We start from the raw sequence: 193013 nt of genomic DNA, 5'->3' as shown, positions 1-193013 counted from the left end.
CCCATCAGCCCCCCCCCGCCCCCCGGGCCGCGGGCCCCGCAACGTGCGCCCCCCCGCCCCCCCCCCCCCGCGGCGCCCCCCCCCCCCCCCCGCCTGTGTGTGCGGTCTCCACCGGGGTGGACCGGCGTGCCTCTATGCCTGCGGCACCGCTGCCGCGGCGGCCCGGGCGGCGGCCGGCAAGGCACCGATGATGCGTTCCATGGCCGCGTCGTCATGCGCCGCCGAGAGGAACCAGGCCTCGAAGACGCTCGGGGGCAGGTAGACCCCGGAGTCCAGCATGGAGTGGAAGAACGGGGCGTAGCGGAAGGCCTGCTGGCCCTGCGCCTGCTCGTAATCGTGCACCCCGTGCTCGGAGGTCCCGAAGGCCACGGAGAAGAGGTTCCCGGCGGTTTGGATGGAATGGTCCAGCCCGGCGCCGTCGAACGCCTGCCGCACCGCGGCCTGCAGTTCGATGCTGCGGGCGTCCACGTGGGCGTAGACCTCGGCGGTGGCATGGGTCAGCGTCGCGATGCCGGCGGCCATCGCCACCGGGTTCCCGGAGAGGGTTCCCGCCTGGTAGACCGGGCCCAGCGGGGACAGGTGGTCCATGACCTCGGCCCGGCCGCCCAGGGCGGCGGTCGGCAGTCCACCGCCGATGACCTTGCCGAACGTGAACAGATCCGGGGTCCAGCCTTCTCCGGCCCCGGTCAGGCCCCAATAGCCGCCGGGTCCGGTACGGAACCCGGTGAGGACCTCGTCCAGGATCAGCAGGGATCCGTGGGCGGCGGTGATCCGCGACAGGGCGGCGTTGAAGCCCTCGGAGGGGGTCACCACCCCCATGTTGGCCGGCGCCGCCTCGGTGATCACGGCGGCGATGCGTTCCCCGTGCTTGACGAAGGCCGCCTCGACGGCGGCGACGTCGTTATAGGGCAGCACCAGGGTCTCGGCAGCGGTCGCCGCGGTGACCCCGGCGGAACCGGGTAGCGCCAGGGTGGCCAGACCGGAGCCGGCTGCGGCCAGCAGTCCATCCAGGTGCCCGTGGTAGCAACCGGCGAACTTCACGATCAGATCGCGGCCGGTGTAGCCGCGGGCCAGCCGGACGGCCGTCATCGTCGCCTCGGTGCCGGTGGAGACCATGCGCAGGCGTTCGACGGCGGGAACCCGATCGCTGACGAGCCGGGCCAGTCCTGCCTCGTCGGGGGTCGAGGCCCCGAAGGACAGGCCACGATCCACCGCGGCGTGCACGGCTTCCTGGACGGCGGGATGCCTGTGGCCCAGCAGGGCCGGGCCCCAGGAGCAGACCAGGTCCACGTAGTCGTTCCCGTCGGCATCGGTGAGGTGGGCGCCGTCGGCGGCCACGATGAACGGGGGCACGCCGCCGACCGAGCCGAAGGCCCGGACCGGGGAGTTCACTCCCCCGGGCATCAGACCCCGGGCGGTGTCGAAGAGTTCCTGTGAGGTGCTCATGCGTGGTTTCCTTCCTTCAGCCAGCCGGCGAGTTCGGCGGCCCAATAGGTCAAGACGGTGTCGGCGCCGGCACGGCGGATCGACAGGACGGATTCGGTGACGGCGGCGCGACGGTCGATCCAGCCGTTGGCGGCGGCGGCTTCGATCATCGCGTACTCGCCGGAGATCTGGTAGGCCGAGACCGGGACCGGCGACATGGCGGCGACGTCGGCGAGGACATCGAGGTAGCTCATGGCCGGTTTGACCATGACCAGATCCGCGCCCTCCTGAAGATCCAGTTCGACCTCGTGGATGGCTTCCCGACGGTTGGAGGCATCCATCTGGTAGGTACGCCGGTCCCCGCTCAACTGCGAATCCACGGCCTCCCGGAAGGGCCCGTAGAACGCCGAGGCGTATTTCGCCGCGTAGGCCAGCACCGAGGTGTCGGCCAACCCGGCCCCGTCCAGGGCCTGCCGAATGACGGCGACCTGGCCGTCCATCATTCCCGAGGGGGCGACCATATGGGCCCCGGCCTCGGCTTGGGCGACGGCCATCTGCGCGTAGATCGCCAGGGTGGCGTCGTTGTCCACGCGACCCTCGGAGTCCAGGACCCCGCAGTGCCCGTGGTCGGTGAATTCGTCCAGGCAGAGATCGGACATGATCACGATGTCGTCGCCGACCTCGGCCCGCACGTCGGCGATGGCGCGGTTCAGGACCCCGTCGGGGTCGATCCCCGCGCTTCCGGAGGCATCGCGTCGGGCGGGGACCCCGAACATCATGAACCCGCCCAGCCCCAGTTCGACGGCTTCGACGGCGGCGCGTTTGAGCGAATCGGTGGTGTGCTGCACGACCCCGGGCATGGAGCTGATCGGCTGTGGTTCGGTGAGGTCCTCCCGGATGAACGTGGGAAGGATCAGGTGGCGGGGGGCCAGGTCGACTTCTGCGACGAGCCGGCGCATGGCGGGGGTGGTCCGTAGCCGGCGGGGCCGGTGGGCGGGGAAAGACATTGTGGCCTTCAGCTTTCTGCCCCGGATGGCGTGCGGGGCGTTCGTGGTCTGCGGGTGGGGTTCGGGGGGGTCAGTCGGAGCCGGGCGTGCCGGCGGGGCTCCCCGGGGGCGACGGGTCATGCACGGCGGTTTCCCAGGCGTCGGCCAGTCCAACCGGGGTGGGGGTGGCGGCGATGGCCGCCGGCTCCCAGCCGTTGCGACGCAGCTCCTCGGCGGTGGAGTCCCCGATCGCGATGGCGACCACCCGATCCGGTGGGGTGCCGACCAGTCCCAGATAGCGTCTGACGATGCTCGGGGAGGTGAACAGGACGGCGTCCACTGCGGCGGGGGCGCCCCCGCTCCGGGTCAAGGCCGCCGGTTCCACCAGCGGGGCGGGTACCGGTTCGGCGTCTGCGGCGTGCAGCCGACGGGACGCCTCGGCCGGGGCGTCGACGGTGCGGTAGGCGGTGACGACCAGGGCGTCGACACCCCATTCGCGCATGCCGTCGGCCAGGGTGGTGGAGGCGATATCTGCTTGCGGCATGAAGACATCGCTTGCGGGCCCCGGGCGGGCGGGCGCCGGCCATTCGGCCAGCATGCCACGCGCCGAATGGTCGCCGGCGGGCGCGAAGTCCACGGTCAGTCCCGCCGCACCGGCGGCACGGGCCGTGGCCTCGCCGACGACGGCGATCCGGGTCCGTTCCGGTACGGGGATCCCGGTTCCGCCCAGGCCCAGCGCGGCACAGCGTTGCTGCAAGGCCAGCACCGTGGTGCGGGAGGTGAGCAGGAGCCAGTCGAATCCCCCCTCGGCCAGGCGTAAGAGCCCGTCGTCGACCCCGGTGGTGTCCTGCGGCAGTTCGAAGTCGATCAGCGGGCACAGCACGGTGGCCGCGCCGCGGGAGGCCAGTTCGGCCACGGTGGCCGCGGCCCGGTCCGCGCTGCGCAACAGCAGCGCGGACCGTCCGGCCAGCCGCTGGAGTTCGGGCACCTAGAGGCCTGCCATCCGGGCGGCTCCGGCGTCGAGCAGTTCCTCGGCCAGCCGGATCCCCAGGGTGCGCGCCCCCTCGAGGTCGAGGCGCCCGGTGGTGGCGCTGCGACGGATCCATTCACTGCCATCGGGGGCACACGCGACACCATCCAGTGTCAGCTCGCCGTCGACGATGCGGGCCAGGGCGCCGACCGGGGCCGAGCAACCGGCCTCGAGCCGACCCAGCAGCGCCCGTTCGGCGGTGATGGTCATCCGGGTTTCGGGATCGTCCAGGACCTTCAGGGCCGCGTCGACCTCGGCGTTGCCGGTACCCCCGGCGCGGACCTCCACGGCCAAGGAGCCCTGACCGGGGGCCGGGAGCATGATCCCCGGATCCAGGTACTCGGTGATGTGTTCGCCCAGGCCCAGCCGTTCGAGTCCCGCGGCAGCCAGGACCACGGCGTCCAGGTCGCCTTGGACCCCACGCCCGACACCGCCGTCGTCCTCGGGAGTGGCCGAACCGGCCACCCGGCCCAGCCGGGTGCCGACGTTGCCGCGGATGCCCACGATCTGCAGGTCGGGCCGGGCGACCTTCAGCTGGGCGCCACGACGCGGGGATCCGGTACCGACCTTGGCTCCGTGCGGGAGCTGGTCGAGCCGGAGTCCGTCCCGGGCACATAACGCGTCCCGGACGTCGACCCGTGTCGGGGTGGCCGCGATGACCAGGTCCCCGGGTTGGGCCGTGGGCAGGTCCTTGAGCGAATGGATGGCCACATCGCAGCCGCCCTCGAGCAAGGACATGCGTAGCGCCGCGGCGAAGACCCCGGTGCCTCCCAGCTGGGACAAGGGGCCGGAGGTGACGTCGCCCTCGGTTTTGACCCGGATCAGTTCATGGCCCTGTCCGGAGGCCGCGCTCAGGGCGTCGGCGACGGTCCTCGTCTGGGTCATCGCCAGTGCCGACCCCCGGGTGCCGACGCGGAAGCCCGGCTCCGACGCCGGGCCCGGTCCGTTCAGTTCCTCGCTCACGATGCGGGCACCCCCACCTCGGAGTCCACCGCGGCAATGGTCGGTTTGATCGTGCCGTCCCGCATGACCTTGGAGCAGCAGTCGGGACGGCAGACGTCGAACCAGGGGCCGAGGGCCACCTCGCTCTCCCGGCCCTGCAGCAAGGCCGTGCCGTCCGGTCCCGCCAGGCGTTCGGAGACCATGTCCACGATGCCGCGCACGAACTTCTGGTGCGTGCCCGGGGTGGCCACCCGGTTGAACGCCAGGCCCAGTTCCGCGCAGGTGTCCTTGGCCTCGGTGTCCAGGTCCCAGAGGACCTCCATGTGGTCAGAGACGAAGCCGATCGGGACCACGACCACGCCGCCGGTGCCTTCCTGGCGGTAGTCGGCCAGGGCGTCGTTGATATCCGGTTCCAACCACGGGGTGGCCGGGGAGCCCGAACGGGACTGGAACACCAGTGAATGCTCCAGCCCTGCGGCCTCGGGGACCTGGGCCAGGATGGCCTGGCCCACGGCCAGGTGCTGGGCCGAATACACGTCCGTGTCCAGGGTGGGGGCCAGATCGCGGGGGCCGGCCGCTTCGGCGTCGGAGAGCGGGATGGAGTGGGTGACGAAGACGACCCGTACCGGGGCGTCGGGGGTGCCCGCCTCGGCCAGCTGGGAGCGCACGTCGGCCAGTCCGGCGGAGAGCCCCTCGGCGAAGGGGTCCACGAATCCCGGGTGGTCGAAGTACTGGCGGACCTTATCGACCTCGAGGATGCCCTCGAGCCCGGTTTCGCGTAAGGCCACGCCCAGGTCCTCACGGTATTGGCGGCAGCTGGAGTAGCTGGAATAGGCGCTGGTGGAGAACATCAGCACCCGGCGGTGTCCGTCTTGGTGGAGCTGCTTCAGCGTTTCGGGGATGTAGGGGTCCCAGTTGCGGTTGCCCCAGTAGACGGGGACCTCGATCCCACGGGAGGCCAGTTCGGCCTCCATCGCCGACTTCAACGCCCGGTTCTGCGCGTTGATCGGGCTGATGCCGCCGTTGGCCCGGTAGTGGGTGGCGACCTCTTCGAGCCGCTCGTCGGGGATCCCGCGGCCCCGGGTGACGTTGCGCAGGAACGGAATCACGTCCTCCTGGCCTTCGGGCCCGCCGAAGGAGGCCAGCAGGATGGCGTCATAGGGTTTGGGGGCCATCCGCCCCGCGGCGTCGTAGCCTTCACGCGGGTCGAAGGACTGCTCGTTCGGCCGGCTCATCGCAGGACCTCGGCCACCTCGGCGGAGCTGATGCGCTTGCCGGTGTAGAAGGGGATCTCCTCGCGGACATGGTTGCGGGCCTCGGTGTAGCGCAGGTGGCGCATCAAATCGACCAGGTCGATCAGTTCGGGGGCTTCCAGACCCAGCAGCCACTCCCAGTCGCCCAGGGCGAAGGAGGCGACGGTGTTGGCCTGGACCTGCGGGAAGTCCCGGCCCAGCATGCCGTGGTCGCGCAGCATCTTGCCGCGTTCCTCGCCCTCGAGCAGGTACCACTCGTAGGAGCGGACGAAGGGGTAGAAGCAGAGCCACTTCTGCGGCTCCTTGCCCAGGGCGAAGGACGGGGAGTGGTTCTTGGTGAATTCCGCGTCGCGGTGCACGCCCATGGCGGAGAAGACCAGGGTGGTTTCGGCGAAGAGGTAGGTGCGGCGGATCTTGCGCACGGCCGCCTGCAGGTCATCGGGGGTGGACCCGTGCAACCACACCATGATGTCGGCGTCGTTGCGCATCCCCGACACGTCGTAGGTGCCGCGCAGCACGACGCCGGCGGCGGCGAGTTCGGCGACGAGGGCGTCGAAGGCCTCGACGCCTTCACTGCGGTCCAGGTCGGAATCGCGCTTGAACACGGTCCACAGGGTATAGAAGAGCTCTTCCTCCGGGGCGTCTGGGGTGCCGGTTTCGGTGGTGGAAGGTGCTTGGCTCACGGTGTGGCCTCAACTTTCTGCTGCTGGATATTTCGATGGGGTCTAGGCGGCCTCTCGGCCGGGGTCAACTGGCGGTGATGGAGGTCCGGGCCCTGGTGTCGGCGACGACGGAGGCCAGCCCGGTGCCGGCCAGCCAGGCGCCGACGACCTCGAGGCCGGGATGACCGGCCAGGGCGGTGCGGAAGGCCTCGACGCGGTCCCGGTGGCCGGTGGTGGCGAACGGCAGGGCCGCGTCATGACGCACCACGTCCCACCCCACCACGTCCGCTGCCGAGACGGGGACCCCCAACAGGGCGGAGGCATCGGCGATGGCGATATCACGCAGGACGGCGTCGTCGGCGGGGATCGTGCCGGGGGCATCGGACAGCCGGCCGTAGGACAGCCGGAGCACATGCGTTCCCGGTCCCGCCTCATCGGCGAGCCACTCCCATTTGGCAGTGGCATGGGTCAGTGCCTTGGCCCGGATCCCGGGGGTTCCGGGGGCCACGAGCAGCCCGGTACCCCGCGGGGCGGCATCGAGCTCGGGCTGGTCCACGACCAACGTCACCAGGGCGATGCCATGGCCTGTCTTCGGGCGCAGGGCCGCGGCATCGGGCAACAGCCCGGCCAACAGGTCCACTGCTGCGGGTCCGGGGGTGGCGATGACCAGCCGGTCGGCGGACTCAGGGGTCTCGCGCCCTTCGACGGTGACGTCCCAGCCGTCCTCGGAGGGATCGTGCGAGGGTTCGGCCCGGGCGATGGAGACGACCGGGGTTCCGGGATGCAATCGGGCTCCTGCGGCATCGAGTTCGGCCAGTAGGGCCCCCGTCAGCCGGTGCATGCCCCCGGCCAGGCCGCCGACGGCGGATCCCGCCGGGGCGGAGGCGCGCAGCGCAGCCACTCCCCGGGCCAGGGAATGGTGCTCGGCCATGGCGGCGCGTAGACCGGGGGCGACCGTATCGACGTCGAGGGTCGTCGGATCGGCCGAGTGCACCCCCGCGACGATGGGGGTCACCAGGGACTCCAGGACGGCTTGACCCATCCGGGCCGCCACCAGCTCGCCCAGGCTGATCGGTTCCTTGGCCTGGCGGCGGGTCACCGGCATGGCCAGATCGGTGGCGGCCCGGACACACCCCGCGGCACCGATCACCGTCTTGACGTCCTCGGCCCAGGGATCCGCCGGGATGCCGAGCAGGGCGGTGGCCGGCATCGGCATGGCGCGGGGGCCGCCGCGTTTGGCGCCGTCGACGGCGTGGTAGAGCCAGGACCCCGCGGGGTTCGGCGACTGGAGCGATGCTCCCAGTCCGAGTTCTGTGGCCAGATCGGCCACCGCGGTGGAGCGGACAGCGAAGGAATCGGCCCCCGCATCCAGGTCCAGCCCGGCCACCTGGTGGCTGGCCACGGCCCCGCCGAAGCGGGGGGAGGCCTCGAAGACGTCGACCTGGTGTCCGGTCAAGGACAGTTCACGGGCCGCCACAAGCCCGGAGATCCCTCCCCCGACCACGATCGCGCGGGGTGCCGAGGCGTGGCCCGGAGTACCGGCTAGCTGCCCGGCCTGCGTCATCCCTACGTCCTTTCCGCGGTGGGGACCCGCCCAGGGTCCCCCACCATTATCGCCCCGTGTCCTGACCGTCAGGTGTGCACGGCGTCAGCCGGCGGTCGGCGGGATGGAGTGGATGAGCTCCACGATCCGGGTCAGCACCTCGGGCTCGGTGTCCGGGGGCACCCCGTGGCCGAGGTTCACGACATGCCCGGGAGCCTCCTCGCCGGAGGCCAGGACGTCCCGGACATGGGCTTCGAGCACTTCCCAGGGGGCGGTCAGCAGGGCCGGGTCGATATTGCCCTGCAGCACGTTCCCCCCGGAGAGACGGCGGTTGGCTTCGGCCAGGCTCAGCCGGTAATCCACCCCGACGACGTCGGCACCACAGTCACGCATGGCCGTCAGGAGTTCACCGGTCCCGGTGCCGAAATGCACCAGCGGCACGCCCAGGTCCTTGACCCGGGAGAAGGCCAGCGTGGAGGACGGCGCCGCGAACTTCTCGTAGTCGGCCAGCGACAGGCTTCCGGCCCAGGAGTCGAAGAGCTGCCCGGCACTGGCACCTGCCTCCAGCTGGGCGCGCAGGAACGCGCCGGAGGCTTCCGCGGCCCATTCGGCCAGGGCGTTCCAGGTCTGCGGATCGTTGTGCATCATCCGGCGCGGGCCCAGATGGTCGCGGGAGGGCTTGCCTTCGACCATGTAGGCGGCGACGGTGAACGGGGCCCCGGCGAAGCCGACCAGCGGGGTGCTGCCCAGCTCGGCGACGGTCAGGGCCACGGCCTCCCGGATGGGATCCAGCGAGGCATCGGTCAGTTGGGGCAACCGGGCCACGTCGGCCGCGGTGCGCACCGGTTCGTCCAGGACCGGGCCGACCCCGGGGACGATGTCCACGCCGACTCCTGCGAGCTTGAGCGGGATGACGATATCGGAGAAGAAGATCCCCGCGTCCACCCCGTGGCGGCGCACCGGCTGCAGGGTGATTTCCGAAGCCATCGCGGGGTCCAGGCAGGAGTCGAGCATGTTCCCGCCTTCGCGCAGCTTGCGGTACTCGGGAAGCGAGCGTCCCGCCTGGCGCATGAACCATACGGGGCGCCGGGTGGGGACCCCGCCTCGGTAGGTGGTGATGAGATCGGATGTGGACGTACGCCCATCCATCAACGGGTGGCTAGCGCTCAAGGTCATGCTCTCATTCTGCCAAGTCCACCCACCGAACCGCTAATCCTTGATGCGCGCGCGGGACCTTCGTGGCCAACGACACGTTCTACGACTCGTAAAAAACCTGTTTCCGCCCGCCGTTCCGGGGGAACCGGGCCCGGAGGTTAGGGCAGCCTGCGTGTCCTGGAGGGCGCTCCGGAGGTACGATGTTGGACATTGTGGTTTTCCTAGCACTTGTCGCCTCCCATTCTGATATCGACCTCGAAACGGTGGCCCGGCTGAGCGCCGCCTCCGACGGGGTCGCTTCTGCCGTGCTCGACGGCACCACCCCGGTCTCCGGCGCCGTCGTCCTGTCCACGTGCAACCGCTACGAGGTCTACTGCGAGGCCCCCGGCCAGGACGAGGTTCCCGCAGCACGCCAGGCAGTCATCGAGCAGATCTCCGCCGCCTCCGGGCTGGCCGAGGAGCAGGTGTCCCAGGCCTTGGAGACCAAGACGGAGGACGACGCCGTCTCCCACCTTTTCGCCGTGGGCGCCGGACTCGATTCGGCGGTGATCGGCGAACGTGAGATCGCCGGACAGGTCAAACGGGCCCTCATCGATGCCCAGGCCACCGGCACGGCCTCCGGATCCCTGGTCCGGTTGTTCCAGAGTGCTTCACGGGCCGCCAAGGACGTCGGGACCCGCACCGCATTGGGCGGGCGCGGCCTGTCCATCGTCTCGGTGGCCCTGGACCTGTCCGAGGACCTTTCGGCCACCACCAGCTGGGCGGACCTCAACGTCGTCATCTTCGGCACCGGCGCCTATGCCGGGGCCACCATGGCCCGGCTGAAGGAACGCGGCGCCCACGAGGTGTCCGTCTATTCGGCCTCCGGCCGGGCCGATGTCTTCGCCGCCTCCCGCGGCGGAACGGCCATCGACGATGCTGCCCTGCCCACCGTGTTGCGTGAGGCCGACGTCTTGATCGGCTGCAGCGGCGGCGGGGTGCGCATCGATGCGGCCGAGCTGCGGGCGTTGGATCGGAACGGCAGGCCCCTGGTCGCGATCGACCTGGCACTGACCCACGATGTGGACCCCGATGTCCTCGAGCTGGACGGCGTCGAATTGATCACCCTGGAGTCGGTGCGCATGGCCGCTCCCGCCGAACAGTCGGAGGCCGTGGCCCAGGCACGGGCCATCGTCACCGATGCCGCAGATAAGTTCGCTGGTCAGCAGCGCCAGCGCAGTGCCGATACCGCGATCGTCGCGCTGCGCAAGCACACCCAGAAGGTCCTGGAGACCGAAGTGCAGAAGGTCCGCGCCCAGCATGGGTGCACCGCTGCCGCCGAGGAAGTCGAATTCGCCATGCGCCGCATGATGCGCCAGCTCCTCCATGTCCCGACCGTGAGGGCCAGGGACCTGGCCGCCGAGGGTCGGCATGGCGATGTCGAGGACGCCCTGGGCACGCTCTTCGGCATCGAGCTGGAGGACGTCCCCGTGGCCCGGGGCCCCGGGGACGGGCAGCAGCCCCGGCCCGCGGATCCGGTCACCGGCCCGGCGGGATTGCCGGCAACGGGCACCGACGGCGCCCCCTGCCCCGGACGCCGCGAAGCCTAGCGGCCTCCGCGGGCCGCCTCGCGGCCGGGGCCCTAGTACATCGACTTCCCGGGTTCCACCTGCTCGACCCAGGCGGCGATGCCCCCGGATAGGTGCCGTACGTTGTCATAGCCGTGGTCCAGCAGATAGCCCAGTACTTCGCCGGAGCGTCCGCCTGATTTGCAGTGCAGCACCACGTCCTTGTTCCGGGGCACGTCGATGTCTCCCCCGAGGACCTGGCCGCGCGGGGCCAGTTCGGCTCCGTCGATGGCGACGATCTCCGCCTCGCCTGCTTCCCTGACATCGAGCAGCACGAAGTCCCTGCTCCCGGCGGCCCGCTCCCCCAGCAGATCGCGGAGTCCCAGCGGATCGATCGTCGGCAGTTCACGCTCCGTCGCCTCGGCCGGGGCGATCCCGCAGAAGGCAGGATAGTCCTGGAGCAGTTCGGTGGGCTGGACGGTCTCAGGGTCGGGCCGCAAACGGATTTCACGCCAGTTCATGGCCAGGGCGTCGAGGATGAGCACCCGGCCCAGCAGGGACTCACCGATCCCGGTGATCAGTTTGATGGCCTCGGCGGCCATGACCGCCCCGATCTGTGCGCACAGCACCCCGAAGACTCCGCCTTCGGCACAGGAGGGGACGCTTCCGGCCGGCGGGGCCTCCGGGTACAGGTCCCGATAGGTGGGGCCCTGGCCGTTCCAGAAGACGCTCACCTGGCCGTCGAAACGCAGGATCGAACCCCAGACATAGGGTTTGCCCAGGATCGCTGCGGCGTCGTTGACCAGATAGCGGGTGGCGAAGTTGTCGGTGCCGTCCAGGATGAGGTCGTAATCGGCGAAGACCTCCAACGCGTTGGTGCTGTCCAGATGCACCTCGTGCAGGACGACGTCGGTGAACGGGTTGATCTCGGCGATGCTCTCCCGGGCGGACTCGCCCTTCCCCTGCCCCAGATTGGACACGCCGTGGATGACTTGGCGTTGCAGGTTCGAGACCTCGACCGTGTCGTCCTCCACGATCCCGATCGTCCCGACACCGGCGGCCGCCAGATAGAGCAGGGCCGGAGAGCCCAGCCCGCCGGCGCCCATGACCAGGACTCGGGCGTTCTTCAGTCGTCGCTGTCCCTCCAGACCGACCTCGGGGATGATGATGTGCCGTGAATACCGTTTGAGTTCGTCCGGGCCCAGTTCGGCTGCTGGTTCGACCAGGGGGCCGGGAGCTGTTCGTATCGCGTCCTGCATTTTCCCAGCCTAGTCCCAGCCACGGAATACCCATGGGTAGAATGACTCCATCCGTAACGACGACGACGTTGCGGAGGAAAGGCAGGCAGTGGAGCGCAGTCCAGAAAATTCCCAGCGGACCCCTCGGATGCCGCGGGACCAGCGACGGCGGCAATTGCTTCAGGCCGCGCACCAGGTCTTCGTGGCCCATGGCTACCATGGTGCTGCCATGGACGAGATCGCCGATGTCGCCATGGTCAGCAAGCCGGTGCTCTACCAGCACTTCCCGGGCAAACGCGAACTCTATCTCGCGCTGCTCGACGAACACCTGCAGGCCTTGTCCGAACGCCTGCTCAAGGCCATTGCCTCCACCACCGACAACAAGCAGCGGGTCCAGGCGACCATCCGCGAGTTCTTCGGCTTCATCGCCGGGGACAGCCAGGCCCACCGTCTGGTCTTCGAATCGGATCTGATGCATGATTCCGCCGTCAGTTCGCGTCTGGAGACGTTCAACGCCGGTTTCGCCGACGCCATCGCCGGGGTCATCGCCGAGGACACCGGGCTCAGCCAGGCCCAAGCGGTGCTGTTGGGCCGGGCCATGTCCGGCATGGCGCAGGTCGCGGCCCGCTACTGGCTCGAGCTGGAGGGCGAGGTCGACCTCGACGAGGCCAGCGACCTGGTCTCGCGTTTAGCTTGGCGCGGAATCGCTCGGTTCCCGAAGGAATCCTGACGTAGATTTGACCCTGACGTATATGGGCGACGCTTCAGGCGCCCACCCCGACTTAAGAGGAGCCACCATGGACGTGCGCATCGGAATCCAGAATGTTGCCCGCGAGGTTGTCATCGAATCGGCTGAAACCACGGAGCAGGTCACCCAGACCGTCCGTGATGCCATCAGCGGATCCACCGATCTGGTGCTCAGTGATTCCAAGGGCCGCCAGGTCATCGTTCCCGCCGGTGTCATCGGCTATGTCGAGGTCGGCGCCGAGGAACCGCGTCGCGTGGGCTTCGCCGCCCAGGCCTAGCAGGCCGCATGCCGAGCAACGGCCGGCCCCGACGGTAGACGTCGGGGCCGGCCGTTTTTCGTGGCCCGGCGTCGCCGTGGTCAGGAATCCTGCGGTCCGTCAGGGGTTCTCGCCATCGTTCCCTTCGTGCACGGCCGGGTGTCGCTGCGGTTCGGCACTCCCGCCGTCCCGTGTCGCGGCCTGGGAGACGGCCTCGGCGAAGCCCGTGTCCTGGCCGGTCACCTGACTGCCTGCCTCATGGGAGGACACCGCCAGGAACACGGTGTCGTAGCGCCAGTCCAGATCGGGGTGGTGGTTGCGTTCCTCGGCGATCGCCCCCACGGCGGCGATGAACCCGATGGCCGCGGCCGAGGATTCGAAGGCATAGGCGGTCACCAGGGCACCTCGTCGATGCCGCCAATCCGGCAGCCCGGCCAAGGCCTCATTGATTTGGGTACCGGTCAGGACGCCGTCGCCCGGGCCGGTGGATGGATCGGTCATGATCTCTCCTTTCGCTCCCTGGGCCCATGCTCGTGCGAGCGGCTCAGGCAGTCAACCCCAAGGCGGCCATCCTGCGTGAATGGTTCTCCACGAGCTGGGCGAACAAGACGCCCAGGGGTTCCTCCCCGGCCTCATCCGCCTCGGTGATCAGTGCGTCGTTGAACAGGCCGCTATCGGCGATCCTGCGGGCCTGGGTGAGGGCCTCGCCGAGCAGCCGCCGTCCCCACAACGCCAAGCGGGAGGCCAGTCGGGGATCTTCCGCCAGGGCTTCCTGGAGGCGTTCGTGGAGCCATTGGTTCTGTGCGTCCAGCGCCTGCACCTCCTGGACGAGTCCACGGACGTCGGGATCCAGGCCCCGGGAGATGGCAACATAGAAATCCCCCGAGACCGAGTCGATGACGTGGGCCTTCATCAGGGATTCGTACCAGTCCCCCGGGCGGGTGCGATCGTGCAGGGCATCGATGGAGGCCACGAACGGTTCCATGGAATCCGTCGGCTCGGCCCCCCGGGAGGTGATGACCTCCACGACCCGTTCGTAGTGCCCGAACTCGTGGACCGCCAGACGGGCCAGCGCCACCCGGTCGATGATGGTCGGTGAGAAGCGGGCATCGGAGGACAGGCGTTCGAACGCGGTCAGTTCCCGGTAGGCCATCAGCCCGCATAGGGCCAGTTCGGCCCGGGCTCGGGTCGCGTCGTCAAGGGTCGGCGGTGGCAGCTCGGTCATGCAGGCCAGCCTACCTCCGGCACGGTTCCTCCCCGGCCCGGGCGCTGGTTTCCTTCCATGTTGTGGTTAGGCTGAATCCGTGGTGCACAAACCCCTTGAGCTGAAGACCAATGCCGCGCAGACCCGTCTCGTCCAGGCATTGGACTCGGTGGTGTCCGCGTTGGAGCTTCCCGGGGACTATCCCCCGCAGGCGTTGGCCGAGGCCAGGACCGCCATCGATTCCCTGGTCCTGCCCGACCACGATCTGACGGAAATCGAGTTCGTCACCATCGATCCGGCCGCTTCCACCGATCTCGACCAGGCCGTCCACCTCGCCCGTGACGGGGAGGGCTATGTGGTCCGCTATGCCATCGCCGATGTCCCGGCCCTGGTCGAGCTGGGCGGCGCCCTCGACGCCGAGACCAGGCACCGTGGACAGACCCTGTATCTGCCGGGCCACCGGGTGCCCCTGCACCCGGAGATCATCAGCGAGGATGCCGGCTCGTTGCTGCCCGGGCAACGCCGTGGCGCCTATGTCTGGACGTTCCACCTGGATGCGGCGGCACTGGTGCGCCGGACCGGGCTCCTCCGGGCCACGGTGTGCAGTCGGCAGAAGCTCGACTACGCCGGGGTCCAGGCCTCGATCGACGAGGGGCATGCCTCGGAGTCGCTGGCACTGTTGAAGGAAGTCGGGCTCAAGCGCATCGAGGCCGAACGCGAGCGCGGTGGGGCGAGCCTGCGCATCCCCGAGCAGGAGGTCGAGGTGGACGAGGACGGGGTCCCCTGCCTGACCGTCCGGGCGGCCCTGCCGGTGGAGGACTGGAATGCGCAGATCTCCTTGCTGACCGGGATGGAGGCCGCCCGGATCATGCTCGAGGGCGGGATCGGGATCCTGCGGACCATGCCCGCCCCCGATGAGCACGGGTCCACGGCCTTCCGCCGCCAGGCCGCCTCCCTGGGGACCCCCTGGCGCGACGGGGTCCCCTACGGGGAGTTCCTGCGCTCGCTCGATGTCACCGAGCCCCGTCAGCTGGCCATCATGCATGCCGCCACCTCGCTCTTCCGGGGGGCCGGGTATACCGCGTTCGACGGCGAAGCCCCCGAGGAACGGATCCAGGCGGCCATCGCTGCCCCCTATGCGCACACCACGGCCCCGTTGCGCCGGCTGGTGGACCGGTTCAGCCTCGTCGTCTGCGAGCATCTGGTCCGCGGAGCCGAGGTTCCTGCGGGAATCCGCCGGGCCCTTGTCCTGCTGCCGGAGCTGATGCAGTCCTCCAACCAGGTGGCGGGAACCGCCGAACGGGCAGCCATCGATACCGTCGAGGCCGCCCTGCTCTCGGACCGGATCGGGGAGAAATTCGATGCGATCACCCTCAATGGCACCACCGCCGAGCAGGCGGCCAGGGCCCGGGAGAACGGTGAGGCCCCGGGCGGGCGCCTGCAGCTTCTGGACCCGGCGGTCAACGCCCGCTTCCTGGGCCGGGCCGAAGCCGGCGAACGCGTCCAGGCCGAACTGATCGAGGCCGATATCGACCGGCGCACCGTACTGTTCAGGATCGACTAAACGACCGGCCGGCGGCCCCACCCGTTCAGCCCAGCAGGAACTCCGCCCGTCCCTGCATGCTCGAGGAGGCCTGGGCCATGGGCCGACGCGGGATCCGCCCGCCCCGCTGGGCCAGTCGACCGGCCCGCACCGCATGCCTGAAGGCCTCGGCCATCAGGGCGGGATCCTGGGCCCGGGTGACGGCGGTGGCCAACAACACGGCGTCGCACCCCAGTTCCATGGCCAGGGCGGCATCCGAGGCGGTGCCGATCCCGGCGTCGAGCACCACCGGGACCGTCAGCCGGGAGGCGATGTATTCGATGTTGTGCGGGTTCAGGATCCCCTGGCCGGTGCCGATGGGTGCCCCCAGCGGCATGACCGCCGTGCAGCCCAGGTCCTCGAGTCGTTGGGCGGCCACCGGGTCGTCGTTGGTGTAGGCGAAGACCTTGAACCCGTCGGCCACCAGTTCCTCGGTGGCTTTGAGGAGTTCGGGGATATCGGGCAGCAGTGATTCGTCGTCGGCGATCACCTCGAGTTTGACCCAGTCGGTCTCCACCGCTTCGCGGCCCATCCTGGCGGTGAGGACCGCTTCACGGGCGGTATGGCATCCTGCGGTGTTCGGCAGCAGTCGGATGCCCAGCCGTCCCAGCAACGCGAAGATCGATTCGGTGCCCGGGACCACTGCGTGGCGGCGCATCGACACCGTGGTCAGTTCGGTTCCGGAAGCACGCAGGGCGGCTTCGAGCACGTCCTGCCCGGGGGCACCGCCGGTCCCGGTGATCAGCCGTGAGCCGAAGCGGGTTCCGTCCAGGAGGAGGTCGTCGGTTCCCGCACCTTCACCCACCTTGCACCGCCGAGAGCAGTTCGATCCGGTCCCCCGGCTGCAACCGGGTCCGGGCCCAGGCCGAGCGGGGAACGACCTCGTCGTTGACCGCGGCGGCCAGCCCGGGGCTCGTTCCCTCGCTCGTGCGGCCATCGGCGCCCAGCGCCAGGCCCGTTTCGCGTTGGATCAGCTCCAGCACGCTCAGGGCGGCGTGGGGTTCGGCCTGTCCGTTCAGGATCAGTGGGGGCGTGGTGTCGTTCATGAGAATCTCCAGGGGTCGAAGGGTGCCAGTCGGGTCGGGTCGAGGCTGGCCGGGGGTGGTCTCGGCGGCGTGGCCCCGGGCACCGGGCCAATCAGCCCGCGGATGGTGGCTGCCGCGGCCACACTGAGCAGCACCCCGTGGCGGTGGAATCCGGTGGCGGCCAGCAGTCCGGGGCCGATGCGTCCGAGCAGGGGCAGGTGGTCGGGGGTTGATGGACGGGCCCGGGCCGTCAGGTCCACCAGTTCATAGTGGGCCAGGGCGGGCATCACCCGCAGGGCGTCACGTAGCAGCCGGTGCACGCCCTCGACGCTGATGCCGGGCTGGTCGTCCTCGCGTTCGGTGGCCCCCACGACCACTTCCCCGTCGCGGCGCGGAAGGATGTAGACCCGTTGCCCGGAGACCAGGGCGCGCACCGTGGAGCCGGCCGGACGCGGGGCCGTGGCGGTCGGGCGCATCCTGAGCACATCGCCGAAGACCGGGCGGACCGGAAGCCGCAGCGAGGCCGGCAATCCACTGATCCGCTCCCCCGCTCCCCCGCGCTCTCCGGTCCTTCCGGTCCCGGTGGCCAGGATGACCTCATCGGCTTCGAGGTCTTCCCGGGCCCCGTCGGGACCCAGGGTCTGGACGACGGGCCCGTGTGCTCCGGCGACGACGCCGGTGGCCCGCCGGCGGTTCACGCTCACACCGGATTCGAGTTCGAGGGCGGCCAGCAAGGCGGCTGCGGTGCGGCGCGGGTCGGTCCGTGCGTCCCCGGGGGCCCGGAAGGCCCCGGCCAGCCGGGGGGCCAACAGCGGTTCGACTTCGCGGGCCGCCGCGGTGCCCAGCTCCCCGATCCCCAACCCGACGGTGCGTTGGGCCTCGGCCAGCGCCGAGAGATCGGCTCGATCGGCGCCGTCGGCGGCAACCACCAGCGTGCCGCAGGCCTCGAAGCCGGTGGGTCGGCCACTGGCTGCTTCCAGTTCCCGGGCCCACCGGGGCCAGGCGTCGGCGGCGGGAACGGAGAGTCCCAGCAGGCCCTGTTCCTGGTAGTGGAATTCGGTGACGGCCGCGAGCATCCCCGCCGCGGCATGGGTGGCCCCGGTGGCGGGTTCGGGATCGATCAGGGTGACACGGTATCCGCTGCGGGCCAGTTCCCAGCCGATGGACAAGCCGACGATGCCGGCGCCGATGACCGCACAATGCATACTGTTTTACCTTCCCTCCGCCGGCATGATCCGGATCAGGTGTCTCGGTCGGCGCTCGGTACCGCATCTGCGGCGCAGCGCCCTCTCAGCCCGTCTGCGGGCTCCCGTGGTTCGGTTCCAGCCTAACGCACGCCACGCGCGGTCGCCGGGTCGAAGCGGTGATTATGTCGCGGCACGGTAGACTGGAGGGGTAGACAAGGATGCCCGGTCGTACCAGACGCATTTACTTGGCAGGAATTCCCAGCGAACCTGCACCTTTTGCGCGTTCATTCGCGCTGGTTAGCCCGCGATCGGCTCCGCTGGACGCGCCGCTGCTGCGGTGGACTCCGCTCTCCGTTTTCAGAGGACGTCGAGCACACCGAGCCCCGGCGCCTAAACGAATGAGATTTCATTGAATACTGAGCAACAACTCACCGACGACACCGGAACCATCGAACTTCCGGTCGACGGTCTCCTCGCAAGCGAGGATGCCCCGCATGAGCTGCCCGAACAGACCTTCGCAGACTTCGGCGTCCGCGAGGACATCGTCGAATCCCTCGCCGACGCCGGCATCATCCACCCGTTCCCGATCCAGTCGATGACCCTTCCGGTCGCGCTGGCCGGACACGACATCATCGGGCAGGCCAAGACCGGCACCGGCAAGACCTTCGGTTTCGGCATTCCCGCCCTGCAGCGGGTCATCGGCCGGGACGACCCCGATTACGACAAGCTGCCCAGCCCCGGCGCACCTCAGGCCCTCATCGTGGCTCCGACCCGTGAACTGGCCAACCAGGTCTCCGCCGACATCCAGAAGGCCGCGACCAAGCGCAATGCCCGCATCGCCACCATCTACGGTGGTCGCGCCTACGAGCCGCAGATCGAGCAGCTCACCGCGGGCGTCGAACTGGTGGTCGGCACCCCGGGGCGTCTGATCGACCTGCATAAGCAGAAGTACCTGAACCTGAAGAACATCCGCATCGTGGTCCTGGATGAAGCCGACGAGATGCTCGACCTGGGCTTCCTGCCCGACGTCGAGACGCTGCTCGCCGCCATCCCCGCCGTGCACCAGACCATGCTGTTCTCGGCCACGATGCCCGGCGCCGTCGTGTCGATGGCCCGCCGCTACATGTCCCATCCGACGCATATCCGTGCCGCGGACCCCGAGGACGACGGCATCACCAAGAAGGACATCCGCCAGGTCGTCTACCGCGCCCACCAGTTGGACAAGGACGAAGTCGTCGCCCGCATCCTGCAGTCCGAAGGCCGCGGACGCACCATCATCTTCACCAAGACCAAGCGCTCCGCCGCCAAGCTCTCCGAGGAACTGATCGACCGCGGTTTCGCCGCCGGCGCGATCCACGGGGACCTCGGCCAGGGCGCCCGCGAGCAGGCACTGCGCGCCTTCCGCAACCACAAGGTCGACGTGCTGGTCGCCACCGAGGTCGCCGCCCGGGGCATCGACGTGGAGGATGTGACCCACGTGATCAACCTGCAGTGCCCCGAGGACGAGAAGACCTACCTCCACCGGATCGGCCGCACCGGCCGTGCGGGGAAGAAGGGGACCGCGATCACGTTCGTCGATTGGTCCGATGTCCCCCGCTGGGGCCTGATCAACAAGGCCCTGGGACTGGACCAGGCCGATCCGGTGGAAACCTATTCCTCCTCACCGCACCTGTTCACCGATCTGGGCATCCCGGCCGGGACCAAGGGACGGCTGCCGCGCAACCAACGCAAGCTCCAGGGACTGTCCGGGGAGAAGCTCGAGGACCTGGGCGAAACCGGCAAACGTCCGGCAGAGCGCGAGAAGGGCCGGGGAACCGGTTCCCGCTCGGGCCGCGACGCGGGCCGCGGACGCGGTCGCAGCCGCGGCTCGGAATCCGGTGGGGACGGCGCCGGGCGTCGGGGCCGCGGCCACGGCCGCTCCGACCGTCCCAACCGCGAAGCCACCGGGGAGACGAACCGCCAGCCCGCCGAGACCGGACCCACCAGCGACGAGGCGGCCCGTCCGGCACGCCGCCGCCGCTCGCGGACGCGCCGGCACCACGGCGAGGTCGTCAACCGCAACGAGTCCGAGTAGCACCTGTGGGCGCCACCACGCCTACCTCCGGTGGGGACCCCGGCCGATCGGCCGGGGTCCCCACCCGTGTCGGGTCCGAGCACCCATGGTCCCCGGAGGGACCCGATCTGGTCGTCCAGGCCGACAACGCCGACTTCCTGCCCACCTTGCCCGATGGCGCGTTCACCGTGGTCTACCTCGATCCGCCGTTCAACACCGGGCGCAAGCAGTCCCGCCAGGCCACCACGATGGTCCGCAACACCGATGGCACCGGTGACCGGGTCGGGTTCAAGGGCGCCAGCTATTCGACCATCCGGGGGGCCCTGCATAGCTACGACGACGCCTTCGATGACTACTGGGCCTTCCTGGAACCGCGGCTGATCGAGGCCTGGCGGCTGTTGGCCGACGACGGCACCTTGTACCTGCACCTGGATTTCCGTGAGGTCCACTACGCCAAGGTGATGCTTGATGCCATCTTCGGCCGGGAGTGCTTCCTCAACGAGATCATCTGGTCCTATGACTACGGCGCCCGGTCCAAGAGCCGCTGGCCTGCCAAACACGACAACATCCTCGTCTACGTCAAGAACCCTTCGAGGTACCACTTCGATTCCGTCGAGGTCGACCGCGAACCCTATATGGCTCCCGGTCTGGTCACTGCCGAGAAGGCGGCCCGCGGCAAGCTGCCCACCGATGTCTGGTGGCATACCATCGTCTCGCCCACCGGCAAGGAGAAGACCGGCTATCCCACGCAGAAGCCAGTGGGCATCCTGCGCCGGATCATCGCCGCGAGCAGCCGCCCGGGAGACTGGGTGCTGGACTTCTTCGCCGGGTCCGGGACCACCGGGGCCGCCGCCTCCCAGTTGGATCGGCGGTTCGTCTGCGTGGATGCCAATCCCGCGGCGATCGACACCATGCGTACGCGCCTGCCCGAGCAGACGGATTTCCGCCGGAGCTGACCAATGCGCCGCCCCGGCCTCGACCGGTCGACGCCGTTAACCACGAAACGGCCGTGGCACCCCAGGAGTACTGGTGGTGCCGGCGGCCGTCGGCTCCGGCACCCCGCAGGGCACCGGAGCGTGGGGTCCCCCCAGAACGGGTCAGACCATCGTGCGGTCGTCTCGACGTGCCTGGCGCCATTCGCGCAGGAAGGCCCGCGCGATGACGAACAGTGTTCCGGCCACGATCACCGGCCAGATGAGCATGTACACGGTCAGGATCATCGGTTCCATGTCGTTTCCTCCTTCAGGATCAGGAATGCGTTTCGGCGGCATCGACGTCGGTCTGGGCCGCTGCCAGCCGATCCGACGGGTCGAAATCGCCGACGGTGTCCTTGATGGTGTCGAAATCGAATTCCATCGAGGACCGGGCGGACATCACATAGCACAGCACCGTGGAGACCGCGTAGGCGACGAGCGATCCGCTGAGGACCGCGTAGTCGTGCAGGTGCCCGAAGGCGAAGGGCGCAACGGCCAGGGTCGCGATGATGCCACCGATCCGTGCCACCCGGCCGCCGAAGAAGCCGAAGAGCATCAGCCCGAGCACCACGCCGACCCCGACGATCGACAAGACGTCGACCGTGTAGCCCCAGAGCCCGTCGACGGGGATCCAGGAGAAACGCACGGGGATGAAGATGGCCAGGGCGACGATCACCGAGGTCACGAAGGCCATGTTCGTGACCTTCTTCCAGTAGAAGCTGGAGATGACCGGGAAGACCAGGCACCCCCACAAGGCGCCGACGAAGACCAGCAGGTCCAGGATGTTCAACGCCCCGCTGGCGAAGTACAGCCCGGCGCCGGTGGCCAGGACCATGGAGACGCGGCCGACCAGGAGCATGGTCTTCGGGTTAACTTCGCCCTTCTGGGCCACGTTCTGCCCGTAGATATCGGCCATCATGATCGAGGACAGGGCGCTCAGGTCGGAGTCTGCCGTCGAGGACAGCGCCCCGATGATCATCACCAGGAACAGGCACAACAACACGGGTCCGAGGTAGGTCGCTGCCATTTCGGGGATCAGGTTGTTCAGGTCCCCGCCGGTGGGGGTGATGCCCAGGTACAGCGCCATGACACCGAGCATGCCGATGCCGATGATGGTCGCCCCGTAGCCGACGGTGGCGGTGACGAAGGTCTTCTTGATCAGGTCCTCGCGCACGGCAAAGAGCCGCTGGGCGATGGTCTGGTTGCCGATGGCGTAGGCCAGCACCGCCGCGATGTAGGGCGCGCCCTGGTTCATGAAGGCCTCGGAGGAGAAGAAGTTCCCCTGCTGGGGGGTCACGTTCGCGGCCCCCTCGACGAACATGTTCGTCCCGCCTGCGGCGAAGAACACGACCGGGATGATGACCACGACGGCGCCGAGCATGGCCAGCACCTGCGCGAAGTCGGTCAACACGGAGGCACGGAAGCCCGACCACAGCGAATACAGCAGGGTGCCGGCGGCGACGGTGAGGATCCCCTGCTGGAAGCTGAAGGGCGAAAGCAGGCCGATCAAGGCACCGCCGGCGATGAAGTTACTGGTCAGGCTGATGAGGCTGCCGACGACGTTGGAGCCGGCGAGCATCAGCTGGCTGCCTCGGCCGTGCCGGGCGTGCATGACCTCGGCCAGGGTGTGGGCCCGGGGCGCCACGGAGCGGATGCGCTTGCCGAAGGGGTAGATGAACAGGATCATCAAGGCGCCCCAGAGGCCGTAGTGGATGGGGCCCGAAATGCCGTAGGTGTAGCCGGAGGTGGCCGAGGCATACATCGACGAGGCCCAGATCCAGGTGGCCGTCATGCTCGCCGCGGAGATGCCGAAGCCGATGTTGTTGCCCGCGGTCATGTAGCCGTCCGCGTTTTCCTTCTTCTTGCTGATCCCGAGGGTCATCAGGAATGTCCCCCCGTAAAAAAACACCAGCAGCCCGATGACTAGCCATCCACTCAGCTGCTGGAGCTCCGCACCATTCGGTGTCATGCTGCTCCTCTTCTCACGGGGTCGGCCACCGGATGCCTCCCCTGGTCGCAGCGCGCCGGCCCGGTTTAACGGGCGCCATTGCCACGCCGCCGTGAGGCGGGCTTCGTCCGGTGCGGACGCATTCAAGGCGCGCATTCCACCCGGACCTAACCGGACCTGCAGGGCCGCTGTTGGCGCGGCGCGTGCGGCTACCCGGCTTTCGGGTCAAGGCCACTCAAACGGCGGAGGCCATGGTGGGGCCTCCCGTGGAACCGGGGGTCGTCCAAGCACTCGGATTCGTGCTCGACAAGGTTGCCTGGAGCAACCCCCTACGTCGGTGACACTATCAGAGTGCGGAGGTAATTCCCGCCAGCCGGAAATCCAGGTGACTGATGAGTCAGGTTTTCGGCATCCCCACCGGGGCGGTTCCGGTGCCTGCTTCGAGGATTCGTCGGAGCATGTCCACGCTGGTGGAGTTCTCACCCAGCCGGTTGGGCTTGCCGGTCCCGTGGTAGTCGCTGGAACCGGTCACGATCAGATCATGCCGGGCCGCGAGCGAGTGCAGGAACCGGCGCCCCTGGTCCGAATTATCCCGATGGTCGATCTCCAGCCCGAGCAGACCGGCCTGGATCATCTCGTCGAAGACCTCCGGTTCGACCACCCGGCCACGCAGCTCCGCCATGGGGTGGGCGAACACGGGTACTCCCCCGGCGGCCCGCACCAGTTCGACGGCCCTGACGGGGTCCACGGCGTAGTGCCCCACGTAGTAACGCGATCGCGAGGTCAACACGGTGGCGAAGGCCTCGCTTCGGCTCGACACCACCCCGGCCGCGACCAGGGCATCGGCGATATGCGGCCGGCCCAACGTCGCCCCGGGGGCGGACTGCTCCCCCACCGCCTCCCAGGTGATCGGGTAGTCCTCGGAGATCAGTTCAACCATCTTCCGGGCCCGGTGGATCCGCGCATCACGCGCCTTGTCGATCTCCACCAACAATTCCCCATGGCCCGGGTCGTGCAAATAGGACAGCAGGTGCACACTGACCCCGCGGGCGGTCTTGCAGGAGATCTCCATCCCGGGAACCAGCCCCACGCCGGTCTCTAGCGCAGCGGTGGCGGCCTCGGCCCATCCGGAGGTCTGGTCGTGGTCGGTCAGCGCGACGACGTCCAGGCCGGCGGCGGCCGCCGCGGCCATCAGCTGCGACGGGGTTTCGGTCCCGTCGGAGACATTCGAGTGAGCATGCAGATCGATCAGCATTCCTCCAGCCTACCGGCGCCTTGGTGTATCGGCCCGGCTTTGAGAACATGGAACGGTGATGACTCAAGCGAACAACACCCCCGGCAGCGATCAACCACTCGAGGAACGCGTGAACAACCGTTCACAGCGCCCGTCCTCGCAGGCCTTCAAGGACTTCATGGGGTCCCAGTGGGCCCCCTCCACCGAAGCCACCTCCCCCGGCCCCGACGCCGTGGCCCCCTATGCGGCCGCCCGGCGCCGCGCCCTCTCGGCCAAGTTCCCCGGTGAACGCCTGGTCATCCCGGCCGGACCGTTGAAGGTCCGCTCCAACGACACCGACTACCGTTTCCGCCCGCACTCCGGATTCGCCCACCTCACCGGGCTCGGCGTCGACCACGAACCCGATGCCGTCCTGCTTCTGGAACCCACCGAGGAAGGCGCTGGAGACGACGGCGGAAACCATCGGGCGACCCTCTACTTCCGTCCCATGGCCGGCCGCGACACCGAGGAGTTCTACTCCGATGCCCGGTCCGGGGAATTCTGGATCGGCACCCGTCCGACCCTCGACGTGTTGAAGGCCCGGCTGGAACTGCCCACCGCGCATATCGACGCCGAGCTGGAGGAGGCCATCACCACCGGTGCCGGCGCCACCGAGATCGGCGGGATGCGGATCCGGCTGCTGCGTGATGTGGATCCGAACTGCGACGCCCTGGTGGATACCTCCCGGATCAATACCGGGGTCGATCTCGAAGCCTCGGACCGCCTCGACGGCGAACTCTCCGAAGCGCTCTCCGAACTGCGCCTGGTCAAGGACGACTGGGAGATCGAGCAGATGCGTGCCGCCGTGGAGGCGACCGTCAACGGGTTCCACGACGTCGTCGGCGAACTCCCGCGCGCCATCGAGCATAAGCGGGGCGAACGCGTCGTCGAAGGCGCCTTCTTCGCCCGGGCCCGCGAGGAAGGCAACGACCTCGGCTACGACACCATTGCCGCCTCGGGCAACAACGCCACCGTCCTGCACTGGATCCGCAACTCCGGCCAGGTGAACACCGGGGACCTGTTGCTGCTCGATGCCGGCGTCGAGGCCGATTCGCTCTACACCGCGGACATCACCCGGACCCTGCCCGTGAACGGCAAGTACTCCGAGGTCCAGCGCCGGATCTACCAGGCGGTCCTGGACGCCGCCGATGCCGCCTTCGAGGTCGCCCGCCCCGGGCGCAGGTTCCGCGAGCTGCACGAAGCGGCGCTGAAGGTCCTGGCCGAGAACCTGGACGCCTGGGGACTGCTGCCGGTTTCCCTGGAGGAGGCGCTCTCCCCCGACGGACAGCACCACCGCCGCTGGATGCCGCACGGCACCAGCCACCACCTCGGGCTGGATGTCCATGACTGCGCCCAGGCCAAGCGGGATCTGTACCTCGATGCCGTGTTGGAGCCCGGCATGGTCTTCACGATCGAGCCCGGCCTGTACTTCAAGTCCGAGGATCTGGCCGTCCCCGCGGAGTACCGCGGCATCGGCGTCCGCCTCGAGGACGACGTCCTGGTCACCGCCGACGGCTGCGAAAACCTCAGCGCGGCCCTGCCACGCACGGCCGAGGACATCGAATCCTGGATGGCGGGAATCTACTCGGCCGACGCCCAGTAGCCTCCGCCGCGGATCAAAGAAGGCCGGTTCCTCCCCGTGGGGAGGAACCGGCCTTTGGTCTTTTCCGCCACTGGTGGGCGGCTGCCCCGGGCCCCGGGGCGCGTCAAGGCTGGGGTTGCTGGTCCGTGCCGCCGGTCTGGTCCTCGCCTTCCGCCGGGGCCTCGGGTTCCTGTTCCGGGGTGACCCGCACCCCGTACTGCGGACGTCCGTCGGGCAGATCGGAGTACGACGTCGAGGACCGCGGTGCCGTGTCCGCACCGGAGGCGGTCCCGGCCTCGGAGGTGCCGTGCCCCTCGTCCTGGCCGGTTCCGCCCGGGGCCGGGCTCGGCGCCGGGGCCACGGGGCCGCCCGTCGGCGTCCCGGCATCGGGGCCGGGGCCCGCCGGGCCGCCCTGTTGGCGCGGGGGCGCCCAGGCGGGGGTGACCTGCTGGGCCTCGACCCGGCTCATCGGCAGTTTCGAGGCCATCTGACGGGCCGCTGCGGCATGCTCGAACGCGACGACGACGTCGTAGCTGGTGGCCATGACCTGGCTGGAGGAGGAGAAGTCGCGCTTCCCCTTGCGGAACGAATAGCTGACCACCCCGACGATCATCCAGATGGCCATGCCCAGCCCCACCGAGGAAAGGATCTGGGTGAGTCCGCCTTCGGGACCGAAGATGCTCAGGATCAGGCCCACGAAGATGCCGAACATAGCCCCCTGCGCGGCCCCCGCCAACGCCACTTTCGGGTAGCTCAGTTTCGCGGTGACCCGTTCCACCGTCATCAGGTCGTTGCCGATGATGCTCACCCCGGCGACCGGGAAGTCGTGGTCGGCCAGGTAGTCGACCACCTTCTGGGCATCCAGATAGGAGTCGTAGCGGCCCAGGATCTCCCCGCGGGGAGGTCCCAGTTGGGCGGAGGCGTTCCGATTGGTGCCGGTTGTTGGGCTCATGCTTCCATTCTGCCTCCTCAACGCGTGGACGTGGGGTGTTATCGCTCCCGGTGAACCGGTGCGCCGCCTCCCGGTGCATCCCTGACGGGCCGGGGTCCCAGCCGGTAGCCTAGGGAGGGTGAGCAGCTCATCGAACAAGGTATTCATTGCCCGCTTGCTCGGCCTCGATGTCTTCGACCCCCTGGGGGATCGTCTGGGCCGGCTGCGTGATGTCGTGGTGCTCGATCGTGGTCCGCGCAAACAGGTGCTGGGCGTCGGCCTGGTCGTCGAGGTGCCGGGCAAGAAACGGGTGTTCGTCCCGATGACGCGCGTGCAGGCCATGGAGGCCAGCCAGATCATCTGTTCGGGGCTGGTCAATCTGCGCCGCTTCCAGCAGCGCGGTGCCGAGACCCTGGTGGTCGCCGAACTCTTCGACCGGGTCGTCGCCTTCACCGACGGTTCCGGGGAGGCCACCGTGGAAGACATCGGACTACAGAAGCTACGCAATGGCGATTGGGCCCTCTCGGACTACTACGTCCGGCGCGGCGCGGATCCGGCCGGCGGGTTCCGCCCCCTGCGTCGGCTCTCACGCGGACACCGCGTGCTGGTGTCCTGGAACGAGATCGTCCACGGCAACCGGGACGATCCCCAGGCGGCCACCCAGTTCGTGGCGGCCCACGAGGAACTCAAACCGGCCGACTTCGCCGAGGCCCTGCATGAAATGAGCACCAAACGCCGCCTTGAAGTGGCCACCGAACTCCAGGATGACCGCCTGGCCGATGTCCTGCAGGAACTGCCCGACGAGGAGCAGGTCCAGATCCTGTCCTTCCTCGACATGGATCGAGCCGCCGTCGTCCTGGAGGAGATGGACCCCGACGATGCCGCCGACCTGCTCCACGAACTGGAGGAGGTCCAGCAGGAGGCGTTGCTGCAGTTGATGGAACCCGAGGACGCCGACGACGTCCGTCGCCTGCTCGAATACGAGGAAAACACCGCTGGCTCGATGATGACCCCGGTGCCGATCGTCCTGCCGCCCGAGGCGACGGTCGCCGAAGCCCTGGCCAATGTCCGCCGGGAGGAGATCAGCCAGGCACTGGCCTCGAGCGTCTATGTCTGCCGTCCGCCCTTGGAGACCCCGACCGGGAGATATCTGGGTATGGTCCACATCCAGGCGCTGTTGCGCCATCCCCCGCCGGAACCGGTGGGCAACATCCTGGACAACGATCTCGAGCCGGTGCTCGACACCACCGACGTCAGTGAGGTCTCCCGGATGCTGGCCGCCTACAACCTCACCTCGATGCCGGTGGTGAACCGGGAGGGCCGGTTGGTCGGGGCGGTCACCGTCGATGACGTGCTGGACCACATCCTCCCCGAGGACTGGCGCATCCATGACGGGAAGATCCAGTCGACGGGAGCAGGCAACCATGGTTGAACCACATAAGAACGGTTCGGGACTGGACACCCCGCTCGGGGCCAGGTCCCGGCTCTGGCCCCGCGTTTCACCGAACCCGGATGCGTTCGGCAAGGCCACCGAGGGCTTTGCCCGCTTCATGGGCACCCCGGCCTTCCTGGTCTACATGTCGATCTTCTGCATCGTCTGGCTGGCCTGGAACACCTGGGGGCCGGACTCGCTGCGTTTCGACTCGGCGGCCTTGGGATTCACCGCCCTGACACTGATGCTCTCGTTGCAGGCCTCCTATGCGGCTCCGCTGCTGCTCCTGGCCCAGAACCGCCAGGACGACCGGGACAAGGTCTCGCTGACGGAGGACCGCAACCGGGCCGAACGCAACCTCTACGACACCGAATACCTCACCCGCGAGCTCGCCGCACTGCGGATCGCGCTGCGGGATGTAGCCACCCGCGACTATGTGCGCAGCGAGCTGCGTTCCGCCTTGGAGGAGCTCGTCGAATCCAACGACGGGGACGACATCCGGCTGCGCGGGAAGGCACCCAAACGCAAGGAGAAGGTCTCCGAGGCGACCACCACGCTGCCGCGGGTGCGGGCAGCACGGCCCGGCCGCCCGACCACGGGCGGGACCGGGAACAACACCGAAGGGAAGACCGAGTAGTTTGACCGAACCCGATATCACAGGCCCCCTGGCCACGGCCGTCCACGAGGCCCTTGCCGAGGTCCAGGACCCCGAACTCCGCCGGCCGATCACCGAACTCGGCATGGTCGATTCCATCCGGGTCGACGAGGACGGCACCGCCCACGTGCGCGTCCTGCTGACCATCTCCGGCTGCCCGTTGCGCCAGACGATCATGGAGGACACCGCCGCGGCGGTCCGCTCGGTGCCGGGGATCACCGAGGCACAAGTCGAATTGGGGGTGATGTCCCCCGAACAGCGCGGGGCATTGAAGACCGGGTTGAAACGCCATGTCATCCCGTTCAGCGAGCCGGGCTCGTTGACCCGGGTCATCGCCGTGGCCAGCGGCAAGGGCGGGGTCGGCAAATCGAGCCTGACCGTGAACCTGGCCTGCGCCATGGCGGCCGACGGACTGCGGGTGGGCATCATCGACGCCGATGTCCACGGTTTTTCGGTCCCCGGGCTGATGGGAATCACCCAGGCACCGACCCGGATGGACGAAATGATCCTGCCCCCGGTCGCCCACGGGGTCAAGGTCATCTCCATCGGCATGTTCATCGAGGGCAACCAGCCGGTCATCTGGCGCGGGCCCATGCTCCACCGCGCCCTGGAACAGTTCCTCACCGATGTCCACTTCGGTGATCTGGACGTCCTGCTGCTCGATCTGCCGCCGGGCACCGGGGACGTGGCGATTTCCGTCGGGCAGCTGCTGCCCGGGTCCTCGATCCTGGTGACCACCACCCCCCAGGCGTCGGCGGCGTCGATCGCCGAACGCGCCGGGGCACTGGCGAGCCAGACCGGGCAGCAGGTCATCGGGGTGGTGGAGAACATGTCGTGGTTCGAACTACCCGACGGAACCCGCGTGCACCCCTTCGGCTCCGGCGGAGGGGAACTGCTGGCCCAACGGCTGGCGACCTCCTTGGACACGGAGGTCCCCTTGCTGGGCGAGGTGCCGCTGGATCAGCGCCTGCGCGAGTCGGCCGATGCCGGGATCCCCATCGTGGTGGCCGAACCGGAGTCCGCCGCGGCCGGCGAAATCACGGCCATCGCCCGGAAACTGACGCACCGGCCCCGAGGTCTCTCGGGGATGAAGCTGGACGTCACCCCGCGCGAGGGCTGAAAGCCCTCCACGGCCCCGGCAGGAGGCGGTGGCCCCACCGCTGGGTTCAGGTGGCCTCGAGGTCGAAGGGAGCCGGCTCGTTGGCCTGGAGGGCCTGGCCTCCGGTCCGCTCCGGCCCGGAGGCGCCCAGGGCCTTCTGGCGACCGGCGGCGGGCAACGGTTCCCGGGCGGCAGCCACGACGTCGTCGGCGTCATCAAGGAGTGCGTCCTTGATGATCTTGCGGGGGTCGTATTGCCGGGGGTCGAGCTTGCGCCAGTCCATGTCGGCGATCTCGTCGCCGACCTCCTCCCGGAGCTGTTCCTTGGCGCCGGTGGCCATCTTGCGCACTTCCTTCACCAGGCGCGCCAATTGCTGCGCATAGACCGGGAGTTTGTCAGGGCCCAGCACGAAGACCGCCAACACCACGAGAATCAGGAACTCGCCACCGTTAATTCCGAACACGTCTAGAGATTACCCGCTCGGCGCCGCTGCCCCGAACTCCACGACCCCGCCCGGCGTTGTCCTCGCCCCCGGGACGGCTCCTGCCTGGACATCAGTAATCCGTATCCAGGACCAGCAGGCGTGACATCCCGCGCCCGAGCCGGGCCAACATCCCGTCGGTCCCCTCCGCGTGCGGGGCCAGCCGGGCATGTTCGGTGGCCACGATCCGATGCTTCACCGCGTCGGTGCCCGGACCATCCAGCGAGGAGCGCAGCGAATAGGTGGCATCGCGCATATCCAGTTCCATCCCGCCGTCAACGGCGGCCACGGAAACGGCTTCGCCGTCGATGCTCTGCAATTGGGATTCTTGCGCGCCGATGGCGTGGGTCCGGGGCTGTTCCGGCGCGGTGGTCGGCTGGAACAAGGATGATTTGAGTAGTCCGGCATCCCGGGTCCGTGACTCGGTCAGCACCACCTCGCCCTGGTCACCGGTGAATTCCAGCGTCACCTGATCGATTCCCCCGGTCCGGCTGCCGGTGGCCCGGACCAGTTCCAACCCGGCCGGGGACATGGTGGGGCAATTCCAGCCGGCGGCCCGCAGGGTCCCGAGATCGGAACGACTCAATTCGGTTCCCGTGCCCGACCAAGCGCCAGCCAACGGCCCATGGCCATCGGTGGCATCCTGGACGGTTCCGCCGAGCACCCATGCGGCACAGACCACGGCGGTCAGCATCGCGGCCATGGCCGTCGCCGCCAGCCCCGGGGCCAGGGAGCGCAGACGGGAACTGTGCCCATCGGCATCCAGCGAGGCCTCGGCGAACGCCGTCGGGGTCCCCATGGACCAGGGTCCCTGGCGTAGACGTCCCATGAGCGCGTCGTCGGGTGTGGCCTCCCCGGCCGTGCTGCCCAATGACTGGAGTCGGCGTTTGAGCCTGCGGCGGTCCTCGAGCCTCAGCCGGCAGTCGGCACACCGCCCGACGTGGTGTTCCAGCGCCGCCCGCTGGCGGTCGTTGAGTTCCCCGTCGAGATAGCCGTCGATGCGTTTACCGTGTCGATGCATCGTCAGCGCGCCTCGGATACCGCGGGCCCCACCTTTGGTCGGTTCTGGGTTGCGGTGGGTTTGGGGGCCCGGTGGGCCAGCTTGACGCGCAGTTGCGAACGGCCCCGGTGGATGCGTGAACGGACGGTCCCCAGTTTGATGCCAAGGGTTTCGGCCACTTCCTCGTAGGACAGCCCCTCCAGATCGCACAGCACGACGGCGGCGCGGAATTCGGGGGCCAGCTCATCGAGGGCCAGGTGGATGTCGACGTCGAGGTTGTTGAATTCGAAGGTCCGCTCCGGGCCCGGGTCCGCTCCGGGCAGGCGCGTTTCGGAATCCTCGGCGAGGGCGTCGAAACGGATGCGGTTGCGGCGGCGGGCCTGATCGAGGAAGAGGTTGGTGGTGATCCGGTGGAGCCATCCGTCAATCGTCCCCGGGGTGAAGTTGTGCAGCGAGCGGAAGACCCGCACGAACGTCTCCTGGGTCAGGTCCTCGGCATCGAACCGGTTGCCCGTCAGACGGTAGGCCAGCCGGAAGACCTTGGAGGAGTGGTTCTGGACGATTTCGTCCCAGGACGGAACGCCCAGCTCCTGCTCGGCCTGCGGGGAGAGGGCTCCGTCTTCTTTGCTTCCTTTGACAATCACGGTGTCAATTCTTCCCGATCATCCTGTGAGCAGGCTGAACAAGCTCTGGGCATATGCCGCCACCGCGGCGGCGCTAGGATGGTGCGGGGCCCACCGGCCCCCACCGCACAACCACGAACCGAGGAACTTCGCACCCCATGAGCTCCGACAAGCACAGTAGCTGGTCCTATACCGAAGCACTGCCCGTCGAGGACGACGTGATCACCCGAGCCCGGGAACGCGCCTATGAACTGGGCGTGGATCCCGTGGGTCCGGGCATCGCCTCGTTGTTGCAGGTCCTGGCCGCGAACTCGAAGGCCCGCACCGTCGTCGAGGTCGGCGCCGGGGCCGGGATCTCCGGCCTGAGCCTGCTGCGCGGGCTCTCCCCGCAGGCGGTGTTCACCACGATCGACATCGACGTCGACCATCTCAATGCAGCACGTCAGGCCTATCTGGATGCCGGCATCCCGGCCAACCGCACCCGCACCATCGGAGGACGGGCCCGCGACGTGCTCCCCCGTCTGACCGACGGCGCCTACGACCTGGTGTTCATCGACGCCGATAAGCAGAACCTGATGGAATACGCCGAGCACGGGGTCCGTCTGTTGCGTACCGGTGGAATGCTCATCATCAACGACGCACTCGACGGGGACCGGGTGCCCCAGCCGGCCGTCCGGGACCGCAGCACCGTCGCGGCCCGGAACGTCGGACGCATGCTACGCGATAATGAGAATCTGGTGGTCAGCACCGTCCCCACCGGCAGCGGCCTGCTCCTGGCGGTCCGGGCCGGCTGATCCGCGCTTCGCGCGGCCTCGCCCGGGGCCCGGGTAGGCAAAAAGGCAGGAACACGGCGAATGCCGTTCCTGCCTTTCTGTGTGAAGAATCGGGGGGGGGAACTACTCCGTGACACCCACGAGGCAGGCCTTCAACTCGGCAGCCTCCTCGGCGTTCAGTTCCACCACCAGGCGTCCTCCGCCATCAATCGGAACCCGCATGATGAGGCTACGACCCTCCTTGGTAACCTCCATGGGGCCATCCCCGGTACGCGGTTTCATCGCAGCCATTAATGCTGACTTCCTTCCTGCATGTCACGGTCCCACCGGGCCCGCGGATCGTCGCTGACGAGGATGGCAAACACCACCGCGTCTTGTTCAACCTGCATTTCATATTATTCAGGAGATTTCTCCGTGGCGCTAATCACAGGTCCCTGCCGTGTCGCATCGAGTTCGTCATTGAGTCGCCCGATTTCCTCGGTGAGCACCCCGATGACCTCGTCGACCTGGTCGCAGCGGTACCCGCGCAGCCCCACCCCCAGCCGCATGCGGGCGATGTCCTCCGGCCCAGGATGCGCCGGAAGCAGCACCGGGGGCAGCGACGGGACCGGTTCGGCCAGCCCCAGGATCCCGTCGGTCGGGGTCGGAGAGGATCCCGGCACCCGACGCCGGGTCCCCACCGCGAAGAAGACCACCACTCCGATGAGCAGGACGCCGACGAACACCAGGAGGTATTGCATCGCTAGGCCTTGCCTGCCGTCGGCCGTGCGCCGCCGGTGACCTGGCGGACCGCGTCCTCCACGTCGTCGGTCACATGGATGAGGTCCAGGTCCGAGGCGGCAATGGCGCCCTCCTCCGCGACGGTGTCACGCAGCCAATCGACCAGCGGGCCCCAATAGGCGCTGCCGACCAGCACGATCGGGAAGCTGGTGACCTTCTGCGTCTGGACCAGGGTGAGCGCCTCGAAGAGCTCATCGAGGGTCCCGAAGCCGCCGGGGAGGACCACGAAGCCCTGCGAGTATTTGACGAACATGGTCTTGCGGACGAAGAAGTACCTGAAGTTCACCCCCAGATCGACCCATTCGTTCATTCCGGTCTCGAACGGCAATTCGATCCCGAGCCCGACGGAGACGGCGCCGGCTTCGCAGGCCCCCTTATTCGCGGCCTCCATGGCCCCGGGGCCGCCCCCGGTGATCACGGCGAATCCGGCTTCACCCAGGAGTCGTCCCGCATCCACCCCCTGCTGGTAGCGCTCCGAGTCGTGGGGTGTGCGCGCCGAGCCGAAGACGCTGATGGCCGGGCCGAGTTTGGCCAGGGTGCCGAACCCCTCGACGAACTCACTTTGGATCCGCAATACGCGCCAGGGGTCGGTATGGGTGAAGTCCTCGCCCGACGACCTGGATTCAAGCAGCATCCGGTCGGACTGGTCGACGTTGGCCTGGTCCCGTCGCAGGACCACAGCGCCTTTTCGGCGGGCAATTTCCCGCAGTGCATTGATCGTCTGACGTGGGTTTGAAGAGTCTGGCATGGGTTCAGCCTATCGTCGTCGACAAGGGATGGCAGGCGAGGTGGACCGGACTTTGTAAAGATTCGGTCACCAAGGTGCCAACTACCCATGGTGTGCTGCGTTACATCGGCTACTGTCATGGCATGAGCAATTCATCCCGCAGCGGCACCGGGGCCTCCTCGAGCACCCCGGTCGTCAAGCTCGACCAGGTCAATAAGCATTATGGCCCCCTCCACGTCCTGCAGGACATCGACCTCGACGTCGCGCGCGGCGAGGTCGTGGTCGTCCTGGGTCCCTCCGGTTCCGGCAAGTCCACGCTCTGCCGCACCATCAACCGGCTCGAGACCATTGACGACGGGGCCATCTACATCGATGGCAAGAAGCTTCCCGAAGAGGGAAGGACCCTGGCCCAGCTCCGCGCCGACGTCGGCATGGTCTTCCAGTCCTTCAACCTCTTCGCGCATAAGTCGATCCTTGAGAACGTCACCATGGGACCGATCAAGGTCAGGGGGGTGAAGAAGGCCGAAGCCGTCAAACAGGCGATGGCACTGCTCGAACGCGTCGGGGTGGCCAACCAGAGGGACAAGCTACCGGCCCAGCTCTCGGGTGGGCAGCAGCAGCGGGTGGCGATTGCCCGGGCCCTGGCGATGCGTCCGAAGGTCATGCTCTTCGACGAGCCCACCTCCGCGCTGGACCCCGAGATGATCCAGGAGGTCCTGGACACCATGGTCGCCCTGGCCAAGGAGGGGATGACGATGATCGTGGTGACCCACGAGATGGGCTTCGCCCGCAAGGCAGCCGATCGGGTGGTCTTCATGGCCGATGGACAGATCGTCGAGCAAGCGACCCCCACGGAGTTCTTCACCAACCCGCAGAGCGACCGGGCGAAGGACTTCCTCGGAAAGCTCATCACCAACCACTAGCCCGGCCCCCCACGGGGACCGGATCACTCGCGACCGGGCATCACTACCCCGGTCACAACACAAGGAGAAGCACATGCGCAAGACCCATTACGCGATGGCCGCGATGGCCGCCGCTGCGGCCCTGACCCTGACCGCATGCGGTGGCGGATCGGGCGACGACGGCGGAGGCGGCGGAGACGGCGACAAGGTCAAGATCGGCATCAAGTTCGACCAGCCGGGCCTCGGGTTCAAGGACGGCGACGACTACAAGGGCTTCGATGTCGATGTCGCCAAGTACGTCGCCAACGAGTTGGGCTATGACGAGGGCGACATCGACTTCGTCTCGGCACCGTCGGCGAACCGCGAAACCATGTTGCAGAACAACCAGGTCGACATGATCGTCGCCACCTACTCCATCACCGACGATCGCGAGAAGGTCGTTGACTTCGCCGGGCCGTACTTCATTGCCGGCCAGGACCTGCTGGTGAAGAAGGACAGCGGCATCACCTCCCCCGAGGACCTCAATGGCAAGAACCTGTGCTCCGTCACCGGTTCGACCTCGGCCCGCAAGGTGAAGGATAAGTACGCCAAGAAGGTGAACCTCCAGGAACTTCCGGGCTACGCGGAGTGCGTGACCCAGATGGAAGGCGGAACGATCGACGCGGTGACCACCGATGACATCATCCTCGCCGGGCTGGCCGCCCAGCCGGCGTACCAGGGCAAGTTCGAACTCGTGGGCAAGCCCTTCAGCGAGGAGATCTACGGCATCGGTCTCCCGAAGGGATCCGATCAGTGCGAGGACATCAACAAGGCGATCGCCAAGATGATCGATTCCGGCGACTGGAAGAAGTCGCTGGATGCGAACACCGAAGGCACCGGCTACGAGCCCAATGCCAAGGTGAACCCACCGACGCCGGATCACTGCTCCTAGCAGTTCCCGGGGATGTCCCACCGGCTCCTGCCGGACCATCCCCCCATACCGGGTGGGGCACCGCTGCCCCACCCGGTAGCCCGCCCACGGTGCCGCCCCACGCGGCAATCCAGATAGAGGCAGACAGTGGATACATTTATTTCAATCTTCACCGAGTTCGACGTCGCCGGCGCGCTGTGGGTGAACATCAAACTCACGTTCTTCGCGGCCATCGGCGCCACTGTGCTCGGTACCATCCTGGCGATGATGCGCATCTCACCGGTGGCTAGTTTCGCTGCCATCGGCACCTCCTACGTCAACATCATCCGCAACACCCCGTTGACGATCATCATCCTGTTCGGCGTCCTGGCCCTCAACGGCCAGCTCGGCCTGGATCTGGGCGGGGGGTTCCAGCAGAACTTCTTCCGGCTCGCCGTGATGGGGCTGGCCATCTACCACGCGGCCTTCGTTTGCGAATCCATCCGCTCGGGAGTGAACACCGTTCCGCAGGGCCAGGCCGAAGCAGCCCGCGCCATCGGGTTGGCTTTCATGCCCGCGGCCCGCATGATCATCTTGCCGCAGGCCTTCCGTGGGGCCATCGTCCCGTTGGGCAACGTGCTGATCGCCCTGATCAAGAACTCCACCGTCGCCGCCGTGGGCTCCGTCTCCGTCGAAGCCTCGGCGACGATGGGAAACGCCCTCGACGCCCGTGGTGATATCGTCCTGCCCATCTTCCTGGCCTTCGCCGCCGGTTTCGTGATCATCGTGATCCCGGTCGGCCTGCTCACGACCTGGCTCTCCAAGAAACTGGCGGTGTCCCAATGAGTGCTTCCGTACTGTTCGACACGCCCGGGCCCAAGGCGCGGCGGAACATCATCCTCATCAACATCCTGGGTGCCGTGGTCATCGTCGCGGTCTTGTGGTGGACCATTTCCGGTCTCGCGGCCAAGGGCCAGATGGCCCCCGGTAAATGGGATGATTTCCTCGAGGCCAACACCTGGGTGGACTATCTGCTTCCAGGCCTGGCCAACACGCTGAAGGCTGCAGCCCTCGCCATCGTCGGTTCGGTGGTCTTCGGCCTGATCTTCGGCATCGGGCGCCTCTCGAAGAACAAGCTGATCAACGTGTTCTGCTCGATCATCGTCGAGTTCTTCCGCTCCGTGCCCGTGCTGCTGATGATCGTGTTCTTCAACATCTTCTTCTCGCGCAACCTGCAGATCAGCTCCGACAGTGCCATGTGGGCCGTGGTCGCCGCCCTGGTGTTCTACAACGGCTCCGTGGTCGCCGAGCTGATCCGCTCCGGGGTCCGCAACCTGCCCAAGGGCCAGCGTGAAGCCGGCACCGCAATCGGCCTGACCACCGGGCAGTGCCTACGCGCCGTGGAGATCCCGCAGGCGCTGGTGGCCATGCTCCCGGCTTTGATCAGCCAATTCGTGGTGATCCTGAAGGACTCGGCGCTGGGCTACATCATCAGTTTCAACGAACTGCTGTTCTACGGGAGGACCTATTCCTCGCCCAACGGCAACGTGCTCCAGGCCCTGATCGTCGTGGCCGCGGTGTTCATCATCATCAACTTCGCCCTCTCCAAGCTGGCCACGATCGTCTCGCGCCGGCTCTCCAGCCGTGGCGAAACGAAGACCAAGCCGGGTGCCCGGGCACTCGTGGGGGCCCCGGCCGGACTCGACGACGTCGAGCCCGGTGGTGGGGCCGGCGGAAGAAACCAGAACCGCTAGCCCGGCTGCGGGCCGCTCCCGGCTCGTGGTGCTGGACGGCGAACGGCCCCGGACCCCTCCATGGGGGTCCGGGGCCGTTCCTCGTCCACGGGAGCGTAGGATGCGCCCCAGCGTCGGATCAGTCGCTCAGCCACCGGTGCAGGGCGGCATGGCAGTCACGGATCGCCTGACCGGTGACATGTTCGTCGTCGGAATGGGCCAGCAACGCATCGCCCGGACCGAAATTCACTGCCGGAATCCCCAATTCGGAGAACCGGGCGACGTCCGTCCAGCCGTACTTCGGCTTCGGTTCGGCACCCACGGTGGCCACGAAGGCCGCCGCGGCAGGATGGTTCAGCCCGGGCCTGGCCCCCGGGGCGCCGTCGGTTCGTTCGATGTCGTAGCCCTGGAGAAGCCCGCGGACCAGGGCTTCGGCCTCGGCAATGCCCTTATCGGGGGCGAAACGGTAGTTGATCTCGACTTCGGCGGCATCGGGAATGACATTTCCCGCAATCCCCCCGGTGATCCTCACGGCATTGAGCGATTCACGGAAGGCCAAACCGTCCACATCCACCGTGGCCGGTTCATAGGCCTGCAGCCGCGTCAAGACATCCGACAGATCGTGGATGGCGTTATGCCCCATCCAGGCGCGTGCCGAATGGGCTGCGGTGCCCCGGGTGCGCAGCAGGAAACGCGTGGTGCCGTTGCAGCCGCCTTCCACCGTGCCGTTCGTTGGTTCCAGCAGGATCGCGAAATCGGCGTCGAGCAGCGCCGGCGAATTTCGCAGTAGGCGGCCCAACCCGGATTTTGAGGCTTCGACCTCCTCATGGTCGTAGAAGATGAAGGTGATGTCCCTATTCGGTTCGACCAGTTGCGCGGCGATAGCCAGTTGCACGGCCACCCCGCCCTTCATGTCGGTGGCGCCACGCCCAAACAGGATGTTCCCGTCCCACTGGGCAGGCACCGTTCCGCGGGAACCGGGGGTCGTGGGCAAGGGGACGGTATCCAGGTGGCCCGCCAACACGATCCGCTCGGGGCGGCCCAGATCGGTGCGGGCGACGATGGAGTCCCCGTCGCGGTGGACACTGAGATGGTCCAGGGCGCGCAGGTAGTCCTCCACGGCGTCGGCGATCTGCTTTTCGTTCCCCGAGACGGACTCGATGTCCATCAGCGCCTGCGTCAGCAAGGCGACGTCGGAGGCATCAGGCAAAGGGGTGCGGGAGGTTGCGGGGGCAGGCACGGCGTTATGTTCACTCACGGATCCAGCCTATAGCCTGTCCTCCCGGCTACGATGGGAGGCATGACTTCTACTACGGCCCAGCCCGGTTCTGCCCTGAACGACTCCGCCGCCCCGGTACGCATTGCCTCCGGATCCGGCCTAGCCACCATCGCCTCCGATGGCACGGTCCTTGATGTCTGGTTCCCCGCCCCCGTCCTGACCGCCCTGGAAAAGGCCCCCCGGCTCTCCGGGGAGCTGGCCGCCGTGGCCACCGACGATGCCGAGCGTGGAACCACGCAGGAGGTCGTGGAACTGGAGATCAACCTCGACGTCGCCCCGGCCGATACCGCCGATGTGTGGTTGCGTCTGCACCTGCTCTCCCACCGGCTGGTCGCACCGAACAGCATCAACCTGGACGGGATCTTCGGCTTCCTGGCCAACGTCGTCTGGACGAACTTCGGCCCGTGCCCGGTGGAGGACTTCGAGAGCATCCGGTTGCGGCTGCGTCGCCGCGGGGCGGTCATCGTGCAGGGCGTGGACAAGTTCCCGCGCATGGTGGACTACGTCCTTCCCGCCGGGGTGCGGATCGCCGACGCCGATCGTGTCCGTCTCGGGGCCCACCTGGCCGAGGGGACCACGGTCATGCATGAGGGCTTCGTGAACTTCAACGCCGGAACCCTGGGATCCTCCATGGTCGAGGGCCGCATTTCCGCCTCCGTGGTGGTCGGCAACGGGTCCGACGTCGGCGGCGGGGCCTCCATCATGGGCACCCTCTCCGGTGGCGGCAAGGAGCGCATCACGATCGGTGAGCGCGTGCTGCTCGGCGCCAACTCAGGTGTCGGGATTTCCATCGGCGATGACTGTGTCGTCGAAGCCGGCCTCTACGTCACCGCCGGCACCCGGGTGCTCCTGGATGGCAAGAACGTCAAGGCCCGCGACCTCTCAGGCGTCCCGAACCTGTTGTTCCGTCGCAACTCCACCAGCGGTGCCGTTGAAGTCCTGGCCCGTGAAGGCCAGAGCGTGGAATTGAATTCCGCGCTCCATGCCAACTGACCTTTCGGACAACGTCTTCTCGTTGTCCACCCGGTCACCGGGGCCCCGTCGGGGCCCCGGGCCCCAGCGCCGTCGCCATCGGGGGCTCCGCGCCTTCATGGCCATCGTGTTGGGTGTCGGGGTGGTCTCCGGAGGCGTCTATGCCGCCTCCCGGTTCCTCGATCACCAAGAAACACTGGTCCGGCCGCATTGCACCGCCGCCGTCGGGCCGGACCAGCACCGGCTCGCTCCGGAGCAGGCAAGCAATGCGGCGCTGATCTCCGCCGTGGCCGTCCGGCGCAACATGCCGGCCCGGGCCGCGACCATCGGCATTGCCACCTCGGTCCAGGAATCAAAACTGCGCAATATCGACTACGGGGACCGGGCGGGCCCCGATTCCCGGGGCTTGTTCCAGCAACGTCCTTCGCAGGGCTGGGGCACCGAAAAAGAGATCATGGACCCGCTCTACGCGACCAACCGGTTCTACCAGGAACTGGAGACCTTCGACTACCGCTCCCTGCCCGTGACCGAAGCCGCGCAGAAGGTCCAACGCAGCGCCTTCCCGGAGGCCTACGCCGCTCACGAACCCGAAGGCAGGGCCTACGCCTCGGCGCTGACCGGGCATTCTCCGGCGGCGTTGAACTGCGTCCTGCGCCGCCCCACCGCAGCAGGGGACGTCGCTGCCACGTCGGCGCAGCTCACCGCGGCATTCGGGGACCTGCCGGTCTCCGCCGGAGCCCACCGACTTACCGTTTCGGCGGCCGATGAACGCGGCTGGGCCGTCGCCCAATGGGCGGTCGCCAATGCCGCAGAACACCAGATCGTTTCGGTGAGCAATTCGGGCTTGTTGTGGAACCGCGCCGAGCACCAATGGGTTCCGGGCACCACAGCAAAATCGCAGGTCGTCATCACCTTCGCCGACGCCGCACCGTAGGCCACCCCGCTCCGGATCAGAGCAGGAAGCGGATCACCGGCTCCAGGAAGCTGCGGTACAAATCGGCGTCCCGCGCCAGATCCTGACTGAGGATGACGGTATCGGGGTCCACGAACCAGGCGCGTGGTTCGCTCAACGGCAGCTCCACCAGCTTCAGTTCCATCGGCTTCGGGCGGCGTTCCAGTTCCATCGCCCGGTCGGTGATCATCTGTTCCAACAGGCCGCGGCGCCCGCTGCCATGGTGCTCGGCACTGACCTCGGTGTACTCGATCATCCGCGCACGGCTCCAACTCAGGGCGGCACCGTAATGGGCCTGCAGGAGTCGCTGCAGGGTCGGGGAATCGGCGAAGCCGGGAAATGCCGGTGGGGAGAACAACCCGTCGTCCTCCGGGCCCTGGACCAGGACGCGGCGCCACCAGTCGTGCCATTCCTGCCGCAGCTCCGCAGCCGGAGGGCCACAGACCTCCGCCGCCGCGGTGGCTTTGACCCGGGGTGCCAGCGGGGCGATGTCGGGCGGGCCGGGGTGTTCTATGCCCGCGAGGTCGCGGAAGTACAAGGCCAGCAGCATCTGCCCATGGCTTTGCGCCGAGACGTGCCATCCGTCCCCACGGTACTCATACATGCCGGTCGTCCTTACTCCGTGAACCCCACTTCCAGAATAGGCCCGTGTCCCGGTTCCCGGAAGCGTCCGGATGAAAAGGCGGCCGCTTCCCCATAGGGAAGCGGCCGCTTTCAAGGATTCTGCAGGGCCGGTCTAGAAGCTCGGGTACTGGCGTTCGCCTTCGCCCACGTACAGCTGGCGGGGGCGTCCGATCTTCAGGCCTGGTTCCTGGATCATTTCTCGCCACTGCGCGATCCAGCCGGGGAGCCGACCGATCGCAAACAGCACGGTGAACATCTTCTCCGGGAAGCCCATCGCCTTGTAGATCAGTCCCGTGTAGAAGTCGACGTTCGGGTAGAGCTTGCGCTCGATGAAGTAGTCGTCCTCCAGGGCCCGCTCCTCCAGGCGCATGGCGATGTCCAGCAGCTCGTCGTTGCCTCCGAGCTTGTTCAGGATGTCGTGGGCGGTGGACTTGATGATCTTCGCGCGCGGGTCGTAGTTCTTGTAGACACGGTGTCCGAAGCCCATAAGGCGGACCCCGTCCTCCTTGTTCTTGACCTTCTCCATGTAGTCCTCGGGCTTGATGCCCTCGGCCTGTATGCCGCGCAGCATCTTCAGCACCGCTTCGTTCGCCCCGCCATGGGCCGGGCCGAAGAGAGCGTTGATGCCCGCCGAGATGGAGGCGAACATGTTGGCGTTGGAGGAGCCGACCAGACGGACGGTGGAAGTCGAGCAGTTCTGCTCGTGGTCGGCGTGCAGGATCAGCAGCTGGTCCAGTGCCTTGACCAGATCGGGGTCCAGGTCGTACGGCTCGGCGGCGATGCCGAAGTTCAGCCGCATGAAGTTCTCCACGAGGTTCATGGAGTTGTCCGGGTAGAGCAGCGCCTGGCCGACCGATTTCTTATGCGCGTAGGCGGCGATGACCGGGACCTTGGCCAGCAGGCGGATGGTGGAGAGTTCGACCTGGTCCTCGTCGAAGGGGTCCAATGAATCCTGGTACCAGGTCGACAGCGCCGATACGGCCGAGGAGAGCACCGGCATCGGGTGGGCGTCCCGCGGGAAGCCACCGAAGAAGCCTTTGAGCTCCTCGTGCAGCATGGTGTGCCGGCGGATCTTCTGGTCGAATTCCTCCAGCTCGCTGGTCGAGGGCAGATTCCCGTAGATCAAGAGGTACGACGTCTCAAGGAAGCTGGACTGCTGGGCGAGCTGCTCGATCGGGTAGCCGCGGTAGCGCAGGATTCCTGCATCGCCGTCGATGTAGGTGATGGCGGACTTGGTGGCCGCCGTATTCATGAAACCGGGGTCATAGGTGACATTCCCGGTGTCCTTCAGGAGCTTGGCGACATCGAAACCGTCGTTACCCTCGGAGGAAGCCACCACCGGGAGTTCGAGGTCATGTCCGGCAAACGCCAAGCGAGCGGAATTGTTATCCGTCATGGTTTCTCCTTAACCGGAGTACAAAGTTGTACAAACAAGCAGTAATCAGGTCTCACGGTACCGCTCCGCAGGCACCGGAAACTAATCAGGTGGGGCCTGGACCGCGCCCACCGCGGCGGTGAGTCGGTTTGAGGCAGCGAGGACCCGCTCATCGCTGGCCGTTAGTGCGATCCGCACGTACCCGTGGCCCGCTTCGCCGTAGAACGTTCCCGGCCCGGCGACGATCCCCAGATCCGCCAGCCGGCCGATCGTGATCCAGGTGTCCTCCCCCGCAGTGGCCCACAGGTAGAGTCCGGCCTCGGAGTGGTCGATCCGCAGGCCGAACGCCTCCAGGGCGGGAACCAGGAGTTGCCTGCGGTGGCGGTAGCGTTCCTTCTGCGCAGCCACATGCCCCTCGTCCCCCAGAGCCACCCGCATGGCCTCCTGGACCGGGTACGGAACGATCATTCCGGCGTGCTTTCGGGAGTTGATCAGATGGGGCATGAGCTCGGGGGCCCCGGCGACGAAGGCCGCCCGGTAGCCGGCGAGGTTCGATTGCTTGGACAACGAATACACCGACAGCAACCCGTGGTGGTCACCGCCGCTGACCCGGTCGTCGAGGACCCCCGGGGTGCCGGGTCCGTCCCAGTCGCCCCACCCCAGCTCCGCATAGCATTCGTCGGAGGCCACGACGGCGCCGAGGGCGCGGGCCTGGGCCACCAGTGCGGCCAGGGACTCGACGTCACGCACGATCCCCGTGGGGTTTCCCGGTGAATTCACCCATACGAGCTTCACCCGCGAACGGACCTCGGGGTCCAGGCTTTCGAGGTCGTCGGAGGCGACGGCCTCCGCACCTGCCAACCGGGCGCCGATGTCATAGGTCGGATAGGCCACGGACGGACGGACGACGACGTCGCCTGCTCCCAGCCCCAACAACAACGGCAGCCACGCCACCAGTTCCTTGGAGCCGACCGTGGGCATGATGTTCTCCGGGTCCAGCCCGGTGGTGTTCCGGCGCCTGGCGTACCAATCGGCGATCGCCTGGCGTAGTCCGGCCGTTCCATGGGTGGTCGGATAGCCCGGGGCGTCGGCGGCAGCCGCCAATGCCTGCTGGATCAGCCCGGGGGTGGGATCCACCGGCGTGCCGATGGAGAGGTTCACGACCCCTTCGGGGTGCTGACGCGCCCGCTCCTGGTAGGGGGCCAGCGAGTCCCACGGGTAATCGGGGAGGATCAGCACGGCTTCAGATGCCGGGTTGCGGGGGCAGCGCGGCGATGATCGGGTGGTCGGTGTGCGTGTTGCCGACCTTGGCGGCCCCGCCCGGGGACCCCAGCTCGTCGAAGAATTCGACATTGGCCTTGTAGTATTCGGCCCATTCATCCGGGGTGTCGTCCTCGTAATAAATCGCCTCGACAGGACATACCGGTTCACAGGCGCCACAGTCCACGCACTCATCCGGGTGGATGTAGAGGGAACGTTCCCCCTCGTAGATGCAATCGACGGGACATTCCTCAACGCAGGCTTTGTCCTTCACGTCTACACACGGCTGAGCGATGATGTAGGTCACGGTACCTAGGGCCTTCCTTTGCTGTTCGCCTCGACTCCGCGGGGCGTCCGAGGACGCCACCGGCCTCCAGCTTAGTCCCCTTGGCCCCCCGGACCGAAGGGCCCGCCCGGATTCGCTACTACGATGGGACCATGACCGCCGATTTCTTCGACTCGCTGCCCCCCGGCGAACGCATCGTCATCAGGTACCGGATCGGCGGCCGGATCCCCCCGTCGCACGGGTCCCGGGACGCCCCCGAAGTGCCGGACGGACCGCAACACAGCGATTCGATCGGCCACTTCGTCTCACTGGCGGAGGGTCGGGTGACCGTGCAGACCCGGACCGGACCGGTCACCGTGGACCACAGCGCAATCACCCATGCCAAACGGGTTCCGCCCGCACCACCGCGTCGCGGCGGCACCCGGCGCTAGAGCCCGCCGTCGTGCTCCTCCTCATCAGGCAACTGGCGCATCCGCGGTAGCGGGGAGAGCAGCAGCGGCACGGTGGCCAGGGCGCTGCCAACGACCCCGATCCACAGGGCCGTGGAAATGCCGAGCATTTCACCGAAGAGCCCGGCCAGCAGCGAGGCGACCGGCATGATGCCCCAGACGATGAACCGGATGGACGCGTTCATGCGCCCGAGCAACCGCGGAGGGCAGATCTTCTGGCGCATGCTGACCTGGATGATGTTGTAGACCAGCACGCCGGCGGTCAGGACGAACATCGAGCAGGCCAGGATCGCGAACGACGGGCGCAGACCCCCGGCGAGGATGGACAGCGGGAATCCCGACATGCCCACGGCGGTCAGCAGCGTGCCGACCACGAGCGACGGCCCCTCCCCCACCTTGGAGGCCACCCAGGGCGTCAGGGAGGCCGCCAGGAGCCCGCCGACGGCACCTGCCGAGTAGATCAGGCCGAGCTCGACCGTGTTCAGGCTCAACGTGCGCAGCACCAGGATCGGCAGGAGCGTGAAGATGATGGTGCTGAAGAAGTTCATGATGCCGGTGGTCGCGGCGATCGGACCGATCAGCCGGTGCCCGACCACATAGCCGAGCCCCTCCTTGATTTCGGTAACCAACCGCGCATCGGGCCGGCGTACCGCGGGACGTTCATCGTCGCGGACCCGCCACAGGCATAGTGCCGAGACCAGATACCCGATGGCCTGGCCGACGAAGAGCAGGGGTGCGGTCAACACCGCCAGCAGCGCACCCCCGGCGGCCGGACCGGCCAACCGGGAGATCTCCCCGCTGATCTCCAATTTGGCGTTGGCCTCGGAGATCTGTTCACGATGGACCAAGGCCGGGATATAGGACTGGTAGGAGACGTCGAAGAAGACGTTGGCCACCCCGATGATCGCGGCAATGATCCACAGATGCCAGATATGCAGCAACCCGGGGTACCAGAGCAGCGGGATGGCCAGCATGGCGGCGGCCCGGACCACGTCGGCACGGATCATGATCCGGCGCTTGAAGAACCGGTCGACCCACGCCCCCACGGGGAGACCGACCACCAGGAAGGCTGCGGTGTTCGCCGCGTTCAGGACGCCGACTTCCCACTCCGAGGCCTGCAGCAGCGTGACGGCAAGCACCGGCATGGCCACCGTGCCGAGTTGGGCGCCAAACTGGCTCAGTGTCTGGCCGAGCCAGAACACCAGGAAGTTCCCGTCCCGACGCAAGGGCGTCCGAGGCGGTGGCGAAGGATGGATGTTGGACGGTTCGGCCACCCCACTGGCCTGCTGGTTACCGTCCGGAGCCGAATGAGACTGGGGCCCAGGAGAGGTCATGAAAACCTTGCTATGTGATTTGATGATGTCAATCAGTGCAGTTGTTTATCGTATGCTGAACATATGGCATCAGATGACGAGCTGCAAGCACGGGCGAGGGCATTGAGCTCCCCGATCCGCCTGAGGATCCTGCGTTTATGTCTGCACAAATCCCGGACGAACAAGGAAATAGCCGATCTGCTGGAGATCAATCCGGCGACGTCGTTGCATCATGTGCGGACCTTGATGGGGACCGGATTCCTGGAGTCCGAGGAGCCGCGCCGGGGTAAACGCGGGGCGAAGGAAGTGCCGTATCGCAGCACCCGCATGTCCTGGGGCACGAAGCTGCCCGACGCGGCCCCCGTGCTGCTGGAGACGTTTCTCCAGGAGATCAACGGTCTGGCTCCCGACGAGATCCAGGTGATGCGGGTGGGGCTGAAATTGACCGAGGCGGATCAGCGCGAGCTGCTCTCACGCATCAAGGACGTCATCTCCGACTATGCCTTGCGCCCTTCCGACGACGAGGGCGTGGCGACGTCGCTCTTCGTTGCCCACCATCTGGACCAGACGGCCAACTGATTTCGGCGTCGGCGTCCGGCCCAATACGGCGGAGCCGTCAGCGGCGACGGGTGCGCAGGCCACCGGCGGTGACGAGCAGTGCGACCACGGTGGAGACGACGATCCCGTAGGTCCACAGGGCTGCGGCCAGGGCCGGACCGGGCAACGTGTCGTGGCTGGACCACCCGATCAACAGGTGGTTATGGGTATCCAGGGCGGTCCAGGCGACCAGCCCATAGGTGATCAGCCCACAGAGCCCTGCGACCCAGACCTTCTCGACATACAGTCCGGCCACCGTGGCGAAGCTGCCCGCCAACAGGAGCGCCAATACGGCACCCCATGGCAGGGGCGTATCCCCCAGGTAGTGGATCTGGCCCTGGAGGAGCGTGCCGAAGACAGCGGCCAGCACCCCCGTCACGATGGCGACGAGGGTGCCGGTGATCACCGGGGTGAGCCGGCGGGTCCGTTGATCAGGCGCGGGCACGTGAGCGGGAGGCCTTACCGCGCTCGCTGGAGTTGAGGATGACCTTGCGGATGCGGATGGCTTCCGGGGTGACCTCGACGCACTCGTCTTCGCGGGCGAACTCGAGCGATTCCTCCAACGTGAGGTGACGCGGCGGGGTGAGGTTCTCGAAGGAGTCCGAGGACGCGGCACGCATGTTGGTGAGCTTCTTCTCCTTCGTGATGTTCACCTCCATGTCATCGGCGCGCGAGTTCTCCCCGACGACCATGCCTTCATAGACCTCGGAAGTCGGCTGGACGAAGAACGAGCCACGCTCCTGCAGGTTGATCATGGCGAACGGGGTGACCGTTCCGGAGCGGTCGGCGATCATCGAGCCGTTGTTGCGGTATTCGATGTCACCGGTCCAGGCCTCGTAGCCGTCGGCCATGGAGGAGGCGATGCCGGCACCGCGGGTATCGGTCATGAACCGCGTGCGGAAGCCGATCAGGCCACGGGCGGGGACGGTGAATTCCAGCCGGACCCAGCCGGTTCCGTGGTTGGCCATGTTGATCATGCGCCCCTTGCGGCCTGCCAGCAGCTGGGTCACGTTGCCCAAGTACTCCTCGGGGACGTCGATGGTCATCAGTTCCATCGGCTCGTGGATCTTGCCATCCACGGTGCGGGTGACGACCTGCGGCTTGCCGACGGTCAGCTCGAAGCCTTCGCGGCGCATCTGCTCCACCAGGATGGCCAGGGCGAGTTCGCCACGGCCCTGGACCTCCCAGGAGTCGGGACGCTCGGTCGGCAGGACCTTCAGCGAGACGTTGCCGATCAGTTCCTTGTCGAGGCGGTCCTTGACCTGGCGGGCGGTGACCTTGGCCCCCTTGACCTTTCCGGCCAGCGGCGAGGTGTTGATGCCGATGGTCATGGAGATCGCGGGGTCGTCGATGGTGATCAACGGAAGCGGCTTGGGGTTCTCCACGTCGGTGAGCGTCTCACCGATCATGATGTCTTCGATCCCGGCAACTGCGACGATCTCGCCCGGTCCGGCTTCCTCGGCCGCCACGCGGCCCAGGCCCTTGGTGGCCAGCAGTTCGGTGATCTTCACGGTCTTCAGCTGGCCGTCCTGGCGTGCCCAGGCAACATGGTCGCCCTTGCGCAGGGTGCCGTTGAACACGCGCATCAGGGCCAGGCGACCCAGGAACGGCGAGGCGTCCAGGTTGGTGACGTGGGCCTGGAGGACTTCACCGGGGGTGTAGGTCGGGGCCGGGACGTGCTCCATGATGGTGGAGAACAGCGGCTCGAGGTCTTCGCTGTCCGGCAGCGATCCGTCTTCTGGCTGGATCGTCGAGGCACGGCCGGCCTTGCCCGAGGCGTAGACGACGGGCACGTTCAACACCGAGTCCAGGTCCAGATCCGGGACTTCCTCGGCCAGGTCGGAGGCCAGCCCCAACAACAGGTCCATGGAGTCGGAGACCACACCGTCGATCCGCGCGTCGGGACGGTCGGTCTTGTTCACGACCAGGATGACCGGAAGCTTGGCCGTCAGGGCCTTGCGCAGCACGAACCGAGTCTGGGGCAGCGGCCCTTCCGAGGCATCCACGAGCAGGACGACGCCATCGACCATGGACAGTCCGCGCTCGACCTCGCCACCGAAGTCAGCGTGGCCGGGGGTGTCGATGACGTTGATGGTGACGTCATGGCCCTTGGCCGACGGGCCGGAGTAGAACACGGTGGTGTTCTTGGCCAGGATGGTGATGCCCTTCTCGCGCTCGAGTTCGCCGGAGTCCATCACACGATCCGTGGTGTCGCCATGCGAGGAGAAAGCGCCGGTCTGCGACAACATGGCATCGACCATGGTCGTCTTTCCATGGTCGACGTGGGCGACGATGGCGACGTTGCGAAGATCCTCGCGAGTAGCGCTAGTGGTTCCCGGGGAAAGATCTGACATGCGTAAAGGCTCGCTTCAAGTTGATGTTTTTTGGGTCGAAGACGTGGGGCCACGGCTGACCCAAGAGACCAGTCTAGACCTTCATGAAAAGTTGCCGCGACCGAGCGTGTCGCCGAGGCGGCGGACAGGACCGCTTCGGGCCCGAAATCCTTGGACCGGCAGGGTTGCACGTGAGAGGTAAATCACACTCCTGGCGTCCGGTGGCACGGCGTTCCGCGCGCGGGGGCCACCAGCGCCGGCAGGCATCATGATGGCGTTGTCCCGCCCGGGACCGTCCGCCGGCGCAGCCTGCTGCCGGCGGACGTGGACCGCAGGGCCGTACCGGTCGGGTCAGGAGGCCTCGGAGTCGGCCAGCAGACGGGCCCGCAGCTCCCGGCGTTCGCGCTGGGCGTCGGGGTCCGGCACCGGAACCGCTGCCATGAGGCGCTGCGTGTAGCGGTCCTGGGGCCGGCGCAGGACATCGTCGCGGGATCCTTGTTCGACGATCTTCCCGTTGCGCATCACCACGATGTGATCGGCCAGGACGTCGATCACGCCGAGGTCGTGCGTGACGAAGAGGGAGGCGAACCCCATTTCGGCCTGCAGGTCCCGGAACAGTTCCAGGACCTTCGCCTGCACCGACACATCCAGGGCCGAGGTCGGCTCGTCGGCGACCATCAGCTGCGGTTCCAGACACAGGGCCCGGGCAATGCCCACCCGCTGCTTCTGGCCGCCGGAGAGTTCGTGCGGGTACCGGTTGCGGTAGTTCCGCGGTAGTTCCACCTGGTCCAGCAGCGTCTCGATCTTCTTCTGCAGCTCGGCCCCCTTGGCGACCTTGGCCAGGAGCATCGGTTCGCCGATGGACTCACCGATCGGCAGACGCGGGTTCAGTGAACTGGAGGGGTCCTGGAAGACCATGCCGATCTGTCGGCGGATGTGGAAGAGTTCCTTGGAGGTGGGCTTGAGCCCGAAGAGCTCGGCCCCGTTGACCTTCAAGGACCCCTCGGCCACCGGCAGCAACCCCACCGCGGCCCGGCCGATGGTGGTCTTTCCCGAACCGGATTCACCGACCAGACCCACGACCTGGCCCTGGTGGACCGTCAGATTCGCGCCCTCAACGGCGCGGAAGGCCGGTACGCGCCCCTGCTTCGGGTATTCGATGGCAACGTCCTTCAGCTCAAGCACCACGGGGCGGTCCTCGATCTTCGCGGCCCCGTACTGGGCTTCCTTCGCCTCATCCAGGAGCTTGCGTTCACGGATCTGCAAGGATTCATCCTCGGGTGAATCCAGTTCGGTCCCGGAGGCCGCCGCCACCGCGGCATCCACGTCGACTTCCCCGATGGAATCGCCCCCGGTGCCCAGCTTCGGCACGGCCGCCAGCAGGGCCTGGGTGTAGGGGTGTCGTGGGTCGTTGAAGATCTCATGGGTGGTCCCGTGCTCAACGATGCGCCCCTGCCGCATGACGGCGATGCGGTCGGAGAGGTCGGCCACCACGCCCATGTCATGTGTGATCAGCACGATCGCCGAGTTCAACTTATTGCGCAGGTTGCGCATCAGATCCAGGATCTCCGCCTGGACCGTGACATCCAGGGCCGTCGTCGGTTCGTCGGCGATCAGCAGCTTCGGGTCGCAGGAGAGCGACTGGGCGATCATGGCGCGCTGACGCTGACCGCCGGACAACTGGTGCGAGTAGGACTTGAAGGCCTTCATCGGGTCGGGAAGCTCGACGAGTTCGAGCATTTCCAACGCACGCTTCTGGGCCTGCGCGGGGGAAATCGGGTTGTGCAGGCGCAGGGTCTCCATGATCTGGAACCCGATGGTGTAGACCGGGTTCAAGGCGGTCATGGGTTCCTGGAAGATGACCGCGACATCGTTACCCCGGACCTGGCGCATCTTCGGGCTGGACAGCCCGAGCAGTGACTGCCCGTTGAGGGTGACTTCACCACGGATCCTGGCGTTGGTGGGGAGCAGCCCCAGCAGGGCCATCGAACTGGCCGACTTGCCCGATCCAGACTCCCCCACGATGGCCAGCACCTCGCCGGCGTTCACGTGGTAGTTCAGGTCGATGGCAGCGGGGACCCATTCCTTGTCCACACCGAAGTCCACGGAGAGGTGGCTGACCTTCAGGACCGGCTGCTCGCCGCCCTGCGTTGCCTCCCGGGAGGAGGGATTCTGCTGGCTCATCTGGTCCTCATTTCCTTCCGCCGGCGGCCCGCGTAGGCCGGCGGCCGGGGTGTTGTGTGGCGCCGATTACATGGCGGCCGATAATCCTGAAACTATGTGGGTTATGACTTCTGCTTATAGCACTAACCGGGACTTCACCTTCAGGCCCCGTGGGCCCCGTTTCCTGGCGATGGCCCTCATGGTGTTGGCCGTCGCAGCCGCCGTCGCGATCCTGTGGACGGGAAGCTGGTATTCGGCACCGGCCATCCTGCCCGTTCTTGTGGTCGGGTATGCCGCGTGGGTCGTCTTCTGGCTGCCCCGGGTGGAAGTCAACGACGCCGGTGTCACCTTGATCAATCCGTTGCAGACCCTTCGGGTCCCGTGGTCGACGATCATCCTGGTGGACACCAAATACGCCTTGTCCCTGGTGACGCCCAAGGGGCGCTTCACCGCGTGGGCCGCTCCTGCTCCGAGCGTCATCTCGGCACTGCGCGACTCGCGCCGTTCGGCCAGATCGGAGTCCCGCGACCAATCCGGCACCAGCTATGTGAGCATCCGTCCGGGCGATCAACGCTCCAGCGACTCCGGCGTGGTCGCCGACATCGTCAGACGACGGTTGGCACGCATGGCCGAAGACGGGGATCTGGATCTCGAGTCCACGGAGTCCCTGAAGACCCGGCGAAGCATCCATTGGATCCATCTCACTGTCCTCCTGATCCTGATCGTCCTGAGCCTGACCTTGCCTGCCGTGCTGTCCTGACACCGTGCCGGAACCTGTGCTCCCGGCACGGCCCCGGCTAGGCCCGGTGGGCCGGACCATCATCATCGGGGTCGGAGGACCCGTGACGTCCTGAGTCCTCACCTCCCTCGGTCCTTTGGGCGATGGCGGCAGCCGACGCGGAGTCATTCACTGCCGACCCATGGACTCCACGGTCCTTGGCCTTCTTGGCCTTGAACTTGCGCTGGCGTGGATCGAAGGCGTCACGCAGCCCGTCGCCGATGAAGTTGATCGACAGGCAGATGACCACGATGAACAAGCCGGGGAACCAGAACAGCCACGGGCGGGTGCTGAAGGCCTCCTGGTTGTCCGAAATCAGCGAACCGAGCGAGACATCAGGGGCCTTCACGCCCAATCCCAGGTAGGACAACGCCGTCTCCAGCAGGATCGCCGCGGCCATCAGCAAGGTGACGTTCACGATGATGACGCCCACCGCGTTGGGCAGGATGTGCTTGAACATGATGCGTGTGTTGGAGGCACCGGCAATATGGGCGGCATCGACGAACTCGCGCTCACGCAGGGTCAGGAACTCACCGCGGACCAGACGGGAGAGCCCCGTCCAGATGATGACCCCGATGAAGAGCCCCAAGGCGACGGTGGCCATGTTGCCGCTGACGGCGGAGCCGGAGATGCGTCCGAGGACGGCAGCCAGGATCAGCAGCGGAACGATGATGATGATGTCCACGATGCGCATCAGCACCGCTTCGATCCATCCACGGAAGTACCCGGACAGTGCGCCCACGACCACCCCGATGAAGCCACCTACCGAACCGATGACGAACATGATCACGATCGACTGCTGGGTTCCTCGCATGGTCATGGCGAAGTAGTCCCGCCCGATCCGGTCTTGTCCGAAGGGGTGGTCACCCCAATTGAACAAATTAACGAAGGTCGGTCGTCCGCCGTTGATCTGGGTGCTGAATTGCTCGTAGCTGTAATGCCACCAGCCGGGGATCCCGATGAAGCCGATGGAGGAGAAGGCCATCACGAAGATCAGCGCGAAGACGACGATCGATATCAGGGCCGGCGTGTTTCCCATGAACCGCTTGCGGACGATGGCGTTCTGGGACAGGCCTTGGACTTCTTCGGGGACTGCAGCCGCCTCGAGGTCCTCGGGCAGCTGCCCGGACGGGGTTTCTGGATTCGGCCTGCTCATGCTTTTACCCTTACGCGCGGATCGAGTACGGAATAGGCCAGGTCGGCAATCAGGTTGAAGACCAGGGCCAGGATGCCGGTCACGAGGAAGACGCCCATGACCGGGTTCGGGTCGGGTACCGGCAACAGCGAGTCCACGAAGAGGTTGCCCATGCCGGTGAAGGCAAAGACCCGTTCGGTGATCACCGCCCCACCGATCAACCCACCGATGTCGAAGGCCACCAGCGTGGCCAGGGGGATCAGGGCATTGCGGAACGCGTGGCGCATGACCACCGTCCGCTCGGGAAGGCCCTTGGCGCGGGCGGTACGGATGTAGTCCATCTGCATGATCTCGAGCATCGAGGCTCGGGAGTATCGCGAGTAGCTGGCCAGCGACACGAGCAGCAGCGCCACGGTCGGCAGCAGGAGGTGGGTGAAGAGGTCGATGTTCTGGATCCACCAGTTGCCCTCGAGGTTCGGAGTCGAGGATCCGATCGTGGCAATGGGGCGTCCACGGACCCGACCATTGGAGAAGTAATTCGGCCACTCCACCATGAAGCGGTCCAACATCACCAGGCCTCCCACGAAGAAGGCACTCAAGGCCGCTGCCCGCATGGACTGGCCCCGGTCGAATCCGCCCATGAACCATCCGACGATGCAACCGACCGCCAGGGTCGCCACGAACAGCCCGAGGATTCCCCATCCGGAGATGCCGGAGAGGACCGGGTTCAGTGCGTAATAGGCGATCAGACCGGCCGGGACCATGAGAAGGGAGGAGTACAACGCCTTGCGGTTCTTCACTCCTGCAGTCAGTTGGGTGGCCAGATAGGCGATGCCCACGCCGAAGAGGGCGATCAGAATCGGGCCCAGACCTGGGGTGCTGAACCATCCGGTCACCGACAGGGCATACATCAGCCCTGCAGTGGCGGCGGCGCCGATCAGGAAACCGATGATCCGTTTCAGGTAGCTTCCACCCATGAACAGGACGACGACGATGCCCAGACAGATCGCGGTGATGAGGATCGATGTCGGACTGAAGACGGGGTCCCTGAGGAAATCGTTGAAGCCGATGGCCCCGAATTCCTTCAGCAGTACGGCGATCCAGAAGATCGGCAGTGAGAAGAACAAGAAGGCCATGAAGGTCACCGAGTAATCCAGCGTGCTGTACTGACGCAGGGCGGTGATGATGCCCAGACCGATGCCGATGACAATGGCCAGGATCGTCGCGGCGGTGATGAGCAGGATCGTTTGGCCCGCCGCGCGCCCGAGGGCATCCACCACGGGTTCACCGTTCATTTTCTGACCCAGATCACATTTGCCGACCAGCGGGACCACACATTGGGCGGCGCCCCCGAGCCACTTGAAGTAGCGCAACGGGGCGGGGGTGCCCAGGTCCAGCAGGGCCACCCTTTGCGCGATCAGCTGGTCCTTATTCGGCGCGTTGCTCTGTCGCAGTTCATCCAAGGGGTCGCCCGCCGCGGCCGTGAGCTGGTACACGACGAATGAGGCGCCCAGGAGGATGAGCACGGCAGTGACGAGCCGTCGGATGATGTAGGTCACCATGAAATATAGCCTCTTGGTAGAAGATACCGGGGATCACCCGGCAGTACTTTTGCAGAAGTGTAGTTCACCTCACAGCACTCGGGAAGGAGGGAAATCCCAATCACTTCCCGTGGCCCGGTCAAGGAACTACGGGGCGGACCTGGCGTCCGACCAATCGGTGGAATCCCTTCCACCTGCATCTGTAGCGGCACACTGAGACGCCGGGACCGTGAATCATGGTCCCGGCGCCTCAGTGGCACTTATATCCGGTTACCCGACGTAGCTACTTCTTCAGGTTCCAATCCCAGAAGTTCCACCAGACACCGGTCTGGTTGGACATGTACTCCACGCCCTCGACTCCCGAGTCGTAGGCGTCAACGCCGACCGACTGGAAGAGCGGCAGCCCGTATCCGGAGTCCCAGATCAACTTGTCGATCTGGATCTGCAGGTCGGTCTGTTTCTTCTCATCCGTGGTGACGATGAGCTCATCCATCAGTTCATCGGCCTTCTTATCGGAGAACTTATTGAAGTTCGACGAGGAGCCCGTGCCGAAGATCTGCGGGACACCGGTCACGCCGACGCCCGAGGAGATCCAGCCGAAGATGGTGGCGTCATAGGTGCCGCCTCCCAGCGCGCTGCCCCATTCCGAGGCCCCCAGACCGCCATCGACGACCTTGAAGCCTGCCTTCTTCGCCGATGCAGCGATCAGCGAGTAGGCATCCGCACGGTTCGGGTTGTCCTTGCTGTACATGATGCGGACCTTCGGCTTCTTGCCGTCGAGCAGTTCCTTGGCCTTCTCGATGTCGGCCTTCTGGTAATCGGCTGAACCATTGTTCTTCGCCGACTCCTCGTAGCCGTCGTTATCGGGGACGAAGAGCTGCGAATCCAGCGGCTTTGCATCCGGGTTCAGCTTCTTGATGATCGTATCCACGATCTGCTGGCGCGGGATCGTGTGCATGAAGGCCTTGCGGACATCCTTGTCCTTGAAGACGCCGTTGTAGTTCAGGTCGATGTGGTCGTAGGAGAGCTGGTCCCCCTTCTCCACAACCACCTGATCCCCCAGGGCTTCCAGCGACTCCAACGTGTCGGCGGAGGCCTGCGGGGCGATGATGTCGACTTCCTGGTTCTTCAGCGCCTGGACCTGGGCCGGCGATTCACTGATGTATCGCACGACGATCGAGTCGACCTTCGGCTCCGGTCCCCAGTCGTAGTCCTCGTTGCGCACCAGGGTCATGGACTGGTCCGGGACGATCTTGTCCACGATGAAGGGGCCGGACGAGAGGTAGAGCGACTCATCGTCGGGCAGCGACTTGGTGTCGAAGCCCGTATTCCAGAAGTCGGCGGCCTTCTTCAGCTTCTTATTCGGCTTCTTCGAAGGATTTTCCGGATCTCCCTTGTCTGCGGTCTTGAACAGTTCGGTGAGTTCGTCGACAGTCATGCCCGCCTTGTCGGCGACGACATGTGCCGGCCCCATCATCCCGAAGCTGGTTTCCCAATCGGCGAAGGGCTTGGAGTACTTCAGCGTGATCGAGCGGTTGTCATCGCCGATCTCCGGGACGTCGGTCAGTGCCAGCCCGGAGGTGTCACCGGCATAGTCGAAGTAGTTGGTTCCGGCGGTGACTTCGCCCTCGTCGTCGGTCTTCGCGTCGTTGAAGTGCCCCGACGAGATGGCCCAGGCCATCATCATGTCGTCGGCATTCACCGGCTCGCCATCCGACCACTTGACACCCTCGTTGATGGTGTACTTCACGGTCAGCGGATCCTCGGACTCGACCTCGTACTTGCCGAACTTCTCGTTCTTCTGCACCTTCAGGTCATTGTCGATGTAGTTGAAGTCCGACTGGGTGGTGTAGGCAATCTTGGAGTTGATATCCACGTTGCCCTTCGCCGTGTTGTCGTTGAACGAGCTGAAGGCGTTCACTTCGACGACACGGATCTCTCCGCCGTTGCCCTCTCCTTCGTCGGCCCCGGACGATGAGTCGTTGGTGCCCGTGCTGGCCGCGCATGCGCTCAGTGCCAGGGCGGCGGTCGCGCCAATCGCGACTGCCTTGGAAATACGTGTGAAACGCATTCCGCCTCCTTGTGTTTGGTGTGTTCTCCAGCCGAGCGATCCACTTGACTGCGACAGACCACGAGGAGTGGCCTGTCTCACATAGAGAAACCATAGACTGCGGAGGGGCCCCTTGGATATAAAAATCTCGCTTCAGATTCCGTTGTTATGGAGTCGCAACTTTGCGAGATGGTGGTCACATTCGTCCGGCGGCTCCCCTCGGCATCGATCCTTACGCGAGAACTCAAGGATCTGCTTCAGATTGGGGATTGTCAACTACTCGTCCGCGCCATCAAGCGGATCTTCGAAGATTTTGTAAAAATTCCCAATCAATGACGGCGTGTCTCGCCATGCATTTGAGGCGATACGCGTTCCCGAGCCACCGAACCCGGCATCAAAGAGGGCGGATTTAATCTTTGCACCGCCGGCCATGCAGTGATACAGCCTCCCGGGGGCCGGAAGCGCGCTCCGTTCGAGTTCGCCTCCCCGGACCCGACCCCGGGCACGGCACTGACCGCCGTGGCCCGTGCAGCCCTTGCGGTGATCCACCACGGGAATCGATGTGATCTAGCAGTTGGACTACTGCGCTCTCCCCCGCCTTGGTTGGCCCAAACACAGCTGCTGGGCGAACAGGCCGGCGCCACGTCCCCCAGTGCCGCAGATCCGACCGTCATCCCCAATGGTGCAACGACTGCAAACGTGAAGCCAGTCAGGACTTATACAAAAAACTAGAATGCACCCACTTTCTCTAAAGATGATTCATTATTTGACTACGTTCTAACATCCTTTGTTATTGGTAGTTATATCGTGCATCAAACTTCTTGAGGTAACAAGGGCCCGCGTCTATATTCTGGGCACTCGCTTCATTCTGCGGCGCCCCCGGACCAGCCCTACGTGCTTCATCGCCGTCGCCAGGCGTGGAAATGTACCCACGCCAACAGCCGCGTGCTTGCTACGCGGCACGGACCCCTTGTCAACGGTGAGGTGTCGGGCGCACCCCGGACTGCCGGAACCAGTTGGGGTCCGAAACTGCCAGCCGAAGAAGAACGTTGGTGTTCAACCGATCTGTTCGTGACAGGTCAAGGCTCCCTACGGGTACGCCAGGGTGAATGAGGAAGCCAACTTGGAATCTCCTGGTTCCAACCCGCTACGGACGTCTGCCGAATCTCCCTGGTCAGCATCAGTCGGGCCGCATTCATACTCGAGCGATAGTGGGTGACGCACCACTTCCTACCGCGCCTTCTCCACGTCGAACCGTGCTGGCCATGGAACCGCACACTTGGAAGTGCATGAGCCAGGTTTCAAGGTCCGCAGCAAATTTCATGCATAGACCGCGGCCGGTCAGTCGGCGATATGCAGGACGAGTTTTCCGCGCGCGGCCCCCTGCTGGGAGGCACTGAAGGCGGTCGCCAGCGCTTCGAGTCCATAGACCGTATCGATGACCACCTCGAGTGACCCTGCTGCCACCTGGTCCAGCAGGTCACCCAGACGGGACCCGTCGGGCCGGACCCACAGCCAGCGACCCCCATGCTCGATCACCCCGGGATCGGCGATGGAAACATGACGGCCTCCGTCCTTGAGCACCGTCAGCGTTGTGTCCAGGACCCCTCCCGCGTAGTCGGCCACCTTGTCGAAACCATCCGGGGCAATATCGCGCAGCCTCTCCCCCAGCCCGTCCCCGTGGGCCACCGGGGTGACCCCCAGAGCGGTTAGCTTCTCATGGTTGGCCACGGAGGCCGTGCCGACGACTTCAGCTCCCGTGGCGATGGCCAGTTGCGCTGCCAGGAAGCCGACTCCTCCGGAGGCGGCGTGGAGCAACAGTCGCTCCCCAGGGAGAACATCAAGTGCTTCGAGACTGCGCTGGGCGGTCAGCCCGGTCAGGGGTAGGGCCGCCGCGGTTTCTTGTGTCACTCCCTCGGGAACCGCCGCAACGTCCACGGCGAAGACCGTCACGTATTCAGCGAACGTCCCGCCGGAAACCACCTGCTTACGCGCATAGGCGGCGACCCGGTCGCCACTGGCAAATTCCGGGACGTCTGGCCCAACGGCGTCGACCACTCCGGCCACGTCCCACCCGGGGATGACGGGGAAATGTGCATCCATGAGCCCGTCAAGGCCTCCGGACATGATCTTCCAATCAACCGGATTGACCGAGGCATGGGTGACGCGGATACGCACCTCGCCCGGGCCGACCTTGGGCACCGGCAGCTCGGTGAGCTCCAAGACGTCGTTGCTTCCGTACTTGCTGTAGGTCATTGCTCGCATACCGCCCCCAACGCCGAGAAGGACCCGTGTATTCCAGCGGAGCCTCCCGCCTGCCGGGGTCTGGGCCCAGGCCAGCCTCTCCATCGGCCGTTGTGGACGGCGTGGTGGTGCCCGTCATCGTGACCTCGTCTGGGTTTCCTCTGCGCTCTCGTGGAGTGCCCTGGCCCAGGCCCGCAGGAAGCTTGCGACCCGCTCCGGCTGGTCCAGGTGGATGTTGTGTCCGGCGTCCTCCAGCACGACGTAGGTTGCCTGCGGATACCGCAGCAACAAGTCTTCCTGATCCGCGAACCCCACGACGTGGTCGTGCCGTCCGGCAAGGATCAGCGTCCGGGGCGAGACCGTCCCTGCGGCCCGGGACCCGGGGCCCGCCTCGGGGGCCAGGTGATATCGGCGGGACAACTGCATGACGGCGCGTGCGTTCGCGGCGCGGATCCCCGGCAGGGCGGCATCTCGGAATGCGGCCCAGGCCTCCGCTGTGTGGAGGATGGCCATGCCTTCGAATTCCCGGGCATCCTGCGGATCGAGCAAACCGAGGAACTTCTGGTCTCGGTGCAGGACCCGTTTCTCGGGCACGGTGCGATCTCGTGGCCGGGGATGGACCACCGGCGCCAACAACGCCATTCCGCTCATCTGATCCCCGAAAGTGATTGCCAGATGCGCGGCCAGAACACCTCCGAGTGAGTGCCCCAGCACGGCGAATTTCCGGTCCCCCACCAGTTCGCCAATGGTTTCTTGCAGCCAGTCGGCAATTTCGGGTAATCCACCGGGCTCCTCCAGCGCGGGGGTTCCGCCGAAGCCGGGAAGATCCAGGTAAATCCGCTCCCAGGCACCGGCATCGGCCAGACAAGGATCCAGCGGTAGGAGCAACCGGTGATCGACGCCATTGCCATGAATCATGATTATCGGTGTTCCAGTGCCTCGACGTACGGTAGCCGGTCGCGGGATCACCGGGTCCCCCGCCGTGCAGTGTCCGGGCGTGCGTTCCATCTGTTCCCTCATTCCGATCCCCGTGTCTCCCGGTCGACCACTAGGCCCACGCGGTCGGGCCCGGTGCTGCGCACCTCTGCACAGCACCGGGCCCGACCGGTCATGAGAACGTCATCCAACGAGACGTTCGTGGAGCTCCTACTCGGGTGTCACGTGCTTTTTCGGGTCCTTCTCTGCCAGGACGCGTGCCGCGGCATCGCGTCCACCCAGCCCAAAGGCCAGCGCCGCAGCCAGAGCACCGCCCACGACCACGGCGCCGAAGCCCAGCGTGATGATCGAGTCGGCAATGCCCATGTACTTCAGTCCAATCGCGGCGAAAAGCCCGATGATGACGTACTTGGCGACGGTGCTTCCCGTGCCGGCCCCCATGGCACTGGACACCAGTTTGGCGATCAGGAAGCCGACGGCGACGATAACGACGCCAAACAGCACCCGGCCCCCGAGTGCGAACACCGTGTTCAGCAGATCCGAGATCTCGGGGAAACCAAGCGCTTGAGCAGCCATGATCCCGAAGAACACCACGATGGCCACTTGTGCCACGCGGGTCAGAATGGTCGAGGCGCTCTTGTCGGCGCTCAGAATCCCGAGGTTCGTTGCTGCCCGGTCGGTTCCAAGACCACGCAACGTGGCCTCCAGGATGCCACCGACGAACTTTGCGATGAGGACGCCGATGCCCAGCAGCACCAGGGCCGCGATGATCATCGGGATCGCGTTGAGGATCATGGTGAGCATCTGCTCGGCCGGATCGGAGATGACCGAGATGTCGAGGATCTGGAGAGCTGCGATGCCCACCACGATCAAGATGACGGCAAACACCAGATTGCCGACCATGGAGCCGATCTTCCGGGAGTCCATCCCGGCTCCCGCCTGTGCCTCGGCGGCACCTGACGGCTGGGCTGGGGTCGGTGTTGCCCCGGCACCCGAGGTCGGATCAACCTGCTTCATCTTTCCGGCAATGCTGTTGAAGTTGAGCATTCCGATGGCGGAGGCAATGAGCTGCTTGGCGATTTTCGCTATCACGAAGCCGATGAAGAAGACCACAGCGGCCCCGATGACGTTGGGCAGGAAGCCCATCAGCGTGGACAGGAGTTCCTGAATCGGTGTCAGGACTGCGTCCAGGGCGAACACCTGGAGGATGGCCACCAGGCCGAACAGCCAGACGATCAACGAACCGATACTGCCAATCGATTCTCCGGTCGATGCACCATCGCCGTCTTGCTTCTGCAAGAACGATACGCGGCCGACAACCTTGCCAATGGCCCATTTCACGACCTTGGCAATAATCCACGTCACAATGAGTATGACGATGGCCATGCCGACCTTTTGCGCCATACCTATCCAATCGATGTCTTCCATGGGAAGCCTCCTTATTGGTCCGGACTTGCAAACAAGGCAGTTTCGATCTGCCGTTGGTCGCAGCAGACTACAGGACACCTCAAGAAACGACTCGGATTAAACATCGACCGGAACCGATTTCACAGTCCATTCGTTATCTGCAGCCCTCTCCCCATGATCCTCCCCGCAGAGCGAAGGTCCGGAAGAGGCGACCACTGCCGGGGGCCGACCCGGAACGGCGGCCGGCCCCCCGGAGGGTCATCGATCTGCTTAGTTGATCGCTTCGGCGATCGGGGTGTCACCGTCATAGAAGTTGACTGTGCGGCCAATCGCAGCCCCGTCCGAGAGCACGTGGGCCAGGACCTCGGCTACGTTCTCGCGGGAGGTCACGGCTTCATCGCCCGCGGGCGCCTGGCCGGCGATCGTGCCCTCGAAATCAGCGATCGTAATCTTTCCGCTGGCCGGCTCCAAGGTGAGCCGTCCGGGGCCAAGGATCGTGAAATCCAGACCTGTCTGCCGCAGATGGGCATCCGCATCATGCTTGGCCTGCGCGTAGGGATGGAACGAGTCCTCCGGATCGAGCCGGTCGGCATCAACACCTGCGCCGGCATAGGAGACCATCACGAATCGCTTGACGCCGGCTGCTTCGGCGGCATCCATGGTACGGGCCGCCGCTTCGAAGTCGACCGAGCGTGTGCGTTCGGGGCTACCGCCGCCGGCTCCGGCGGAGAAGACCACGGCCTGCGCACCGGAGAACGCCTGCGTCAACGCCTCGGCGTCAGCATTCTCCAGGTCGAGAACAACCGGGCTGGCCCCGGCGGCTTCGATGTCGCCCCTTTGATCCGCGGAACGGATCACGGATTCGACGGCGTACCCCGCGTCCTTGAGCTTGGGCGCCGCCAGAAGGGCGATCTTTCCATGACCGCCCAGGACAATGACGCGACCTTTATCTGCTGTTGACACGAAAACCTCCGATTGCGCCGATTCGGCGCCGAGAGCGTCCGTCGCTCCGCCCATGATCGGGTTTCAGACGACGGCTTCCGCTGGGTACAACGTCGTGGGGAGCCGTATATTCCTCATCGGCCTGGCGCTACCGTCCTGGAGCGTGTGCAGGCCGGCAGCGGGCCGGTCCCGAAGTGCAGACTCCGGTCGACCACACGGGCCACTTCGTTCGTCAGCGAACGACCTGCATGTTGAGGGCCGTGGTGCCCAGCGCGTCCGTGAGATACGCCCACATGATGAAGTAGTGCTCCGGCCCCTTGGCGGTCTCGATCCCGCCCAGGTCCACGATGGATTCCGAGGTCCAGCCCAGTTCCCCCAAGGAGTGACGTCGTCCGATCTTTGGCCCCGACATTATCTCCGGAGAGGAAGATGCTGCTCGGCTCCAGCAGGGAGGGGTTCACGAAGATTTTGCCGGCGCAGGTGTTCATCGTCTTGACGACTTGTGCCTGGGGAAGCATCTCCTGCAGCTTTTCGCCGAGGCTGGAGCCCGGGTACAGGTGGTTGAATCCGGAGGTGGCGGCGTTGGCAACGTCGATGAGTAGTTTTCCGCTGAAAGCGGCCGAATCCAGCTGACCGAGTAGTTCCACGGACGCGGCCCCCGGCGTCGCGTTCACGATCACCTCGGCATCTCGGGCCGTCGCTTCCAGGGTAGCGACAGGGAAAGGGAGCCCCGTGCGTGACTCCGGCTGTCGCGAGCCCAGGGTTACTTCGTGTCCGACGTCGATGCATCCGCCCGCGAGGGCCTGCGCGACACTGCCCGTCCCCAATATCCCAATCTTCATGACTGCCGCTTCTTTCCCGTGGCCGATCCAACATCCATGGGTCAGCGTACGTCGGTCAGGGCCCGGTTTCCGCACTCAAGCCCCCTTCGGGGACGTTCTTGCCACCAGGGCCGCGAGGCGCGCTGCTCCGGGTAATCGACGCGCGGCCGGCTCCGGGGCGGCAGACCGGACAACGGTTCACCAGCGGGGCACCGAGCCACGGTAGCGCCCGTAGTCTGCTCCGAACCTCGCTTTCAATGCCTTTTCTTCGAGGGGGATCTGCACGCGGCCCATGACCAGGACGAACGCTGCCATCGGCAGCACGGCGACGGCGGACCGACGCAGGATCGCGTGGGCAGCCAGCAGGCCGGCCATGCCGAGGTACATCGGATTCCTGGTCAGCCGGTTCGGTCCCCGGACCACCAGCGACGTGGCGGCCTCCACGTCGACCGGATCGAAGCTGGTGCGCTGGCGTCGGAACTCCCATAAGCTGCCCACGACGAGGGATCCCGAGGCCAGTGAAAGAACAGCGGCCACGGTGGCCGAGGTCGGTGTCACCGCACGCTGGCGCATCAGCAGGTATTGCCCTGTAAGGCAGATAGCCAACGTGGTGGGAGGAACCGGGACCTTGCTCATTTCTTCACTCCTGTCGGGGTTTCACTGCGGCTAGCAACCGTGTTCCCAGTAGAGCAATCCCTGCTGTCCGAAACCACCCCTTGGCAGCCTCAGGTCCCGGCGGGCTGCCTTCCCCGGCGGCTGATCCGGAAAACTACGACGTGGACAACGATTTGCACCGCCAGTAATACCGCGCCAGAGAACGCCTCGGGCCACCCCATCAGATAGCCGGCTTGCAGCGTCCCGATTCCACTGGCGACGGGATAGAACAACGGCCACAGGATCAAGAGGTTCCGCACAAATGCGAAAACGATGCCGAAAAGCACCGCGAACAGGCCGAAGCCGATGGCTTGTGCGAAAGGAACCGAGCCGACATGCTGCAGCGCTAACCCGATTCCGGTCAGCAGAATCGCTGGCAGCCAGCCGAAAGCACGTTCCCAGCGAAGGAACAACCAGCCGAAGACGAAGAACGGTTCCTACAAAACCACGAGGTTCGCCATGAGCTGCGGTACGGCGGGCACTCCCTGTTCGGCAGCCACATGGAACAGCTGGAACGCAGGGCCCCTCCCAGGACGAGCGAGATGATGAGCGACAGTGCAAGGAACCAGAGATGGATGCCGAGTCCTTCCAGCCCATCGCGTCATCGTTGTAGAACGATGAGTGCCGGGATGTGCGTTCCCGCGACAACGATTCCGCCCATGAGGAATCAGTCGTTGCACGTGGTGCCGGCCCAATAGCAGCCCCAGAACACCAGAAGCGTGCCCAGAGCCATCAGGGAGTATCGGCATCAGGATTCCAGACAACAACCGGCCTACGGGACGGAAGAACAGGGCTGGGAGCGCCCGTTCCGGGCCGAGGAGCCGGAGCCCTGAACTCTGACACGCACACTTCCTTCGAATGACCTGGGGCAAGTACCCCCAGAGTTAGTAGGCAAGGCCCTCTCTCGTCACCATCGTAGAGCCCGGCGCGTGAAGCATGCTCGAGACTGATACGGATGTCGACGGCGTCGCCATGGCGCAGGACAAGGAGACGGTCCCTGCCTGATGAAGCCGTGCATCAGGGCCGTGTGCACAACGCCGGGGTTCCGTGGGGAGAGGTCACTCGCCTGGAGCTGGCTTCGGCCCGAGACTTCGCAGGCCGGCACAACACCGGTCAACTAGCCGTGGCGCAGAAGGCGGGGCAGGCAGTTCCGCCTCTATGACTCCGACGAAACGATAGTTCCATCACCATCCAACAGCCTCACGATCTCATCGTGCAGTCGCCTATCGGACTGATCAAGCCCGTCGAGAACTTCACCGATGGTGACTTCGCTCTGCCGAACCTCACGGGTCTCCGCCCGGGTGATGAAAAGATGTGAGTAGTCGACCGACGCCCCAGCCACCGTCTGCCTCCAGTTCGGGTCCTGCTCGTTCGCGAACCAGGCAGAGGGGCCGAACTTGAGCTGCAGCTGACATTCTCCGAAGTCAGTTCCTCCTCCGGGCACCTCAAAATTGACCGTCCATTCGTATATCCCGGCATAACGTGCACTTACCTCTTGCACGTATTCGGGGCCGAACGTTGCGTTCAGTTGGTCTTTCAGGACGTTGGCAGCGAAGAGGCGCGCCTGCAACTTCAGTCTCTTCAGGAGTTCACGGCCCTCACCGAAACGCTCACGCGCTTGAACTGCCAGATCGTTCGCGAACTTTTCCGCCTCCACGTCCTGCCACTTGCCCTGATACCTCCTCGCTTCTCCCGTCGCGCACATCGCGACGACGAAGCCGACCACATCCTGCTCTTCCACGAGTCCCCTCCCGTTCGAAAATTTCTGACTCATCTGGTCAAGGAACGAATAGGCCTCCGGGTTCCGTTGGCGGTAGCCGGGATCGCGATCGATCACTCCGCGAAGCCGCTCGATCAACAGGCTGTAGGTGAGAACCGGGGCGTTCTTCCAGCCTTGGGTCTGAAGCGTTTCATCCCGGTCTCGGCAGAGGAGCACGACGGCGCCCCTCCGTCCGTCGCGTCGGCTGTATTTAAGATATCCCTCGTAACTATGGCCATGCCCGTCGGAGGTGAAGTAATTCTCAACGACGAGCACCGCGGCATCGCTCTCGAGAACCATATCGGCGATGTCTGCCGGCTCATCCGCCACAGCAGTGTTCACTTCCTGCCGGACCCAGTAGCCGGCGTCCGGAAGCGGTTCAGCGCCGGTCTTCTGACGATTAACTTCGTCGATGAGGATTTTCATGAAGGCGTCGCCGAGTCGGTGGGAACCTTCGACCTCCAGAAGCCACGTGAAGACGTTGGAGATCTGTTTCTCGTGGAGTCCGTGGTGCATCACGTCGAAGACATTGAACCCTGGCTCCAAGGATCTTCCGAGCACCGGGAGCATGCCCGTCACGAGATCGTTGGTCATCGCGCCTCCTCCGGTGTGTGCGGTCCATGGCTTCGCGATCGTATCCCGCCCAAAGCTTGGCAGTATCCCCGGCACCCGTCCCATGGGCGTGGCCCATGGACGCCTCGTGACGGGTCCTCCCTACGAATGTCATCGGGGGTTGTTACGTCGCAGCTCTGCTCATCGCAGCGTCGTGCAACCGGCCCGCCTCTATTGAATAGACCTGGTCGCATGCCGAAGAACGGGCGGGATCCGGCCCTGCGTTGACCCGCTGCCAGCTCATGGGTGAGTGTGAACTGTCTGGCCAAACATCCAGTGAGCCGTGTTGATCAGTTCCATCACGGCGCCCTCTGGCATCCCTTCCACCCCGGGGACATATAACCAGCGGTGGCGGCGGCTCCAGAACGGCCCCACGGCTGGTGAGATGCGCCCGCGCAATTGCCGAGGCATCCGTTGATTCACATTGACGAGCCCCAACTGCGTCAACGGCATCACGGCGCGAAGGGTGTAACTACCGCTATGCTCGGCGCGCACCATCATGCTTCTGGCTGGCTCGAAGTCCTGCCAGGGAATCGGACCGATACCGCGCAGCGTCATTCCACGAGTTTCAAGCCTGACCTCTTCACGTTCAAGATCAGCGAACTCGAGCTGACGCCGATACGTCGTAATCAGTAGGGCCAGCCCGCCAAAGAGCATGGCGTAGACCGAGATGATGCCGGAAATGGTCGCCCCCGTGACCCGGAGACTCTCGCCGGACAGAACCAAGCCCAAAGCGATGGCCGCACCCAAGCCGACCAGACTCACGAGCCCGATGAGTACCAGGAACAACCATCGTCTCGCTTTCGACCATCCGGCGGGTCTACCCGGCATCGTCACTACCCCGGTGGTCTGTAGCTCTTCCAGTGCCCGAACGAACGCCGTTGAATTCTCCACATCGACTACGCTACAACAAGGCTCCAGGGCAGCCGTCGTAGCTCGCCATATGTACCCTTTTAGAGCGGTAGTCCACGGTGGCATAGTCGGTACCAGCACTGAGGCCGCAGCATCAAAAGTGCTATTCAAACGTCCGCCTCCTCGACACCGATTCCTGTCGTCCGAAGTGACGTGCCCTGACGGCTCGTACCGTGGGCCACCGGGTGCATCCGACTGCGCTCCCCCGGAAATAAACGTTGAAGCTGAAACCAGCCGGGTTCCGGCCCGAAGAAGCCCTGGAAGCTGGAGGTCTCCAGTCCAACCCTCGACGCGCGCAGGATTCACATCCGTCTTTCAGGAAGTCCATTACGCTTGCGTCAGGGCCCGCATCCTCATCACCGGCATGTCCGGTGCCGGGATGTCGACGTTGCTCGAAGAGCTTGCCATTCGGGGACACCTCACCGTTGATACGGACTACGACAACTGGGAGTTGCCGGGAAGCGTCTGGGACGAGTCGAGAATGAGCGACCTCCTGGCCCGGCACGATGATTTGCTGATCTCGGGCACCGTCGAGAACCAGGGAAGGTTCTACGACCGGTTCGACCACGTGGTGCTGCTGAACGCTCCGGTCCAGGCTCTCATCGAGCGTGTCGCCAACAGGACGAACAACCCGTACGGACGCACCAGGGCACAGCAGGATGAAGTGCGCCGGAATCCGAGGGACGTCGAACCACAGCTACGGCGAGGCGCAACCATCGAGCTTGACGGGCGTCGGCCCGTCTCCGACCTGGCCGACGACATCGAAGCACTCCGATCACCCCGTCATTCCGTCGTGCACTCAAGGCGAGCACGAAGTTCGTGCATCAGGGGCCGATGCCGGCCCAGGGACAACGGTGGAACCGGAACGCGGCAATGCGGTGAGGCGAAAGTCGACCGCGTTCCAGCACGGAGCAACCGCTGTTTTATGCCTTGAGTACGTACTGCAGTGTCTGCACCACCTGAGCAGTGGTCTTGCACCAAGCCTGTGCTTCGGCGTCGACCTCCTTGAGCGGATGGACGATGTCTTCGTCGTGCAACGTCATGTATGGCTTGCCCAGAGCTGCGCAGTAGCCGGCATCGAAGGCGGCGTTCCATTGTTTGTACTTATCTCCGAAGCGGACCACCACCAAATCACTCTGTTCAATCAGCGTGCGCGTACGAATGGAGTTGACCTTGGAGGACTGGTGATCACGCCAGAATTGGCTAGAGGTCTCGCCGAGGTGGTCGCCTGCGGCGTCGCTTGCGGGGTGGTCGGTCACCGGCGAGGTGAATTCCACGTCGAGCCCGAGGGCCTCTGCACCACGCTGGATCTCATCACGCCAGTCGGTGTGGATCTCACCGGAAAGATAGACGGAAAAAGTCATGGTTTGATGCTCCTTCATAAATGTCGGTTGGACCTAAAATTGGCCCTTCAGCCAACCTTCCAACAGAACGGCGGAAAGTTCCAACGACCGACAGAAGATGACACGCTCCGGGTTCCCCGCCGCCGCCGTAGGTGGTCAGCCGATAGGTGTCGGATGGTAGAGCGGGAGTCGACCCCGTCACGTCACGGACCACCCTCTGGTCATCTTGTACATCGCATGAACTGTCGACGCACGCCCCAGCCCGATTCACGCCCCCCAGCTAATGGGTGGCTAGGCTGGGTGGATGGCGACAGTTCTTCTCGTGCGGCACGGCCGCACCACAGCTAATGCCACTGGTCTGCTAGCTGGCCGAGCCGCTGGCGTCAGCTTGGACTCGGTCGGGCGTGACCAGGCCGCTCTGACCGGAGAACGGATCGCGCCCGTCCCCATTGCCGGGGTGGTATCGAGCCCACTTGAGCGTTGTCGGGAAACCACCGAAATCATCCTCGAGCGCCAGACCGGCACACCGGGCACGGTGGTCGATCAAGCCCTAACAGAGTGCGATTATGGCCAATGGCAGGGCCGCGCGCTCAGTGATCTCGCGTCCGAGGAGTTGTGGCCGTTGGTACAGACCCAACCGTCCGCCGTCGTCTTCCCCGACGGTGAGTCAATGGCAGAAATGCAGGCCCGGTCAGTGGCAGCAATTCGCCGCCATGATGCGGCCTTCGAAGCCGCGTACGGCCAGGAAGCCGTATGGGTGGCGGTCAGCCACGGTGACGTCATCAAGTCAATCCTTGCCGATGCGCTTGGCATGCATCTTGACCTGTTTCAGCGTATTAACGTCGGCCCCGCCTCTGTATCGATCGTGCACTACGGAACGAGTCGGCCGAACGTCTACGCGACCAACACCAACGCGGGTGATCTATCGTGGCTGACTACCAACACTCTTTCTGGTGATGCCCCGGTGGGCGGCGGTGCAGGACAGAAGGCCCCATGAACCATATGCGCCTAGAATACTGACATGGCTACACGTGTTCACGAATTCGACTGGCCCGATCGGGTCGTCGTTGGCACCCTTGGCCTTCCGGGGGCGCGTACGTTCTACCTGCAGGTGCGTGCGGGGACGCAGATCATCAGCATTGCGCTCGAGAAGCAGCAGTCTGCTCTGCTCGCGGAGAAGATCGACGAAATCCTCGACCAGCTCATCACCATCGATGGCAACCCCTTCAGTGTTCCCACGAACACTCCCGTTGAACTAGTCGATAATGACCAGCTCGAGGTCGTCCAGGAGCAGTTCCGTACCGGAGCTGTGGGCCTGGGCTGGGACCCGACCACGGCCCAAATCGTCATGGAGGCTTACCCCATCACCGATGCTGATGCTGATGGCAACGGCGAATGGCTCGTCGAGGAAGGCACTGACGAGCCCGAAATGCTTCGGGTGCGAATTCCGGTCGGCAGCGCCCGTGCATTCACCAAGCGCACCCGCGAGATCGTCGGGGCCGGTCGTCCGATATGCCCGTTCTGTGGTTATCCCATGGACGCAGACGGGCACAACTGTCCCTCCCCCGAGGTCTGATGGCGACGCCGGACCTCGCGACAGCCGAGCTGACTCTGACCGGTCGCATCACGACGGCGTCCAACGCTACGTTCCTCGGCACCATCGGCAATGTAGTGGTTGTCTATAAGCCGATAGCTGGCGAAACTCCGCTCTGGGATTTTCCGCAGGGCCTCTTGGCTCATCGGGAAGTGGCCGCATATCTGGTCTCGCAGGCCCTCGGCTGGGACATCGTGCCACGCACCTGGCTGCGTGATGGGCCGATGGGTGAAGGAATGGTGCAGCTCTGGCAGGAGCGGGACCGAACCCAAAACGCTGTGGACCTGGTCGCAACGGACCAGGTTCCGGAGACCGGCTGGAAACAGGTTCTCGAGGGGCGTGATGAGAGCGGACGGATAATCGCGCTCGTCCACGAAGACTCGCCTGCCCTCAGACGCATGGCGGTGTTCGACATCATCGTCAACAACGCCGACCGCAAAGGAGATCACATTCTTGCCATGGCTGACGGCCATCGGCACGGTGTGGACCATGGGCTCACCCTCCACAGCGACCACAAACTGCGGACGGTGCTGTGGGGGTGGCTGGGAGAAGCCCTCACCGCCGATGAACGAGACGGCATAGGTCGGGTCAGCGAAGGGCTACAGGGCGGTCTGGGCCAGGAACTGGTGGACTTGCTCAGCGTCGAGGAACTGGCATCTCTCGCGGCACGTTGCACACGGTTGCTCTCAGAGGGCCGGTTTCCATCCCCACGCGGTGAGATGTCCGCGGTGCCTTGGCCCCTTTTCTAAGGCGCCCCCACTGGCCCCGCAAGCTGAGCCACCCGAAAGTGAAGCCGCACAAGGAGCACGGCATTATTGCGACGCACCACGGGTGGAAATATGTGGGTGGCCGTCACGAACATATGTTCCTGGCGGCCACCGCTGTAAGTTTCAGGCCGGCCGGTACCTAGACGTTGAATCGGAAGTCGACGACGTCGCCGTCCTTCATGATGTATTCCTTGCCTTCGATACGTGCCTTGCCGGCGGCCTTGGCGGCAGCGGTTGACCCGGCAGCGACCAGGTCTTCGAAACCAATGATTTCGGCCTTGATGAATCCTCGCTGGAAGTCGGTGTGGATGACTCCGGCTGCCTGAGGCGCGGTGGCCCCCTGCGGGATCGTCCAGGCACGTGATTCCTTCGGGCCTGCCGTCAAATAAGTCTGCAGCCCCAAGGTGTTGAACCCGACGCGGGCCAACTGATCCAGGCCGGACTCCTCATAGCCGGCGTCGGCCAGCATCTCCGCGGCTTCGTCCTCTTCGAGTTCGACCAGGTCGGATTCGAACTGGGCATCCAGGAAGATCGCCTCGGCCGGAGCCACGAGTTCACTCAGTCGGGTGCGCAGGGCCTCGTCGGCGAGGGCTTCTTCGTCCATGTTGAAGACGTAGATGAATGGCTTGGTGGTCATGAGCTGCAGCGAAGCGATCTCGGCGAGATCGAGCTTGGCTGCTGCGGCGCCGGCGTAGAGCGTGGTGCCCGTTTCCAGCACTTCCTGCGCCGTCTTGATGGCTGCCAGCAACGAGGCGTCGGCCTTCTTGGCCTTGACTTCCTTCTCCAGCCGCGGCAGCTGGTTTTCAATCGTCTGCATGTCGGCCAGGATCAGCTCCGTGGCGACGGTGTCGATGTCTCCGGCGGGGTCGATTTCTCCGTTGACGTGGACCACGTCAGGATCAGCAAACGCCCGGGTGACCTGGCAGATGGCGTCTGCTTCGCGGATGTTGGCCAGGAACTTATTGCCCAGCCCCTCCCCCTCGGAGGCGCCCTTGACGATTCCGGCGATGTCCACGAACGACACCGTTGCCGGCAGGATGCGCTCGGATCCGAAGATCCCGGCGAGGACCTTCAGCCGCTCATCCGGCAGGGGGACGACGCCGACGTTGGGCTCGATCGTGGCGAACGGGTAGTTCGCCGCGAGAACCTGCGCGCGGGTCAGTGCATTGAACATGGTTGACTTGCCGACATTGGGCAGTCCGACGATTCCGATAGTAAGTGCCACGGGAGACAACTCTACCTGCCGCAATGTGTCGGCGCGGACTGGCACAGTGGACCCATGGACGCTTTTGCATGGGTTGTGTCGACTCTCACGTTGTTATTGGGCCTGGTTCTCGGGGCTTTCGGCCTCTGGATGCTCGGGCTCAGGGACCGTTTTTCCGTCCTCAATCACGAGAACCGCAGGGCCACGCAGGAACTCGCCACCGCCGAATCGGCGTTGGCGACCGCACACAGCCACATTGATTCGCTCCAGTCCCGGCAGGACGCTGAACGCCAACGCGACGGCGACGAACGGAAGGTGCTGCAGGTGTTGGCTCCCGTGGCGGAGAAGCTCCAGCAGGTCCAGCAGCAGGTGACGGTCCTCGAACGTGACCGGGTCGAGCAATACGGCCAGCTCAGCCAGCAGTTGAACATGGCAGCCGAGCAGGACGCCGCCATTTTGAGGACGACGTCGTCACTGGCCGGGGCCTTGCGCAACACGTCGGCGCGGGGCACCTGGGGCGAGGTCCAGCTACGCCGGGTGGTGGAAGCAGCGGGGATGCTGTCCCGGGTGGATTTCAACGAGCAGGTCACCACGTCCGACGGCAAGCGCCCCGACATGGTCATCACCCTGCCCGGCGGCAAATCCGTCGTTGTCGATTCAAAGGTCCCGCTCAATTCCTACCTATTGGCCCAGGAGATTGATCTCCTGGCGGAACCGTCACGGGAGGCCGAACGGCGGACGCTGCTCGAAGCCCATGCCAAGGCCCTGCGGGCGCATGTCGACGATCTGGGGTCGAAGGCCTATTGGGAATCCCTGGCCGCCAGCCCTGAATTGGTGGTCTGCTTCCTACCGGCGGAATCCTTCCTCGCCGCAGCAGTCACCAGTGATCCGGAGCTCCTCGATCATGCGTTCTCCAAGAACGTCGCCCTAGCCGCACCGGCCACGTTGCTCTCCATCCTCAAGGGCTTGTCCTTCGCCTGGCGCCAGGAATTGCTCACGGAAAACGCCAGGGCCCTCTTCGACGAATCCAAGGACCTTTACAACCGCTTGGGCACGTTGGGATCCCATGTGACGAAGTTGGGATCCTCGCTGAAGTCCAGCGTTGAACGCTACAACTCGTTCGTCGGAACCCTTGAGTCCAGGGTCCTGCCCTCGGTACGTCGGATCCAGAACCTGGACCCGGGCCATGGGTTGTCCTCCACCGATGGAGCCGGGCTGTCCGTGCCGTCCCTGGAGTCCACTCCCCGGGTCCTCAGTGCCAGTGAGCTCCTGCAGGCCGAGCGGCCCACGCAGGAGCAGCCCGCGGAACCACGCAGCGGGGCAGGTGCCTAGACGGCAGGATCCGATGCCGCACGCCGGGCCCCGTGGGGGAATCGTCCACAATGTTGCGTACGGTGGATTTCCGCCTAATCGCACGGCGGCCGGGGCCGGTCGCATCGAGCGCCTATTTCCCCGGGACGTTCCCAGGATCCCCGGCAGGTCCGTCGAAGTCCGCCATCGGTACCTTCGAGCGGGTTGGTCCATTGGATGAGGGCGGCACCCCGCTCCGGGTCCGCCACTTCCGTACCGCCCGCATCGAAGACGTGCGCCTTGGTGCCGTTCGATGCGGTCATGACGTGCTTCTCGTGCGGCGCAGGTACGCCTAGTTCGCGGTTCCGTGCCCGCCAAGTCCGGTCGAGGTGTCGCCGGCTTCCTTGAGCTTGGCCCGCAGTTCCTTGGGCAGCGAGAAGATGATGTCCTCCTGCGCGGTGACGATCTCCTCGACGGGACCGAACCCGTAATCGGCGAGTAGTTCGAGCACCTCGTAGACGAGGACTTCGGGAACCGAGGCGCCCGAAGAGATCCCCACGCTGGAGATGCCTTCGAACCATGCCTCGTCGATCTCATGGGCGAAGTCGACCCGGTGGGCGTATTTGGCCCCGTATTCAAGGGCGACCTCGACCAGACGCACGGAGTTGGAGGAGTTGGACGAGCCAACGACGATCACCAGTTCCGCCTCGGGGGCGATCTTCTTGATCGCCGTCTGGCGGTTGGAGGTGGCATAGCAGATATCGTCACTGGGCGGATCCTGGAGTTTCGGGAACCGCTCGCGCAGGATATCCACCATTTCCAGCGTCTCGTCGACCGACAAGGTCGTCTGCGAGAGCCAGATCAGGTGCTCCGGATCCTCGACTTCGACGGTACGGGCCTCCGCCGGGTTGTTCACGATCGTGATGCTCTCCGGGGCCTCCCCGTAGGTCCCTTCGACCTCTTCGTGGTCGGCATGGCCGATGAGCAGGATGTGGTTCTTGGCCTTGGCGAACCGGACGGCTTCGCGGTGGACCTTGGTGACCAGGGGGCAGGTCGCGTCGATGGTCCGCAGATTGCGGTCTTCGGCGGACTGGACGACGGCGGGGCTCACCCCGTGGGCCGAGAACACGACGAGCGCGCCTTCGGGGACCTCGTCGGTCTCCTCGACGAAGATGGCTCCGCGTTCCTCCAATGTGGACACGACGTGGACGTTGTGCACGATCTGTTTACGGACATACACCGGGGCCCCATAATGTTCCAGGGCCTTTTCCACGGCGATCACCGCCCGATCAACGCCGGCGCAATAACCCCGCGGGGCGGCCAGAAGGACCCTCTTGGGTCCCTCAACGGGGGCAACGGCGGCTACCTCCTCGGGCGAACGACGACGACGGGGCACCTGTGGCATGGGCACGGAAACCGGGGCGGCAGAACTGATGGACATGCCATCCATGCTATCCGTTCCTGCCACGACCCACGAGGAGCCGGATCACAACCCCGCCAATCAGGACCACTACCCCACCCACCAGTGAGGCCGTTCCGACGCCCTGCACCTGCTCCGCCAGCCCGGTCATGATCCGGGATCCGGCCACCGCGCCCAGCCCCTCCGAGGCCTGGACCGCGCCGTCCGGGGCGAGACGCTCCGCCAGGATCAACAGGGCCGCCGACCAGAGGCAGACGACCGCTCCTCCCAGGGCGACGACCCCTCCCCGGGACCGGGGCCGGGCCAGCACCAGTCCGGCTAATGCCAGGATCGCCGAGCCAACGGCGGCCCATCCCCAGGAACCAGCCAGCCATACCGTCGTGGCCACCCGTTGCGCCACCGTCGGATCGGCGGACGGGAGATCCAGGGGAACGGAGGCAGTGATGTCCTGGCCCAGCGAATCGATCACCAGCCCCAGCCCCACCCCGGGGGCCGCCTCCTTGAGGCCCTCGACGCCGAGATCGACCACGGGGCCGAGTTCAAGGGTGGCCGGCGCCGTTTCCGCCGCGCCGTTCCGCACCGCGGAGAGCCGATCCACATAGGCCTGTCGGGATTCATCGATGCTTTCAAGCCAGGCCGGCTCGAAACCTTCACTGTCCAGCACCACCTCCACGGCCCGTGCACTGGCCTTGTTCAGCGGCTCGACCAACATCTCGGGTACTTCGATGCTGCCGGGAAGGGCCTCGTGGATTCCATCGATCATCACCTGCGGCAGTGCGTCCCTGACGTCCTGGTCTGTGGGGAGGCCCCCGGCGATCTCACGGGCCGGTCCGGCGGTGTGTGCGATTCGATCGATGGAGGATCCGGTGACGGCCCCGCCAGCCAGAAGCGCCGACAGGATCATGAGCACCACGGGTCCGATGGAGCGCACGGCCTCCCCTTCCCGGATGGTTTGCCTCGGCACGCCCGGCCGGGCGTACGCCATTTATCCCAGCCTACTGGTATGCATGTACATGGGCCCGGACGACTGCCGGAGCCGCAACGAGACCGGGGAGCAAGAGCCGTGGAGAACCCGAACCCGTCCGCCGCCGCGGGACGGCAGCCCGATGGCGGAGCCATCTTGCCCCCGATGGCCGGTGACACCAGCCCCGACGCCCCCTGGCCGCTGCGGGTCTTCTCCGAAAAGCTCAAGCAGCATGTCGAACGGGCGCCGGCGGCCTGGATCGAAGGCCAGCTCCTCGAAGCCAATGTCCGCAACGGCCACGCCTATCTGACCATGCGCGATGTCGACGTCGAATATTCACTCTCGGTCAACGTCTGGTCCTCGGTGATGCGCCGGCTGGAGACCAAACCCGAGGTCGGCTCCCGGGTGGTGGCCCGGGTGGCCCCGAACCTTTATCTGAAGACCGGCCGCCTGTCGATGATCGCCTCGGACGTGCGGCCCGTCGGGTTGGGCGATCTGCTCGCCCGGCTCGAACGGCTGCGCCATGCCCTGGCCGGAGAGGGACTCTTCGACCCGTCCCGGAAACTCCGGCTTCCGCTGCTACCGCAACGGATCGGTTTGATCACAGGGCGTGACTCGGACGCGGAAAAGGACGTCATCCGCAATTCCACGCTGCGCTGGCCGGCCGTGGACTTCACGGTTCGCAACACCGCGGTGCAGGGGGTCAATGCCGTTCCCGAAGTCATCGCCGCGCTCCGGGAGCTCGATGCCGACCCGGAGGTCGATCTGATTGTCATCGCCCGCGGTGGCGGTGCGCTGGAGGATCTATTGCCCTTCAGCGCCGAGGAACTCGTCCGTGCGGTCGCCGCGGCGACGACGCCTGTGGTCAGCGCGATCGGACACGAAGCCGATCGGCCGATCCTCGACGACGTGGCCGATTTGCGGGCCTCCACGCCCACGGACGCCGCCAAGCGGATCGTCCCGGATCTGGCCGAGGAGTTGCAGGGGATCGAGCAGGCCCGGCAGCGGCTGGACCGCTCGGTGGTGTTGTTCCTGGACCGTGCGTCCCACCAGCTCGAATCCCTGCGTACCCGGCCGGTCCTTTCCCATCCGGAGGGCATGGTGCAGGTCAGGAGCGAGGACCTGGAGCGTCTGCGTGAAAGATCGCATCGTTCCATCGATACGTTGGTGCGGCGCGGGCGTGATGCCGTGGCGCATCTGCGGGCCCAGGTCAGGGCACTGTCACCGCAACAGACCCTGGACCGGGGGTATGCGGTCGTCCAGACAGCCCACGGTGCCGTGGTCCGCTCCCCCGCCGATGCTCCCCCCGACACCGAGCTGGCCATCCGGCTGGCCCGGGGGAAACTCACCGCCGTCGTCCTGTCGGGGCAGGACGACGACCAGGACACGATGCACGACAGGAAGGCACCACAATGACAGAGACGGACTCCACCGGCGATATCGCAGCGCTGAGCTACGAACAGGCCCGTGAGGAACTGGTGGCCGTGGTGGCCCAGCTCGAAGCAGGCGGGGCCAGCCTCGAGCAGTCGTTGGCCCTCTGGGAGCGTGGCGAGGCGCTGGCCGCCCGCTGTGAGGCCTGGCTCGAAGGCGCCCGGGAACGCCTGGACGCCGCCCGCAACCGGGCCGGTCGTGGCGACGCCGAGGAGACGGCGGGCAGCTGATCGGCTCAGCCGACGTCCTTGGACTCCTTGAGCCGGAGACGTTCGGCGTCCACATCGAAGCGGGCGGCAGGCCATTGCGGGTCCATCCCCGCCAGGGTCTCGAGCAGCAGATGCTGCACGGCCACCCGGGCATACCATTTGCGGTTGGCCGGCACGACGTACCACGGGGCATGATCCGCATCGGTTTCCTCGATGACCCGCTGGTAGGCCTGCATGTACTCCTCCCAGAGGAGCCGGTCATCGATGTCGTCGGGGGCGAACTTCCAGTATTTGTCCTTGCGGTCCAGTCGCTTCGCCAAACGCTGGTACTGCTCCTGCGGTGAAATATGGAGCATGACCTTGATGATGCGAGTGCCTTCAGCGGCGATGCGTTCCTCGAACTCGCGGATCGCCCCGTAACGCCGTTCGATTTCCTCGTCGGTGGCCAAGGACCTCACCCGTCCGATGAGCACGTCCTCGTAATGCGATCTGTCGAAGACCCCGATCATGCCCGCATGCGGCAGACGGCGTTCGATCCGCCACAGGAAGTCGTGGCGTTTCTCGGCCGCCGTCGGCGCCTTGAACGATTGCAGCTCCACCCCCTGCGGGTCCACGGATCCGATGACGTGGCGCACGATCCCGCCCTTGCCGGCGGTGTCCATGGCCTGCAGGACCAACAACACCCGTTCGGTGGCGTCGCCGCCGATCGCCTGCGCGTAGAGGCGTTCCTGCAGGTCGTCGAGGCGTTCATCGGCGGCGGCCAACGCCTTCCGCCCGTCCTTCTTGCTCCCGGGGAAGCCGGGTTTCGCCCCCGGGTCGGCATCCTGCAGGGAGAAGCCCCGGCCGGCCCGCAACAGGGCCGATAGCGGGTGGGTGACCCCGAAGGAGGCCCCCGGGAAACCCTGGGATTTCTTGTGCTTCTTGCCCATATGAGGCCCCTTAGCGGTTCGCTCGTCCGGCGGCACCTCCACCGTGCGGTCCACTATGCCATCCGGGGCCCTGCGCGGATAGCGACGGGAGCACGGCGGTGGGGCGGAACCGGCTCAGCGGCGGATGTCATCCAGGAACTCGGCGATCCGTCCGATGGCCTCCTCCAGGTCAGGCACCGACGGCAGGGTGACCAGCCGAAAATGGTCGGAGGTGATCCAGTTGAAGGCCCGCCCGTGGGAGATGAGGATCTTCTGCTGTTTGAGCAGATCCAGGGCGAACTGCTCGTCGTTGTCGAAACGGAAGACCTCCCGGTCCAGTTTCGGGAACAGGTACATCGCCCCCTGGGCCTGCTGGACCGAGACGCCGTCGATCTCGTTGAGCAACCGGTAGGCGGTGTCGCGCTGTTCCTTGAGCCGGCCTCCGGGCAGCAGGAAGTCGTTGATCGACTGGTATCCGCCCAGGGCCGTCTGGATGGCGTGTTGTGCCGGGACGTTGGCGCAGAGGCGCATGTTCGTCAGCAGGTTGATGCCTTCGATGTAGTCCGCGGCCAGATGCCGGGGCCCGGAGATGGCCATCCACCCGGCCCGGAAACCGCAGACCCGGTAGGCCTTGGAGAGCCCGGAGAAGGTCATGATCAGGACGTCGTCGGCCAGGGCCGCCGTGTTGTGGTGCACCGCGTCGTCGTAGAGGATCTTTTCGTAGATCTCGTCGGAGAAGACGATCAGTGAATGTTTGCGGGCCAGCTCGAGCATCCCCTCCAGCACATGCTTGGGGTAGACCGCACCGGTGGGGTTGTTCGGGTTGATGATCACCAGGCCCTTGGTGCGCGGGGTGATCTTCGCTTCGATGTCCTCCAGATCCGGGAGCCAGCCCTCCTCTTCGACGCTGAGGTAGTGCACGGGGGTGCCCCCGGCCAGCGACACCGAGGCCGTCCACAGCGGGTAGTCCGGGGCCGGGATGAGGATCTCGTCGCCGTTGTTCAACAGGGCATTCAGGCTCAGCGTGATCAATTCGGAGACCCCGTTGCCCAGATAGACGTCATCGACGCCGATCGTCTGGATGCCCCGGGTCTGGTAATACTGCGAGACCGCCGTCCGGGCGGAGAAGATGCCGCGCGAATCCGAATAACCCTGCGCCTGGGGCAGGTTGCGGATGATGTCCACCAGGATCGAGTCGGGGGCGTCGAACCCGAAGGGTGCCGGGTTGCCGATGTTCAGCTTCAGGATCCGGTGGCCCTCGGATTCCATCCGTTGGGCGTGCTCGAGCAGCGGGCCGCGGATGTCGTAGAGGACGTTGTGGAGCTTATTGGACTGCTTGAACTCGGGCATTGTCCCAGCATATGACAGCAGCGCCGGGTCATCCCGGAAGGATGACCCGGCGCTGCGGGAACCACTGGGGGTCGGTGAGGTGCTACTTCCCGTCCAGCCCCTTGTCCTTGAGCCATTCCCCGGCCGCCTCGGCCGGGTCCAGCTTCGCGTCACCGGAGACCGAGCGGTTCAGTTCCACCAGGTCGTCGGTGGTCAGTTCGCTGGAGACCTGGTCCAGCACCCCCGCCGCTTCCTGGCTGACCACGCCGGCGTTGATCAGCGGCAGGACCTGCTGGGCGATGAAGTTGTCCTTAGGGTCCTCCAGGGAGACCAGACCGTTGTCCTCGATGGCCGGGCTGGTGGTGAAGATGTCGGCGATCTGGACCTGATCGGAGATCAGCGCCTTCACGGTCAGCGGGCCGCCGCCGTCGGCAATGGGTTCGAAGGATTTCGGGACGCAGTCGTAGGCCTTTTCCAGCCCCGGCAGCCCGTAGGCGCGCGTCTTGAACTCCGGCGGTGCCCCCAGGACCAGCTTGTCGCAGACCTTCGCCAGATCGGACACCGTCTTGAGGTCATATTTCTCGGCGGTCGCCGAGGTGACGACCATCGAGTCCTTGTCCTCCGCCGCGGAGGCCTTGAGCACGCCGAGTCCCTCGGGCACGGCGTCCTGGAGCGCGTCGGTGATCTCCGTGTCGGAGACGGCCTTGGCGTCCTTGTCGAAGAAGAGCAGCAGGTTTCCCGAATAGTCCGGGACGACGTCGGCCGACCCGTCCTTCACGGCCCCGACATAGGCCTCGCGGGCCCCGATGCCAGGTTTGGTCGTCGCGTCGATCCCGGCGCCTTCCAGGGCCCCGGCATAGAGCTCGGCGATGATTTGGGATTCGGGGAAATCGGCGCTGCCGATGACCAGCGGTCGGTCCAGTGCCGACCCCGAGGCCTGGGCACTGTCGCCGGCCAGCGGGTCCGAGCCGCTGCAGGCCGACAGGCCGAGGGCTGCGACGATTCCGAGTGCGGCCGCGAGCCGGGCCCGGCGGACCGGGCGGGCTCCTGGTGGGTTGATGCGGTTCATGGGGTGCCTCCTGTGTTGGTTCTCAAGCCGGGCGAGACGGCAATCCGTTGGACCATCGCCAGCACCGCATCAACCACAATAGCCAATGCAGCGATGACGACGGCCCCGCCGAAGACCTGGGGGTAGTCACGGACGGCAATGCCGTCGATGAGATAACGGCCCAGCCCTCCGAGGTTGATGATCGAGACGATGGCGACGGTGGCGATGACCTGCAGGACCGCCAGACGCAGGGCGCCCATGAGGACGGGCAGCGCATTGGGGACCTCGACGGTGAAAAGCACCTGGGGTTCCGTCAGGCCCATGGCCCGGGCCCCATCGACGATTCCGGGGTTGACGGCGGAGATGCCTGCGGCGATCCCGGCCAGCAGGGGTGGCACCGCCAACAGCACCAGGGCCCAGATCGGCGGCATGATGCCCAGCGTTCCGGAGAGCAGGATGAACAAGGTGACCATGCCCAGCGTCGGCAGGGCCCGCAACATGCCGGATCCGGCGATGACCGCGACCCGGCCCTTGCCGGTGTGTCCGACGTAGAGCCCGATGGGGACGGCGATGACCAGGGCGATCGCCAGGGTCAGGCCGGTATAGGCCAGGTGCTCGACCAGGCGGGTCGGGATGCCTCCGGGGCCGGAGAGCGTCCCGGGGCGGGAGAACCATTCGGCGAGTCCGCCCAGCGGGCCGGCCGTGGGCACGGCGGCGGGCAGCAGGGCGAACGCCGTGGTGGGGGCGCTCATGCGGCCACCCACCGGGTCGCTCGCGGTGCGGTCCTGGCGCGTTCCCAGGGGGTGAGCATGCGTTGGGCCAACACGAGGATCAGGTCCATCAGCAGGGCCAGGAGCAACGTGGCGACGATGCCCACCCCGACTTCGAAAGTGAAACTACGCCGCAACCCGTCCATGAACAAGGTCCCCAGATTGTCGATACCGATCAGTGCCCCGACGCTGACCAGGGAGATGTTGCTGACCGAGACCACGCGCAACGCGGGAAAGAGCACCGGCAACGACAGCGGAAGGTCCACCGAGAAGAACCGGCGCACCGGCCGGTAGCCCATGGCGTCGGCGGCGCGCAGAACCGCGGGATCCACCGATTCCAGGGCATCGGCGGCACTCCGCACCAGCAGGGCGATGGCATACATGGTCAACGCGACGATGATGTTCAACGGGTCCAGGATCTGTGTGCCCAGGATGGAGGGCAACACCACGAACAACGCCAGCGAGGGGATCGTGTAGAGCAGGGCACTGAGCTGGACCACACCCCACCTCACGGTACGACGCCGGCGGGTTCCGTTGATGCGGATCAGCCGGGCCACGGGAATCGAGATGAGGGCCGCCAGCAGCAACGGCAGGATTGATTGGACCAGGTGGCTACCGGCCAGGCTCAACACCTCCTGCCAGTGGCCTTCAAGCCACTTCATCGTGGTCCCTCCCCCCGATCTGCCGGCCGATCTCCTCGGCATCCAGCAGTCCGGTTTCGGTTCCGTCCTCGTCCACGGCGAGCGCCAGCCCGGAGAGCGAGGTCAGGGCGGCGTCCAGGGCGGCGCGGACGGTGGAGGAGCGTGGGATCCGGACGGCCCGCGCCACGTCGTCGTCGGTATGGCCGGCCAGGGACTTCCAGCGCAGTTCGGTGGCGGGTCGGAAGGACAAAGCCCGGAAGCCACGGTCCCGGCCGATGAAGTGGGCGACGAAATCGTTGGCGGGGGCCCGCAGCAGTTCGTCCGGCGGGCTGAACTGTTGAAGTATTCCGGCGTTGCCCATCACCGCGACGTGGTCTCCCAGCAGGACCGCCTCGTCGATGTCGTGGGTGACGAAGACAATGGTCTTGGAGAGTTGGTCCTGCAGCCGCAGCAGTTCGTTCTGCAATTCCCCGCGGACCACCGGGTCCACGGCGCTGAAGGGTTCGTCCATGAGCAGCACGGGCGGATCGGCGGCCAGGGCGCGGGCCACCCCGACCCGTTGCTGCTGGCCCCCCGAGAGCTGGGAGGGGTACCGTCCAGCGAGTTCAGCGTCCAGCCCCACGGTCTCCAGCAGTTCCTGCACGCGGCGACGGTAGTCCGCCTTGGCGGTGCCGATGAGCCGGGGCACGGTGGCAATGTTCTCGGCGATGGTGCGGTGCGGCATGAGTCCGCCCGCCTGCATGACGTAGCCCATGGAACGGCGCAGCTGATAGGGGGCGACGTCGGCGATGTTGCGGCCATCGACCTCGATGGTGCCCGATGTCGGATCCACCATGCGGTTGATCATCCGCAGCGACGTGGTCTTCCCGCAGCCGGAGGGGCCGACGAAAACGGTGATGGAGCCCTCGGGAATCTCCAGGTTGAGGTCGGAGACGGCTGGAGCACCGCCGTCGTACTGCTTGTTCACCTGCTGGAATCGGATCATGGACGGCCCCCGTCGACGTGGTGGTGGTGTGCTTTCACGGCCCAATCAACCCGGGAGGTCCGCTCCAGCCGGGACAGCTCTGCGAGGTCGAACCAGCCGGCCTCGGAGGTGGTGCCGTCGACTTCGAATTCCAGTTCCCCGCCGGTGATCTCGGCGGAGTAGAGCACCGCGACGTTCTGCAGCGGTTTACTGGTCGGGTGCAATCTGGATTCGGCAGGAACATGTCCGGCATCGACGTCGAGCAGCGCGGTCAGGCGCACGTCGTAGCCGGTTTCCTCCGAGACCTCGCGGACGGCACCGTCCTCGATGGCCTCTCCGAGTTCGACGCCTCCCCCGGGGAGGGTCCAGCGGGGGGTGAAGCCAGGCCAACTGGGTCGCATGTCCCATAGGGCCAGCAGGATCTTGGATCGGCGGACCACCACGCAATAGGCGGCCAGCCGCGTATCGAAACCTGTCTCCGGCTTCCGGGGCGCAGCGCTCATGGCCCCAGCGTACTGTGCCGCAGACCCTCCCGCTCCGCGGACCCGGCCGCATGTGGTGGAATATTGGCATGCCTGCCGCCAAGAAGCCCCTGGGAAACGCCCCGTTGGACGAGGTCGACCGTGTGTTGATCACCGAACTGCTCGCCGACGCACGCATCAGCAATGCCGCGTTGGCCCAGCGGGCCGGAATCGCTCCGTCGACCGCCCTGCTGCGCACCCGCCAGCTGGTCGAGCGCGGGATCATCGAGGGCTACCATGCCCGGTTGCACCTACCGGCCGTCGGGCGCAGCGTCCAGGCGTTGATCGCGGTGAAGCTGCGGATCCACGACCGGGTGCAGATCGACCGGTTCACCGGTGGGGTTCCGCAGTTGCCCGAGGTCCTGTCGATGTTCCATGTCTCCGGCGGCACCGACTACCTGCTCCACGTCGCGGTCCCCTCCACGGAGGCCCTGCGCGATTGGGTCTTGGACAACCTGGCCACCGATGAAGCCGTCGGCCATACCGAGACGACGTTGGTCTTCGACCACGTCCAGGGGCAGGCCGGCCCGCTTTGAGGCCTTAGGCGGCCGCGGGTCGGCGGTGGGCCAGCACGCTGATGGCCACCGCCAGGCAGCCGGCGCCGATGATCCCGGCGAACCAGGCCACCGCTGCGGGCAGGCCGATGAGCCCGGCGACCAGGCCGAGGCAGAGCACGGGGACGGCGCTGCCCAGGTAGGTCACCACATACACGGTGCTGATGACCTGGGAGTGCTGGGAAGGTTCCACCGCCAACGCGACGTCGTTGAAGGCCGTGCGGAAGGCGGTGCCTTGTCCGGCCCCTGCGAGCAGGCTGGCGGCAATGAGCAGCGGCAGGCTGCGCACGGACCCGGCGACGGCGATCAGTACGATCCCGGTGGCCATGACCATCAGCGCCACCGGCAGCAACCCCCGGTGCGAGCGCCCCAGCAGTTGGGCGGCGGCCGAGGCCATGAGGGTCAGGGCCGCCAACGTGCCGATGCCCAGCATCGAGGTGATCCCGAACAGGTCGGCGAAATAGCGGGGCGCCAGTGAGAGGCCGAAGCCGAAGAGTGCGAAACTCAGGAACCCGATGGCGGCCGCCCGGCGGAACTGCACCCGGGCATCGGCCACGGGGCCCAGACGGCGCGGACGCAGGGCCTTGACGGCTGCCGCCCCCGGGGCCGGGTCCAGGGCGGGGCGGGCGTGCAGCACCCACAACGGCACCAGCACCAGCAGCAGGGCGAACCCCAGCAGCAGGAACGGCGTGAGGTCCGGCCGGGGAAACACGCCGAGCGCGCCGCCGAGCACCGGGCCCGCGGCCACCCCGGACGCGGAGGCCAGCAGGGTCAGCCGGCTGGCCCATTCGGGGTTGCGGGGCAGCAGTTCGCGCAGGGCGGCGCTGCTGGCTCCGGTGCACAGGGCGACGGCGGCCCCCTGCAGGATGCGGCCGAAGATCAGTCCGCCGAGTCCGGAGGCCATGCCGAAGACCAGCGAGCCGGCCAGGCCCACGAGGACCGCGACCACCAGGGCCGCCCGGCGGCCGATGTGATCGGACCAGTGACCGTAGAGCACCAGTCCGGCGATGAGGGCCAGCACGTAGGAGGCGAAAGCCAGCGTCACCGCGAAAGGCCCCAGATCGAGCTGCTCCTGCAGCAGCGGATACAAGGGCGTGGCCAGGTTCGCCCCGATGAGCAACAGCGTCATGGCCGCGAAGGTCAGCAGCAGCCGCGCCTTCACGGAGGCGTTCCAACCGCGGGTGGAGGCGGTGGGCTGGGCGCGCATGCGCAGTTCGCTGATGACGGTCACGAGGCCTCACAGGGTGGGTCGGGCGGTGGCGGCCTGAACGGTGGATGTCCCGCTTTGACCTTCGAGTAGCCATTCTGGGTGAGGATGAGCCGAAATAGTACATATAGAAGTTCAAAATTGATGGTTTTGATCAAAATTTATTGTCAATGTGATCTACTGGGACGCACTATGGCTACTTTTGATGAACTCGAATTGCGTCTGGTGCTGGCCCTGCTCGAGGACCCCCGGGCCCAGATCGGGGACCTCTCCACCACCTTGGGGGTCGCCCGGAACACCGTGCAGTCCCGGCTTAAACGCCTGGACCGGACCGGGGTGCTGCGCCATGGCGGACGGGAAGTGGATCTGGCGGCGCTGGGATTCGACGTGCTGGCCTTCATCACCATCGAGGTCTCCCACCGCGAGCTCGATTCCGTCATCGCCGCCCTGCGCACCCAGGAGCAGGTCCTGGAGGTCCATGAGATCTCCGGGCGCGGCGACGTCTGGTGCCGGGTCGTCGCCCGGGACACCCACCACCTGCAAAGCCTGTTGCGCTCGATCCTGCGCATGCGCGGGGTGATCCGCACCGAGACCTCCCTGGCCTTGAGTGAACACATCCCGTACCGCGCCGAACCACTACTTCGGCACCTCGCCGGGCCGGGCAGGCACTAAGCTGGAAGGCCACCGGCCACCCGGGAACGAACGAAACGCAGAACTTGGGAGAATCAGGTACTTGTCGGCATTGACACAGCGGCTGCAGGAGATTTCCGGCATGCCGCAGCCGGACCCGCTGGCCTCGCCCGCCACCGCCCACGGTTGGCTTGAGCTGGCCTACGACCGCGCCTATTCGGAGGACCATCCGGGGGCCGCGCGCGCCGCAGCCGCCGGACTCGATCTGCTGCGCCCCCTCTTGGCAGGGGCCCCCGCGACCGGGGAGGGTGTCTGCGCGACCGGGGAGGACTCCCCCGCCCTCGAGACCGCCTTGTCGCTGCTCGGGGTCCTGGCCTCGGTCCAGCAGCTCGATGGCAACATCTCCGACGCCGAGGAGGCCGCCGCCCGGCGGATCGTCCTGTTGCGCTCTGCCGGCCGGACCCATCAGGCCGATCTCGAGGAACATCTGGGCGGGCTGCTCTTCCGCGAGCCCCGTCCCGAGGAAACCGCCATCCTGCAGGCCGCCCTGGCCACCCATGCGGCCTCCGGGGCCCACGCCGACGTCCTGGCCGATGCCCGGCTCCCCCTGGCCGTGGTCCGCTTCGAGGGCGGCGACGAATCCGCCTTGGAGGAGTTGCAGCGCTGTGCCGACGACTACCGCGATGGCGGTCGTGCCGAAAGCGAGGCCGGGGCGCTGCTGTACCTGGCCCACGGCTTCGCCAAACACGGCCGGCAGCCCGAGGCCATCGAGGCCGCCGACCGGTTGCTGGCCCTGCGGACCAACCAGGCGATGCGGGCGGCGATCTGGATGGTCAAGGCCTCCTGCCACCACGAATTGGGGCATCCGGTGGAGGCAGAGGGCTGCGCCGTCGAGGCGCTGGAATTGTATTCGGCCTCCGGGGTGCGCCGCGGGGCGATCTCCGCCGCCGCCCTGGTGGCCAACTTCGCCTCGGCCGATCTGGACCAGGACGCTGCGATCACCGCTTGGCGGATAGCCGTCGAGCAGGCCGAACGCGGAGAATTCGAGGAGACCTGGGCCATCCGTCTGGCCCTGGGCAACCAACTGCTGGAGGCCGAGGAGTTCCTGCTCGCCGAGGAGGTCCTCGAATCGCTGGCCCAGCTGTTGGAAGCCCGCGGACGGGAGGATGACGCCGCCCGGACGCTGATGTCCCTCGGGCATTGCCTGCGGCACCAGGATCGCGAGGTGGATGCCCTGCAGGTCTGGGAGAAGGCCGCCGCCGGGTTCGAGGCCTCCGGTCTGGCCGGCGATGCCGCCCGCGCCCACCTCAGCGCCGGCACCCTGCTCTCGGACGCCGAGGACCCCGGGGCCTGCCTGGCCCATTTCTCCCGCGCCACCGAGCTGGCGCGCGCCTGCGAAGACGATCCGACCGTCCTGCCGGTGGCCCTGCACGCCTACGGCCACGCCCTGTCCGAAAGCGGGGACCCCACCGGTCTGGTCATCCTGGCCGAGGCGATCGAACTCGCGGACGACGACGGGGCCGACTGGCATCAAGCGGACTTCCGGGACACCCGGGCCCGCTCACTCTGGGCGTTGGGCTACCCCACCGAAGCCGTGGCCGCGGCCTTGGAGGCCGCCGACCTCTTCCGGGTGGCCGAGGACTCCGACGGGGCCGGCAACGCCGAGCTCTTTGCCGCCCATGTGCTCTCCCAGACGGACCGCGGGGACGAGGCCATCCAGTTGTACCGGCTCATCGCGGCCGAACACCGCCAGAGCGTCGCGCACTTCTATGCGGCCCAACGCGGCCTTTCCGAGGTCCTGACCACCCTCGGATTGCCGGTGCAGGCCAAGGAGGCCGCGGATCTGGCCAACCGGGCCCTCGTGGAGGCGCAGGAGACCTATGACCGCGACGAGCCGGAGGACGACGAGGAACCCCGGGACGGCAACGATCCCGCCCCCACGACCGGGGCCAACGCCACCGACCCGGAGGACCCGGTGGAAGGTCCGGACCCGCAGGGCACCCCGGAGGACCCTGAACCCGGCTAGCTACTGCGCCAGTTCGGCCAGCTGCCGGGCCACGTCGAGGCGGGCCAGTGCTTCCCGGTTCCAGGTCCGCATGCCCGGCCTCCTGGCCCCGGCGATGAGGGACACCGCCACGGCTGCAGCCCGGGCGTAGAGGGAGCCGGCCTCCACCTCCCGAGAGAATTCGGTGCCCCACGCCTGCAGCGTCGACCAGATGATTCGTTCCCGTCGGAAGTTCCTGCCCCCGAGCGCGGGGATCATGGCCAGGTGTCCCAGCAGGCAGGCCAGGTCATCGACCCGGTGTCCCGGTCCCACCGAGTCCAGATCCAGGAGCCCGCTGACCGCGGGGCCGTCCATGAGCAGATTGGCTTCGTAAAAGTCCCCGTGCACCGGAACCACCGGTCCGGCGTCGTGCGCGTCGATGACCAGGCGCAGGTGGTCCGCCAGCGCGGCGATCCCCCGGCGTTCCTCCGGCAGCGCGCTACCGGCCGCGTGGGCGTAGCGGGACAGTCGGTCCGTCCAGGACGGGTGGCGGGGAAGATCCAGCACCGCGGCGGGCAGCCGGTCCAGCAGGGACACCAGCGTGGCCGGGTGCACCCCGCCGGCTCCTTCCAGGCGCATGGCCGCGCCCAGCGCGGTGCCGGGGAGCCCGGCGGTGGCCACGACCGAATGGGCCACCGGGTCGAGCACGTCGGCCACGGGCAGGCCGGCGTCGGCCAGTAGCCGGTGGCGCAACACCAATGGTTCGGCCTGCCCGGCCCGCAGGACCTTCAAATACACCCTGCGGGTGGCCACCACCGGCCCGGGGGTCGAGAAATCAGCGCGGAAGACGGCCCGGCGCAAGGGGCGGTAGGTCATGGTCCGCAGATCCGTCAGACGGTCACCACCACCCCAGAGCCGTTCGGCGGTGGCTGCGACCCCGGCATGGGCCAGGCCCGGCAGCCGGGGGTCCTGCGGATGGAGCCAACTGGAGATCCGTAACGGGATCCTCGCCCGGTCCACTCCCACGGGACCGGGGACATCGCTACGCCGCAGCCCCGGCGATGCCTCCAGCCGTTCGGTGCTCAGGCCCACGAAATGCTCGGTGGTGCCGCGACGCAGCGAGTAGACGGCGCTGGCCCCGGCGCCGGGCCGCAACTGGAACTGGACCTGGCGGGCCGTTCCGGCCACCCGGGCGTCGAAGTGGTCCGCCCAGACCCGGGCAATCAGTGTCGGTGCGTGGCGGCCCAGGGCCTCTGCCTGTTCGGCGTCGGACCATCCGGGCTGCATGGGTGGGGACCGCGGTGTCGGCTACCCGCCGGTTCAGGCCCGGCGGCGCTGCAGGACGGCGTCGAGGTTCATCCCGCCGGCCGGTGCCGCGGGACGACGACGGGGTGCCTCGGCCACTGCGGGCAGTTCCCCGCCCCGTTCGGCGCGCTCGGCCCGTTCGGCCAGCTGGGCCTCCTGCTCGGCGAGGCGGGTCTGCGCCAGGATGCTGGTGGCCTTCTGCGGCTTCTTCTCCTCGCCGGCCGGCAGCGGCTCGGGGGCGGGGCGTTCGGCCTTGGCGGCTCCGACGTAGGTGGGCTTCGGCACGGCGACCGGTTCCCAGGTCGCCGGGGCGGTCGGGGCCGCGAGCGGTGCGTGGTGACGGACGGTGCCGTGGGCTGCGGGGGCCGAAGCCTGCGCGTTCTCCTGTTCCCGGGCGTCGAAGACCTCCGTGGCCTGGTGCCGGACGACCGGTTCGGCCGGCCGGGTGTCCATGGCTTCGTGGAAGATCGCGTCCATGCGGGCCAGGACCTTGCGCCGGCGATCCCGCACGGCCAGCACGCGCAGTCCGATGAAGGATCCCACGAGCACGATCGCCCCGATGAGCGGGACGAGCCCAGAGAGGATCCCGAAGGGGGCCAACAGTCCACCGACCACCAGCGCCAGCGCGGCCAGGACGCCGGCCAGGGCGATCGACAGCCGGCCGTATCGGATCCGGAAACCCGCCGTGGTCGGTGCGGCGGTCCGGGTCCGTGCGGGCGTTGCCATGGTGTTCCTCCGGGGACGTTCGGTGTCGTGGGCTGGGCTGGTCGTCGGGGCCTGGGTCGGCGGGCCCTCGGCGGGGTCCGGGCCGTCCGGCGCCGGTGTTTCGTCCAGCCGGTCGGGGCCGGACGTAAGTGCTTCGTCGGGCGCCGAGGCGAGCACGAAGGCGGGCTCGCCGGTTCGCCGACCGCGACGGATGAGTGAGGGGACGATGAAGGCGAGCAGCACGGCGATCATGGCCGCCAGGACCACTGAGCTTTCGACTTGGATGTCCACACCTCGACGTTACGTGGCCCACCGCGCAGGGGGCGGCATTGACCCCGGTGTGTCCGCTCCGAAGTCGGTCCCGGACCCCTGCATGACCTGCGGTTCAGCGGGTGGCGGCGTCGCCCAGCCACCGTTGGAGCAGTCCTTCGGGGACCTCTTCGGAGGTCAGCGCGAAGGCCCGGTGGTCGCACCAGGCGCCGTCGATGTGCAGGAAGCGTTCGCGGACACCCTCATCCCGGAATCCGAGCTTGTCCACCACGCGCAGACTGGAGGCGTTTGCAGGGCGGATGTTGATTTCCATCCGGTGCAGTCCCAACGTCGAGAAGCAGTAGTCGGTGGCCAGGGCCACGGCATGCGGGGTGATCCCCCGGCCGGCGTACCGGCCATCCACCCAATACCCGAGCGAGGCACTCAGCGCCGACCCCCAGAGGATGCCCGAGACGGTGAGCTGGCCGACCATCGTCGGTTCGCGTCGGTCGCTGGTGCGCAGGCCGATCGCCCACGGAAGGGTCAATCCGGCCCGGGCCTGGCGGTTGAGCGAGGCGATCATGTCCCGGTAGCTCGGCAACGGCCCCTCGGGACGTGGGGACGTGGCTTCCCAGGGCTGCAGCCAGTCGGCGTTGCGCCGTTTCAACGCCATCCATTCGGCCTTGTCCCGGTAGCGCAGCGGCCGCAGGAGAAGATCGTCGCTTTCCAGTACCACCGGCCACGAACCGGTCCCGAATCCCATGCCCCCAGCTTATCCTCAGCACCGCGGTTCGGAGGCCTCGACGCAGGGGTGCTTCATCGGGCGGTCCCTGCCCTCGGCTTCGGCCCTCTGCTGTCCTACCATCGAGGAGTGGAGACGATGAGCAAGGCGGCGGCCCGTACGCATTTCCGGACCCTGCGCAGTGAAATGGATCCCGAACGACGCCGGCAGGAAGCCAGGGGCATCGCCGCGGTCCTGCTGGATTGGCTGGGCCGGGACCGGAGATACACCTTGACCTCGGTCCTGTCCTTCGGCTCCGAGCCACCCACCGCGGAACTGCTGGACCGGCTGCATGGGCTGGGACACCGGATTCTGGTCCCCATCTGCGAGCCGGGGCGGCAACTGTCGTGGGCCGACTGGTACCCCTCGGTTCCCATGGCCCGGGCCACGGTGGCCCCGATCGACGAACCCGTCGGGGAACGCCACGGGGTGGAGGTCATGGACGACGTCGATGTCGTCCTGGTCCCCGCCCAGATCGTGGATCCCGACGGTGGACGGCTGGGCCAGGGCGGCGGATACTACGACCGCTTCATCGCCTCGCTGGCCGAGCGCAGAACCCGGCCGGTGCTGTTGGCCATGGTCTACGAGCACGAGCTCGTCCCGGCAGGGACCTTCGAGGTCGGGGAACTGGACCAGCCGGTGGACGGGGTCCTCACCGCCTCGGGAATCACCTGGATCGGTCCTCCGCGCACCGCATGAGGTAGAATTGGCACTCGACGGATGTGAGTGCCAAGAAGGCCTCGATGGACCGCACCGGCCCTCCGCCGAGACCAGTGCAATGAAGGAAGACAATGCCCACTTATGCCTATGCCTGCAAGGATTGCGGCCACGCCTTCGACACCGTGCAGTCCTTCAGCGAGGATTCGCTGACCGAATGCCCCCAGTGCCATGGCTTGCTGCGCAAGAAGTTCAACAGCGTCGGCGTCGTGTTCAAGGGATCCGGTTTCTACCGGAACGATTCACGGAACAGTTCCAACGGCTCCTCCCCGGCGACGAAGGATTCCACCTCCGGGACCAAGGCCGGCGGGTCGGACTCCGCGTCGACGTCGGAGTCGTCCTCCGATTCCTCCTCGGGCACCTCTACGGACTCCTCCTCCACGGGATCCTCCGGATCCTCCGGGTCCTCCGGAGCCTCATCGGCGCAGAAGGTCTCCACGAACTCCTGACGGACACCTCACAGGGGCCGCGGTCTCCCCTGGGGGCCGGCTTCGTCCACAACCGGCGGTCTCCGGGTCGCCCCGGACGGCCGACTCCGGGCCTACTGGAGGCATGAGAACCAGAGAGCGTCGTGCCGCGTCCGGCCGGACCAGTGGATATCGACGATCCTGGCGTGAGGTCCTGGCCCGCTACCGCCGCCCGCTGGTGGCCGCCTTGGCGGCGTTGACCGTCGCCGTTTCACTATCGGCACTGGCCCCGGAGCACACCGAGACCTCCGCCGTCGTCGTCGCGGCCCGGGACCTGCCCTCGGGAGCCGTCTTGGACGCCACCTCCGTGCGGATCGTCGAACTGGCCCGTGAGGCCCTGCCCCCTGGTGTCCTGGACGACGTCGAAGCCGTCACCGGGGAACAACTGGCCTTTCCGGCGGCGTCGGGGTCACCGCTGGCTTCGGCCATGCTGGTCGGACCCGGACTGTTGACCGGTACGGCCTCCGGGACGGTCGCCGTGCCGGTTCGCCCCAGTGATCCCGAGACGATCGGGCTGCTCTCCCCCGGCCAGCTGGTCGACGTCGTCCTCAGCGAAGGCAACGGCTACGAGCGCGCCGTTGATTCGGAAGTGATCGCCCATGGGGTCCCGGTGTTGTGGGTGCCCACCGGTGCCGCCGACACCTGGTTGGATGCGGGTGAATCGGCGGGCATGGTGGTCGTTGCCGCCTCACAAAAGGATTCGGCCGCTCTGGCGGGGGCCGCCGCCCGGGGACGGATCTTCCTGGTCCTCGTCGGCCCCGGTTCCTCCTAGCCCCAGTGCGGCGGGCGCTGTTCGCGCAACCACTGGTCGTGGTTTCCTTCGCCATCGCCCCAACCGTGCGGGTCGTCGTCGCCGGAACGGGTCGGAAGCACCGGCTCGCTCCCCTGGCCCGCGGTCCGGTCCGCCGGAGCACCGGCTCCCGGATCGGCGGCGTGCCGGCCGGCGGGGTTCTCCGCCTGGCCGGTCCGGTCGTGGTCCTGTGCGTGCGATTCCATCTCATCCTCCCGGTCGTGTGCGGTAGCTGCCGGATCGTCCAGCCCCAGGGAGCGGGCCATGGTCGAGGCGATGCTCGCCGGGTCCGAGAACACGTCGATCGTCCACAACGGGATGTACCGCCAGCCCATGGTCTCCAGCAGTTGCGGGCGCAGCCGGCTGCGTTCGCGCACCGTCATGTTCCGGTATTCCTCGGTCCCGTCGGACACGACGGCCAACGGCAGTTCGGCGCCTTGGCTCGTATCGGCTGCCTGGGCGGCCAGATCCAGCACGCCACGGTAGCGTTCCTTCACGATGGCCCCTGCCGCTTCCAACCGTTCCTTCAGATCCGCCACCAGCGGGTCCTCCAGAGGATGCCCGTCACCGGTGACCCCGGATTCGCCGGAGAGGACGCGGCCGACGAGTTCGATGAACTGGCGTGCCCCGCCGGTCACCCGGTCCATGTCCATGTCCTCCGGGGCCACGGCACTCACCAGATGCAACAGATCGCGCGAACGGGTCACCCCGGTCACGAAAAGTTCGTCGCCTCGTTCGGAGGACAGCGCGCCGAAGTCATGCAGGCTCTTGCCATGCGGGGTCCGGCCGTAGCCCAGCGAGAAGATCACGGCATCGCGGACCAGACCGTGGGCACGTTCGACGGAGGAGACCTGGAAGGCCTCCACCCGTTCCTTGAAGAAGGGTTGGGCCCAGGGGTGGTTGGGCAGCTGGAGCGAAATCGCCTCGGCGATCCGGGCGGCATGACGTTGGTTCGCGGCGATCACGGCCAAGGAGCGGTGCGGGCGGCGACGGATGTGGCTGAAGACCAGATCCACGATCCGGTTGACTTCGGCGACGGTCGTCTCCACGGATTCGCCGCCGGAACCGGGCATCCCGGTCCCGTCCGGGACATAATCCACCGACAACGAAGGCGTTCCGCCGGACATGGCCCGGGCCGCCGGCAGCCGGTGCAGCGAGCCCGAGTAGTAGGCGCGACCCAACGCTTCGGTCAGTCCCTCATCGACTCCGCGATAGACGGTCCGCAGGCGCCGCAGCGGCAGCACGGTGGAGAGTTCCTCGAAGGTGCTGGCCGGTTCGTGGGGCGCCCGGGCCGAGGCGGTCGGATCGACCGAGACGTTGAAACCGCGGGGTTTGCCCAGCATGGCGTCGCCGAAGGCGATGACCTGTCCGGAACGGCTGATCGAGCCGACCGCCGAACGCAACGACAAGGCATCGGCGTCGAGCAGGATCACGGCATCGAATTCGACGTCCTCGGGGACGACGGCCGGGATCAGCAGCGGGGAGCCGACCCAGACGGGGACCAGGGCGTTGACCAGGCCGACGCCCAGGCCGGCGACGTCCTCCAGGGTTGGTTCGCCGTTCTTGAGCAGGGCCCGGAGTTCCCGGGAGGCGGCCCGGTGGTCAGCTAGGGCGGCCTTCCATCGTTGGGCCAGCTGCCAGCGCAGCCGCGAGGCGCCCGAGGCGATGTGGGCGTTGTCGGCGAGGCGGTATTCGGCCTCGAGCCGGCGCAGGCTCGCGCCGTCGGACATCGCCAGGTATTCGTCACCGGAGATCATCGCCTCCAGCGCGGACTGCCACCAGGCCAGGTCCAGCTCGGCGGCCACCTCCTCGGCGACCACTTCGCGTTCGGCCAGGTCCTCGAGCAGTTCACCGAGTCCCTGTTCGCGCAGCTGTTCCAGGACCAGGGTCCTCTCGGGCAGCACGTGCAGGGCATTCTCGTCGTCGACGAGCTCCTTCAGCCGGGTCACCAGGTCACCCAGGGGCAGATGCTGCAGCTCGTCATCGGCGTCCACGGGGGCGAGGGATTCGTCGAGCCGGGCGATCCGCCCGGCGGCATCGAGGTAGGCCTTGTTCAGTTCGATCAGCCCGGTGGGGACCTTGGGGTGGCGCTGGCTCGTGGCATAGCTGTTCCACAGTTCGCGCTGCTGCTGCACCTCGATGATCGAGTGGTGCAGATCGGAGATGTGCACGCCGGGGCGCACGTATTCCTTGGCCACCCGGCGTAGTCGTGAACGCGTGATCGAACTCATTTCGATGCCGCGTTCACGGCGCCAGGAGGAGCTGGCGGTGGCACTGATGAGGTCCTCGACCGAACGGTCGAAGATATCGGGCTCGAATTTATCCAGCGATCCGCGCACGGCCACCAGCAGGTCCAGCTGGGCACCCCATTCAACGAAGGTCTCCCCCAAGGTGATCTCCGAATGTTCGGCGACCTTGAGCATCCGGGCGTGCAGTTCTGGCAGGTCCTCGGCCAGCGAGCTGGCGATCTCCAGCGCGTCGTCGGTCTCCCGCCGGTTGCGCAGGCGGGCTCCGTACCAGGGGCTGTCGGCGGTGGAGGCGGTGAAGCTGCCGACCTCGGCGGCCCGGTGCAGGCGGACCGCGGTTTCCTCACGGTCGCTGATGCTGTCCAGGACGGAGCGTTTGAGCCGCACCGAGGTGGCGGGCGCCGGTTCCATGGAGGTCAGGCGGGCCAGTTCCTGCATGGCCTGGTAGGGCGAGCAGCCCCACCGGCTGCGCACGTCATGCAACGAGTTCACGTGGTCCAGCAGGGCATGGCGGTGCTCCGTGAGGCGTTGGTGGAGCTGGCCCAGCTGTGGTTCGGTGGCTCGTTCGTTGCGCAGGATGGCCTGGGTCAACTGATCACGCAGTTCCTCCGGTCCGACCTCCGGGGACAACCGCAGGGCCATCGACGCCAGATCGAGTTCGGCCAGTTTTTCCGTCAGGCTCCGGGAGGTGTCCCGGCGTTCCGCCACGACGAGCACGCGTTTGCCCTGGCCGGCAAGGATGGCCGCGGCGTTGACGGCCGTCTGGGTCTGTCCGGTGCCGGGCGGGCTGGAGACGACGACGGATTCCCCTGCGTCGACGAGGTCCAGGACCTCCTGTTGGCTGGCATCCGCGTCCAGGACCAGGGCCTCATCCGCGGGGTGGCGTTCGTCGCTGCTCAGGACGGTGACCTCGGGCTCGTCCACGACGACGTCCTCACCGGCGTCCTCGCCGGCGTCCTCGGCCAGCAAGCGGGAGATGACCGGATGGGTGGTATCGATGAGCGAGGGGTCGGCGGGATCGGCCAGATCGGCGAAGGTCGAAACCAGGAGCCGGTGTTCGATGACCGTTCCGGGAAGGGAGGCCACCTGTTCGCGCAGCGTGTCCAGCGCGCGGCGGGGATCGAAACGGGCGGTCATGTATGCGGCGCCCTCGAGGGCCTCCACGTCGATGTCCAGTCCTTGCTGCTCCTGGAAATAGCGGACCAGCGCCGGATTCACCTGCGCCCGGCCGGCCAGCTGGACCTCGTCCTCTTCCTGGCCTTCGCGCTGGGTCAGCGAGATCCGCCCGAGCATGATCGGGGCGCTGAACTGTTCGGAACGGCCGTCCTGTACCGCCCGCCAGGTCGCCACGCCGGAGGCCAGGTAGCCCACGTCGATGCCGCGGTCCTCGGACAACTCGCGGATCTTCGCGCGCAGGGCCCGGGCGGTGCGACGACCCTGGTTATAGGCGTCGACGTCGCGCAACAACATGGACAGCCGGGTCCTCCGTCCGGCCAGGAACTGGGCCAGCCCCGAGGGATGGGCGTGGGTGATGTCGATGCAGTTGGACGTCGAACCGGCAAAGCGCAACAGGGTGTCGGTACCCGCCCCCGGACCGAGCTTCTCCAGCCAATCGGTCAATGCTGCCTCGCCTTGTTGCGTCCCTACCACCGGAACACCACCTTCCTTGCATTTGGTCCCCCCCCTCAGTACCCGCCCGGCGCGGGGTGATGGAGATCGGCCGGTGCGCGATCCTCGGCGCACGCCACTACTTAAGGTACGCGACCCCGGCCCCTCGGCGCTTGATCGCAACACGTCGACGACGGGTCAGGACGACGAAGAGAGGGCCGCAGGCCCTCCCTCCGTGTCAGGCCAGGGTCCGAGGGGACCGCGGGCCTACTCCCATTCGATGGTTCCCGGGGGCTTGCTGGTCACATCCAGGACCACCCGGTTGACCCCATCGACCTCGTTGGTGATGCGGTTGGAGATCCGCGCCAGCAGATCGTAGGGCAGCCGTGACCAGTCGGCGGTCATGGCGTCCTCGGAGGACACCGGGCGCAGGACGATCGGATGCCCGTAGGTGCGGCCGTCACCCTGGACACCCACCGACCGGACGTCGGCCAACAGAACGACCGGCATCTGCCAGACTTCCTGGTCCAGTCCGGCGTTGGTCAGCTCGGCGCGGGCGATGGCGTCGGCCTTGCGCAGCAGTTCCAGGCGTTCCTCATCGACCGAACCGATGATGCGGATGCCAAGCCCCGGGCCGGGAAACGGCTGACGCTGCACGATTTCGGCCGGCAGACCCAATTGGGCTCCGACGGCACGGACCTCGTCCTTGAACAGTTCGCGCAACGGCTCGACCAGTTCGAACTGCAGATCCTCGGGCAGACCACCGACGTTGTGGTGGCTCTTGATGTTCGCGGCGCCTTCGCCTCCCCCGGATTCGACGACGTCGGGGTAGAGGGTGCCCTGGACCAGGAAGCGCACCGGTTCGCCGGTATCGGCGGCTTCGGACATGATCGCCGCCTCGGAGGCTTCGAACGCGCGGATGAATTCGCGGCCGATGATCTTGCGCTTGGTTTCGGGGTCGGTGACGTCCTTCAAGGCGCTCAGGAAGCGTTCGCGTTCGTCGGCGACATGGAGTTTGGCGCCGGTGGCAGCCACGAAATCGCGTTCGACCTGTTCGGCTTCGCCTTCGCGCAGCAGGCCGTGGTTGACGAAGACACAGGTGAGCTGATCGCCGATGGCCTCCTGGACCAGGGCCGCCGCGACGGCCGAATCGACGCCGCCGGATAGTCCGCAGATGGCCCGGCCGGTGCCGACCTGCTCACGGATGCGGGCGACCTGTTCCTCCAGGATGTTCCCGGTGTTCCAGCTCGGTTCCAGTCCGGCACCGTTGAACAGGAAGTTCTCCAGGACCCGCTGGCCGTAGGAGGAATGCTTGACCTCGGGGTGCCATTGGACGCCGAAGAGCCGTTTGTCCTCGTGGGCGAAGGCCGCCACGGGGGCTCCTTCGGTGGAGGCCAGGACATCGAAGCCTTCCGGCGCTTCCTGCACGGAATCGCCGTGGCTCATCCAGACCTGCTGGTCCTCAGGCAGCCCGGCCAGCAACGACCGGGAGACCCCGGTGGAGGTGGCGTCGGTGGACCCGTATTCGCGCAGGCCGGTCTTCGCGACCGTTCCGCCCAGGGCGTTGGCCATCGCCTGGAAGCCGTAGCAGATGCCCAGGACCGGCACACCGGCCTCGAACAGGTCGGGGCCGACGCTGGGGGCCCCGTCGGCATAGACGCTGGAGGGTCCGCCGGAGAGGATGATCGCCGCCGGGTTCCTGGCCAGGATCTGCTCGGTCGTAAAGGTGTGCGGAACGATCTCCGAATATACGTTGGCCTCACGGACGCGGCGTGCGATCAGCTGCGCGTACTGGGCTCCGTAGTCGACGACCAGAACCGGCTGGTGCTCTGGGGTGGGTGCTGGGTTGCTCACGCGCTCCAGCTTAGTCGCCAGTGGGCATCGGCCGCACCTTCACCGTCGGCGCCGCGTTTTGCCTCAGTACCGTTTGGCGGCCTCGGGATGTTCGTGCAACTCCCGCTCGACCTCCTTATGGACCTTCTTCTCCATGTAGAAGGAGAGCAACGGCACCACCCCACCCAGGGCGATCGTGATGAACCTGCTGAAGGGCCAGCGCATCTTGGACCACAGGTTGAAGTCGGCCAGCAGGTAGACCACGTACATCCAGCCATGCACGATCAGCACGGTCGTGGACAGGTTCAGCGACCCGAGGTAGGCCTCGAAGGAAAAGGCATATTTGGCGATCATCTCCACGCACAGCAGCAGCAGCATCACGCCGGTGGCGTAGGCGAGCACCCGGTAGAAGGTGGCTGCCGTGCGGATTTGTGCCGGGGTTCCGGCGAAGCGGCGCTTGCGGGGTGCTGGGGCGGGTTGCTGGGTCACTGCTGGTCCTCGTGGTTCGGGGGGATGGTTGGTGTGTGGGCTTCGGCCAGGGCGTCTTCGATGTCCTCTTGTTGGCGGCGGTAGTCGTCGGCCACCAGACGCCACCAGAGGAAGACGGCAAAGCCGGCGAAGACGACCCATTCGATGCCATAGAAGATGTTCAGCCAGTTCAGCGGCTGTTCCTGGGGCTGGGGTCCGACGTGGACCTCGTCCAGTCCCACGGAGGCGGCCCCGGCATCCGCCCCGTCGGGCCCGGTGACCTCCGAGGCGACGATGAAGCCGCTATAGGAGGGCACGTCCCAGAGGTTGATGAGTTGGGCGACCGAAAGGGCGCGCAAGGACGGATCGTCATCGGGTTTCTCATCGACGGGAGCTTCGGTGGGCAGCAGCCGCCCGGTGACTTCCAGCTCGCCGGCCGGCGGCCGCGGCGGGGTCGTGGATTCGGACTGCCAGCCACGGACGACCGGAATCGTGTTGTGCCCCGGGGCGCCGTCGACGGCGAAGGCGGAAACCACCCAGTATCCCTGGACCCCCTCCTGGACACGCCCCCTGACCAGGACTTCCTTGTCCTTCAGGAAGTGCCCCTTGGCGCTGACGACCTGGTCGGCCACGGATTCGAACATCACTGTTTCGGGTTCGAAGTGATCGGTCAGCGGCACCGCCGTTTCGGTGGTGGATACCGGTGGTGGCGGGGCATCCTGGGATCTGGAGAACTGCCATTGGCTCAGCAGCACGAAGCCGCTCGCCAACAAAAGGGCCCCCACCAGAGCGAGGATCCATTTGGGCTTCAGGGCAGTCTTCAACACATACCCAACCGTACTTCGATTCTCTGTAGAAGAGCGAATGCATCGTCGGTATCCATCACCCAAAAATCACGTCAATAAGATATTGACATTGAATCAGCGTCAAGGAAATATTGACGCCATGCTTTCCTCCCCTTCCACCGATCACCGCTCGCGGACGACGAACCGCCGGATCCCCTGGGTCATCGCCGCGGTGACCATCGCCGTCCTCCTCGTGGCCGCACCACGGGCCCTGCCCGCCGCGGCACCGACCGGGGACCAGGATTTGGGAACCCGGATCGGCCACGGCCCCGAGGCTCCCGCCGGGAATTTCGCCGCCGCCGTCATCGAGGACGGTAAGATCGACTTCGCCGGACGCGGCGCCGATGAGCACACGGCCTTCGAACTCGGCTCCATCAGCAAGGTCTTCGGCGGACTGCTACTCGCCGATGCCATCGACCGTGGGGAGGTCAGCGCGGACACGACGCTGGGCGAGATCCTCGGCTACCCCGCAGACGGGTCGGGGGCCATCACCCTTCAACAACTGGCCACCCACACCTCGGGTTTGCCGCGCTTGCCGCTCTCGGTGCCCTTCTACGCCAAGACCCTCGCCTCGATATTCGCCAACTCGAACCCGTATACCCAGTCGGTCGATGACGTGATCGAGCTGGGGCGCACCGCACATCCGAAGGCCGATCCCGGATTCGCCTACTCGAATTTCGGGGCGGCCCTGCTGGGGCAGGCCCTGGCCCGGGTGACGGGCACCAGCTATCCGGCGCTGGTCGCCGAACGGATCACCGGCCCCTTGGGAATGGACCGCACGTGGGTCGAACCACTGGACGCCGCATCCGCCTCCGCGGACCGGGGCACGGCACCACGGTTGGCCACGGCCAGTGCTACAGGGCATCGGGCCACGGGACACGTGGCCGGCGCGTGGCCCGCCGGGGGCTTCGCCCCGGCCCTGGCCATCCACTCGACCGCCGGAGACCTGTCCCTCCTGGCCCAGGCCGTGCTGGATGGAACCGCCCCGGGAACCGACAGCTTGAATCCGGTGACCGCGGACGATAGCGGGGGGCAAGTGGGATTGGCCTGGATGACCACCGCGGAACCAGTCGACTCCCCCGCTAGTGGAGAAGTCGTCTGGCATAACGGGATGACCGGCGGATCCGCCTCGTATCTGGGCCTGCTGCCCGACGGAGAGCGTGCCGTCGTCGTGCTCTCCGCTACAGCCCGCGGCGTCGACGAAGCAGGACTCGGTCTCCTGGACGGAGGCAGCCGTTGAACACCTTCATCGCCTACGCGGTTCCTGTCATCCTGCTGGCCTTCACGGCCCCCTGGTGCTTTCGGATGTTGCGCACGAGGACGGCTGAACCGGCGCTGAACCGCATCTCCCAGTTGATGTCCATGACGGCCCTTGCCGCCTTGGGAATGGTGGCCCTCCGGGCCGACATCGTCCCCTCGTGGACCTGGTGTCCCACCGCGGTCGCCGTCGGCGTGGGTGCCGTTGCCCTCAGCGCCCGCTGGCCGACCCTGGTCCGGTCGGGCCCGGCGGACCGGCGGATCCGCACCGTCGTGTCGCTCGTGATCGAGAGCATGGTTCTGGTAGTGGTCTTATATGGACTCCTTCGCTAACGCCACGGCCGAGACGACGGCACGGGCCCGCCGTGCGGTCGAACTGGCCGGCCGGCTCGCGGACCCCCTCGAAGCGGACGGGGCCGTGACCGCCCTGCGGCAGGCCGAGGAGTTGAAGTACCTGGCCGATGATCTCCTGACCGCCGCGGCATCCCGGGCCCATGATGCCGGTCTGAGCTGGCAGGACATCGGCAACCAGTTGGGAATCTCCCGGCAGGCCGCCTACCAGCGGTTCGCCGTGGGCAACCCGGCCGACGACGAACGGCGGCGCGAGGACCACGCGCTCCTCGACCAGGTCCGGAGGCTATTCGCGGCCATCGATTCAGGCGGCCTTGAACGGATCGGCGCGGAATTCACCCCACGCATGCTGGCCCAGGTCCCCCCGTCCACCGTCACGGCGCTGTGGGCCGATGCCATCGGATCCCTCGGCCCCTTCGATCGGCTGACCGCAGCCACGGTGCGGCGCAACGGCTCCACCCGCTTCGTGCACTGTTCGCTGGTCTTTGCCGACGGTCTGCTCGATGGCCGGGTCGCCGTGGACCGTTCGGGCAAGGTCGCCGGTCTGCTGATCACCGACCCGGGGTTCACCCCGCCGGCCGGCTGACCCGGCCCGGCAGGTGCCGGCCGGCACCGGATCGACTAGACGTCGGTGAAGTCGACCGTGGAATTGATCAGATCGGCAATGACCTCGGCGTCGTAGGCTCGGCGCAGGGATTCACGGAAGGACGGCTTGACCAGACTGCGGGCCAGGGTGGCCAGGACCTGCAGATGCACCGAATAGCTTCCGGCGGGTGTCGCCAGGAGCAGCACGACCGTGGCCGGGCCGTCGACCGACCCGAAATCCAAGGAGTGTCCGAACGCCGTGATCCCCACGGCAATGGAGACCAGGTCGGCGTGTGCGGTCCGGGCATGGGGCATGCCGATCCCGCCGGGCAGCCCGGTGGCTAGTTGGTGTTCGCGCGAATTGACCTCGCCGACGAAGCCTTCCAGGTCATCGATCCGACCGGCTTCGAACAGTCTTCCGGCCAACAGCCGGACGGCCTCCTGCCGGTCGGCCGCCTCCATTTCCAGGACGACCAGTTCAGGGGTCGTGAGTTCATCGTTCTGTTCAGTCGCGGACGGGGACAATATCTTCAACATTCAGTCGTGTTTCATCGGCGGACTCGTCGTCGGGCTGCTCCTGGCTGGCGCGTTCGGCAGCCACGCGGGCTTCGTAGAACGCGACTTCGCGATCGCACTGCGCCTGGCTCCACCCCAGCAGCGGGGCCATGATCCCGGCGACGACCGGGGCCGCCGCCACTCCCCGGTCCCACGATTCAATGGAGACGCGGGTTCGGCGGGTCAACACGTCCTCGACGTGTCGTGCCCCTTCATGGGTGGTCGCGTAGACGACTTCGGCGGCCAGGTAGTCGTCCGCGCCGGGCAGCGGGCGGGCCAGATCCGGGTCGGCGGTGGCCAGGGCCAGCACATCGCGGGCCAGCGAACCGTAGCGGCCCAGCAGGTGTTCGACCCGGGAGACGTGCAGCCCCGAGGATTTGGCCATGCGGTGGCGGCTGTTCCAGCCCGCCTGGAAGCCCTCCGCCCCCAGCAAAGGGATCGTTTCGGTGCAGGAGGTCGGGGCGTTCAGGTCCATCGAACGCACCGCCTCGTCGATGGCATCGCGGGCCATGACCCGGTAGGTGGTGTATTTGCCGCCGGCGACGACCACCAGCCCCGGGACGGGGTGGGTCACGACGTGTTCACGGGAGAGCTTGGCCGTGGAATCGGATTCCCCGGCCAGCAGCGGGCGCAGCCCCGCATAGACCCCTTCGACGTCCTCGCGGGTCAATGGACGCTTGAGCACCTTGTTCACATGATCCAGGATGTAGTCGATGTCCTCACTGGAGGCCGCGGGATGTGCCTTGTCCAACGTCCAGGCGGTATCAGTGGTCCCGATGATCCAATGCCGTCCCCAGGGGATGACGAACAACACCGATTTCTCGGTGCGCAGGATCAGCCCGACCGTCGACTGGAAGCGGTCGCGGGGCACCACCAGGTGCACGCCCTTGGAGGCCTTGACCCGCAGTTGTCCCCGATCGGTCACCAGGTCCTGGGTTTCGTCGGTCCAGACGCCGGTGGCATTCACGATCTGCTTGGCCCGGACGGTGAACTCCTCACCGCTTTCCTGATCCGCGAGCCGGGCCCCGACCACGCGTCCGGCCTCGCGGACGAAATCCACGACCTTGACCCGGTTGGCCGCCACGGCGCCGTAGTTCGCTGCCGTGCGGACCAGATCCATGACCAGCCGTGCGTCGTCGACCTGGGCATCGTAATAGCGGATCGAACCGACGAAGGCCTCGTCCTTGAGGCTCGGTGCGCTGCGCAATGTCGCCTTCCGGCTCAGGTGCCGGTGGAAGGGCACCCCGCGGCTATGTCCTGAGGCCAGCGACATCCCGTCATAGAGGGCGATTCCCGCCCCGACGTAGGGGCGTTCGATGAAGCGCTTGGTCAGTGGATACAGGAACGGGACCGGCCGGACCAGGTGTGGTGCGATCCGGTCGATGAGCAGTCCACGTTCCTGCAGGGCCTCGCGCACCAGCGCGAAGTCCAGCATCTCCAGATAGCGCAACCCGCCGTGGATGAGCTTGGAGGATCGCGAGGACGTCCCGGCCGCCCAGTCACGGGCTTCGACGATGCCGACCTTCAGCCCCCGGGTGGCCGCGTCGAGGGCGGATCCGGCTCCGACGACTCCCCCACCGATGATCAGCAGGTCCAGTTCGGCCTCGGGCCCCTCCGTGGTCGCCCGCATCGTCTCGAGCGAGGCGGTGCGGAAGGTCGGGTCGAGCACTCCCCTGGTTGACGTGGATCCCGGTTCGCGGTGCTTCATCGGTGGTGTCATGCTACCCAGCTTCGTACGGGGAGACGACGACGTCAACGCGTTGGAACTCCTTCAGATCCGAATAACCGGTGGTGGCCATGGCCCGGCGCAAGGCGCCGATCAGGTTCGAGGTGCCGTTGGTGTGGCGCGAGGGGCCGAGCAGGACCTCCTCCAGCGGACCCACGGTTCCCACGCGGACCCGGTCGCCCCGGGGGCTGTTGTCGTGGTGGGCTTCGACACCCCAGTGCCAGCCGCGTCCCGGGGCCTCTTGGGCCCGGGCCAGGGCACTGCCGAGCATGACGGCGTCGGCCCCCATGGCAATGGCCTTGACGATGTCTCCGCTGGTGCCCAGTCCGCCATCGGCGATGACGTGGACGTAACGTCCCCCGGATTCGTCGAGGTAGTCGCGGCGGGCGGCGGCCACATCGGAGATCGCGGTGGCCATGGGGGCGTGGATGCCCAGGGCGCGACGGGTCGTGGCGGTGGCACCCCCGCCGAATCCGACCAGGACGCCGGCGGCGCCGGTACGCATCAGGTGCAGGGCCGGGGTGTATCCGGCGGCGCCGCCGACGATGACGGGAACGTCGAGCTCGTAGATGAACTGCTTGAGGTTCAGCGGTTCCTGGTTCTGCGACACGTGTTCGGCGGAGACGGTGGTACCGCGGATCACGAAGATGTCCACCCCGGCGTCGATCACCGTCCGGTAGTACTCCTGCGTGCGTTGCGGGGTCAGGGAGCCGGCCACCGTGACCCCTGCGTCGCGGATTTCCGCGAGCCGCGAGGTGATCAGCTCGGCCTGGATCGGCGCCTGGTAGAGCTCCTGCAGCCGGGCCGTCACCGCCGGGTTGACGTGTTCGCCCAGGGTCCTGTCGTCCTCGACCCTGGACTCCAGCGAGGCGATCTCCGCCAGCACCGGCTCCGGGTCCTCGTAGCGGGTCCACAGCCCCTCGAGGTTCAGGACCCCGAGGCCACCGAACCTGCCCAGGGCGATCGCCGTGGCCGGACTCATGACCGAGTCCATCGGGGCACCGATGATGGGGCTGCTGAACTGGTAGGCGTCGATCTGCCAGTTCACTGACACGTCCTGCGGGTCACGCGTGCGGCGGGTGGGGACGACGGCGACGTCATCCAGCGAGTAGGCGCGGACGCCTCGTTTTCCCCGGCCGATCTCAATCTCATAAGTCACCGGCTTAGCCTATCAGCGCCGCCACGCACGGGCCGGGCTTCGTGACTTGGGCCCCCTTCGTCGGCCGATGGCGGCCTCGGCGCCCCGCCGGCCCGAGGAGGGGTGACAGCCACGGCGTCCACAGCTACGCTCGGCTGCAGCGGGGGCCTTCGCCCAACCCTGCGCCGGCACGGCGCACCGGTTCGTCCCTCTTCGGGGCGGACACCAGCCAGGAGGAGATATGAAGTTCGGCATCGAGGAGGATCTCCTGTGCGTGGACCCGGCCACGGGCCGACGCGTCGAGACCGGTGATCCGGGAACCGGCAGCGAGGCCGACGAGGCGGAGCCGGATTCATTCATCTTCCGGACCGGCGCCGAGGCGCTGGAGGCGTTGTTGGAGGATCGCCGGGCGCTGGGGGCGCTGGCGGCCGACGGCGGTGCGATCGCCACGGGGTTCGGTCTGGTTCCCGCGCTGTCCCCCGCGGCGGACCCCTGCGCCCCCTCGACCGGTCGGGAAGGGGGTGCCCTGCGGATCCATCTTCCGGTTCCGACTCCCGAAGAAGGGGTCCAGGTCATGAACCACCTGCGTCGTTGGATGCCCGTCCTCATGGCCCTGGGCGCCAACTCGCCGCTTTGGAACACCGCCGACACCGGATACGCCAGCTGGAGGACGCTACGCAACCGGACCTTGCCCGTCCACGGCATCCCTCCGCACTTCTTCGGCGCCCGCGACTACACCGAACGCGTCGACCGGCTGCTGGAGAGTCCGGGCATCGACACCCAGGACCACGTCGGATGGGGAGCACGGCTTTCCCCCTTGCGCGGGAGCCTGGAGGTCCGCGCCATCGACATGCAGCTGACCGCCGGGGAATCAGTGCTTTTCGCCCTGCTGGTCCGCTCGCTGGCCGTGGAGGCACTGCACCGGTCCCCCACTCCCGATGGCATCACTCCCGAAGAGTCCGACGCCGCCACCTGGCATGCCGCCCGCCACGGCGTGGAGGGGGATCTGGTCGGGCTCCCCAGTTGCGAACGGTCCTCGCCCTCGGCACTGGCCCATCTGATGTTCGACACGGTCGAGGACCATCTGATCGGATTCGGCGATGCCGCCTATGTGTCGGCGGGTTTGCGGGAACTCCTGAATTCCGGGAACGGCGCCGCCCGCCAGCGCGTGGCCTTCGAGCACGGGGGAATCGCCCGGGTGGTCGAATTCGCCGGAGCCGAATTGGTCAGGGAAACGACGTGGTGAGCCGGTGAACCGCCGGCTCCGGCAGTAGTACCCCCAGTCGGACTCGAACCGACAACACAGAGATTTTAAGTCTCCCGCCTCTACCGATTGGGCTATGGGGGCCCGCAGCTAGATCCTACAAGAGCGTCGGCCCCCGGACGCCACACGGCGCCGCGTCCTTCCCGGGATTCGGGGGACGCGGCGCCGTGGGATGCCGGGTTCCGGCGGTGCCGAAGACTACTTGGCTGCGGCCTTGGGCTTCGGGGTGGCTGCCTCGACGAACCCGCGGCGCGGGGTCTGAAGATCGGCGATCTGGGTGATGTCGCGCTTGAACAGCAGGTTGGCGAACCAGTCGCCGGCCACGCGGAACTTGCGCTCGAACGTCGGCATGGCCATGCCGTGGTAGCCGCGGTGGGCGACCCAGGCCGGCACGCCCTTGAGCTGCAGGCCGAGGACCTTGGCGACGCCCTTGCCGGTGCCGAATCCGGCGACGGCACCCATGTTCTTGTGCTCGTACTCGCCCACCTGGCCCACGCCGTAGCGGGTGGCGTAGATGTTCGAGGCCAGCAGCTTGGCCTGGCGGACGGCGTGCTGGGCGTTGGGCACGCAGGTGCCGTCGGGCAGGCCGCCGGTGACATCCGGGACGGCAGCGACATCGCCGGCGGCCCAGGCGCCCTCGATGGGGCCGTCGTCGCCGGTGATGCGCAGATCGGTTCCAACGCGGACGCGGCCGCGCGGCTCGATCGGGAAATCGGTGGAGTGGACCATCGGGTTGGCCTGCACGCCCGCGGTCCAGACCAGGGTGTCGGTCTCGAAGGTCTCGCCGGGGGTCTTCTCCGGCATGTTCGTCAGCTCGAGCGTGCCGTTTTCGGCCTTGCCCAGCGACGTGTTCAGCAGGACCTCGATGCCGCGCGAGCGCATGTGCTCCACGACCCAGACGGCCTGTTCCTCGGTGACCTCGGGCATGATGCGGCCCATGGCCTCGACCATCACGAAGCGGATCTCGTCCTGCTCGACGCGGCTGGTCTTGGCGACGGCGGCGCGCACCAGGTCCTCGAGTTCGGTGATGGTCTCGATGCCGGCGAAGCCGCCACCGACCACCACGAACGTCAGGGCGCGACGGCGGGCTGCCGGATCGCTCATCATCGACGCGGTCTCGACACGCTCGAGGACCTTGTTGCGCAGGGCGACGGCCTCTTCGATGGACTTCAGTCCGATGCCCTCGTCGGCCAGGCCGGGGATCGGGAAGGTCTTGGTGATGGAGCCGGCGGCCATGACGACGTCGGTGTAGCCCAGTTCGAAGGGCTCCCCGTCGGTCGGGACGACGACGGCCTTGCGGTTGGCGTGGTCAACGGCGCTGACGCGGCCGGTGATCAGTTCCGCGTTGTCCAGGTGCGTGCGGTGGGAGACGGTCACGTGGCGGGGCTCGATCTTGCCACCGGCGACCTCGGGAAGGAACGGCTGGTAGGTCATGTAGGGCAGCGGATCAACGACCGTGACGACGCCGCCATGGGCCTTGACCTTGTTCTGCAGCTTCATTGCGACGTACAAGCCGACGTATCCACCGCCAACGACGAGGATGCGTGGGCGATCGGAAAGTTCAGGAGTGTTTGCCATGAGCCCATACTAACGCCATCAACCGCTATGTGAAAGTCTTCACTAGCGACTTTCCGGGAGATCATCGAAAGGATCCCGATCCGCCTCGGAGGCGGTCCATTCCGCATCCGCCACCGTCCCGGCCGCGGCGGCCAGGGCGGCCCGGTTCCGGCGTCGCACCGTGACCACATGCACACCGCCACCGACGATGATGATCAATGCCAGCGCGCCGAATCCGATGACCAGCACCGCCGGCAGCGCGCCGGCGGGATCCTCCGGGGCGACGGCCTCGGGGGCGGCCACCGCCGGGACGGAGGATTCCTCCTCGGGCTTGGCGCTGGGCTTGGAGGCATTGGGGCGGGTGACCTGGCCGCGGCGGTGGACGTGGATCCATTCGGCGATGGTGCCCAGCGGGTTCTGGTCCACCGAGGGGACATCGGTGGTCAGGGCGGCCTCGGCGTCCAGCAGACCGTAGCCGTAGAGGTTGTCCACCCCGGGCTCCCCCGCGTCCTCAGCGGTGGCCAGGATGCGCTGGATGACGTCGCGGGCCTTCATCTCCGGGTACTTCGAACGGATCAGGGCCGCGACGCCGGATACCAGCGGTGCCGCACCCGAGGTCCCTGACCAGTCGGCGTACCCGCCATCGGGCAGCCCGCCCACCAGCGGGTCGGCGGGGGCCGCCACGCCGATGCTGATTCCCTGCGTCGAGGAGTCCCAGCTGGCCTTGCCCTTCTTGTCGACACCAGCCACGGTCAGCACCCCGGGGATGGTTGCCGGCGCCCCGACCTGTTCCATGCCCCCGGCACGGTTCCCGGCGGCGGCGACGATGACGACGTCGTGCTCCTCGGCGTATTTGAAGGCCTCGTCCCAGCTGGTCGGCCAGCTCGGCGTCGTGGACCCCAACGACATGTTGATCACGTCGGCCCCCTGGTCCACGGCCCATTTCACCGCGCGCGGGACCTGCTCGCTGATGGGGACGCCCCCGGGGTTCTCCGACCCCAGCCACAGCGACCCCGAGAGCAGCTCCGCCTTCGGGGCCACACCGATGACGCCGTCGGGGCCGGGCCCGGGTTTGGGGATCTTCACCGGATCGGGTTTCTTCGGCGGATCCTCGTCGTCCTTCTTCGCGTCCTTCACGGCACGCTTCCAGGCAATGGTCTGCTTCTCGTCTTCTGCCTTGGCCTTCGCGATGGCCTTTTCGTTGTTTCCGTGTCCGGCCAGCAGGGTGCCCACCAGGGTGCCGTGCTCGGGCAGCGCGCCGAGGGGTTCGGTGCCGTCCTTGTTCCCTGCCGCGGAGAAGTCGCTGCCGCCGATGACGGTCCCGCTCAGATCGGGGTGCGAGTCGGCGATGCCGGTATCAATGACCGCGACGGTGACGTCCTCGCCCTTGGAGACCTTCCAGGCCTGCTTGATGCCGTAGTCCTTGAGCCAGTATTCGCTGTCACGGATCTGATCCGCCTGGGCAGCGGGGGCGGCGACCAGCAGCGTTGCCGCGGCCAGCAGGCTCGCCAGGAGGCCGGCGGTGGCACGGGTCGGACGTGACGTCACGGGCGGTTCCTTCAAGGGTCGGGGACGACGGCGGGAGGACGGCCTACTGCCGCGCCAACCCGAGGGCGATACCGTCCAGAATATCGTGTTCGCTGGCCACCGCGGTGCGCACCCGGTTTCCGGTCAGCTCGGCGACCCGGAGCAGGATGGTCCGGTAGATCAGCGCCCCGGCGGCAATGACATCGACCCGGCCCGGGTGCATGTACGGCAGTTGTTCGCGGCGGCGCCGCGAGAAGCCCAGGAATTCGCTGGCCGCGGCCTCGATGACCCCGACGGGCAGTTCGGCGCCGTCGATCTTCTCGGGCTGGTAGCTGTGCAGATCCAGCACATGAGCGGTCACCGTGGTGATGGTTCCGGCCACGCCGACCACCCGGTCCACTTCCTGCAGGGGCACGGTCTGCAGCACCGTGTCGATCTGCCGGTTGGCTTCGGCTTCCGCGGCGGCGATCTGCTCGGCCGTCGGCGGGTCGTCGGTGAGGAAGCGTTCGGCATAACGCACGCAGCCCATGTCCATGCTGATCGCCGCGCGCACGCCTTCGCTGCTGCCCACCACGAATTCGGTGGACCCTCCCCCGAGATCGATGACCAGGACGTCTTCCGTGTCGGCGGGCGGCCGGACCGACACGGCGCCGGCGAAGCTCAAGGCGGCTTCCTCCGAGCCTTCGATGACCTCGGGGGTGACGCCGAGCCGGGTGCGGACCCCGTCCATGAACTCATCCCGGTTCCCCGCGTCACGGGTAGCCGAGGTGGCGACGAACCTCACCCGCTGGGCACCGTGCCGGCCGATCAGTGCCGCATATTCATCCAGTGCCTCAAAGGTGCGCTCCAGGGCCTCGGGGGCCAGGTTCCCGGTGGCATCGACGCCCTGGCCCAGGCGCACGATGCGCATCTGGCGGGCCACGTCGAGCAGTCGGATCCGTCCGTCGTCGTCCTCGATGACATCGGCGATCAGCAGCCGGATGGAATTCGTTCCGCAATCGATGGCGGCAACCCTCATGCCTGGCCTCCTGGATCGTGTGGTGCGGGCTGTTGCCCGGTCGTTTCAGCGTGTTCGCGCGCCTGTCGGGCAGCGCTGCGCCGGGCCTTCTTCACGGCAGGGTCCTCGGCCTGGGTCTTGACGTGGCGGCTGCGGTCCTGTGCGGGAACGGGCGCCTCGGTATCCCAGGCCCCCCGGCAGTGGCACCGCTCGGCGGTCCACCATTCGGCGATTCCGGCAATGGCCTCATCGCCCAGCGGGTTGACCCCGGCCCCCGCGGAGAGCGAATGTCCCACCAGCACGTGCAGGCATTTCACCCGGGTCGGCATGCCGCCGGCGGACACCCCGTCGATTTCCGGGACGGCGCCGACTCCGGTGCGCCGGCCAATGGCATCGCGGGCCGCGAGATAGTCCTGGTGGGCCGCGGTGTAGGCGGCCGTCAGCGCCTCGTCCTGTCCCAGGCGTTCGGTCATCGTTGCCATCAACCCGGCGGCCTCCAGGCGGGAAACCGCGGAGGTGATGACCGGATGGGTGAGGTAGAAGGTCGTGGGGAAGGGGATGCCCGAGGCCAGCCGCGGGGCGGTGGTGGCCACCAGCGGATTGCCACAGAGGCACCGGGCCCCGATCTCCACCACATTGCGGGCCGGACGGCCGAGCTGACGACTCAGCGTGTCCAGGTCCCCGGGGGTGGGGACCCGCTGTTCGGCGTCCAGCGCCTCATGGCGCGGTGCGGTGGCGGGATGCTCCACGGATTCTCCTTCAGGAAATGATCAGTCGGTGGCCGAGCGTACAACGGTGTCCCAGAGGGAGTCGACCCACGGCAGGTCGGTCCGGACATCGCCCACGCTCTGCGGGCCCGCGGCGGAATCGTCGCCGGTGGCCCCGACCACCATGTACTTCTTCTCGCCCGGCATGACCAGGTTGATGCGGTTGCGGGCCTGGGCCTTGACGTAGGCCGGGTCGTCCCAGCGGGCAATCTGCGAGGTCAGCTCGGCCTGCTCCTGCTGCTTCTCGGCGATCGAGGCCTGCACTTCGGCGACCTCGGCCCGCTGGTCCATGTAGGTTCCGACGCTGGGTAGCAGCAGGACGGTCACCACGGCCAGGATGACCGCCAGGGTCAGCAACCGTCCGGAGAAGGCCCGGGCCGGGACCGGGGCACCGGCCTCGGTCGGGGCCTGCGTGGCCTCGGGTTCGCGGTGGCCGTTGCCGGAGCGGATCGCCCCGGAGAGTTCCGCGCGTTCGCGCAGCCGCTTCTCGCGGGGCCCGCTCGGGCGTGGCCCGGGACGTTTGCCGGCCGGAGTCGACTTCGCTGCCGACGGTGTGGCCGGTGCCCTCCCGCGGGAGGCCGGCGAGGATTTCGCCGGGGACTTGCCGCTGCCCGGGGCCGCCGGGGTACCTGGCTGCTTCCGCGCGGTGGAGGGCCCTGCGGGCTGCTTGCGGGCCGCCGGCTTATCGGGGGTGGGTTTCTTCGCCGCGGACCGGCCGGCCGCCGATGACGGGGACGGGGAATCCTCGGACGTGTTCCCGGGTCCGGGAGCGGCACCCATCGGGACGACCTTCTGCCGGTTGACCGCCGCCGGGGTGCGGGGGGCGGACGGTGCAGGAACGACGGCGTCTTCGTGGTCGCCGGAGGCGGCGGGGTCGTGCCCCGGCTCGGCAGGCCTGGCCCGTGGCATGTTGGGACGTCGGTTTGCCATGGGTGTCCTTCCGGTCTGCTCGGTGGGTCCGGGGGTGGGCCGGGTGCACGCGCCTGAAAGGCGTGAGGGGAACCGCCGGTGTCCGGCGACTCCCCTCAGCACTTTACGCGTTGCGGTGCGACCTTAGGCGGTGAAACGCGGGAAGGTCGCCTTTCCTGCGTAGAACGCGGCATCGCCGAGCTCTTCTTCGATGCGCAGCAACTGGTTGTACTTCGCGACGCGCTCGGAGCGGGCCGGGGCGCCGGTCTTGATCTGGCCGGCGTTGGTGGCCACCGCGATATCGGCGATCGTGGTGTCCTCGGTTTCGCCGGAGCGGTGCGAGGTGACGGTGGTGTAGCCGTTGCGCTGGGCCAGCGACACGGCATCGAGGGTCTCGGTCAGTGAACCGATCTGGTTCACCTTGACCAGCAGCGAGTTCGCCGTGGCGGAATCGATGCCCTTCTGCAGGCGCTCCGGGTTGGTGACGAAGAGGTCGTCGCCCACGATCTGGACCTTCGAGCCGATGGCGTCCGTCAGGGTCTTCCAGCCCTCCCAGTCGTCTTCGTCCAGCGGGTCCTCGAGGGAGACCAGCGGGAAGTCCTTGACGAGCTGGGCGTAGTAGTCGCTCATCTCGGCGGCCGTGCGGGAGGCCCCTTCGAACTGGTAGGTCCCGTTCTCGAAGAACTCCGAGGAGGCGACGTCCAGTGCCAGGGCGATGTCCTCGCCCGGGGTCAACCCGGCCTTCTTGATGGCGTCGATGATCAGTTCCAGGGCGGCCCGGTTGCTTTCCAGGTTCGGGGCGAAGCCGCCCTCGTCCCCCAGGCCGGTGGCCAACCCGCGTTCCTGCAGGACCGATTTCAGCGCGTGGTAGACCTCGACGCCCCAGCGCAGTGCCTCGGAGAAGGTGGAGGCGCCGACGGGCACGACCATGAACTCCTGGATGTCGACATCCGAGTCGGCGTGCGAACCACCGTTGAGGATGTTCATCAGCGGCACCGGCAGGACGTGGGCGTTCGGTCCACCCAGGTAGCGGTAGAGCGGCAGGTTGGAGGACTCGGCGGCGGCGGAGGCCACGGCCAGCGACACCCCGAGGATGGAGTTGGCGCCCAGCGTCGACTTGTTCGGGGTCCCGTCCAGATCGATCATGATCTGGTCGATGGCCCGCTGGTCGGTGGCGTCCTGGCCGATCAGGGCCGGCTGGATCGTGTCGATGACCGCGTCGACGGCCTTGGTGACGCCCTTGCCCAGGTAGCGGGACTTGTCACCGTCGCGCAGCTCAACGGCTTCAAAGGCTCCGGTGGAAGCGCCGGAGGGCACTGCCGCGCGGCCCAGCGAGCCATCGGAGAGCAGGACTTCGGCTTCTACGGTCGGGTTGCCGCGCGAGTCGAGGATTTCGCGAGCGTGGATGGCATCGATCAAGGCCATGGAAGGTACTCCTTCGTGGGTGGGTTGGGGGCCGTACACAGCATTGGATACGCGGGCACGTTGCCTCGCGTCCCAGCCTAGCCTGTGCCGGGTGTGGAGGAGGAAGTTGGTTGCGCGGCCGTCATGTAACGTGCGACGGCGGTGCGCAGGGACCGTTCGGCGTCCAATCCACGTTCGTGGGCGTCGGCGACGATCCCCAGGAGCAGCTCGCCGAGTTCGGCTTCAGTCTCCACCACCGCGGCGCCCGGCACCGGCGGGGCGGCCGGCGCCCCGGGCCCGCCGCTCCAGCGACGGGCCCGGCCGATCGTCTTATCGGCCAGGGCGAGGGCCGGAAGATGACGCGGCAGCGAGGAGAACGGGTCGGTGCGGGAGGGGTCCTCGGCGCGTTTGGCGGCATCCCAGGATTCGACGATCTCCTGGACGTCCTCGGGGTAGGTTCCGCGCAGGCTGCCGTCGCGGTGGAAGACGTGGGTGTTGCGGCGGATCATCTTTTCGCTCAGATGCGCGGCGATGTCGGAGAAGTCGAAGGCCCCCCGTTCGGCGGCGATCTCGGCGTGCAGGACCAGTTGCAGAAGCACGTCGGCCAGTTCCCCGCGCAATTCGTCGTCATCCTGGCCGGTTTCGATGGCCTCGAGCAGTTCGTAGGACTCCTCGACCAGGTATTCCACCAGCGAGGCATGGCTCAGTCCGGCGGTCCAGCGGCAGTGCCGGCGGAGGTCCGCAATGATGCCCATAAGGCGTTGCGGCTCCCCCGGCGTGCCCGGGCTCCCCCCGGGCCGGGCCCCGCTCATGATCGGTTCAGGCCTGGTCATCGTCCTGGTCATCGCCGTCGCCGGTCATCCCCGCATATTCGGCGTTGATGTACTCGACCAGGGCTTCGCGTTCCTCCAGCGGCAGGAAGGCCGCCTCGGCCGCGTTGAGCGTGAGCTCGAGCAGGTCGTCCAGATCGTAGTCGAATGCTTCGACCAGCAACTCGAACTCGCCCGAGAGGCTCGTCTCCGACATCAAGCGGTTGTCCGGGCTGATGGTGACGGTGAAACCCGTCTGGTAGAGCAGGTCGATGGGATGGGACTCGATGCCCTCGCCGAAGGCCGCGGTGGCCCCGGTCTGCAGGTTCGAGGACGGGCAGATCTCCAGCGGAATGCCCCGGTCGCGCACCCAGTTGGCGACCGGCCCCAGGGTGACCAGCCCGGTGTCCTCTTCGACCTCGGATCCGTCATCGTCGGTGCCACCGAACTGGATCTCGATGTCCTCGGCGATGCGCACGCCGTGGCCCAGCCGTTCGGCCCGCCCGGTCAGCAGGGCATCGACTATCGAATCCACTCCCGCGGCTTCGCCGGCGTGGACGGTGGTGGGGAAGAAGTTCGTGGCCAACAGATCGAAGGCCTCCTTCATCCGCGAGGGCGGGAACCCGTCCTCGGCACCGGCGATGTCGAAGCCGACGGCCCCGTTGCCGCGATGGCGCAACGCCAATTCGGCGATCTCCACGCCTCGATCGGCATGGCGCATCGCGGTGATCAGCTGGCCGACCTGGATGGGCCGGCCACTACCGGCGACGGTTTCAACCCCTTCGTCCAGGCCCTGCTGCACGGCCTGGACGGCTTCGTCCAGGCTCAGCCCGCCGGCCAGATGCTGTTCGGGGGCCCAGCGCACTTCCCCGTAGACGACGCCGTCGTCGGCGAGGTCCTCAACGAATTCACGGGCCACCCGGACCAGGTTCTCGTGGGTCTGCATGACCGCCACGGTGTGTTCGAAGGTTTCCAGGTAGCGCGGCAACGAACCGGAGTTCGCCGATTGGCGGAACCATTCGCCCAGGGCGACCGCGTCGGTGGAGGCCAGTTCATGGCCTGCCGCGGCGGCGAGTTCGATGATGGTGGACGGACGGAGTCCGCCGTCGAGGTGGTCATGCAGCGAGACCTTCGGCAGGCTGCGGAAGTCGAATTCGGGGTCATAGGCGGTATGGATCAGCTCTTCACTCACGTACCCAGCGTACTGGGCGGGGCAACGCAGCGGAACCACTGAATCCCGGGAGCCCGGGACGGCGTTGCCGCGGCTCAGTGCCCCCGCTCGGCGGGGACTTCCAGCAGCGGGGGCGCCGGCTGGGCGTCCGGGGCCTGCGGGTCCGTGCCAAGCCGGCGCCGCAGGACATTGAGGACCCGGTCCACGATGAAGCCGAACACCATGGCGATGGCTATGGACAGGCCGATCCCCAGCAGCGGGTTGTCCTTCATCCAGTGGCCGCCGACGGCACCGATGGTGGTGGAGTAGGCACTCCAGGTCAGGCATCCCAGCACGTCGAGCAGGGTGAAACGGCGGCGGGAGAACCGGGTGGCCCCGGCGGTGAAGTTCACCGCCACCCGGCCGACGGGGATGTAGCGGGCCGTGAAGATCAGCAGGGCGCCCCGTCGTTCGAGTTCCCGTCGGGCGAAGGCGAAGGTCCGTCGCGTCCGTGGACGACGCATCCAGCGGAACCGATCCAGGCCGATCCGCCGGCCGAACCCGTAGGCGATCTGGTCCCCGGCCATCGCCCCGGCCGCTCCGACGACGCCCAGCAGCAACAGCGACGGGGACCCCGAGGCCACCGCGACGGACGCCAGCGCCACCAGCAGCGACTCGCTGGGCACCACCGGCATGAACCCGTCGATCAGGCAGAGCAGGAAGAGCAACGGCAGGATCCACCAGGCGGTCGAGGCATGGAGGATGACCTCGTTGACGATCTCCATGAGGCAGGGTCCCTTGGCTGGAATTATTCCGTCTTCCGGTGGACGACGGCGGCCGCACCCGGTCTTCGTCGGGTGATGCATCCAGTCTGGCCCATCGGACCCGGCCGTGGCCTCCCACCCCGGGATGATTACGGGTCCGACCCGGGTCATCCCCGAGGTCGGCGGACACGCAACCCGGCGGAGCGGCTATTCGGCGATCCGCTCCAGGATCAGGCGTTGGCCGTTCCTGCTGCCTTCGGCGCTGATCACCGCTGCCGACTCCAGTGCCTCCAGGGCCCTGCCGAATTTCTCGGGGGTGTCGGTCAACAAGGTCATCAGCGGTTGGCCGCGGCGGACCACGTCTCCGGGTTTGGCGTGCAGGCGCACCCCGGCCCCGGCCTGGACCTCGTCCTGCCGACGGGCCCGCCCGGCACCCAGCCGCCAGGCCGCCACCCCGACGGAGAGGGCATCGAGTTCGGTGAGCACCCCTTCGGCCTGGGCGTACACGGTCTCCGATTCGCGGGCGACCGGCAGGGCGGCGGCCGGGTCCCCTCCCTGGGCGGAGATCATCTTGTGCCAGACGTCCATGGCACGGCCGTCGGCCAGCGCGGCCGCAGGGTCGGCGTCGTGCACCCCGGCGCCGGCGAGCATCTCCTGGGCCAGCTTCACCGTCAGTTCCACCACATCGGCAGGTCCGCCTCCGGCCAGGACGTCCACGGATTCGGCGACCTCGATCGCGTTGCCGGCGGTGAGCCCCAACGGAGTGGCCATGTTGGTCAGCAGCGCCACCGTCTTGACCCCGGCGTCGGTGCCCAATCCCACCATCGTGCGGGCCAGTTCGCGGGCGTCCTGTTCGTTCTTCATGAACGCCCCGGATCCGACCTTGACGTCGAGGACCAGGGTCCCGGTGCCCTCGGCGATCTTCTTGGACATGATCGAGGAGGCGATCAGCGGGATGGCTTCGACGGTTCCGGTCACATCACGCAGGGCGTAGAGCTTCTTATCGGCCGGAGCCAGCCCCGTCCCGGCCGCGCAGATCACCGCACCGCAATCGGAGAGCTGGTCCATCAGGGCCGCAGTGGACAGCGAGGCGTTCCATCCGGGGATGGATTCGAGCTTGTCCAGGGTTCCGCCGGTATGCCCGAGGCCACGGCCGGACAGCTGGGGTACCGCGACCCCGAAGGCCGCCACCAACGGGGCCAGCGGCAGGGTGATCTTGTCCCCCACCCCGCCGGTGGAGTGCTTGTCCGCGGTGGGCTTGACCGCCCCCGCGGGGGTGCGCAGCGAGGAGAAGTCCATGCGTTCGCCCGAGTTGATCATCGCCGTCGTCCAGCGGGAGATTTCCGCCCGGTCCATCCCGTTGAGCAGGATCGCCATGTTCAACGCCGCCATCTGTTCCTCGGCGATGACCCCGCGGGTATAAGCGTCGATGGTCCAGTCGATCTGTTCGGGACTCAGCGTCCCGCGATCGCGTTTGATGCCGATGATCTCGACCGCGTCGAAGTGCTCGGTGCTCATGCTGGACCTTTCGTCGGTGCTCCGGCCGGATGGCCGGAGCTAGTGCAACAGGGTTTCGGGGCCGAAGGCGTCGGGCAGGACCTGGTCCATGGTGGCGATCCCGCGGACGGTCATCAGTTCCATCCCGGGTCCACGGTGTTCGTAGAGCAATTGCCGGCAGCGCCCGCAGGGCATCAGGATGTTGCCGGTTCCGTCCACGCAGTAGAACGCGCGCAGCCGGCCGCCCCCGCCCATATGCAATTGTCCGATCATGGTGCATTCGGCGCAGAGGACGACCCCGTAGGCGGCGTTTTCGACATTGCAGCCGCTGATGATCCGCCCGTCCTCGGTCACTGCCGCCGCCCCGACCGGGAACTTCGAATACGGGGCGTAGGCGTGTTCCATCGCCGCGGTGGCCGCGATCCGCAGGCGTTCCCAGCCGGCGGGGTCCAGCGGCGTCGTCGGAGGGTGGGGCACGGGCCTACTCCTTCACGTAGGCGACGCCGTTGGAGGCCGGGGGTCGTGATTTCCCGGCCAGCCCGGCGACGGCAAAGATCGTCACGATATAGGGCAGCATCTGCATGAACTGGTTGGGCACCGGGGTGCCCAGGATGCTCAGCACGAACGAGAGGTTCAACGAGAAGCCGAACAACAGGGAGGCGAAGAACGCCCCGATCGGGTTCCAGCGCCCGAAGATCATGGCCGCCAGGGCGATGAACCCCTGCCCGGCGGTCATTTCCTTGCTGAAGGACGAGGACGTCACCAGGGTGAAGAACGCACCCCCGAGACCGGCGACGACCCCGGCGAGCAGGACGTTGGAGAACCTGATGGCCTTGACCCTGATGCCCACCGTGTCGGCGGCCTGGGGGTGTTCGCCCACGGCCCGCACGCGCAGGCCCCATCGGGTCTTGAACAGGCCGAACCAGACCAGGAAGACGGCGACGTACATGCCGTAGCCCAGGATCGTCTGGTCGAAGAAGATCGGACCGAACACCGGGATGTCGGCCAGGCCGGGGATCCTGATGTTGTGGAACGACGGCGGGGAGTTGAACAGGGCCGTATCGGCCTTCATCACGGTGGAGAAGAGGAAACTGGTCAGCCCGGCGACCAGGACGTTGAGTACGACGCCGACGATGATCTGGTTGACCATGTATTTGATGCTGAACACCGCCAGGACCGCGGAGACGAGCATGCTGGCCACCACGGCGGCCAGGACACCGGCCAGCAGGCTCTGCGTGATCGATCCGACGACCGCGGCGCCAAAGGCCCCGGCCAGCAGCTGGCCCTCGATGGCGATGTTGATGACCCCGGTCCGCTCACACAGCACGCCGGAGAGCGAACCGAAGATCAGCGGGATGGCCAACGTGAACGAACCGGCGATCAGACCGGAGAAGTAGACGTTGGGGTTGTTGGCGCTGCCGATGACCCAGACCAGGAAGGCAATGACCCAGATGGCCGCGAAGGCCGGGACCAGCCATTTCGGGGCGGTGGCCCGCCGGGAGGTCAGCCGGAAGGAATACGCCGCCAGTCCCAGCAGCAGGATGGCGCCGATCCATCCCACGAGCGTGGTGCCGAGCATCACGTCGGGGACCTTGATCGCGTCGTGGTCGGTCGAGATGCGGAACCTGGCCGTGGCGCTCGGGCTGCCGATGGCGAATCCGAGAAGTGCCACCAGGGCCAGGACGGCCAGCACCATGGGGGTGCTCCAGTTCCGGTGGGCCGTGCCGACCGACGTCACGCCGGCCGAGGGGGTGGTGGTTGCGGTGCTCACGCTGCTCCTCCGGTCCCGGCGGTCCGCGCCGTGGTGGTCTTGCTCTTCTTCTTGCCGGTGTTGATGCGGAAGATCGCTTGCACCAGCGGCGGGGCGGCGATGAACAGCACGATGAAGGACTGGACGACCAGCACGATGTCGATGGGGATGCCGGTGTTGGATTGCATGCCCACGCCACCGGCCCGCAACGCGCCGAACAGCAGCCCGGCGAAGAGGGTGCCCATGGGTTTGGAGCGTCCCAACAACGCCACGGTGATGGCATCGAATCCGAAGCTGGCGGCGATGTCACTGGACAGGGCGCGTTCGGTGCCCGAGATCTGTGCGGTGCCGGCGAGCCCGGCGAGGGCCCCGGCGACCACCATGGCGGTGATGTAGGCCTTGGAGACATTGATCCCCGCGGTGCGGGCCGCCAACGGGTTGGCCCCGACCGCACGAAGTTCGAAGCCGGTCGTGGAACGGTTGAGCAGCCACCAGACGAAGGCCACCGCGGCCAGGGCCACGACGAAACCGTAATGCAGCCGGAAGCCGCTGCCGAAGATCAGCGGGTAGGCCGCCGAGGAGTCGATGTTCGGGCTGATCGGGTTGTTGGAGCCGGGGCGTTGGAAGCCGGGGGTGGTCAGCAGATAGAGCAGGAAGTAGAGCGCGATGTAGTTGAGCATGATCGTCACGATCACTTCGTGGGCTCCGCGTCGGGCCTTGAGCACCCCCGCGATGCCGCCCCAGAGGGCACCGCCGATGATCCCGGCCACCATCGCCAGGATCAGGTGGATTCCGGCGGGCAGGTCCAGGGTGAATCCGACCCAGCCGGCGAGCAGGGCGCCGACGATGATCTGCCCCTGGCCACCGATGTTGAACAGGCTGGCCCGGAACGCCAGGGCGACCCCGAGTCCTGCGAGGATCAGCGGGGTGGCGTCGGTCAGGGTTTCGGTGAGGGGATAGATCGCATTGGCGAAACCGTCGGCCTGGGTGTTGAAGATGGAGCTGCGGAAGAGCGCCACATAGGCTTCCGACACCGACGTCCACACGGCCCCCAACAGATCCATGGGCCGGGCGAAGAAGTAGCTCGAGGCCTCGGTGACCCGCTCGTCGGTCGCGGCGATCAGGATGGCTCCGACGATCAACGACAACAGGATCGCCAGGACGGACACCATGCCGTTGCCGGTGGTGATCCGAGTCATCAGCGAAGCCTGGGGGTCCGGTCCGGACGCCTCGGCCAGCTGGGCCGGCGAGTTCCCGGCGTCGGCTCCTCCGGGGATCGATCCCGGCTCCCCCGCCGGGGTTTCGCTGTCTGGGGCGACGGGGCCCGGTCCGGGCCCGTCCACGGGATCATTCATTCCCGGACTCCTCTTCTTGGTTCGGGTTCGCAGCCGCGGCACCGGATCCCTGATCCGTGGCCTCGGGAAGCGGGGTGGCGCCGGCCTCGGCGGCGGAGCTGCCGGCCATCATCAGGCCCAGGACCTCGCGCGGGGTGTCTCCGGGGACGATGCCCACCAGGCTGCCCTTGTACAACACGGCAATCCTGTCGGCCAGTTCGGCCACCTCGTCGAGTTCGGTGGAGACGATCAGCACGGGGGTGCCTCCGTCGCGTTCGGCGAGGATGCGCCGGTGCAGGAATTCGACCGAGCCGACGTCGACGCCGCGGGTTGGCTGCGAGGCGATGAAGAGCTTCAGGGGCCGGGACAGCTCCCGCGCCATGACCACCTTCTGCTGGTTGCCGCCCGAGAGGGTTCCGGCATTGGACTGCCCGCTCTGGGTCCGGATGTCGTATTCCTCGACCTTGTCCTCGGCGTTGCGGTTGATCACCGCCGGGCGCATGTTCAGTCCGCGGGCATACGGGGCCCGGTCATATTGGTTGAGCACGAGGTTCTCCGCGACCGTGAACGTGGAGACCAGTCCATCGGTGCTGCGGTCCTCCGGGACGAACCCGACCCCCGAGTTGATGATGGACTTCACGCTCCGGCCCAGCAGGTTCTCGCCCTCGAGCATGACCCGGCCCGTGGCCTGGTCCATCAGGCCCATGATGGCCTGGGTCAGTTCGGTCTGCCCATTGCCCTGGACCCCGGCGACCGCCAGGATTTCCCCCTGGCGCACGCCGAAGCTGATGTCGTCGAGCAGGACCTGGCCGGTGGGGGCCACCACGTTGAGGTGCTCCACGCGGAAGGTCTCCTCCCCCGGGGTGGCGTCCTCCTTGCCCAGGGCGAGGTTCACCTCACGGCCGACCATCAGCGAGGCCAGTTCGCTCGCGGAGGCCTCGGGTTCGGCCTTGCCGACCACCCGGCCCCGACGGATGACGGTGATGACGTCGGAAACGGCCTTGACCTCGCGTAGCTTATGCGAGATGAAGACCACCGAGGTGCCGTTGTCGCGCAGTTGCCCGATGATGCTCAGCAGTTCGTCGGTTTCCTGGGGCGTCAGCACCGCGGTGGGCTCGTCCAGGATCAGGATCCGCGCATCGCGGACCAGTGCCTTGATGATCTCCACGCGTTGTTGGACCCCGACGGGCAGGTCCTCCACGATGGCGTCGGGATCGACGTGGAAACCGAATTGCTCGGAGATCTCACGGATCTTGCGGCGGGTGGCCTCCAGATCGAGGATCCCGGCGGCCTTGGTGGCCTCGTCCCCGAGGGCGACGTTTTCCGCCACGGTGAAGACCGGGACCAGCATGAAGTGTTGGTGGACCATGCCGATGCCGGCGGCCATGGCGTCGCCGGGGCCGTTGAAGGACACCGGCCGGTCGTCGATGAGCACCTGCCCCGAGGTGGCCTCGTAGAGGCCGAACAGGACGTTCATCAGGGTTGATTTGCCGGCCCCGTTCTCGCCCAGCAGTGAATGCACCTGACTGTCTTCGACCACCACGTCGATGTTGTCGTTGGCGGTGAACGAACCAAATTTCTTGGTGATTCCGCGAAGTTCCAATTTCACGTGCTCTACCGTGTTCCCTTCTTTAGCGGCCCGGGCTCCAGGGGATCTGCCCCGATGCACCGTGGGCCATCGAATCCAGCGTAGCCGCGAATCGTTGGACGTCGGATGAGGCACGCGCCGCCCGTTTCCGGGATGGTCTCCCGTCTTTCCGGACGGCGCGCGCCGTGTCTGCTGGTTGGTCCTGACCCATCGCTTCGATGGGTCAGGACCTCCCGCGGACTATTTCTTCGGGCTGGACGGCGACTCGACCTTGATGTCGCCGGAGATGATGTCGGCCTTGATGTCGTCCAGCTGCGACTTCATGTCATCGGAGACATCGGAGTCGAAGTCGTGGAACGGTGCCAGGTCGACACCCTTGTTCTCCAACGTCCCGACATACGGGGTGTTGTCGAACTCGTCGTCCAGGTCCTCGGTGATCACGTTCTCGACGGCCTCACCCATCAGCTTCATGACGGAGGTGAGCACGAATTCCTGCCCGGAGGGAAGTGACTCGTAGCCATCGGAATCGACCCAGACGACCTTGGCGTCCTTGCCGTTGGAGTTGGCGTCCTTGACGGCGTCGATGGTGCCCAGGCCCACCGGACCGGCGACGGGCATGATGATGTCCGCCCCTTCGTTGATGAAGTTGGTGGTGGTCGTCTTGCCCTTGCCCTGGTTCTCGAAGTCGCCGGTGAACGTACCGTTCTGCTTATCGGCGTTCCAGCCCAGGACCTTGACCTTCTCGTCGTTCTTCTCGTTGTAGTACTGCACCCCTTCGTCGAAGCCGTCCATGAAGATGGTGACGGTCGGGATGTTGATGCCGCCGTAGGTGGCGACCTTGCCGGTCTCGGACGTCCCGGCGGCCAGGTAGCCGGCCAGGAAGGCGGCCTGGGCCGTGTCGTAGATGATCGGCTTGACGTTGGGCAGGTCGATCGAGTCGTCATCGATGATCGCGAAGTGCGCGTCCTCGGTCTTCTCCGCCAGGTCCTTGGTGGCATCGGCCAGCAGGAAGCCCACGGTGATGGTCAGGTTGCACCCGCCCTTGACCATGGAGTTCAGGTTGGGCTCGAAGTCGGTCTTGGCCTTGGACTCGGCCTGCTTGGTCTTGATGCCCAGGTCCTTCTTCGCCTTCATCAGGCCCTCGTAGGAGGACTGGTTGAAGGAGCGGTCGTCGAATCCGCCGGAGTCGGAGACGATGCAGCCGGTGTAGTCGGCGGCGCCGGGGTGGCTCGAGGCGGCCGAATCATCGCCACCGGAATCGGGGGCGGCCCCGCAGGCGGTCAGGACGAGGGCGGAAACGCCCAGGACGGCGGCGAGCTTGCCGGTGGAGCGCTTCAGGGTGCGCGGTGACTTCTTCAAGGTTCCTCCAGTGACGAGTGATGCTTCAGGGCCACCCCCTCCACGGGCCAGGTGACCTACCTGGGCCCCTCGAACGGGTGCCGACCGCCTTCGGCCTCCACATGTGGGGAGGACGTGACGGAAGATACAGTATGCCCCACTCGGACCGACCTGCCAGCATAAATAGTTGACACGACTATATTGTTGACCTTTTGTTACCTACTGGTAGCTCGATCAGACGCTTTGTCCAGGATTGATGGCGCGCAGGGCGGCAGCAGCCATGACCCGGATGCCTGTTTCGATGGCCTTCTCGTCCGGGATGTAGTCACCGCGATGCAGATCGTAGGTCTCCCCTCCCGGGGTACGCGTTCCCAGCCGCATCATGGCCCCGGGAATGGTGTGGGTCATCCAGGCGAAGTCCTCCCCGCCCATGGACTGCGGGATGAGCACGATGGCCGTCGACCCGATCTCGGCGCGCGCGGCCCGTTCGATCAGATCCGTTTCCGCTTCGGCATTGACCACCGGCGGGACCCCGCGGGTGTGCTCGAGTTTCACGTCGACACCATAGGGGACGGCGATCTGACGGACGACCTCGTCCAACAGCACCCCCGCCGATTCCCAGGCGTCCCCGTCCAGGCAACGCATGGTCCCGGCCAGGTAGCCCGCGGCGGGGATGGCGTTCGGGGCCGACCCGGCATGGATCTGGCCCCAGACCACCGAAACGGCGCTGCGCACGTCGATCCGCCGGTTGAGCACCGCCGGGACACCGACGGCGATCTCCGCCAGGGCGAAGACCAGGTCCTCGGTCAGATGCGGTCTGGAGGTGTGGCCGCCCCGGCCCGACAGTTCGATTTTGATGGTGTCGCTGGCACTGGTGATCGCCCCGATGCGGGTGCCGATCGTCCCGGCGTCGACCCGGGGTTCGCAGTGCAGGGCCAGGATGCGCGGGACCCCTTCGAGGACTCCCTGGGCAATCACCGACAGGGCCCCGCCGGGCATGGTCTCCTCCGCCGGCTGGAAGATCACCCGGATCCTGCCGCCGAGTTCACCGGCGGCGTGCATGCGCCCCAGGGTCAGGGCCACCCCGAGCATGACCGTAGTGTGGATGTCGTGCCCGCAGGCGTGGCAGACCCCTTCCCGGGTCGAGGCGTAGTCCAGCCCGGTTTCCTCCAGGATCGGCAGGGCATCGATATCCGCCCGCAGGCCCAGGGCGATGTCCCCCTCACCGATATCGACGTAGAGCCCGGTCCCCTCCAGGGCCCGTGGCTCCAGTCCGGCCGCCTCGAGCTCCGCCAGGATGCGTGCCGTCGTCCGGGTCTCCTCGAAGGAGAGTTCCGGGTTGGCGTGAAGGTCACGTCGGAAGCCCACCAGTTGGGGCAGCAACGGCTGCGCCCAGGGCCCGATCGCGGGATAGGTCGTCTGCCTCGAGGAATCGTAAGTCACAGAAGCGACTTTACGACGTCGCCGCGGCAACCACCGAGTTTGCAACGCATCATTTCGTGCGCGTCGCCGGCCGGCGGGAACCCGGCTACAACACGTCGAGGTCGCCGGAGGCCTTGAGTGCCTCGACGGCCTTCTTCACGGACTGGGCATGGTCGCTGGTGGTGACCAGCAGTGCATCCCCGGTATCGACGACGACCACGTCCTTGATGCCGATCAGGGCGATCATGCGTTTGGTGTCCGAGACCACCACTCCGGAGGCATCGTCGGCGTAGACCCGGGCCCCGTCCCCCAGCACGGTGAGGTTGGTGGCCTCGCTGGCCGGATTCAGCCGGCCGATGGCGGCGAAGTCGCCGACGTCATCCCAGGTGAATTCACCGGGGATCATTGCGACGTCGCCTTGTTCGGCTGCTGGTTCGGCCACCGCATAGTCGATGGCGATCTTCGGCAGGGTCGGCCAGATGCGCTTCTTCACCGCATCGCGTTCGGGGGTGTCCCAGGCGTCGGCGATCTCCATCAACCCCGCATGCAGTTCCGGTTCATTGCGTTCGAGATGGTCGAGCATCAAGGACACGGGGGCGACGAACATCCCCGCATTCCACAGGTAATCCCCGCTGTCGACGTAGCGCTGGGCCACTTCCTCGTCGGGCTTCTCCACGAATTCGAGCACCGAGGTGGCGCTGGGGGCCCCTTCCACGGTGAGGGCATCGCCGGCGCGGATGTAGCCGAACGCCGTGGACGGTGAGGCCGGTTTGATCCCGATCGTCACGATCTTGCCGGTAGCTGCGGTCAGGATGGCCTCGCGGACGGCCTCCTGGAAGACCTCCACCGGTCCGATGACCTGGTCCGCGGCAAAGGACCCCATGATGATGTCCGGATTCCTCCGGTGCAGGATGGCTGCCGCCAGGCCGATCGCCGCCGCGGAGTCCTTCGGCTCGGATTCGAGTACGAGGTTCGTTTCGCTCAGTTCGGGCAACTGCGACTGGACGGCTTCGCGGTGGGCCTGCCCGGTGACCACCATGATGCGCTTCTCGGCCAGGGGAACGAGCCGCTCATAGGTTGCGCGGATCAGCGTCGTCCCCGATCCGGTGAGGTCGTGCAGGAACTTGGGGGCGGCCGCTCGGGAGAGCGGCCACAGCCGCGTTCCCACGCCGCCGGCGGGGATCACGCCGTGGAAGCGCGCGAGGAGGTCATCATTCATGGATCCCACAGTAGGCGATCACCGAACCGTTTCGCTGGAGGACGGGCTGGATTTAGGGCACGAAAATGTCACGTATTTTCCGCGCGAATCCGTGTATTCCCCCTCGTCACCACGGTCGCCGTGAGGCTCGCCACACAGGTAGGGTGGAGACGAACCCTGACGGACCCCGTGGTCTAGGATCAGGCTAGGAACGCTTACGCACCGGCGCCAATCTTTTGTGTGCACGCCACACGAACGCCCTTGCATGCATGGAGGTAAATTCAGTGTCGAAGACATCGTCAGGCACCCTCTACCGCGGCCACGAAGGCATGTGGTCCTGGGTAGGGCATCGGGTCACCGGTGTCGTCATTTTCTTGTTTCTTTTGGTGCACGTGCTCGATACGGCCTTGGTGCGGGTCGACCCCGGCGCCTACGACGCAGTGATCGGCACGTATAAGAACCCGTTGATGGCCGTCGGAGAGCTCGGTCTCGTCGCCGCGATCGTCTTCCACGCCTTCAATGGCCTGCGCCTGGTCCTGGTCGACTTCTGGAAGTCCGGCCCCAAGTACCACCGTCAGCTGCTCTGGGGAGTGCTGATCGTGTGGGTCGTGGTCATGATCGGCTTCGCCATCCGTCACCTGTCGCTCGCCTTCGGAGGTTACTAAGCCATGGCTCCCACGGAATTCGTTGCACCGCGTTCGACTCGGGTCGACCCGAAGTACCTGCGCTCCAAGTCCAAGAACGGCAACTTCGAGATGCTCGCTTGGCTCTTCATGCGCATCTCGGGGGTCCTGCTGGTCATCCTGATCTTCGGCCACCTCTTCGTGAACCTGCTGGTCGGTGACGGCGTGCATGCCATCGACTTCGGGTTCGTCGCCGGCAAGTGGGCCAACCCGCTCTGGCAGTTCTGGGATCTGACCATGCTGTGGCTGGCGATGCTGCACGGCACCAATGGCGTTCGCACCATCATCAACGACTACGTCGAAAAGGATCGTCCGCGGTTCTGGCTCCAGCTGGTGCTGGTGCTGTGCTCGGCGGCCATCGTCATCCTCGGGACGCTCGTGATCTTCACCTTCGATCCGTGCATCCCCGGCTCCACGCTCGCGGTCTGCCAGTAGTCCCGGCACGCTTCGCCGACACCAAGATTCAAAGAAGAGGGAACATCCGGTATGCAGGTACATAAGTACGACGTCGTCATTGTCGGCGCCGGTGGCGCGGGCATGCGCGCTGCCATCGAATCCGGCCAGCAGGCCCATACGGCCGTGCTGACCAAGCTCTACCCCACCCGTTCACATACGGGCGCCGCCCAGGGCGGCATGTGTGCCGCCCTGGCCAACGTCGAGGAAGACAACTGGGAGTGGCACACCTTCGACACCGTCAAGGGTGGCGACTACCTGGTTGACCAGGATGCCGCCGAGGTCATGGCCAAGGAGGCCATCGAGGCGGTGCTGGACCTGGAAAAGATGGGCCTGCCGTTCAACCGCACCCCCGAGGGCAAGATCGACCAGCGTCGCTTCGGCGGCCACACCCGCGACCATGGCAAGGCCCCCGTCCGTCGGTCCTGCTACGCCGCGGACCGCACCGGGCACATGATCCTGCAGACGCTCTACCAGAACTGCGTGAAGCACAACGTCGAGTTCTACAACGAGTTCTACGTCCTGGACATGCTCACCGTCCAGGAGGAGGCCACCCGCGAGGATGGCACCACCTACCTGCAGACCCGGGTGGCCGGCGTCGTCTCCTACGATCTGGCCACCGGCGAGATCCACGTCTTCCAGGCCAAGTCGGTCGTCTTCGCCACCGGCGGGGCCGGCAAGGTCTTCAAGACCACCTCCAACGCGCACACCCTGACCGGTGACGGCATGGGCATCGCCTTCCGCAAGGGCATCCCGCTGGAGGACATGGAATTCGTGCAGTTCCACCCGACCGGCCTCGCCGGGCTCGGGATCCTCCTGTCCGAAGCGGCCCGCGGTGAGGGCGCGATCCTGCGCAACTCCGAGGGCGAACGGTTCATGGAACGCTACGCCCCGACCATCAAGGATCTGGCGCCACGCGATATCGTCGCCCGTTCGATGGCCAACGAGGTCCGCGAAGGCCGCGGTTGCGGCCCGAACAAGGACTACGTGCTGTTGGACCTCACGCACCTGGAGCCGGCGCATATCGACGCCAAGCTTCCGGATATCACCGAGTTCGCCCGCACCTACCTCGGGGTGGAGCCCTACACGGAGCCGGTGCCGGTCTTCCCGACCGCGCACTACGTCATGGGCGGGGTACCGACCAACATCAAGGGCGAGGTCTTCCAGGACAACGAATTCACCATTCCCGGGCTCTACGCCGCCGGTGAGGTCGCCTGCGTGTCGGTGCACGGCTCGAACCGGCTGGGCACCAACTCGCTGCTGGACATCAACGTGTTCGGCAAGCGGGCCGGCATCGCGGCCGCCGAATACTCCAAGACGGCCGATTGGGTCGATCTGCCGGAGAACGCCACGGCATCCACCGAGGCCATGCTCGACGTCGTCCGCAATGCCGGCGGCACCGAACGCATCGCGGCGATCCGCAAGGACCTGCAGGAGACCATGGACACCAACATGCAGGTGTTCCGCTCCAAGGACACCATCATGAAGGCCATGGCCGACATCAAGTCCTTCCGTGAGCGCTACGCCAACATCAGCATCCAGGACAAGGGCAAGCGCTTCAACCTGGATCTGCTCGAAGCCGTGGAACTGGGCTTCCTGCTGGACTTGGCCGAGGTCATGTCCGTTTCCGCACTCCACCGTCACGAATCCCGTGGCGGCCACTTCCGCGAGGACTTCCCGGACCGCGACGACGAGAACTTCATGAAGCACTCGATGGTCTACAAGGACGACACCGCGCAGATGGAGGGCATCGAGGGCATCCGGTTCGACACCAAGCCCGTCATCTTCACCCGTTACCAGCCGATGGAGCGTAAGTACTAATGAGCAGCGAGATTCCCGAACCAGCATCCAAGGTCGACCTGGCCCCCGGTGTCGGCGGCGGCGGGGAGATCCCGAAGTTCGACATCACCCTGCGGGTGCGCCGATACCAACCGGAATTCTCCGAAGACGTGACCTGGGAGGATTTCCAGTTGACGATGTTCGGCACCGACCGCGTGCTGGACGCCCTGCACAAGGTCAAATGGGAGATCGACGGCTCGCTGTCGTTCCGCCGTTCCTGCGCCCACGGCGTCTGCGGCTCCGATGCCATGCGCATCAACGGCCGTAACCGCCTGGCCTGCAAGACCCTGTTGAAGGACCTGGACACCGAGAAGCCCATCACCGTGGAGGCCATCAAGGGCCTGCCGGTCGAGAAGGACCTCATCGTGGACATGGAACCCTTCTTCCAGTCCTACCGCGAGATCATGCCCTTCATGATCACCAAGGGCCACTCCCCGACTGCTGAGCACTACCAGTCCCCCGAGGAACGCGAGCGCTACGACGACACCACCAAGTGCATCCTCTGCGCCGCGTGCACCTCGTCCTGCCCCGTCTTCTGGACCGATGGCCAGTACTTCGGCCCGGCAGCGATCGTGAACGCCCACCGCTTCATCTTCGACTCCCGGGACGAAGGCGGCGACATGCGTCTGGAGATCCTCAACGACAAGGAAGGCGTGTGGCGTTGCCGCACCACCTTCAACTGCACCGAAGCCTGCCCCCGCGGCATCCAGGTCACCAAGGCGATCTCCGAGGTCAAGCAGGCCATCCTGGCCCGCTCGGTCTAGCCACCACGGCCCCCGAGGCCTGACGAAGGCGCCGCCCCCACGGGGACGGCGCCTTCGTCATTTCTGGTTCCTGCCCTGCTTCCACCCCGCCGGGAGATGGGCGACTGGTCCCGGCGTGAGCATTTGCTTCGAACGCGAGCGCAGGCCCTTCGGGTTTCCGCGCAGTGCGGTGGCAACGATGTCCGCCGTGGTCACCGCACCCCAGGCGGTCGCCAGGAGGTAGACCTGGCTCAGCAGGTAGAACCAGACGAACAGCCCCAGGATCACGGCGAAGGGGGCGAGGATCGGATTGCTGCTCGCGCTGCCCAGCAGCAGTGAGGAGAAGTAGCGCAGGAGCGTGGAACCGGCCCCGGCGATGAAGGCAGATTGCAGCAGCGCCACGCGGGGCATGGTGATCCCCGAGGCCAGCCGAAACAGGATCACCGCGACCACCGAGTCCAGCACCAGCATCACCACCAGGCTCGCCACCCGGGTCAGCATCACCGAGAAGGTCGATTCCAGCTCCAGGAAGTCGATGATCGTCTGCAGGGCCGTGCTGGCGATGACCCCCAGGCCGGTGGTGAGGATCAGGCTGATGCCCAGCAGAAGCAGCACCCCCAGGTCCTTGATCTTGGCCAGGACGATGTTGGACTGCGATTTGAGCAGCCCGAAGACCCCGCGCATCCCCTCGCGCAGGCCGGCGATCCACCGCAATGAGGTCAGCAGGGAGACGACGGTGGAGATCACCAGAGCCCACCCGAACCCCCGCGTGCGGAAGAGCTGTTGCGGGGTTGCCAGTCCCCCGTCCCCGGTATCGATCAGCCCGGGGGTGGTCTTGGCGACGCCGTCAACCACGAATTCCTGCAGTTGTTGGTTGCCACTGGCCAGGATGCCCAGAACGGAGAAGCCCACGACCAGCAGTGCAGCAATGGAGAAGAACATCTTATAGGCGGCGCCCGCCGCCATCACCGACCCATGGCGCTGCCCGTAGAGGGTGAAGACACGTAACGGCTTCCAGACGTTCAGTCGTCCCATCAGGGCTCCGACGCCGGCGATCGCGATCTTCGGCAGGCCGGCTTTTTCCCGGCGGGCCCGTCCCAGGGCGGCCCGTTGATGCATGGCCTTGGTGTGCAGGCCCGCCCGGTCCAACGGGGAGATCAGCGTGCCCAGATCCGCCGTCGATCGGGCCGGATCGCTATAGGCGGCGGTGCTGGCCGGAGGGCTGCCGCGCCTACGCTGGGTCGGGATGCGCGCCGTCTTGGCCAAGTGTCAGTTCCTCCTGCAGGGCCCAGAGGCCTTCGGCGTCGTACTCGAACAACCCGATTCTATCCACCGGGAAGGTGGCGTCGTAGCCGGCCAAGGAGGTCATGGCCCGCTGCATCGGTTCCTCGGCCAGATCGTGGGCCAGGGTCAGATGCGGGTGGAAGGGGAATTCGGCGCGCGTTTCCAGCGGGCCGGCCTGCAGCTGCCGATGCAGCGACACACAGGCGTCGAATCCCTCGGTGACCCGCAGGAACACCACCTGGGAGACGGGCCGGAAGGTCTCGGTCCCGTGGAGCCTGAGGCTGAAGGGCGCCGTACCCGCGGCGACCCGGCGCACATGGGCGCGTGCTGCGGCCCAGTCGGCGGCCCGGGCGCCGGTGATCAGGGTGATGTGTGGCGGGACGCTGCGGGCCACCGGATCCCCGAAGGACAACCGGTGTTCCCTCAGCTCCGAGCGGTGCGGTTCGGGCAGCGGGATGACGATCCCCACGCCGACCCCCTCGCCCCCGGGACCGGTGGCCCCGGGGGTCGTGGTGCCCGACGCAGGGATGCTCATCGTTATCGCGGGCTCTGGCCAGCGTCGGGGCCCGCCGCGTCGAACGCCGTCTCGGTCCGCGCCGGCAGGAACCCGATGTTCGAGTAGACCGCCTCCAGGGTGGTGGAGGCGACTTCACGGGCCCGGGCCGCCCCGACCGCCAATTGGCGGTCCAATTCCGCTGAGTCGTCCAGCAGTTCCAGGGTCCTGCGGCGGATCGGTTCGACCCGGGAGACCACGGCGTCGGCCACATCGACCTTCAGGTGCCCGTACATCCTGCCCTCATATTCCTCCACCAACCCGTCCACCGGGGTGCCGGTGATGGTGGAGAGGATCTCCAACAAGTTGGAGACACCTGGCTTCCCGTCCCGATCGAAGGCGATGACGGTGTCGTTGTCGGTCACCGCGGATTTGATCCGCTTGGTGATGACCTTCGGGTCGTCCAGGATATTGATCAACCCGTTCGGGCTCGACGCGGATTTGGACATCTTCGAGGTCGGGTCCTGTAGATCGTAGATCCGGGCGCCTTCCTTCTGGATGAGCGGTTCCGGGATCCTGAACGTCTCCCCGAAACGGTGGTTGAAACGCTGGGCCAGGTCCCGGGCGAGTTCCACATGCTGGCGCTGGTCGTCACCCACCGGAATCGCATGCGGCTGGTAGAGCAGGATGTCCGCGGCCATCAGCACCGGGTAGGTGAACAGGCCGACGCTCACGGCATCCTGTCCGCCCTTGGCCGACTTGTCCTTGAACTGGGTCATCCGCGAGGCCTCGCCGAACCCGGTGATGCAGTTGAGCACCCAGGCCAGTTGGGCGTGCTCGGGGACGTGGGACTGGACGAACAGCGTGGCCGCGTCCTGGTCGATGCCCCCGGCAATGTACTGGGCGGCGGTCGTCCGGGTGCGTTCACGCAGCGAGGCCGGGTCGTGCCCGACGGTGATCGCATGCATGTCGGGGACGAAGAAGAAGGCGTCGTAGTCGTCCAGCGCCTTGACCCAGTTGACGAGCGCCCCGAGGTAGTTGCCCAGGTGCAGGGAGTCGGCGGAGGGTTGCATCCCCGAGAGGACGCGCGGCCGACGTTCGGCCGCTGCTTCAGTGTCAGTCATGGTGGGTTCTTCCTAGAACTGGTAGTCGACGACCAGTGGTGCGTGGTCGGAAAAGCGCGTGTCGTAGCTCGGGGCGCGGTCGACGACGGCGTTGGAGGCCAGGGCGGCCAGGTCCGGGGTCGCCATCTGGTAGTCGATCCGCCACCCGGTGTCGTTGTCGAAGGCCTTGCCGCGGTAGGACCACCAGGTGTAGGGGCCGTCGACGTCCCCTGCCAGTTCACGGGCCACGTCCTTGAAACCGATCTCCTCACCGAAGAAACGGTCGAAATAGGCGCGTTCCTCGGGGAGGAAGCCGGAGTTCTTGACGTTGCCCTTCCAGTTCTTGATATCGCGTTCGGTGTGTCCGACGTTGAGGTCACCGGTGACCAGCACGTGCTTGGAGGCCGCCTTCAGCTCCGGCAGCTTGGTGGTCATGACGTCGAGGAAACGATATTTATCGTCCTGTTTGGGGCTGTTGACCTCACCGGAGTGCACGTAGGCGCTGACGACGGTGACCTGCTCGCCGTTGAGGTCGAAGTCGGCTTCGACCCAGCGGCCGGAGGTCTTGAAGTAGTCCTCGCCGATGTGGTCCCGGGTGGCGGTCGGCGCCTGGCGGGAGGCGATGGCCACCCCGGCGCGGCCCTTGGCTTCCGCCTCGGCATGCAGGATGTGCCAGTCATCGCCGAGGAGTTCGCGCACGATCTCGTCCGGTGCACGCACTTCCTGCATGGTCAGGATGTCGATGTCCCGGTCCTTCAGCCAATCGGCCATGCCGCGCCGGTAGGAGGCGCGGATGCCGTTGAGATTGACGGAGGCGACGCGTACGGCGCCCGGGTTCTTGGCCTGGTTCTGTTCCTCTGCTGTACTCACCTGATCCAGCTTACCGAAGAATTCCTAGTCGATGACTTCCCCGGAGAGTGGATCACTGCCACCGGAGGGCTTCATCATCTCCCGGGCGTTGTGCGCGGTGATCTCGATCGTTTCCACCGCGCGGTCGACCATGCCCCGGGCGTCGTCCCCGCCGGCATCAAGGTGCTCCTTGATGACCCCGGCCTGGACCTGGACGATCTTGAAGGAGTGTTCCAGTTTCAGGTCACGGGTGCGCGATCCTTCGTCCACCACGACGGTTTCGGCAGGCTCGGGCTGGCGGGCGCGGGCCGCCATGGAGGCGGAGGCGTTCTGCAGCTGGCTGCTGACCTTGCGGGCGCCGCGGCGCAGACCGAAGACCAGGAAGGCGGCCAGCAGCAGCCAGCCCAGTGAGATCACGGCGACGATCCACCCGATCACGTCGTTCTGGTTGGCGGCGAACACGACCGCCACCAGGAAGACAGTGACCATGACGGCCAACGACAGGGTGCTGGCCTTGAGGGTGATCTTCTTTTCCGAGCCGGGGCGGGCCGTGCCGATGGGTTCCATGTTCCTAGTATCCCAAACCCGGGGCGCTGTCCGGGACAAGTTTCCCGTGGGCGAACACCCCGGCAGGATCCGGCGAGGCTCAGCGGTGCGGCAGCAAGCCAGGGAACCGGCGCAGATACGCGTCCTCGGCAGCATAGTCCGCGGCGAAATCGCCGAAGTGCGGGCTTCCGGCGAAGCTTTCCCGCGGCAGCCCGGCCAACCAATCCAGTTCGTCGGTGACCGTTTGTGCGTAGGTTCCCACCGGAACGTAGCCCAGGTCCCGTGACGCCGTGGTGTCCAGCACGATGGCGGGCCGGGAGTCCCAGGGATGGGCCCCCAGGCCTTCCGGGGCGTCGTCGTCCAGGAGGACCTCGTGCCAGTCATGGCCCAGCTGCGCGGCGACCACGCGGGCGATGTCCAGCCCGCTGGGGGCGTCGGGGTCGGCGCTGTTGAGCACCCGGGCCCCCTCGGGGGCCTCGGCGACGCATTCGATCAGGGCCGCGGTGTTCACCGCGGCCGTCGTATGGTCCGTCCCCCTACCGCGTCCGGCCAGCACCAGCACCCGGCGGCGGTCCAGAACCCGGCGGACGAAGGCCCATTCCCGGGCGGGCGCGGCGCCGACCCCGTGGACCTTCGAAGCCCGGATGACCGTGGCGTTCGCCCCGGATTCCAGCAGCGTCAGTTCGGCAGCGACCTTATTCGGCCCATACCCTGCGGCGGAGGCGAACGGCATGCTCCCGGGAGCCAGGGTGGGGTGGTCCTCGGCGATAGGGCCGGTGAATTCCGGCCGGTGGGCCGAATTCACATGCCGGCCTTCGGCGTCGACATAGACGGCCTTGCTGGAGAGCATCACCACCCGTCCGATGTCATCCCGCAGGGGAAGCAGGCTGCGCGCATGCCCCGCGGTGTAGCTCAGCGTGTCCACGACGAGATCCGCCCCGTCGCCGATGACGGCGGCCAGGGCCACGGGATCGTAGCGGTCCGCGGCGACGAAACGCACCCCGGCCCGGCCCAGATCGGCTGGCAGGTGGTGCCGGTCCCGACCGGTCACGTCCACCGCCCATCCAGCGGAGGCCAGTCGGGCGGCGGTGGCCCGTCCGAGCAGGCCGGTACCGCCCAGGACGACCGCACGGCGCCGAGAGGTCCGCTGCGGGCCCGGGGTCACCAGGACACGAGGCAGAAGGGGTGGCGCTGGGGGTCCAGGTAGACGCGGTAGTTCTGTCCGCCGGTGTTCATCGAGGTCGCACCGAGTTTGAGCACGGCTTCCTCGGCGACATCCAGGTCGTCGACCCGGATGTCCAGGTGGGCCTGCTGCGGGTGGGTCTGGCCCGGCCACTCGGGGGGCTGGTAGTTCTCCACACGCTGGAAGGCGATGGCGGGCCGGTCGGGGGCGTCCCCGATGGTGATCCATCCGTCGTCGTCATGCTGCACCCGCACCATGCCGAGGGCTTTTTCGTAGAAATCTGCCATGATTTCCGTGTCTTCGCAGTCGATGACGACCGCATGCCAACTGCCGATCACGGCGCCTCCTTGGGTTCTGGTCCGGACCAGACTACCTGCCGGAGGCCTCCGACACCCATCTCACTTCAGGAACAGGGCCCGCAGACGATTCGTGGTCAGCATCATTCCGCCGCCGATCATCAGCACGTAATAGAGCACATGCACCACCGTCATGACCCCGAAGGCACCCACCGAGAGCTGGCGCAGCAGCTCGACCCCGTGCCAGAGCGGCAACACCTGGATCAGCCACTGGATGGCCTGGGGGTAGACATCCAGCGGGTAGAACGTCGCCGAGAACAAGAACATCGGCAGCATGATGAACGTGACCCAGTCCAACTGTTGGAACGTCCGGATATAGGAGGTGATGCCCATGCCGATCGATGCGAAGCCGAAGGCGATCAGGACCGCGGCCGGGACCATCAGCAAGGCCCACCAGGTGGTGATCAATCCCATGGCCGCCATGACGATGGTGAACCCGGTGGCGTAGAGGAATCCGCGCAACAGGGCCAGGAAGATCTCCCCCAAGGCCACATCCAGCGGGCCCAACGAGGTGTGGAGCATGTTCTGGTAGAGCTTGCCGTAGTTCATCTTGAAGAAGACGTTGATGGTGGAGTCGTACAGCGCCCCGTTCATCGCCGAGACCGTCAGCAGGGCCGGCGCGATGTAGGCGGCGTAGCTGATCGGGGTTCCTTCGGGACCCTGGACGGTCCCGATCAGCGCACCCAGCCCGATCCCCATCGAGAGCAGGTAGAGCACGGGTTCGACGAATCCGGAGATCATGATGGCCGCGTTGGAGGTCCGGGTGGCCATGAGGCCACGTTCGATCACGGCCCGGATATTGCGTGAGTACAGGGCGGCGAAGGGGCGGCGGTCGGGCTTCAGGACGAGGTCGGCGTCACGGATCAGACTCATTTCATCCCTCCAGCCGGCGGGCATAGACCCGACGGGCGAGCAACAGTCCCCCGCCGGTCAATGCCAGCAGGTAGAGCACGTGCACCACGGAGAGCCAGAGGGGCTCGGCATACCCGTAGGAGAGCACCCGCCCGATTTCGGTGGCGTGCCAGACCGGGGAGATCCATCCGATCCACTGCAGGAACCAGGGCAGCGTCGACAACGGGAACAACGTGCCGGAAAACAGGAAGAGCGGCATGACGATGAATCGTTCGACGAGTGCGAATTGGCCCTTGTCGTCCCTGACCGAGGCCGAGTAGGCCATCAGCGGCAGGCCAAAGGCCAATCCGGCCAGGGAGGCGGTGAGGATCGACAAGACGGCCCAACCGCTGGTGGCCGCACCGAAGAGGAGCACGATGACCAGATAGACGATGCTCTGACCCAGGATCCGGATCGCGACGGCCAGCGCATGGCCCTGGCAGATCTGTTGCGGGGTCAGCGGGGTGGCCAGCGGCCCGTAATAGGTCTTCCACCATTTGAATCCGGACATCACCCCGTAGGTGAATTCCCCCGACGCGGTCATCATGGCCGCGGAGGCCAGGAGGGCCGGGGCCACGAACTGCAGGTAGCTGGCGCCGTCGAAGCTCGCAGTCCCGGAGTTCGCATCGACCAGCGAGGCCAATCCGACCCCCATGGCGAACAGGTAGATCAGTGGGTTGCCCACGGAGTAGGCAATGACGATGTCCAGATAGCCCTTCATCGCTCGGAGGTACTGTTCGGCGACGTACCAGCTGCCGAACCTCCGGGTCTTGCGGGCGCTGGTGGCGGGCGGATGCGGGACCAACGGCGTCAACGACGCCGGCCGGCTGGGCCCGGTGGTGGAAGGTGCTGCTTCGTGGTTATTCAATGAGGCTCCGCCCGGTCAACCGGAGGAACACGTCCTCCAGCGATGAACGGCGCACCAGCGAGGTCAGCGGGGTCAGGCCCCGGGCCGTCACGGCGTCCAGGGCTGCTTCGCCGTCGTGCGCATAGATCAGCAACCGATCCGGCAGGACCTCGATCCTCTCCCCGATCCCCGCCACGGCGTCGGCGGCCCCGGCATTGCGGTCGGCCCCGAAGCGCAGCTCGAGGACCTCACGGGTGGAGTATTCCCGGATGAGGGCCGCCGGGGACCCCTCGGCCATGATCCGGCCCTGGTCCACCACGATCAGCCGGTCGCAGAGTTGTTCGGCCTCGTCCATGTAGTGGGTGGTGAGGATCAGTGTGACCCCGCGTTCCTTGAGCCGGAACAGCCGGTCCCAGAGGATGTGCCGGGCCTGCGGGTCCAGCCCGGTCGTCGGTTCGTCCAGGAGCAGGACGCGGGGATCGTTGATGAGTGACCGGGCGATGGTCAACCGGCGTTTCATGCCTCCCGAGAGGTCGTCGACACGGGCCGTGGACTTCTCGGTGAGTTGGGCGAATTCCAGCAGTTCGTCGGCCTTGGGTCGTAGATAGCTCATCGGCAGCCCGAAGTAGCGTCCATAGATGATCAGGTTGTCCCTGACCTTCAATTCCTGGTCGAGGTTGTCCTCCTGCGGCACCACTCCCAGGTGCGCCCTGACTTCGGGGCCCTGTTGTTCCGGGTCCAGCCCCATGATGCTCAGGGTCCCGCCGCTGCGTTGGGACACCCCGCCGATCATCCGCATGGTCGTGGATTTGCCGGCGCCGTTGGGCCCGAGCAGCCCGAAGGATTCCCCGGCCGGGACCTCGAAGGAGATGGAGTCCACGGCGGTGAAGTCCCCGTAGCGTTTGGTCAGCTGGTCGGCAACGATGACCGCGGGGCGAGATGGGTTCTGAATCACATCCGCACTCTACTGGCAACGAGTGATTGGCACCAGCCAATCAGCGTGGTCGTCCTGGTTTAGTGGGGGCGGTATTCCTGGACCATCGGGCAATCGAACGGGTCGCGGGCGTTCAGTCCCACCGTGTTCAGGTACTTCACGACCTGGCCGTAGGATTCACCGACCGAGGCGACCGTGTAGGGCACCTTCAGTTCCTGGCAGTACTCGCGGACCATGACGCTGACCTGGCGCAGGTGCGGGCGCGGCATGCTGGGGAACAGGTGGTGTTCAACCTGGTAATTCAGGCCACCGTACACAGCGGTGAGAACGCGGGTCCCAAAGGACGTCCGTCCCACGATATTGCGCGAGGTCAGGACCTGGCGGCTGAAGAAGTCAATGGTGGAGGTCTTGGGGATGAGCGGCATGCCCTTGTGGTTCGGGGCGAATGAGGCACCCATGTAGACGCCGAAGACGGCCATCTGGACGCCCAGGAAAGCGCTGGCAATACCCCACGGCAAGAAAATGTACAAGACCGCCAGGTAGAACGACAGGCGCAGGGCGACCATGAGGATCTCGCGGGTGCGCTGCTTCACCGGGCGGCGCGAGAAGAGATACCGGAACGAGTGGAAGTGCAGGTTGAACCCCTCCATCGTCAGCAGCGGGAAGAACAGGTATCCCTGCCGGCGGGTCAACCAGGCCAGGACGCCGGTACGCGCCGCGGCATCCTCGGGAAGGAAGGAGACGGTGTCCTGTTCGATATCGGGATCCTTGCCGATGGTGTTCGGCTTGGCGTGGTGACGGGTGTGCTTGTTCATCCACCACTGGTAGCTCATGCCCACGACGGCATTGGCGAGGATCCGGCCGACCCGGTCATTGGCCGGACCCGACTTCAGCACCTGCCCGTGGGAGGCCTCATGGGCCAGGAAGGCGAACTGGGTGAGGATGATCCCCAGGGCCGCCGCCACGAACAGCTGGAACCAGCTGTCGCCCAGCAAGGTGAAGCCGGTGACCGCGGCGGCGAGCAGAAGCGTCAGCAGCATCACGACGCCGAGATAGTAGCCACGGCGTCGGCCCATCAGCCCTGCATCGAGGACCCGGTTCTTGAGCAGGCTGAAGTTCCGGGCCCCGGCGTTGCGCCGTTTGGGGGCGGTCGTCGATGAATCGTGGGTCAGGATGGAAGGCATTTGAGCGCTCATGTGCACTCCCTCGGAGTGTAGTTCCTGGCCTCGCGGCCGCAGGAACTGAAAACCTCATGATCCCTGAATCACCACTATACGCATGTGGGCTGTGCAACGACTGAGCGTGGGCCGCCGAACAGGCCGCATGACGCCGCCCGGCCACGCCTAAACGGCGGGGCCGGGCACGGCGATGGGCGGACCGTCAGCCTTCGTCGAGATGCTTGGGGTTGTCCCCGGGACGTCCCTGCTGATCAACCTCAGGTGTGTCGAGGCCATCGGTTTCGAGACCGTCGGCCCCGGTGAGGTCGGGTCCTGCGGGGCGATCCGCGCGTTGGGCGGTGGCCTCGCCGGAGGCGTCCGAACGATCATCGGATAAAGGATCGCCGACCACCGGTTCTGCTGGCTCCCGACGAACCCGCTGCCCCGCGGCATCGCCCTCACGAGTCACCCGTGGTTCATCCGCCACCGGTCCAGCATCCTCACGACGACCGGGTGCTGCAGGTTCCTGGCGACGCTCGCCGTCCACCGGTTCCCCGGCGGCGGGACCCTCGGCACGACGGCCCCTGCCGGTCTTCCCGGCCTCCGGGGCGGTCTCCTTCCCGGCGTCCGGGTCCAGTTTCTCGGCCTGGCGCAGCCGTTCCTCGGAGGCCTCCATCTGTTCGCTCGCCGCGGCGGCCTGCCGGTCGGCGTCCATGCGCTTGCGTTCGGCGGCGACCTCGGCCTCCTTGGCCTCCGCCTGCAGGCGCTGGGCTTCGATCTCCCGTTCCTTCGACTTCAGTTCCGCGGCATCGGCGTCGGCTTTCGCCCGTTGCGCCGAGCTTTCGCGTTCTCGGACCTGGAGCTGGGCTTCCTGCTCTTCGGCACGGATCCTGCCGGCTTCTTCACGGTTGCGTTCGGCCTTCTTCCGGCCGGCCACGCGGGCGATGATGCCGATGATGACCAGTACCACCACGACGGCGACAACAATCCAAATGATCTGTGAGGTATCCATGTGATCAAACCCCTTGGCTGGGTGGGAAACTTCGGGACCTTACACCGCATGTCTACCATCCACGCCCGCGTGATGACAGCATTCCCATCCGGGGAAACCCTGCGGGGCCGCCGACCCGCCGCGGCCTCGACGACCACGCACGGGTGCCCGGGACCCCTGGGGTTCCCGGGCACCTGTCCTGGTGGTCTCAGTCGGCCTGGCGTTCGGCGCTGTCCACGACGTTGTCCAGCAGCATGGCGCGGGTCATCGGCCCCACCCCGCCGGGGTTCGGGGAGATCCACGAGGCGACGTCGTAGGCCGCAGGTTCCACGTCTCCGGTGACGACCGCCTTGCCGCTGCCGTCGTCGACCCGGCTGACGCCGACATCAAGAACGATGGCTCCCGGTTTGAGGTCGGGGGCCTTGATCATATGGGCCTTCCCGGCGGCGGCGATGACGACGTCGGCCCGGGAGAGGTGCTCGGCCAGATCCCGGGTGCCGGTGTGGGCCAGGGTGACGGTGGCATTGACCTGCCGGCGGGTCAACAGCAGGCCGATCGGTCGCCCGATGGTCACCCCGCGGCCGACGACCAGGACGTTCTTGCCGTCGAGTTCGATCCCGTGGCGGGCCAGCAACTCCACACAACCCTTGGGGGTGCAGGGCAGCGGCGACACCATCGGCCGGTTCACGTTGGCCACCAGCCGGCCCAGGTTCATCGGGTGCAGGCCATCGGCGTCCTTGGACGGGTCCATGGCTTCCAGGACCACGTCCTGGTCGATGTGCTCCGGCAGGGGGAGCTGGACGATGTAGCCGGTGCATTCGGGGTTCTCGTTCAGCTCGTGGACGGCCGCCAGCAGGTCCTCCTGGCTGGTGTCCGAGGGCAGGTCGATGCGGATCGAGGTGATCCCCACTTCGGCACAGTCCTTGTGCTTGCCCCCGACGTACCATTTCGAGCCCGGGTCCTCCCCGACCAGGACGGTTCCCAGTCCCGGAGTGATGCCGCGTTCCTTCAGGGCGGCGACCCGTTCGGTCAGTTCGGCCTTGATCGTCTTCGCAGTGGCTTTTCCATCGAGGATTCGTGCGCGTTCAGTCATGATCACCACTGCTCCAGTTCGGCGTAGAGGGGGAAGTCTGCTGCCAGGCGCTCCACACGGGCACCCAGGGTGGCGGTATCGGCCGCTTCCCCGTCCCGCAGGGCGGTGGCAATGATATCGGAGACCTCGGTGAATTCGGCGGCCCCGAAACCACGGGTGGCCAGTGCCGGGGTCCCGATGCGCAGACCCGAGGTGGTCATCGGCGGACGCGGGTCGAAGGGGACGGCGTTGCGGTTCACGGTGATGCCGATCGAGTGCAGCAGATCCTCCGCCTGCTGGCCGTCCAACGCGGAATCACGCAGATCCACCAGGACCAGATGGACGTCGGTCCCGCCGGTGAGCACGGAGATCCCCGCTGCGGTGACGTCCTGGGCGGTGAGCCGCGCAGCGAGCAGGCGGGCTCCTTCGACGGTGCGTTCCTGACGTTCGCGGAACTCCTCCCCCGCGGCGATCTTGAAGGCCACGGCCTTGCCGGCGATGGCGTGCATCAGCGGCCCGCCCTGCTGGCCCGGGAACACGTTGGAGTTGATCTTCTTATACAGTTCCAGGTCGTTGGTCAGGATCAGGCCCGAGCGCGGTCCGGCGAGGGTCTTATGCACCGTGGAGGTCACGACGTCGGCGTATTCGACGGGGTTGGGGTGCAGACCGGCGGCGACGAGTCCCGCGAAGTGGGCCATGTCGACCCAGAGCAGTGCCCCGACCTCGTCGGCGATCGAACGGAAGGCCGCGAAATCGAGCTGGCGCGGGTAGGCGGACCAGCCGGCGATGATGACCTGCGGCTTCTCTTGGATGGCCTGGGCCCGCAGCTTGTCCATGTCGATGGTGAACGTCTCGGGATCGACCTCGTAGGCGGCGACCGCGTAGAGCTTGCCCGAGAAGTTCAGCTTCATCCCGTGGGTGAGGTGGCCCCCGTGGGCCAGGGACAGGCCGAGGATCTTGTCCCCGGGGTTGATCATGGCCGCCAGGGCCGCGGCATTGGCCGTGGCCCCCGAATGCGGTTGCACGTTGGCGTATTTGGCACCGAAGAGCGACTTGACGCGGTCCCGGGCCAGGTTCTCGGCCACGTCGACGTGCTCGCAGCCGCCGTAGTAGCGCCTCCCCGGGTAGCCTTCGGCGTATTTATTGGTCAGCACCGAACCCTGGGCCTGCAGGACCGATCGCGGGGCGAAGTTCTCCGAGGCGATCATTTCCAGGGTGTTGCGTTGGCGGCCGAGTTCTGCGGTCAGCACCGCGGCGATCTCCGGGTCCACTTCGGATAGTGGTTGGTTGGTGACGGGGTGTGGTGTGCTCACGAAATCTTCTCCTGCTGCGGGGATGGTCTTCGATTAGGGGCCACCCCGGCGGCAGGCGCCGCTGCGGAGACCCCCGGGCCCAGGCGCGCGATCCGTTTGGTTCCTGCTGTTGCCGCTCCCTTGTGGTCATCCACCAGCGCCAGTCACGACGCCTTTCATGTTACTGGATGGAGCCTGCCGTCGCAGTCCTGCGGACCTGCGATGACGTGGCCGGACCGCTCAGGGACCGCAGGGCGTTGGCGATGGCCACCACGTCCACGACCTCCTGGGCCAGGGCGCCGAACAGTGCCGGAAGGCCCCCCGTGGAGGCGTAGACCATGAGGCCCACGGAGAGCAGGATCCCGATCCAGATGGATTGGCGGGCCACCCTGACGGTGCGTTGGCCGATCTCCACCGCCGTGGCCGCCACCGAGACGTCGTCGATCATGATCACGACGTCGGCGCTTTCGGAGGCCGCAGTGGCCCCATGGACGCCCATCGCGACCCCGACGTCGGCGGCCGCCAGCACAGGGGCGTCATTGATCCCGTCCCCGACCATCATCACCGGGCGGTGCGGCAAGGCCGCCAGCAGGTCGACCTTCTGCCCCGGGTGCAGCTCGGCCCGGACGTCGGTCAGCCCCACCTGGCGGGCCACGTCCTGCGCCGTCGCGGCGATGTCACCGGTGAGCATCACCCGGTCCTTGACCCCCGCCCGGTCCAGGCGCGCCATCATGCCCGCCGCCTCCTGGCGCAGCGGGTCGCTCATCACCAGCATCCCGACGTGGACGCCGTCGATTCCCAGGTAGACACCGGCTTCGCCGGCTTGGAGGGATCCGGGGGCGAATCCGGAGCTGTGGTCGGCGATCCACCGTGGTTTGCCCACCATCACCCGGTGGCCTTCAACGGTGCCGCTGATCCCTTCGGTCGCCATCTCGGTGGCATCCTCCACCGGGTGCAGGGCCATCCCGCGGGTGCGGGCGGCCGCCGTGACGGCGGGGGCGAAGGCGTGGGTGGAGTAGGCCTCCAGCGAGGCCGCCAGTTCCAGAACCCGATCCGCATCGAGCCCGCCGGTCAGACCCGGGGTGACCGCGATGCGCTTCAGCCGCGGGGTCCCCGTGGTCAGGGTCCCGGTCTTGTCGAAGGCCGCCGTCTTCACCCGGCCCAGCCGTTCCAGGGTTCCGCCGTCCTTCACGATCGCCCCCTCACGGGCCGCCTGGCTCATCCCTCCCATCAAGGCCACCGGGGCGGCGATCAGCAACGGACACGGGGTGGCGACGACCAGGACCTCGGCGAACCGCACCGGATCCCCCGAAAGCCACCAGGCGAGCCCGCCCACCAGATAGGCGAAGAGTGTGAAGGGGACTGCGTACCGGTCGGCCAGGCGCACCAGCGGTGCCCGCGATTCGGCGGCCTGCTGGACCAGGGCCACGATCCGGGCGTATTGCGAGTCGGCCGCCGTGGCGGTGGCGAGCAGCGATACCGCCACCGTGCCGTTCACGGCGCCGGAGGGCACGGGTTCCCCCGCCGCCCGGGTCACCGGCAAGGATTCACCGGTCACCGCGGATTCGTCGAAATCTGCGCTGCCTTCCAGCAGCGTCCCGTCCACCGGAACCACGGTGGAGGGGCGTAACAACACGATGTCACCGGCGGCCACGTCCTCGAGCGGGGTCTCGGAGACGGTGCCGTCGGAGGCAACCAGTTGGGCGGTCCGCGGGACCCGGTCCAACAGTCCGGTCAGTTCCCGCCGTGAACGGTACTGGGCCGCGTCCTCGAGCCCTTCTCCCCCGGTCAGCATCAGGCAGATGACCAAGGCCGCATGGTATTCACCCACGACCACGGTGGCCACGATCGCCGTCAGGGCCAACACGTCGATCCCCCAGTGTCCACGCAGCAGGTCTTTGACCATGTCCACACAGACCGTCGCGGCCACGACCAGGGCGAAGCCGGAGGCGACCAGCCGGGCCGGCCCGTGCAGGCCGCCGATGTTCAGCCCGACGGTCAGCAGTCCGAACCCCACGGTGGCCGCAAAAAGCGGGTACCGCCTCAGGAAACGAAGAATCACCATGCCCTAGTCATAGCCTGTTGTCCCCGGGAGTTCCATGACCCGGGTGGACCCTCGTTTTCGCTGACGCCTGCGGGCCCCGATAAACTCCGGGGGTGACCAGCCAGCAATTCATCGTGACCCTCTCCTGCGCCGACCAGCCGGGCATCGTGCATGCGGTGTCCGGCGCCCTGTTGGAGGCCGGATGCAACATCACCGAATCCCAGCAGTTCGAAAGCCCCGAATCGGGGTCCTTCTTCATGCGCGTCGCCGTTTCCACCGAGGCCGGTCAGGAGCAGGTCCAGTCCCGCTTGGATGCCGTGGCCGCCCGCTTCGCCATGGAGCTCGCCGTCCACGCCGAGGCCCGGCCGCTGCGCACCCTGATCATGTGTTCCACCGCCGGACACGCCTTGAACGACCTGCTGTACCAGCAGCGCGCCGGGTCCCTGCCGATCGAGGTCCCGCTCATCGTCTCCAACCACCGGGACCTGGCCCCGATGGCGGAGTTCTACGGGGTGGATTTCCTGCATCTCCCGGTCACCCCCGCCACCAAGGCCGACGCCGAGGCCCGGCTGTTGGAGCTGGTGGAGCACCATGACATCGAATTGGTGGTGTTGGCCCGGTACATGCAGATCCTCTCGGACGAACTGTGCCGGGGGTTGTCCGGGCGGGCGATCAACATCCACCATTCGTTCCTGCCTTCCTTCAAGGGGGCCAGGCCCTACCACCAGGCCCACGCCCGGGGCGTGAAGATGATCGGGGCGACGGCGCACTTCGTGACCGCGGATCTCGACGAGGGCCCGATCATCGAACAGCAGGTCATCCGGGTCAACCATTCCCAGACCCCCAGCCAGTTCGTGGCCATGGGCCGCAGCGTCGAGGGAAGCACGCTGGCCCAGGCCGTGCAGTGGGCCGCCCAACGGCGGATCCTGCTCGACGGGCGCCGGACCGTGGTCTTCAACTAGCCTTCCGGGGCCCCGGGGTTTGTAGACTCGCCCCATGACACACATCATCACCATCGATTCCCATACCCCGAAGATCGCCTCCTCGGCCTTCACGGCCCCCACGGCCACGCTCAGTGGCGATGTGGAGCTCGGCGAGCGCGCCAGTGCCTTCTACGGGGTGTCCGTGCGCGGGGATTCCGCCCCGATCCGCATCGGCGACGACACCAATCTGCAGGACAACGTGGTCGTCCACGCCGACACCGGCTTCCCCACCACCGTGGGTACCGGCGTCTCCGTCGGCCACTCCGCGGTCATCCACGGCTGCACCATCGGCGACGGCTCCCTGGTGGGCATGAGCGCCACCGTCATGAACGGCGCCCGGATCGGTGAGCAGTCCCTCGTGGCGGCCGGCGCCCTGGTGCTGGAGGGCACCGACGTCCCGCCGCGTTCGTTGGTGGCCGGGGTCCCGGCCAAGGTCCGCCGCGAACTCAGCGACGAGGAGGTCGAGTCGCTGCGCACCAACACCGAGCACTACCTCGTCCTGGCGGGCAAGCACCGCGACGCCAACGCAGGCTGAGCCGGAACGCCCCCGATTGCCGGGCCCCCTGCGTCATGCCAAGCTGGGGGCATGAACCCCCGTTTCCCCACCCCGCCCTGCGCCGCGCCCGACGCCGGATCACCCCTGACCGCCACGGGACGGCCCCTCCGGTGGGGGGTGGTCTCCACGGGGCGCATCGCCGCGACGGTGGTCGGTGATCTCGGCCTGCTCGAGGATGCGACGCTGCACGCCGTCAGTTCCCGCGACGCAGGCCGGGCGGCCGCCTTCGCCGCCGACCACGGTTTCGCCGTCGCCTACGGCCCCCTGGACGGGGTGTCGGGCCACGATCGGCTGTTTGCCGACCCGGCCGTCGACGCGGTCTACATCGCCACCCCTCATGCCCAGCACTTCGCCGTCGCCCTCGCGGCCCTGCAGGCGGGCAAGCATGTCGTGTGCGAGAAGGCGCTGACCATCAATGCCGCCGAAGCCGCCGAGCTGGTGGAACTGGCCAGGTCCCGCGGCCTGTTTCTGATGGAAGCCGTCTGGACCCGGTTCCTGCCGGCCGTCCACCGTGCCCTGGACCTCCTGGAGGCCGGGGCGATCGGGGAAGTCGCCTGGGTCCGGGCCGATCTCGGCTTCCCGGCGGACTACGACAGGACCTGGCGGCTCTTCGACCCCGCAGCCGGTGGTGGGGCCCTGCTGGATCTGGCGGTCTATCCGCTGACCTGGGCGCTCGGGGCCCTGGGCTTCCCCCAGTCGGTCCAGGCGGTGGGGACCCTGAACGACGACGGGATCGACACCCAGGAGTCGTTGACCCTCACCTACGGCTCGGGCGCCCAGGCCCAACTGCTCTGTTCGTTGAACGGCGCAGGACCCCGGGAGGCGGTGATCTCCGGCAGCACCGGTTTCCTGCGCATCACCGGCCCGCTGAACAACCCGCCCTCCTTCGAGGTCCACCCCCTCGACGGTCAGGCCAGGACCGAGAGGTTCGACACGGTGGGCCGGAACTACGTCTATGAACTGCGCGAGGCCACCCGCTGCATCCAACAGGGACTGACCCAGAGCCCGACGATGAGCTGGGAGGATTCGGTGGATACCCTGCGGCTGTTCGACGGGGTCCGCAACCAGTTGGGGGTCAGCTACCTCAACGACCGCGGCCGCTAGGGCCTCCGGCCCCCGCCGGCGTGCAGGCCCGCATCCGTATACAGATGACCAATGCCCCAGTACGCTCAGGCCATGGGAGCAGAAGTCAGGAAGAAGACCTTCACCCGGGCGCAACGCACCCGGTACCGTGAACGCCTGAACGAGAACCTCGAGACCTTCGAGGACTTCCTCTCGAACGGGCATTTCGCCGCCTCGGGGACCATCGGCGTCGAGCTGGAACTGAACCTCGCCAACGAGGACTTCACCCCGGCGATGCGCAACACCGAAGTCCTGGAATCCATCGCCGACGAGGCCTTCCAAACCGAGATCGGTGCCTTCAACATCGAACTGAACCATCCGGCCCTGGACGTCTCGGGTCGCGGGCTGCGCGATCTGGAGGAGGGGCTGCGGGCCCAGCTCAACCATGCCGACGCCCAGGCCGACCAGGTCGGTGCCGATTTGTTGATGACCGGCATCCTGCCCACCCTGCGTCCCGAGCAGTTGCAGGACCCCGACTGGATGAGCACCGGCAAGCGCTACGCCGCCCTGAACACCTCGGTGCTGCAGGCCCGCGGCGAGGACGTGTTGATCGATATCTCCGGCCAGGAACGCCTGAGGTTCTATGCCCCCACGATCGCCCCGGAGGCCGCCTGCACCTCCGTCCAGCTCCACGTCCAACTGAGCCCGGCCGAATTCGCCCCGGCTTGGAACGCGGCCCAGATCATGGCCGGACCCCAGATCGCCTTGGCCGCCAACTCCCCGGTGTTCCTGGAACGGGTGTTGTGGCACGAGACCCGGATCGAATTATTCAAGCAGTCGATCGACACCCGGGCCCCGGAAATGCGGGCCCAGGGGGTACGGCCCCGCGTCTGGTTCGGCGATCGGTGGATCACCTCGATCTTCGACCTCTTCGAAGAGAATGTGCGCTATTTCCCGGCGCTGCTCCCCGAACTGGCTGGACGGCGTCCGCAGAAGACGAAGGCGGGGGCCCCGTATCTGCACGAACTGCGCCTGCATAACGGGACCGTCTACCGCTGGAACCGGCCCATCTACGACCCGGGGGTTCAGAGGCCGAACCTGCGGTTGGAAAACCGGCTGCTGCCCGCCGGTCCCTCCGTGCTGGACACGGTGGCCAATGCGGCGTTCTTCTTCGGGCTGGTCCGCCGGCTGCGCAGGTCCCAACGTCCGTTGTGGTCACGGATGGCCTTCGGCACGGCCACGGAGAACTTCCTGACCTGCGCCCGCGACGGGCTCCATGCCATGGTCTACTGGCCCGGGGTCGGGGAGATCCCGGTGTCCGAGCTCATCGTGCGCCACCTGATCCCGCTGGCCGCCGAGGGATTGGCGGATCTGGGCGTCGAGGATGCCGTGGCCGCGCGGTATCTCGACGTGCTGCGCGAACGGGCCCGCACCGAACAGAACGGGGCCCTCTGGCAGATCCAGGCCCTCGACCGGCTCGAGGCCCGCGGGCTGGACCGCCGCCATGCCCTGCAGGAAATGACCCGGCTGTACTGGGACCACATGCACCATTCGGGCCCGGTCCACGAGTGGCCGCTGCCTTAAGGAACTGCACCCCTCCCCCATTGACGTAACCCTCCATACACAAGCCACTAGTTTTTTAATTCTTGCGTTTACTTATTGACGGCAACAAATCCTTGTTGCAGACTTTTCAGCATGCAAGAAACGAGAGCTGGATCACATGGCGGCCCCAGGAGTCCCGGATCGCAATCCGCATTGCGCCACCTGAACCAGCAACGCCTCATCGATAGCCTGCTCGCCGGCCCCGCAACCCAGGCCGAGCTCTCCCGCCAGACGGGGCTGTCCACGGCCACCGTCTCCAACATCGTGAAGTTCATGCAGGCCTCCGGCCTGGTCGATACCGAACCCACCACCAGTTCGGGACGCCGGGCCCTGAACGTGCGTCTCATCAACGACGGGGCCATCGGTGTCGGCATCGACTTCGGCCGGCGCCACCTGCGGGTGGTCTTCTCCTCGCTGACCTACCAGATCATCGCGGAGAAGACCGTGATCCTGCCGCTCGGGCACCAGGGCGAAGAAGGCATCGCCGCCGCCGCACGGCTCGTGGACGACCTCCTGGCCGAACACGATCTCCAGCGCAGTGCCCTCATCGGTGCCGGCGTGGGCATCCCCGGACCCATCGACCGCCGCAGCGGGACGGTCGCCCAGGGGGCCATCCTGCCCGAATGGGTGGGGCTGAACCTGCAGGAACGCATCGAAGAAGTCCTCGACATCCCGGTCATCGTCGACAACGACGCCAACCTCGGAGCCCTGGCCGAGGTGACGTGGGGTCCGCATAACGGGGTGGATAACCTGGTCTTCATCAAGATCGGTTCGGGCATCGGCGCCGGGTTGATCATCAACGGTTCCCCCTACTACGGCAACATTGGAATCACCGGGGAAATCGGCCATGCGACCGTGCAACAACATGGCTCGATCTGCCGCTGCGGCAACCGCGGTTGCCTGGAAACCGTCGCCTCCACCACCATCATGTCGACCCTGCTGGCCGGGGGCGAGCATCCACCCCACACGGCCGAGGACATCGTCACGCAGGGACGCGCCGGCGGCTCGGCGGTCCTGCGCGTGCTGGACGACGCCGGCATGGCCGTCGGGCAGGAGCTGGGCAACATCGCCAACCTGCTCAACCCCGAAGCCATCGTCGTCGGAGGCCCCCTGGCCGGTCTGGGCGAACTGTTGCTGGACCCGATCCGACGCGGCCTGCACCGCCATGCCGTCCCCATCGTCGGCGAAAGCACGAACGTCGTCATGTCCTCACTGGGTGAACGGGCCGAATCCCTGGGAGCCGCGGCACTGGCCTTCCAGCATGTCGGGATCCGTGCCCCCTGACCCCCGCGGCGGTCCGTGACCGACCAGCACCGAAGAATCCCCTCGACCACCCACTGGAAGGCCCTAGGGCACCATGCACACACCATCTGCCGGACAGCACGCCCCGAACCTGTTGGAAATGCGCTCCATCACCAAGGAGTTCCCGGGCGTCAAGGCCCTGGACACGGTCAACCTCAACGTCCGCGTCGGAGAAATCCACGCGATCTGCGGCGAGAACGGTGCCGGGAAATCGACCCTCATGAAGGTGCTCTCCGGGGTCTACCCGCACGGGACCTACACCGGGGACATCCACTACCAAGGAAAAGTCCAGACCTTCCGCACCATCAATGCCAGCGAAGAGGCCGGCATCGTGATCATCCACCAGGAACTCGCCCTGATCCCCGAGCTGAGCATCATGGAGAACATCTTCCTGGGCAACGAGCCCACCCGCTTCGGGATGATCGACTGGTCCACCGCCCGCCGCTTGTCGCTGGACCTGTTGGCCCGGGTCGGCTTGAACGACGACCCCGACACCCCGATCAAGGAGATCGGGGTCGGCAAGCAGCAACTGGTGGAGATCGCCAAGGCACTGAACAAATCGGTGAAACTGCTCATCCTTGATGAACCGACGGCCGCGTTGAACGAATCCGACTCCCAGCATCTGCTGGATCTGATCCGCGGGCTCAAGGGCAGGGGCATCACCTCGATCATCATTTCCCATAAGCTCAACGAAATCGAACAGGTCGCCGACTCCATCACGATCATCCGCGACGGACGCACCATCGAAAGCCTCGATGTCCAGGCCGACGGCGTCAACGAGGACCGGATCATCAAGGGCATGGTCGGCCGGACCCTGGAGTCGCGCTTCCCCGAGCACGCGGCAGAGCTCGGCGAGACGTTCTTCGAGGTCTCCCACTGGAACGTCGGCCACCCCCAGGTCCAGGACCGGATGGTCTGCAAGGACTCGTCCTTCTTCGTCAGGCGGGGGGAGATCGTCGGTTTCGCCGGGCTCATGGGAGCCGGACGCACCGAATTGGCCCGCTCGGTCTTCGGCCGCTCCTACGGTCGGTACCAATCCGGGACCATCACGATGAACGGCCGCCACCTTGAATTGCGCACCGTCGCCCAGGCCATCCGTGCAGGCCTCGGCTACGTGACCGAGGACCGCAAGACCCTCGGCTTGAACCTGCTCGACGACATCCAGGAGACCACCGTCTCGGCGAACCTGGGCAAGATCAGCAAGCACCAGGTGGTGGACCGGGACCGGGAATTCGAGGTGGCCGAGTACTACCGCAAGGCGCTGCGCATCAAGACCCCCTCGGTGCAGGAAGGGGTTGCCAAGCTCTCCGGCGGCAACCAGCAAAAGGTCGTCCTGGCCAAATGGATGTTCACCGAACCCGACCTGCTCATCCTCGACGAACCCACCCGCGGCATCGACGTGGGAGCCAAGTTCGAGATCTACGGGATCATCCAGCAACTGGCCAGGGCCGGCAAGGGGGTCATCGTCATCTCCTCCGAACTGCCCGAACTACTCGGTCTCTCCGACAGGATCTACACGATCTTCGAGGGAGCCATCACCGGGGTCATGGACCGCGAGGACGCCACCCCCGAGCACCTCATGCGCCTGATGACCTCGGCGCGCCAACCTGCCTGAGCCTTCCGGCCGGCACCTCCCCCACCCGCACCCGCGAACCTAGGAACCGATAATGAACGCGATCAAGCAGCTCTTTGGCGGAAACACCCGTCAATTCGGCATGATCTTTGCCCTGGTGGCCCTGGTGGTCTTCTTCCAGATCATGACCGACGGGGTCACCCTGACCTCGGGCAACCTGATGAACCTACTCAATGGCAATGCCTACATCCTCATCCTGGCCATCGGCATGGTGCTGGTCATCATCGCCGGGCACATCGACCTCTCGGTGGGCTCGATCGCCGCCTTCGTCGGCGTCACCGTGGCCCTGGCCATCCGCGACTGGGGGCTGCCCGCCTGGGCCGGCATCCTCCTGGGTCTGGCCCTGGGCGTGGTGATCGGAGCCTGGCAGGGCTTCTGGGTCGCCTATGTCGGGATCCCCGCGTTCATCGTGACCCTGGCGGGCATGATGCTCTTCCGCGGACTGAACCAGTTCGTGGGCAAATCCAACACGATCCCGGTCCCGGAGGACTTCCAGTACATCGGTGCCGGCTACCTCAGGGAGGTCGGACCCAATACCGGCTACAACAACCTCACCCTCCTGCTCGGCCTGGCCACCGTCGCCCTGGTGGTCATCATGTCGCTGCGCGGCCGTGCCAAGGCCCTGCGGCTGGGCGCCCTGGTCCCGCCGCTGTGGGTCCAGCTCACCAAACTGACCCTGATCAGCGCCGCCATCCTCTACGCCACCTATCTCTTTGCCACCGGCCGACCGGGGACCTCGCTGCCGATTCCGGGAATCATCCTCATCGGCCTGGTGATCATCTACGGCTTCATTTCCTCGCGCACGGTCTTCGGCCGCCATATCTACGCCGTCGGTGGCAACCGCCACGCCGCCGAGCTCTCCGGCGTCCGCTCCAAGAAGGTCAACTTCCTGGTCATGATGAACATGGCAGTCCTCGCCGGGTTGGCCGGCATGATCTTCGTGGCCCGTTCCACCGCCTCGGGGCCCTCCGATGGCAACATGTGGGAGCTCGACGCGATCGCCGCGGTCTTCATCGGCGGCGCCGCCGTCACCGGCGGCGTCGGCACCGTGGTCGGTTCGATCATCGGCGGCCTGGTGATGGCCGTGCTGAACAACGGCCTGCAGCTGCTCGGCGTCGGGGCCGATGCCACCCAGATCATCAAGGGCCTGGTGCTGCTGGCAGCCGTCGCCTTCGATGTCTACAACAAATCCCAGGGCAAACCCTCCATCACGGGTCTGTTGACCCGGGGGCTGTCCTCCCGCAACCGTCCCGCGGACGAAGGGATCCCCTCCACCCCGGATAAGATCCCGACCTCTGTCTGACACCTTCCATCCGGCTCCACCCGCACCACCAGAAAGAGAAACCAATGAAGATCATGGGCAAAGCAACCAAGTTCGCCGCGGTCACGGCGATCGCCGCGCTGGCACTGACCGGTTGCGGCCGGCAGGATGCCGGGGCCGCCGCCGACGCGGACGGTGCTTCAGGATTCGACGAGGGCGCCACCATCGGTGTCGCCCTGCCGCAGAAGACCAGTGAGAACTGGGTCCTGGCGGAGAACCTATTCAATAAGGACCTCAAGGACAAGGGTTTCAAACCCGACGTGCAGTTCGCCAACAGCGGCGTCGCCGAACAGCAGAACCAGATCAACGCCATGATCTCCAAGGGCGCGAAGGTCATCATCGTCGGGGCCATCGACGGAGCCCAGTTGGGCAACCAGCTCAAGGCCGCCAAGGAGGCCGGGGCCACCATCATCGCCTACGACCGGCTGCTGCTGAACACCCAGGACGTCGACTACTACGTCGCCTACGACAACTTCAAGGTCGGCCAGCTCCAGGGCCAGGCCCTGCTGGACGGGTTGAAGGAGAAGAAGGGCAAGGCCCCGTACAACATCGAGCTGCTCGCCGGCTCCCCCGACGATGCCAACGCCCAGGTCTTCTTCGACGGCGCCATGGACGTGCTGAAGCCGGCCATCAAGGACAAGACCGTCAAGGTGGCCTCGGGGCAGCAGAAGTTCGAGCAGGCGGTGACCCAGGGGTGGAAGGCGGAAAACGCGCAGAAGCGCATGGACACCCTGCTCACCGGCACCTACACCGGTTCCAAGTCCCTCGACGGGGTCCTCTCCCCCAATGACACCCTGGCCCGCGCCGCCCTGACCTCGGTCAAGGCAGCAGGCAAGGACGTCCCGGTCGTCACCGGGCAGGACTCCGAGGTCGAGTCGGTGAAGTCCATCATGAAGGGCGTGCAGTACTCCACCATCAACAAGGACACCCGTGCCCTGGTGGAGCATTCGGTCACCATGGTCCAGGACCTGCAGGAGGGCAAGGACGTCGAAGTCAACGACCCCGACTCCTACGACAACGGGACCAAGGTCGTTCCGGCCTACCTGCTCAAGCCGCAGATCGTCACCCAGGAGAACGTCAAGGAAGCCTATGTCAACGATCCGGTGCTGGGCCCGCTGACGAAGTAGCGACCCCGCCTCCGGCGGCAAGGGAGGACGACGACGGAACCCGTCGTCGTCCTCCCTTCGTAGTCCCAGGGGGCCGGTGGAGTCCTACTGCGGCCGCGCGCTGCTGCGCCGCCAGATCGCCGCCAGGATCGCTCCCGAGACGTTGTGCCAGACGGAGAACACGGCGCCGGGCAGGGCGGCCTCGGGCGCGAAATAGGTCTTGGCCAGCCCGGCGGCCAGCCCCGAGTTCTGCATTCCGACCTCGATGGCCATGGTCCTGCGGGAGGGGATCGGCAATCCGAAGATCCGGGCGGCCCCGTAGCCGACCAGGTAGCCCAGCCCGTTGTGCAGGATGACCGCTGCCAGGATGAGCAGCCCGGCGCTGAAGATGGCCTCGGCGCTGCCTGCGACGACGGCGATGACCACGAAGGTGATGGCCAGGACCGAGACCCAGGGCAGTGCCGGCAGGATGGCGGCCACCAGCGCCGGGGCGACGGTGCGCACGATCAGGCCCAGCACCACCGGGATCAAGACGATCTGCACGATCGACACGGCCATCGACCCGGCCGCGACGGGCAGGTACTGTCCGGCCAGCCAGAGGGTCAGCAGCGGGGTGAAGATCGGGGCGAGCAACGTCGACACGCTGGTCATCGTCACCGACAGGGCGACATCGCCCTTGGCGAGATAGGTGACCACGTTCGACGACGTCCCTCCCGGGGCGCAACCCACCAGGATGACCCCTGCCGCCAGGGCCGGCGGCAGCCCCAGCAGGCTGGCGACCCCCAGCCCGAGCAGCGGCATGATCACATATTGGGCGATGACTCCCAGCAGCACCGGCAAGGGTTGGCGCACCACCAGGGAGAAGTCGGGCAGGGTCAGGGTCAGGCCCATGCCGAACATGATGAGCATCAGCCCCGGGTTGATCAGCGGCGCCAGCGAGGTGAAGGGGGCCGGGAAGAACAAGGCCACCGCCCCGCCCGCGAGAATCAGGAGCGGGAACAGCGTCACGGCCACCCGGGCGCTGCGTTCCTCGCCGGGGTTCGTCCCGCCCCGGGGTTCGGTCGTCACCGTCGACGGCGCCTCTGGCCCGCCGGGTCCTTCAGGAGTGCTTGGCATGGAAACCATGGTTTCAAACCCGGGCCCGGGGCCGATAATTGTGACTTGGGGCGCCCACTGTGTCCCACGCCACCGCAGGGCCGGGCTCCCCTGCTTTAGGCTGGTGGGGCATCCCGCGCATCAGCGTGGTCCGCCGCGCGCCCGCCATCACCGGGCGCCGGTGCCCCAGCATCTGTCGAGGAAGTCACACCCATGCCCGTAGTCCCCCGTCCCGCACGGCCGGCCTCGCTCGCCGCGTCCCTGCTCGCTTCCCTTCTCGTCCTGACCGGTTGCGCCGGTTCGGGTGGCCCCGGAGGTTCGGCCTCCGATGACACCCCGGTCGAGGGTGGGACCCTGGTCTACGCCTCGGGCGACGCCGAACCGACCTGCCTGGACCCGCATGTGGGCGGGAACTACCCGCAGGCCCTGTTGGCCGGCCAATACCTCGAGACCCTGTACACCAAGGACGAAGAGGGGAAGATCGTCCCGTGGCTGGCCTCCGGGGCGGAAGCCTCCGAGGACGGGCTGACCTGGACGCTCACCCTGCGCGAGGGCATCGAATTCACCGACGGGACCGCGTTGGACGCGGCCACGGTCAAGGCGAACATCGAACACCTGCAGGACCCCGACACCGCCTCCTCCACCGGCTATCTGGCGGTGGCGAAGATCAAGAGCATGGACGTCGTGGACGATTCGACGTTGACGTTGAACCTCTCGGCCCCGGATTCGGCCCTGCTGGAATCGTTTTCGATGCCGTGGGTCGCGATCGAATCGGCGCAGGCCTTGGAACGCAGCCAGGCCGACAACTGCGCCGCCCCGGTGGGCACCGGCCCCTTCACCGTCTCCAAGTGGACCAAACAGGATTCGGTGGACCTGACCCGCAACGAGGACTACACGGTCCCCGTCGACGGCGCCGACCATGCGGGGCCCGCCCATCTGGAGGCCATCACCTGGAAGTTCATCCCCGAGGCCGCCACCCGTTATGCCGCCCTGCAATCGGGCACGGTGGACATGATCGACAACGCCCAGCCGGACACCATCAAGGCCGCCGAGGACGCCGAGGACATCGACCACCTCGATGCCCCGCGCCCGGGGGCCTCGAACCGGATCGAACTGAATTCCTCCAAGGCCCCGTTCGACGATGCGAAGGTCCGTGAGGCCTTCATCCGCGCCGTGGACGTCCAGGACGGCCTCTCCTCGCTGTTCTTCGATACGGCAGAGCGCTCCTATTCGGCACTGTCCAGCGTCGAACCGATGGGCTACTCCGATGAATCCGCCTTCGAGCGGGACCCCGAACAGGCCAATCGGCTGCTGGACGAGGCCGGCTGGACCGACCGCGATTCCCAGGGGTACCGCACCCAGGACGGCAAACGCCTGTCCCTGACCTTCCCGGTGAGCACCAACCAGTCGGTCCCGGCCGAACAGTCGCTCTTCCAGCAGTTCCAGGCCACCGCCAAGGAAGTCGGCTTCGAGGTCAAGCTCGACCTGCTGGACCTCTCCAGCTGGTACGACGTCCTGGGCGAGAACCACTACGACCTGGTCAGTGCCCCGTACACGAAGGTCGGCCCCGACGTGCTGTCCATCCTGTTCCATTCCTCCAACACGGTCCCGGCCCCTTCGGGCTACTTCGCCAACCACGCCCAGGTCAAGGACAAGAAACTCGACGCCCTGTTGGAGGAGGCCAGCGCCACCACCGACGCCGATGAGCGCCAGGCCAAGTACACCGAAGCCCAGAAGATCGTCCTGGAAGGCCACTACCTCCTGCCGTTGTACGACCAGCAGAACCACTTCCTGTACAGCACGGATCTGCACGACGTCGGGGCGATGACCGCGGTGGCCTCCCCGACGTTCCACGACGCCTGGTTGGCGAAGTAGGAACGACGCCGGAGCATGGCCGGGCAGACGACCTCCGACCCCACCCAGACCCGACGCAGCAGCCGGGGCGCCCCCACCGCGTGGCGTCCCGTCGGCGTCTGGCTGGCTCGTCGTGCCGCCTCGGCGGTCTTCGTGCTCTGGGCCGTGGCCACACTGATCTTCGTCGCCATCCGTCTCATCCCCGGGGACCCGGCGGAGGCGATCATGGGCGGGCCCGGGTCGCAGGCCTCGGCCGAGGCCCTCGAATCCGCCCGGGTCGACTACGGGCTCGACCGGCCGGTGGGCGTGCAGTACCTGACCCTGTTGGGGCATCTGGCCACCGGGAACCTGGGGACCTCGTATTCGTTGAAGATCCCGGTCTCCGAGGTGCTGGCCGCCCAACTTCCGGGAACGCTCGGCCTGGCCGTCGGCGCCTGGATCCTGGCCTGGGTGGTGGCCCTGGGGCTCGCCCTCTATTCGGGGTTGGGCGGTCGGGGCGCCTCCGCCGTCGGTTCGGCCCTGGAGATCGCCGCGGCCTCGGTCCCGCACTTCTGGCTCGGTTCGGTGCTGGTGCTCCTCTTCTCCAGCGCCTGGCGGTGGCTGCCACCGGTCAGCAACGGCACGGTCGCCGGGCTGGTCATGCCGATCGTCACCCTGGCCCTGCCGTTGGCGGGATTCCTGGGCCAGGTGATGCGTGAGTCCATGGTGACCGCACTGAACTCACCCTTCGCGCTCTCGGCCCGCGCCCGCGGGGAGTCCGAGGCCGGCGTCGTGCTCCGCCATGCCCTGCGCCATGCGGCCCTGCCCGGGGTGGCCCTCTCCGGCTGGGCTTTGGGGTCCCTGGTCTCCGGCGCGGTCGTCGTGGAGTCGATCTTCGCCCGGCCCGGCCTGGGGCGCACCCTGCTCGAGGCCGTCACGCTGCGCGACGTCCCCCTGGTCACCGGGGTCGCATTGGTTTCGGCGCTGGCCTACGTCGTGGTCATGGCTCTCTCCGATCTGGCCGAACGGCTCATCGACCCGCGGATCCGGGGGCGGTGACCCCCGTGTCTTCCACCATGTCGAGCCTGCCGGGGCCGTTCCCGCGCGGTCCGGGCCCGCGCCGCCGGCCGGGCCCGCGCCGCCGGCCGGGCCCGCGCCGCTGGCCGGGCCCCGGGGTCATCCTGCCGGCCCTCGCCGCAACCACCGCCTGCTTCCTGGTCCTCGCCGCCGTCGTACCCTGGTGGTTGGCGCCCACCGACCCGCTGGCCATCGACCCCGGGGCCGCCTTCTCCAGCCCCTCCCTCTCCCACTGGTTCGGCACCGACGAATCGGGGCGGGACCTCTATTCGCGCGTGGTCCACGGGGCCCGGCCCTCGTTGCTCATCGGGGCCGCGGCCACCGCCCTGGGACTGGGGTTGGCCCTGGTCCTGGGGCTGGCCTCCGGGCTGGGCGGACGCTGGCTCGACGCAGGGATCGGACGCCTCGTCGAAGTGATGCTGGCGCTGCCCGGATTGCTCCTGGCCCTGGTGTTCATCGCGTTGGCCGGTCCCGGGGTGTCCACCACGATCGTCGCCGTGGGGCTGACCACCGCCCCGGGCTACGCCCGGATCATCCGGTCCCAGGCCAGGGCCCTGCGCGGCTCGGCGATGATCGAGTCGGCCCGGGTCCTGGGCCACCATCCGGCGAAGATCCTGTTCCGGCATCTGCTGCCCAATGCCTTGGGCCCCGTCCTGGTGTTGGCGACCCTGGGGGTGGGCCAGGCAGTCATCTGGGCCTCGGCGTTGAGCTTCCTCGGGCTCGGCGAGGCCCCTCCGGCGCCCGAATGGGGCGCCATGCTCGCGGCGGGACGCACCTATCTGGGCTCCGCCTGGTGGATGACGTTCTTCCCCGGTCTTGCCATCGTCGCCACGGCGGCGGCCAGCACTGTACTCGGCAGGTCCCTCCAACGACGGGCGGTCGGCGCATGAACGGGCCATCGCTGTTGCGGGTCGAGGGGCTCCAGGTCGGATTCGCCGGCACCCCGGTGGTGCACGACGTCGGCCTGGACGTAGGCCGGGGCGAATGCCTGGCCCTGGTGGGAGAATCCGGGTCGGGTAAATCGGTGACCGCGCGGGCCCTGTTGGGGCTCTCGGGCCGGGGCGCCCGGGTGGACGCCCGCCGGTGGGAGTTCGACGGCGCCTCCCTGCACGGGGCAGGCCCGCGGCAGTGGCGGCGCCTGCGCGGGACCCGGATCGGGTTGGTGCTCCAGGATGCGCTGGTCTCGCTGGACCCGCTGCGCACCATCGGCCGGGAAATCGACGACTCGCTGCGCCTGCACACCTCCCTCTCCGCCGCCTCCCGGGGCCGCCGGGTGGCCGGGTTGCTGGAATCGATGGGACTGCAGACCGTTGATGCCGGGCGGCGGGCCGGGGAACTCTCCGGCGGCATGCGCCAACGGGCGCTGATCGCCTCCGCGATGGCCTTGGATCCGGAGCTGCTCATCGCCGACGAACCCACCACGGCCTTGGATGCCGAATCCCAGGCCCAGGTCCTCGGGGTGCTGGCCTCCTTGCGCTCCGGGGGGTCGTCGCTGCTGCTGATCAGCCACGATCTGGCGGTGGTCTCCTCGGTGGCGGACCGGGTGGCCATCATGCGCGGGGGCAGGATCGTCGAACAGGGTCCCACCGCCACGGTTCTGTCCCACCCGGAGCACGAATACACCAGGATGCTCCTGCGCGCCGTTCCGGCCGGTCGCCCCCGCGGCACCCGCCTGTCGGTGGCACCGGCGGATCCCGGGGCGCCGGAGCCGGTCTCTTTGCTGGATCCCGTGCCGGAGTCGAAGCCGCGGCCGGTGTCGGGCCCTGGTTCGTCGCAGGGGACGGTGCTGGAGGCCAGGCACCTGTCGAGGACCTTCGCGGTCAAAGGCGGCGAGGACTTCCGGGCCGTGGATGATGTGGGCCTGCGGGTGGAAGCCGGGCGCACGCTGGGCCTGGTCGGCGCCTCCGGATCGGGCAAGAGCACGACGGCGCGGATCCTGCTGGGCTTGGAGGAACCCGATGAAGGCACGGTCGAGCTGTTCGGCGGTGACTGGGTTCCGGGGAAGGAATCCTCCCGCCGGGCGCGCCGGCCACTGCTCGGGGCCGTCTACCAGGACGCGTTGAGTTCCTTCGATCCCCGCCGACGCGTCGGGGCCATCCTGGCCGATGCCCTGACCACCCGCGGTGGCGGGGCCGGGGCCGACGGCGGCTGGGGCGCCGATTCCCCGGAGGCACTGTTGGAACTGGTCGGGCTGGCCCCGGGGCTGACCGGACGGCATCCACGGACCCTCTCCGGGGGCCAACGTCAACGCGTTGCGATCGCCCGGGCGTTGGCCCCGGGACCCCGGGTGCTCATCTGCGATGAGCCCGTGTCCTCGCTGGATGTCTCGGTCCAGGCCAGGATCCTGGACCTGCTCGATGACCTGCAGGCCAGATTCGGGTTGGGGTACCTGTTCATTTCCCACGATCTGGCCGTCGTACGCCATGTCAGCGACCGGCTGGCGGTGATGCGGCAGGGGCGCATCGTCGAATCAGGGGCCACCGAAGAGGTCTTCGCCGCCCCGCAGCACCCCTATACCCGGGCCTTGCTGGCCGCCTCCCCCACGCTGGCGACCGGCTGAGCAACCGGCCGGGAACGCCCCCGGGGCGGTTCCCCGGGCCGAAGACCCCCGGCACCGCACACGGCGCGTGGCCCGATGGAAGTCATCGGGCCACGCGCCGTCGTGGTCCTGCCGCCGCAGCGGTGGCCGAGGCCCTAGCCCAGCTTGGAGACCAGGGACTGCAGGACGCGGTTCAGCGTGGCCGAGGGGCGCATGGCCGCCTGGGCCAACTCGTCGGAGGGACGGTAGTAGCCGCCCAGCTCCACGGCTGAACCCTGGACCCCGAGCAGTTCGGCGTTGATGTCGTCCTCGTGGGTCACGAAGTCCTTTGCCACCTCGGCAAAGGCGGCGGCCAGCTCGACATCCTCTTCCTGACGGGCCAGCTCCTGGGCCCAGTACATGGCCAGGTAGAAGTGGCTGCCCCGGTTGTCGAGCTCCCCGACCTTACGCTTGGGCGACTTGTCCTCGAGCAGGAACGTGCCGGTGGCGGCGTCGAGGGTGTCGGCCAGCACCTGGGCGCGGGCGTTCGACGTGGAACTGGACAGGTGGGCGAAGGATTCGGCCAGGGCCAGGAATTCACCCAGCGAATCCCAGCGCAGGTGGTTTTCCTGCAGCAGTTGCACCACGTGCTTCGGCGCGGAACCGCCGGCGCCGGTCTCGAAGAGGCCGCCCCCGTTGATCAGCGGGACCACCGACAGCATCTTGGCACTGGTGCCCAGCTCGAGGATCGGGAAGAGATCGGTCAGGTAGTCGCGCAGCACGTTGCCGGACACCGAGATGGTGTCCTCGCCGCGACGCAGGCGCTCCAGCGTGTAGGTGGTCGCCTCCACGGGGTCCATGATCTGCAGCGACAGGCCCTCGGTGTCGTGATCGGCCAGGTACTCGGTGACCTTGGCGATCAGGTTGCGGTCGTGGGCGCGGGTCTCGTCGAGCCAGAAGACCGCCGGCATCCCGGAGGTGCGGGCCCGGGTGACGGCGAGCTTGACCCAATCGCGGATCGGGGTGTCCTTGGTCTGGCAGGCACGCCAGATATCGCCCTGCTCGACCTGGTGCTCGATGAGGACCCGGTCGGCGGAATCCACGATCTGCACGGTGCCTGCTCCGGCGATCTCGAACGTCTTGTCGTGGCTGCCGTATTCCTCGGCTGCCTGGGCCATCAGCCCGACGTTGGGGACGGTGCCCATGGTGGTCGGGTCGTAGGCGCCGTGGGCGCGGCAGTCCTCGACGACGGCCTGGTAGACCCCGGCATAAGAGCTGTCCGGCAGCACGGCCAGGGTGTCGTGTTCGCCGTCGTCCGCGCCCCACATGTGGCCCGAGGTGCGGATCATCGCCGGCATGGAGGCGTCGACGATGACATCCGACGGCACATGCAGGTTGGTGATGCCCTTGGTCGAATCGACCATCGCGATGCCCGGCCCGTTGGCCAGGCCGTCCTCGATGGCGGTCTTGACCCCGTCGCGCACCTCTTCGGAGAGGTCGTCGAGTCCGCCGAGGATGGCGGCCAGGCCGTGGTTGGGGCTCAGTCCGGCCGCTTCGAGGTCCTCGCCATAGGTGGCGAAGAGGTCGGGGAAGAACGCCTTGACCACGTGGCCGAAGATGATGGGGTCGGAGATCTTCATCATGGTCGCCTTCAGGTGGGCGGAGAAGAGCACCCCTTCCTTCTTGGCACGGGCGACCTGGTCGGCCAGGAACGCGTCGAGCTGCGCGGCGGACATGAAGGTTCCGTCGATGACCTCGCCCTTGAGCACGTCGAAGGCCTTCTTCAGGACCTTGACGGTCCCGTCCTGGGCGATGAAGCGGATCTCGATCCGGTCATCGGAGTCCATGACGACCGACTTCTCGTTGGCGCGGAAGTCCCCGTCGGCCATGGTGGCGACGTTGGTCTTCGAATCCGCGGACCAGGCACCCATGGAGTGCGGGTACTTGCGGGCGTAGTTCTTCACCGACAGCGGGGCCCGGCGGTCCGAGTTGCCTTCGCGCAACACCGGGTTCACGGCGGAGCCCTTGATGCGGTCGTAGCGTGAACGGATGTCCGTTTCCTCGTCGGAGGCCGGGTTGTTCGGGTAGTCCGGCAGTGCGTAGCCCTGCGACTGCAGTTCGGCGATGGCCGCCTTGAGCTGCGGCATGGAGGCACTGATGTTCGGCAGCTTGATGATGTTCGCTTCGGGCTTCCGGGCCAGGGCGCCGAGTTCGGCCAGCGCATCGTTCTGGCGCTGGTCCTCGCTCAGGAAGTCACCGAAGAGGGCGATGATGCGGCCGGCCAGCGAAATATCGCGGGTCTCGAATTCGACGCCGGCGGTCGAGGCGAAGGCTTCGACGATGGGCAGGAAGGAATAGGTGGCCAGCATCGGCGCTTCGTCGGTGTGGGTGTAGATAATCTTTGCCATGGGTGAGGCATCTCCCTGAAGGTCAACGGTTTGGGGAGATCAACGTGATGATCTCAACGTATCCAACTTACCCGAGAGGGCCCGTGGGCCCCTATTCCCGGGGGCTACTCGTCCTCGGGGGCACTCGCATCCGGGGTGTGCTTCAGCGCGGTGATCTTCCAGGCACCGTCGTCGTATTTTCCGGTCACCGTGTAGGTGGTGCCCTCGGCATCCCACTCGGTTTCCTCCACGACCTCGCCGTCCTTGTCCAGGACCTTCTTCGCATCCTCCATGTAGGGCACGACGGCGCTCAGCTGGCCGTCCTGGTCGACCTCGCCCACCGCAACCACGTCCTGCGGCTTGGGCTGCCCACCCTCGATGCTGCCTTCGTCGTCGTACACCCGGGCAATGGCCCCGGCGGCGTCCTCGCATTCGGTGCAGTCCTCGGTGACCGCGAGCATTTCATCGGTCTGGCCCGTCTGCAGTGCGTAGGACATGGCCTCGTAGTAGTAGTACGTGGTCGCCGACAGCCCGTCGGCCCCTTCGGCCTTCATCTGGTCGTTGGTCTCCGGGGCGGCGATCGCCGCCTCGGCCGAGGAGGCGGAGGAGGACGAATCGGCGGCCGGTTCACCGGCGGAACAGCCGGCCAGGGCCAGGGAAGCTGCGGCGACGGCGATTCCGGCGCCCAGGACGTGGGGGAACTTCATATGCGATGACTCCAGAAGTGGTGTTGGTCGGTGCCGACGGCCCGCCATGGCGTCCGTCACCGCCACCATATCCCGTTGCCCCAGGCCACTAGTTGTGGGATGCGACACATTCCGCGGTTCCCGCGACCGCACCGTGTCCGACCTCACAACGGATCGGTATGATGGTCCGGGCCCCGGGTCCCCTCCGAGGCACCACCGAACAAAGGACGGCTCCCATGCCCGAAATGGCCTTGGCGATCGATGGCGGGCAAACGGGCATCCGCGCCCAGGTGCTCCAGGACGATGGCACCGCCTCCCCCGACGTCGAGGTCCTTGAATTCCGGGGCATCCTCACCGACCGGCCGCTGGCCGGCCAGATCGCCGACGTCGTCGCCCGGGCCCGCGAGGCGGCCGGCCACGATTTCAGGACCGTCTCCGCGGGACTGTCGGGACTGACCGACGGCGAGGGGCTGGCACCGGCACTGTTGGCTGCCACCACCGGCTACGGCGTTCACTCGGTACACATCACCCACGATTCGGTCAGTTCATACCTGGGGGCACTGGGTGACTCCCCCGGCGCCGTGATCGCCTCCGGGACCGGCGCGGTCACCCTGGCCGTGGGCGCCACGGAGGTGGTGCGCATCGACGGCTGGGGCTACATCATGGGCGACGCCGGCAGCGGCTACTGGATGGGCCGGGCGGCCCTGGACGCGGTGATGCGCGACTTCGACGGTCGCGGCCCCGCCACCACCCTGACCGAGGTGGTGCGCGCCGATTTCCCCGATCTGGCCCAGGCCTACGTCGAACTCCAACGCGATCCGGACCGCGTCAGCCGCACCGCCTCCTATGCCGCCACGGTGGCCCGGCTCGCCGCGACCGACGAAGTGTCCCGCCGGATCTGTGATGACGCGGCCCGGGAACTGGCCCTGGCCGTCTCCACCGGGTTGCGCCGGGTGGGGCAGGACCGGGCCGAGGCCCCGGCCGTCTGCTTCCTCGGTGGGGTGCTGCGCGGGGAACGCGTCCGCAGCCAACTCATCTCCCGGCTGGCGGCGCTCTGGCCGCATCTGCAGGTGCGTGAGCCCGCGGCCACCTCGCTTCAGGGCGCGGCCCTGCTCCCGTTCCTACCCGCGGATTCGGCCCTGGCACACCAGGTGTTGACGGCCCGGAACTAGAATCCGCTCCGGCGCAGGCGGACCCGGGGGCGCACCCGCTGGACGGCTCTTTGCTCCGGCCGCTCCGCGGTGATCTCCCGGAGCATCTCATGCTCGGCCCGGCTGGCGGCCGGCCGCCGGGCGGCCCGGAAACGGTACACGATCCACCAGACGCCGCCGACCAGGCCCACGGCCCCGATCAGCAGGCCCAGGGCCAGATTGCTTGAATCATCTCCGCTGGTTTCGGCAGCAGCCAACAGGCCACCGGTGATGGTGATGAGCATGTTCCCCCCAGCTGTTGTTGCGCCGGTCCTTCCGGACCGGGCTAGATGCCCCCGCGGCGGACCGGCCGCACGGTCGTCTGGTCGTTGACGACCTTCTGTTCGGGGCGCACCCCGTTCATTTCACGGAGCCTTTCGTGTTCTTCCCGGCTGGCTGCCGGGCGGCGGGCCACCAGGTAGCGCCGCAGGAACCATCCGGCGGCGCCCAGGACGATGACGGCCCCCACCACCAGTCCGACGACGAGGTTCCCCGAACCGTTTTCGCTCGCTGCTGCTGTTGCTGTACCTGCGGCAATGATGCTGAACATGAGGCCCCCTTCGGGTCTGCGTTCATTTCAGCGTACGACTCCGGGGCGGACGGGTCATCCCCACCGAGGATGACTTCCCGGCCGCTCCCGCCCCGGATACGGCAGCGGCCGGGCCCCTGGCTCGAGGGGACCGGCCGCTGGGGGTTCCGGCGGCGGTATCGCCGCGCTTCCTAGTGGAAGAAGTGTCGCGCCCCGGTGAAGTACATGGTGATCCCCGCGGCGTTGGCCGCGGCGACGACTTCCTCGTCTCGAATCGACCCACCGGGGTGCACCACTGCCTTGACCCCGGCATCGAGCAGGATCTGCAGCCCATCGGCGAAGGGGAAGAAGGCGTCGGAGGCGGCGACCGCCCCGCGGGCCCGCTCGGGTGAGGGGGCTCCTGCTGCCACTCCCGACGCACCGCCGGCGGCATCGACGTCGGATTCGACGGCCACCCCCAGCGTGTTGGCGCGTTCGACAGCCAGTTTGCAGGAGTCCACCCGGTTGACCTGGCCCATGCCGACCCCGACGGTGGCCCCGCCGCTGGCGAGCAGGATGGCATTGGACTTGGCGGCACGAATGGCCCGCCAGGCGAAGTTCAGATCCGCCAGCGTGGCCTCATCGGCGGCACTGCCGGCGGCCAGCGTCCAGTTCGCCGGGTCGTCGCCGGCGGCATCGATCCGGTCCGAAGCCTGCAGGAGCATGCCACCGGAAATCTGCTTGTACTCGACGCCATCGCGTTCGTAACCGGCCGGCAGCTGCAGCAGGCGGATGTTCTTCTTCGCCGTGAGGATCTCCAACGCCTCGGGCTCGAAGCCGGGGGCGATGACGACCTCGGTGAAGATGGACCTGATGGTTTGGGCCATGCCCGCCGTGACGGTCCGGTTGGCGGCGATGACTCCGCCGTAGGCGGAGACCGGGTCGCAGGCGTGGGCCTTGCGGTGCGCATCGGCGATCGGGTCCGCGGCGTGGCCCGAGGCCACGGCGACACCGCAGGGGTTGGCATGCTTGACGACTGCCACGGCCGGCTCGGCGAAGTCGAAGGCCGCGCGCAGGGCGGCGTCGGCGTCGGTGAAGTTGTTGTAGCTCATGGCCTTGCCATGCAGCTGGTCGGCCTGGGCGATGCCGGCGGGGGCTGCCGTATCGACATAGAGTGCGGCGGCCTGGTGCGGGTTCTCCCCGTAGCGCAGGCCCTCCGAGCGTTCGAGCGCGAGCCCGGCGTAGGGAGGGAACTTGGCGGGGGCTTCGTCATCGCCGAACTGGGCTGCCGTCCAGCTGGCGACGGCGTTGTCGTAGGCGGCGGTATGGGCAAAGGCCAGTGAGGCCAGCCGGCGGCGGGTCTTCAGGTCGAAGCCTCCGCCCCGGGCTGCCGACACGACGTCGCCGTAGCTGGTTGGATCCACGACCACGGCCACGGAAGGGTGGTTCTTCGCGGCGGCGCGGACCATCGAGGGGCCACCGATGTCGATCTGTTCCACGACCTCGTCCTGACCGGCACCGGAGGCGACGGTGTCCACGAACGGGTAGAGGTTCACCACGACCAGATCGAAGGGTTCGATGCCCATCTCGGTCAGCTGGTCCATGTGCTCGGGCAGGCGGCGGTCCGCCAGGATCCCGGCATGCACGCGCGGGTGCAGGGTCTTCACCCGGCCGTCGAGGCATTCCTGGAAGCCGGTGACCTCGGATACCTCCGTCACCGGCACCCCGGCGGCGGCGATCTTCTTCGCGGTCGAGCCGGTGGAGACGAGGGAAACCCCCGCCTCGTGCAGGCCACGGGCGAGGTCTTCGAGCCCCGTCTTGTCGTAGACGGAAATCAGTGCACGGCGAAGAGGAACACGGTCAAGGACGGTCTGGCTCACAAGGAACTCCCGGGAATCATCGGTTGGGGCGTTCACAACCCTACCGGCCCGCAGCCGGGCTTCAGGAGACGAGGTCGGGGAAATGACGTGAGAGCTGCTCGGGGGTCAGGCTCCTGCGCAGCAGGGCGTCGGCGTGGTCGTCATCGGCGACATAGGCGACGATCTCCGCATTGCGGCCGTGGGCCAGTTCCACGCGCAGGTCTTCGACGACGGTGAGCAGCAATTCGTAGTAGCGCCGGAGCGTTTCCTCCCAGCCGGAGGATTCGGCGACCCGGGTCAACGCCTCGCGCCACAGCACGGCGGCGGATTCGTCGAAGAGCTCCATCGAGCACCAGTGCCATTCCGGCGGGTTCCAGCGGGACGAGTAGTAGCTGGCCCCGGATTCCGCGGCTTCGCCTTCGGCTTCGAGCTGGGCCAGTTCCCCGTCGACGTCGAATCCGTCGGAATCGTCGTCGTCCGCCGAATCCTCGGCGGTGTCCTCCGCATCGTCGCCGTCGTCCTCATGGCCGGTGTTCAGCGGGTCGGGGCCGTCGCCGTCCTCTTCGGTCTCCTCGGGTTCGTCGCCGACCCCCAGGTCCTCCTCCACGGAGTCCCCGTCGCGGTCCAACGCCTGTTCGGAGTTCAAGGCCAGCACCGGTAGTTCGATGGGCTCGGCCGGGTCGGTGGAGACCCCCGACAGTGCGATCGCATAGAACTCGTGGTCCGGGTGATTCTCGATCACGTCCCGGGCCTGTCGCAATGCCGATCGCCGGATTGCCTCTTCCAAAGCCGTCCAATCCACTCCCATGACCAGAGCCTACCCCCGTCGGGCGCGGCTGATAAGGCCTTGCTTTTTCGGCAGTCATGGCCATGGAGCCGCCGGAGGGCCCGGTTCCTAGAAGAAATCCATGATCGTGGTGACCAGCTTGTAGACGCCGAGCCAGATGAACAGCACCGCACAGATCACCAGGGCCGTGTTGGTATGCCACCGGTTGCGCCATTCGCGCGGCACCCGGTCGGTGTTCAGCAGCGGCAGCAGCGTGATGGCCAGGAACGGCATGAACATCGCCCCCAGGACACCGTAGGCCAGCACCAGGGCGATCGGTTTGCCGATCAGCAGCAGGAGCATCGGGGGAAAGGTCAGCCAGAGCAGGTAGAAGCGGAAGTACTTGCCGTGGGCCCGGGAATCGGGGTGGTCGGATCCCTTGCCGCGGATGTTGCCCCAGAAATCGGCGAACATCAGCGAGACGCCGTTCCAGACGCCCATGACCGAGGAGAAGGCCGCGGCGAAGAAGCCCACCAGGAACGCGGAACCGATGAAGTCCCCGTATTTGTCCTTGAGCACCTCGCTGAGGTCCAGCAGGCCCTTGTCCTTGGCATCGAGGGTCACTCCTGCGGCCGCGACGACCTCGGCACCGACGATCATCATGGAGATCACGAAGATCCCGGTGATGACGTAGGCCATGGTGTTGTCCAGGCGCATCACCCGCATCCATCCGGGCTTCACCCAGCCCTTCTCCCGCAGCCAATAGCCATAGGCGGCCAAGGTGATCGTGCCACCGACCCCGCCGGCGAGCGCGAGCGTATAGAGCACCGACCCCTCCGGGAGGCGCGGAACCAGCCCGGCGAGCATGGCCGGCACGTCGGGGACCGCGATGATGGCCAGCCCGACGATCGTGATGAACATCAGCCCGACCAACGCGGCGGTGATCTTCTCGAACACCGCATACCGGTTGAACCACACCAGCAGGAATCCGGCCAGCCCGGTGCCCAGGGCGAACACGATCTGCGGCACCGCAGGGAACAGGGCGGCCAACGGCAGCGCCGTCGAGGCCATGGCCGAGGCCCCGTAGATGAACCCCCAGATGATGATGTAGGGCCCGAAATACCAGACGGGCCACCGGCCCAATGAGCGCCACCCCTCGAAGATCGTCTGGCCCGAGGCCAGCGAGAAGCGTCCGGCTCCTTCCACCAGCACGATCTTCAGGATGACGCCGACGACCAGCGCCCACAACAGCCCGTAACCAAATTTGGAGCCGGCCACCAGGGTGGCCACCATATCGGCGGCCCCCACGCCGGTGGCGGCGACGATGAGCCCGGGACCAATGACCTTCCACTTCTTGGGCGTCTCGAGTTCGCCGTGTTTCCCGGCCGGGTCTTCTGCCATGGCGGTCCGTCCCTTCGGGCACCCCCGCGGAGCGCCTATGGTGATGTAGTTCACACCTACTGTAGGGCCTTCACCACCGTGGTGACAGACGTGTCGCCCGGCCCGGTTGCGGCCCACCGGCTAATCTGGGATCGGGCGGTCCGGCCGGGACCGGAACAGCTCCGCCTCCCACCCGACCTGCACCATCGCCAGAGGACCTGCCTGCCCATGAACGAGTACCGCACCCTGGCCTCCGGCGACGACATCGTCCAACGACTCCCCTGGCGTTGGGGCGTCCAAGGCAAGATCTTCATCATCGGTGGGCTCGGCTTCATGTTCGACGCCTGGGATGTCACCCTCAACGGCGCCCTCATCCCGTTGGTGATGCAGGAATGGGGGCTCGAGCGCACGACGGCGGCCTGGCTGGGGACCGCGAACCTGATCGGCATGGCCCTGGGCGCCTTCCTCTGGGGCACCATCGCGGACCGGATCGGCCGCCGCCAGGCCTTCACCTGGACCCTGCTGATCTTCTCCCTCTTCACGGTGGCCGGGGCCCTGTCGCCGAACTTCGTCTTCTTTGCCGCCTGCCGTTTCCTTGCCGGGCTGGGACTGGGCGGGTGCATCCCGGTGGACTATGCCCTGGTCGGGGAATTCACCCCCGCCCGGCACCGCGGCAGGGTCCTGACCGCCATGGACGGATGGTGGCCCGTCGGGGCCGCCGCCGCGTTCTTCGTCTCCGCGGTGATCCAGGCCGGCACCGGGAACTGGAGGCTGATCCTGCTGGTCATGGTCCTGCCGGCCCTGCTGGTCTTCTGGATCCGCCGTTCGGTCCCGGAGTCCCCGCTGTTCCTGGTCCGGGCGGGCCGCCGGCGTGAGGCTTCGAGGGTCATCGACGGTCTGGTCCGGCGCACCGGGGCCGCCGTGGAACCCTATACGCTGCCCTCGGCGAGCTCGGTGCCGCGGTTCTCCGCCGGGGCGTGGGTCGACCAGTTGCGACGGGTCTGGGCCTTCAACTGGCGCATCACGGCCATCGCCTGGTCGCTCTTCCTGACGGTCCTGCTCGTCTACTACCTGGCCCTGACGTGGATGCCTTCGATCCTCCTCGACGCCGGGATGGGTGAATCCGCGGCGTTGTTCAGCACCGCGGGCATGGCGGCCGTGGGATTGGCCGGCGTGGTGCTGGCTGCCCTGCTGGTGGAACGGGTCGGCCGTAAATGGCTCCTGGGCGTCACCGGCCCGTTGGCCGCCCTCGTCCTGGTCCTCGTCGCCCTCTCGCTGTCCCAGCCCGCCGTGGCCGTGGCCTGGCTGCTGGTCTTCGGGTTCATCATCCAGATCGCGATCCCCGTGCTCTACACCTACGTCTCCGAGCTCTATCCGACCGAACTCCGCGGTTCGGGATTCGGTTGGGCCTCCTCCTTCAGCCGCCTCGGGGCAGGCTTCGGGCCGCTGCTCTTCGCCTGGCTGTGGCCGGTGTTCGGGCTGGCCAATTCCTTCCTCGTCGCCGGCGCCCTGGTCCTGCTCGCGGTCGGCTGGATGGGGCTGCGTGCCCCGGAAACCCGCGGCACCCACCTGCGCTGAAGCCCGGTCCCACAGACCATTCCCACCCCCGCGGGGCGCAGCTACACTGACCGTAAGGGGGCCAGGCCCCGAGGTACGGGGCGACTCCCCGGTCGCAACGATGGAGGCAACGGATGTTGGATCCAGGTTTTTTCGGTCCGTCCGGGCAGCACACCGGCCGCTACATCGTGGTGTTCGACGACGATGACCCGGACCCGCTGGACCTGCTGGCCGCCGGCGGCATGACCCGGGTGGCCGACACCCGTGACCTGGCCTCGCTGGCCACCTCCGAGGAGCGGTCCGCCGCGGCCCGGCAGGGGCAGGGAACCTACTTCGCGGAACTGCGCATGGCCGTCGTCGCGGCGGAGGACGCCCAACTCGAGACCCTGCGGACCAGCTCGGTCGGAGCCCAGCGGGGCCTGCACTACTACCCCGAACTGATCCACCACGTCCTGGAACCGGGGCAGGCCGGCCGGCACCGCTCCGAGGCCGCCCCCGACGCCGTCTCCCGCGACGCCACCGGTTCCTCCCCGGCGGCACCGGCCGACGGTTTTGCCGATACCGCCGAATTCACCTGGGGCCTGCAGGCCACCGGAGCCGCGACCTCCGAGGCCTCGGGCGAGGGCATCAAGGTGGCCGTGCTGGATACCGGCTTCGATACGGGCCATCCGGATTTCGCCGGCCGCACCATCGTGACCGAATCCTTCGTCGACGGCGAGGACGCCCAGGACGGGCACGGGCACGGCACCCACTGCATCGGCACCTCCTGCGGCCCGCGCGCCCCCGGGACCGGCCCCGGATACGGGGTGGCCCATGCCTCGGAGATCTATGCCGGCAAGGTCCTGGACGCCTCCGGTTCCGGCGGCGACGCGGGGATCCTGGCCGGGATCGACTGGGCCATCACCCAGGGCTGCGCCGTCATCTCGATGTCGCTGGGCGCCGATGTCGCCGAGGTCCACCCGCCCTATGTGGCGGCCGGGAAGCGGGCCCTGGCCCGTGGCACGCTCATCATCGCGGCGGCCGGCAATAATGCCGAACGCTCCGCCGGAAACCCCGGATTCGTCGGGACCCCGGCGAACAGCCCCTACATCATGGCCGTGGGGGCGGTCGATCAGCAGCTGGCCATCGCCGATTTCTCCGCCCGCTCCGGGGCGACCGAGGGCGGGCAGGTCGATGTGGCGGGTCCCGGCGTCGAGGTCTATTCCTCCTGGCCCATGCCCCAGCGCTACAACACGATCAGCGGCACCAGCATGGCCACCCCGCATGCCGCCGGGGTCGCCGCCGTCCTGGCCGCGTCCACCGGCCTGCGCGGCCGGGAGCTCTGGGCCGAACTGGTGCAGGGCTGCGAACGTCTGGACGCCGCCTCCGCCGATGTCGGCGCCGGACTGGTCAGGGCCCCGCAACCGGCGGCCCCCGGGGGCGACGGCGACGAAGGCGACGAGGCCGCCCCGGCACCACCGGAGGCTCCCTCCCCATGAGCCAACGGGTCACGGTCACCCTGACGGAGCCCTACGCCGGCCGGTCGGCCGAGGTCGCCGGGCAACTGGCCACCGCGGGGATGATCGTCGAGCGGGTCCTGCCGGCCTTGTCGATGATCACCGGCACCATCGCCGCGGAGCGGATGGCCGGACTCGAAGCGATCGGCGGCGTCGCCTCCGTCACCGCCGAACTGATCCACCGGCTACCCGACCCGGACTCCGGGATCCAGTAGCCGGCCGACACGTGGTCCCGCCACCGGGGAAGGTGGCGGGGCCGCTCCTCCCCCGGGCCTGGGCCCGGGACGGTCCTAGACGGTGTGCCGGTCGGCCAAGGAGGCCAGCGTCTCGATGAGCAGGGTCCGTTCGGCGATCTTGATGCGCCCGTGCAGGGTGTCCTCGGTGTCGTCCTCGTGGACCTCCACGGCGCGCTGGGCCAGGATGGGGCCGGTATCGACCCCGGCATCGGCGATATGCACCGTGCATCCGGTGACCTTCACCCCGTAGGCCAGGGCGTCGCGGACCCCGTGGGCGCCGGGGAAGGCCGGCAGCAGGGCCGGGTGGGTGTTGAGGTAGGTCCCGTCGAAGGCGGTGATGAATTCCTCGCCGACGATGCGCATGAACCCCGAGGAGACCACGTAGTCCGGGGCGTGGGACCGGCAGATGCGCGTGAGTTCGTGGTTCCAGGCCGCGCGGTCGGTGTATTCCTTGAACGGCACCTCGAAGGTCTCGATCCCTGCGGCCGCGGCCCGAGCCACGCCTCCGGTCCCGGTGCGGTCCGCGCCGACCGCGGCGATCTCCAGGTCCAGCTCCCCGCTCGCGACGGCATCGATGACTGCCTGGAGGTTGGAACCGGTCCCGGATACGAGGATCACAATGCGCATGGCACCAGTTTAGGTGCTCCGGCGGTCCGGACTAGGCTGAGGGCATGCCCGAACCAGAACAGGACGTCGCCCAGCGTATTGCCGCCGTGAGCGGATGGATCCGAGCCGTCGTCCTCTTCGTCTTGTTGTCCTATCTGCTCTCCTCGGTGGTCCTGCCCTGGAAGATCGCCTCGGTGGTCTTCGGGCTGGCAGGGATCGTGGCCGGGGTCGTCGCCTCGGTGAAGGTCTTCCGGCGCAAGCTGCCCGGCGTCCTGCGGATCACGTTGCCGCTGGCCACCCTGGCGTGCCTGCTCTTCACCGTCTCCACTTCCACCCAGGTGCTCTTCTACCAGCCGACCCTGGATTACGAACAGTGCATGGCCACCACCGTCACCGACCGGTCCCAGGCCCAATGCAAACACGACTACGACCAGAAGCTCTCCACCCTCCAAGGAGTGATCGGATCATGACCAGCCCCTCCGACCCGGCACCGCATGAGGACATCCAGCCGGTCCCCGACGCCAAGGACTGGACCTGGACCATCGAGCGGGCCTGTCCCGAATGCGGCACCGACGTCTCGGCGCTGAGCCCCCAGGACATCGCCATCGCGTTGCGCACCTGTCTGCCCCGCTGGGCGGCGGTCCTGCAGCGGGAGGATGTCGCCGTGCGTCCGGAACCGGCGGTCTGGAGCCCGCTGGAGTACGCGGCGCATGTGCGAGACGTGTTCAAGGTGATGCACTACCGGCTGGATCTGATGCATATGGAGGACTCCCCGACGTTCCCCGACTGGGACCAGGATGCCACCGCGCTGGAGGATGGTTACGCCGACCAGTCCCCCCGGGTCATCGCCACCCAGCTCGCAGCCGCCGGACGGGGGCTGGCCGATGCCTTCGATTCGGTCCTCAACCGCGATCTGGACCGTCCCGGGCTCCGCGGCAACGGGGCGGCCTTCACGGTCGAGACCCTGGCCCGGTACACCTGGCATGACATCGCCCACCATCTGCACGATGTGAACGGCCGGGACCCGGCGGTCTAGTCCTCCAGCACCGGATCGCGTTCGAGCAGCGGGGCCAACAGGTAGCCGATGACGACCCCCAGGCCCACCTCCCCGGCCAGCAGCAGGGCGGTCATCCAGAGGTTGGGGCCCACGTCGGTCAAACGCCCGATGCCCAGCGATCCGCCGGCCAGCCAGCTGCCGGCCAGGGAGACCACACCGGTCACGATGCCGATGAACAGCCCCAGCAGCACGGTGGACAGGGCCAGCGACAGCCACCGGGTGTTCAGCCGCATCGAGAGCCAGTCCTCGAAGTGGTTCTCCCCTTCACGCAGGAACCACCAGCCGGCCAGGATCCCGGCCAGGACCGGCAACAGCATGAAGGCCCAGGCCGCTCCGAGGTCCCCGGCTGGCAAGGCCCCCAGGAACGGCACCGCGGGCAACGGTCCGACGGCGGTGCCCAAGGGGCCCATCGTGCTGCCGACCCCCAGGGTGATCCCGCCACCGCTGATCCAGGCCAGGGCCCACAACGCCAGGTTGGGCATCATGCCCAGCTGGGCGACGGTCAGCACCGACCCGCCGACCGGCCCTGGCTGGAGCTGTTGGTAGATGTTGGAGATGTCGAGCCAGTTCAGGCCCAGGGCGGCGGTCAATGCCAGCGCGGCCAGCGCGAAGGCCGCGACGTACCCGAGCAGTCCGGCCCGGATGACGGACCAGAGGTAGGAACCGGTCCAGCGCGAATGCTGGCTGGTGGCGGCGATCCACTCCACGAAGTCCACGCCGATGAGCCGGCCCCAGGACCCGGCCTCGCGCCGCGCCCCGATCACGACTCCGAGCCCAGCGGGGATCAACGGGATCAGCGCGGCGGCGCCCAGATTGACTCCGACCTCCTCGGTGGGGACGGCGAAGCCGGTGATCAGTCCCACCAGCAGGTAGGCGCCCAGGGCCCCGGCGATGCCTTGCCACAGCTGGTCGGTATAGGAAGCCCGGGCAATGCGTCGGCCCGACCGCCAGGCCAGGAAGAACGGGATGAGCGTCAAACCCAACGGGATGAGCGTGAGCATCCCGGTCGTGACGACCGGTGAGTCCTCCCCGGTCAGGGTCAGTTGCAACGGCACCCCGTGGATCAGCAGCCAGACCTGCCCGCACATCCTGAACACGGAGTCCAGCGTCCGTTCGGCGAATCCTCCGGCGAACCAGACACCCACCAACGGCACGACCACCAGCAGGGCCGAGAGGAAGGCACACTGGATGAACTCCAGGGCTCCTTGGAGCCACAGCGGCATCGGCAGGCCCTCGCTGAAGGACTCCCGCCAGGAGGCCATGGCTCCACGCCCCCGTGCCGTCTTCGGTTCCCGCGCCTTCTCCGGGCCGGCCCCGGACTGCTGGTCTTTTTTCATCGTCTCAATCGTGCCACTTGCCGTCCCCGATCCGGGCGAGCGACGCGACCCGGGCCGCAGAGTACGACGCCGAAGGGCGCCGGAGGCGGTATCAGTAGCTGTCGGGGGTGGCGCCCTTCGCGGCGGGAACGAACTTCCCGGCCAGCGCCTCGGTCCCGCGGGCCAGGACCGCGACATCGGCGCCGACGCCGACGAAATCGGCTCCGGTGTCCATGTAGCGCAACGCCGCCGCCTCCCCGAAGGCATTGACACCGACGAACTTGCCGGCTGCCTTCACCGCGGCGATCGTGGCATCGACGGCGGAGACGACCCGGCGGTGGCCTTGCTGGCCGATCAGTCCCATGGAGGCCGCCAGATCCGAGGGGCCGATGAAGATCCCGTCGACCCCGTCGACCTCCGCGATCCGGGCGGCGTTGTCCACGGCTTCGGCAGATTCGACCTGGACGATCAGCGTGATCGTGTCCGAGGCCCGTTCCAGATAGTCGGGGACCCGGTTCCACCGCGCCGAACGGGCCAGCGCGGATCCCACCCCGCGGACGCCGTGGGGCGGATATCTGACGGCGGCCACGGCGGCCTGGGCGTCCTCGACGGTATGGACCATCGGGATGATGAGCGTCTGGGCGCCGACATCGAGGTACTGCTTGATCAACACCGTGTCGTTCACCGCAGGACGGACCACCGGGATCACGGGGTAGGAGCGCACGGCCTGGAGCTGGGCCAGGACGGTCTCGGGGGAATTGGGGGAATGCTCGGCGTCGATGAAGACCCAATCGAACCCGGCCCCGGCACAGATCTCGGCCACCAGCGGGGAGGCCGAACAGATCCAGATCCCGGCCAGCGGACGGTCGGCCGTGGCCAGGACGTCCTTGAAGGACGGATCGGGTTCTACGCGAAATGACATGTAATCGTTCCCAGCTCTCCATAGTCGGCGAAGACGGTGTCGCCCTCATTGACCCACATCGGTCGGGTGAAGGATCCGGCGAGGATGATTTCACCCGCCTTGAGACCGTCACCATGCGGGGCGATCTTATTGGCCAGCCAATGCACCCCGGACGCCGGGTGGTTCAGGACCCCGGCGGCGACGCCAGTCTCCTCCACCACGTGGTTCTTGTACAGGATCGCCGAGACCCAGCGCAGGTCCACGGCGTCGGGGGCCACGGGGCGTCCGCCCAGGACCATGGCCCCCATGGCCGCGTTGTCACTGATGGTGTCCACGATCGTCCGCCCCTCCATCTCCACGCGGGAGTCAAGGATCTCCAGGGCGGGGGTGACGTATTCGGTGGCGCGCAGCACGTCGAAGATCGTCGCCCCGGGGCCGGTGATGTCGTCCTTGAGGACGAAGGCCAGTTCCACCTCCACCCGCGGATGGGTGTATTGCTTCCATTCGATGCTCGAGGCGTTCTCCAGCACCATGTCATCAAAGATGATCCCGTAGTCCGGTTCGGTGATCCCGGTGGCGGCCTGCATGGCCCGGGAGGTGAGCCCGATCTTGCGGCCCGCCAGGCGCCGGCCGGCGGCCTCGTTGCGTTGGCGCCACAGGTTCTGCACCCGGTAGGAATCCTCGATGGTCATCTCCGGATACCGGGAGGTCAGTCGCTTCACCGGGGTCCGGCTGCGGCCGGCCTCCACCAGTTCGTCGGCGATGGAGGTGATGGTCTCGTCGTCAAGCATGTCGGAAAGTACCTTCCTGATCCTGTCGGGCGGCGGTCGGCGGGCTGCGGGGCGGCCGCGCGCACGGGGTGCCGTCCACCCACGTCCTGCTGACATCGTATACGATCACGCCGGTGACGGAGGTCATACCCCGACTTCGAACCCGCCGGAAAATCCTGCATCCCCACCATGGCGGGGACCCATCGTCGGAACCTCGATTTCCTAGCGTTTTTGCGGGCCCCACAGCTAGACGTATCCGTTGCACGGCGTTAACGTGGAAGACATCGTGCACGGCCTTGAGGTCGTCGGTCGGCACGACGGCTCCACGGAGCCGCCATCTGAGCAATACCGATGAGAGGAATGCGCAATGGGTTTGGGAGACAAGATGTCGAATAAGACCGAAGAACTCTCGGGCAAGGCCAAGGAAGCATTCGGCAAGGCCTCGGACGACGAAGGCATGCAGGCGGAGGGCGTGGGCGATCAGGCCAGCGCCGGAGCCAAGCAGGCCGGCGAGCATGTCAAGGACGCCGCGAAGGACGTCAAGGACGGCCTGACCGGCGAATAATTCAAAGCACGACGGCGGCGCTGGATTGGCTCGCGGCATCTTCCCTTGAGGGGGCCATGGAACGTGGGCGTGCCTGGCGTTAGCGGTTGAATGGACGTGAGGGGCGGACCGATTGGTCCGCCCCTCACGTGCGTCCGGGGTGGTTAGGCTTCCGGTCGGATCTCGGCCAGCAGTTGTTCGAAGGGCAGTGATTCCATCGGGTCCTGCCGGGCCGCCGACAGGCCATGCCGACCGCCCAGGGCCCGGGCCAGCTCGGCACCGGCCCGGTCGGACCGCTCGGCCAGGGCTCCCGACCCACTCCCGTCCGACCAGTCCCCGGGGGCCGCGAAGACCGCGGTGGGCATGGTGTTGGCCCTCAGGTAGCCGAAGATCGGGCGCATCACGTAGTCGATCACCATCGAATGCCGTGAGGATCCACCGGTGGCGGCCAACAGGACGGGCTTGTCGTCCAACAGGGTGGGATCCAAAACGTCGAGGAAGGATTTGAACAACCCGCTGACCGAGGCGGTGAACACCGGGCTGACGGCGACCACGGCGTTGGCCGACCCCACGGCCTCGATCGCTTCCTCCAGCTGCGGGGACACCCATCCGGCGACCATGGCCTTGGCGATGTCCACTCCCAGCTCACGCAGTTCGATGACCTGGACTTCCGCGCTGATTCCGTCGGCGGCCAGGGCGGAGACCGTCGATCTGGCCAGTTGGTCCCCCAGCATACGTGAGGACGACGGCACCCCCAGTCCCCCGGAAACAACGACGATCGATGCGCCCATGACGGCCTCCTGCCACTCACCTTGGTTCATTGCCTGCGCAGATGGAACCACGTTCGTGGCAGGAGTATTCCCTTCAGGGCACCCCGCCGCTAGTCAGCCGGGTGGTGTTCGCGGGAGTCTCCGGTGCTGGTCCCCGGCCGCGGCGGGAAGCTCAGACTCAGTCGTTTCACGATGCCGTAGGCCAGCATGTACATGCCGATCAGCAGGCCGAATCCGAGCGAACCACCGGTATCGGCGTTGCCCAGGACCGCTGCGTTCAGTAGCGCGCAGATCATCAGGACCAGTAATCCGCCGGTGGCCATCGCGCTGCCCCTGATGCGGAAATCGGCGGTGGCGGCCCGTGGTGGGCGGCCTCCGGTTGGAACCGTATGTGTGAACCCCATGACCCTCTCCTTCGAAAGCCGATTCGGCCCCGGACGAGCCGAATGGGTACTTCCACGGTAGGCCGGAAACCCGTACTCCACAAGGGAGGCCCCGGTGGCGGGCCCGGAAACGGCGCCTTCCACCGGGGCCCGACCCCCGGGGCGGCTCAGCCGGCCTCGGCGGCTTCGCGGGTGGCCCGTTCGATTTCCTCCGCCCGTTCCTGGTTGGCCTCCTCGGTCAACGCGGCCCCGGCGTCCGCGTCCCGGGTCAGGCTCTCCCCCGTGGCCGGATCAAAGATGTGCAGCCGGCGGGTGTCGAGCCAGAGTTCGCAGACCCGCCCCCCGCGGATCCGGCTGGCGGCGTCGAGGGTGACCACCACCTGCGGGCGCAGTTCGTCGGCATCCAGGTCGCGGGCCAGGGAGTCCAGCATGTCCTTGACCTCGGGGGAAGGGTCGAAGTCGATGTAGCCGTATTGTTCGTTGCCCAACCACTCCGTGTGGGTCAGTTCGGCACTGAAGGCATTGCCGTGGACCAATTTGGATTCCTCCACCAGGGAGGAATCCTCGAAGTACTCGGGCCGGATGCCCAGCAGCACGATCTCCTTCCCGGCCGCCGTGGCCGCCGTCTCCGCCGGGACCTCGAAGTCGCCGATGGGGGTCTTGAGGATGTTGCCCTCGGCCGTGGCGGGCAAAAAGTTCATCGACGGGCTGCCGATGAACCCGGCCACGAAGATGTTCACCGGTTGTTCGTAGAGTTCACGCGGGGAAGCGATTTGTTGCAGTTCGCCCTTCTTCAGCACCGCGACCCGGTCGCCCAGGGTCATGGCCTCGGTCTGGTCGTGGGTGACGTAGACACTGGTGGTCGCCAACCGGCGCTGCATCTGCGAGATTTCCGCCCGCATCTGCCCGCGCAGCTTGGCATCCAGGTTCGACAACGGCTCGTCGAAGAGGAAGGCGTCCGCCTGGCGTACGATCGCCCGGCCCATTGCCACGCGTTGGCGTTGCCCACCCGAGAGGTTGCCGGGTTTGCGGTCGAGGTGGTCGGTCAGTTCCAGCGTCAGTGCCGCGGCCCGCACCCGCTCCTGGACGTCGTCCTCGCTGAACTTTCCCTTGGCCAGCCGCAGCGGAAAGGCGATGTTCTCGAAAACGGTCAGATGCGGGTAGAGGGCGTAGTTCTGGAAGACCATCGCCAGGTGCCGGTCGCGCGGGGCCATGTCGTTGACCCGTTTGTCGTCGATGTACAGATCCCCGCTGGTGATGTCCTCCAGCCCGACGATCATGCGCAGCAGCGTGGACTTGCCGCAGCCGGAGGGGCCGACCAGGATCACGAACTCCCCATCGGCGATATCGATGGAGATGTCGTTCACGGCCGGGAACCCGTCGTCGTATTTCTTGACGAGGTTCTTCAACGTAATCGATGCCATGGGTTGTCCTCTGCTTTCTCGGATCAGGGCCTCAGCCCTTGACTGCGCCCTGGGTCAGGCCTGAGACGATCTGCCGCTGGAAGCCCAGCACCAGGAGCACCACCGGGATGGTGACGATGATCGCGGCGGCGGAAATCGCGCCGGTCGGTGATTCGAATTGGGAGGCGCCGGTGAAGAACGCCAAGGCTGCCGGAACCGGTCGCGCCGCCTCGGTGGAGGTCAGCGAGATGCCGTAGACGAAGTCGTTCCAGGCGATGAAGAAGGCGATGATCGCCGTGGTGAAGACCCCGGGGGCCGCCAACGGGACGATCGCCTTGCGGAAGGCCTGCCAGGCTGTGGCCCCGTCCACCTGGGCTGCTTGTTCCAGTTCCCAGGGGATCTGCCGGAAGAACGCCGCCAGCGTCCAGATGGAGATCGGCAGGGTCAGCGACAGGTAGGGGATGATCAAACCGAGCCAGGTGTCGTACAGCCCGATGGTGCGCCAGACGTTGAACAGCGGGGTGACGATGGAAATGACCGGGAAGATCGAGACGGCCAGGGCGGTGGTGAGCACCAGCTTCTTGCCCGGGAAGTCCAACCGCGCAATCGCGTAGGCACACAGGGTCGCCAGCACCACGGCGATCGCCGTGGAGATCAGCGTGATCCCGATCGAGTTCCGCAGCGAGGTCAGGAACAGCCCCTGGGCGTCACCGACGAGGATCTGTTCGTAGTTGACCCCCGACCAGTTGGTCGGCAGGAGTTTGCCGTTGGACAGGTCGCTGGGTTCCTTGAAGGAGGTCGCCAGGATCGAGAACACCGGGAACAGGGCGTAGACGGCGACGACGACCGTGATGCCCGCCCAGATGAGCCGGGTCTTCGTGGTGGTCTTCTTCATCACTTGCCTCCCTGGTTTCCGGCGAGGTCGACCTTGAACAGCTTGATCGCCACGAAGCAGATGATCAGCACACACAGGAACAGCAGGACCGAGATCGCCGAACCCAGTCCGATCTCCAGTCGCCCGATCGAGGTCCGATAGGCCAACAGCGAGAGCACTTCGGTGCCGTAGGCACCGTTGGTCATGATGTACACGTTGTCGAAGATCCTGAAGGCATCCAGCGCCCGGAAGAGCACGGCAACCATGATCGCCGCCTTCATGTTCGGCAGGATGACCCTCTGCATGCGCTGCCACCAGGTGGCCCCGTCGACTTCGGCCGCCTCGGTGAGCTCATCGGGGACCTGTGCCAGACCGGCCAGGAGCAGCAGCGAAATGAACGGCGTGGTCTTCCAGATCTCCGAGGCCATGATCACGAACAACGACGTCCAGGTCCCGGCGAACCAGTTGGTGTCCTCGCTGATTCCCGGCAGCCAGTCGAACCAGTGGTTGATGAAGCCCGAGTTGATGTCGAAGGCGTAGAACCAGGCGAAGGCCGACACGACGGTGATGATGCCGTAGGGAACCAGGATGGCGGTGCGGACGAAGCCGCGAACCGATTTCAGCGCCTTATGCATCACCAGCGCCAGGGCGAAGCCCAGGATCAGCTCCACCACGACGGTGATGACGGTGATCAGCGAGGTGACGCCCAGGTCCCTCAAGAACACCGGGTCGGTGAGGATGACCCCGTAGTTCTGCAGCCCGATGAAGCTCTTGTCCCCCGGGGCCGTGAGCCGGAAATTGAACAGCGAATCCCAGACGGCCTGGAGGATCGGATACAGCGTGACCATGAGCATGACCACGAAGGCGGGCCCCGCCAACATCCAGCCCAGCCTGCGTTCGGCCTTCCGCCGTTCGGAGAGCCCGACGCCGGCGTCGGCCCGCCGCCGCCCGGTTGGTTTCGTGTCCACGGGGGTACTCATCGCGATTCCTCCCTCCTACGGGTGGGCCCGTCGGTGCTTCTGCGCCTCATAGCAGCCTCTCCCCTCGCAGCACGGCGATGATGAAGTCGGTGGTCTTCTTCGGCGTAGTGGCCGGATCGATCCCGGATGGTGGCGCCCAATGCTGCTGGATGCCGGTGGAGACCTCGTTGTAGTATGGGGTCTGCGGCCGTGGGGCCGAATGCTTCAACGATTCCCTGATGGTCGGCGCCATGGGGAACGCCTTCTTGATCGACGGATCGTCATAGGCGGTTGAATCCGAGGGCGGGTTGCCGTTGGTGACGAAGTATTCGACCTGGTTCTTCGGTTCCACGATGCATTCGATCGCCTCGTAGGCGAGGTCCACGTGGGGGCTGGCCGCCCCGACCCCGAGGTTGATGCCACCCAGCGGCGGACGGGATTCCTCATCGGCCATCGTCCGCGGATATTGCGCCCAGCCGATGTCCTCCACGAGCGATTTGTCCAGGTTGCCGGCTTTGACGCTGGCGTTGGTGGCCGGCCAGACGAACGGCCAGTTGACCATGAAGGAGCCCTTCTTGCCTTGGAAGAGCAGCATCGACTCGTTCTCCGCCTGGGTCGGAAGGCCAGGCGACCCCAGCCCTTCCTTGCCGATGGTCGAGACGATCTCGGCGGCCTTCTTCCCGGCCTTCGTCTCCAGTCCGAGCTTGACGTCGTCGGCCGACGCCTCGGGGTTCTGCACGATGTGTCCGCCGCTGGATTCGACGAGCGCATTGACCCAGACGGTCATCGACTCGGCCAGCGCCCCCTGGACCCCGAGATATTTCTTCTCGTCCCGGGTGGCCTCGATCAGTTCGTCCCAGGTCACCGGCTTCGTCATGTCCAGCCCGGCGGCCTTCGCCACGGATTTGCGGTACCAGAGGATCTGGGTATTGGCCCAGAACGGGACGGTGACCAGTTCGTCCTTCCATTTCGCTCCGGCCAAGGCACCATCGAGGGTGTTCTTCGTGGTCTTGTCTGCTGTTTCTTGCGGGACCGGGGCCAGGAAGCCGGGCTCGGCGAGTTCGGGGATGAACGGCGGGTCCAGGCTCATGATGTCCAGCGAGGTATCCCCCGCCGCCAGACGACGGGCCAGTTGTTCACGCTGGGACGCTGCGTCGGAGGGGAGCAGTGAGGTTTCGATCCGGTATTTGCCGTCGGCGGCTGCGGTGCAGGTCTTGGCGATCGCCGCCTGGCCGCCGTCGTCCGGGTTGATGTACCACGTGAGCACCGGGGTCGAGTCCGGCGCCCCACAGCCGGACAGCAGCAAGGCCGAGGCAACGGCGGTGACCCCGGCCCACCGGACACGGCGCCGGCGGCGACCGTGTTTCGCATGTTCTGGCATCAGTACGAGCCTCCCCGTCAACGTCCGAAGGACCCGAACAAAACCGGTCTGACCGGGTCGTTCACCCGACCTTATGCCCTGGTGGTGATTTGCGCCACACCCGCAGGTCGGAGGTTCGGGCCACGGGTCGCAGGCACCGGTCAGACGTGGTCGTCCTGAGTGGCTTCCGGACCGGGACGGTCCTGATGTTCGCAGGAGTCGTAGTCCACCGCGTCCTGCGGGATTTCGCCGAGGGTCCTGATGGTTTCGCCGTGGGGGCGCGGCAGGTCCACCAGCTTCGCTCGAGGACGCCGGGGCGGATTATCGGTGGGCTCAGGAATCGCGCAGCGCCTTGATCAGTTCGTCCTTCGTCAAATCCGAGTAGCCTGTGAGGCCGATCTCGCGGGCCCGTTGGGTGAGCTCCTCGACGGTCCAGTCGTCATAGCTGCCCGATTCACCGCCCCGCTCACCGACCTCGGATCGGCTGTCTCGTGCGGCAGCGTTGGCGATACGCGCCGATTTCTGCTTCGAATTGCCCTCGTCACGCAGGGCCTGGTACATCTGCTCGTCCTTGATGGGTGAGGTGTCCTCTGCCATGGCTGCCCGTCCTCCTTCAGGTGGTCCGTATCCCCCAGACTACGGATCCACCGGGGCCGGTCAATGCCCAGGCCGCCGCCGGTCAGCCGACGGTGAACTGCACCCGCTGCCAGCCGCTGGCTCCGTTGGGGACCGGATCGGCGCGTTCCTCGGTCTGGACGGTGCCGTCGGCGTCGATGGCCCGCACGGTGGCCGAGTGGGTGCCTTCCTTGGCGCCCTTCCACTCGTAGGACCATTGGCGCCAGGTATCGACGGAGGCTTCGGTGGCCATCTCGACCTTCTGCCAGTCCCCGTCATCGATCTTGATTTCCACGCCCTTGATGCCTCGTGTCTGCGCCCATGCGGTCCCGCCGATCATGACGGTGCCGGCGCTGACCGTCGAGAACGGCCGGGGCACATCCACCCGCGAGGCGAGTTTGATGGGCCCGCGCTCGGACCAGCCGCGGGTGGTCCAATACGCGGCCTTATCGGCGAACCGGGTGACCTCCAGATCAACGACCCATTTGGTGGCCGAAACGTATCCGTACAGCCCCGGCACGACCATCCGCACCGGATAGCCGTGTTCGAGCGGAAGTGGCTCATCGTTCATTCCCACGGCCAGCAGCGCCTGACGATCATCGGTGAGTACTTCCAGCGGAGTCGACGCGCTGAATCCGTCGATGCTGGTGGACAGCACCATATCGGCCCCCTGCTGTGGGCGGGCCCGTTCCAACAGCTTGCGCAACGGGTAGCCCAACCATTTTGCGTTGCCGACCAGGTCACCGCCGACGGGGTTGGAAACGCAGGTCAGGGTCAACCAGGTCTCGTCGAGCTCCATGCCCAGCAGTTCGTCGAACCCGATGCTGAATTCCTCCTCCACCATCCCGTGCACCCGCAGCGTCCAGGTGGCGGGGTCGATGCGGGGAACCGCCAACGCGGTGTCGATCCGGTAGAAGGAATCATTCGGCGTCACGAAGGAGGGCATGCCCTTGACCTCGGCGGCGACGCCGTCGGGCAGGGCAGTGGCCTGGTGGGCCGGACGGGGCAGCCGCAGGGATTCCCGCGCGGTCGCTGCCGCATTGCGGACCCCCGACAGGGCCCGGCCTCCGGCGAGCATGGCCCCCGCGCCGACCGCCGCCACGACGGAAAAGGTCAGGAAACGACGTCGCGAGGAGGATCCGGCAGCCCGCGTCGGCTCGGCGTCGTGCTCCTCTGCCTGCCCGGCGGCCGGGAGGCCCCCGGGTTCGGCCCGGGATGCAAGCCGGCTGAGCTGGTACAGGACCACGATCCCTGCCACGGCACCCACGACGGTCGGCACGATATCCAGGATCCCGGTGGCCGGACGGCTCAGGACGGCGGCGGCCATGCCGACGGCCAGGACCAGGATGATCCCCTGGGCCACCGCGAACCGGCGCCGTGCCAGCAGGCCGGTGACGGCAGCGACGAGAGTGGCCACGATGCCCATGGAGATGAACAGCGCCAGTTTGTCGTTGGTGCCGAAGGTGGCGATGGCAAAGTCCTTGAGCCACGGCGGGGTGATGTCGATGAAGGCCCCGCCCAGGGCCACCAGGGGCGAGGAGGAGGTGGAGAAGAAGGCGGCGACGAGTTCGGCCACCCCGAAGAGCAAGCCGGCGGACACCAGTCCGGCGACGGCGTGGGGCCAGCGCCGCAGCACCGTGCGGGCCCTGCCCGGGGCCGTGGTTTCCGGGCCGGGCGTTTCATGCGTTTCCATCGTGCGCCTTCCATCCTGCCTTGCGGCCCACGGCGCCCTTCCGGGCGTCGGCGGCCTGCTTCGGTGGCCAGGGTCGGGATTTCAGACCCATGGACACAGGAGATTCGGAGCCCGGCCCGATCTGGATTGGATCGAGGTGCCGGGAACCTAGAGTTCCTGCAGGACGATCGGGTCGGTGGTGGGCTGCGGCGATCCCCCGGCAGGTTCCACGGTGATCCCCACATGGGTCGCCGAGGAGAGTTTGCCTTCCATCAGGGCGGTATCGCTCGAACCGCCGGCGAAGTCGAGCATGCCCATGGGGGCCGCCCCGTCGTCACCGATGAGCCAGAGTTCGTAGCCCTTGTCCTGCGGGAGCGTGGGCAGCCCATCGGCGGTCAGCGCTGCCAATCCGGCCGAGGCGGAATAGGTCACCGTGACCTGGGCACCGTCGTCCAGGGACTGGCTGGCCGACTTCACGTCGTTGGAGGAGAAGATGCGCAGCATCTTCTCGTTGCTGTCATCCAGCGCGGTCATCTGGTTCTGGAGCTGGTCCTGTTGGTGGTTCTGGCTGATGACCACCCCGGTCAGTCCGCCGGAGGTCACCAACAGGGCCGCAGCCGCGACGGCCAGGTATTTGGTCCCGTTGCGGGTCCCGCTGCCGGGGGCCCGACGTCGGGCCCGGGCAGAGCCCAGATCCAGGACCCCGGGGGCTGGTGCGGAGGCGTCGGTCGGTGCCTCGGGCTCCGCGGTGGCGGGGCTTTCGGCAGCGGGGCCTTCGGAGGCGGTGCCGCGTCCGGACGTCGTGGCATCGTCACGGACGGCCGGAAGTTGGGGGGTCTGTCGGATCGCGGCCATGAGGTCTGCCTTGACCCGTGGTGGCGGGGTCACCGGCGTCGTCTGCTCGGCGAGCAGGGCGGCGGTTTCGCTGAGCGAGCGGACCTCGCGCAGGGTTTCCTCGGAGTCCAGGGCGGCGTCCTCGAAGGATTCGCGTTCGCCCGGTTCCAAGGCATTGAGTGCATAGGCACCAGTGAGTAGGTGCAGTTGCCGATCCATCACGCTACTCCCAACTGGTCTCTGAGTTTGATCATTCCATCACGGATCCGTGTTTTCACGGTTCCCACGGGGGCTTCGATCAATCCGGCGCCTTCCTGATGGGTATAGCCCCCGAAGTAGGCCAACTCGATGACTTGGCGTTGCGCGGCGGAGAGGCATTTCAACGCCTGCTGCACCCGCTCGCCTTCCATCCGGGCCTCGACGGTGTCCTGGACGTCGTCGTAGCTTTCCTCGAACCCCTTGACCCCCTCGCGAAGGTCCCGGTCCTTGCTGCTTTGGCTGGCCCGGACGCGGTCCACGGCACGGCGGTGGGCCATGACCATGATCCACGAGGTTCCCCGGCCCCGGTCGGCGTCGTAGCGGGCTGCGTGTTGCCAGACCTCGATGAAGACCTCCTGGAGGACCTCTTCGCTTTGCGACTCATCGCGCAGTATGCGACGGATGAGACCGAAGACCCTGGCCGAGAGCTCGTCATATAATGCTCCGAATGCTGCTTCGTCGCCCTGGGCGATCCTGCCGAGGAGTTCCTCATGGTCCGGGGGTGCGGGTTCCTCCGCCGTCCGGGCCCATGGCAATCTCATGTCTGACAGTCTCGCATGACTCCAACCTGCCTGAATACCAATGCCCTTCCCCGTTGGCCCCTGGCCCGGGGTACACCACCGGCCCCGGCGGCGGTTGCCGCCGGGATCCGTGGTGTTCCAGCTGCCTGCCTTACTTCTTGGCGGCGTCCGGCATCATGACCTCGTCGATGAGGTACACGGTGGCGTTGGCGGTCTGGACGCCACCGCAGATGACGGAGGCTCCGTTGACCTTCATGTCATCTCCGCTGCCGGTGACCTTGACCGAATCGCCTTCGACGGTCTCGTGGGTGCCATCAATTTCATCGGGGCTCATCTGGCCGGGGACCACGTGGTAGGTCAGGACCTTGCTGAGCATGTCCGAATCCTCGACGACCGCGTTCAGGTCCTTCTCCGGGATCGCGTCGAACGCGTCATCGACGGGGGCGAAGACGGTGAACTCGTCACCATTGAGGGTGTCGACCAGGTCGACATCCGGGTTCAGTTCCCCGGAGACGGCCGCGGTGAGCGTGGTGAGCAGCGGGTTGTTCGATGCTGCCACGGCCACCGGATCCTGGGCCATGCCGGCGACGGATCCGTCTCCGTCCGGGACCTGCTCGGCGTAGTCGGCGCAGCCGGGGCCGATCAGGTTGGCTGCCGGGTCCATCTCCGAGGCGGAGGAGGAGGATTCTGACATCGGAGCCGAAGAGGAGGACTCGGACATCGGCGCCGAGGATTCGGCCGATCCGGCGTCGCTGCCTCCACCGGAGCAGGCGCTCATGGCGAGCGAGCCGACTGCCATCAGGCCGAAGAGTGCGGTGTACTTGCGGTTCATGGTCTTCATGACGTGTCTCCTTGCTGTCACGACCAGCGGCCGTGCGTGCTTCCCGTTCCCCGGTGACGGGGGTGGGCTGTCATGAAGTCATTCGGAGCCCGGGGCAGGATGGATTGGAAGAAGACGAAAAGTTTTGGATTTCTTTTCCCATCGCCAACACAAAGGGGCTAGTACCACGTTTATGGGTTCCTGCCTAGGGGCGGGCATGGGGAGTTCTCCCCATGGCGGGCACCCCGACGGCGTCCTAGACTAATCTTCACCGGCACCGGAGCTGTTTTCCCCCCAAAGTTGCTCCGGTGCCGGGCCTTTTAACCCCCGGCGTCGGGCGCGCTCAGCGTAACCGCCGCCGTACCTCCGAGAAGCCCCACTCATAGCTGGTGGACTCCAGATAGTCCCCGTGGGTGGCCGGCAGGAACTGGTAGGCCTGCTCCTGATACGAGGCGGCCTCGCAATCCATGGTCCCGTCCCCTCCCCGATAGCGCACCGGGAAACCCAGCGGGTCCGTGGAACGGTAGAGGTTCAGCCACCGTGGCCCCAACAGGCTTCCCAACGAACCCGGCTGCACGACGGCGGGCCCGGGATCCGGTTCCTCGGCGATCTCCCCGGCCAGCGTGGGCGGCCAGGGGTCCTGGGCGGTCGGCGACGGCCGGCCCGCCGGAACCAGCGACAGCTCATCCGCGCCGCAGACCCCCGGGAAGAAGCGGGCGAAATAGCGCCGTAATTGGCAGCCGTAGCTCAGCAGCCCGATCCGGTCCCGGTCCTCCTCCACCAGGCCACGGGAGGGCAGTTGGAACAGCGCACAGACCGCCAGGACGATACCCATTGAATGCGCGGAGACCACCAGTCCGCGTTCCTCCGGCTCGGCTGCCCCGGCCGGGTCCTGGTGGTCCTCGGCGAACCAGTCGACGATGCGGTCGGCCAGCTCGGGCACGACCCGCTCGGCGTAACAGGAGGGACCGAACGGGTGGGCCTGGGTGGGCAGGAAGCACATCAGGTCCCACAGCAGGCCCAACGGGCGGGAATCGGAGCCCCGCGACAACAGATACAGCGCCGCCACCGCGATCATCCCGGCCCATAGCCCGGCGTCCCCTAGCCCACGCACCACGCTCCACGCTCCCCCGGACGTCGTCCGGTCCTGCCCCAGGAAGAGGAACAGTGCCAGCAAACCACCGCAGATGCCGATGAACACGGCCCAGCCGATCCACCCGATGAACGTCTCCATCCGGCGCAGCAATGCTGCCTGCCGGCGGGCGTGGTGGATCTCCTCGGCGGAGTGGGTGATCATCGGTCCGGTCGTCCAATGCCCCGCTTGGCGGAGCAGATCCTTACGGATCGCCGCGATTTCGTCGTCTCGTCGGGCACGCTCCCGCCGGTGGATGGCGGCCTGCCGCAGGGCCAGCCAGATCACGGCGGCCAGCAGGAACAGCAGGAAGCCGGCACCCTGCAGGACATAGACCACCGGTGGTTTCGGGCCGCGCAACACCCATCCGGCACCCAGGACGACGGCGAAGGAGAGCAGGAGGGCGAATCCGGCGGCCAGGGAACCCAGGATGAAGGGGCCACGGCCGTTCCAGCCCAGGTACTTCCGTTCGTCCTCGGAGGCGACTGCCGACGGACCCATTTTTTCCGATCGCGCCGCCGATTCGGCGTTGACCAGCAAGGCCACCAACGTCAGCGCCAGTGCGAGCATGACGACGACGGCCGCCGACGCTCCGGAGCGGGCTCCGCGGGCGGTCCCCGGATCCGCGATCCCTGCGGCCAGCACCGCGGCCAGCAGGCCGGCGCAGACCACCAGATAGACCACATGGCGACGCGGCACGTCACCGGCGACCTGGGCCTGGGGTTTGATGATCCATCCGCAGCCGCCGACGGTCAGCAGCACGGCCAACCCGGCCGCCACCGGCCAGACGATTCCCGCCCAGTCAGCCGCCCCGGCATCCTGCCGCCACCCGTCGGCATGATCGAATGCCAGGATCGCCGCCAACCAGGCCAGCGCCGCCCCCGCATGCAGGCGGCGCAACCGGCCCATGCCAGAACCCACCAGCCACAGGTCACGTTGGGCCAACAACGGGCCCCCGGGCTGCACCGCCGCCCCCTGGTCCGGCGGCACGCGCCCGGGGCGGGCGGGGCCGGTCAAATAGCGGGTACGACCCAGCATCGGCAGCACGACGACGGCGGCCAATGCCAGCAACGGCATGCCCAGCAGCAGGGCGTCCCGGGTGCCGGGGCCCCATGCGGCCAACGGTGACAACATCAGTCGCGCCCCCGGACAGCTCAGTTCCACCCCGGCCCCGACGGCCGAGGTCGCCGTGGCAAAGCATTGGCGGCCGATCATGTCCAGGGCGACGGTGGCCGCGGTGGTGACGAACAGCAGACTGAGCAGCAGCCCGTAGAGCCGCATGGTGCCGGCGCCACGCCCGGTGCTGATGGTGCGGGCGATCCACCGGTGCCCTCCGTCGGCGGCGTCCTCGGTCCGGGGTGTTTCGCCGGTGCCGATCTGGCGGCGCGACCAGTAGGCCGTGTTCGCCAGTCCGTAGGGAGCCAGCGCGAACCAGAGGAGTTTGACCAGCGCATCACCGATCCGGCCCAGGGACGGGATCCCGGTGAACCGGGACAGCCGGCCCCAGGCGTAGGCTTCCACGCGTCGGTCGGTCGGGGCGTCTACGGGGGCCGGAAAGCGATAGGTGGAAAATCCTGCGAGCTGATCCCCACGGATGGTTTTCACCCGTTGCGGCGTCGTTTCGAGCATTTCGTAGTTCGGGGTGTTCAACACCCCATGAATGCGCAATTCCAGTAGTTCGTGCGCGCTGCCTGGTTCGTCCCCGTCGGTTCCCATTTTGGCCCCTTCCGCCTCCTGCCCACGAGGCCAGTGAACCACGATCCAGCGGGTTTCGTCTTCGAAGCCTCCAGCACTCGAGGTGGCGGGGGTGCGGACAGCGGCTTCAGGAGTTGAGCAGCTCGATCCGGTTCAGGACGTCCTGAAGGGCCATGTCGAATTCCTGCTCGTTCCAGCTCTCCGCCAAGAGCGTCTGCATGCGGTGGATATTCGGGTATCCGCCGAGGTCGACGCCGTGGCTCTCCTGGGCCGCCGATTCGGGCTGTGTGCCTTCCCCCTCAAGGGAGACATGGAGCAGGAGGTTTCCCAGGAGGAAACTGCTGAAGGATTGATATGCGTCGGCGGCATCCCGATCGGAAAATCCAGAGCTGGTGAGTGCAGCCAGGAAGGATTCGATCCACGCGAGGCTGCGCAGCGGCGGCCTGATCCATGGGGCGCCCGTCGGACGGGTGGCGAGGATGGGAAAGACCTGTGGGTAGGCCACGGCCAGTTTCCTTAGCCCGTGGGCCAGCCGGACCAAATAATCCTGCCATCCCTGGCGTGGATCGACAAAGACGTCGGGATCCTCCTGGAGTTCCATCAAAATCCGCTCGACGACGCCGTCCAACAGATCCTCGCGGGATGGCACATAACGGTAGAGAGCCATGGCTTCGACACGCAGTTCCTGCCCGAGCCGGCGCATGGTGAGGCGCCGCAAACCATGTTCCTCGATGAACTCAGCCCCGGTGTCGAGGATCAATTCCCGACTCAGTGGCGCCCTGCCGCGCTCGACAGCGCTTGGAGCCGTTTCCGGTGCCACGAAACCCCCTGATATGAATCGTCGCCTGCCAGTCTACGACGCGGGATGCCGCCTCGGCCCGGCAGCTTGGCTGCCAGAC

General features: G+C 67.0%; 186 protein-coding genes, 1 tRNA gene, 1 pseudogene and 1 riboswitch. Of the genes and pseudogenes, 60 read left to right on the top strand and 128 right to left on the bottom strand.

The window, feature by feature from the left end:
- Nucleotides 1-132: 132 nt before the first annotated feature.
- From hemL to hemE, 8 genes are all read right to left on the bottom strand, one after another.
- Entirely contained in the window at nucleotides 133-1446 is a 1314-nt protein-coding gene (gene hemL, locus ACT3UE_RS04465; RefSeq protein ID WP_444555728.1) for a glutamate-1-semialdehyde 2,1-aminomutase, read from the bottom strand.
- Complete coding sequence (gene hemB / locus ACT3UE_RS04460) at nucleotides 1443-2432, bottom strand: porphobilinogen synthase (protein ID WP_444555727.1); 990 nt, start codon at nucleotides 2430-2432, stop codon at nucleotides 1443-1445. The genes hemL and hemB overlap by 4 nt, the downstream gene beginning before the upstream one ends.
- Nucleotides 2433-2502: 70 nt before the next feature.
- Complete coding sequence (locus tag ACT3UE_RS04455; RefSeq protein WP_444566300.1) at nucleotides 2503-3399, bottom strand: uroporphyrinogen-III synthase; 897 nt, start codon at nucleotides 3397-3399, stop codon at nucleotides 2503-2505.
- Nucleotides 3400-4404 (bottom strand): hydroxymethylbilane synthase, encoded by a 1005-nt coding sequence (hemC, locus tag ACT3UE_RS04450; protein ID WP_444561461.1) that lies wholly within the window; start codon nucleotides 4402-4404, stop codon nucleotides 3400-3402. It lies immediately after the preceding gene.
- Nucleotides 4401-5618, bottom strand: coding sequence for a ferrochelatase (locus tag ACT3UE_RS04445; protein ID WP_444555724.1), 1218 nt, complete (start codon nucleotides 5616-5618; stop codon nucleotides 4401-4403). Before ACT3UE_RS04445 ends, hemC begins: the two co-directional genes overlap by 4 nt.
- A complete protein-coding gene (gene hemQ / locus ACT3UE_RS04440; protein ID WP_444555723.1) occupies nucleotides 5615-6319 on the bottom strand; it encodes a hydrogen peroxide-dependent heme synthase in 705 nt (234 codons plus the stop codon). The genes ACT3UE_RS04445 and hemQ overlap by 4 nt, the downstream gene beginning before the upstream one ends.
- A 64-nt stretch (nucleotides 6320-6383) precedes the next feature.
- Nucleotides 6384-7862 (bottom strand): protoporphyrinogen oxidase, encoded by a 1479-nt coding sequence (gene hemG / locus ACT3UE_RS04435; RefSeq protein ID WP_444566299.1) that lies wholly within the window; start codon nucleotides 7860-7862, stop codon nucleotides 6384-6386.
- An 84-nt stretch (nucleotides 7863-7946) separates the two neighbouring features.
- Nucleotides 7947-9017, bottom strand: coding sequence for a uroporphyrinogen decarboxylase (gene hemE, locus ACT3UE_RS04430; protein WP_444566298.1), 1071 nt, complete (start codon nucleotides 9015-9017; stop codon nucleotides 7947-7949).
- A gap of 191 nt (nucleotides 9018-9208) precedes the next feature.
- Here hemE and ACT3UE_RS04425 point away from each other — a divergent pair, with 191 nt between their 5' ends.
- The gene (locus ACT3UE_RS04425) at nucleotides 9209-10585 is read left to right on the top strand and encodes a glutamyl-tRNA reductase (RefSeq protein ID WP_444566297.1); all 1377 of its coding nucleotides are present in this window, start codon (nucleotides 9209-9211) and stop codon (nucleotides 10583-10585) included.
- A gap of 32 nt (nucleotides 10586-10617) precedes the next feature.
- Here the strand turns inward: ACT3UE_RS04425 and moeB are convergent, their stop codons facing one another.
- A complete protein-coding gene (gene moeB / locus ACT3UE_RS04420; RefSeq protein WP_444566296.1) occupies nucleotides 10618-11802 on the bottom strand; it encodes a molybdopterin-synthase adenylyltransferase MoeB in 1185 nt (394 codons plus the stop codon).
- 127 nt (nucleotides 11803-11929) lie between these two features.
- Between moeB and ACT3UE_RS04415 the strand changes: the two genes are divergently transcribed.
- Both ACT3UE_RS04415 and ACT3UE_RS04410 read left to right on the top strand, forming a co-directional pair.
- Entirely contained in the window at nucleotides 11930-12511 is a 582-nt protein-coding gene (locus ACT3UE_RS04415; RefSeq protein ID WP_444555310.1) for a TetR/AcrR family transcriptional regulator, read from the top strand.
- Nucleotides 12512-12578: 67 nt separating this feature from the next.
- Nucleotides 12579-12806 carry a DUF3107 domain-containing protein gene (locus tag ACT3UE_RS04410; RefSeq protein ID WP_444566295.1) on the top strand — a complete coding sequence of 76 codons (228 nt, stop codon included), beginning with the start codon at nucleotides 12579-12581 and terminating at the stop codon, nucleotides 12804-12806.
- A 99-nt stretch (nucleotides 12807-12905) separates the two neighbouring features.
- Here ACT3UE_RS04410 and ACT3UE_RS04405 read toward each other — a convergent pair whose 3' ends face one another.
- Nucleotides 12906-13286 (bottom strand): 4a-hydroxytetrahydrobiopterin dehydratase, encoded by a 381-nt coding sequence (locus tag ACT3UE_RS04405; RefSeq protein ID WP_444555308.1) that lies wholly within the window; start codon nucleotides 13284-13286, stop codon nucleotides 12906-12908.
- Between the two features lie 43 nt (nucleotides 13287-13329).
- The gene (locus ACT3UE_RS04400; protein ID WP_444555307.1) at nucleotides 13330-14010 is read right to left on the bottom strand and encodes a ferritin-like fold-containing protein; all 681 of its coding nucleotides are present in this window, start codon (nucleotides 14008-14010) and stop codon (nucleotides 13330-13332) included.
- 79 nt (nucleotides 14011-14089) lie between these two features.
- On the opposite strand from ACT3UE_RS04400, the gene ACT3UE_RS04395 reads away from it, so the two are divergent.
- Nucleotides 14090-15553 carry an RNB domain-containing ribonuclease gene (locus ACT3UE_RS04395; RefSeq protein WP_444555306.1) on the top strand — a complete coding sequence of 488 codons (1464 nt, stop codon included), beginning with the start codon at nucleotides 14090-14092 and terminating at the stop codon, nucleotides 15551-15553.
- A gap of 25 nt (nucleotides 15554-15578) precedes the next feature.
- Here ACT3UE_RS04395 and ACT3UE_RS04390 read toward each other — a convergent pair whose 3' ends face one another.
- From ACT3UE_RS04390 to thiO, 3 genes are read right to left on the bottom strand one after another with little or no spacing between them, the layout of a single operon-like run.
- Entirely contained in the window at nucleotides 15579-16376 is a 798-nt protein-coding gene (locus ACT3UE_RS04390; protein ID WP_444555305.1) for a thiazole synthase, read from the bottom strand.
- On the bottom strand, nucleotides 16369-16617 hold the full coding sequence (gene thiS / locus ACT3UE_RS04385; protein WP_444555304.1) for a sulfur carrier protein ThiS: 249 nt from the start codon (nucleotides 16615-16617) through the stop codon (nucleotides 16369-16371). Before thiS ends, ACT3UE_RS04390 begins: the two co-directional genes overlap by 8 nt.
- The gene (gene thiO / locus ACT3UE_RS04380) at nucleotides 16614-17801 is read right to left on the bottom strand and encodes a glycine oxidase ThiO (protein ID WP_444555303.1); all 1188 of its coding nucleotides are present in this window, start codon (nucleotides 17799-17801) and stop codon (nucleotides 16614-16616) included. The genes thiS and thiO overlap by 4 nt, the downstream gene beginning before the upstream one ends.
- Nucleotides 17802-18192: 391 nt before the next feature.
- Between thiO and ACT3UE_RS04375 the strand changes: the two genes are divergently transcribed.
- Both ACT3UE_RS04375 and ACT3UE_RS04370 read left to right on the top strand, forming a co-directional pair.
- The gene (locus ACT3UE_RS04375; protein WP_444555302.1) at nucleotides 18193-19857 is read left to right on the top strand and encodes a DEAD/DEAH box helicase; all 1665 of its coding nucleotides are present in this window, start codon (nucleotides 18193-18195) and stop codon (nucleotides 19855-19857) included.
- A 107-nt stretch (nucleotides 19858-19964) separates the two neighbouring features.
- Nucleotides 19965-20792, top strand: coding sequence for a DNA-methyltransferase (locus tag ACT3UE_RS04370; RefSeq protein ID WP_444555315.1), 828 nt, complete (start codon nucleotides 19965-19967; stop codon nucleotides 20790-20792).
- A gap of 141 nt (nucleotides 20793-20933) precedes the next feature.
- On the opposite strand, the gene ACT3UE_RS04365 is transcribed toward ACT3UE_RS04370, so the two are convergent.
- The 3 genes from ACT3UE_RS04365 to ACT3UE_RS04355 all read right to left on the bottom strand — a co-directional run bounded on the left by ACT3UE_RS04365 (nucleotide 20934) and on the right by ACT3UE_RS04355 (nucleotide 24013).
- Entirely contained in the window at nucleotides 20934-21065 is a 132-nt protein-coding gene (locus ACT3UE_RS04365; RefSeq protein ID WP_444555301.1) for a putative transporter small subunit, read from the bottom strand.
- Between the two features lie 19 nt (nucleotides 21066-21084).
- Nucleotides 21085-22779 (bottom strand): sodium:solute symporter family protein, encoded by a 1695-nt coding sequence (locus ACT3UE_RS04360; RefSeq protein ID WP_444566294.1) that lies wholly within the window; start codon nucleotides 22777-22779, stop codon nucleotides 21085-21087.
- A 376-nt stretch (nucleotides 22780-23155) separates the two neighbouring features.
- A complete protein-coding gene (locus ACT3UE_RS04355) occupies nucleotides 23156-24013 on the bottom strand; it encodes a PHP domain-containing protein (RefSeq protein WP_444555299.1) in 858 nt (285 codons plus the stop codon).
- A 58-nt stretch (nucleotides 24014-24071) separates the two neighbouring features.
- Between ACT3UE_RS04355 and ACT3UE_RS04350 the strand changes: the two genes are divergently transcribed.
- On the top strand, nucleotides 24072-25634 hold the full coding sequence (locus tag ACT3UE_RS04350) for an aminopeptidase P family protein (protein WP_444555298.1): 1563 nt from the start codon (nucleotides 24072-24074) through the stop codon (nucleotides 25632-25634).
- Between the two features lie 103 nt (nucleotides 25635-25737).
- On the opposite strand, the gene ACT3UE_RS04345 is transcribed toward ACT3UE_RS04350, so the two are convergent.
- Nucleotides 25738-26565 carry a general stress protein gene (locus ACT3UE_RS04345; protein ID WP_444555297.1) on the bottom strand — a complete coding sequence of 276 codons (828 nt, stop codon included), beginning with the start codon at nucleotides 26563-26565 and terminating at the stop codon, nucleotides 25738-25740.
- A gap of 118 nt (nucleotides 26566-26683) precedes the next feature.
- Between ACT3UE_RS04345 and ACT3UE_RS04340 the strand changes: the two genes are divergently transcribed.
- The 3 genes from ACT3UE_RS04340 to ACT3UE_RS04330 are packed head-to-tail and all read left to right on the top strand — an operon-like array spanning nucleotide 26684 to nucleotide 29751.
- Complete coding sequence (locus tag ACT3UE_RS04340) at nucleotides 26684-27976, top strand: magnesium transporter MgtE N-terminal domain-containing protein (protein WP_444555296.1); 1293 nt, start codon at nucleotides 26684-26686, stop codon at nucleotides 27974-27976.
- Nucleotides 27969-28613, top strand: coding sequence for a DUF1003 domain-containing protein (locus ACT3UE_RS04335; RefSeq protein WP_444555295.1), 645 nt, complete (start codon nucleotides 27969-27971; stop codon nucleotides 28611-28613). The genes ACT3UE_RS04340 and ACT3UE_RS04335 overlap by 8 nt, the downstream gene beginning before the upstream one ends.
- A 16-nt stretch (nucleotides 28614-28629) precedes the next feature.
- Nucleotides 28630-29751, top strand: coding sequence for an Mrp/NBP35 family ATP-binding protein (locus tag ACT3UE_RS04330; RefSeq protein ID WP_444566302.1), 1122 nt, complete (start codon nucleotides 28630-28632; stop codon nucleotides 29749-29751).
- Between the two features lie 46 nt (nucleotides 29752-29797).
- On the opposite strand, the gene ACT3UE_RS04325 is transcribed toward ACT3UE_RS04330, so the two are convergent.
- From ACT3UE_RS04325 to sigE, 3 genes are all read right to left on the bottom strand, one after another.
- Entirely contained in the window at nucleotides 29798-30193 is a 396-nt protein-coding gene (locus tag ACT3UE_RS04325; protein ID WP_444555293.1) for a sec-independent translocase, read from the bottom strand.
- 91 nt (nucleotides 30194-30284) lie between these two features.
- Nucleotides 30285-31232, bottom strand: a complete 948-nt coding sequence (locus tag ACT3UE_RS04320) for a zf-HC2 domain-containing protein (protein WP_444555292.1) — start codon at nucleotides 31230-31232, stop codon at nucleotides 30285-30287.
- Nucleotides 31233-31234: 2 nt separating this feature from the next.
- The gene (gene sigE / locus ACT3UE_RS04315; protein WP_444555314.1) at nucleotides 31235-31852 is read right to left on the bottom strand and encodes an RNA polymerase sigma factor SigE; all 618 of its coding nucleotides are present in this window, start codon (nucleotides 31850-31852) and stop codon (nucleotides 31235-31237) included.
- Between the two features lie 140 nt (nucleotides 31853-31992).
- Here sigE and ACT3UE_RS04310 point away from each other — a divergent pair, with 140 nt between their 5' ends.
- Nucleotides 31993-32628, top strand: coding sequence for an O-methyltransferase (locus ACT3UE_RS04310; RefSeq protein WP_444555291.1), 636 nt, complete (start codon nucleotides 31993-31995; stop codon nucleotides 32626-32628).
- A gap of 102 nt (nucleotides 32629-32730) precedes the next feature.
- Here ACT3UE_RS04310 and ACT3UE_RS04305 read toward each other — a convergent pair whose 3' ends face one another.
- The 3 genes from ACT3UE_RS04305 to ACT3UE_RS04295 form a co-directional block, all read right to left on the bottom strand.
- Nucleotides 32731-32898: a DUF3117 domain-containing protein gene (locus tag ACT3UE_RS04305; protein WP_086999611.1), complete on the bottom strand. Its 168-nt coding sequence runs from the start codon at nucleotides 32896-32898 to the stop codon at nucleotides 32731-32733.
- Between the two features lie 104 nt (nucleotides 32899-33002).
- Nucleotides 33003-33347, bottom strand: coding sequence for a DivIVA domain-containing protein (locus ACT3UE_RS04300; RefSeq protein WP_444555290.1), 345 nt, complete (start codon nucleotides 33345-33347; stop codon nucleotides 33003-33005).
- A gap of 2 nt (nucleotides 33348-33349) precedes the next feature.
- Nucleotides 33350-34135, bottom strand: coding sequence for an LOG family protein (locus ACT3UE_RS04295; RefSeq protein WP_444555289.1), 786 nt, complete (start codon nucleotides 34133-34135; stop codon nucleotides 33350-33352).
- 122 nt (nucleotides 34136-34257) lie between these two features.
- Between ACT3UE_RS04295 and ACT3UE_RS04290 the strand changes: the two genes are divergently transcribed.
- The 4 genes from ACT3UE_RS04290 to ACT3UE_RS04275 all read left to right on the top strand — a co-directional run bounded on the left by ACT3UE_RS04290 (nucleotide 34258) and on the right by ACT3UE_RS04275 (nucleotide 37659).
- On the top strand, nucleotides 34258-35037 hold the full coding sequence (locus tag ACT3UE_RS04290; protein WP_444555288.1) for an amino acid ABC transporter ATP-binding protein: 780 nt from the start codon (nucleotides 34258-34260) through the stop codon (nucleotides 35035-35037).
- A 73-nt stretch (nucleotides 35038-35110) separates the two neighbouring features.
- Nucleotides 35111-35947 carry a glutamate ABC transporter substrate-binding protein gene (locus ACT3UE_RS04285; RefSeq protein WP_444555287.1) on the top strand — a complete coding sequence of 279 codons (837 nt, stop codon included), beginning with the start codon at nucleotides 35111-35113 and terminating at the stop codon, nucleotides 35945-35947.
- A 126-nt stretch (nucleotides 35948-36073) separates the two neighbouring features.
- Entirely contained in the window at nucleotides 36074-36751 is a 678-nt protein-coding gene (locus tag ACT3UE_RS04280) for an amino acid ABC transporter permease (protein WP_444555286.1), read from the top strand.
- Entirely contained in the window at nucleotides 36748-37659 is a 912-nt protein-coding gene (locus tag ACT3UE_RS04275) for an amino acid ABC transporter permease (RefSeq protein ID WP_444555285.1), read from the top strand. Before ACT3UE_RS04280 ends, ACT3UE_RS04275 begins: the two co-directional genes overlap by 4 nt.
- A 118-nt stretch (nucleotides 37660-37777) precedes the next feature.
- Here the strand turns inward: ACT3UE_RS04275 and dapE are convergent, their stop codons facing one another.
- Nucleotides 37778-38896: a succinyl-diaminopimelate desuccinylase gene (gene dapE, locus ACT3UE_RS04270; protein ID WP_444555284.1), complete on the bottom strand. Its 1119-nt coding sequence runs from the start codon at nucleotides 38894-38896 to the stop codon at nucleotides 37778-37780.
- 42 nt (nucleotides 38897-38938) lie between these two features.
- Here dapE and dapD point away from each other — a divergent pair, with 42 nt between their 5' ends.
- Together dapD and ACT3UE_RS04260 are read left to right on the top strand one after the other, a co-directional pair.
- The gene (dapD, locus tag ACT3UE_RS04265) at nucleotides 38939-39910 is read left to right on the top strand and encodes a 2,3,4,5-tetrahydropyridine-2,6-dicarboxylate N-succinyltransferase (RefSeq protein WP_444566293.1); all 972 of its coding nucleotides are present in this window, start codon (nucleotides 38939-38941) and stop codon (nucleotides 39908-39910) included.
- Between the two features lie 97 nt (nucleotides 39911-40007).
- Nucleotides 40008-40823 (top strand): hypothetical protein, encoded by an 816-nt coding sequence (locus ACT3UE_RS04260; protein WP_444555313.1) that lies wholly within the window; start codon nucleotides 40008-40010, stop codon nucleotides 40821-40823.
- 16 nt (nucleotides 40824-40839) lie between these two features.
- Here the strand turns inward: ACT3UE_RS04260 and ACT3UE_RS04255 are convergent, their stop codons facing one another.
- The 4 genes from ACT3UE_RS04255 to fdxA all read right to left on the bottom strand — a co-directional run bounded on the left by ACT3UE_RS04255 (nucleotide 40840) and on the right by fdxA (nucleotide 44407).
- Nucleotides 40840-41445, bottom strand: coding sequence for a hypothetical protein (locus ACT3UE_RS04255; protein ID WP_444555282.1), 606 nt, complete (start codon nucleotides 41443-41445; stop codon nucleotides 40840-40842).
- Between the two features lie 132 nt (nucleotides 41446-41577).
- Nucleotides 41578-42861, bottom strand: coding sequence for a citrate synthase (locus ACT3UE_RS04250; RefSeq protein WP_444555281.1), 1284 nt, complete (start codon nucleotides 42859-42861; stop codon nucleotides 41578-41580).
- 81 nt (nucleotides 42862-42942) lie between these two features.
- Nucleotides 42943-44079, bottom strand: coding sequence for a succinyldiaminopimelate transaminase (gene dapC / locus ACT3UE_RS04245; RefSeq protein ID WP_444555280.1), 1137 nt, complete (start codon nucleotides 44077-44079; stop codon nucleotides 42943-42945).
- A 4-nt stretch (nucleotides 44080-44083) separates the two neighbouring features.
- On the bottom strand, nucleotides 44084-44407 hold the full coding sequence (gene fdxA / locus ACT3UE_RS04240) for a ferredoxin (RefSeq protein WP_444555279.1): 324 nt from the start codon (nucleotides 44405-44407) through the stop codon (nucleotides 44084-44086).
- 131 nt (nucleotides 44408-44538) lie between these two features.
- Between fdxA and ACT3UE_RS04235 the strand changes: the two genes are divergently transcribed.
- Entirely contained in the window at nucleotides 44539-44817 is a 279-nt protein-coding gene (locus ACT3UE_RS04235; protein ID WP_444555278.1) for a hypothetical protein, read from the top strand.
- Here the strand turns inward: ACT3UE_RS04235 and ACT3UE_RS04230 are convergent.
- Nucleotides 44814-46169 (bottom strand): MFS transporter, encoded by a 1356-nt coding sequence (locus tag ACT3UE_RS04230; protein ID WP_444566292.1) that lies wholly within the window; start codon nucleotides 46167-46169, stop codon nucleotides 44814-44816. The two genes, ACT3UE_RS04235 and ACT3UE_RS04230, sit on opposite strands and share 4 nt — an antisense overlap.
- 63 nt (nucleotides 46170-46232) lie before the next feature.
- On the opposite strand from ACT3UE_RS04230, the gene ACT3UE_RS04225 reads away from it, so the two are divergent.
- The gene (locus ACT3UE_RS04225; protein WP_444555276.1) at nucleotides 46233-46727 is read left to right on the top strand and encodes an ArsR/SmtB family transcription factor; all 495 of its coding nucleotides are present in this window, start codon (nucleotides 46233-46235) and stop codon (nucleotides 46725-46727) included.
- Between the two features lie 37 nt (nucleotides 46728-46764).
- On the opposite strand, the gene ACT3UE_RS04220 is transcribed toward ACT3UE_RS04225, so the two are convergent.
- The 3 genes from ACT3UE_RS04220 to ACT3UE_RS04210 all read right to left on the bottom strand — a co-directional run bounded on the left by ACT3UE_RS04220 (nucleotide 46765) and on the right by ACT3UE_RS04210 (nucleotide 51262).
- On the bottom strand, nucleotides 46765-47190 hold the full coding sequence (locus ACT3UE_RS04220; RefSeq protein ID WP_444555275.1) for a hypothetical protein: 426 nt from the start codon (nucleotides 47188-47190) through the stop codon (nucleotides 46765-46767).
- Nucleotides 47177-49099 (bottom strand): translational GTPase TypA, encoded by a 1923-nt coding sequence (typA, locus tag ACT3UE_RS04215; RefSeq protein WP_444555274.1) that lies wholly within the window; start codon nucleotides 49097-49099, stop codon nucleotides 47177-47179. Before typA ends, ACT3UE_RS04220 begins: the two co-directional genes overlap by 14 nt.
- A 330-nt stretch (nucleotides 49100-49429) precedes the next feature.
- The gene (locus ACT3UE_RS04210) at nucleotides 49430-51262 is read right to left on the bottom strand and encodes an ABC transporter ATP-binding protein (protein ID WP_444566291.1); all 1833 of its coding nucleotides are present in this window, start codon (nucleotides 51260-51262) and stop codon (nucleotides 49430-49432) included.
- 103 nt (nucleotides 51263-51365) lie between these two features.
- Between ACT3UE_RS04210 and ACT3UE_RS04205 the strand changes: the two genes are divergently transcribed.
- Complete coding sequence (locus ACT3UE_RS04205) at nucleotides 51366-52001, top strand: PH domain-containing protein (protein ID WP_444555272.1); 636 nt, start codon at nucleotides 51366-51368, stop codon at nucleotides 51999-52001.
- Nucleotides 52002-52038: 37 nt separating this feature from the next.
- Here ACT3UE_RS04205 and ACT3UE_RS04200 read toward each other — a convergent pair whose 3' ends face one another.
- From ACT3UE_RS04200 to ACT3UE_RS04135, 14 genes and pseudogenes are all read right to left on the bottom strand, one after another.
- On the bottom strand, nucleotides 52039-53175 hold the full coding sequence (locus ACT3UE_RS04200; protein WP_444566290.1) for an ABC transporter permease: 1137 nt from the start codon (nucleotides 53173-53175) through the stop codon (nucleotides 52039-52041).
- Nucleotides 53172-54716: an ABC transporter permease subunit gene (locus tag ACT3UE_RS04195; RefSeq protein ID WP_444555270.1), complete on the bottom strand. Its 1545-nt coding sequence runs from the start codon at nucleotides 54714-54716 to the stop codon at nucleotides 53172-53174. Before ACT3UE_RS04195 ends, ACT3UE_RS04200 begins: the two co-directional genes overlap by 4 nt.
- Before the next feature lie 262 nt (nucleotides 54717-54978).
- Complete coding sequence (locus ACT3UE_RS04190) at nucleotides 54979-56766, bottom strand: ABC transporter family substrate-binding protein (RefSeq protein WP_444566289.1); 1788 nt, start codon at nucleotides 56764-56766, stop codon at nucleotides 54979-54981.
- A 255-nt stretch (nucleotides 56767-57021) separates the two neighbouring features.
- Nucleotides 57022-57177 carry a hypothetical protein gene (locus tag ACT3UE_RS04185; RefSeq protein ID WP_444555268.1) on the bottom strand — a complete coding sequence of 52 codons (156 nt, stop codon included), beginning with the start codon at nucleotides 57175-57177 and terminating at the stop codon, nucleotides 57022-57024.
- A 909-nt stretch (nucleotides 57178-58086) separates the two neighbouring features.
- Nucleotides 58087-59001, bottom strand: a complete 915-nt coding sequence (locus ACT3UE_RS04180) for an NADP-dependent oxidoreductase (protein WP_444555267.1) — start codon at nucleotides 58999-59001, stop codon at nucleotides 58087-58089.
- 123 nt (nucleotides 59002-59124) lie between these two features.
- On the bottom strand, nucleotides 59125-59907 hold the full coding sequence (locus ACT3UE_RS04175) for an alpha/beta fold hydrolase (protein ID WP_444566288.1): 783 nt from the start codon (nucleotides 59905-59907) through the stop codon (nucleotides 59125-59127).
- Nucleotides 59908-60135: 228 nt separating this feature from the next.
- Nucleotides 60136-61431 (bottom strand): mechanosensitive ion channel, encoded by a 1296-nt coding sequence (locus tag ACT3UE_RS04170; protein WP_444566287.1) that lies wholly within the window; start codon nucleotides 61429-61431, stop codon nucleotides 60136-60138.
- Nucleotides 61432-61602: 171 nt separating this feature from the next.
- A complete protein-coding gene (locus ACT3UE_RS04165) occupies nucleotides 61603-62295 on the bottom strand; it encodes an SDR family oxidoreductase (protein ID WP_444555757.1) in 693 nt (230 codons plus the stop codon).
- Between the two features lie 211 nt (nucleotides 62296-62506).
- Nucleotides 62507-62686: a hypothetical protein gene (locus ACT3UE_RS04160; RefSeq protein ID WP_444555763.1), complete on the bottom strand. Its 180-nt coding sequence runs from the start codon at nucleotides 62684-62686 to the stop codon at nucleotides 62507-62509.
- Between the two features lie 181 nt (nucleotides 62687-62867).
- Nucleotides 62868-63116, bottom strand: a pseudogene (locus tag ACT3UE_RS04155) (NAD(P)-binding domain-containing protein); the annotation flags it as partial.
- 177 nt (nucleotides 63117-63293) lie between these two features.
- Nucleotides 63294-63731, bottom strand: a complete 438-nt coding sequence (locus ACT3UE_RS04150) for a methyltransferase family protein (protein ID WP_444555758.1) — start codon at nucleotides 63729-63731, stop codon at nucleotides 63294-63296.
- 89 nt (nucleotides 63732-63820) lie between these two features.
- Complete coding sequence (locus ACT3UE_RS04145) at nucleotides 63821-64162, bottom strand: hypothetical protein (RefSeq protein ID WP_444555759.1); 342 nt, start codon at nucleotides 64160-64162, stop codon at nucleotides 63821-63823.
- A 743-nt stretch (nucleotides 64163-64905) separates the two neighbouring features.
- A complete protein-coding gene (locus ACT3UE_RS04140; RefSeq protein ID WP_444566286.1) occupies nucleotides 64906-66102 on the bottom strand; it encodes a PD-(D/E)XK nuclease family protein in 1197 nt (398 codons plus the stop codon).
- Between the two features lie 258 nt (nucleotides 66103-66360).
- Nucleotides 66361-67014 (bottom strand): hypothetical protein, encoded by a 654-nt coding sequence (locus ACT3UE_RS04135; protein ID WP_444555761.1) that lies wholly within the window; start codon nucleotides 67012-67014, stop codon nucleotides 66361-66363.
- Between the two features lie 49 nt (nucleotides 67015-67063).
- Here ACT3UE_RS04135 and ACT3UE_RS04130 point away from each other — a divergent pair, with 49 nt between their 5' ends.
- The gene (locus ACT3UE_RS04130) at nucleotides 67064-67966 is read left to right on the top strand and encodes an AAA family ATPase (RefSeq protein ID WP_444561370.1); all 903 of its coding nucleotides are present in this window, start codon (nucleotides 67064-67066) and stop codon (nucleotides 67964-67966) included.
- On the opposite strand, the gene ACT3UE_RS04125 is transcribed toward ACT3UE_RS04130, so the two are convergent.
- A complete protein-coding gene (locus ACT3UE_RS04125; protein ID WP_444566285.1) occupies nucleotides 67956-68396 on the bottom strand; it encodes a YtoQ family protein in 441 nt (146 codons plus the stop codon). The two genes, ACT3UE_RS04130 and ACT3UE_RS04125, sit on opposite strands and share 11 nt — an antisense overlap.
- A 283-nt stretch (nucleotides 68397-68679) precedes the next feature.
- Between ACT3UE_RS04125 and ACT3UE_RS04120 the strand changes: the two genes are divergently transcribed.
- The 3 genes from ACT3UE_RS04120 to ACT3UE_RS04110 are packed head-to-tail and all read left to right on the top strand — an operon-like array spanning nucleotide 68680 to nucleotide 70718.
- Nucleotides 68680-69372, top strand: a complete 693-nt coding sequence (locus ACT3UE_RS04120; protein ID WP_444566284.1) for a histidine phosphatase family protein — start codon at nucleotides 68680-68682, stop codon at nucleotides 69370-69372.
- Between the two features lie 24 nt (nucleotides 69373-69396).
- A complete protein-coding gene (locus ACT3UE_RS04115; RefSeq protein ID WP_444554219.1) occupies nucleotides 69397-69951 on the top strand; it encodes a DUF3090 domain-containing protein in 555 nt (184 codons plus the stop codon).
- Nucleotides 69951-70718 (top strand): SCO1664 family protein, encoded by a 768-nt coding sequence (locus ACT3UE_RS04110; RefSeq protein ID WP_444554220.1) that lies wholly within the window; start codon nucleotides 69951-69953, stop codon nucleotides 70716-70718. The genes ACT3UE_RS04115 and ACT3UE_RS04110 overlap by 1 nt, the downstream gene beginning before the upstream one ends.
- Nucleotides 70719-70875: 157 nt before the next feature.
- On the opposite strand, the gene ychF is transcribed toward ACT3UE_RS04110, so the two are convergent.
- Nucleotides 70876-71961, bottom strand: a complete 1086-nt coding sequence (gene ychF, locus ACT3UE_RS04105) for a redox-regulated ATPase YchF (protein ID WP_444566283.1) — start codon at nucleotides 71959-71961, stop codon at nucleotides 70876-70878.
- Between the two features lie 54 nt (nucleotides 71962-72015).
- Here ychF and ACT3UE_RS04100 point away from each other — a divergent pair, with 54 nt between their 5' ends.
- A complete protein-coding gene (locus tag ACT3UE_RS04100; protein WP_444566282.1) occupies nucleotides 72016-73272 on the top strand; it encodes a DNA recombination protein RmuC in 1257 nt (418 codons plus the stop codon).
- 310 nt (nucleotides 73273-73582) lie between these two features.
- On the opposite strand, the gene ACT3UE_RS04095 is transcribed toward ACT3UE_RS04100, so the two are convergent.
- Nucleotides 73583-74671, bottom strand: a complete 1089-nt coding sequence (locus ACT3UE_RS04095; protein ID WP_444554224.1) for a 4-hydroxy-3-methylbut-2-enyl diphosphate reductase — start codon at nucleotides 74669-74671, stop codon at nucleotides 73583-73585.
- A gap of 10 nt (nucleotides 74672-74681) precedes the next feature.
- Entirely contained in the window at nucleotides 74682-75635 is a 954-nt protein-coding gene (locus ACT3UE_RS04090; protein ID WP_444554225.1) for a hypothetical protein, read from the bottom strand.
- Between the two features lie 144 nt (nucleotides 75636-75779).
- On the opposite strand from ACT3UE_RS04090, the gene xseA reads away from it, so the two are divergent.
- Both xseA and ACT3UE_RS04080 read left to right on the top strand, forming a co-directional pair.
- Nucleotides 75780-77030: an exodeoxyribonuclease VII large subunit gene (gene xseA, locus ACT3UE_RS04085; RefSeq protein ID WP_444566301.1), complete on the top strand. Its 1251-nt coding sequence runs from the start codon at nucleotides 75780-75782 to the stop codon at nucleotides 77028-77030.
- The gene (locus ACT3UE_RS04080; RefSeq protein ID WP_444554226.1) at nucleotides 77027-77275 is read left to right on the top strand and encodes an exodeoxyribonuclease VII small subunit; all 249 of its coding nucleotides are present in this window, start codon (nucleotides 77027-77029) and stop codon (nucleotides 77273-77275) included. The genes xseA and ACT3UE_RS04080 overlap by 4 nt, the downstream gene beginning before the upstream one ends.
- A gap of 5 nt (nucleotides 77276-77280) precedes the next feature.
- Here the strand turns inward: ACT3UE_RS04080 and ACT3UE_RS04075 are convergent, their stop codons facing one another.
- From ACT3UE_RS04075 to ACT3UE_RS04045, 7 genes are all read right to left on the bottom strand, one after another.
- The gene (locus tag ACT3UE_RS04075) at nucleotides 77281-78183 is read right to left on the bottom strand and encodes a PPK2 family polyphosphate kinase (RefSeq protein WP_444554227.1); all 903 of its coding nucleotides are present in this window, start codon (nucleotides 78181-78183) and stop codon (nucleotides 77281-77283) included.
- A 114-nt stretch (nucleotides 78184-78297) separates the two neighbouring features.
- Nucleotides 78298-79512, bottom strand: coding sequence for a pyridoxal phosphate-dependent aminotransferase (locus tag ACT3UE_RS04070; protein WP_444554228.1), 1215 nt, complete (start codon nucleotides 79510-79512; stop codon nucleotides 78298-78300).
- An 82-nt stretch (nucleotides 79513-79594) separates the two neighbouring features.
- Nucleotides 79595-80560: an ABC transporter substrate-binding protein gene (locus tag ACT3UE_RS04065; RefSeq protein ID WP_444554229.1), complete on the bottom strand. Its 966-nt coding sequence runs from the start codon at nucleotides 80558-80560 to the stop codon at nucleotides 79595-79597.
- Nucleotides 80557-81291: an ABC transporter permease gene (locus ACT3UE_RS04060; protein WP_444554230.1), complete on the bottom strand. Its 735-nt coding sequence runs from the start codon at nucleotides 81289-81291 to the stop codon at nucleotides 80557-80559. The genes ACT3UE_RS04065 and ACT3UE_RS04060 overlap by 4 nt, the downstream gene beginning before the upstream one ends.
- Nucleotides 81288-81971 (bottom strand): ABC transporter permease, encoded by a 684-nt coding sequence (locus ACT3UE_RS04055; protein ID WP_444554231.1) that lies wholly within the window; start codon nucleotides 81969-81971, stop codon nucleotides 81288-81290. Before ACT3UE_RS04055 ends, ACT3UE_RS04060 begins: the two co-directional genes overlap by 4 nt.
- Entirely contained in the window at nucleotides 81958-82935 is a 978-nt protein-coding gene (locus tag ACT3UE_RS04050; RefSeq protein ID WP_444554232.1) for an ABC transporter ATP-binding protein, read from the bottom strand. The genes ACT3UE_RS04055 and ACT3UE_RS04050 overlap by 14 nt, the downstream gene beginning before the upstream one ends.
- The gene (locus ACT3UE_RS04045) at nucleotides 82932-83417 is read right to left on the bottom strand and encodes an NUDIX hydrolase (protein WP_444554233.1); all 486 of its coding nucleotides are present in this window, start codon (nucleotides 83415-83417) and stop codon (nucleotides 82932-82934) included. Before ACT3UE_RS04045 ends, ACT3UE_RS04050 begins: the two co-directional genes overlap by 4 nt.
- 68 nt (nucleotides 83418-83485) lie before the next feature.
- Between ACT3UE_RS04045 and ACT3UE_RS04040 the strand changes: the two genes are divergently transcribed.
- Nucleotides 83486-83971, top strand: a complete 486-nt coding sequence (locus tag ACT3UE_RS04040) for an Lrp/AsnC family transcriptional regulator (RefSeq protein ID WP_444554234.1) — start codon at nucleotides 83486-83488, stop codon at nucleotides 83969-83971.
- Between the two features lie 4 nt (nucleotides 83972-83975).
- Here the strand turns inward: ACT3UE_RS04040 and ACT3UE_RS04035 are convergent, their stop codons facing one another.
- Nucleotides 83976-85220: an MFS transporter gene (locus ACT3UE_RS04035; protein WP_444554235.1), complete on the bottom strand. Its 1245-nt coding sequence runs from the start codon at nucleotides 85218-85220 to the stop codon at nucleotides 83976-83978.
- Between the two features lie 168 nt (nucleotides 85221-85388).
- On the opposite strand from ACT3UE_RS04035, the gene ACT3UE_RS04030 reads away from it, so the two are divergent.
- Nucleotides 85389-85868 carry an Lrp/AsnC family transcriptional regulator gene (locus tag ACT3UE_RS04030; protein ID WP_444554236.1) on the top strand — a complete coding sequence of 160 codons (480 nt, stop codon included), beginning with the start codon at nucleotides 85389-85391 and terminating at the stop codon, nucleotides 85866-85868.
- A 100-nt stretch (nucleotides 85869-85968) separates the two neighbouring features.
- Nucleotides 85969-87852: a hypothetical protein gene (locus ACT3UE_RS04025; protein WP_444566281.1), complete on the top strand. Its 1884-nt coding sequence runs from the start codon at nucleotides 85969-85971 to the stop codon at nucleotides 87850-87852.
- On the opposite strand, the gene ACT3UE_RS04020 is transcribed toward ACT3UE_RS04025, so the two are convergent.
- The 3 genes from ACT3UE_RS04020 to ACT3UE_RS04010 form a co-directional block, all read right to left on the bottom strand.
- A complete protein-coding gene (locus ACT3UE_RS04020; protein ID WP_444566280.1) occupies nucleotides 87853-89097 on the bottom strand; it encodes a phosphotransferase in 1245 nt (414 codons plus the stop codon).
- 33 nt (nucleotides 89098-89130) lie between these two features.
- Complete coding sequence (locus tag ACT3UE_RS04015; protein ID WP_444554239.1) at nucleotides 89131-90111, bottom strand: hypothetical protein; 981 nt, start codon at nucleotides 90109-90111, stop codon at nucleotides 89131-89133.
- Between the two features lie 94 nt (nucleotides 90112-90205).
- On the bottom strand, nucleotides 90206-90832 hold the full coding sequence (locus ACT3UE_RS04010; RefSeq protein ID WP_444554240.1) for a GNAT family N-acetyltransferase: 627 nt from the start codon (nucleotides 90830-90832) through the stop codon (nucleotides 90206-90208).
- Between the two features lie 117 nt (nucleotides 90833-90949).
- On the opposite strand from ACT3UE_RS04010, the gene ACT3UE_RS04005 reads away from it, so the two are divergent.
- From ACT3UE_RS04005 to cpaB, 3 genes are all read left to right on the top strand, one after another.
- Entirely contained in the window at nucleotides 90950-91549 is a 600-nt protein-coding gene (locus ACT3UE_RS04005; protein ID WP_444554241.1) for a 5-formyltetrahydrofolate cyclo-ligase, read from the top strand.
- A gap of 92 nt (nucleotides 91550-91641) precedes the next feature.
- Complete coding sequence (locus tag ACT3UE_RS04000) at nucleotides 91642-92016, top strand: FmdB family zinc ribbon protein (RefSeq protein WP_444554242.1); 375 nt, start codon at nucleotides 91642-91644, stop codon at nucleotides 92014-92016.
- Between the two features lie 103 nt (nucleotides 92017-92119).
- The gene (cpaB, locus tag ACT3UE_RS03995; protein ID WP_444554243.1) at nucleotides 92120-92806 is read left to right on the top strand and encodes a Flp pilus assembly protein CpaB; all 687 of its coding nucleotides are present in this window, start codon (nucleotides 92120-92122) and stop codon (nucleotides 92804-92806) included.
- Here the strand turns inward: cpaB and ACT3UE_RS03990 are convergent.
- The 4 genes from ACT3UE_RS03990 to ACT3UE_RS03975 form a co-directional block, all read right to left on the bottom strand.
- Nucleotides 92803-96720, bottom strand: coding sequence for a DNA helicase (locus tag ACT3UE_RS03990; RefSeq protein ID WP_444566279.1), 3918 nt, complete (start codon nucleotides 96718-96720; stop codon nucleotides 92803-92805). The two genes, cpaB and ACT3UE_RS03990, sit on opposite strands and share 4 nt — an antisense overlap.
- Nucleotides 96721-96945: 225 nt before the next feature.
- Nucleotides 96946-98532, bottom strand: a complete 1587-nt coding sequence (gene guaA, locus ACT3UE_RS03985; RefSeq protein ID WP_444554245.1) for a glutamine-hydrolyzing GMP synthase — start codon at nucleotides 98530-98532, stop codon at nucleotides 96946-96948.
- A 63-nt stretch (nucleotides 98533-98595) separates the two neighbouring features.
- The gene (locus ACT3UE_RS03980; protein WP_444554246.1) at nucleotides 98596-99000 is read right to left on the bottom strand and encodes a DUF3817 domain-containing protein; all 405 of its coding nucleotides are present in this window, start codon (nucleotides 98998-99000) and stop codon (nucleotides 98596-98598) included.
- Nucleotides 98997-99806: an SURF1 family protein gene (locus ACT3UE_RS03975; RefSeq protein ID WP_444554247.1), complete on the bottom strand. Its 810-nt coding sequence runs from the start codon at nucleotides 99804-99806 to the stop codon at nucleotides 98997-98999. Before ACT3UE_RS03975 ends, ACT3UE_RS03980 begins: the two co-directional genes overlap by 4 nt.
- A gap of 118 nt (nucleotides 99807-99924) precedes the next feature.
- Here ACT3UE_RS03975 and ACT3UE_RS03970 point away from each other — a divergent pair, with 118 nt between their 5' ends.
- From ACT3UE_RS03970 to ACT3UE_RS03960, 3 genes are read left to right on the top strand one after another with little or no spacing between them, the layout of a single operon-like run.
- Nucleotides 99925-101064: a serine hydrolase domain-containing protein gene (locus ACT3UE_RS03970; RefSeq protein ID WP_444554248.1), complete on the top strand. Its 1140-nt coding sequence runs from the start codon at nucleotides 99925-99927 to the stop codon at nucleotides 101062-101064.
- Nucleotides 101061-101414, top strand: coding sequence for a hypothetical protein (locus ACT3UE_RS03965; RefSeq protein ID WP_444554249.1), 354 nt, complete (start codon nucleotides 101061-101063; stop codon nucleotides 101412-101414). The genes ACT3UE_RS03970 and ACT3UE_RS03965 overlap by 4 nt, the downstream gene beginning before the upstream one ends.
- Nucleotides 101398-102018: a hypothetical protein gene (locus ACT3UE_RS03960; protein WP_444554250.1), complete on the top strand. Its 621-nt coding sequence runs from the start codon at nucleotides 101398-101400 to the stop codon at nucleotides 102016-102018. Before ACT3UE_RS03965 ends, ACT3UE_RS03960 begins: the two co-directional genes overlap by 17 nt.
- A gap of 35 nt (nucleotides 102019-102053) precedes the next feature.
- On the opposite strand, the gene ACT3UE_RS03955 is transcribed toward ACT3UE_RS03960, so the two are convergent.
- From ACT3UE_RS03955 to ACT3UE_RS03945, 3 genes are read right to left on the bottom strand one after another with little or no spacing between them, the layout of a single operon-like run.
- A complete protein-coding gene (locus tag ACT3UE_RS03955; protein WP_444554251.1) occupies nucleotides 102054-102554 on the bottom strand; it encodes a PTS sugar transporter subunit IIA in 501 nt (166 codons plus the stop codon).
- Nucleotides 102523-104292 carry a glycerol-3-phosphate dehydrogenase/oxidase gene (locus ACT3UE_RS03950; RefSeq protein ID WP_444554252.1) on the bottom strand — a complete coding sequence of 590 codons (1770 nt, stop codon included), beginning with the start codon at nucleotides 104290-104292 and terminating at the stop codon, nucleotides 102523-102525. Before ACT3UE_RS03950 ends, ACT3UE_RS03955 begins: the two co-directional genes overlap by 32 nt.
- A 1-nt stretch (nucleotide 104293) precedes the next feature.
- Nucleotides 104294-105457 (bottom strand): GuaB3 family IMP dehydrogenase-related protein, encoded by a 1164-nt coding sequence (locus ACT3UE_RS03945; RefSeq protein WP_444554253.1) that lies wholly within the window; start codon nucleotides 105455-105457, stop codon nucleotides 104294-104296.
- A gap of 220 nt (nucleotides 105458-105677) precedes the next feature.
- Between ACT3UE_RS03945 and ACT3UE_RS03940 the strand changes: the two genes are divergently transcribed.
- On the top strand, nucleotides 105678-106682 hold the full coding sequence (locus ACT3UE_RS03940; RefSeq protein WP_444554254.1) for a carboxylate-amine ligase: 1005 nt from the start codon (nucleotides 105678-105680) through the stop codon (nucleotides 106680-106682).
- Nucleotides 106683-106710: 28 nt separating this feature from the next.
- Here the strand turns inward: ACT3UE_RS03940 and ACT3UE_RS03935 are convergent.
- The 18 genes from ACT3UE_RS03935 to ACT3UE_RS03850 all read right to left on the bottom strand — a co-directional run bounded on the left by ACT3UE_RS03935 (nucleotide 106711) and on the right by ACT3UE_RS03850 (nucleotide 126732).
- Nucleotides 106711-106784: transfer RNA gene (locus tag ACT3UE_RS03935), tRNA-Leu, on the bottom strand.
- Nucleotides 106785-106898: 114 nt separating this feature from the next.
- A complete protein-coding gene (locus ACT3UE_RS03930; protein WP_444554255.1) occupies nucleotides 106899-108278 on the bottom strand; it encodes an NAD(P)/FAD-dependent oxidoreductase in 1380 nt (459 codons plus the stop codon).
- A gap of 42 nt (nucleotides 108279-108320) precedes the next feature.
- On the bottom strand, nucleotides 108321-109805 hold the full coding sequence (locus ACT3UE_RS03925; RefSeq protein WP_444554256.1) for a S8 family serine peptidase: 1485 nt from the start codon (nucleotides 109803-109805) through the stop codon (nucleotides 108321-108323).
- Nucleotides 109806-109848: 43 nt separating this feature from the next.
- Nucleotides 109849-110802: a Ppx/GppA phosphatase family protein gene (locus ACT3UE_RS03920; RefSeq protein WP_444554257.1), complete on the bottom strand. Its 954-nt coding sequence runs from the start codon at nucleotides 110800-110802 to the stop codon at nucleotides 109849-109851.
- Nucleotides 110799-111530, bottom strand: a complete 732-nt coding sequence (locus tag ACT3UE_RS03915) for a DUF501 domain-containing protein (RefSeq protein WP_444554258.1) — start codon at nucleotides 111528-111530, stop codon at nucleotides 110799-110801. The genes ACT3UE_RS03920 and ACT3UE_RS03915 overlap by 4 nt, the downstream gene beginning before the upstream one ends.
- 21 nt (nucleotides 111531-111551) lie before the next feature.
- Nucleotides 111552-112478: a septum formation initiator family protein gene (locus ACT3UE_RS03910; protein ID WP_444554259.1), complete on the bottom strand. Its 927-nt coding sequence runs from the start codon at nucleotides 112476-112478 to the stop codon at nucleotides 111552-111554.
- Between the two features lie 123 nt (nucleotides 112479-112601).
- Nucleotides 112602-113882 carry a phosphopyruvate hydratase gene (eno, locus tag ACT3UE_RS03905; protein ID WP_444554260.1) on the bottom strand — a complete coding sequence of 427 codons (1281 nt, stop codon included), beginning with the start codon at nucleotides 113880-113882 and terminating at the stop codon, nucleotides 112602-112604.
- 77 nt (nucleotides 113883-113959) lie between these two features.
- Nucleotides 113960-114694, bottom strand: coding sequence for a MazG nucleotide pyrophosphohydrolase domain-containing protein (locus ACT3UE_RS03900; protein ID WP_444554261.1), 735 nt, complete (start codon nucleotides 114692-114694; stop codon nucleotides 113960-113962).
- Entirely contained in the window at nucleotides 114681-115862 is a 1182-nt protein-coding gene (locus ACT3UE_RS03895) for an adenosine deaminase (protein WP_444554262.1), read from the bottom strand. Before ACT3UE_RS03895 ends, ACT3UE_RS03900 begins: the two co-directional genes overlap by 14 nt.
- 74 nt (nucleotides 115863-115936) lie before the next feature.
- Nucleotides 115937-116605: a DedA family protein gene (locus ACT3UE_RS03890; protein ID WP_444554263.1), complete on the bottom strand. Its 669-nt coding sequence runs from the start codon at nucleotides 116603-116605 to the stop codon at nucleotides 115937-115939.
- Between the two features lie 186 nt (nucleotides 116606-116791).
- Nucleotides 116792-118102 carry a thymidine phosphorylase gene (locus ACT3UE_RS03885; RefSeq protein WP_444554264.1) on the bottom strand — a complete coding sequence of 437 codons (1311 nt, stop codon included), beginning with the start codon at nucleotides 118100-118102 and terminating at the stop codon, nucleotides 116792-116794.
- A 39-nt stretch (nucleotides 118103-118141) separates the two neighbouring features.
- The gene (locus ACT3UE_RS03880; RefSeq protein ID WP_444554265.1) at nucleotides 118142-118558 is read right to left on the bottom strand and encodes a cytidine deaminase; all 417 of its coding nucleotides are present in this window, start codon (nucleotides 118556-118558) and stop codon (nucleotides 118142-118144) included.
- Nucleotides 118559-118562: 4 nt separating this feature from the next.
- Nucleotides 118563-119852 (bottom strand): ABC transporter permease, encoded by a 1290-nt coding sequence (locus tag ACT3UE_RS03875; RefSeq protein WP_444554266.1) that lies wholly within the window; start codon nucleotides 119850-119852, stop codon nucleotides 118563-118565.
- Nucleotides 119849-121186, bottom strand: coding sequence for an ABC transporter permease (locus ACT3UE_RS03870; RefSeq protein ID WP_444554267.1), 1338 nt, complete (start codon nucleotides 121184-121186; stop codon nucleotides 119849-119851). Before ACT3UE_RS03870 ends, ACT3UE_RS03875 begins: the two co-directional genes overlap by 4 nt.
- Entirely contained in the window at nucleotides 121179-122774 is a 1596-nt protein-coding gene (locus ACT3UE_RS03865; RefSeq protein ID WP_444554268.1) for an ABC transporter ATP-binding protein, read from the bottom strand. The genes ACT3UE_RS03870 and ACT3UE_RS03865 overlap by 8 nt, the downstream gene beginning before the upstream one ends.
- A gap of 219 nt (nucleotides 122775-122993) precedes the next feature.
- The gene (locus ACT3UE_RS03860; protein ID WP_444554269.1) at nucleotides 122994-124112 is read right to left on the bottom strand and encodes a BMP family lipoprotein; all 1119 of its coding nucleotides are present in this window, start codon (nucleotides 124110-124112) and stop codon (nucleotides 122994-122996) included.
- A gap of 213 nt (nucleotides 124113-124325) precedes the next feature.
- Entirely contained in the window at nucleotides 124326-125534 is a 1209-nt protein-coding gene (locus ACT3UE_RS03855) for an amidohydrolase (protein WP_444554270.1), read from the bottom strand.
- A gap of 85 nt (nucleotides 125535-125619) precedes the next feature.
- Nucleotides 125620-126732: a mannose-1-phosphate guanylyltransferase gene (locus tag ACT3UE_RS03850; protein WP_444554271.1), complete on the bottom strand. Its 1113-nt coding sequence runs from the start codon at nucleotides 126730-126732 to the stop codon at nucleotides 125620-125622.
- Nucleotides 126733-126995: 263 nt separating this feature from the next.
- Between ACT3UE_RS03850 and sdhC the strand changes: the two genes are divergently transcribed.
- From sdhC to ACT3UE_RS03830, 4 genes are read left to right on the top strand one after another with little or no spacing between them, the layout of a single operon-like run.
- Nucleotides 126996-127376 carry a succinate dehydrogenase, cytochrome b556 subunit gene (sdhC, locus tag ACT3UE_RS03845; protein WP_086999449.1) on the top strand — a complete coding sequence of 127 codons (381 nt, stop codon included), beginning with the start codon at nucleotides 126996-126998 and terminating at the stop codon, nucleotides 127374-127376.
- Between the two features lie 3 nt (nucleotides 127377-127379).
- The gene (locus tag ACT3UE_RS03840; protein WP_444554272.1) at nucleotides 127380-127829 is read left to right on the top strand and encodes a succinate dehydrogenase hydrophobic membrane anchor subunit; all 450 of its coding nucleotides are present in this window, start codon (nucleotides 127380-127382) and stop codon (nucleotides 127827-127829) included.
- 51 nt (nucleotides 127830-127880) lie between these two features.
- Nucleotides 127881-129668 (top strand): succinate dehydrogenase flavoprotein subunit, encoded by a 1788-nt coding sequence (gene sdhA, locus ACT3UE_RS03835; RefSeq protein WP_444554273.1) that lies wholly within the window; start codon nucleotides 127881-127883, stop codon nucleotides 129666-129668.
- Nucleotides 129668-130450 (top strand): succinate dehydrogenase iron-sulfur subunit, encoded by a 783-nt coding sequence (locus ACT3UE_RS03830; RefSeq protein ID WP_086999444.1) that lies wholly within the window; start codon nucleotides 129668-129670, stop codon nucleotides 130448-130450. Before sdhA ends, ACT3UE_RS03830 begins: the two co-directional genes overlap by 1 nt.
- Before the next feature lie 57 nt (nucleotides 130451-130507).
- Here the strand turns inward: ACT3UE_RS03830 and ACT3UE_RS03825 are convergent, their stop codons facing one another.
- From ACT3UE_RS03825 to ACT3UE_RS03755, 15 genes are all read right to left on the bottom strand, one after another.
- Nucleotides 130508-131695, bottom strand: a complete 1188-nt coding sequence (locus ACT3UE_RS03825; protein WP_444554274.1) for a YihY/virulence factor BrkB family protein — start codon at nucleotides 131693-131695, stop codon at nucleotides 130508-130510.
- Entirely contained in the window at nucleotides 131661-132248 is a 588-nt protein-coding gene (locus ACT3UE_RS03820) for a 2'-5' RNA ligase family protein (protein WP_444554275.1), read from the bottom strand. Before ACT3UE_RS03820 ends, ACT3UE_RS03825 begins: the two co-directional genes overlap by 35 nt.
- 2 nt (nucleotides 132249-132250) lie before the next feature.
- Nucleotides 132251-133330 carry a tryptophan--tRNA ligase gene (trpS, locus tag ACT3UE_RS03815; RefSeq protein WP_444554276.1) on the bottom strand — a complete coding sequence of 360 codons (1080 nt, stop codon included), beginning with the start codon at nucleotides 133328-133330 and terminating at the stop codon, nucleotides 132251-132253.
- Nucleotides 133331-133342: 12 nt separating this feature from the next.
- Nucleotides 133343-134179, bottom strand: coding sequence for an exodeoxyribonuclease III (locus ACT3UE_RS03810; RefSeq protein WP_444554277.1), 837 nt, complete (start codon nucleotides 134177-134179; stop codon nucleotides 133343-133345).
- Between the two features lie 24 nt (nucleotides 134180-134203).
- On the bottom strand, nucleotides 134204-134725 hold the full coding sequence (locus tag ACT3UE_RS03805; RefSeq protein ID WP_444554278.1) for a hypothetical protein: 522 nt from the start codon (nucleotides 134723-134725) through the stop codon (nucleotides 134204-134206).
- Nucleotides 134726-134804: 79 nt separating this feature from the next.
- Entirely contained in the window at nucleotides 134805-135869 is a 1065-nt protein-coding gene (locus ACT3UE_RS03800; RefSeq protein ID WP_444554279.1) for an NAD-dependent epimerase/dehydratase family protein, read from the bottom strand.
- Complete coding sequence (locus ACT3UE_RS03795) at nucleotides 135866-136225, bottom strand: VOC family protein (protein ID WP_086999433.1); 360 nt, start codon at nucleotides 136223-136225, stop codon at nucleotides 135866-135868. The genes ACT3UE_RS03800 and ACT3UE_RS03795 overlap by 4 nt, the downstream gene beginning before the upstream one ends.
- Before the next feature lie 60 nt (nucleotides 136226-136285).
- Nucleotides 136286-137116: an ABC transporter permease gene (locus ACT3UE_RS03790; protein ID WP_444554280.1), complete on the bottom strand. Its 831-nt coding sequence runs from the start codon at nucleotides 137114-137116 to the stop codon at nucleotides 136286-136288.
- Nucleotide 137117: 1 nt separating this feature from the next.
- Nucleotides 137118-138002 carry an ABC transporter permease gene (locus tag ACT3UE_RS03785; protein WP_444554281.1) on the bottom strand — a complete coding sequence of 295 codons (885 nt, stop codon included), beginning with the start codon at nucleotides 138000-138002 and terminating at the stop codon, nucleotides 137118-137120.
- On the bottom strand, nucleotides 137995-138936 hold the full coding sequence (locus ACT3UE_RS03780; RefSeq protein WP_444554282.1) for an ABC transporter ATP-binding protein: 942 nt from the start codon (nucleotides 138934-138936) through the stop codon (nucleotides 137995-137997). The genes ACT3UE_RS03785 and ACT3UE_RS03780 overlap by 8 nt, the downstream gene beginning before the upstream one ends.
- Before the next feature lie 59 nt (nucleotides 138937-138995).
- On the bottom strand, nucleotides 138996-140099 hold the full coding sequence (locus ACT3UE_RS03775; RefSeq protein ID WP_444554333.1) for a fatty acid desaturase family protein: 1104 nt from the start codon (nucleotides 140097-140099) through the stop codon (nucleotides 138996-138998).
- A gap of 196 nt (nucleotides 140100-140295) precedes the next feature.
- A complete protein-coding gene (locus ACT3UE_RS03770) occupies nucleotides 140296-141084 on the bottom strand; it encodes a hypothetical protein (protein ID WP_444554283.1) in 789 nt (262 codons plus the stop codon).
- A 187-nt stretch (nucleotides 141085-141271) separates the two neighbouring features.
- Nucleotides 141272-142156: a bifunctional methylenetetrahydrofolate dehydrogenase/methenyltetrahydrofolate cyclohydrolase gene (locus tag ACT3UE_RS03765; RefSeq protein ID WP_444554284.1), complete on the bottom strand. Its 885-nt coding sequence runs from the start codon at nucleotides 142154-142156 to the stop codon at nucleotides 141272-141274.
- 2 nt (nucleotides 142157-142158) lie between these two features.
- A complete protein-coding gene (glyA, locus tag ACT3UE_RS03760; protein WP_444554285.1) occupies nucleotides 142159-143448 on the bottom strand; it encodes a serine hydroxymethyltransferase in 1290 nt (429 codons plus the stop codon).
- A 70-nt stretch (nucleotides 143449-143518) separates the two neighbouring features.
- Nucleotides 143519-143605, bottom strand: a riboswitch (ZMP/ZTP riboswitch).
- Between the two features lie 3 nt (nucleotides 143606-143608).
- The gene (locus ACT3UE_RS03755; protein WP_444554286.1) at nucleotides 143609-145492 is read right to left on the bottom strand and encodes a heavy metal translocating P-type ATPase; all 1884 of its coding nucleotides are present in this window, start codon (nucleotides 145490-145492) and stop codon (nucleotides 143609-143611) included.
- Between the two features lie 92 nt (nucleotides 145493-145584).
- On the opposite strand from ACT3UE_RS03755, the gene purU reads away from it, so the two are divergent.
- The 8 genes from purU to ACT3UE_RS03715 all read left to right on the top strand — a co-directional run bounded on the left by purU (nucleotide 145585) and on the right by ACT3UE_RS03715 (nucleotide 155057).
- Nucleotides 145585-146433, top strand: coding sequence for a formyltetrahydrofolate deformylase (purU, locus tag ACT3UE_RS03750; protein WP_444554287.1), 849 nt, complete (start codon nucleotides 145585-145587; stop codon nucleotides 146431-146433).
- 34 nt (nucleotides 146434-146467) lie between these two features.
- Nucleotides 146468-146989 carry a gamma carbonic anhydrase family protein gene (locus ACT3UE_RS03745; protein WP_444554288.1) on the top strand — a complete coding sequence of 174 codons (522 nt, stop codon included), beginning with the start codon at nucleotides 146468-146470 and terminating at the stop codon, nucleotides 146987-146989.
- Between the two features lie 51 nt (nucleotides 146990-147040).
- Complete coding sequence (locus tag ACT3UE_RS03740; RefSeq protein WP_444554289.1) at nucleotides 147041-148114, top strand: Gfo/Idh/MocA family protein; 1074 nt, start codon at nucleotides 147041-147043, stop codon at nucleotides 148112-148114.
- Nucleotides 148115-148165: 51 nt separating this feature from the next.
- Nucleotides 148166-149656, top strand: coding sequence for a glutamate--cysteine ligase (locus ACT3UE_RS03735; RefSeq protein WP_444554290.1), 1491 nt, complete (start codon nucleotides 148166-148168; stop codon nucleotides 149654-149656).
- A 111-nt stretch (nucleotides 149657-149767) separates the two neighbouring features.
- Nucleotides 149768-150958 (top strand): ROK family transcriptional regulator, encoded by a 1191-nt coding sequence (locus ACT3UE_RS03730; protein ID WP_444554291.1) that lies wholly within the window; start codon nucleotides 149768-149770, stop codon nucleotides 150956-150958.
- Between the two features lie 73 nt (nucleotides 150959-151031).
- Entirely contained in the window at nucleotides 151032-152591 is a 1560-nt protein-coding gene (mmsA, locus tag ACT3UE_RS03725) for a multiple monosaccharide ABC transporter ATP-binding protein (protein ID WP_444554292.1), read from the top strand.
- A 52-nt stretch (nucleotides 152592-152643) separates the two neighbouring features.
- Entirely contained in the window at nucleotides 152644-153912 is a 1269-nt protein-coding gene (gene mmsB, locus ACT3UE_RS03720) for a multiple monosaccharide ABC transporter permease (RefSeq protein ID WP_444554293.1), read from the top strand.
- Between the two features lie 44 nt (nucleotides 153913-153956).
- Nucleotides 153957-155057 (top strand): substrate-binding domain-containing protein, encoded by a 1101-nt coding sequence (locus ACT3UE_RS03715; protein ID WP_444554294.1) that lies wholly within the window; start codon nucleotides 153957-153959, stop codon nucleotides 155055-155057.
- Nucleotides 155058-155141: 84 nt separating this feature from the next.
- Here ACT3UE_RS03715 and ACT3UE_RS03710 read toward each other — a convergent pair whose 3' ends face one another.
- Nucleotides 155142-156152, bottom strand: a complete 1011-nt coding sequence (locus ACT3UE_RS03710) for a bile acid:sodium symporter family protein (RefSeq protein ID WP_444554295.1) — start codon at nucleotides 156150-156152, stop codon at nucleotides 155142-155144.
- A 192-nt stretch (nucleotides 156153-156344) separates the two neighbouring features.
- Between ACT3UE_RS03710 and ACT3UE_RS03705 the strand changes: the two genes are divergently transcribed.
- From ACT3UE_RS03705 to ACT3UE_RS03690, 4 genes are read left to right on the top strand one after another with little or no spacing between them, the layout of a single operon-like run.
- Nucleotides 156345-158006 carry an ABC transporter substrate-binding protein gene (locus ACT3UE_RS03705; RefSeq protein WP_444554296.1) on the top strand — a complete coding sequence of 554 codons (1662 nt, stop codon included), beginning with the start codon at nucleotides 156345-156347 and terminating at the stop codon, nucleotides 158004-158006.
- A 15-nt stretch (nucleotides 158007-158021) separates the two neighbouring features.
- A complete protein-coding gene (locus ACT3UE_RS03700; RefSeq protein ID WP_444554297.1) occupies nucleotides 158022-159023 on the top strand; it encodes an ABC transporter permease in 1002 nt (333 codons plus the stop codon).
- Between the two features lie 5 nt (nucleotides 159024-159028).
- A complete protein-coding gene (locus ACT3UE_RS03695) occupies nucleotides 159029-159931 on the top strand; it encodes an ABC transporter permease (RefSeq protein ID WP_444554298.1) in 903 nt (300 codons plus the stop codon).
- Nucleotides 159928-161601, top strand: coding sequence for a dipeptide ABC transporter ATP-binding protein (locus tag ACT3UE_RS03690; protein WP_444554299.1), 1674 nt, complete (start codon nucleotides 159928-159930; stop codon nucleotides 161599-161601). The genes ACT3UE_RS03695 and ACT3UE_RS03690 overlap by 4 nt, the downstream gene beginning before the upstream one ends.
- Nucleotides 161602-161735: 134 nt before the next feature.
- Here ACT3UE_RS03690 and ACT3UE_RS03685 read toward each other — a convergent pair whose 3' ends face one another.
- Nucleotides 161736-163967 carry an NADP-dependent isocitrate dehydrogenase gene (locus ACT3UE_RS03685; protein WP_444554300.1) on the bottom strand — a complete coding sequence of 744 codons (2232 nt, stop codon included), beginning with the start codon at nucleotides 163965-163967 and terminating at the stop codon, nucleotides 161736-161738.
- A 104-nt stretch (nucleotides 163968-164071) separates the two neighbouring features.
- On the bottom strand, nucleotides 164072-164653 hold the full coding sequence (locus tag ACT3UE_RS03680) for a DUF6318 family protein (protein WP_444554301.1): 582 nt from the start codon (nucleotides 164651-164653) through the stop codon (nucleotides 164072-164074).
- Nucleotides 164654-164868: 215 nt separating this feature from the next.
- Between ACT3UE_RS03680 and ACT3UE_RS03675 the strand changes: the two genes are divergently transcribed.
- Nucleotides 164869-165804 carry an N-acetylglucosamine kinase gene (locus tag ACT3UE_RS03675; RefSeq protein WP_444554302.1) on the top strand — a complete coding sequence of 312 codons (936 nt, stop codon included), beginning with the start codon at nucleotides 164869-164871 and terminating at the stop codon, nucleotides 165802-165804.
- Here ACT3UE_RS03675 and ACT3UE_RS03670 read toward each other — a convergent pair.
- The 5 genes from ACT3UE_RS03670 to ACT3UE_RS03650 all read right to left on the bottom strand — a co-directional run bounded on the left by ACT3UE_RS03670 (nucleotide 165801) and on the right by ACT3UE_RS03650 (nucleotide 170356).
- Complete coding sequence (locus tag ACT3UE_RS03670) at nucleotides 165801-166067, bottom strand: hypothetical protein (protein ID WP_444554303.1); 267 nt, start codon at nucleotides 166065-166067, stop codon at nucleotides 165801-165803. The two genes, ACT3UE_RS03675 and ACT3UE_RS03670, sit on opposite strands and share 4 nt — an antisense overlap.
- A 41-nt stretch (nucleotides 166068-166108) precedes the next feature.
- Nucleotides 166109-166372, bottom strand: a complete 264-nt coding sequence (locus ACT3UE_RS03665) for a hypothetical protein (protein WP_444554304.1) — start codon at nucleotides 166370-166372, stop codon at nucleotides 166109-166111.
- Nucleotides 166373-166542: 170 nt separating this feature from the next.
- A complete protein-coding gene (gene purH / locus ACT3UE_RS03660) occupies nucleotides 166543-168210 on the bottom strand; it encodes a bifunctional phosphoribosylaminoimidazolecarboxamide formyltransferase/IMP cyclohydrolase (RefSeq protein WP_444554305.1) in 1668 nt (555 codons plus the stop codon).
- Nucleotides 168211-168271: 61 nt separating this feature from the next.
- On the bottom strand, nucleotides 168272-168931 hold the full coding sequence (locus ACT3UE_RS03655; RefSeq protein ID WP_444554306.1) for a DUF4303 domain-containing protein: 660 nt from the start codon (nucleotides 168929-168931) through the stop codon (nucleotides 168272-168274).
- Nucleotides 168932-169084: 153 nt separating this feature from the next.
- The gene (locus ACT3UE_RS03650; RefSeq protein WP_444554307.1) at nucleotides 169085-170356 is read right to left on the bottom strand and encodes an Nramp family divalent metal transporter; all 1272 of its coding nucleotides are present in this window, start codon (nucleotides 170354-170356) and stop codon (nucleotides 169085-169087) included.
- Nucleotides 170357-170563: 207 nt separating this feature from the next.
- Here ACT3UE_RS03650 and ACT3UE_RS03645 point away from each other — a divergent pair, with 207 nt between their 5' ends.
- From ACT3UE_RS03645 to ACT3UE_RS03635, 3 genes are all read left to right on the top strand, one after another.
- Nucleotides 170564-171913 (top strand): MFS transporter, encoded by a 1350-nt coding sequence (locus ACT3UE_RS03645; RefSeq protein WP_444554308.1) that lies wholly within the window; start codon nucleotides 170564-170566, stop codon nucleotides 171911-171913.
- 113 nt (nucleotides 171914-172026) lie between these two features.
- Nucleotides 172027-173370, top strand: coding sequence for a S8 family serine peptidase (locus ACT3UE_RS03640; RefSeq protein ID WP_444554309.1), 1344 nt, complete (start codon nucleotides 172027-172029; stop codon nucleotides 173368-173370).
- Nucleotides 173367-173603 (top strand): hypothetical protein, encoded by a 237-nt coding sequence (locus ACT3UE_RS03635; RefSeq protein ID WP_444554310.1) that lies wholly within the window; start codon nucleotides 173367-173369, stop codon nucleotides 173601-173603. The genes ACT3UE_RS03640 and ACT3UE_RS03635 overlap by 4 nt, the downstream gene beginning before the upstream one ends.
- A gap of 75 nt (nucleotides 173604-173678) precedes the next feature.
- Here ACT3UE_RS03635 and purN read toward each other — a convergent pair whose 3' ends face one another.
- Nucleotides 173679-174251: a phosphoribosylglycinamide formyltransferase gene (gene purN, locus ACT3UE_RS03630; RefSeq protein ID WP_444554311.1), complete on the bottom strand. Its 573-nt coding sequence runs from the start codon at nucleotides 174249-174251 to the stop codon at nucleotides 173679-173681.
- Between the two features lie 44 nt (nucleotides 174252-174295).
- On the opposite strand from purN, the gene ACT3UE_RS03625 reads away from it, so the two are divergent.
- Nucleotides 174296-174700 (top strand): hypothetical protein, encoded by a 405-nt coding sequence (locus ACT3UE_RS03625; protein WP_444554312.1) that lies wholly within the window; start codon nucleotides 174296-174298, stop codon nucleotides 174698-174700.
- Nucleotides 174697-175266, top strand: coding sequence for a DinB family protein (locus ACT3UE_RS03620; protein ID WP_444554313.1), 570 nt, complete (start codon nucleotides 174697-174699; stop codon nucleotides 175264-175266). Before ACT3UE_RS03625 ends, ACT3UE_RS03620 begins: the two co-directional genes overlap by 4 nt.
- Here ACT3UE_RS03620 and ACT3UE_RS03615 read toward each other — a convergent pair.
- From ACT3UE_RS03615 to hpaH, 3 genes are all read right to left on the bottom strand, one after another.
- The gene (locus ACT3UE_RS03615) at nucleotides 175263-176549 is read right to left on the bottom strand and encodes a cell division protein PerM (RefSeq protein WP_444554334.1); all 1287 of its coding nucleotides are present in this window, start codon (nucleotides 176547-176549) and stop codon (nucleotides 175263-175265) included. The two genes, ACT3UE_RS03620 and ACT3UE_RS03615, sit on opposite strands and share 4 nt — an antisense overlap.
- A gap of 166 nt (nucleotides 176550-176715) precedes the next feature.
- Nucleotides 176716-177525, bottom strand: coding sequence for an HpcH/HpaI aldolase family protein (locus ACT3UE_RS03610; RefSeq protein ID WP_444554314.1), 810 nt, complete (start codon nucleotides 177523-177525; stop codon nucleotides 176716-176718).
- Nucleotides 177510-178295, bottom strand: a complete 786-nt coding sequence (hpaH, locus tag ACT3UE_RS03605) for a 2-oxo-hept-4-ene-1,7-dioate hydratase (RefSeq protein ID WP_444554315.1) — start codon at nucleotides 178293-178295, stop codon at nucleotides 177510-177512. The genes ACT3UE_RS03610 and hpaH overlap by 16 nt, the downstream gene beginning before the upstream one ends.
- A 346-nt stretch (nucleotides 178296-178641) precedes the next feature.
- Between hpaH and ACT3UE_RS03600 the strand changes: the two genes are divergently transcribed.
- Nucleotides 178642-178839: a CsbD family protein gene (locus ACT3UE_RS03600; protein WP_444554316.1), complete on the top strand. Its 198-nt coding sequence runs from the start codon at nucleotides 178642-178644 to the stop codon at nucleotides 178837-178839.
- 143 nt (nucleotides 178840-178982) lie between these two features.
- Here the strand turns inward: ACT3UE_RS03600 and ACT3UE_RS03595 are convergent, their stop codons facing one another.
- The 14 genes from ACT3UE_RS03595 to ACT3UE_RS03530 form a co-directional block, all read right to left on the bottom strand.
- Complete coding sequence (locus ACT3UE_RS03595) at nucleotides 178983-179609, bottom strand: FMN reductase (protein WP_444554317.1); 627 nt, start codon at nucleotides 179607-179609, stop codon at nucleotides 178983-178985.
- A gap of 89 nt (nucleotides 179610-179698) precedes the next feature.
- Nucleotides 179699-179992, bottom strand: a complete 294-nt coding sequence (locus tag ACT3UE_RS03590; RefSeq protein WP_444554318.1) for a hypothetical protein — start codon at nucleotides 179990-179992, stop codon at nucleotides 179699-179701.
- Between the two features lie 146 nt (nucleotides 179993-180138).
- Nucleotides 180139-181395, bottom strand: a complete 1257-nt coding sequence (locus ACT3UE_RS03585; protein WP_444554319.1) for an ABC transporter ATP-binding protein — start codon at nucleotides 181393-181395, stop codon at nucleotides 180139-180141.
- Nucleotides 181396-181426: 31 nt separating this feature from the next.
- On the bottom strand, nucleotides 181427-182269 hold the full coding sequence (locus ACT3UE_RS03580; protein ID WP_444554320.1) for a carbohydrate ABC transporter permease: 843 nt from the start codon (nucleotides 182267-182269) through the stop codon (nucleotides 181427-181429).
- A complete protein-coding gene (locus ACT3UE_RS03575; RefSeq protein WP_444554321.1) occupies nucleotides 182269-183228 on the bottom strand; it encodes a carbohydrate ABC transporter permease in 960 nt (319 codons plus the stop codon). Before ACT3UE_RS03575 ends, ACT3UE_RS03580 begins: the two co-directional genes overlap by 1 nt.
- A 46-nt stretch (nucleotides 183229-183274) precedes the next feature.
- On the bottom strand, nucleotides 183275-184588 hold the full coding sequence (locus tag ACT3UE_RS03570) for an extracellular solute-binding protein (protein WP_444554322.1): 1314 nt from the start codon (nucleotides 184586-184588) through the stop codon (nucleotides 183275-183277).
- Nucleotides 184589-184728: 140 nt separating this feature from the next.
- On the bottom strand, nucleotides 184729-184860 hold the full coding sequence (locus ACT3UE_RS03565) for a hypothetical protein (RefSeq protein WP_444566278.1): 132 nt from the start codon (nucleotides 184858-184860) through the stop codon (nucleotides 184729-184731).
- Between the two features lie 40 nt (nucleotides 184861-184900).
- The gene (locus ACT3UE_RS03560) at nucleotides 184901-185164 is read right to left on the bottom strand and encodes a DUF7218 family protein (protein ID WP_444554324.1); all 264 of its coding nucleotides are present in this window, start codon (nucleotides 185162-185164) and stop codon (nucleotides 184901-184903) included.
- A gap of 82 nt (nucleotides 185165-185246) precedes the next feature.
- On the bottom strand, nucleotides 185247-186875 hold the full coding sequence (locus ACT3UE_RS03555; RefSeq protein ID WP_444554325.1) for a molybdopterin-dependent oxidoreductase: 1629 nt from the start codon (nucleotides 186873-186875) through the stop codon (nucleotides 185247-185249).
- Between the two features lie 147 nt (nucleotides 186876-187022).
- The gene (locus ACT3UE_RS03550; protein ID WP_444554326.1) at nucleotides 187023-187907 is read right to left on the bottom strand and encodes an anti-sigma factor; all 885 of its coding nucleotides are present in this window, start codon (nucleotides 187905-187907) and stop codon (nucleotides 187023-187025) included.
- Nucleotides 187907-188488, bottom strand: coding sequence for an ECF RNA polymerase sigma factor SigK (gene sigK / locus ACT3UE_RS03545; RefSeq protein WP_444566277.1), 582 nt, complete (start codon nucleotides 188486-188488; stop codon nucleotides 187907-187909). The genes ACT3UE_RS03550 and sigK overlap by 1 nt, the downstream gene beginning before the upstream one ends.
- Before the next feature lie 130 nt (nucleotides 188489-188618).
- Nucleotides 188619-189308, bottom strand: coding sequence for a fasciclin domain-containing protein (locus ACT3UE_RS03540; RefSeq protein ID WP_444554328.1), 690 nt, complete (start codon nucleotides 189306-189308; stop codon nucleotides 188619-188621).
- A gap of 322 nt (nucleotides 189309-189630) precedes the next feature.
- A complete protein-coding gene (locus tag ACT3UE_RS03535; RefSeq protein WP_444566276.1) occupies nucleotides 189631-192135 on the bottom strand; it encodes a hypothetical protein in 2505 nt (834 codons plus the stop codon).
- A 106-nt stretch (nucleotides 192136-192241) separates the two neighbouring features.
- Nucleotides 192242-192934, bottom strand: coding sequence for a TetR/AcrR family transcriptional regulator (locus ACT3UE_RS03530; protein ID WP_444566275.1), 693 nt, complete (start codon nucleotides 192932-192934; stop codon nucleotides 192242-192244).
- Nucleotides 192935-193013 lie beyond the last annotated feature (79 nt).

Origin of the sequence: Arthrobacter sp. 179, from assembly GCF_052379645.1 — a bacterium.
Classification (GTDB): Bacteria; Actinomycetota; Actinomycetes; order Actinomycetales; family Micrococcaceae; genus Arthrobacter_H.
The sequence above is the reverse complement of the archived record's forward strand: the minus strand, read 5'-3'. Positions and strand labels throughout refer to the sequence as shown.

Coding starts and splice junctions, on each gene's coding strand:
- ACT3UE_RS03675 (WP_444554302.1), top strand. CDS start 164,869: ATGCCCGAAATGGCCTTGGCGATCGATGGCGGGCAAACGGGCATCCGC.
- ACT3UE_RS04365 (WP_444555301.1), bottom strand. CDS start 21,065: ATGGAACCGATGATCCTGACCGTGTACATGCTCATCTGGCCGGTGATC.
- ACT3UE_RS03580 (WP_444554320.1), bottom strand. CDS start 182,269: ATGAAGAAGACCACCACGAAGACCCGGCTCATCTGGGCGGGCATCACG.
- ACT3UE_RS03700 (WP_444554297.1), top strand. CDS start 158,022: ATGGCCGGGCAGACGACCTCCGACCCCACCCAGACCCGACGCAGCAGC.
- ACT3UE_RS03665 (WP_444554304.1), bottom strand. CDS start 166,372: ATGTTCAGCATCATTGCCGCAGGTACAGCAACAGCAGCAGCGAGCGAA.
- ACT3UE_RS04320 (WP_444555292.1), bottom strand. CDS start 31,232: ATGCATCGACACGGTAAACGCATCGACGGCTATCTCGACGGGGAACTC.
- ACT3UE_RS04100 (WP_444566282.1), top strand. CDS start 72,016: ATGGACGCTTTTGCATGGGTTGTGTCGACTCTCACGTTGTTATTGGGC.
- ACT3UE_RS04180 (WP_444555267.1), bottom strand. CDS start 59,001: ATGACCTACAGCAAGTACGGAAGCAACGACGTCTTGGAGCTCACCGAG.
- ACT3UE_RS03890 (WP_444554263.1), bottom strand. CDS start 116,605: ATGGAGATCGTCAACGAGGTCATCCTCCATGCCTCGACCGCCTGGTGG.
- ACT3UE_RS03740 (WP_444554289.1), top strand. CDS start 147,041: ATGAACCCCCGTTTCCCCACCCCGCCCTGCGCCGCGCCCGACGCCGGA.
- ACT3UE_RS03550 (WP_444554326.1), bottom strand. CDS start 187,907: ATGGATCGGCAACTGCACCTACTCACTGGTGCCTATGCACTCAATGCC.
- ACT3UE_RS04300 (WP_444555290.1), bottom strand. CDS start 33,347: ATGCAATACCTCCTGGTGTTCGTCGGCGTCCTGCTCATCGGAGTGGTG.
- trpS (WP_444554276.1), bottom strand. CDS start 133,330: ATGACTGACACTGAAGCAGCGGCCGAACGTCGGCCGCGCGTCCTCTCG.
- ACT3UE_RS04185 (WP_444555268.1), bottom strand. CDS start 57,177: ATGGCCGGCGGTGCAAAGATTAAATCCGCCCTCTTTGATGCCGGGTTC.
- hpaH (WP_444554315.1), bottom strand. CDS start 178,295: ATGCTTGACGACGAGACCATCACCTCCATCGCCGACGAACTGGTGGAG.
- ACT3UE_RS04230 (WP_444566292.1), bottom strand. CDS start 46,169: ATGACCTCTCCTGGGCCCCAGTCTCATTCGGCTCCGGACGGTAACCAG.
- ACT3UE_RS03615 (WP_444554334.1), bottom strand. CDS start 176,549: ATGGCCTCCTGGCGGGAGTCCTTCAGCGAGGGCCTGCCGATGCCGCTG.
- ACT3UE_RS04065 (WP_444554229.1), bottom strand. CDS start 80,560: ATGAACCGCATCAACCCACCAGGAGCCCGCCCGGTCCGCCGGGCCCGG.
- ACT3UE_RS04140 (WP_444566286.1), bottom strand. CDS start 66,102: ATGACCAACGATCTCGTGACGGGCATGCTCCCGGTGCTCGGAAGATCC.
- ACT3UE_RS03535 (WP_444566276.1), bottom strand. CDS start 192,135: ATGGGAACCGACGGGGACGAACCAGGCAGCGCGCACGAACTACTGGAA.
- ACT3UE_RS04045 (WP_444554233.1), bottom strand. CDS start 83,417: ATGAGCGCTGCGCCCCGGAAGCCGGAGACAGGTTTCGATACGCGGCTG.
- ACT3UE_RS03755 (WP_444554286.1), bottom strand. CDS start 145,492: ATGGTGATTCTTCGTTTCCTGAGGCGGTACCCGCTTTTTGCGGCCACC.
- dapD (WP_444566293.1), top strand. CDS start 38,939: ATGACTTCTACTACGGCCCAGCCCGGTTCTGCCCTGAACGACTCCGCC.
- ACT3UE_RS04020 (WP_444566280.1), bottom strand. CDS start 89,097: ATGCAGCCCGGATGGTCCGACGCCGAACAGGCAGAGGCCCTGGGCCGC.
- ACT3UE_RS03950 (WP_444554252.1), bottom strand. CDS start 104,292: ATGACACCACCGATGAAGCACCGCGAACCGGGATCCACGTCAACCAGG.
- purN (WP_444554311.1), bottom strand. CDS start 174,251: ATGCGCATTGTGATCCTCGTATCCGGGACCGGTTCCAACCTCCAGGCA.
- xseA (WP_444566301.1), top strand. CDS start 75,780: ATGGCCGGTGACACCAGCCCCGACGCCCCCTGGCCGCTGCGGGTCTTC.
- ACT3UE_RS03540 (WP_444554328.1), bottom strand. CDS start 189,308: ATGAAGACCATGAACCGCAAGTACACCGCACTCTTCGGCCTGATGGCA.
- ACT3UE_RS04400 (WP_444555307.1), bottom strand. CDS start 14,010: ATGACCGAGCTGCCACCGCCGACCCTTGACGACGCGACCCGAGCCCGG.
- ACT3UE_RS03570 (WP_444554322.1), bottom strand. CDS start 184,588: ATGCCAGAACATGCGAAACACGGTCGCCGCCGGCGCCGTGTCCGGTGG.
- ACT3UE_RS04110 (WP_444554220.1), top strand. CDS start 69,951: ATGGCGACGCCGGACCTCGCGACAGCCGAGCTGACTCTGACCGGTCGC.
- ACT3UE_RS04225 (WP_444555276.1), top strand. CDS start 46,233: ATGGCATCAGATGACGAGCTGCAAGCACGGGCGAGGGCATTGAGCTCC.
- ACT3UE_RS04000 (WP_444554242.1), top strand. CDS start 91,642: ATGCCCACTTATGCCTATGCCTGCAAGGATTGCGGCCACGCCTTCGAC.
- ACT3UE_RS03745 (WP_444554288.1), top strand. CDS start 146,468: ATGACACACATCATCACCATCGATTCCCATACCCCGAAGATCGCCTCC.
- ACT3UE_RS03670 (WP_444554303.1), bottom strand. CDS start 166,067: ATGCTCATCACCATCACCGGTGGCCTGTTGGCTGCTGCCGAAACCAGC.
- ACT3UE_RS03640 (WP_444554309.1), top strand. CDS start 172,027: ATGTTGGATCCAGGTTTTTTCGGTCCGTCCGGGCAGCACACCGGCCGC.
- ACT3UE_RS04060 (WP_444554230.1), bottom strand. CDS start 81,291: ATGAGCGCCCCCACCACGGCGTTCGCCCTGCTGCCCGCCGCCGTGCCC.
- ACT3UE_RS03595 (WP_444554317.1), bottom strand. CDS start 179,609: ATGGGCGCATCGATCGTCGTTGTTTCCGGGGGACTGGGGGTGCCGTCG.
- ACT3UE_RS04205 (WP_444555272.1), top strand. CDS start 51,366: ATGACTTCTGCTTATAGCACTAACCGGGACTTCACCTTCAGGCCCCGT.
- ACT3UE_RS04190 (WP_444566289.1), bottom strand. CDS start 56,766: ATGCGTTTCACACGTATTTCCAAGGCAGTCGCGATTGGCGCGACCGCC.
- ACT3UE_RS04285 (WP_444555287.1), top strand. CDS start 35,111: ATGCGCAAGACCCATTACGCGATGGCCGCGATGGCCGCCGCTGCGGCC.
- ACT3UE_RS04025 (WP_444566281.1), top strand. CDS start 85,969: ATGCCGCAGCCGGACCCGCTGGCCTCGCCCGCCACCGCCCACGGTTGG.
- ACT3UE_RS03645 (WP_444554308.1), top strand. CDS start 170,564: ATGAACGAGTACCGCACCCTGGCCTCCGGCGACGACATCGTCCAACGA.
- ACT3UE_RS03920 (WP_444554257.1), bottom strand. CDS start 110,802: ATGAGGGTTGCCGCCATCGATTGCGGAACGAATTCCATCCGGCTGCTG.
- ACT3UE_RS04290 (WP_444555288.1), top strand. CDS start 34,258: ATGAGCAATTCATCCCGCAGCGGCACCGGGGCCTCCTCGAGCACCCCG.
- ACT3UE_RS04200 (WP_444566290.1), bottom strand. CDS start 53,175: ATGAGCAGGCCGAATCCAGAAACCCCGTCCGGGCAGCTGCCCGAGGAC.
- ACT3UE_RS03710 (WP_444554295.1), bottom strand. CDS start 156,152: ATGCCAAGCACTCCTGAAGGACCCGGCGGGCCAGAGGCGCCGTCGACG.
- cpaB (WP_444554243.1), top strand. CDS start 92,120: ATGAGAACCAGAGAGCGTCGTGCCGCGTCCGGCCGGACCAGTGGATAT.
- ACT3UE_RS03620 (WP_444554313.1), top strand. CDS start 174,697: ATGACCAGCCCCTCCGACCCGGCACCGCATGAGGACATCCAGCCGGTC.
- ACT3UE_RS04360 (WP_444566294.1), bottom strand. CDS start 22,779: ATGACACCGAATGGTGCGGAGCTCCAGCAGCTGAGTGGATGGCTAGTC.
- ACT3UE_RS03730 (WP_444554291.1), top strand. CDS start 149,768: ATGCAAGAAACGAGAGCTGGATCACATGGCGGCCCCAGGAGTCCCGGA.
- ACT3UE_RS04345 (WP_444555297.1), bottom strand. CDS start 26,565: ATGAGCCCAACAACCGGCACCAATCGGAACGCCTCCGCCCAACTGGGA.
- ACT3UE_RS03840 (WP_444554272.1), top strand. CDS start 127,380: ATGGCTCCCACGGAATTCGTTGCACCGCGTTCGACTCGGGTCGACCCG.
- ACT3UE_RS03955 (WP_444554251.1), bottom strand. CDS start 102,554: ATGTTGAAGATATTGTCCCCGTCCGCGACTGAACAGAACGATGAACTC.
- moeB (WP_444566296.1), bottom strand. CDS start 11,802: ATGCAGGACGCGATACGAACAGCTCCCGGCCCCCTGGTCGAACCAGCA.
- ACT3UE_RS04010 (WP_444554240.1), bottom strand. CDS start 90,832: ATGGGATTCGGGACCGGTTCGTGGCCGGTGGTACTGGAAAGCGACGAT.
- ACT3UE_RS04405 (WP_444555308.1), bottom strand. CDS start 13,286: ATGACCGATCCATCCACCGGCCCGGGCGACGGCGTCCTGACCGGTACC.
- ACT3UE_RS04175 (WP_444566288.1), bottom strand. CDS start 59,907: ATGATTCATGGCAATGGCGTCGATCACCGGTTGCTCCTACCGCTGGAT.
- ACT3UE_RS04210 (WP_444566291.1), bottom strand. CDS start 51,262: ATGAGCCAGCAGAATCCCTCCTCCCGGGAGGCAACGCAGGGCGGCGAG.
- ACT3UE_RS04125 (WP_444566285.1), bottom strand. CDS start 68,396: ATGACTTTTTCCGTCTATCTTTCCGGTGAGATCCACACCGACTGGCGT.
- ACT3UE_RS03690 (WP_444554299.1), top strand. CDS start 159,928: ATGAACGGGCCATCGCTGTTGCGGGTCGAGGGGCTCCAGGTCGGATTC.
- ACT3UE_RS03960 (WP_444554250.1), top strand. CDS start 101,398: ATGGACTCCTTCGCTAACGCCACGGCCGAGACGACGGCACGGGCCCGC.
- ACT3UE_RS03900 (WP_444554261.1), bottom strand. CDS start 114,694: ATGACCAGGCCTGAACCGATCATGAGCGGGGCCCGGCCCGGGGGGAGC.
- ACT3UE_RS04295 (WP_444555289.1), bottom strand. CDS start 34,135: ATGCCAGACTCTTCAAACCCACGTCAGACGATCAATGCACTGCGGGAA.
- ACT3UE_RS04195 (WP_444555270.1), bottom strand. CDS start 54,716: ATGGTGACCTACATCATCCGACGGCTCGTCACTGCCGTGCTCATCCTC.
- ACT3UE_RS04410 (WP_444566295.1), top strand. CDS start 12,579: ATGGACGTGCGCATCGGAATCCAGAATGTTGCCCGCGAGGTTGTCATC.
- ACT3UE_RS04040 (WP_444554234.1), top strand. CDS start 83,486: ATGCCTGCCGCCAAGAAGCCCCTGGGAAACGCCCCGTTGGACGAGGTC.
- ACT3UE_RS03790 (WP_444554280.1), bottom strand. CDS start 137,116: ATGAGTCTGATCCGTGACGCCGACCTCGTCCTGAAGCCCGACCGCCGC.
- mmsB (WP_444554293.1), top strand. CDS start 152,644: ATGAACGCGATCAAGCAGCTCTTTGGCGGAAACACCCGTCAATTCGGC.
- ACT3UE_RS03555 (WP_444554325.1), bottom strand. CDS start 186,875: ATGGAAACGCATGAAACGCCCGGCCCGGAAACCACGGCCCCGGGCAGG.
- mmsA (WP_444554292.1), top strand. CDS start 151,032: ATGCACACACCATCTGCCGGACAGCACGCCCCGAACCTGTTGGAAATG.
- ACT3UE_RS03930 (WP_444554255.1), bottom strand. CDS start 108,278: ATGGCAAACACTCCTGAACTTTCCGATCGCCCACGCATCCTCGTCGTT.
- ACT3UE_RS03625 (WP_444554312.1), top strand. CDS start 174,296: ATGCCCGAACCAGAACAGGACGTCGCCCAGCGTATTGCCGCCGTGAGC.
- ACT3UE_RS03590 (WP_444554318.1), bottom strand. CDS start 179,992: ATGGGGTTCACACATACGGTTCCAACCGGAGGCCGCCCACCACGGGCC.
- ACT3UE_RS03970 (WP_444554248.1), top strand. CDS start 99,925: ATGCTTTCCTCCCCTTCCACCGATCACCGCTCGCGGACGACGAACCGC.
- ACT3UE_RS04160 (WP_444555763.1), bottom strand. CDS start 62,686: ATGTCGGGGCCAAAGATCGGACGACGTCACTCCTTGGGGGAACTGGGC.
- ACT3UE_RS03770 (WP_444554283.1), bottom strand. CDS start 141,084: ATGGATACCTCACAGATCATTTGGATTGTTGTCGCCGTCGTGGTGGTA.
- ACT3UE_RS03600 (WP_444554316.1), top strand. CDS start 178,642: ATGGGTTTGGGAGACAAGATGTCGAATAAGACCGAAGAACTCTCGGGC.
- ACT3UE_RS03765 (WP_444554284.1), bottom strand. CDS start 142,156: ATGACTGAACGCGCACGAATCCTCGATGGAAAAGCCACTGCGAAGACG.
- ACT3UE_RS04445 (WP_444555724.1), bottom strand. CDS start 5,618: ATGAGCCGGCCGAACGAGCAGTCCTTCGACCCGCGTGAAGGCTACGAC.
- hemE (WP_444566298.1), bottom strand. CDS start 9,017: ATGACCTTGAGCGCTAGCCACCCGTTGATGGATGGGCGTACGTCCACA.
- ACT3UE_RS04070 (WP_444554228.1), bottom strand. CDS start 79,512: ATGCCCGAGTTCAAGCAGTCCAATAAGCTCCACAACGTCCTCTACGAC.
- ACT3UE_RS03850 (WP_444554271.1), bottom strand. CDS start 126,732: ATGAATGATGACCTCCTCGCGCGCTTCCACGGCGTGATCCCCGCCGGC.
- sdhA (WP_444554273.1), top strand. CDS start 127,881: ATGCAGGTACATAAGTACGACGTCGTCATTGTCGGCGCCGGTGGCGCG.
- typA (WP_444555274.1), bottom strand. CDS start 49,099: ATGTCAGATCTTTCCCCGGGAACCACTAGCGCTACTCGCGAGGATCTT.
- ACT3UE_RS04350 (WP_444555298.1), top strand. CDS start 24,072: ATGACTCAAGCGAACAACACCCCCGGCAGCGATCAACCACTCGAGGAA.
- ACT3UE_RS04235 (WP_444555278.1), top strand. CDS start 44,539: ATGACCGCCGATTTCTTCGACTCGCTGCCCCCCGGCGAACGCATCGTC.
- ACT3UE_RS03575 (WP_444554321.1), bottom strand. CDS start 183,228: ATGAGTACCCCCGTGGACACGAAACCAACCGGGCGGCGGCGGGCCGAC.
- ACT3UE_RS04355 (WP_444555299.1), bottom strand. CDS start 24,013: ATGCTGATCGATCTGCATGCTCACTCGAATGTCTCCGACGGGACCGAA.
- ACT3UE_RS03610 (WP_444554314.1), bottom strand. CDS start 177,525: ATGTCATTTCGCGTAGAACCCGATCCGTCCTTCAAGGACGTCCTGGCC.
- ACT3UE_RS03680 (WP_444554301.1), bottom strand. CDS start 164,653: ATGAAGTTCCCCCACGTCCTGGGCGCCGGAATCGCCGTCGCCGCAGCT.
- ACT3UE_RS04115 (WP_444554219.1), top strand. CDS start 69,397: ATGGCTACACGTGTTCACGAATTCGACTGGCCCGATCGGGTCGTCGTT.
- ACT3UE_RS03885 (WP_444554264.1), bottom strand. CDS start 118,102: ATGAGCACCGAGCACTTCGACGCGGTCGAGATCATCGGCATCAAACGC.
- ACT3UE_RS04080 (WP_444554226.1), top strand. CDS start 77,027: ATGACAGAGACGGACTCCACCGGCGATATCGCAGCGCTGAGCTACGAA.
- ACT3UE_RS04050 (WP_444554232.1), bottom strand. CDS start 82,935: ATGATCCGATTCCAGCAGGTGAACAAGCAGTACGACGGCGGTGCTCCA.
- ACT3UE_RS03560 (WP_444554324.1), bottom strand. CDS start 185,164: ATGGCAGAGGACACCTCACCCATCAAGGACGAGCAGATGTACCAGGCC.
- ACT3UE_RS04090 (WP_444554225.1), bottom strand. CDS start 75,635: ATGGCGTACGCCCGGCCGGGCGTGCCGAGGCAAACCATCCGGGAAGGG.
- ACT3UE_RS03830 (WP_086999444.1), top strand. CDS start 129,668: ATGAGCAGCGAGATTCCCGAACCAGCATCCAAGGTCGACCTGGCCCCC.
- thiO (WP_444555303.1), bottom strand. CDS start 17,801: ATGCATTGTGCGGTCATCGGCGCCGGCATCGTCGGCTTGTCCATCGGC.
- ACT3UE_RS03870 (WP_444554267.1), bottom strand. CDS start 121,186: ATGAATGATCCCGTGGACGGGCCCGGACCGGGCCCCGTCGCCCCAGAC.
- hemB (WP_444555727.1), bottom strand. CDS start 2,432: ATGTCTTTCCCCGCCCACCGGCCCCGCCGGCTACGGACCACCCCCGCC.
- ACT3UE_RS03910 (WP_444554259.1), bottom strand. CDS start 112,478: ATGGCAAACCGACGTCCCAACATGCCACGGGCCAGGCCTGCCGAGCCG.
- ACT3UE_RS04030 (WP_444554236.1), top strand. CDS start 85,389: ATGGCTACTTTTGATGAACTCGAATTGCGTCTGGTGCTGGCCCTGCTC.
- ACT3UE_RS04250 (WP_444555281.1), bottom strand. CDS start 42,861: ATGACGGATAACAATTCCGCTCGCTTGGCGTTTGCCGGACATGACCTC.
- ACT3UE_RS03820 (WP_444554275.1), bottom strand. CDS start 132,248: ATGAGCATCCCTGCGTCGGGCACCACGACCCCCGGGGCCACCGGTCCC.
- ACT3UE_RS04335 (WP_444555295.1), top strand. CDS start 27,969: ATGGTTGAACCACATAAGAACGGTTCGGGACTGGACACCCCGCTCGGG.
- ACT3UE_RS04310 (WP_444555291.1), top strand. CDS start 31,993: ATGAGCTCCGACAAGCACAGTAGCTGGTCCTATACCGAAGCACTGCCC.
- eno (WP_444554260.1), bottom strand. CDS start 113,882: ATGGCCTTGATCGATGCCATCCACGCTCGCGAAATCCTCGACTCGCGC.
- ACT3UE_RS04075 (WP_444554227.1), bottom strand. CDS start 78,183: ATGGGCAAGAAGCACAAGAAATCCCAGGGTTTCCCGGGGGCCTCCTTC.
- hemL (WP_444555728.1), bottom strand. CDS start 1,446: ATGAGCACCTCACAGGAACTCTTCGACACCGCCCGGGGTCTGATGCCC.
- ACT3UE_RS03685 (WP_444554300.1), bottom strand. CDS start 163,967: ATGGCAAAGATTATCTACACCCACACCGACGAAGCGCCGATGCTGGCC.
- ACT3UE_RS03715 (WP_444554294.1), top strand. CDS start 153,957: ATGAAGATCATGGGCAAAGCAACCAAGTTCGCCGCGGTCACGGCGATC.
- ACT3UE_RS03735 (WP_444554290.1), top strand. CDS start 148,166: ATGCCCCAGTACGCTCAGGCCATGGGAGCAGAAGTCAGGAAGAAGACC.
- ACT3UE_RS03705 (WP_444554296.1), top strand. CDS start 156,345: ATGCCCGTAGTCCCCCGTCCCGCACGGCCGGCCTCGCTCGCCGCGTCC.
- ACT3UE_RS03940 (WP_444554254.1), top strand. CDS start 105,678: ATGAAGTTCGGCATCGAGGAGGATCTCCTGTGCGTGGACCCGGCCACG.
- ACT3UE_RS03635 (WP_444554310.1), top strand. CDS start 173,367: ATGAGCCAACGGGTCACGGTCACCCTGACGGAGCCCTACGCCGGCCGG.
- ACT3UE_RS03650 (WP_444554307.1), bottom strand. CDS start 170,356: ATGGCAGAAGACCCGGCCGGGAAACACGGCGAACTCGAGACGCCCAAG.
- thiS (WP_444555304.1), bottom strand. CDS start 16,617: ATGAACGACACCACGCCCCCACTGATCCTGAACGGACAGGCCGAACCC.
- hemG (WP_444566299.1), bottom strand. CDS start 7,862: ATGACGCAGGCCGGGCAGCTAGCCGGTACTCCGGGCCACGCCTCGGCA.
- ACT3UE_RS04055 (WP_444554231.1), bottom strand. CDS start 81,971: ATGAAGTGGCTTGAAGGCCACTGGCAGGAGGTGTTGAGCCTGGCCGGT.
- ACT3UE_RS04005 (WP_444554241.1), top strand. CDS start 90,950: ATGAGCAAGGCGGCGGCCCGTACGCATTTCCGGACCCTGCGCAGTGAA.
- ACT3UE_RS04415 (WP_444555310.1), top strand. CDS start 11,930: ATGCCGCGGGACCAGCGACGGCGGCAATTGCTTCAGGCCGCGCACCAG.
- ACT3UE_RS04260 (WP_444555313.1), top strand. CDS start 40,008: ATGGCCATCGTGTTGGGTGTCGGGGTGGTCTCCGGAGGCGTCTATGCC.
- ACT3UE_RS04130 (WP_444561370.1), top strand. CDS start 67,064: ATGTACCCTTTTAGAGCGGTAGTCCACGGTGGCATAGTCGGTACCAGC.
- ACT3UE_RS04275 (WP_444555285.1), top strand. CDS start 36,748: ATGAGTGCTTCCGTACTGTTCGACACGCCCGGGCCCAAGGCGCGGCGG.
- ACT3UE_RS03585 (WP_444554319.1), bottom strand. CDS start 181,395: ATGGCATCGATTACGTTGAAGAACCTCGTCAAGAAATACGACGACGGG.
- ACT3UE_RS04120 (WP_444566284.1), top strand. CDS start 68,680: ATGGCGACAGTTCTTCTCGTGCGGCACGGCCGCACCACAGCTAATGCC.
- ACT3UE_RS03775 (WP_444554333.1), bottom strand. CDS start 140,099: ATGCCTTCCATCCTGACCCACGATTCATCGACGACCGCCCCCAAACGG.
- ACT3UE_RS04150 (WP_444555758.1), bottom strand. CDS start 63,731: ATGAGCAAGGTCCCGGTTCCTCCCACCACGTTGGCTATCTGCCTTACA.
- ACT3UE_RS03805 (WP_444554278.1), bottom strand. CDS start 134,725: ATGGAACCCATCGGCACGGCCCGCCCCGGCTCGGAAAAGAAGATCACC.
- ACT3UE_RS04255 (WP_444555282.1), bottom strand. CDS start 41,445: ATGTATGAGTACCGTGGGGACGGATGGCACGTCTCGGCGCAAAGCCAT.
- sigK (WP_444566277.1), bottom strand. CDS start 188,488: ATGAGATTGCCATGGGCCCGGACGGCGGAGGAACCCGCACCCCCGGAC.
- ACT3UE_RS04095 (WP_444554224.1), bottom strand. CDS start 74,671: ATGTCCATCAGTTCTGCCGCCCCGGTTTCCGTGCCCATGCCACAGGTG.
- ACT3UE_RS04305 (WP_086999611.1), bottom strand. CDS start 32,898: ATGGCTGCGATGAAACCGCGTACCGGGGATGGCCCCATGGAGGTTACC.